We start from the raw sequence: 227,086 nt of genomic DNA on the forward strand, positions 1-227,086 counted from the left end.
CCATGCTGACCTTGGCAGTGCGGACGTCTGGACGCATGATCTTGCCGACTGTCAGGTCTCGTATCCAACCAATATCGTGAGCGCTGCGGATGCTTTCTCCGCGAAGGTGGAAGCGCCATGTGGCGAAGGAGTAGCCAAATGTCGTGCGCACAACCAGCGACGTTGTGATGACTGCCGCCAGTACCAGCACGGTGATCTGAAAGTCGCCTGTCAGTTCCAAAGCCAGAAATGTCATGGTCAATGGCCCACCGATAATGGCCGCCGCAAAGGCACTCATGCCGATCACTGCGTAAACGATGGGCTGGGTGTCGACATATCCAATGTAAGGCGCGCAGATGGCGAAGATTTTGCCGATCAGCGAGCCCATGAACAGCGAAGCAAAGAAAAGGCCGCCTCGGAAGCTGGAGCCGATGGAAATCGCACTCGCCGCCGCCTTGAGCAGGAATATACCGATCAAACCCGCCAGTGTCATGTTGGCATCAAGGTTGAGATGCAGTGCGCCGTGGCCGCTGGATAGAACCTGCGGCGAAATGAGCGCCAAAGCACCTACCGCAACGCCGCCAATTGCTGGGCGCAGCCAGACCGGTATTCTGCTCTTTCGCGCAGATTCCTCGATGAATGACACTGTTTGCATGAGAACGATACCAACGCCTGCGCAGACCATGCCGAGGAAAATTGCCGGCACATAATCGGGTGGCGTCACTTCGCTGGTTCCGAAAATATCGATGCTCAGACCATGCTGCGATAATAGCCCGGCAACGATGGTCGAAACCAGCGCCGAGACAATCAATGGCGCAAGCGTCACAATGGTGTAGCTGCCGATGATCAGCTCGATGGCGTAGAACGCGCCTGTCAAAGGGGCGTTGAAGGCGGCTGCAATGGCACCTGCTGCGCCGCAGCCCACGAGGATACGCATGTCCCCTCGCCGCATTTTCAGGTTTACGCCGAGCTTGGACGCAATGCCGCTGGCCACCTGTGTGTAGCCAGCTTCCAAGCCAACCGAGGCACCGAAACCGTTGGAAATGATGTTCTGAATGCAAACGATGAGACTGTCGGTGAGCGAAAGCCGGCCGCCATGAAGCGCGTTAGCCTCGATTGGGTCGATCATCGGCTTCTTGCGGGTTCTGGAAATCACGAACATGAAGCCGCCGAGGAGAACCCCGCCCATCACGGGACCGGCCAGCACGATCCAGCTGGACAGATCGCTGCTGCTCAGCCTCTCAACGCCGAAGATGATGACGTGCAGTTGCGTCGCGATCGCGCTGATTAGGACGACGAAAACACCTGCGCATGCACCGACTAAGATTGCGAGGAATACAAGTGCAAGCTCACCGCGGCGGAAAACGGCGCGAAGCCGCGTTGTTCGCAGATTATCAAAGAAGCTTGAAAGGCTGGGTGCGCGGAAGGGTTTTGTAGACATGAAGTTCCTCCGGCATTTCAAAACGCCCGTGAATTACGAATCCTGAGCGGCGACGTCGATTTCAAGTTGCATCTGGTCATAGCCAGGCTGAACGTGATCCGGCGTTTCGCGCATGACTGTGTCGTAATCAAGTGGCGTGTGCATATGCGTCAGCACGGCACGTCCGGGCTGGAGCTTTTCGATCCAGCCGAGCGCCTGTTCAAGCGAGAGATGGCTTGGGTGATATGTGTACTGCAGCGTATCGATGATCAGCAGATCTAGCCCCAGAAGCTTCGAGACAGATCCTGGGGGGAAATCGCTCACATCGGTGCAATAAGCCACATCGCCGATTCGAAAACCGAGCGAATGCGTATCGCCATGCTGCTGCATATGCGGCATGAAATGAATGGTTCCGCCTGCCCCGCTGATTGCAACTGGCGTATCCATATTGGCAATCAGGTGGCCATCGATGATGGGTGGGTAATTGCTGCCCGGCGGCGTCTCCAGACAATAGGGAAATCCATCTCGAATACGCTGCATCGTAATGGCGTCTGCATAGATGGGAACGCGTTTTCTGGTGGAGATGAAATATCCGCGCAGATCATCAATTCCGTGCAAATGGTCTGCATGGGCATGGGTGTAAAGCACGGCATCGATGTTTACGACTTTCGCCGCGATCATTTGGGCACGCAGATCAGGTCCGGTGTCGATGATAACGGTGGTGACGCCGCCATCGGGTGCAATCTGCTCGACCATGAATGCGGCACGGCTTCGCTGGTTTTTCGGGTTGTTTGGGTCGCAGGCTCCCCAGTCGCCGTTGATCCGCGGCACGCCGGGAGACGAACCGCAGCCAAGTATCGTAAACCGACGCCGAAAGCCTGCCACAGCCTACACCCTTGTCATTTTCGAAAAGCAGCGAAAGGCGTTCTCCGTCGTGATCTGCGACATCTCATCAAAGCTGATGCCATGGACCTCAGCTAGAACTTCCGCTGTATTGACGACGTAGGATGGTTCGTTGCGCTTTCCGCGCCAGCGTTTTGGCGCAAGATAAGGCGCGTCCGTTTCCACCAGCAAACGATCCAACGGCACTGTCGCGGCAATATCGCGGATATCTTGCGACTTGGGAAATGTCAGAATGCCCGAGAACGAGACGTATCCACCCAGTTCCACACCAACCTTCGCCAATTCCGGTCCGGCGGAAAAGCAATGCAGAATGAAGGGAAATGCCCCCTTCCCACTTTCCTCACGCAAGATCGCGATCATGTCATCATCAGCACTGCGGCTGTGAATAACGAGCGGAAGCTGCGTCACTCTGGCAGCCTCGATATGACGTCGCAGGCCAGTTTTCTGATCTTCCGGCTTTTGCGTATCGTAGAAGTAATCAAGACCCGCCTCGCCGATTGCGACAATCTTGCCATGGCTGTTGGCCAGCCGCACCAGATCGTCGGTCGTAATGTCGAGTTCTTCATCCGCATTGTTGGGATGCGTGCCGACCGAGCAGAATACGGACGGATATTTGTCCGCGATCTTCAAAAGCTCCGGTAGCCGCGCCACGCGGGTGGAGATCGTTACCATCTGTGCAACGCCCGATGCGTGAGCGCGCGCGATGAGATCGTCGCGCTCTTCATCGAAATCGGCAAAGTCCAGATGGCAATGGGTATCAATCAGCATGTTCAGTTCAAACCTCTGGCGCCACATAGCGCGGGAAGACCGGCTTCGGCGCTTCAAGCGGTGTACCCGGAACAAGGCGTCCCGCCTCACCCAGTGCTGCAAAGTCACGTTTGTTAGCCGGTGCGGCAACCAGATCCAGCAGCTTTTCACAGGAGCCGGGCATAAACGGCTGAAGCAGGATGCCAATCTGGCGCACGACTTCCGCAGTTACGTAAAGCACCGTGCCCATCCGTTCTGGATCGGTCTTTTTCAACGCCCAAGGCTCCTGGCCGGCAAAATAGCGGTCCGTTTCTGAAACGACGGCAATGATCGCGGCAAGCGCCTTATGGATCATCTGCTTGCCCATTTCATCGCGGCACGTTGCCTGCAACGCGTCGGCGGCTGCAAGCATGGCCTTGTCTTCATCGGTAAAGGCGCCGGGCGTTGGAATTTGGCCGTCACAATTCTTGACGATCATGGACAGCGAACGGCTGGCGAGGTTGCCAATACCATTGGCAAGATCGGCATTGATGCGGGTCGCGATACCCTCTTCACTGTAGCTGCCGTCCTGACCGAATGAGACTTCGCGCAGGAAGAAATAGCGCACAGGATCCAGCCCGAAATGGTTCACCAGATCAACAGGATCGACGACGTTGCCGACGGATTTCGACATCTTCTCACCCTTATTGAGCAGGAAGCCGTGGGCAAAGACGCGTTTTGGCAGCGGCAGACCGGCGCTCATCAAGAAGGCTGGCCAATAAACCGCGTGGAAGCGTATGATGTCCTTACCGATAATGTGCGCGTCAGCAGGCCAATATTTAGCGCGCGGGCCATTCTTGTCTTCAATGTATCCAGTTGCGGTGATGTAGTTGGTCAACGCATCGACCCAGACATACATCACATGCTTTGGGTCATCGTGCACCTTGATGCCCCAATCGAATGTCGTGCGAGAAATCGAAAGGTCCTTGAGGCCGGATTTGACGAAGGAAATGACTTCGTTGCGGCGCTCGGAAGGGCCGATAAAGTCCGGCTGCTCCTCGTAGAGCTTCAGAAGCTTGTCTTCATATTCAGACAACTTGAAGAAGTAGCTCTCTTCCTCAACCCATTCAACAGGCGTGCCCTGTGGTCCGTAGCGAACGCCATCGGCGCGCACTTCTGTCTCGTCTTCTGCGTAATAGGCTTCGTCGCGAACCGAATACCAGCCCGCATAGCTATCCTTATAGATATCGCCGCTTGCTTCCATCAGCTTCCAGATGTTGCGCGACGTCTCGTGGTGGCGCTCTTCCGTGGTGCGGATGAAATCATCGTTGGACGCATTGAGCAGCTTACCCATGGCGCGGAACTGATCAGAATTGCGCTGCGCCAGCTCTTCTGGCGAAATACCTTCTGCGCGGGCGGTCTGCTGCATCTTCTGGCCGTGCTCATCAGTCCCTGTCAGAAAGAAGACATCCTTTCCATCCAGGCGCTGAAAACGTGCCATGGCATCCGTCGCGATAAGCTCATAGGCATGGCCGATATGCGGCTTGCCATTGGGATAGGAAATCGCGGTTGTGATGTAGAAAGGTGTCTTGTCTGTCATGACGCTCGATCGGTTCTGGGGTCTGTTTTTGAGATAGTCCGCTCTTAGCCTATTGTTCGCACAAGCGAAAGCAAAAGCCTTCGAAATTGTGCGGTATCAAACAGAGCGCATGTCTTCCAGAATGGACAGCACCATCTGTTTCTTGTCCAGATTATAAGCCTGCGCAACCGTGATGCGCTCTGTAAGCGTGGAGGACAGGCGCGCATGTCGCTCGGCCGCCGCCAGATCACCCGCCATGGCCGCAGCCCTTGCCCTGTCCATCAGGGCTTCGGTCGCATGCTCCATAAAGAAACCAAGAACGATATCGCCGTCCTTCTGCGCCAGAACATCCGCCAGTTTGTGCATCTGCCTGCGCGCAGATGGTCCGGTTGCCACCATCACTTCGCTGAACACATCGACAATATCGGAGCCGCCATAATTCAACAGCTTCAATGCCTGTGAAATGCTGCCTTTGGAGGCGTCGAGAAGCGTATCGCGCTTTTCGGCAGACATGGACAGCCCAAGATGCTGCAGCGCCCTCTCCATATCGTCGCTCTGCAACGGCAGCAGACGAAGCGGCATACAGCGGGAGCGGATGGTGGGCAAAAGCTTCCCCGGCGCGTGGGAAAGCACGAGGAAAAGAGCCCGCTTGGGCGGCTCTTCCAGTATCTTCAAAATGGCGTTGGCCGCATTGCGGTTGAGATCATCCGCCGGGTCGATGATGACGATGCGCCAGTTGCCGGTGCCTGAGGTCTGCGAGAAGAAATGCCCTGCCCTGCGCACCTCATCAACGGTAATGGCGGACTTCACCTTGCCCGTCTTTTCATCGACCGGGCGTGTGAGATGCAACAGATTATGCGACGCACCAGAAGATATTTGACGGCTGACCATCGATCCGGCATCTGGATCGGCAAGGTGTTCGGGCGCCAGCGACGGATCTGGATGAGACAGCACGTGGTTTGCAAACCGAAATGCCAGTGTAGCCTTGCCAATCCCTTCCGGCCCCTCAATCAGAACCGCGTGATGGCCTTTGCCAGAACGGTAGGATTGCGCAAGAAATTGCTCCGCCTCATCATGGCCGAATAATTTGGTGTTGTCCTGCGGCGGAATTGCACCATCCAGAACGCCCTGAGCGTCACTCATTCCGCAACGTCCGATCTTACTTTTTTGCTGTCCAGAAGCGGCTCCACCAGCGCCCAAACGTCCTCAGTCACTTTTTCCTTGGGCTGTTCGGCGTTGACGGTGCGGCAACGTCGCGGCTCATTAAGCGCAATATCGAGATAGGCCTCGCGGCGCTTCTCATGCGTCTCCAATTCTTCCTTCTCGAAACGATCCGGCGTTGCGCCTTCATCTGCCCGCTTGCGGGCGCGGGCAAGGCCTGCCGCGGCTGGAATATCGAAGATCAGCGTTATGTCAGGCATCGTGCCATCGATGGCAATGCGTTGAAGCGTTTCGATGAATTCCGGCTCCAGATTGCCCGTCGCACCCTGATAGACCCGCGACGAATCGAGGAAGCGATCACACAACACCACGGCACCACGCTGCAAAGCGGGGCGGATAACCTCTTCAACATGGTCGTTGCGCGCAGCCGCAAACAGCATCGCTTCCATGCGCACGCCAAAGGGTTCCGCCGCGCCAGAAAGCAGCACGTGCCGCACGGCCTCCGCGCCCGGTGATCCACCGGGTTCCCGCGTCACGACGACATCCAGACCCCGCGCGCGTAAGGTTTCAGCAAGAATATTGATCTGGGTGGACTTCCCAGCGCCCTCGCCGCCTTCAAAGCTGATGAACAATCCGGTGTTTTCGGGCAATTTCTCTTCCTGACTTCAGCAGTTACGCCTGCTTGAGGTTAACCCATATAGAACTCTCGGCAAACCGGGCAAGTCATAGCCAGAAGAAAAGCAGTTCCTTCAGCGCACCGGCGGCATTCTGGGTCAAAGTCCCCTCTGTCACGGCAGCCGTGGTGTAAAGCGGCACTTCGCGAAGCAGCTTCTCGCCGGAAAAGATCTTCAGCGTCGCGGCCTTGTGGCCCGCCTCAAGAGGTGCGTTCATGGGCCAGTTGTAGACGATACGCCCGGACAGGCGGTCGGGATTATTGAGAGGCACCAGCACGCTCACCGGCTCATGCACGGCAAGGTCAACGGCACTCGATGAGCCACCGTAAACGCTGATGTTCCCGACGGTCTCGTCTTTCTGGAACAGATTGCGCTTCTGGAAGGCCGTCAGCCCCCACTCCACCACCCGGCGGACTTCTTCCTGGCGTGTCTTATCGTCCGGCATCCCAGCCAGTGTCAGATAGATACGGCGACCATCCCGTTCAGCCGAGACGAGCGCTGAAAACCCGTGGCCCTCCGCAAAGCCCAGACCCATGCCATCGATACCGTTGCCAAGAAGCGCGTTCTTGTTGCGCTGGAATATCCGGTTCCATTCGAAATCGGGTTTGCTGAACAGGCTATAGCGATCCGTAAAGGTGTCGTGAATATGCTTGCCCAGAACCACCATGTCGCGCGCGGTTGTCTTGCTGACCTGATCTGGTAGCCCGGTGGAATTGGCAAAGGAACTGCCCGTCATCCCCAAAATGCCAGCTCGCTCGCTCATGCGCTTGGCAAATGCGGCATCCGACCCAGCCATCCCTTCAGCGATGACAAGGCAACCATCATTCGCGTTCTGGACGATGACGCCAGTCAGCAGATCATTGATTCCGACAGAGGATTTAAGCGCAGCGAACATTGTGGATGCACGTGAAGGCGCGCCGCCTGTGCGCCAGGCATATTCGGAAACCGGGTAGCTGGTTTCTGCGGTAATCTGGCCCTTGGTCAGCGCATCCATCACCAACTCGACTGTCATCAACTTGGCAAGAGATGCAGGCGCAAACTGTGCATTTTCATTGATGGCCAACAGGACAGTGCCGGTTTCGGCATCGATCATATAGGCTTGCTGCGCTTTCAAAACCAGGCTGTTGCTGGCTTGGGGATGGACGCCTGAAGTGCTTGCCCCTAGAAGGGTTGCAACGACCAGAACAGTGCGAATGGATCGGTTCAGTATATCGCGCATCAACACGCCAGCCCGTTGTCTTGCATTAACAATGCCTGCGCATTCTGAAGAATATGATAACCGCGCGTGGCAGTTCTCACCCAATCATAGGCATTTGGGATGCCTCAGTTCGTGGTAGAGATCATCGACCCCTGCCCTGCCTGTTTACGAAATCGAGGATTGACTGTTCGTTCAAGCTGCCCTTGTTGACGAGAACTTTGTCAAAGGCGCTTGCTGCCTTGGAAACTGTCTTGGTCTCTTCTGAATATGCCGAAGCGAATCTGGCCGATGGCGCACGAAGGTAGTTGCCCTCTGGGCGCTCGATCAGGAACGGGCCAATTTCAGGCAGCACAACGAATTGCTCGCTTGCGCCTTGTCCCATCACAGGCGCCGGACCATTGACCAGCGGCATGGCCTGCAAGGCTTGGCTTTTCTTTGAGCCAACCAGAGCTGTCTGAGCCGAGCCGCCATAGGCGGGGCTCTGTGGAATTGGAATATTGGTTGCCGAAGCAGATGCGACCATCACACCGCTTGCAATCTGGCCCTCAGGATTGATGCCAGGGTTACGGGAGCCTTTTGGCGAATATGATGCCATGAGGAAAGGCATATCGTGACCGTCCAGCGGCGCGCGCCCAACATATTGAACGCGGACATTGGCTGTTCCGGTGGCCTTCATATCAAGCAGGTCAGCGGTCTTGCTGGAAACGTCGATCAGACGTCCCTCGTGGAACGGACCACGGTCATTGACGCGAACAACGACGGAAGAGCCGTTATTCAGATTGGTAACGCGTGCATAGCTGGGCAGAGGGAACGTTGGGTGGGCCGCGGAAAGGTGCTCCTTATCATAAGCCTCACCATTGGCCGTCAACCGACCGTGGAAGGCCGAGCCGTACCAGGACGCAAGACCTGATTTGTCGTAGTTCTGGTCTTCCTTGGGGAAGTAGCGGCGACCTTTGACGGTATAGGCATTACCAACGAGGAAGCGCCCGCCGCCCTTCGGAACATTTGCACCCTCAGCAACCCGCGGACTCGCCTTCACGCCATATTCGGATTCGGAAAAATATTCCTTGCTGCGCTTTGGCTTCGGCTTCGTATTGGTGTCCGACGTCGTGGAACAGGATGCGGTCGCTGCGCATAGAACGGCAATGCCGAGCCACTTGGCGCTCACTCCGGCTTTCATAACAGCAGATTTCAAATCCATGCCCCGCGTTATTATGGGCCGCCTCCGCAGCAACCCCTCTATACCTCGATCGTCATGCCCTCTGACATCGAAGTACCTAACAGCCCCCTAATCTTGCCCCTAACATGGCGAAAATGCGAATGCCGATAACGATTTCACTAAAATTGTAATTAACGTGGTTAACCAAAAGCTAACGCAGGCGTCGTCGCGACGATGCAGAAATGCCTACTGTGACGGATTGACGAGCGGAGCCAAACCGATATAAAGCCACCCGTAAGACGGATGGGTGTCCGAGTGGTTTAAGGAACCGGTCTTGAAAACCGGCGTGCGTGAGAGCGTACCGTGGGTTCGAATCCCACCCCATCTGCCACGTATGTTTCGCATACGTTCCTATATGTTCCGTTTTTGTATTGCGTAGCACGCCTTTTTAGGTTTCTGTGTTCCCATTCGTTCCTACCCCTTTTCATACAATCCCATGAAAAAGCGGGTACGGTTGCGGGTACTTTCAGAATAAAATGCGGGTACAGCGAGAACAAGCGTGCTGACAGACACAGCGATCAAAAAAGCCAAAGCCAAAGAAAAACCGTACAAGCTTGCCGACACAAACGGCCTCCATCTCTTTGTTGCCACATCAGGGTCAAAGAGCTGGCGCTACCGCTACTATTTCACCGAAAAGGAAAAGCTGCTCGTTTTGGGCTCCTATCCAGAGGTGTCTCTCGTTGATGCGCGGCGACTCAGGGACGATGCTCGGAAGCTCTTGAAGGATGGGAAAGACCCCTCAGCGCTGAAAAAGCTCGAGAAGGTCATAGGCCGAAAACAGGCCGCCGAAACCTTCCAGGCACTGGCCGAGGAATGGCACGAACACACCAAACCCACATGGACTGATAGGCACGCGTCAGAGGTATTGGCGACGCTGAAAAGGGACGTCTTCCCGTTATTGGGTGACCTGCCTGTCAGGGCCATTGACGCCCCTACAATTTTAGGGGTTCTGCGACTTGTCGAAAAGCGTGGTGCCGTTGAAACCGCCAAGCGCCTCCGGCAGCGGATATCGGCGGTTTTCGTCTACGCGATCTCGTCAGGCCGGGCCGATACCGATCCCTCAGCAATTGTCGAAGGCGCGCTGGCACCGCTCGAGAAAGGGCGGCAGCCTTCAATCATCACGCTGCAGGGCGTGAGACAGATCCTCGCGGACGTTAACGACACCCCTGCCCGTGGTTATACGAAGCTTGCCATTCGTCTGTTGGCGTTGACCGCAGTTCGCCCAGGAGTTTTGGCGGAAACGCCATGGAGTGAGTTCGACGAGCTCGACCCAGAAAATCCCGTGTGGGTAATTCCGGCCGCACGGATGAAATTGAAGAAGCGGTTCAAGAACGAGGAAGCCTACGATCATCATGTTCCATTATGCACTCAGGCAATGGAGCTCATCGACGTCTTGCGGCGCGTGACGGGACGGTACCCATTCGCATTTCCGAACCTCCGAAAGCCAAAGCAGCCGATGTCAGCCAACACAATGGGGTACATGCTGAACCGGGCGGGCTATCATTCCCGGCACGTCCCGCACGGCTTCCGAGCCTCTTTCTCATCGATCATGAATGAGGAGTTTCCGCAGGACTCGAAGATCATCGATCTGATGCTTGCTCACAAACCAAAGGATGCGGTTGAGGGAGCATATAACCGCGCGAGGCACGCCCAGCGCAGACGTGAGATCGCGCAGCACTACGCTGACATGATCCTAAAGGGTGCGCCCTCACCGGCCCAGCTCATGATGGGACCGATAAGAGTGGTAAAAGGTAAGCTGGAAACAGGTCAGGGCATTCCGAACGTTACAAAGGCGCGACGCGCCGCTTAGAGGTGCAGGCACAGCAGCCAAGCGACCAATATGAGGCTCGCCACCGCAACGACTTTTCCTTGCGGCTTGGCGGCTTCTCTGATGTTTCGTGCTCTAGGCCTCATCATGTCGGCTTCTCCCGATCTCCGCGTGACGGAGGCGAAACGCCTTTAAGATAATCTCGACGATAATAATACCGCCGATTCCGACTATAAACCCGCCCACGCTTGCAGATTGCTCTTCAGGTACGCTCAGTTTACCGAATGCCCATTGGAAAAAGATGGTTCCCAATGGGCTCAGGTAGTATGCCGCAACGCCACCAACGAAAAACTTGCGAAGGCTGGCCCACGGACCAGTCCATTCCATCGCAACGGAAACGGCAGATCCGGCAATACCAGCGAGAGCTACCTTGCCCTCGTTCGAACTGAGCCATTCCCAAAAAGTCATTATCGCTTTACTCCTGCACGGCGGAGGTGGCAGCCTTCGCTCCACCATTCCCGTGTCTCGCGCATTCTTGGCGCGTCCACACGCCGCCGGCGCATATGCCGACCGCTGTTCTGTCAATTTTAGCCTGGTCAGCGGGGGTAGCCCCCCGAGCACCGATTAGATCAGTTCCGACGACGCGGCGCAGGCCCGAGACATTTCCCGGCCCCGAAATCCCACATCCCGCTAGCGCAATCGTCAAACCGATCACGAGCACCGTCCGCACCATCCCCAGCCGCATTGTTCTGCCTTTCCGTTTTGATAATCGCGCGTTCGGTCGCGTTACGGTCGATCATGATGACGGCGGCGGTGATGAAGCTTGCCGCTGCCAGACCTATAAGGAGGTAGACGCCGAGCCGCGTCATTAGACTGTGACCTCTCGGCCAAACAGCGTGTTGATCCGTCGGGCGAGCACATCACGCTTGCGGTAAGCTATGACGCCAAGAACGGAGACGGCGACCAATACCGCAATCCAGCCCCAAGGCAGGCCCACCGACCATGCGGCAGCGCCAGACCCAATTAGAGAACCCGCACCGCCCTGCACCGCTTCCTTGGTGGCGACAGCGTCACGGCGGAGCTGGGCGAGCGTTGCCGATCCGATCACGCCATCTGCGATGAGATGCGGGTGGGCGGATTGGTAAGCTTTCACAGCGGCAGCGGTTTTTTCGCCCATCCATCCATCAATGGCGCCGGGATTGAAGCCCTTGGCCGAGAGGATAGTCTGCGCCTCCTTCACGACACTGTCTGGGCGCGTCGGAACCGTGTCGGTGACAATGCGAGGAACGCCCTCGCCGACACCGGCGTAGACACCCAGCTCAAATAGCAGGGCTTCTTCTTTGCGACGCCGAACCAGACCGGTCAGCTTCTTTCCCGCAGCGGTGTTGTAGTGGCTGCCAAGGTATGCGGCAGCGGCTTTTGTTTTTCCCGCGCGCCAGAGCTTTGCCCATTCCCAATCCATCGCACCAGTGCCGAGATTGAATATGGCTGAGACAGCAGCATCCAGTTCGTGCTGCTTACGATTCGTTGGAGACTTTTTGACCGCGGCGGGTTCAAACTCGCTATTGAGAACCGCGGCGAAGATCGCGTCCGACTGCTCCGCCGTGATTTTGGTTTTCCCAGGCACCAGCTTCGCGATGCCGACCTTTGCCAGTTCGCGGCGGACCGATGCGCTACGCATCGTGAAGCCGGTTCCAATCGTCGGAATGCGAACAGGATCGAGATAGCAGGTAAGCGGGTTTCCTTCATGCCCGCGCATGAAAGAACGGCCTTTGGGTGATGTCGAGGTGATTTGCTGATCCATGGGTGCGCTCCAATCAGGGGGCCGCACTCATGCGCTAGCAATGAGTTTCAATATCATGCGCCACGTGTTGCAACAATCCAGCATTTCCAGTAATTAGAAAGGGAATGCGCATGAGTGCTGATCCACCTTAACCGGAGACATGCACTCATGACCAAGACCGTGGTTGCCTTTGGCGATCCGAAAGCCCAGAAGAAGTGGTCTGGCGGGCTTTTCATTGACATCACCAAGAAGAGCTACTTCGACCGCAAATTCATCGGCACGTCCGACGAATACGCGATCCAGCGCCTTACCGATCTGGAATCGGAAGCAGGCGACACGATCACGTACGACTTGTCGGTCCAGCTTCGCAACAAGCCTACCTATGGCGACAACCGCCTCGAGGGCAAAGAAGAAAGCCTTCGCTTTGCAAGCGATCAACTGAAGATCGACCAGATGCGCCATGGCGTGTCTGCCGGTGGCAAGATGAGCCGCAAGCGGACGGCTCACAACATGCGCCAGATCGGCAAGAACCGCCTGTCCGATTACTGGTCCAAGTTCAACGACCAGATGATCTTCATCTATCTGTCTGGCTCGCGCGGCATCAATGAGGACTTCATTGAAACCGTGGAATGGGCTGGCCACGCTGAAAATCCAATCGAAGCCCCGGACGCCGACCATATCCTGTACGGTGGCGACGCGACGTCCAAGATCACGATTGATGCGGCGGACATCATGTCCCGCTCGCTGATCGAGCGCGCTCAGGTCAAGGCACGCATGATGTCTGCCAAAGACCCCAAGAACGCTAACATGATGCCGATCCAGATCAATGGTGAAGCGCACTACGTCATGGTCATGAGCCCTTATCAGGAACACGATCTGCGCACCAACGACGCTGGTGGCTGGCTCGAGATCCAGAAGGCCGCTGCTACTGCTGAAGGCAAGGCAAACCCGATCTTCAAGGGCGGGCTCGGCATGATCAACAACACTGTCCTTCACAGCCATGAATGGGCGGTCCGCTTCAAGGATTACGGTGCTGGCGGCAACGTCCAGGCAGGTCGCGCCCTGTTCATGGGCCGACAGGCTGGCGTCATCGCCTTCGGTTCTGCTGGCGGTTTCCGCTACACTTGGACTGAAGAAACCAAGGACCACGGCAACGAACCGGTTGTTGCGTCTGGCGTCATCGCTGGCGTGAAGAAGACACGGTTCAACGGTCGCGACTATGGCGTGATCTCTGTCGACACCGCCGCGAAAGATCCGAACGTCGCAGCATAAGGGCAAGCCCGGCTAAGTCCGGGCGGCCCTCCCTCTTCAGCGGTCTATGCGACCATCCAACGTCAAAGGACTTTCGAAATGGCGCTCATTCAGAGCAAATACGCCAAGGGCACCGAAGCCCTGTCTTACCCCTCCACCGCGGGCGAAGCAGTTGCTATTCGCTTCTCCCACCAGCTCACGGCTAACCCCGCTGCTGGCGACATCCTCGATCTTGCTTGCATCCCGTCAAATTGCCGCGTCGTAGACGTTGTTCTCGATTCGGATGATCTCGACACGAACGGTGCGCCGACCATGACAATGGACGTGGGCATCATGAGCGGCACCTTCGGCGATGAAAGCCCTGCCCGAACCTGCGGCGCGGAGTTCTTCTCCGGTGCTAACGTCGCTCAGGCTGGCACCGTAGCGCGACCCACTCTCAAATCGGCCTATCGTACGACGGCGTCAAACATTGATCGCTCCATCGGCATCAAGTTCGTCACGGCAGCGGCAACGTTCGTCGCTGGTCAGATCGGGTTGACGGTCTACCTGTCCACCGAGTGACCCTCCGGGCCGCGTGACACATGAGGGGGCGGTAAGCCCCCTTTTCTTTAAAGGAGTGGGCAATGAGAACTGTAATCGAATGCAAGACTGGGCACACCGTCCAGAGCCTCGGCGGAGTGTCGTACAGCTTCGACAGAGATGAGCATGGGCGATTCGTGAACGAGGTTACGAGCGTTCTTCACCGGTCTCTGTTTCTAAACCTCGATGTCTATCAGGAAGTGCCGCTTACGCCTGAGCTGGATGACGATCTCGAGATCCCGGCGTTCCTGAGTGGTGGATCGGAGCCAACGGAGCCAACGGAAGACGCAACTGCTACCGAGCAGCCAGTCAAGCCCAAAAGCACGGCCAAGAAAACGACTTCCAAGACCTCTACCAAGGTTTAACGTATGCCAAAGGCGAATGACATTCTGCGGAGAGCCAGCGTCCTTCTTATCGACGATGAGCACGCACGCTGGCCTCTTACCGAACTCGCCGACTGGCTCAACGAGGCGGTAAAAGCCATTGTTCTGGCTAAGCCTTCCGCCTCGTCCCGTACCTACCCTCTCCCGCTCTCCGAAGGCACCTATCAGGAACTCCCGATAACGTTGGACGGCGTCAACCCACTACAGTTGCTAGGAATCAACCGGAACCTTGCAGGGGATGGGTCAACTCGTATCGGGGGTAGAGCCATCCGCACGGCGGCGCGAGCTCTTCTCGATGCTCAGGAGCCCAACTGGCACGATCCTGCTTACGCACCTTTCCGTAAGGAAGTTCGTCAGGTGATCTTCGACGAAAATCTCCCTTTAGAGTTTTACACCTACCCCGGCAATGACGGCACCGGCATGGTGGAAATTGCTATCTCCTATCTGCCTGCCCCAGTGATCGCCTTGGCCGATCAGGACGAAACAACTTATGAGGCGTGGGACGTCGATATAGGTTTGCCCGAGCCATACTCCGTTCCGCTGCTCGATTACGTTCTCTACAAGGCGTTCTCGAAAGACGACATCGCAGGCGATCCTACAAAAGCGATGTCGAGCTATCAGACATTCGCGGCAGCGGTTGGCATTAAGGTTCAGGCCGAGTCGTCAGCGAATCCGAACAGGAGGCGCTGATGGCCGATATCGATGATCTTTTTGCAGAGGTTCTAATCCATGCTCCGAACTGCTCCGATCCAATTGCGCGCCGGTACCTGCGCGAAGCAGCTCGTGAAGCATGCGACAAGGTTGACCTTTGGCGTGAACGCGAAACCATCGCAATCAACGATTTAGAAAGTCAAATCCTTCCGGTCATCTCCGACGCAGAAATTGTGAGGATCGAAAACGCTTATCTGGACGGGGTTTCGCTTACACCTCAGACGCCGGAATGGCTTGATGACAATTACCCTGGATGGGACAATCCGGACGCCCTGGACGCTACATCGCGGTTCATTACGCAGATCAAACCCGGAGTGCTTCAGTTGGTACCGGCCAACACAGGCACCCTATCTCTTCGCTTGGTCCTGAAGCCTTCGAGATCCGCGACAACCCTGCCTGATTTCCTCGTCGAGAAATACGGCACCGAGATTGGCAAGGGCGCTGCGGCGCGCGTCCTGATGCTGCCTACGGACGATGGCGGACCTAACCCACAGATGGCAACAGTGCTGCAAAGCGAGTTCACCGCCTTTCTGGATAAGTTGCCGATGAAAATAGCCAAAGGTCAGCAGGGTGCGCGACCGCGGACGAAAGGAAGCTTCTACTGATGGGCCTCAAGCTCACAAACAATGCTGTCTCCACTCTTGCCTCTTCGATCACGTCAGCGGCAACAGCGGTCTCAATACAAGGTGCTGATGCGGGCAAATTTCCCGTATTCGCGGTCGGAGACTGGTGCCCGGCTACGATCATCGACTCTGCCAACAATATGGAAATCGTTCGTGTAACTGCACGGGCGGGTGCGGCCCTAACAATTGTCCGGGCGCAGGAAGGCACGACGGCAAAGGCGTTTGCAGCAGGCTCGCGCATTGACGTCAGACTAACCGCTGGCGCTATCGGAAATATGACGGAGCAGAACGCCAGCTCAGTGGCAATCACTGGGGGCACCATTCAGGGCATTGCCGACATCGCCATAGCAGACGGAGGCACAGGCGGCAGCACGGCGGCTGCAGCGCGTGCAAACCTTGGCGCGAACAACGCATCCAACTTGGATGCAGGAACAATTGCTGATGCTCGGTTGCCAGCAACGATGTTAGGGAAGACCTTTACAACCGATGTAGCGGTTGAAAAAATCTTGAGTGTAGGCAGGACCGTCGTCGGCGTCGCCACTTTGGAAATTGGCGGGACGAGTGGTGCGGCAAACCCAGCAGTGATCGATTTCCACACATCTGCAACGCCCGTCGACTATAATGTTCGTTTGTTGGCTGACGGTAATAGTGCAGTTGGCGCCGGCAATTTCAACATCCTGTCGAGCGTTCTCCAGCATAACGGAGATGCTATATGGGACGCGGGCAACCTCGCCCCGATCTCTCAAGCCGAAGCCCGAGCCGGAGTCGGCACGATCAACCGCGCGTGGACGGCGCAGAGGGTGGCGGAGGCTGCGATTGCGGCGACGGGGAAACCCACTTATGGAGCGCTGATAACGGCTTCCACAGCCGCGATCAACATCAACTCAGGCATTCCATCAGATGCCAAGCGTATTACGTTGGTTTCGGAGTTGAGTTCCAGCGCATCGCTTCATCCGCTAATTCAGCTAGGTACCGGTGGAGCTTTAGAGACAACCGGCTACGTAGGCGTGATCGGATCAACAGGCGCAGGCGGCGTCGGGACCATCAATCTGTCCACGAGCTTTATGCTAGTTGCCGGAGTAGCTGTGGGGCCCTTCTACGGAGTTATCACGCTAACCCGGCAGGACCCATCATCGAATAAGTGGATAGCCACGTCATCGATATCGTACGGCAATCAAGGTCTGTCCTATGTGGCTGGCTCCAAAACCCTTGCTGGCCCACTTGACCGTATTCAGATCGGTAGTGTCGCGGGGACTGTCCCATACAGCGGAACGCTCGGCATCATCATAGAGAGGTTCTGACATGCCAGAAATCATGAACGTGGACCTATCGACGGGTGAGACTGTTGTGGAGGCCTATGTCCCTGTCCAAATCCCGCTAACCAAGGCGGATCTGGTGACTTATGCCGCTGATGCCCGATGGAGAGCGGAGACTGGTGGCTTCGAGTTGGGTGGTATGTCCATTGCATCTGATGACCGTTCAAAAACGATGATCCTTGGAGCACGTGTAAAGGCTGAAGGGGACGCGGCGTTTACCACCCGTTGGAAGGGCCCAGATGGAGTGTTCGCAACTATCGATGCGGCGACTATCAAACTTATCAGTGATGCTGTGTTGCAGCACGTTGCGGACTGTTTCTCGGCAGAAGATACGGTGATCACCGGCATTTACGCGGGCGAGGTTACAACAACGCAGCAGGTCGATTCATTGATCGCCGCGGCCATATCCCAGAACCAAGCGGCGAGAGCCCCCAATTCATCGTTGTCATAGGGGACCAGCATTTGGCCAAAATAGTTATTTCAGCCTTTGCCGGCGAGAAACCCCTGATACTTCCACGTCTGCTGCCCGAAACGGCGGCAACCGAGGCCGTTGGAGTGCGCCTCGATGATGGAGGACTGACGCCGATCAACGGTTCCCTGCCAACAGGGGAGACGGTTTCTGCGAACGGTAAAACCATCTACCGACACCAAAACACTTGGCTCTCTTGGCCCGGAGTGATCGATGCGGTTCCGGGCCCCGTGGCGCAAGACCGACTCTATTTTACGGGCGACGGCGTACCCAAAATGCGCGTTGCCAGCGTGACGTATCCTTTGAAGGTCCAGCGCCCCGCTGCTGCCGTTGTTGCTGCCGTCAGCGGCACCGGGGCTGGTGATATTCAAAGCCGCACTTACGTTTACACCTACGTCACAAGCTTTGGCGAAGAGACTGCCCCCTCGCCCGGTTCTGTGATCGTCGATTGGAAGCCGGGTCAGACCGTTACCCTTAGCGGTTTTGTTGCCCCCCCGGCAGGCCGCGCCATCACCCTACAGCGCATCTACCGGTCCCAGACAGGCTCGAGCGGAACATATCTGTACCTGATCGCTGAACGGGCAGCCAGCGCAGCGAACTTCGTCGACACGGTCCCAGTTGACGCCTTTCAAGAAGCCTTACCCTCTGCTGGCTGGGACGAGCCACCAGATACGCTGACTGGCATCACCTCGATGCCGAACGGGATGATGGCCGCCTTTGTTGGCCGGGACGTCTACTTCGCCGAACCATGGCGACCGCACACATGGCCTGAGAAATACGTTTTGACCTGCGACAGCGATGTCGTCGGGCTTGCCTCCATCGGCTCTGTTCTTGTGGTTATGACCAAAGCTAACCCGTACATGATGAGCGGGTCACACCCCGATTCGATGCAGAGCGTGAAGCTCGAGGCGAATTTCCCTTGCATCAACGCGCGCGCCATCGTCGACCTCGGATTTGCAATCTGCTACCCGACCAATGACGGGCTGATATCGGTAAGGGCATCCGGTGAAGTAGCGCTCGTGACAGAGCAATTGTTCCGGCGTGACGACTGGCAGGCCCTGTCACCGCAAACAGCCATAGGAGCTCAGCACGGCAATATCTACCTGCTGTTCTACGACACGACCAGTCCGGCAGGAGACAGAAATGCTGGCGCATTGTTTATCAATGTCAACGCCGCACCGTTTCTGGCGAGATCTGGCGAGACTGCTGACGCCCTGTACTTTGAGGTCGAATCCTCGGCGCTGTTCTTCAAGCGGTCCGAGGATATGAACGTCTATCGCTTTGATGACCCCGCAGGCTTCCCAGAGAGTTATTCCTGGAGGTCAAAGGAATACTGGCTTCCCAGACCAGGTACTTTTGGTGCGGTGCTAGTGGATCAAGGGTCTATCACGGATTCGACTGATGCTGATTTCGTCAACGAAGAGCGTGCCCGCATCGCTGAACTTAATGCAGCTACCTTTGCGTCCGGCATATTGAACTCAGCGATTAACGAGCATGCTGTTGGCAGCATGGTCTTGAACGGTGACGCCATGCTACCCCTCCCTTCGGCCTTGGCTGCAAACATAAGCGTATTTGCGGATGGGAAGCTCGTCGGCACAGCAAACAAACTTGGTGCGGTGTGTCGCCTCCCTGCGAAGAACGCTCGATGCTGGGAGATCGCTGTTCAGTCCAACCTGCCGATTGGAAGCATTTCCCTCGCCACTTCTGTCAGCGAGCTCCGGGGCTAAAGATGACATCGCCGCAGCAAATCGTAGAAAAGCTGGAAATCCTCGATGGCTCCCGTGCTGGAGCGAGAGACAAAGCAGCTGTGCGGATCGAAGACATCAAAGAGCTGCTGCAAATTGCTCAGGTAAAAACCAAGACACTGACAGCCGCGCCCACAATGGCAGACTTTAACTCCCTGCTCACGGACATCAACGAGATATCCTCTCGGCTTAACTCGATCGCTCTGACTATCCAGCGGAAGCTTATTCGATGACGAGAGAAGTCATCTATGGCCCGAACGACGAGTTGGTGGCTTTGGCTGCACAGCGTGGGAAGCTAAGCTTCCGCGACGATGCGAAAGCCATCGCGATCCGGTCCGCACATGACATCGATGGTGTCGTGGTTTTCGACGCCTTCACCACGCGCGGCTGCTGGGTTTCCGTCGTATCGAATGGCAGTCGTCGCTGGATCACTCGCGAGCTGATCATCAAAGTCTTCTGCTATCCGTTCCTACAGCTCGGCTACCCGCGCCTCAATTCATTCGTGTCGGTCAACAACGCCGACGCCATCCGCTTTAACGAGCATTTTGGGTTCCAGCGCGAAGGGTTGATGCGCAAAGCTGGCGACGACGGAGAGGACTTGATCGTCTTCGGGATGCTTCGCGAAGAATGCCGATGGCTCCCTGAACGCTTCGCTGGAAAAACAGGCCGCGCAGCTATATAACTGATCCAACGCGCATGAGTGCTGACCCCTATTTCAAAGGCAGCACCATGGGCAAAAGCAGCAACTCCGCACCAGCGCCAGATCCACAGATCGGAGCCGCCGCGCTTAAACAAGCGGAGACCGGCGAAAAGTGGCTTGAATTTGCCACCGATGCGTTCGCCGTCTCGCAAGTCCGCCAAAAGGAACTAGATGCTCTCACGACGAAGGTGACAGAGCAGCAGTTGGGCCTTGCGACCGATCAGGCAGGTTGGGCGAAAAAGGATCGCGAGCGCTATGAGAGCGTCTATAAGCCGATTGAAGACGACTTCATAAAAGAGGCCACAAATTACGCAACGGATGCGCGCCAGTCCGAAGCTGCGGCGGAAGCGCGTGCCGACGTCCAGTCAGCAGCAGCTACGAACCGTGCCGCCACCGAGCGGGCAAGCGCCTCAATGGGGGTGACCCCTGGCAGCGGTAGATTCGCCGGTGTCCAGGCGGCGGGCGACCTCGGCGTTACTTTGGCCGAGGCTGGCGCGTCGAACGCGGCGCGACAGGGTGTCCGAGATAAAGGCCTAGCGCTCAAGGCGGACGTCGCCAACCTCGGGCGAGGATTGCCCGCGCAAGCCGCCGCTGGTGCCGGTGGCAGTGTGGCGGCCAGCGGTACGGCCCTATCAGGCAATCAGGCAACAAATGGGCAGTCCCTCGCCGCCAGCACTATCATGAATTCGGGCTTCAGCGGCGCGATGCAGGGCTACGCTGGACAGGCCAACACCCTGAACCAACAGTATGGCTTGCAGCTCGATGGATGGAAGGCGCAGCAGCAAGCCAACGCGCAGAGCGCTGCTGGCATCGGCAGCTTCCTCGGAGGCGCTGCGGGCCTCATCTTCTCCGACGAGGAGTTGAAGGAAAACAAAGAGGAAATTCCGGACGGCGAGGCTTTGGAAGCGCTGAAGGCCATGCCCATTGAGGAATGGGACTATAAGGAGGGCGTGGCGGACGAAGGCCGCCATGTCGGAACCTACGCGCAGGATTTCCAGCGGGAGACCGGGCGCGGTGATGGGCACACCATACCGGTGCAGGACGCTCTCGGCATCACAATGAAAGCCGTTCAGGACATGGACAAGAAGCTCGATGCCACCATCGAGGCGATTGGGTTGGGCGGGGTTAGCCCGGCCAAGCGCAAGCCATCAGTTCCACAGGTCGCACAACAGGAGAACGCAGCATGAGTTTGGCGATTGGCCTTGGCGGCTTCATGGACGGATTCACCGGAGGCATGAGAGCCCGCGATTCGATGGATGATCGCAAACGGAAGACGGTGCTACAGGAACGGCAGGACGTCGAATACAATCGATCGCTCGATCAACGCAACGCTGTCGACCAGATCAACAAAGACGCCCGCTCGACATTCGATACTCAGGTGGCGGCCGGAACGCAGAAGCCGGACAACTTCGACCAGTTTTGGAGCACATATGCCGTTCCGAAGCTGAAAAATACGTACCTCGCTAATGGTGACATGGACAACGCAAAGCGCGTTCAGGAGTGGGGCGACAGCGAGGACGCAAAGACAGGTGCCAAGCTGTTTTCGGGCGCGCTGGTCAAGGCACAGACCGGAGACAGCGCTGGCGCTCTTGCCGATGTCATGCAGGCGGGAAAGATCAAGGGCTACATCGACAATGGCTATGAGGTTCTTGGGCAGGAGCCAATTCTAACACCTGACGGTAAGCCACGCGGCTTTCGCATCTCGCTGAAGATGCCCGACGGCAAAGAGGTGCAGCAGGATATTCAAACCGCTGACCTGCCAAAGCTGATCGCTACTTTCGGCAATCCTGAAGCCGCGTGGAACAGCCAAATCGCCGCGCGGGCCGCTACCGAAAAAGAAGCTGGCGAGCTGCGTACGTACGAGCAAAAAAAGAAAATCGATAAGCAGTACGGCGTGGGGGATACCAGACAACGCGGCGAAGCGATCAAGTCATTGCGCAAGCGGTTTGATGGCGGATTGGCTGGCGATGAGAAAAAGTTCGACGACATGTCGCCCGAGGAGAAAGAGAAACTTGTTGCCGACGAGCTCGAGCTGGTAAGTGGCCAGCCCGGTCTTGCTGGTCAAGCTGCGCCTGTGCGCCCTGAAAAGAAAGTGCTGGTCGATACCGTTACCGGCAAACAGGTTCAGACGTCGTCTCCCAGCCCCGCCCCCTCGCCTTCGGAGCGAAAACAGAAGGATGACGATGCGAGACCCGCGACGCCGAGAGATGCCCCAATACCAGGGGTACCCGCCCGCGCTCAAGAAAGCGTTCGCAGGCGGATAGAGGATCTGAAAAGCAGACCCACATCGGATGCCCCCGGAGTTGTAGCGCCCTCACAGGATCAGGCTGTTAGCAAGGCCAATGCCGCCCTTGAGGGTGGGGCGTCGGTTGAAGAGGTCGCAACAGGGCTGCACGAGGCGGGAGTGCCTGAGTGGCAATGGCCCAAGGTAGTGCAAGAGGCGCTGCGAGCCCGGCAACAGTCTTATGGATTGAACCCTTAAAACAAAGGCCCGCGTAATGCGGGCCTTTCGCTTTGAGTTTGAGCTCAGAGCCTACCGATAGATCGGTTCGGCCATCTTCTCTCTGAGCTGCGTTCCGAGCGCCTTATTCCCAATCAACACGCCGTCTTCGCGTTTCGCCGCATTCTTCGTCCGCGTCTGGATCGAGCGCTTCAGCGTCTCTTGCTTGATCGGGAACGCGGCATGGATGCGAACCGCGTTGAACTTCTTGATGCCGTCCAACGCCTCTGTGGCGGTTTCCTTGTCGCCTGCCATCGTCGCCATTGCCCATTTGTTGATGAGCCGCTGGCGCTTCCGCTTAACGGAGGTTTCAGCGTTCTTCAGCGCGCTGTTGCGCTCCCAAGTCTCTGACACTTTCGCCGGCGTGAAGCCGAGCGCCTGTGCGGCGATATCGGTCGCGTCGATCTGATCCTTTGCCAGTATCTGGTCTTTGCCGATGGTGGAGAGGCCTTCCTGCGAATATCGATAGGCTTTCATCAGATCGCGTATCGCTTTCGGCGCCATCATCTCGATGCCGCGGGCTATGTCACCATCGTCGGTCATAACGCGGAAGCCGGTATAGAGCTGCTCGCCGAGGCTGACAGTAGCGCCAAGGCTTTGCGCCAACCAATACTGATACTCGTCCTTGCCCTGCAACTCGCGGGTTGGAGACCGGAACCACAGATCCGGCATGCCGATGCGCGATGAAAGATCGATCCCTAGGTAGTGACCAGGTGCGCCGTTGAGCAGGATGCCACCCAGCTGGGGCCCGAGGATATCGACGACATCAGCCTTGAATTGATCTTCGAACGCCATCGGATCGTCGTCATCGCCAAACATCATTCCGGCGATCATCATTGCCAAGCTGAAACCCATGGTGCCGGTCACACCCGCCATTGCCGTCATCATGCCCAACACGCCTGCGAGCTGGTAGCGCGCTTCCTTGCGGGCCTGCGCTGTCTCGCCCTTCATCGACTGGTGGATGTCTCGAATGACGCGGTAGAGCATGTTGATATTGTGCTGGCGGAAAACGAGCGCCACCTTGGCGAAGTCGTTCTGCAGGACCGCTGGTCGCGAGCTGTTTGAGTAATCAAAGTGGGTTTTCCACGTCAGATCATGAGCCGTATCGATGGCTTCGGACGTGTTCTGCCCGCTGTCGCGTGCCATGCGATAGGCGGCCAAAGCCGTAACCTCACGGTTCCAAACCTCGGCGCGGTGGAAAGCCCACGAGATCTTCTCCATGACCTTGGCCCGCAGTGGCGTGTAATCCACCCCGGTCTCGCCCACGCCTGCCAGATCGTGGCTCTGTGTGCGGTCGATCAATCCGGATTCGTAGAACGCGTCCATTGCCTTCTTTTCGTCGCCGGTGAGCCGGTCACTGACAACCGTGCCTTTGCCAGCCAGCGAATCCGCCGAGGCTTTGCCCAGCGCGGACGCTGCCTTTCCAAATCCGCCAAACTTGGCGCTAAGCACAGGCAGGCCGAGCATGACAGTTTGTGTCATGTTGACCAATGCCGCACCGGGAGATGCGGCCAGATACCAGACGAACGCTGTGCTGGTCATGGTCTGAGCAACTTTACTGCCCGTTGGGTTCATCACCCAGTTGTGGCGGTTAGACAGTTCATTGGCGAGCGTCATAGCCCGCGTCTGATCATCAGCTTCCTTTGCCTGATCAGCAGTCTTGTTGACGAGCTCCTGAAGCTCGAGCCCGTACTTCAGTCGTGCCATCTGGTGAGCGGCATGGAACATGTGGGAGGAGAACACGCGCAGGGCATCCTGAGTAAAGCCAGCGGTGCCCTTACGGTGAATGAAGCGCTTCCGGGCGGAGAGGTCCGGCATCGATTCGAGATAACGCTGCCAGATCTGGTCCATCACGTCGCCGCCGACGTTGGAGCCGCCGAGGATCTCTTCAATCTCGGCAACGATCCGCGGGTCCATGGCCTTGCGCATGTCTCCACCAGCCTCCATCACGCCCACCTCAACCTTGCCGGCTGGATAGTCTTGGCGCATCTCACGGGCCATACGGTCACGTTCGGCAGCGGTCTCATGTTTGGAGAAGCTGAGCACCGCGCCATCGATGTCTCTTACGGTCACAAAGTACCGACCGAAACGGCCCAGCGGGAAGTAAGGAGCCTCAACGCGGCTGTTTTCAAAGGCGATGCGCATCTTCGTCAACCGAGCTTTGGCGGCCCAGCGTGACTTCGTCGTCTCTGCCTTGTAAGCGCTGGTCGCATCTTCCTCGGCGTTCTTCTTATCGAGCCCCGAGAGCCTTGCGTCCTTGATCTTCTGCATCGTCCGCTTGTAACGATCCTCGGCGTTGCGCTGAGCGATCTCCTGCGCCTTCCGAACGTTGTCCAGAAGGATTTCGTCAAGCTCGTCAGCCTGTTTTCCATAGGCGCTGCTGACGTTGTTGAAGAGCGCTTGTCCTTTTGGCGGCATAGCCAGGTATCGCTTACGCAACGCACCATACCCCGGCTTAGCCTTTGTTTCCTCGTCGGTGCTGGATGGGTCGATACCGGCCAAGGTGGCGTCATGCATCAGATCAGCAAGAGCCTGCGCCTTTGCCTTGTCTTTACCGGCAAAGCCCAGCCGGGTGTATTTCAGCCAGTCCTGCGCCACAGCATCGGCCTCGGCGTGCTTGGTGCCCCTGAACGCGTCCATCAACCGCTTGACGCGCAGATAGTCGCCGACGGCGGTCATGTTGGACCGTGCCAGTTCGCTGAAATAGTTGAGCGGGATGGTTTTCAGGAGAGCGGGCTGGATGTCGGTGAGCTTGCCGCGCAAGTCCTCAACGATGCGGTCCGTAGTTACTCGCTTGTTGCTGGCTCTTCGCTTTTCTGCTCCGCGCTCTTTTCCCTGATAATCTGGCGAGCTTGTTTCAGATAGGCCTGTCGTTCCGGGTCTCGCGCTGACCACTGGCTGACCGAGGCTTGCCAATCCTTCCACTTCTGCAACGTGTCGAACGTCGCGGGCGGATCGTCGTGAAACCCTCTGATTGTCGTCGCCTGCTGTGCCATCGCTGATAAGTCCCTTGAGCGCGACCGCCAATTTATCGAGCTTGTTTTCCAAGCCCTCGATGGCGGAAACATCATAGTTTGTATTTGAGGAAATGTCGATAAGCCCGGCTCTCTGGGCAATGATCGACGGTGCATTGAGGTAAGCAGCGTTACCTTCGGCGACGTCCAGCGTGCCGCGCTCGACGAGTGGCCGTAGGAAACCATTAACGTCTTCATGTGCATCGGCCATCTCGCGACGCCATTCGGCGACGAGCGCATCAGGACTGTTCGCTGAGGAAACAGCACGCTCGGAGTCGGGAGTAAGCGACCCACGCATCTGCGTTCCGTTGGCTCCAAAAGCCCAGACAGAATGCAGCCCAGGCATCGCAAGCATTGCAATATCTGTCACGCTGAGCGGGCCGTTGCTGGGATGGTTGTGGAAGACGACGACGCGGCGATCAGGGTTCATCAATGCCCCGAGCAGCTTGTTATTGATGCCAGTCGCAGCCTTCTTCTTAGCCGTACCGAACTCAATGACAGAGCCATCATCATCGACAGCCATCAGGTACTCGTGCCCGGCCTTACCGAAACGCAAGACAGTGTCCTTCGCCCATCTGAATATCGCTTTGCCTGCTGGGGCTTTCGGGATGCCGACGGTTTGAAGATCGTTTGCAGTCCCGACGACAACAGGATCAGGACGTTTGTTCTCTACCGGGGCGTCGAACTCGTCGGCGTTGGCGACTGCGGCCACCGGCGTAGCGCTTTTCGGCTTCGGTTTCAGCGCATCGAGCAGCCGGTTGTGACGGGCGGACGTGTCCGCCAGTTCCTGCGCACCGGCCCACTCCCCGATCTGACGTTCCAGCGCAGGGGTTTGGCCCTTGATTTCCGCTGCGCGGCTGCGGTCAAACTCCGGCTGATTGGCGATGCGCTTCACCGTGTTTGCGATACGTGTTGCCAGTCCAGCGGCGTCAACGTCGGACGCATCGTCAACGGGAATGGAATATTCCTTCTTGCCGGTGATGGTGACATGGAATGCTCTGCCGTAGCCCATAGGATCGATACCGATCTTGAACCCGGCATATTCGCCGAGATCGCGCACCCCTTCCTTGTCGATCAGTTCCTTGCGCATCGCCGCGACGATGGCAGCTCCGAACTCTTTGCGCTTGTCGAATGTTTCGCCACCGATGGTACCGGCGAACTCTGCCGGTGCGGCGGCGGCCATAGCAGCATCCGATTGGACCAGAGGAAGTGCCTTTTCGATAGCGGCGGCTTCTTCCGTCAGAGATTTGATCTTGGCCTTGATACGATGCTGCTCGCGATCATGTTCGACGGACTGGCCCTCGAGCTGGCGCAGCTTACGGCGGGTGTCCATCTCCTCGAGAATGAGAGGATTGCCAGATGCAGCAGCCTTCATCTCGGCTGCATTTGCCGCCTCGCCTGCGATATCCTCGATCTCGCGGGTTTTCATATCACCCTTGCGGACCTGCTGAATGAAACGGGCCTTGGCTTCGATGGTCTGCCACTGGCGCGCATCAAGTGTGTTCTTCGTGGCGTACCGTAGGATTTCGATCTCAAAGCCATCTGGATCTTCACCATACAGCTCATTGCCCTGCCTGATGCCGCGCCCGTCGCGCTGCTCGAGGTCAGACGGACGCCATGGGGCGTCGAGGTGATGAAGCGCCACCAAACGGTTTTGGACGTTGGTACCAGCGCCCATTTTCGCCGTGGAGCCGAACAGCAAGCGGATGCGGCCGGAACGGACCTTGCCGAAAAGCTCTTCTTTCTGCGACTCGGTATTGGCGTCGTGGATGAACGCAATTTCGCTCTCGGGTATGCCCCGGTCGATAAGCTTTTGCTTCAGGTCATCATAGACGGAGAACGTGCTTTCAAGCGCGAGCAGATCGTCGGGGGAAACCTTGTCCAGCGCCTCTATAGCAGCCTCGTCGCCATTGTCGGCACGTTCCATCAGGTCGCGGAAGCGTGCCGCCTCTGCTGCCTGGGCTTTCTTGGGCGTGGACAGGTCGATGAACACGAGCTGGGTGCCGCGCTGGTCCGACCATGCGTCATAGATCCGCTTCATCTCGTTTGCGGCGCGGTGAACCTTCGACTTGCGATAGTCGCCGTAGGAAGGGTCGATCAGGCGCATGTCGAGCGCCGCCTTGCGGGCGTCGGACATGACCTTCAGCATGTTGTCCTGACCCTTTTCGGCCTTTTTGGGAAGGTTTTCGGCGCGCCAGACCAGAGATCCGCGAGGGAACTCGAGGTTTCCGTTATCGTCGGACTTGCCCTCACCGATAAACGACGCCTGATCAGGAGAGCGCTCGACCACGACGTTTGTCGGCTTGCCGCCCTTGACCTTCGGCAGTGGGAATTTCTTACCCTGCGCTGCGAGCTGGGCAATGATGTCATCATTGGTGATGACGTCTGCGAAGCTGCGGTACCGCTGCATCAGTTCAGGGACGTTGACGAACTTGGCAAACCGGCTGTTCAGCTTGTACTGGCCCGATGGCGACAGTTCCCAATCTGTGACGACTTCACCAAAGACGCGGGCCCACGCGTCGAAGTGAGCAACGCCCATGGCGCGCAGCGCTTTCTCGTCGAGGTAACGCTGGACCGTGAACATTTCGGCCATGGTGTTTGACAGAGGTGTGCCCGACAGGAATACCAGGTTGTTACCGCCCGTCTTTTCCAGCACGAAACGGGACTTCATGTAGAGGTCCGCCGCCTTTTGGCTCCCGGCCATATTGCCGAGACCGGCCACCCGCTGCATCGAGGTGGAATAGGCGAGGTTCTTAAACTCGTGTGCTTCATCGACATAGAGGGCATCCACGCCCAACTCGTCGAACGTCAGCCCGTCATCCTTTCTCCCGGAATCGAGCAGCCGCTCCATCTTCGTTTTCAGACCGTCGCGCCACTTTGTCAGTTGTGCGACGTTACGGCTCTTCTGACCTGTCTCACGGCGCACCTCGGCCATAGAGGCTTCCAGATCATCCATCTGCTGTTGGATGAACTGCGCCTCATAGTTTGGATCGATACCGATTCTGCCGAACGACGAGTGCGCGACGATGACGGCGTCCCAGTCGCCCGTCGCGATGCGAGCGAAAAGACGCTTGCGGCGATCCTTCTCGAAATCTTGCTTCGTGGCGGCCAGTACCTTGGCACCGGGATAGAGGCGGACGAAGTCGGCGGCCCACTGGCCCACCAGATGGTTAGGCACGACGAGCATGGGTTTACGCGCCTGCCCGGTGCGTCTTTTCTCCATAATGGATGCTATGGCCGCGAATGTCTTGCCCGCGCCCACGGTATGGTCTGCTAGGGCAGTGCCGCTCTGCAGGGTGCGCCAGATGAAATTCTTCTGGCTTGGTCGCAAGTCGATAATGTCATCACTGACCTTGCCGGGCAGCGTGAGGTGCGAACCGTCAAACTGCTGCATGACGTCGGTGTTGAACGTATCGTTGTAAAGCCGTGACAACTGATCGCGGCGGGCGTCGTCTTGCCACAGCCATTTGCGCCACTCGGCCTTGACCCTTTCCGCCTTCTCGTTGGCTGCATCCGTGGCGGCCTGATTGACCACAGACTTACCGTCGCTGGTCCGATCATGGATCGCAACGGACTGGCCGTTCATCACGGCACTGAGCACTGTACCGACCGCGGCGCGATCAGTTCCCCACAGAGTTTGAGCCGCTGGCGTCACTTGCGGTACCGTCAAATCCCATTTCGCATTAGCGGCGGAATAGAAGGCTCGAGGCGCGATGGATGCCTGAGTGATATGGGAGACGAAGTCCTCGACGTGTTTCGCTGGCAGCCACGGCGCACCGGGCTTCACATCGATGTCGATCGCTTCGATATCTGCCGGGATGACGTCGCGCAGCGCATTTACGTTGCGACGGAACTCGGGATCTTGCGCCGATGCACGTTCGGCCTCTGCCAGCTTCTGCTTCACATTGCCAGAGAGATACTGATCTGCCGTTTCATATGCGCCCGTCGGTGTCCGATAGACCAATGGGCCAAGCTCATCGACGATGGCTTCCGCCGACTTTCCGTACAGCCGAGACATGGCTTCGAGGTTGATGCGCCCGTAATCGTTCAGGACGGTTGCAAGAGCGTCTTTCGCCGTCGCAGCACTGGTTGGACGCTGGTACGGTTGCTGGGTGCGACGCGTGAAAATAGCGGCTTTCTCTGCCGTAGCTGGACGCGCCTTTTCGCCCGTTTTCTTCGCTACAGCAGCGCTCAGACCCTTGTCGAACTTCTGCTCGAGCGCACTGATCTGCGGCCATGTCGGATCATCACGAAACAGGCGTTTGTTTGCGTCTGAGTTGATAGGACCGTGTTTGTTTACAAAGGCATCGTAGAAGCTGTTCAACCGCTTTCGCAGGTTCTCGACCTGCTCAGGCTTGGCCGTATCGCTGATCTGGGCACGTCGCAGGCGCGCAAAGGCATCTCTGACCCGGACCATACCGGAAACACGTTCTCTCGCAGTGTCGTTGGGGAACGCAACCGCTTTCGACCGGGCCTCCCCGATGTGATCCTGCTCCCTGACGTGGATCGTGCCGTCCGGGGCGGCGAACATCGTGCCGACTTGGACATCATTGACCGTTTCAGGGACGGTGACAGTTTCTGTCACCCTTGCAGGTCCGGTTTCGCCCATAATGTTTCGCGGCAGTTTCTCAATTGCCTTGGCGAGCTCTGCAGGCGTGTCCTGCCCACCACGCGCCACCAGCGCCGGTTCGTCCGGGCCGTACATCGTGCCGTATGCGCCGAAGTCGCCGAGCATCATTTCAGGGTTCTTGGCGAAATAGGCGTTCAACGGGACAACGTTGCCATCCTTGCCGCGATAGTCCTTCACCTCGAGCCATTCACTCGATTTGGGCGCTTCGCCTGCTTCTCGGCGTTGCAACAGCACTATGTCTGTCGTGACCTCGGTACCAGCGTTCTTGAGGAAGGCGTTGTTTGGAAGTCTGATCGCTCCGACGAAATCTGCCTTGGCGTGGATGAGGTTTCGCGCCGCCGCTGACTGCCCGTCGAGGAATCGGTTTGTTACCACCATGGCCAGCACGCCACCGGGGCGCAGCGTCTCGATGGCCTTGGCGAAGAAGAAGTTATGGATCGACAGCTTGTTGAGGTGGCTGCGCTCCTTATCGTAGAGCTTTTCTGACCCGAAAGGCGGATTGCCTATAGCCAGGTCGAAATAGTCGTTCGGTAGAGACAGCTTCTCGAAGCCCATTGGCGCCTGAATGTTGGCGTTGGGATAGAGGTTCTTGGCAATCAGGCCAGTGATGCGGTCGAGCTCGGCACCAGACACCCGCGATGCGCTGCGCAGTTCACCAGGCATCAAGCCGAGGAAGTTGCCCGCACCGACGGAAGGTTCAAGGATCTGGCCGCCCTGGAAGCCAAGACGCTGCGCGATGCTCCATGCTGCGTTGACGATATCAGGCGAGGTGTAGTGAGCGTTGCGCGTCGAAGACTCGGCGGCGCTGTATTCCTCTTTGGTGAGCAGGTCTTTCAACTGACCTGCTTCACGCTCCCAGCCCTTGGCAACGCTGCCATCTTCGCGTGGAAACGCAGTGCGCAGACCGCCCCAGCCCACCCACTTGGCAAGCACTGACTGTTCGTCACGCGTCGCCGCGCGTTTCTCTTCCTCGAGCTTCTTGACCAGCTCTATCGCTGCAATGTTGTTTTTGAACTTTGCCTTTTGACCGCCCTCGCCGAGCGCGTCTTCATCAGTGATGACGTAATCGGTCTGTCGCTGCTGCGCCGGCGTGGCGGCAGACTGGACGCCTGCTATTCGATCTCGACTGTTCTCTGTCCGGCGCGGGCTGCCTTCATTAGATCTTGCGACGTCTTGTCGTTCTGAGACTGCTCGGTTCCCTCTGGCGGGAGCAACAGATAGTTGTCCCTGACCATCTGCCACGCTTCGTCTGGCTTGTACCCGCTCTCCTCGAGCTGGTTCGCTTCCAGATACGTCTGCTCCGCCGCGTTCGTCAGCGCCTCGTCCAGCATCCCGTGGGCTTTCAGTTCCTTGTACCGGTTCGGCAGAAACTCTTTCCAGTGCTGGCGCCCCAGCTCGATCCAGTTGTTCAGGTTCATTCGGGGCTCCGTTGAGCGCGTTGACGTCTGTGGCTTCCACATCAACCGCACTCGACATGCCGTCGAACGCAGATGCGCGGGGGTCGTATTTGATCCCCATGTACCATGACTTAAGGTAGGGGCGCGAACCTTCGCCAAGGTCCGCCAGCATAGCCGAGGCATATGCGGCAAAGGTGCGCGCGCCCTTTTCGATGTGATAGCCTGCAAGTGTGAGCCCGGCCTGCAACAGCTCCGGGTCTATGCCGCTGTTAAGAGTATTGCCTGAGAGCTTCTTCCGAAGCAACTCGCGGGCTTTCGCGGCGGCGTCCTCGGTGAATATCTTGTTGGCGGTTACGGCTGGCTTTGATGCAGCCGCAATCTTGGGGGGCGAGGCCAAGCCATCATCGATTGCGCTCATACCTTTCTCAGGCTCAAGCGTAATCCCCGGATCCATGTCAGGGTGAAAGTAGGGTTCGACTTTCTTCCATTCTTCGTCGGTTAGCGACTGCAGCCGCTTTGCGAGGCCCAACTTCCCCTCAAGCAGCTCGTTACCCTCGTCTCCCCATGTTTTGAGACCACGCTCTAGACTGCTGATGGTGTCTGCATAGTCGCGGCGTTGGGGAGACTTTGGTTTGGCCACTGGCCTTGCCTGTGGTGGCTGGACGCTCTCGGCAGAGCTGGCCTTCTCACGGGCTTCCGCCTCCTGCTTCATATCCTCGAGCGACACCACGAACTCGCTGCGGATGGCTTCGGCCAATTCCTTGCCCTTCAGGACAACGCGCTCGTTGCCGCTATCCTTCTCGAGAGTAATGGTAACCGTCGGCCCTTTGCGGGTTTCGATCATGTAACGGCGTCCGCCTGCACCGCCCTCGCCCCATCGTGCCTCGATGAGCTCGAGCAGTTCCTTGTTGCTCGCGCCCGCTTTGACTGCATCCGAGATCGGTGTGTCACCGCCGTTTGTGCTGGCAATGCGGCTCAGAGCGTCTGAGATGGCTTCTGCATCGCTGCCCCAAACGTCATCCCATGGGTGTTGACCCCAATCAGGCTTGTCCGGGCTGGGTCGCTCAGTCGTCGCCGGGTCCTTCGCCCGTTCCTGCACCTCAAACCGCTTACCGCGCTGTACGACCTCGTGAGTTTCGCCCAGTTTCCCCTTGGAAACGTAAGCGTCTGCCTTTTCCTGCGACGAGAACCATTTCGGGGCGAATGGCTCAGAGGTCTTGCCGGATTTGAGCCAGTTCTTGAACTCGCCCATCGTCGTCTGGCTGATGTCGCCCAGGCCCTTCCAGCCAGCGGTATAATTTTCGAGATAGGCTGCCTTGGCCTCTGCTTCGTTGTCGAAGCCAGCCATGACCTTGTGCTCATCGAAACGCCCGCGGGCGGGGTCGCGCTGATCCACCACAAACACCGGGGCTGTGTCGTCGAGCGTTTCGGTGCCGGGCCGAACGAAAACATCGATGTGGTCTTTGTCTTTGCCGACGGTGCCGCGGATGTAGCCGTAATGGCTCTTCATCTTGACGGACCATTCCTTGCCGGACTCGGACTTGCCTTTGCGCTCTGAGCCAGCAGGGTTCTCGACCGAGATATCCAGACCACCCAGCTTCAGCCGGCCAACCTTATAGTTTCCGGCTTCCTTCTGTGCCTGTGACGGTTCTGGCAGTTCGTTCGTAGGTGACGTTGCAGCCTCGTTGGCCGCGCGATCGCTGGCCGCACCTTCCGCATCGTCAGGAAACACCGCGCCGTCGTCTTGGCCGATCTCATCAGCGATTTGCCGCATTTTGGCTGCGACTTCATCACTGGTACCAGCCATAGTCTCGACGTCATCATTCGCAGCACTTTGCGCGTCACGGACATCGACGAGCTTCTTTTTCACCGCGGGCGTGAGCCCTTTCCACATGGCCTTTTCGGAGCGCTGAATGCCTGCCTGCTGCAAGATGCCCTTTCGGGCTTGATCCGTCAGATCCACATCCCACCAAGTGGCATCGGCATCCGAGGACTGGATAGGCAATTCCGCTGCATCTTTCGCTTTCGCGGACTGTCGCTGTTTCAAGATCCGTTCGTTGACCGAATGCAGCTTCACCGGCAGCGTGGATTTCGCTTCACGCGCTGCGCGCTCTGCGCGGTACCGGTAGTCGTCAGCCATTGAGGCGAGATCTTCGACCTTGATGCGGAAAGCATCGGCCAACCGCTTGCGCTCACTCGGAAGAACACTGGCCATATCGACCTGAGACGTGCCACCAAGCCTCTTGGCGATGGCCTGTTCGCGCGCGAGATCGTACAGCGCAGCGTGGTTCTCATCGGGCAACAGTACAGTGCTCTTGCCAATCTTTCGGCTGTTCGGGCCAGCGTCGCCGATCTCGCGCTCGATTGGCGGATTGCGCTCGAGCTCCTGCTCCTCGATCTGTGCCGGGGTAAGGCTGCTGACATTCATTGCCGGGGTAGGCACTTGGAACGCCTTCCCAGAATCGTCGACCACGATGGCTTCGTTACCACCATTCTCATAACGTTCGATACGAGCTGCGAACCTGCCAGCCTCAGGCGTGTCAACAATGACCCGCTGCCCCGGCTGTGGCCTGTTCGGACGCATCTCGGTTGCGGGCTTGTCTTCAGAGCGTGGGGGGACTTCCGATGTGACCTGAGCGGCCATTGGCGCCAAAGGCTCCATGGCCGGATCTGCGGAGAGCTCCGGCATGGCATCAATGGATTTTTCAGGATAGCGATAGTCACCAATAGGCGGCGCTATCTCGGTGATGTTGGCAATCGGCACCTGGTACACTTCGCCGCTGCCGCTATCGACGACAACAGCCTCGTCGCCTTCGTAGCTCTCAACCGTTCCCATGAACGGCTCTATTCCTTCGGCTTCCACGCGAACCGTTGAGGTTGCCCGTGGGCGGCCATCAATCGGCGCACCGGCATTTGCTGCGGACGCGCGCTCCTGCCCGCGCTGCGTTCCGTGATCCGCTGCGCGACGAAGCGGGCCGCGGTTGTCGGGTCCAGGGGCAACAGGTGCTGCTCCCGGCGTTGCGGGACCGCCTGCGCGGTTTGGCCTCGCAGCGCCACCGACAGCGCCCATGCCGCCACCCATCGCGCCACCGGTTGCCACGCCGGATGCAACGGCTTCACCAAGGCCTTCTGTGATCTGCTGATCAGGGTTTACGCGCTGCATGGCCGCGTTCTCGGCCATTGTCTGTCCAGCACTTTGCGGAGCTTCTTCAAAGATGCCCTCGCCCACCATGCCTCTAGCGGCACCAGCCCCGATGCGACGGGCAATGCCACCCTCGACGCCTTCAGCGATGATCTTCGCAAGGGCACGGTCGCCCATGCCGCCGAACGCTCCGGTCACGACACCAGCGGTAAGAAGAGCCTGTGTCTGCGCGTCTTCGCTGATCGAGTCGATTGCCTGCTGTTCGGACATGCCCGAGTCTACGAGCTGCTTTACGGCGTCGGATGCAAGAAGCTGCTCGCGTGGCAGTTCGCTAATGCGTTGTTTGACCGATAGAGCCGCGTCTGCGCCGCCGAGAAGGCCCTCGGTGATACCGCCTGCAATGGTGGCAGTGCGTGCGGCGGTAGCTGCTGCTGCCTGCGTCGTCGCGCCGGAGGCGACGGATGACAAAAATGCGCCGCGCGCCAGAATGCCGGAAGGCAACATGCTCGCAACGGTGGCCGGTGCACTTTCCGCAATAGCGCCGAGATAGCTGCGTGGGTCTTTCCATGCAGGGCCGAGGGTCTTGCTTTCGTCGTCCCACCATTTCTTGTCACGCGCTGCTTCGCCCTCGGGCGACAGCGCTGACGACATTCGTTCAATGCTCTCTTTTCTCAGTTCGTCCTGTGTCGAGCCGCTCCACCAGCGATCAATCCCATCCAGCGTGGCGCTGATTTGCTCGCCGCCGGGTAGTTTGCTCATCAACAATCGGTTGAGGTTGGAGATGGATTGGCTCGTGTTAGCAGCGCCTGTCCCCATACGGAGAATAAGGTCGCTGAAAGTGTTGGTCGAGCGGTTTTCTTCATCCCATTTCTTCTGCCAGTCTGCCGCCTCGGTTTCACTGACGGCGGCTAAGCGCCCGTTGCTCTTGGCAAGGGTCTGCTCGACAGTTGCATTGCTCGCGTTGACGTCTGCCGTGAGACGCTCATTTTCGAGTCGCTTTGCTTCCTCAGCATCTGCCGCGGCCTTCGTCTGCGCCAGAGCCTTTGCCTCTGCTTCCATAGGATTGACCGAACCAGCGTAGAGGCCCAAGCCATCGCTAGGCGCGTAATTCTCATCAACGACAATGCCTTTGGCAGTAGCCTCGGCGGGCGCGGCGCTCCGCTCGCCGGGATTGGCGGCAACGTCCTGAAACCATGCCGGCGCGTTTGGCAGATTGCGGTTCGATTTGTCGAACATGAACCAAGGCGTACCCTTGCCGGTCTGGTCTTTCAGATCGACGTGGAGCATGTCGGGGCTGTTTTTGTACGTGATGAAGCGACGAGCACCGCGAGAGTACAGTTCACGCACAAGCTGGGCACGCTCCGGCTCACTCATACCCTTCATCGAGATGTCGGATGCGGTACCGTCGGCGTGTTCTCCCGGCCCACCGGGTTTCGCGGCTTCAACGCTGTGAGTGGGTGCGCGATAGCCAGAGTTGATGGTGAAATCTCTGCCCATAGCTTTCGACGTGTCGGTGAGGATCGCGGCGAACTGCGGCGCGATCTTTTCCTGCCCGGGATGCACGAAGTTGAGCTTTCCGCCGCCGCTGTTTTGCTTGTCTTCAGGCTCCCTTACGAGGCGAGCAAGTCCCTTCGCTCCGGGGTTCGGCGCGTCGGACTTCTCTTCGCCCTTGAGAAGGTCGCGGAACTGCCCCTTCGGACCATAGAGGCCGAGGGGGTCTTGCTCAGGCACGAATGCCGATGCCTGTGCCTGCGACTCGCCCTTGGAATTGTAATATTGATGGCGGCCGATCTTGGCTGTGGCTGGCATTTTGCCCGCCCAATCCGGACTGACGCTATCGGCGTGATAATGATCCGCTCCCTTCCCGTCTGGTCCAACCGTCGGGTCTGGTATCTCGCCGGTGAATACGCCGTCGATGATCCGCTCGGCTTTTGCACGCGCGTCCGGATCATTGAAGGATTTGGCAACCTCTGCACCTGGTGCTTCGTAGCCGGTAAATTGCTTGGGCTGGCGAACAACGTCCGCGGGAGAAAGCCCACGAAGGCCAGAGCGGTTTTTGATTACAGCGGCAACGCCTGCCATGCCGTCGTCGCCCTCGCCCGCAGCTTCGGCCAGGACTGTGTTGACCAGGTCGGTTCTGTCCCGCTCGTTCATGCCGGCGAGGAACGATGATCGCTTGCTTTCGACGGGCTTCGGAGCGTCAAGGCTATCGTTTGTCGGGGAAAGACCGGGGGCGTTGCCGCCGTACAGGTTGAGTGGGTCGTTCCACTCGGCGTCTCCGCCGAGTCCGATAACGATTGGCATACGTGGGCTCCTATCGAGAAGCCGCACTCATGCGCGGACGTGACTTTTCAGTTATAGTTTGAGGCGGCAGGAATTGGAAGCTATCGGAGAGCCACGATGTTCGAAATCGACTGGAAGAACGCGCCAAAGAACGCCCGCTGGTGGGCGATGGATCAGAACGGTCAGGCGCACTGGTTTTGCGCGCCAGACGTGAAGGCCTTTACGGATTTCTGGTTCAGTGAACCTACACCAGCGCCATCGTTTGGTTACGATGGCGATTGGCGAAAAAGCTTGGCAGAGCGTCCACCGGCATCCGTCGGGAGATCTACATAGCCAAGCGCATTCAACGCTGTGCGCTACAGGGCCGCCTCGATTCTCGTTGTTGCTATCATATATGCTCGGGATTTTCTCGGTTTGATTGATTTCAAGGTGTGTATGAAACAACTAAATTAATTGCCGCGAATATAATTTCGATGATATGCCTCCGACATTCAAGGGGGTAAGAATGGGCCGTTCAGAGACGCAGCGACACTGGTTAGAATACTTGGATGGCTGGAGAGGTTTAGCCGTTATCTTCGTCATTTTTTCCCACTTTGGGGGCATATTCCTAATTAACTCAGGCCGTCTCGGGGTTGAATTATTCTTTGTTTTAAGTGGTCGCCTGATGGGCGAAATATTATTCGAGAAAAAACAGGAATTTATCCCGTTCATAAAGCGCCGAATTTTTCGTGTCTGGCCCGCACTTATCGTGTTTCTTTTGGTTTCGACAGCCGTTCTTTGGTTCTTCCCGGAGAAGAGCGTTACTACCCCACAGGTGCTTGGAGCGATAACATTTACGTCCAATTACGTTTCCATTTACTTCGACAGGGTCAGAGCATGGGATCACCTCTGGTCCCTCGCCATTGAGGAATGGACCTATCTCTTACTGGGCGCAATCGCAGTTTTCACGTCGAGAATTTTCACAAAGGCAATCCCTTTTCTCGTAGTCGTGATGGTCGGATGCATGGTGAATGGCGCAATGCAGTCGTACTCCGGTTTTGACTACTACGAAGTATATTGGCGCACCGACGTGCGAATGGCGTCGATCCTTGCGGGAACGATTGCATACCTCACTCTGTCCAAACTTACCGTTTCGCCGTACGTCCCCTTGGCGCTGGGGGTAGCTGGGGTTTTGCTGAATTTCATGGTGTTCCCTGACCCAGTCAAATACTCGGTTGGCACATTGTGCTTGGCTGGATGCATCGCTACCCTTCCGAGGGCGCCAGAATGGGCGAGATCAGTTCTTTCGTGGATGCCTCTCCGGTTTGTCGGGTTCATTTCCTTCTCGCTATATCTTTGGCAACAGCTGTTTTACGCATTCTTGGGCGACGTACCACGATTGGTGTTAGTCGGAGCCGCATTCGTTGTCGCTGCCGCGAGCTATTACTGGATAGAGCAACCCGCGCGCCGGTATTTGAACACTAATTGGGGCAAGCGCACAAACTCTGCCCTAGCGCCAATCCCATGATCCAAAAAAATGCCGGCTGAAGCGTGGGTCGTTGTCGAAACCAGATAAATGCAAGTGCGGGATGTTTCCCAGGAAGATTTCGGAATGGATAACGAGAGCCGATATCAAGCCGCTGTAAAAGCCGGTCGCAAGATTCCCGAACCCATCAAGCGGGAAGTTAGGCGGCGGTGTCGATTTGGCTGTGTAATTTGCGGCATGCCTTTCTTCGAATACGACCACCTCGTTGAATATTCTGTCTGTAGGGAGCACGTCGCCTCAAACATAATCCTGTTGTGCCCTGAACATCATCGAAAGAAAACGTCAGGCAAAACTGTTCTTGCATTCGTGGCAGAAATGGCAAGCTCGCCTCGGAATACTAGGTTTGCGACAACATCGCCTTTCCAGCTTGATCCCGCCCGCGCATTGTCCGTTAACGTTGGCTCGATTGTTGTAGAGCGTATATGGTGGAAAGAATCTGAGGCTCCCGTTCTATGGAATACCGGAAACACCTTTCTCTGCCTCCACAATGAGAACGGTTGGCTTTCAGTAAGCGGATACTTTACCGATGAATCCGGCAATCACATCCTGACTTTAGATCACGGGGAAATCAAAGTTTCCACTGGCGTGTGGGACTTTACATACGAAGGAACCAATATAAAAATTCGCCACAGTTTGGGTAATATTGCATTGGATGTTGATGTCTCGAACGAGTGTTTTGAACTTAGAAAAGGGTCTTTTCTGAATCATCAAGGTAGCGGATTTATCGCCGGTCCAGACGGCCTCCGCGTGATGAAAAATAGATCAATGGTCACAACTTTCAAAAACCAAACAGTCGCGAGTGCTTTCGGAGTTCTAATTTTTAACGATGGGGCACATTTTCCTGTGAACAGGGTGCCCTCACATGATTTTGCACTCGCCTTTGGTGACGTCCCGGACTAGGCGCATTGATCGACAGAATAATGCGGCTTATCAAACGAAAGCGTGCCTATTGTGTGCGATTTGCGGTTGAGGTCTGCTGGTACGTGCTTGTACGCCAGAGAATGGCCGAAATATCGAGATTGTCCAGCGAGGCCACATCTTGCTTTGTTCCTTTCTTCGTTGGCGCAAGGTCCACCTAGAAGTGGCTAGGGTGTGGCGTTAGGCCAGGTGATGTCGGGCTGCGGGCCCGAAACCTGCAAGATTTTTGAAACACGCGTGAGCGTCAGCTTATCGATGATGATCCTCGGAGGAATGGCCCCCTTGACCGTTTCGACATAGAGGAGCGGCTTGTCTCCAGACGCTATCAGGTGGCCGATCTCGATCACCTGCCGTTCGGAGTGCTGGGCAGAAATGCAGATATGCAGGTGGCAGACTTTTGGATCGACGCTCTCGATTGTCGTTACTTCACCGCCCGACCACAAACGGTAGTTCTTCCCGTTTCGCACTGACTTGCAGCGATCAAGTAGCAAGTCCGGCCCCTTGAGGTCAAAGCCAGCGTCTGCGTTCTCGAAAGCCTGACAGCGCTCAAAGGTGATCCGTGCGTTGGGGTGCTCGGTGGCAAATCCATCGCCCTGCCAGTAGGTTTTGCCGGGTGCCGGACGTGTCCGAAACCCCTTCATTGTGCACCGCTCTACGCGCCAGTCAGTGCCGCCCTCTTGGAACTTGACACCGGTCGCCGTCCATGGCGATTGCGTCTCACCGGCAGCGTGGCCGGTCAGCATCGATAGCAAACCGCCCGCGCCACCGGTCACGCGAACGAATTCGCGCTCTACGGCTTTGTCGGTGATTGCCTTGACCGTGAAGGCTTCGTTTAGGCGATAGAGTTGGTGCCTCATGGCCATACCAAGAAAGAACCAAGCTGTGATTGCAGCACAGGGCCAGCCTCTTGATGGCGAACTGTCGTCGGGTGCGTCCCGTCAGGCGTAGACAAGTTTGCAGTGACGCCGTTCGCTTTCCAGACCGGTGGAGATACCCCCGGTTCTTCCCACGATGAAGACGTGTCAATGACGGTTATGCCCATGGCCGCAGCGCCAGCATGGAAAGCTGTTCGCCACGCAACAAACCCGGCTCGCGTTGTCTGCCCTGCAACGGTTGTCCAGTTGTCGTTGCTGTCTGTCTTGACGACCATGCCAAGCAAGGCCACGCGCTCTACCCCCGCAGCTTTAATCAGATCGTAAAGCGTACTCAGCGAAGCAAGCGCCGTGGCGACAGGGACACCGTTTGTGAAGTCGTTACCGCCAAATCCGAGAATGACGCTATTGGCATACTTGAGATAGGCCAGACGCTTTGCGCCGGATGCAAGGAAGGTGCTTAGGCTCTCTCCGCGCTTAGGTCCCATGACAAAGCCTTGCTTGGTGCCGCCAGGGGGATTTAAGCCACGCATAACCAACCCGCCGCCCGCCGTGCCATCGCCTGTTGCGTCCGCTTGATCTCGCTCGATACTGGCAGCGAGAACCAAAATGGCTGGCGCTTTGGTGAGTTGCTCCATAGAAATCATAAACGGAACATCAAACACGCTGCTTTGCGCCGTCCATCCGCCTGTGGCCGTCTTCGCGCCCGGCACACCAATCCCGGCATCTGTCCCAGCAACAGCGAAGTGCGCGCTATCGCCTGTTGTGTTTGTGCCTGGGGCTGTCCGAAACATCGGCAACCCGCCAACTGCATATTCGCGGGTAAGGAGAAGATAGCACATTGTTTGCGGCGCAATGTCAGGATGCGCCGCCGCCCCGCTTTCCACAATGGCAGAACCCGTAGGGATCAGGCCAGAGGGCGCACCGTTCCCGCCCCATGTGAACGGATAGGCCACGCCATTGACTTCTATATGAGCTTCAGCCGTGTAAGCGTCCGTATTCGTTTCAACGCCGCTATCCGGCACACCGAACGCGCTAAGCGAAAGCTTTGCAGTTCCAGCCTTTGCACCGCCCTGCCCGACGAAAACCTGTTTACGGAACCGCTGCTTCACATTCGCGGACGTGCGGGCAGTCCCGATGATGTTTGCGGAAATCTCGCCTCTTGTCGTGCCGACGACACGGGGTACTACAATGACCGGATTTCCCAGCCCAGCCCCACTGGAGAGCGAAAGCGGCAAACTGGTCCGTCTGGACTTCATGCCCGAAAGTCGTCTCTGCAGACCGACCATCTATGCGGCCACCCAAACGGCCTTATCGCCCGGCTCCACGTAGATATCGTGCGGGCCATCAGCTGCTCGGAGCGCATAGCGCGGGCTAATTGTTGCATCTGGAGTTTTGCCGACGCTCAGATAGATATCGACTGCGTTCGTGACGCGAAAAATGGGCTTCATCTGCGCGTTATCAACAGCGCTTTTCCCCGTAGGAACGCCGGATGCCGGTTCTTCTGACCATTGCAGAGACTTGATGAGGGCTTGCTTTGTCATCGGCGAGCTGCCATCGCCGCCTGCATAGCCGCAGCCGATGTGAACTGAAGGGAGTGCCATCGCGTATTTCCTTGCGAAGGGCACTCATGCGCCTATTGAGTTTCAAACTTTATAGCGGTTTCACCATGCCGCAGCAATGGTTGCTCTGATGACAGAACCCTACCAGCCCAAATATCAATGGAAGAAAGCACCGAAGAACGCCCGCTGGTGGGCGCTAGATCAGAACGGCCAAGCGCATCGGTTCTGTGCGCCTGATGTCAAAGCATTTAAGGATTTCTGGTTCAGCGAGCCTATACCTGCACCGACTTTTAGTTATGATGGGGACTGGCGAAAAAGCTAAACTGAAAGGCTGGACTGATGACGACTACACACGTCCTAAAGAAAAAATCGGTCGTTGACGGAGTTCGACAGGCTCTAGCGAAAGCAAGTGTTCTTCTAGAGGAGCACGAACTAGAAGCAACCGCGGTGATAGAGCTCAAGCCGAGAGATTGGATTGAATTTAAGTCAATTCGAGAACCAGATATGGAACTACTGCAAGATGGAAATATTCGTTTCGCGGGTGGGCTAGTCAGGCTAAAACTGGCTTAAATCAAAACCCACGCCCAATTCCGAGAAGTTCGATATACACAACCTTAAGCTTTGACTGCGAAAACCTCAGCATAATTGAAATTTGCTGGAGGGGCCGATGTCAGACAACAATGAAACTATTCTCAAACAAGTTTTAGCAACCCAAAGAGAAGAGATCAGGCCAGAGATGGCTGCAGAGGATTTCTTTGAGGTGTTTACCGCAGAACAGGCCACTAAAGAGTTTGAGCTTTCCTACGAAGAAATTGAAGACGGAATTGTTGATGGCGAGCACGACGGCGGCATTGATTCGTTCTACACGTTTGTGAACGGTGAGATTGCAACTGACGAATTGGACGTCAAAAAAATCCCGAAGAAAGACATAACTATCGACCTCATAATTGTTTCAAGCAAATCTAAAAGCGGGTTTAGTGAGGGGCCGATAGACAAAATGATAGCTTCTCTTCAGAAGCTTCTCAACCTGAACACAAGTTTGGGGCAAATCACGCAATACAACGACACAGTGATATCAAAAGCAGAGATGTTTAGATCCGTCTACAAAGGCGTTGTAGCAAAGTTTCCTACTCTTAATGTCAAGATTTACTACGCAACCGGCAAGCATTCCGGTGATGTCCATGCTAACACTTTGCTAAAGTCAAAAGATCTAATAGATTGCATAAGAGGACTATTCACGGACGCCCACGTTACATTCAATTTCTGGGGCCCGAAGGAGATTCTAGCGTTAGCACGCACAAAACCCAAACAATCTTTTGAACTAAAATTTGAGCAGTCTCTGAATGGCTCCAGTGGTTACGTAGCTTTGGTGAAGCTACCGCACTATTTCAACTTTTTAAAAGGAGGGGGTGACAAGGTCCGAGCGGACTTGTTCGAGGCCAACGTTAGAGATTATCAAGGAACAACCGAAGTAAATTCAGAAATATCAAAAACTCTGCGGTCCGTCGCAGATGATTTTTGGTGGTTCAACAATGGTGTTACTGTTTTGGCATCCAGGGCGACATCTTCGGGTTCTGTAATAACCGTCGAAAATCCGCAGATTGTTAACGGATTGCAGACAAGCTCAGAGATCGCTAGTTACTTTGATGAAAGCGAGAGAGACGATACTAGGTCTGTAATGGTCAAGATAGTCGCGTCTGAAAATGAAGAAATACGGGATAGGATAATCAAAGCAACTAACAATCAGAACACGGTAAATCCAGCCTCATTGAGAGCAACAGATAAAGTTCAACGCGACATCGAACATCATTTGAAAGCGAACGGACTTTTTTATGATCGTCGTAAAAATTATTATAAGAACGACGGCAGACCTGCCAATAAAATAATAAGCATAAGTCTCCTCGCCCAAGCTGTGATGTCGTTGTTCCGCGGGCAGCCAGACAACGCCCGTGCTCGGCCATCAACATTGATCAAAGAAGATCGCGAATATAGCATGCTGTTTTCGGAAGATTTTCCTCTGGACGCTTATGTCGTTGCTGCAGATACAATCCGCCGCATTGAGATTGCCCTTAAAGGAAATCCAGATTTATCCCCCAAAGACAGGAACAACATAAGATTTTACGTTCTGTACTATTTGATTTCGTTGAAAGCAAAATCAACATCTTTATCGCCGCAAAAAGTGGCTCAGCTCAAGGGGGAGATAACGAACGGAGACATCTCTGGCGCTATCTCTCTGGTTTGGGAACTCTTTGAAAGAGAGGGTAAGAGCGATGAGGTAGCCAAGGGCATTTCGTTCAAAGGAAAAATAGCAGCTGACGTAACTGGCAAAATAAAAGCCGACAACGCGTTCCTTTAGAGCCCGGAGCTTCAATTCCGTGCAACGTCAGCAATAGAATTTCTCTATTGCTGACGTTGCCTCTCTTCTAAGGCGCGCAGCTCATTTCTTTAGGTCGAAAGCCGGAATTAGCGTGACCGCATCATACTCCACGATTTCACCTGCTTCGAGCATTTTTAACTCTGGGATCCCGACAAGCGCCACAGGCTTTTTTGAAGGTGGCTGCTTCCGCTGCGAGAACCGATAGTCAAATCCCTGAAGTGCCATAGGTCGTTTCTCCGTTTAAACCATATGCTGTTGCCGCCGCGTCAGCCCGCTCTCATCGCGTTTGATGATCGTGATCGGCCCCATTTCAGTTTCGAAACCGAGGCGCACGCTGCGCCCCGACTTCTCTTCGACGTGAATAGTGCCCACGCCCTCGATTTTCACCGCATCCCCCAGCTTAACGGCAAGTCGCAACATCGAGGCTCCTATTCGGCCATGTAACGTTCGCGCTTCTCTTCTGAGAGCTTCGCGAGTTCGGTTTCAAATTTCTCGGTATCAGCGGACGCCAGACGGTCCAGCCACGCGAACTCGCCGCCGTCGTCTGTGTCGCTGACGTCGGCAGATGGGACGCCACCCAGTGTAGGCGGCACCTGTCGAGCTGCTGCCGCTGCCGGCGTCTTCGGATCGGCCTTAGGCGCAACCTTCTTCACGCCGTAGGCCTTCTCGACCTGTGACGTGATGTTCTCATGCGCCTTCTCGAGGATGGCCGGGTTCAGCGGGTTGTTGGACGTCTGCTGAAGTCTGCGCACCTCTGCATCCAGCATCGTGTGCAGGATGGTGCCTGGCTGATATTCGACGTGCTTCTCGAAGAAAGCAGGAACGGTAACGTCCTTGTAGTGATCGATGGCGTTTGTCTTGGCGACGTTGGCAGAGATAACCGTCGTCTTGATCTCGTCGATCTGGCTCTCAAGCGGTTTCAGCTTGGCGCGCATCTCAGCGCCGGTCATTTCACCGTCATCGAACTGGGCAATGATCCGGTCGCGTTCCTCGTCGAGGGACTTCAGCTTTTCAGGTACCGCTGGATCGAGCACCCATGAAGGGCGGCGCTCTTCCACCACTGCTGGCGGCGTTGCAGCCTGCCCACCTTGTCCATCACCCTCGGCAGCAGCTGCTGCTGCGGCCGCGGCGGCGGCCGCGGCGGCGGCCTCGTCTGGCTTCGCTGCTTGGCGCTGGGTGCCGTCGCCATTGGCAAGTTCCAGATCTTCGTCAATGACGGCATCTGGCTTCTTCTCCGCTGCTGCTGCCGCAAGAGCGGCGGCAACCGCCTCGGCTGAATCGCCGTCTAAGCCTTCCTCGCCCTCGGCACCTTCTTCAAGGCCTTCATCCACCATATCTTCGTCTTCGAGGCCCGCGCGCTCTTCGTCGGTCAACATGTCCAGTTCTGCATCGGTGGGCTTTACAGCCATAGTCGTCTCCTTATGCGCCCAGGCCGATAGCCATAGGGTCCTGCGGTTGCTGTTGTTGGGGTTGCTGTGCCGCCTGCTGCTGCGCGGCTTGCGCCTGCTGCTGCTGTGCCTCCATCGCGGCGGCCTGCATGGTCTGCTCACCTTCAGAGCGCGAGACGAAACCGGATTCGTGCAGGATCGCATCGCCGATGTCAGCGATGCCCGGCGCCATGATCACGGCACCAGCTGCTTCAAGCGCTGATTTCTGACTGCCGACGTTCGACGCGACGGTCTTGGCGGCGATGTCGGCGGCGTGGGCTTCGTTCTTTGCAGCCTCAGAGATTGTCTTGCGGAGCTGGGCCATGGCCGCTTCTTGCTGGAACTTCTGCTGCTCCGCCGCGGCCTGCTCTTTCTGCTGCTCTTCCGGCGATGGGGCCTGATCGTCCGCATCAGGGTCTTTCATGCCGGTGACCTGACGGATGCGCTTTACGATCTCTTCGCGTTGCGGGATGTCCATGCTCTCGACCACGAGATCCAGCATGACGATCGCTATCTGCGGGTTCACCGGGGCGAGCTTGCCGAGCAGCTCCATCAACGACTCGACCTGCGCCTGTCTCACAGTGGCGCGGTAGTCTTGCTCGTCGATGATGAAGTCCGCCTTGGTGCGGACGATATCGTTTTCTGGCAGCCCGTCGTTGACCGTGACGTATTCCGGATTGCCGCGCATGTTCGTGATGCGGAACTGCTTTTCGTCCGACATGAACTGCTCGATGTTGGCGAGCAGCTTTTCGCCGCGGACTTGCTGGGCAAAGCGGTGATTGTCGAACAGCTTGGCCGTGGCAAGTGCACCCTGCTCCTGCCGGGCCTGAATGGCGATGCCCGATACAGCGTTGGTGCTGCGCCCAAGGTTCTCATCAGTGACGCCGCCGACCTGCTGCACCATCTGGATGTTGCGCGACATGAGCTCGAGGTGCCACTGACCTAATTCTCTGTCGACGTCGAACTTGAAGCTCTTGCCGGTATTCACCTCGATGATGGAATCGGGCTGGGCTATTTCCTCGCGCAGCTCGTTGATGTCATCTACCGCGCCCTTGTCCATGACCACTTTGTTGGTCGAAAGGATGTGCAGCGCCTTGCTCGCGCGCTTGTTGATATCGACCTGAATGTCTCGGATGTTGCGCACCAGTCCGTACGGCATGCCGTCGCGGTCGCGGCGCTTGTTCCAGATCGGCGTGAATGGGTATTTGTTGTGGCGATAGAGCGATGGCGAAAGCCACAGCATACCAGCCGACGTGAACAGCGCGACATACATACGCATCGTCGGCTTCTTCACTACCTCGCCGTCACCTTCTTCGACCGCGGCTTTGTGACCAGGCGAATACTCGTCATAGATCTCGCCCGCGAACGTGCCGCCTGAAATCTTTGGCGTCTGAACGGGCATCTTGAACCAGCATTCGAAGATCCTGACGCGGCGGCGCTGGTAGCCTGTGACTCGGTCAGAGACATAGGTGCCGTCACCCTTGCCCTGATTTTCCATCTCGGGACCGTCCATGGCTTCATCGCCATAGGCATCCATCATGGCAAAGCTGTCTGCATCGTCGATGCTGCGCTCGAGCAATGCCTTGCGCTTCGGGAACATGGCCTGAGCCACATCGAGGTCGAGCCACTTGATGCGGATCACATACCGTGCGTCGCTGAGATCGTATTCCGTGGCTGCGCTGTCCCACAGCATGTTGCGCCACGATTCGTAGCGGGAGAACAGCGGCTCGCCCTCGTCATCACCCTGATAACCGTCTTCCATCCAACCCAGACCAACCTTGGCTGAATCCTCGAATGAGCGGCTGACATGAAAGCCTGTGCGGTTGACGTCTGAGAGATACTTGAGCAGCTCGGATTTGCGCTGCGCGGGTTTGCCTTCTTCTTTGCGGCGGGGCAGCACCTTGAAATCGGTGCGCGCGCGCTTTTCGGTACCGATGACCCAATCGACCGTAACGGCGGTGACGTTGAAGACGAGAGCGGATTGCCCGCGGTCATTCAGCACTTTGGTCTGCTCTTCGGTCCACTGGATATTGTCGTACATATCGGCATCGACGGCCATGTCGTGCCGGTTCTCTGCCTGCCGATCTAGCTCCCGGGTGTAGAAACCCAGAAGTCGCTTGTGGAGCTGGGTGTTGCGGCTGTTATCCAGCGCGTTACCCGCTTGTGGTCGGCTCGACGCCGGCGTGTCTGCCGGAATGGGCGATTCGTATCGCTTCTTCCTCACTGAACCGTCGTCAGCGTCGAGTGAAAACATTCTATTCCCTTATTTCAGCTTCGATGGTTCGCCCGGTAGTGGGGTCGCGCATGGTGACTTCGGCCACGGTCTGCTGATCGTCAGTCGGGTATGGCTTGATAGACAGGAGGTCGCCCAGGTGGTCAGCGATAAACATCGCTATCCGGATCACGGTGCGACGGTCATGAGCGTTAAGGCCAAGGGTACTTGCGAACTGGTATGCCGTGTGAGCGGCTTGGGCAGGGTCGCCGACTTCCTCTGACCATATCCATGCGCGGTCCATAGTGACCACACAAGGCGCCAGCCTGTCGTCATATTCCCTGTCCGCTGGAATAAGAACCATACACGGACGGAATCGATCTTCCTGCCGTATCCAAGTGCCGATAGCCATAATGCCGTCTTTGCGGAAAGTCCATACGCGCTTATTTAGATCCAGATCTGGTCCCATTTTGGTGCCTTTCACAGCGTCATTGGGTCACGCGCTCTCCGGCGTGATCCGTTGTTGGATGATGTTGGACGGATGGTGCCGCACAGGCGGCGGACTTCGTCGCGATACTGAGCCTTCTGGCGGATCGCGTCGGGCGCGTGCTGGTGGCCGTTCTTCTTCGGCGTGTCGGACCAGACGCCCATATTCTTGTTCCAAGACTTCCGATAATTGTCGATGTGCAGGATGCCTTGCTTGCACTTCTCCTCGTCGATCACGTAGTTGACGAAGTCATCCTTCAGCGCAGGAAGCCCGATAGCCATCAGGTCTGGCGTTCTGGGTACGATGTGGATGTTCTGAAGCCCGAGGCCTTCCAACATTTCCTGAGGCGTCTCGATGACGAGTGCACCTGGTCGGCGCTGGTTGCCATCGTGCGGCAGGAAGTGGTGACCCCAGACGAACCCACGCTTCTGCATTTCGGCGATGACGTAGCTGTACGGCTCGCCGCTGCACTCGAGGTAATCGATGAAGTGGTCCATCATACCGAAAGACTGGTGGAACCAGACGGCGATATCGTCATCCACGCCCAAGTCCCAGAACGTGTTGACCGGCAGCTCTGGCCGCCATGGCACGCGGGTAATACGACCTTCAGCACGCGCCCGTGTCATCTGCTTGGCGAGGATGACGCCCTCTGTGGAAACCTTGAACGCTTCTTCGACGGTTGATGGGTATTCCTGCCACATCATTTCGTCGTCGTCGGAATAGTCGTTCAGCCTGGTGGCGACGTACCAAGCACGCTTGCGCTCTGATATCTCGCGGCCAATCTCGCGCTCGAGCTCGTCGAAATACTTATCGTCCTTCGGCGTGATGATGATGCCGTCCGGGTCGATCTCATACTCCGGGGCATCCCACCACGATGCGAAGTGCATGCGGTACTGCAGGCGTGACAGGCGCTTTCCAGCATCAGCGTTGGCCTTGGCCTCCATGACCATCTTGTAGTAGGCGCCATCGCGGCCCTTGGCCGTGCTTTCGATGAAGGTGATGCCCTGCCCCGCGGCGGCCAGCGCGCCGGTGACGATCTTCTCTGCCTTCAATGGCGATTCAAAGCAGATGATGCCGAACTCGGAAACGTGCAGCCAGTTGAGCGTGTCACCACGGGCTGAGGTGGAAACCTGTATCGAGGAGCCGTTGCTGAAGATCTTCTCTTCGGTGTTGTCCACCTTGATATGCCGCTCGGACTTGATGAAGTCTGGCAACCGAGCATACGCAAACTCGATCTTGTTGCGCATGATCTTGCTGGCGGTGAACTGGTCCTGCGCGATGATGGCCGCTCGCTGGTTCTCATTGAACAGGCAAGCATCCAGCAACAGCAGCTGTATGACGGTAGAGAAACCGCGCTGGCGAGCCTTCGGCACGATGTTCCGGTGCCAGATCCGCTTTAGAAACGTCTCCTGCGCCTCGTTCGGCTTGAAGAGTACTGTCAGCCCGTCTTTGTCGAGGATGTAGTAGAGATTGCGGATGCGCCAATTCGGATCTTTGAGGTTCTCAAGGAACTGCTCTTCCGTCATGCCGGCGAGATGCTCATACATTATCGGTCATCGCCCTCGGGTTCTTCAACGGGCAGGAAGGTGTTGGTGGGTTTGTCATCTTCGACCGGGACGAACGTGCTGTTGCCCAGCTTGGATAGGAACGAGCCGAGCGGGCTGCCCTTCTCGACGTCGTGGTTGATGTGCTGGACGGCTCGCCATGCGTCTTTCCTGCGATTTTGCAGCCAGAACATCGCGGCCTTGGTGTCAGGCGGCACATGCTCGATGATCTCGACGCGCTGCGGCTCGCCTTCGACGACAACGATCTTCTCGCTGTCGAAGCTGTAGCCGGTGGCGCGTTGATACAGGCTGTGCTCGACGCGGTTATCGGCCACGTCCTTGCCCATCTCGAGCGCTTCACGGAACTCTGGGTATTCCAGCTTCCAGCGATGGATTGAGCGGATGCTGACCTCGAATGCCTGGGCGATCTCGAGATCCGTAGCGCCAAGGCCTGCGAGCTGCTTTGCGATGGCGATGTTGCGTTCATCCCAAGACGTTGGACGTCCGCCGTAATTGCGAGGATCCGGGCGGAACGCTGCGCCGAACTCTGGGTGCTCTTCCTTCCACCACTCCATCGTCTCGCGCTCGATGCCGATGACGTGGGCGATCTCGTCTTCCGGAACCTTGGCGAGGAACATCGTGCGGGCCAGACCGATGAAATGCTTCTGGTACCGGACTTCCTTCGGCTCAGGCGGTGCCTCGAACTTCGAGCGCACATCGGCCTTGGTCTTGCGGGGCTTGGGCTTGGCCTTCGGCTTCGTCACCTTGCCGGTCTGAGCCTTCAACGACACCGGTGCCGACCTCGTCCCAGATTTCGGCTTTAGGGGTGCCAAAACTTCGCTGGTTTTCGTGGGCTTCTTCACCATTGGCGACCTCCGCGTCTCGCTCGTCCAGCGGCAAGCGCAGCAGCAGCGCCAGATCCCGTCCTGCGATCCAGACTTTCAATCAGCCGATGGTTTGTAAGCGGGTGTGGCTGAACCACAGGCAGGCGGTCCAAGTCGTCTCTTGGCCACTGCGTATCCTCATCTACGGTCGGAGGGATATTTGTTATATATGGTACTGGCTCTGGTATTACAGCGCAATTGTCGAGCAATTGCTTGATGGCTTTGCTGTTTTTGTTGGGCTTTTCCCGTTCTATTGGCGGATTATCTTTGCGTTTCGTTCCACTTTCAGCTCGTTTTCGCGAGATATTCAGCGAGTTTTGTATTTCAGTTTCGGCCCGGTGGTTGCTCAGTTTGCCGCCTGCGGTGATGAAGATTTTGCGCAGCGCGATGAGCTCGTCGAGCAGAGCTTTAGCCTTCCGAAGCGAGCAGTTTAACTCACCAGCAAGCCAGCGTTCGTTGCGCTCGATGGGGCCGCCCTCGTCGTAGATCAGATCAAGGATGGTCGTGTAGGCACCACGCTGCTCGAGCGTGAGCTTGCGGTACCCTTGAAGCGCGTCGCCGTGGTACCGACGATGATAAGGCATGGTACGACGGCTCATGCTGGCGTCCCTTCTGTGTGCAGTGCGAGTGTGGGTTGGACTGGTGTGGCGTAAATCGGCGCATCGGCCTCTGCGAAGCTGCGCTGACGCAACTGGCGACACACGGCTTGCGTCACTTCCTTGCCGGTCAGATGCCAGGCAAGGCTTCGGATCATGTCTGGGCGCGTCGAGCGGGACGAACACGGCACTCGGTGCCTCTTGCACTCGTTTTGGAGCTCAGCGGCCCAGAGCATGTCCAGCATCGATGTGGCTTGCGGAATAACCCGGAGATCTCGGTCGCGGCAGAACTGCCATCTGTCCCCGTCGTTGGGATAGGGGCGTAGAGTTTCCGGCAGTGGTTGGGGAAAGCGCCAGACACGCTTATCCCCTCTCCGGTGACCGAAGAACAGCGGATGGTTCAGATGACGTTCTGACGGAACATCATCGCGCCAGCGCGGCTCTCTGTAATCTGCAAAATGCTTCTCATGCGCGGCGACGATGACGAAATGACAAACCTCGTTGAACGCCTTCCACTGATCGTCGAGGCGCTTCAGCACGTCTTTGCGGGATTTGATCTCGACGCCGACGATATGTTCGGTGCCGATTGCAGCAACATCGATCCTGTTTGATCCCTGCCCCGCAACGTTCAGCTCGTGCACGATTCGAGCACCAGACATCAAGTCGCGGAGTCGAGCTACTACAGCGTTGCGGATATCCTGTTCGTCGAGCGATCGCGTCATGAGTTGCTCTCCAAATACTGCTCGAGAGCAAGCGGGAGGCCTTCGAGAGCAGCGTTGTAGCCCTCGCGGTACCCTTCCGGTTTCGTATCAAACACGTTGTCGGATTTGAACACGTCCGGCGTGATGGTCCATTGCTTCGAGCACCACTCGGCAAACTGTTCCATTTCGTGCTGCATGAGATCCGTGACAGCCCGCTCTAGCCTACTGGTCATGGCTGCCCCTGCTCGTCTGCTGGGCCCACGCAATGGCCTCGTCGCGGCTATGCAGCGTGACGACGGCAGAGCCGCGCCATTCGTTCGCAAATGCCTGCTGATTGTCATTGAGGCCCTTGCCGTAGCCTGTGTGCCCCGTCTTCACTTCGACGAGGTGCGTCTTCCCGCGAAAGCCAACGAGGAGATCGATGGGTTCGTTGAGCGAGAACACGGACATGCCGAACGCCTCGAGCGCTGCGCGGATCTCTGGCTCTGCAACATCACGCTTCGCCGCTCGGCGGGCCATAGTGGTCCCCGTCTTGGCCTTGCGTTGTTTCCTGAACTGGGCGGATGTGACGGGCTTCATGCGGGCCCCGCCTCGCTGTAGCGTCCGGCGCGGTTCCGATAATCGTGCACATGGTTGGCCAACGTCTGATAGGTGGCGTCGAAGTCTTGCGAGTGCAGCAAGCCAACCCCACCCTCGTGCTCCCAAGCGGCTATGTTGCGCTTGTAATCGTCGATGAGGATGTCGCCCGGCGAATGCATGAACAGCGGCTTATTCAGCCCGTCGATGACAGGCAGGATATGGCACGTGGTTGAAAGATGCTCGCGCACCCAGCCGCGTTTCTGCCGCGCAACGTCCTGATAGTTGTACCATGGGCAGGCTGTCAGGATGATGGGGTTCATCCACGAAATGCTGTCGTAGAAGGCCTTGGCGCCCGCGAATATCGGCATACCCCGGAAGTATGCGGGATGCGCATTGATGGTTTGCCACATCTCGTCCTCGGGAATGCCCCGATGATCCAGACCGAAGAGCGCAGGGAAATGGCCGTCGAAGTCAGCCATGACGCCGTCTAGATCGAGATAGATGGTGGGATGGGACTTAAGGGTCATTACGCCAAGAGCCTCCACGGCACCGCACCACGCTCGGCTCTGGAACCGGTGCCGACGGATTTCGTCTTGTGGAAGTGGCAATACGAGGTGCCGTCATGCGTCGCGTTGGCGCAAAACAGCGTGTTCTCACGGTCGGCTTTCAGCGGCCAACGGCAATGATGCGATTCGAGCTCATAAAGACGAAGATTGAGCGGCTCCGGCGCAGGAACAGACGGCACCGGCTCGGCAGCAACAACAGGTGGCGGGGCAGGTTTTATCTTAGGCGCTGCGAATGCCATGCCGTTTGCAGCGAGAAGCGCGGATGGACGCTTGGGTTTGGGGCGAGGCTCTACAGGCGCGGGCTTAGGCGTAGGCGTCCGTGTAGCACTCGGCTTGGCGGCATCTGCTATGACCTTTGCCATCTCCCTACCGGGCCTACCGGATAGCGGGACCGACGCGACCAGATCTGGATGCCGGTTATAAAATGAAATCACAGAGCTACGGGTGATGACCTGAGCGTATTTCCTGCTCAGAGCAGCCGCTATGGCTGCGCCGGTACCGATTGTTTTCGGATGGGCTTCGATGATTGCAGCGCTACGCACGTCTGCGGAAAGTGTTCTCCATCGCGTCTTCATGGCTATTCCATCCCCAGGGCGGCCATGTAGGTCTGCAAGATAGTTTCTTCTTCGATACGCTCGTTGGCGTCCTTCTTGCGCAGGCGAATGATGGTGCGGATCGCGACAGTGCTGTAACCGCGGCCCTTTGCTTCTCCCATCACGTCTTTGATGTCGTCGGAGATAGCCGCTTTTTCTTCCTCGAGGCGCTCTACGCGTTCGATGAACTGGCGCAGCTCGGCAGCGGCTACGGTTTCGAGCGTCGCCTCGCCGGTCTCGTCACGGTCAAAGGCTTCGATCTGTCCCGGCAGCGGCGGGTTATGAGCTTTACTCTTCGCGGCAGCTGTCAGCTTGCGGGCGGCTTCCTTAAGTACCGGTACGTGCTTCTTCTCGATTGTGAATGTTAAATTAGTCACCCTTCGACCCCTTCGATGCTCTCCCGCGTCAACTGACGTGCGGTTGCTCGGCGCGCGATGCGCCACGATTTGCTTTTAAGTTCGTTTTCAGAGAGGAGCTTCAGCTTGCCGGTGTCCCTTGTCCTTGGACGAAGGACGGTGACAACCAACCCACCGGGCTGAGCGATCACGGCAGCGAAGGCGCGGTTATCGAAACTCTGAAGCCCCATTTTTGCCGTGGCCGCGAGGCCCTTGGTCCAAATCAGCGCCCTGAGGGCGTCAATCGTTGTTCCCGCCGCTTCAGCCAGAGCAACTGCCCTCGCCTTTTCGGTCGCAAAGTCCTGTTGGACGTCAATGTTGAGGATGCGCTGCACGTAACGCGATACAGCGTGGTAACTCACGCGCTCCGGGTCATCCCCCGCGGTCTGCTGCACTGTGTTCCCCCTTAAGCAGATCGTCCGCTTGAACCAGTGCAGCCAACTGTTTCCGTGCTGACGTGATTTCATGATCAGGACGCTTGGCGCGGCCTTCTGAGAATTTGTCGATCCACCAGATCTTGGAACGGATCATGTCTTTGAGGCTCGACCGGATCTGGACAACGGATAGCGACGGGGTTCGGGCGGCATGTGCCTTCTCCGCTACGATCCTGTCTTCAGCGGCGCGGACCAGTCCCCCGACTGATGTCTTCTCAGTCATCATCAGGCCACCTCTCCGAACTTGGCACGTTCGCTTTGGAGCCTGCTGATCTGCTCGTCGATCTCGCGACGGCGCTGTTGCTTCGCAGCGTCATCGACCCATTCAGGGGCTTCATCGAAACAAGCGGCTAAGAGCGACGGGCCGAACGCGGCGATGAGGATGGAAAAGTGCTGCACCGATGGCTGTGAGCGGCGGTGCAGCCAGTTTTCGACACTGGCGGCAGGTATCCCCGTTTGCGCCTCGACGTGATGCGTCGTTGCTCGCGGGAAGGATCTTTTCAGCCAGGTAACGAGGCCCGTCACATCGAATTGGACTGCGGCCACTTGCCCGCAACGTTGCGGGAATTTTCCTGCGGAACCGCCGCTACGCTTCGGTGCAATATCGAAACGTAGAGGTTCTTCCTCGGCAAAGCCGAAGACGCCTCTGGAAAGAGGAACAACGGAGGCGGTGCGGTGCGACGGCAGGGCAATCAGGCGAACTTTGTTGCGGACAGGAGCCGCGATCATGGCCTGCCGTGCGTTCCGCAGGAACTGGCAAAGGAGTGGAAGAATGCCCGAAGCAGACGCTGAACCTTGTGCCTCGGGGCCTCGGGAAACCTTCGAATTGAGGTTTGCCGGGGATGCTGGGAATGGGATGACAGTCACTTGCGCCTCATCTTCGTTGCAAACTGGTTGGGGGCGAAGACATTACGCGGACGATGCCGGTGGTGACCCTCGACGACGTCCTGCGCTACCCCGTCAACATCGATCGCATCGGAGAAGTGAACACATGGCGGCGAGACAGACAGAGGGCCATCGGGTGGGGGACAGGCGAGCATCTCTGCAAGCAAAGCGTCGCTTTCCGGGATGTATAAGAAGGGTTGGAGATGCGACATCCTCACGAAACGCCCTCCGGCACCGGCTTGCGTATAGGAACATTGCGCTTCAGCCGCTCGGCCTCGATGAACGAAACGACTTTTACGCCAGTGTCCTCAGGGGCTTTGCCGCTATTGCGCTTTAGCTGCTTGATGAATGCGCGCACACGAGTTTCGGTATCGGGCCAAACCCTACCGCCACTTCTAAGCCGTTCGACAAGTCGACCGTTGCCGACAGCGAGAATGCCGAACCGATGCGGACCAATCCCCGCCTCTGGCAAACAGCGTTCTATCTCTTGAAGGAGTTCGTTTTGCATAACGACGTAGATACACGCTATAGCGTGCAAGTCAATGCACGCTATAACGTGCAACACAAAATTTACCGGCGTGCTAGTAAATGCGTCATGAAGCAAGGCTGGTACGAGCGACTTATTGAAGCAATAAAGTCTGATGGCCGCTCAGTGAGAGCGATCAGCCTCGAGGCAAAATGCGGCCCGAATTACGTTCAGCAGATGATGACTGACGGGAAGCGCCCCACCGTTGATAAGCTGATGGCGATACTCGAAGTCCTGGGCGAGGCTCGCACATTTGAAGTCCTGACCGGCGAAAAAATCGACGACGAAGACATCGAGTTCATCAGGCTCTCTTCAGGTCTAGATTCTTCACAAAAGAAGGCCGCTCTTGATTTTTTCCGTTCGCTTTTAACGAAGCAAGGTGATCCAGCGCCAGAAGACGGCTCTCGGGATTAAGCTTTGACCAGATTTCAACTAGCTCAAGAAATTCTTTCAACTGCGCTGCCCTTTTCCTGTAGCCAGAATTGGAACAAATGAGGAACGAATGCAAGGGGAATGGCAGCAACATATACAGGTTGTCTATGATTTACACGGTCTTTTAAATTGTTGAGCCGCCTGCTTTGGCGGGCCTTTAGAAATGGGTGGGGTACGGAATTATGAAAAAAGGTTTTGTTTTGAATATGATGGCGCTGCTTCTGCTTGGCAGTTGCGCTACAACTAGCGAGATGCCACTGGCACCCAATATGGTGCGCCTTGATACTCAGGCTAGCGGACTGCTGTTCACGTCTACAGCAGGACAAACTACGTTGCGGAAAGCAGCCGAGGCCACCGCATCTCGAGGCTATACGCACTTCCGTTTAAGTGAAGCGACTACGGCGCGCGGCTCACAGATGGTTGGCATGCAGTCTCGTACTACCGGCACATACAACAGTGGTTTCTATTCCGGGTCCACGACATACACGCCCATGAGCGCCCCTACCGCGCACGTTGGCGTCACCGTGACCATGTTCAATGCAAATGAACCGCAAGCCAAGGGTGCTTTCAGCGTCGCTGAGGTCCTGAAAAAGAAGTAGAATACCCGCGGACAGATATGACCAAGCCCCGATTCGGATAACACCGTTTTGGGGCTTTTTCTTTTGCACGCTATAGCGTGCGTTTCTTGTTGACGCGCACGCTATAGCGTGCAATATAGCTCCATCGAAGGTTGCTTCGCCGCAACCGGATTTACCGATGGAGATGACATATGCGGAACCTGCTTGCATTTGCGGGAGCGATATCGCTCGCCCTGATTTTCAGCATCAATGACGACGGCTATGCCCGTTGCTCGCAGGTAGCGTCGCTTCCGACGTGCCACAGCGCTTTGAACCGCTGAGGTGCTGCCATGATGAGATGGACCTGCACCAACTGCGGCGCTGTTGAGCGCCTTACCTTCTATCCCGATGACTGCTCTTCCTGCGGCGGAGCCATGATTAATGATGATGGTCGCAGCACTCACTGCGACGATTATGGCCTAGACGATCAGGACTATGGCCTGCTCGACGCTGCGGCTGAGGGCGACAAGGCGGCAAACGTCATTCTCTGGCAGGAGCGCGCCCCGGCTTGTGACTACAGCCCCGAAATGATTGCTGATCTCGCCCTGCAGAACCGCATCGACATGATGCAGGCCATCTATGGAGCGGCGGCATGACGCTCACATTGAGAGATCGCGCCGACGTTGCGCTCCACGCGGCAGCTGATGTCGCCCCGGCACCGGATGCGGTGAAGCACATCGCGTTCAAGGCAATGCGGGTGTTTTATCCAGACGAGAGCGGCTCCCTGCTGGGGCTCGTTCTGTCCTATCCAGCTCCAAACATGGCCGAGGGCATGTCCGCGCTTTATCACGGCGTCGGCATTTTCGGCGAGTTGGAGATCGATCACGTCATCGGGGCTATGGTTGCCCCGGCCTACGGCGAAAGAGCGCACTGACGTGGCTAAGCGGTCCGATTTCCCTCGCAGCAAGCACGACAGGTATTTGTCCCCTTATGAGGCAGCCTTACCGCTACGGCCCTTTCTGCAAGGCGTGGGTACGTTCTCCGAACCGTGCTGCGCGAATGGACGCTTGATCCGATGGATCGAGAGCTTTGGCCCGACCTGCACCCACAACGGTGACATTCAACTTGGCATTGACGCGCTGGTAGACCCATGGCTGCTACGCAACCGCGTCGATGCGATCATCACCAACCCGCCTTACACCTGGTTGATTTTGAAGGCGATGATCGAGCGGTTCATGCGGATCGCTCCGACTTGGCTGCTGCTCGAAGCGGACTTCAAATACAATCTGCAAGCACGTGAGTTCATGACGCATTGCAGCGACGTCGTTCCGATAGGTCGCGTGCGCTGGTTCGCCGACACCCAGCACGACAGCAAAGATAACTACGCCTGGTACCGGTTCGACATTCAGCACCGGCGCGGCCCTGTGTTCCATCCAATGCAAGTCATCGACAAGCGGCGCATCAGAAAGCTGGCGCGCCCGGAAATCGAATATCCGGAGATCGAACGTGCTGCATAGCTTCCTCAACCTTCCTGCCCCGCTGCTCGTCATCTGTGCCGGCCTTATCGCTGGCGGCATCTATGCGCTTGGCCTTGGCGCGGGGACGCTTCACCGCGAATTGGATCGACGGCGAACCGCGCGTCTGACCCACGACATCCGAAACAGCATCGACCGCTACGACGCCATGATGGCTCAGGCGGAACGTGACTACGCCGCCCGCATGGGCTTAACCCAAGGAGACTGCAATGCTTGATACCGCGCAACACGCCAAGAAACCCAACCCGGTCGATACCCACGTTGGCACGAGGATCCGTGCCCGTCGTGCCGTGATCGGAATGAGCCAAGAGAAACTGGGGGCGGCGCTGGGCATCACTTTTCAGCAGGTCCAGAAGTACGAAAAGGGCACCAACCGTGTCGGCGCCAGCCGTCTGCATCGCATTGCTGAGGTTCTCTCGGTGTCGCCCAGCTACTTCTTTGAGGGCTCAACAAGCCATGGGGTGGCGGATAGCGAAGGCAAGCAGGACGATCTTACGACGTTCATGCAGCGCGCCGACGGCGTCCGTCTTGCTAAGCTGTGGCTGCGGGTCGGCGATAGCGAAGCCCGGCGCAAGCTTCTCGGCGTGATCGAGCTCGTCGCTAACAGCAGTTGCAGCGGCGATAATTAATCTCAAATTTGAGGACTTCTTATGAAGCCATTGTTTTTAATGGCGGCGCTGGCCGCTGTCGTGATCAGTTCTGAGGCAAAGGCGGCACCGATCCGCCTTTGCACCGGGGCAGAGAGCGGCGTCTATTTCGCCGCGGGTGATGCCGTCGCCAAGATGGCGGGCAAAAACCTGAACGTCGTGAACGTGCCGACAGAGGGCACCATCGATAACCTCGAGCGTGTCCTCGATCTTGACCCGAGCAATCCCGAGGCCTGCGATGCCATGATCGGGCAGCCTGATGGCCCGGTCTACGTTGGCCGGTCATCTCCGGCGAAGGTGAAGAAGCTCCGGCAGGTGGCCACGTTGCACCGTGAGTACCTGCAAGTCCTATGCGGAGCGAAGTCCGGTGTTGACGATCTGTCGGACCTCCCCGGCAACAACAAGCTGTCCGTCGCCATCGGTGAACCCGGCAGCGGAGCTTGGTTGATCTGGCAGAACATCGTCGCCGAGGACGATTCTTACGGGAAAGTCCCGGTCCGCAACGAAGGGGGCGTACTGGCGCTGTCTGCCGTTTCTAGCGGTGAAGCCACATGCATGCTCGTTCCTGCCGGGCTACGCAACGGCACCGTGACGGAAGCCGACCAGATCTATGGCGATACCGTCATTCTGGCCGGGGCCAATGATCGTGACTTCGACGATGCGACCGACATCAAGGGCGACCCGCTCTATGAATATTGGGACATTCCGAAGGGCACCTATCCGAAGTCTTTGCAGGCGGGCTGGTTCGCGTCTCGCAGCACGATTTCATGGCCTGCGGCGATCTTCGTCAACACTGACAGGATCGACGCCAAGACCCTGCCCCAGTTCGTCCAGGCAGCGGCCCGAGCTGCTCAAGGCATCAAGGCGGAGTACGGCAATTGATCGCCGTTGCTAAGGCTTGGGTGCGGCAGCGGGCGGAAGCCATCGTGGTGGTCACAGCCATCGCTCTGATCTTCCTGATGATCATCACGGGGCCGATCATCGACTTCCTCATTTGCCTTTGCCTTCTCGGCCTGCTGCGCCTCGCGATCTGGCTCGGCAAACGCTGACCCGCTCCGGTTTCCTCGCCTGCCTTGTGGGCGGGGTTTCCCGAACAGGTCTTATGGAGATTGTTATGACTGATACGAAGACAGGGACGGCCATTCCAGCGCGCCCGAAATATTATGATGACACTGTGCGGGAGATGGCTGTCGATGGCATCATCGATGATGTTGCGGGATGGCTCGCGAATTGCAGCCAGTTTGAACAGAAGGCGCTGAAAGAGGCGCTGCTGCGTTGCTTGGACACCAACGCTTACACCTTTGCATCCAATTTGGAGCAGCGCCACGGCTGGTCCCCAGACGCCGGTTTGGTTTCACTTCTGGATCAGCTCTCGCTTCATCAGGCTCATGATGAGGTTGTTAAGTCGTGGGTCACGTACCACGGCATCAAAATCCCATTCAAAGAGGGAGATCGTGTCTGCTCGCCAACCATCAAAGCGGGGACGATAACGAGGCTTTATCCTAAGACGGCTGAGATCGGAGTAAAGACAGACGATGCGCCCCTATCCACCAGACGAGTAGCCTACGAGCAAGCCACCCCAATCCTCGGCATCATCGGCACGGCACCGGAAGGCGGTGCATCATGAGCCACGCGGACCTGAAAAAGCGTTGGGCCGACGCGCAAGCAAAGGTCGATGCGCTGGAAGAGCAGCGTTACGAGCTCGTCAGGCAGACCGAGCCGGAATACCTTGCTGCGCTGGACGCACTCGACACTGTCGATAAAGAGCTTGGCGACGTCGAGTGCCTTCGCTGCGAGGGATGTCGCGCTCCGATATTCAAAGGCGATCTCTATCACGGCGGCGAGACACCGATGTGCTTCGAGTGTGCCCCTACCTATCAGTCATTGATCGACGAGCCAGAGATGTTCCTGGACGAAGAACGGGACCACGCGGACCCCGACAGGCTTCGTGCGGAGTACGACGCGCATCTCGCTGCTGGTGGCAGCCCAGACGACAAGCTGGTGTCTGTCCATGGTTGAGCGTCCCATTCTCTTTAATGGCGCCATGGTGGATGCGCTTCTCGCTGGTCGGAAGACACAGACGCGGCGGCTATTGCTCAACAGCGAAACCCTCAAACAGGTTCGGCGTCCTGATGACGCGACGTGGGAGTTTCTATTTAACGGCGTGCCGGAAGGCCCGCTGGCAGTTCCGCCTCGCATCAAAGTTGGCGATCGCATTTATGTCTGCGAAACCCATTTTCGGTTCGGCCACTGGGAACCCAAGGGCAGTGCCCGCACCAAGGGCGGAAAGCAGAAGTGGCACTTCGTCGAGGATTCGGCGGAGGTGCTGTTCGACGCTCCGGCAGAATTTCGCCGCGGGATGCACAACGCAGATCCGGGCACTCCGGCGTGGCACAAGCGCATGGGCCGCTTCATGTTCAAGAAGCACTCCCGCCTTACCATTCAAATCACTGGGGTACGGATCGAACGGCTGAGAGACATCTCATACGATGATGCCAGGGCGGAAGGACTGCTCAAGCTGAAAGCAACTGGCCGATACGTCGTGAGCCAAGGCGATCAGTATTTCGGCAACGCGTCGCTTAAACCGACTGAGGTGTTTTCGTGGCTCTGGGACAGCATTAACCCGGGTAACCCATGGACCTCGAATCCGTGGGTGGTTGTCTACACCTTCGTCACGATCAACGCGAACATTGATCAGGTGGCGGCATGAGAGCTCAATCGCACTTCGATATGCAGCCGCGGCGGAATCGCCGTCTGATCCTTCGTGATGAGGGCATTGCTCGCCGATCCGGCAAATGGACGCCGTGGGAGACGCTGCACTTTCCACGCGGCAGCGTTTCACCGAGCGGCTGGACCGCCGAGTTTACCAAGGCTCATCGGAACAACGTTTTCAGCATCCTTGAACGCACGCTGCCCGACGGCACGCGCCACCTGGGCATCACGTCGCTATCTGGCGTCCGCCCGACTTGGCCCGAGATGCAGCGCATCAAAGACGAGATCGCGGGGCCAGAGGCGACGGCTGTCGAAGTCTACCCGCCCAAGGCTGAAATCATCGATGCCGCCGACATGTATCACCTGTGGGTGCTTCCAGCGCCCCTGCCCTTTTCCCTGTTTACGAGGACGAACAATGACTGAAACGGCACCGGCAAACCTGCAAGATTACATTCTGGCGGAAGTCACCCGCAAAACATCCGAAGAGCACATTCGGACGCTTATCGACAAGAAGATCGATGAAGCGATCAAGGGTGCAGTTGACGATGAGTTCCGCTACGGCGGCAATCTCAAAGAGCAGCTCACAACGGCTGTATCGGATGCACTTTCGATTGGCGACAAGATCGACGTCCCGGCCTACGGTTGTCATGGTCATGGCGCTGCTTCGCGAAAAGCTCGATGCGAACATTTCCGAGTTGTTGAACGCAAGGCTTGAGACCGCGATACCTACCGCCTAGGGTTGTCAAAGGTCTCGATCTCGGCCCCATGCTTCCGCAGAATGTTCCGGATGATATCAAATGCATTAGCGTCCATGCCTGTGACTGGAAAACTGATTTGCGTGGCGCTAGTTGTCCATGTCTCGATTACGAAAATGCTCGTAATCTCATTCATAACTGTATCCGAAAATGATCGGCTGACTTCAAAAGGAAACGTCGCTACCACCATCAATCCGACATGTTCCCCTCCCGCATATAGTTTTGGGCCTTGTTGCCTCACTTTCACTGACGGCGTTACCATCTGAGGATACACCAGTGATGCGTTGGGTTGCGATTTCTTGAGAGCGTTGACTTCACTTTTCAGCGCTAAAAGTTCCTTCATAAGAATTTTATCTGCGGGCTCAGCTGTTCGTTCGAGTTGAGTGTAATTCTGCGCTTTAGTGACTGGGTTATCCGGCACATAGTCGGCGGATATTGCGTCTTGTATGGCGCTTTTTAACTGCTGCTGAGCGATTCCTAGGTGGGCATGCTGGGCGACGCTGAACTCGATCGCCCGATAGGGTTTAACGTCGAATGGGATGGTTGTTCCCGCAACGAACATATGAATGACAGGCTTTCGCGCCATATGTCGTATGCCCATCTCGTAAAACGCGTTCGCGTTAAGCAAACTCATATCAACAATTACCAGCTCGGCTTCTAGCAAATGATTTATCATTTGCGTATCGATCATGCCTGGCGACGTAATAGTGTCAGAGCGCACGACGTCGAAGTCCGAGAAATGATCTCTAAATGTGGGCTTGATAATCCCATCTAGCAGCCAGTCGGCATGGGTTCTAATCTCTGTACCCAAGCCACCAATCGGACCGACCACAAAGCAAGCTTTCTGTGCCAGATTGGTGTTGGTTTCTGCGTTTTTCGCCATTGTTCTTACCCCACATTTAGGCCCTAAGATGGTCATCGTTCGTGCGATTAACGATCTCGCTTCGCTAGCTTTACTACCCACCATCTTCGTAGTTGTGAGTCAAATCCGTTCTCTGTCACCAATCTCGGCACAGTCACCATGGTCCGCGTGGGCAAGAAGGCTGCTGGGCGGGAAATGTACGGCACCGAATATCTCCAATTTCCGAAGGCGCTGTCATGAACCCTTAGCTGGACTATCGATTTCTACCGCGCCGCTCGGCTTACTCAAATTTCGTCGCCTACCTTGAGTACCTAAACGGCGAGCAGTCGGAAAACAGAGCCGCACGGCGCTGCATTGTTCGCATTATTAAGGTGCGCGGCTGTGATGGTGCGATATCCGCCAGGGAGGGCTGGCGCATCTATTGCCAGTGCAAGCCCCACATGATTGGACGCGACGCGAAAAACGGCCTTTCATGACTGACCGGATCGCCTGCATCAACCCCAATTGCCGCTGCACGGCGGCGGCCGAGAAACATCCCGGCTCGACTGGGATCACTGCACTAAGGAATGGACTGTTCTGCCTTTACCAAAAACACAATGGTGGATGCTGTCATGTGAAGGACATAACCCGCGATGTGGTCAGGAACGGTGGTGAGTTCGACACCCTGTCCATGAGCACTATTCTTATTTCTTGGAGTTGGAACCGCACTCTCCAACAGCGTGCGGAGGCCCGCCATCGCATTCTGCCAGTAGACCGGGATCAGTTGGTGATCGTAAAGCGCCGCAATTAGCTTGCTAGCCGGATCACTGGGGTTATGATCCCACTCACGCTTAGCAAGAATAACTTTCATTGTGCTCTCAAAAGCTTTGGCGGCCTCTGTGACGGCTTCTTTGTTCTTACCCCTTCGATAGTGCTCGTACGCTGTTCGAAATTCTTGCTCAGGACCTTGGTAGCGCTTTTCACGTAACAGCTCCAGTGCGGGTTTTACCGCCTCGGCATGAACTAATTCCGTGTCAATGCGAATGATTTCACCGTCATACTCGTAACCGAGCCCCGCAGCTTTCATTCGAGTGTTGATCTCAGAAATAGCTCCTTTTGCTTTATCTTCGGCACTTCGATCATGGCGATATCCTGTTTTAGAAACCATGTTCTCTATTAGGCGACATATAAGTTCGACTGCGCTCAAAGTTTTTTCGACATCTTTCTCAAATAGTATGAAATCGAAAAGCTCCTTTTGCTTGTCTTCGTAACCTCGGTTATCGGTAGGAGGCAGACTGAAGACACCAAACTCCTTCCGCAGAGTATTAACTATCATCTCGTACGCCCGTCGCACATTCTGACCAGGCTCAAAGTCACTCATGAACTCATCACGAGAACCTAGAATCTCTGTGGCTATGGTAATTACTTGGACGCGAAGCTCTCTAGGCAAATCATTGTAAATATAAACGTCGGGAACATCGCCCCTCAACGTCCTTTGCCGTTGCCAAAACGTATCGAAAGTACCCATTGCTCACCCCAAAAGACATAACTTGATTAGAGATATAACTTCTGTTCTCAGGAAATCAATCACAGGTAGTCGGAGGAATTCAAATTTCAGCCACACCTGGCGCACACGAGCGGGATGGGATGGTAGCTAAACGCGCCTTTGACGAGTTTGAGAAGGGGAATCGCCAAGGCGTCGCCGATAGCCTGAACTGGGCGCTGCACAAGCTCGAGAGGGTCAATGCGGATGCTGGCGCGGAGCTGCTTAAGCGGTACCGGGAAAGGGACAAGGCATTACGGGCGTCGCGACCCGCACCAACGAATGGCGCTGCTTCTATTACAATGACGTTTTCACCGACACCGAATCGACGAAAATGTATTTCGGCATGGACCAGCACAATGCAAGGCACGAGCCTTTGGATCTAGGGTTCGCTTCTGCCAACCATTTAACGAACCCATCAGATGTTCACAGCACCTTTAAATTGTCACAGCGCATGTTAGAAGATGAATGGTAAATATAATGGATTCGTGTTTTGCAGCAGCTTGATAAACCAGACGAAATTTCAACCGGTACCCACCTGGCAGTAGCGCTCGGTTGGGAGTCCGATGGTCTTGAAACCCGAAAGATTACCGTTGGCAAACACCAGGTGACGGTAGAAAGGGCCAACCTTCAGGGTGAAGGGGCCGTGATGTTTGCCCGTATAGCTGGTCAGGCAACGCGTCAAGATTTGGAAACAGTTGCGCTCTATGGATATCACTCTTCCTGTCCTTGGGGCATTGTAGGAGATGAGCAGGGGATTCATGTCCTGAGTTCAAGATGGCTGCGGGACAGCGACTGGTATCGCTTGGCGCCAATACATTGGGACCAAGTTACGAAGTCAACCGACTTGCTTGAAGCGTTCGCCCCGGGAGGGGTTCGAAGCAGCGCCCCACAAAGGCGTCTCCTGGCTCTCGAAGAACCAACAGCTTTCCTCCAAGCTGTGGACGATGCCCTCGTGGAACGGCTTGATAATTGGAGGGAACGCGCTGTTCGCTACTCCAGAGGAGCGGTCACAAAAGTAGATGAGCAGTTGCAAACACTTTATGCCCAATTGTTTGTTCTAAGGACCATCGAAGACCGAGGGTTGGAGGACACAATTCCATCACCCTTAGATGCATGCCGAGGACCGGACGATTTCGACTTTGAGAGATGGACGACAATATTCAAGCGGGCGCAGGAAAGAATTGGTAGTGATCTTTTCACGGAAAACGTAGCAAAAGACATCGAACCTTTCATTCTCTCTGGGATTGTACGGGACTTATATTTTCCAAAAAGGATTCCTGGCCGCGACGTTCGTTACGATTTCTCTTGGATCAGCGCGGATGTTCTAGGGCTTGCTTATGAAAAATACCTCTCTACGGTCCTGCAGCCTGCGCCGCTACCTGCACAGACTGAGTTGTTTGCGCAACCGCAACGAGGTGTTGAGCGTCTAAGTGTAAGAAAATCCGCCGGTGCGTACTATACGCCAAGATTTCTTACTGGGTATTTGGCTGGGAGTTGTGTGAAGCGTTTTTACGAGGACGCGCCACAAGATACTATTCCGAACATAATCGATTTCGCGTGCGGTTCTGGTTCATTTTTAGTCGCTGCAGTAAACCATGTCCTCGGTCATCTCAAAAGGCACGACCCAACTCAGCCATGGGCTCGCAGAATGATCGAAGGTGGACACATTGCGGGGATCGATGTCGATCCGAAAGCAGTGACCGCAGCTCGTTTACATGTTTGGCAACGGATGATTGAAGAACCCGATGCCTTGCCATTGCCTAATCTGTCAAACGTGATCCGAGTTGGTGACGGTCTTACGCCAGGAACATGGGAAAATCTTGACAAGCAGTACGACATTGTCCTCGGGAATCCACCCTTTCTAGCAACTTCGCTCGTGGCGAACAGAGACAGACTGGAAGCGGAATTCCAGACCGCCAAGGGTCGATATGATTTTTCCTCTTTGTTCGTTGAGCAGGCTTTGAACATCCTGCGGGAGGGCGGGAGACTAGGTCTCGTTATCCCAAATAGGCTCTTCCTAAATAAAAGTGCCGAGCCTCTTCGGTCTCTCTTGTCCATCAAGTCTGATCTAGAGGTAATTGTCGATTTCGGCTCAACCAAGGTCTTCGATGCAGATGCGTACGTAGGTTGCATCATCGCTGAAAAAACCGATGGTCGAGGAATAAGAAATGAGCCGGTGCGTGTTATAAGAGTACAGTCACTTGAACCAGACTATATGACCGCAGAACTTTTCTCCGCTGAAGAGCGTGATGTTGTACTTGAGGGCGGCACGCTCAAATCTTACAACGCACGCCAGCCGGGTAAGTCGCCGTGGTCGTTACTATCTGTATCTGAACAACGTAATCGCATCGCGATGGACGAAATCTCTATCCGATTAGATTCGATTGCGACCGTTGCGCAGGGAATTCGAACGGGTGCCAATGACTTATTCATCCTCGATGTTGAAGAAGACGACGGGACCGCTCTAGCTAGGGTTAGAAACGGTCTGGGTGAAAGTTGGTTTATTGAGCGTGATGTTCTGGAGCCTGTAGTGTTTGGTACAGAACTGCAAAGGTATTCTCTAACAACACCTTCACGTCGGCTCCTCTATCCGTATCGAAACAATGTTGCGCTAACAGAAACTGAACTGAAGGAAAGATATCCCAGGACTTACGAATACTTATTCGCTTATCGGGAGCTTTTATCCGCCCGTTCAAGTTTGAAGGGAACAGGTTCAAACTATTACGAGCTGATACGGCCACGCGACGAACGATGGATACGATGCCCAAAACTGCTTATCCGCGACCTTGCACCGGCGACAGCGTTTGCTGTTGATATACGCGGAACAGCATTTATTGTCAGCGGCACTGCTGTAGTTCCCGCTGATCCGGAATTATGCCTCCCCCTGTGTGCTTATCTGAATAGCAGAGTGGTCAATTCTTTGATTAGACAACAAACACCTTCGTTTCGTGGAGATTTTCAGAAATTTGAACCAGGAGTGCTTTCCGCTATTCCCGTTCTCGCCCCTATCTCAGAAGATGAGGCAGTCGCTGCCCAGCTTCGCGAGTTGGCGACAAAACGTATGTCCTGCCCAGAAGGAAGCGCGGATGCGAAATCGATCGAAGACGAAATTGATCGTTTCTTGGTGGGGATCGCCTCGTCATTGGGAGCTGATTTGGTGTTCTGATGCCTGTTTTTGCAATTGAAGGAATTGAACTCGACCTTCCAAGGAACCTCGCGATCCTAGATACTAATATATTGATTGCTCTCGCTTTGCCAGACGATGAGTTTCATGCCGAAGTCGAGCAATTTTTTGAGGATCAGGATCAATTCATATTCGGGGTGCCCTCACCCGTGATCGTTGAGGCTTGCAGTTTTATAATTGGGGCAAGAAAGCGGCACGATCTCGCGCTGAAGCTCTTGCAGTGGCTGCTGACGCCGGGAAGCGGAGTAATCTTACTGCCAGCGCCACACGGCCCAGCCGAACGCGACGTGCAAGCTTTTCTAAGTGCCGACTCAGCTTGGATGACAAAGCACAGTTTAGACTATGTTGACGCCTACGTGATGCAAATGGCAGACGTGGTGACCAAAAGCTGCCAGTACAGTCCGGGCTTGCTTATTATTACGAACGACATGAAGGACTATTGGCGCTGTTGGCAGCAAGGTTATGCATTCAGCGTTTACGATATAACTCAGCGGGAAGTGATCGACTTTTCCTGAGAATTTGAGGTCACCCAAAATAGCAGAAGTGAACAATTGGCATTGTCGTGCAGAGTCGGCCACTTGTAGGAACGCAGCGGGGAGCAATTCCAATAAAGACCTGCAAGATGCATTCTCATACGTTGACACCGGGACCCATACCGAAGCATAATCTCCTGAGCGGACAGTTCTCGGGCCTTTCGGCCCTCAAATCCATTTTGCATTGGAGAACCGCATGTCCGACGGGCAATCAAACCTCGTTTCGCTCGATAGCTACTTAACGCTCAAAGAAGTGACCATGAATATCAAGGTAGCGACTTCCACTCTTTATCGCTGGATCGCCGACGGCAAGTTTCCGAAGCCAGTCCGACTCGGCGAGAATTGCGTGCGTTGGCGCGTCGCTGACATGAAAGCTTGGCAAGACAGTCGCCACACCGTCGAGCCAGTCAAAAAAGCAGGCTGAAATTTGAATAAAATTTGCGGGTATGAATACGGGTATCTACGGATAATGCTACGTACAAAAGGCCGATGAATTAGGCCCTTTGAACGTCTAATGTGACGGACACCCCATCTGCCAGTCTTACAAGTGACTTTCGTACGCACTCATCATCGTAATATAGTTCTAAGGCTGTCTTCGCAGCTTGCTTGCTATGTGCCGCTGCAAGTGCAGAAATCCCGTTATATGTTGTAATGAAGCATTGGCGACATATGCCAGTGCCATTATAAGGTCCGAGAACGACGATTCTTGAAAGGCCTACCTATGTGGATGGAAGTGACAGCGGTCAGCAACAATCAAAAGTTTGCGATCAATTTTGACCATGTTACGCAGATTTCTCCCCTGTCCCAAGGCACGCTGATCATGCGCGCGGGAAATGAACGCGTTCAGGTTATGGAAAGCTATGACTACATCGTCGCTCGCCTTCATGCGGCCGCGACGAAGTAATTCAAACACCTGCGAAAACGGCAATCAGTGCGGCAAACGCAGGGACTGCCTGGATGAACAGTATCTTTCTGCTCGCAGTCGCAGCGCCGAAAACGCCAGCCACCAGAATGCAGCCCAAAAAGAAAATCGCAACGCTTCTTTGCCCGTCGCCCTGCGATAGTGCGAAGATCAGACCCGCGGCAAGAAATCCATTATAGAGCCCCTGATTGGCGGCAAGAACTTTGCTCGACTCTGCAAATTCCGGCGAAAGCCTGAAGGCCTTGCGTCCTGCCGGTTTGGTCCAAAGCACCATCTGCAGAACGAGAATGTAGGCGTGTAAAGCAGCGATCAAAACAATCAGAACATTGGCAATCAATTTCGGCCTCCCCCATAGGTTTAGCCTCCTCGATAGCATTGAAACCCCGGGTCGCGGAAGCAGCTTCAATGCTTCCGCGCCGGATATGGTTTACGGCTTCAACAGAACTTTTCCCGCTTTGCCAGGCGTGAGGGACGCTTTGACAGCAGCCGATATGTCCGCAAGATCATAAACGCCGTCTACCGGCAGCGTGATGGTCTTGTTGTCAACGAGCGTGATCAATTCGCCCATCAGTCGGCGTCTGTCGTCGGGAGAAAGGGCAGCGATTGCCTTCGATCCCCAGAAACCTTTGATGGTCAGTTGCTTGAAGATAACCGGCCCGGATGAAATCTCCATGGGCTCGCCCGTCATTGAGCCGAAGGAAACGAGCAATCCATCATCGCTAAGCAGTTCAGCAATGTCATTGCTGGCAACGCCGCCGATGGAATCTACGCCTGCGCGAATGGGCTGATCTCCAGCCAGGTCCCGCACCTTTTGCTTCCAGTCGTCTGCGGCGGTCGAGACACCATTGATAATGCCCAACGCCGCCAGCTCTTCAACACCCGCATCACGACGAACAAGGTTTATCGCATGAATGCCCCTCGCCTGCGCGACCATTGCAACGGCCTTGCCCACTGCGCCATTGGCAGTATTTTGCACGAACCAGTCATTCGGCTTCACACCAAGATATTCCAGCAACGTCAGTGCGCTGAACGGCATAGCGATCAGCTGCGCTGCGGCTTCGTCTGAAATCGAATCAGGCACGGGAACGACGCCCGATGCTGGTGCGAGAAAATACTCGGCCCATGAACCATGAACGCCTGCCGCTGCTACCCTTTTTCCGAGCAATGAGGCGTCTGCCCCTTCGCCCAGTTCGTCGACTATGCCGACGGCCTCGCTGCCACCAATTGCACCAGGCAAAGGCGGCTTATATCCATAATTGCCGCGCACTGTCCAAATGTCGTGATTATGGATGGGTGACAAAAGCATGCGAATGCGCAGCTCTCCCTTGCCCGGCTGGGGAATTGGAGCATCTCCAAGTTTCAGCACGTCCTGCGGTTCACCAAAAATGTCGTGCATTGCACTGCGCATATAATTTTCCTTCTAATAAATGAACTGCGCGCCAACCTTGGCGAGCACTGTGGCATTGCTGTGAACCAGAGGCCAAATACGGGCGAAAAAACGAAAAAGCCGACCAACTGGCCGGCTCTTGTGTCACTTAAAAAGCTGTAAGTCTTATTGGCAGACGCGGAGGCTTTCCATGTGCCAGCCACCATCATAGGCATTGCGGACCTGCCTGTCTTCAAACCAGCAGCGCGGCGGAGGCGGTGGTGGTGGCTCGACATAACGGGGGCCATTACCGCCCGCCAACGCGCCACCGATGATGCCGCCCAGAACACCAGCAGCGATGCCGCCAGCAATGAACCGGCCATTATCACGGTCCCGATGCCTGCGCGGAGGGTCGCGATAAGGGCGGGGCGGCGGGCCACGGCGGTCGTATCGAGGACCACCGTCATAATAACGGGGACCACCATCATAATATTGTGCGGATGCGGTTTGCGCGCTTGTCAGAACGGCGCCACTGGCGATGATTGCAGCGAGTGCTGTGAGAACAATCTTTTTCATTGCAGGCTTCTCCATGTGAGCCGAACCGTTCTCGGGTACCGTCTCAATATGATCTGAAAATGGCATGGCAGTGATGAACAAGTCCTGAATGGATAAATATTCTGAAATCATATAGCCGCCGCATACGCAGGCGTACCGTTAGCCAGCACACTGACCTTTCGCGCTGTACGGGATGCGGGTATGGGGTGATTGCTTCCTCCACGGGAGGAGCTCCCAAGTCCTGAAAGCCAATCAGGCAATACCTTGGCCCCGCCTTTTGGTGGGGCTTTTTTTATGTCCATGGTGAGCTTGTGTAGCATTGCTGTTGCAGCTGTTAGTGGGAGACCTCAACAGGCGTGACTTCGACTTCAACGGTGCTCCCGGAATGGCTGTCGCGAGGATACTGGTTCAAGAGATCTTCGAAAAGCTCGATCACAGCCGCAGGCATATTGCGCGAAAAATCATCGAATAAAACGTTGGCGCGGTCCCAGGCGTAGATCGCCAGAAGCGTGAGAACGAGCAGAAGAAGCCAGGGCCAGATTGGCTTGCGGCGGGAATGCCTCTCGCCGTTCTTGTCAATCATATCGGACATGGGGCTTCTCCAGATGAACGCTCAGCGTCTTCCATATCGCGGCTCGCCGCCAGGGGCATAAGCAGCTTTTTGTGAGAATCGAAATATATTGCCGCATTGAGCGCAGCGTATCATGAATTCCGCTGGATTGCCCGAGGGCCGTTCCGCGCGAAAGCCTGCGGGCATCTCATCAATCCGAAAATCGACATTCGGATTCTGCTTCTCATCTATTTCAGATACTTCAGCAAAGCCGGAGTGGCCGCACTTTGAGCATTCGAGTTTGCGGGAATATCGGTCGCGCGAAGCCATGGAGAATCCTTTGTTTCGCGACAGGTAGCAATGCAGCGACGGCAGTTCAATACTCTCCGCGCTCCCTCCCGGGCTTCCGCAGGCTCAGGCCAAAAGAGATGTCACCTGATCGCAACGCCCGATGCTGTGCCGCTCTCGATCACGAGCCGCATTTTATCAGGTTAAGTTACCATTCATAAACCACTTGGTAACGCCATCGCACTAGTGTTGCGAGATGAAATGTCTGGCGGGGCGTGTCGGACGGAACAGTGGCATGCGATTAAAGAGTTCAACCGTGTTCAAAAATGTATCTGAGTTATTTGGTAAGACGGTCAAGGCTGGGTCTTTCGTGAAGGTTTTCATGTTTGCGATAGCTATGGCAACAGCAACAACTGCTACCACGCAGGTTGCGAAAGCTGATCCCAAATATGCAGGCATCGTTCTCGATGCCAAAACAGGCAAGGTTCTGTACGGCGAAGATCCAGATGGCCTGCGTTATCCAGCTTCCCTCACAAAAATGATGACACTGTATCTGACGTTTGAGGCGTTGAATTCCGGTCGCATATCGCTGGACTCCAAAGTGCCAGTTTCTGCCAATGCAGCGAAAGAGCCTCCATCCAAGCTCGGCGTTCGCGCAGGTGGAAGTGTTACGGTTGAGCAGGCAATTCTCGCGCTGGTCACGCGTTCTGCAAACGATATCGCCACAGCACTCGGCGAATATATTGGCGGCAGCGAAGAGCGTTTCGGTCGCATCATGACGGCCAAGGCCCGTGCGCTTGGCATGACACGCACCACATATCGCAATGCCCACGGCCTGCCGAACACGGCACAAATGACTACGGCCCGCGACCAGGCACGCCTTAGCGTTGCCTTGCGTCAGCACTTCCCGCAATATTACGGCTACTTCAACACCCGCACATTCACTTTCGGTAAGCAGGTCATCGGAAACCACAACCGCCTCGTTGGTACCGTTCGTGGCGTTGATGGCATCAAGACCGGCTACACCCGCGCTGCTGGAAGCAACCTTGCAACTTCCGCTCAACTGGATGGACGCTCCATCGTTGCGGTCGTGCTGGGTGGTCGCTCAAGCGCCGCTCGTGATGCGACAATGCGCAAGTTGGTTGCGGAATACCTGCCAAAGGCCTCCCGCTCCGGCACAAGCAACCTGATTGCAGCAACGCCTTCTGCGCCTATTGAAGAGCCCGTTTCTGTCGCAACCGCAAACACAGCGTCCGGCCTTCCAAACGCTGGCCCGCTTCCACAGGCACGCTACGCAGATGAAACACCCGTAACCGCATTCGCACCAGCACCTGCAAATGCAGCCGTTGCAGCCATGGACATGGCAACGCGTGCCAAGACACCTGCCCGCCCAGCTCCACCTGTGGATATGAGACCAGATCGTTCGCTGGTTACGAACTCGACCAAGGTCGACAATATCGTGACTGCCTCGACCACGCCTGTTCCGGCTGTTTCCAGAGATGCAGGCTGGGTCATTCAGATCGGCGCATCTCCAGATGAAGGCTCTGCGCGCAACCTGCTTCAGGCAGCGCAGGATAAGGGCGGCAGCCTGCTTCGTAGCGCAACGCCATTCACCGTGGCCTTCACGAAGGATGGCTCACAGATGTACCGCGCGCGCTTCGGCGGCTTCGATGGCCAGAATGATGCGGTCAATGCATGCAACACATTGAAAAAGAAAGGCATCAGCTGCTGGGCGTCTCTCCAGTAAGCAGCAGATGGTATCAGCGACCGGTGATGTCATGACGAACGAGATTACCGGTTCCACTCCTCGAATTGTATTGAGTAACGAGGGTTTCCAAATGGCAATCAACGAAAACTATTCGGACATTGCGGCAGGCAAAGGCAGACAGCAAAGTCTTTCCGTGCTGCACCCAATCCACGAGGCGGCAATGCGAATTGCCGATCTCGGCCTCAACAAATCGCGTCACAAGACCCGCGATCTTGTTAACCTGCTCCTTTGCCACGGCGCCCGCGCCTGGCGCAGTAACCAGCCGGAAGCAAAGATCCATCTTCATATCATGTCAAAATCTGGCCGCGGTGCGATTCATCTGCGTCTGAGATAAGACCTCCATCACAAACAAAAGCCCTGCGAAACGATGTTTCGCAGGGCTTTCTTGTATCTTATGTCAGAGATGAGTTGCGGCGAGCCCAACCAAAGGCACGCCGCATCTACTTACTTATACGCCTTCGCCATCACCCTCAGGTGCTGCGGCGACTTCGGTCTCAATGCCATCAACCTCAGCCTCGCCATCATCTTCGCCTTCTGGCTCGTTGATGCGTTCGACGGAAACAACCTTCTCATCCTTGGCAGTTGAGAAGATGGTAACGCCCTTGGTCGCGCGGCTGGCGAAGCGAATACCGTTGACGGGCACACGGATCAGCTGCCCTCCATCGGACACAAGCATGATCTGGTCGCTGTCATCAACAGGGAAGGCTGCGACGAGTTCACCGATCTCCGCCGTCTTGGACGTATCGGTGGCACGAATGCCCTTGCCGCCACGGCCCGACGTACGGAAGTCATAGGAAGAAGACCGCTTGCCAAATCCCTTTTCAGAAACCGTCAGAACAAACTGCTCTTTCGACTTCAGGAACTGATAGCGCTCTTCGGTCAGATGACCTTCTTCAGTTACCTCTTCACCAACAAGCGCAATTTCTTCAACATCGGTCTCGCCGGTCAGTGCACGACGCTCAGCAGCGGCACGCTTGAGATAAGCTGCACGCTCCCATGGCTCGGCATTGACATGACTTACGATCGTCATGGAAATGATGCGGTCGCCCTCGCCCATATTGATGCCACGAACGCCAACCGAGTTACGGCCAGCAAAGACGCGAACGTCATCAACAGGGAAGCGGATGCACTGCCCGAGCGCAGTTGTCAGCAGAACGTCGTCGCCAACCACCTCACCAAGCGCATCTGGGCCTGTGCATGTCTCGACGGAGAGGATTTCATCACCCTCTTCATCCAGCTTCATCGCAATCTTACCGTTGCGGTTCACCTGAACGAAGTCAGACAGCTTGTTACGGCGCACTGTTCCACGCGTCGTGGAGAACATAACGTCCAGTGTGTCCCACGTTGTCTCGTCTTCTGGCAACGGCATAATGGTCGTAATGCGCTCGCCAGGCTCCAGCGGCAGCATGTTGATGAGCGCCTTGCCCTTGGACTGTGGTGTGCCAATCGGCAAGCGCCAGACTTTTTCCTTGTACACGATACCGCGTGACGAGAAGAACAGAACAGGCGTGTGCGTATTGGCAACAAACAAGCGGTTGACGAAATCTGCATCACGCGTAGCCATGCCGGACCGGCCTTTGCCACCGCGGCGCTGCGCCTTGTAAGTCGTCAAAGGTACGCGCTTGATGTAACCAAGGTGCGAAACGGTAACGACCATGTCTTCACGGGCGATGAGGTCTTCATCGTCCATGTCAGGGCCACCTTCCACGATGACGCTTCGGCGTGGGGTGCCGAATTCGTCGCGTACCGCCGCAAGCTCGTCCTTGACGATCTGCTGGATACGAATGCGGGAAGACAGAATATCAAGATATTCGCTGATCTCAGCGCCGATCTTGTTCAACTCATCGCTGATTTCATCACGACCCAGCGCAGTCAGGCGGGCAAGACGCAGCTCGAGAATGGCGCGTGCCTGCTCTTCCGACAGGTTGTAGGTCAGATCTTCATTGATGCGGTGGCGCGGATCGTCGATCAGAAGGATCAGGCTTTCAACGTCCGACGCTGGCCAACGGCGCGTCATCAATTGCTCGCGGGCAGTTGCTGGATCAGGCGCCTGACGGATGACGCGAATGACTTCATCGATGTTGGCAACCGCAATAGCCAGACCGACCAGCACATGCGCGCGATCACGGGCCTTGCGCAGAAGATACTTGGTGCGGCGGCTGACGACTTCCTCACGGAAGGACACGAAAGCGCGCAGCATATCCAGAAGCGTCATCTGCTCCGGCTTGCCGCCGTTCAGCGCAACCATGTTGCAACCGAATGAGGTCTGCAAAGGCGTGTAGCGATAAAGCTGGTTCAAAATGACTTCAGCATTGGCATCGCGCTTCAGCTCGACCACAACGCGGTAGCCCTGACGGTCAGATTCGTCACGAAGGTCCGAAATGCCCTCGATGCGCTTGTCCTTGACCAGCTCAGCCATCTTTTCGATCATCGACGACTTGTTCACCTGGAAGGGAACTTCGGTGATGATGATCTGCTCGCGGTCTCCACGCATCGGCTCGATGGTGGCGCGTCCGCGCATGATCACGGAGCCCCGACCGGTCTCATAGGCCGAACGGATTCCGGAGCGGCCGAGAATGAATGCGCCTGTTGGGAAGTCAGGGCCCGGGATGATCTGCATCAATTCTGGCAGTTCGATTTCCGGGTTGTCGATCAGCGCGATAGAACCATCGATGACTTCGGACAAGTTGTGCGGCGGAATGTTGGTGGCCATGCCGACCGCGATGCCGCCCGCGCCGTTGACCAGCAAGTTGGGAAATCTCGCGGGCATGACGACCGGCTCAGACAGTGTGCCGTCATAGTTATCGCGGAAATCGACTGTTTCCTTGTCCAGGTCGTCGAGGATCGAGTGCGCGGCCTTCTGCAAGCGGCACTCGGTGTAGCGTTCAGCCGCTGGCGGATCGCCATCGATGGAGCCGAAGTTGCCCTGGCCGTCGATCAATGGCAGTCGCAGGGACCAATCCTGCGCCATGCGCGCCAAAGCGTCGTAAATCGCCGAGTTGCCATGCGGGTGGTATTTACCCATCACGTCACCGGTGACGCGGGCGCATTTAACGTATTTCTTGTTCCAGTCGATGCCGAGTTCGGACATGCCGTAAAGGATACGGCGATGAACGGGCTTCAGTCCGTCACGAACGTCTGGAAGTGCACGGCTGACGATAACGCTCATGGCGTAATCGAGATACGACCGCTGCATTTCCTCCATGATGGAAATAGGCTCAATACCTGGCGGAAGCTTTCCGCCGCCTGGGGGGCTCTGGTCAGTCAAATCGGATCACATTCTATGTTAAGAATCGGATGGATTTTTATAGCGGAAACAGCGCTAAAGCGCCAATTTCCAGCCGGGTTATGAACAGTCTTTTACGTCATTTGCAAGACGATGCACAGTTTTCTCCCTACCATCAAGGAAATCTCTGTTTAGAGGGTTTTAAACACGCCAAGACTTACCTACCATTGCGACACATCGATCCTGAAACGGGCCACAATCCCGCAATTCAAGGGCGCCAGACGGGGATATCATGGCAAGCACCGAACTTCTCATCAATGCGTTGACGACAATGCTCGTCACGCTGGATCCTCCGGGCCTCGCCCCGGTGTTTCTTGCCCTCACAGTTGGCATGACACGGGCGCAACGCGGTCAGGTGGCTCTCAGAGGCTCGATCATCGCCTTTGCCATCCTTGCGGCATTTGCGCTTTTCGGAGCATCCATTCTGGAGCTTCTGGGCATATCACTCGGTGCCTTCCGCATCTCGGGCGGCTTGCTGCTGTTCTGGATCTCGTTTGAAATGATCTTCGAGAAGCGTCAGGAGCGTAAGGAAAAGACGTCGGAAATGGCTATCACGCTGGACCACATCCAGAACATCGCGGTGTTCCCGCTCGCAATACCCCTAATCGCCGGTCCGGGCGCCATATCAGCCACGGTGTTGATATCCGGCTCCATGCAGACGACCTTCGACAAGATCATCTTCATTCTGCTGCTGGCCTTCAGCATGCTGCTGGTGTTCCTGGCGCTGCTGGCCGCTGACAGGCTGGATCGCTTTCTGGGCAACACAGGACGAGCCATCCTCACCCGCCTGCTCGGCGTGCTTCTGGCTGCCCTCTCGGTTCAGTTCGTGGTGGACGGCGTGAAATCCGTGATAGCGTCCTGACGCCAAGGAAATATCGTCATGCAATGGGCCGGGGCTATCTGCAACGCCGTTGCGTTGACAGCCACCCGTGGGCCTCACTCAATTTGAGGTCGTTAGTCTGAAAAAGCTTGCCGAAACGCCGTTTAACGGTTCATCAGCAAGCCAGACTGCAAATTTGATGGAGGTGGTCCAACGAAGGCCGCCCACCTTTAATCTGCACGCTTGGCCTTCAAAATCCGCTTCCACACTGTGCCGCCCAAATAGCGGTTGAACACGAGGAAGTAAGCAACCAACAGAGCCATCATGATTACCGCAGGCATGCCCTGCAGGCTGAACCCGTTTTCTGTGCGTCCACCAAAGACGAGCGCGACGAGATAGCCGAAAAGCCAGAACGCCGTGAAAAAATCCAGTATGGCAGCAAGGACGATCCGCCAGGTTGAGGGCTGGCGGTTCGGATTGATCGGATCAGTCATTAGTCCCCCAATAATCGTTCAGACATCAAAATGGGATGTCATCGTCCATATCGTTGTTGAAGTTGCCAGCCGGCTGGCCACCACGAGACGAACCGCCGCGAGAGGGAGAGGATGATGGCATATCGTTGCCACCGCCGTAGTTTCCGCCGCCGCCGAAATCGTCTCCGCCACGGCTTCCACCACCGCCGCCTTCACCGCGACCGTCCAGCATCGTCAATGTCGAGTTGAAGCCCTGCAGAACGATTTCCGTCGAATAGCGGTCGTTACCGGTCTGGTCCTGCCATTTGCGGGTCTGAAGCGCACCTTCGATGTAAAGCTTGGCGCCCTTTTTCACATACTGCTCAATGACCTTGCAAAGACCTTCGTTGAACACGACGACAGTGTGCCATTCAGTCTTTTCTTTGCGCTCACCGGAGTTGCGATCGCGCCAGCTTTCGGACGTCGCAATGCGCAAATTCGCAATAGGGCGACCGTCCTGCGTGCGGCGAATTTCAGGATCAGCACCGACGTTCCCGAGCAAAATTACCTTGTTTACGCTGCCAGCCATCTTCTCATCCTGTCTGCCAACCCTCATGGTCAGCATTTATCCTGTTCAAAATTTAAACGCACCATAGACCATCGTTTAGGCCCGTGGGCATTGGATGGAACAACAATCCACAAGGAATGTTCTCTCACCTGTGAAACCCTTGCCAATCGTTCTTATTTTGTTCTATTAAGGCAGATCAATCGAGTCAAGTGGACGGAAAAGCGTATCTGAAAAGCTTAACATACCTCGACACGCCGTCTGCCATCATTACATAAGAACCGACGCCTCCCAACGAGTATTCCGAGCCTTCTCATGAGTGAATTAAAGACGATTTCGATCCGTGGTGCCCGCGAGCATAATCTCAAGGGCATAGACCTCGATTTGCCGCGCAACAAGCTGATCGTCATGACCGGCCTTTCGGGCTCTGGAAAATCCTCGCTTGCTTTCGATACGATCTATGCCGAAGGGCAGCGTCGTTATGTCGAAAGCCTATCTGCCTATGCGCGGCAATTTCTGGAAATGATGCAGAAGCCGGATGTGGATCAGATCGAGGGTCTCTCCCCGGCCATTTCCATTGAGCAGAAGACGACATCGCGCAACCCGCGCTCGACTGTTGGCACTGTCACTGAGATTTACGACTATATGCGCCTTCTGTTTGCGCGCGTTGGCGTTCCCTATTCTCCCGCAACCGGTCTGCCAATCGAAAGCCAGACAGTCAGCCAAATGGTTGACCGCGTCCTCGCATTCGAAGAAGGCACGCGTCTCTATATCCTCGCTCCCATCATTCGCGGACGTAAAGGGGAGTACAAGAAAGAGCTGGCGGACCTGATGAAAAAGGGTTTCCAGCGCGTAAAGGTCGATGGTCAGTTCTACGAGATTGCTGACGTCCCTGCCCTCGATAAGAAATACAAGCACGATATCGACGTGGTGGTGGACCGTGCCGTGGTTCGCCCCGATATGGCATCGCGTCTTGCAGACAGCATCGAGACATGCCTGAAACTCGCCGATGGATTGGCTGTCGCCGAATTCGCCGACAAGCCCCTCCCCCCTGAGGAAACCTCGGCCGGCGGCTCAGCCAACAAGTCGCTCAACGAAACCCACGAGCGCGTGCTATTTTCGGAAAAATTTGCCTGCCCCGTATCGGGTTTCACAATACCGGAAATCGAACCGCGCCTCTTCTCGTTCAACAATCCCTTCGGTGCCTGCCCAACTTGCGATGGCTTGGGCTCGCAACAGAAGGTGGACGTTGCGCTGATCGTGCCCGAACCCGAGCGCACTCTGAAGGATGGCGCTGTCGCACCTTGGGCAAAATCATCGTCGCCCTATTATAATCAGACGCTTGAAGCGCTTGGAAAAGCCTTTGGTTTCAAGCTTTCGAGCCGTTGGAACCAACTGACCGATGCTGCCAAGAAAGCCATTTTGCAGGGCACCGACGACAAGATCGAATTCGAGTATCAGGATGGTGCCCGCTCCTACAAGACCGTGAAGAATTTCGAGGGCATCGTGCCCAATCTCGAGCGTCGCTGGAAGGAAACGGATAGTGCCTGGGCCCGTGAGGAAATCGAGCGCTATATGTCGGCGGCTCCCTGCCCTGCCTGCGCAGGTTACCGCCTCAAGCCCGAGGCATTGGCCGTGAAGATCAACAAGATGCACATCGGCCAGGTTACGCAGATGTCGATCAAGCTGGCGCGCGACTGGTTTGAGGTTTTGCCCGAATCTCTCAACGCCAAGCAGAACGAGATCGCCGTCCGCATTCTCAAGGAAATCCGCGAGCGTCTGCGCTTCCTCAACGATGTGGGTCTGGATTATCTCAGCCTGTCGCGAAATTCAGGCACGCTCTCCGGTGGCGAAAGCCAGCGTATCCGGCTTGCTTCGCAGATTGGTTCAGGTTTGACGGGCGTTCTCTATGTGCTCGACGAGCCATCGATTGGCTTGCACCAGCGTGACAATGCCCGCCTTCTCGAAACGCTGAAGCACCTTCGTGATATCGGCAACACCGTCATTGTCGTGGAGCATGACGAAGACGCGATCATGACCGCAGACTATGTGGTCGATATCGGCCCCGCAGCTGGCATCCATGGCGGTGAGGTGATCGCCGAGGGAACGCCGCAACAGGTGATGGACAATCCGAAATCACTGACGGGCAAATACCTCTCCGGCGAGTTGGGTGTGGCAGTTCCTGCGGAACGTCGCAAACCCAAGAAGGGTAAGGAGATCAAGGTTGTTGGCGCACGGGGCAACAACCTGAAGAACGTCACTGCGTCGGTTCCCCTCGGTGTCTTCACAGCGGTGACAGGTGTTTCCGGTGGCGGCAAATCGACGTTCCTGATTGAAACGCTCTATAAGGCCGCTGCCCGTCGGGTTATGGGCGCGCGCGAAATACCGGCGGACCATGACCGGATCGATGGGTTCGAGTTCATCGACAAGGTCATCGATATCGACCAGTCGCCCATCGGTCGGACGCCGCGCTCCAACCCGGCCACCTATACCGGTGCCTTTACGCCGATCCGGGACTGGTTCTCAGGCCTGCCAGAAGCGAAGGCCCGCGGTTATGCGCCCGGTCGCTTTTCCTTCAACGTCAAGGGCGGTCGCTGCGAAGCATGCCAGGGTGATGGCGTGATCAAGATCGAGATGCACTTCCTGCCGGATGTCTATGTCACCTGCGATGTATGTCACGGAAAGCGCTACAACCGCGAAACACTCGATGTAACATTCAAGGGCAAGTCCATCGCAGACGTGTTGGATATGACGGTCGAAGAGGGAGTCGAATTCTTTGCAGCAGTACCTGCTGTACGGGACAAGTTGCAATCGCTCTTTGAGGTCGGCCTTGGCTATATCAAAGTCGGCCAGCAGGCGAACACGCTTTCAGGCGGCGAGGCCCAGCGCGTGAAGCTTGCGAAGGAATTGTCGAAGCGCTCCACAGGTCGCACGCTCTATATCCTCGATGAGCCGACGACGGGTCTGCATTTCCACGACGTGGAAAAGCTCCTGGAAATGCTGCATGAACTGGTCAATCAGGGCAACTCCGTCGTCGTGATCGAGCACAATCTTGAAGTCATCAAGACGGCGGACTGGGTTATCGATATCGGCCCAGAAGGCGGCACTGGCGGTGGCGAGGTCGTTGCTGCGGGCACGCCGGAGCAGATCGTCAAGGAAAAGCGCTCCTATACCGGGCACTTCCTGAAAGAACTGCTGGAACGCCGTCCAGAGAAGAAAATACAAGCGGCCGAGTGATCAGGCTACCGAGGGCATAGGATGAGCAAGACAGGGACGATCCGTACGGGCATTGGCGGCTGGACGTTTGAGCCTTGGGAGGGCAAGTTCTATCCAGACAAGCTGGTCAAACGGCGACAGCTGGAACATGCCAGCCGTCATCTGACCGCCATCGAAGTCAACGGCACCTATTATGGCAGTCAAAAACCTGAAACCTTTGCCAAATGGGCATCCGAAGTGCCGGATGGTTTCATATTTTCGCTGAAGGCCAGCCGCTACGTCACCAACCGAAAGGTGCTTGCGGAAGCCGGTGACTCCATGACGAAGTTCCTGACACAGGGTTTGACGGAGCTTGGCGATCACCTCGGCCCGATCCTGTGGCAGTTTGCACCTACGAAAAAATTCGAGCCCGATGACTTTGCGGCGTTCCTCGCGCTTCTGCCTGAAAAACAGGACGGACTGATGCTTCAGCACGTTGTCGAGGTCCGTCATCCCAGTTTCCAGGTACCGGAATTCATCCAGTTGCTGAACAAGCACAAGGTGGCCGTGGTCTGCGCCGACCACCACGACTATCCGATGCTGCCGGATGTTACAGCGGATTTCGTCTATTGCCGGCTGCAAAAAGGCGAAGACGATATCGAGACCTGCTATCCTGAAAAGGACGTCGAAGCCTGGGCTAAACGACTTCAGACTTACGCAGAGGGCAGCGCCCCTGATGATCTTCCATTGATCGCAGCCGATTTGCAGCCTGAGAAAAAGCCACGCGATGTGTTTGCCTTCTTCATTTCAGGCGGCAAGGTCAACGCGCCCGAAGGCGCGCAGCTTTTGCAGACGCTTGTCTAGCGCTCGGCGGTTAAACGGCGGCATCCAATGAACTCGCATCGAAATTGATCGCGGCAAAAGCGTTCGCGATCACTTCCGATCCGGCACCCGGGCGGGTGGCATCGCTGGATAGGATCTGTCGGAAGCGGCGCGCGCCCGATATGCCTTGAAAGAGACCGACCATGTGGCGCGTAACATGGTTCACACGCCCACCCTTGGCGACGTAATCATCGGCATAGGCCATCATCTTGTCGCACAACTTCATCCAGTCCGGTGCACGCTCCAGCTCGCCGTAGATACGGTGGTCCACATCAGCGAGAATGGACGTGTTGTGATAGGCAGCCCGACCCAGCATCACGCCGTCGACATGCTTCAAATGCTCGTCGGCTTGATCGAGATCGGTAATGCCGCCATTGATGCCGATGAATAGACCGGGATTGGCCTCCTTCATGCGGTAAACGAGCGGATAGTCCAGCGGCGGCACATCGCGGTTTTCCTTCGGCGAGAGACCTTGCAGCCACGCCTTGCGGGCGTGGATCCAGACGGCATCCGCCCCAGCAGCGACGACGCGGGCGATGAAGTCCGGCAACACAATTTCCGGCTCCTGATCATCCACTCCGATACGGCATTTGACGGTGACCGGCACAGTTGCCACGGCTTTCATCGCCGATACACAACGCGCAACCACTTCAGGCTCACGCATCAGACACGCGCCGAATGTGCCGGATTGTACCCGGTCCGAGGGACAGCCGACGTTGAGATTGATTTCGTCATAGCCATAATCGCTCGCAATCTTCACCGCTTCCGAGAGCTTTGCCGGATCAGAGCCACCTAGCTGCAGGGCAACCGGGTGTTCCTCAGAGTGATAGCCCAGCAATTTGTCGCGCTGACCGTGGATGATCGCGTCAGCCACAATCATCTCGGTATATAGCAGCGCATGGCTGGTCAGTTGCCGATGGAGAAAACGACAGCGCGTGTCCGTCCAATCGATCATCGGGGCAACGGCAAACAGCTTGCCACCGGTCGCGAGAGCTTTTTGATACATGGGGCGTGGAACCTCTTTTGAGGGCTTCTACCGCAATGTCGTCGATAATGCCAGTTTTGAAAGAAACGGATTTATGGCTGGAAATCGGCGCAGAATCGCGGGACAACCATCTCCAGAAATCAGGAGCCGAGCCCATGTCCGCGACCGTCATTCCCGTTCCACCTTACGTTCTTCTGCCCGTTGAGGGCACGGATGAGACATTTCCGGTGCGCCGCGTTTACTGTGTCGGGCGCAATTACGCGGATCACGCCATTGAAATGGGGCACGATCCCTCGCGCGAGCCGCCCTTTTTCTTCCAGAAAAATGCCGACAACCTGCTGCCCGCCGGGCAGGACTTTCCCTATCCTGCCCTGTCGTCCAATGTTCACTACGAGGTCGAGTGCGTTGTTGCACTGAAAAGTGGTGGATCTGATATCGCAGCACAGACGGCCTTGGACCATGTGTGGGGCTATGGCGTGGGCATCGATATGACCCGCCGCGACGTTCAGGATGGGCTTAAGAAAATGGGCCGTTCTTGGGAGGGCGCGAAGGCATTTGAACATTCTGCGCCGATTTCACCATTGGTCCCGGCATCCAAAATCGGCCATCCGGCGAAAGGCGCTGTCTGGCTGGATGTCAATGGCGAGAGGAAACAGACCGGCGACCTTGATCAGATGATCTGGAAAACGGCTGAAATTATCGCAGAGCTTTCAAAGTATTTCACGCTGGCGGCTGGGGATGTCATCATGACAGGTACACCGGCAGGTGTCGGTGCGATTGTCCGTGGCGATCACATCGTCTGCGGCGTCGATGGTGTCGGAACACTGTCCGTCAAAGTCATCTGAACAGAGGGGGTGAACATGCCGATATACAGGCTAGGCGAACGCATACCGCAACTCCCTGCCCCGGACCGTTACTGGGTCGCGCCCGATGCCAATGTTATCGGGTCCGTCACGCTGGGGGAAAATGTCGGCATCTGGTTCGGCGCAACACTTCGCGGTGACAATGAGCCGATTACGGTTGGCCGTGGCAGCAACATTCAGGAAGGCACCATGGTGCACGCCGATGCGGGCTTTCCGGCCACGATTGGTGAGGATTGCACAATCGGCCACCACGCCATAATCCACGGCTGCACGATTGGAGACGGTTCACTTATTGGCATGGGCGCTACAGTGCTGAACGGCGCTAAAATTGGCAAAAATTGCCTTGTTGGCGCCAATGCACTTGTCACGGAAGGCAAGGAGTTTCCTGACAACTCGCTAATCGTCGGCTCTCCGGCGCGCGCCATCCGCACCCTTGATGACAAAGCCATTGCTGCGTTGAAAACATCAGCCGAAAACTACGTCAAAAACTGGCAGAGTTTCGCCAGGGACTTGAGACCGCTTTAAGCGGCGCAGCTTTCACAAAGGCCACGAATTTCAATCGTCGTCTTTTCCGCCTTGAACTTCTTGTTTTTGGCCCAGTCACCCAGACGATGGTCCATTTCGTGGTCATGAAATTCCGTGACCTGGCCGCAGGCGTTGCAGATGGCGAAGGCAACGCTGCCATGATGGTGCGTGCAGCAATCTGTTTTCGTGTGAGAACATGCAACGAAGGCATTCAGGCTTTCCAGCCGATGCACCAGACCAAATTCAATCAGTTTTTCAAGTGCTCGATAAACCTGAAGAGGCGCTCGGAAGCCAGCATCACGTAGCTTGTCGAGGATGACATAGGCGCTGAGCGGTGCCTGCGAACGCGAGAGAGCGTCATAGACCAGAGACTGGTTTCGCGTGAGGTTTTGAGTGGTCATAAACGGCCTCCTTGTTCTGCCTTGCGCAACAGCTTTGGCGTGGGCAGAAGACTCAAGATGAAAAGCATGACGGCGGCAACGACAATAGAGGGGCCAGACGGCGTATCATATTGCAGCGAGCCCATGAGCCCGCCAACGACTGCCACAGCGCCGAGAAGCGAAGCAAGCACCGCCATTAATTCCGGGGTGGACGAAAACCGCCGCGCGGTGGCCGCAGGTATGATCAACAGAGAGGTAATCAGCATGATGCCGACGATTTTCATGGCAATGGCAATAACAAGTGCCATCAGGAGCATGAAGAGCAGTTTGGAACGTTCCGGCCGCATGCCCTCCGCTTCCGCCAATTCTGCATTGACAGTCGAGGCCAGCAAAGGCTTCCACAGATATGCGATTGCGAACAGCACCACCACGCCGCCACCCCAGATCAGATAGATATCGGATGTAGAGACGGCCAGAATATCCCCGAACAGAAAGGCCACGAGATCGATGCGGACCCAGGTCATGAAAGCAACGATGACCAGCCCGAACGCAAGCGCGGAATGCGAGAGAATTCCCAGTAGCGCATCGGATGACAGAGCCTGACGCCGCTGCAGAAACAGCAACACCAGCGAGACAAGCGAGGCAACGATAAAGACGCTGAGAATCAGATTGAGTTGAAACAGCAGTGAGAGCGCCACGCCAAGAAGCGCGGAATGCGCCATCGTATCCCCGAAATAGGCCATGCGGCGCCAGACGACGAAGCATCCCAAAGGCCCCGCCATCAAGGCAACACCCACACCGGCCACCATGGCTCTTACGAAGAAGTCATCAAACATGCTTGGCTCCCTCCGCATGGTGATGCGATGCATGACCATGGTCATGATCGTGATCGTTATCGTGGTCATGGTGGTGGCCATCGTCCGGGTGGCAGTGGTCCGTGACGGACCCATCGGCGTGTTGCACGCGCCCATCGGGCAAGTGGGTGTGGTCGTGATCATGGCTGTAAACTGCAAGCCCTCGTCCTGCTACGCCACCGAAGAGGCGCATATATTCCGGGCTTTGGCTTACGGCTTTGGGCGTGCCACGGCAGCAGACATGACCATTGAGGCAAATGACGGAGTCCGTTTCCGCCATGACCAGATGAAGATCGTGCGAAATCAGCAAAACGCCGCAACCAGTCGAGTTTCGAATAGTCTTGATCAGATCGTAAAGTGCGATTTCGCCTGAGAAATCCACGCCCTGCACGGGCTCATCCAGAACCAGCAGATCAGGCTTGCGGGCAATGGCGCGCGCAAGCAAGGCACGCTGAAATTCGCCGCCGGACAAATGCTGCACCTCTGCCTTCGCAAGATGCGCGATACCGGTGGAGGCCAGAGCCGCGTCGATCTCGACGGGTGGCAACTGACCGGTGAGCGTCATCAGCCGGCGCACGGTCAATGGCATGGTCCAATCGACGGAAAGCTTCTGTGGAACGTAGCCAACCCTCAAGCCTGCAATCCGCGAGACCTGCCCTTCATCCGGCTTCAGCACGCCTGTCGCCATTTTGGCCGTGGTGGATTTGCCTGATCCATTCGGGCCGATGAGCGTTACAATCTCTCCTCGGCGCACAGAAAAGTCCACACCCCGAACCAGCCAGCGTCCGCTGCGCTGAATGCCAGCATTGGAAAGAGAGACAAGTTTTCCGTCATCTTTGAGCGGAGAATGAAGCATGTGTTTTTCCGATTGTCGGTGTTGCCTATGGCTATCGCATACGTTATAGCGTTACGCAACATATGTAATAACATAACAATTATATACAACCGGAGTATCCGCATGAAGTCCATCGCCACCCTTCTTTTCGCTTCCGTCGCCATGATCACGTCTTCGAACGCCATGGCCGCGCCGAATGTGGTGGTTTCCATCAAGCCGATCCACTCTCTCGTTGCTGCCGTCATGGCTGGCGTTGGCGAACCGGCGCTGATTGTCGATGGCGGTGCATCTCCGCACACCTACAATCTTAAACCATCCAACGCACGCGCCATCGAAAGTGCCGATGTGGTGTTCTGGGTCGGTGATGGGCTTGAGAAATTCCTTGAAAAGCCGCTGCAGTCTCTTGGTAGCAAGGCAACTGTTGTTGAACTGGACGATGCGAAAGGTCTCGAAAAACTTCCATTCCGCGAAGGCGGCCCGTTCGAAGGTCATGACCATGGCGAGCACGAAGGCCATGACCATGCCGCTGACGACCATGGCAGCCACGAACATGAAGGTCATGATCATGGCGAAGGTGAATTCGATATGCACCTTTGGCTTGATCCCGCCAACGCAAAGGCCATGGCTTTCGAGATCGAAAAGACACTGATCACGGCTGATCCCCAGAACGCGCAGGCCTATCAGCAGAACACAAAGAAGCTGATCGAGGATCTCGATGCGCTGGACAAGGAGATCGTCGCCACGGTTGCGCCGATCAAGGATAAGCCATTCATCGTGTTTCACGATGCCTACCAGTATTTCGAAAATCACTATGGTGTGAAAACCGCTGGCTCGATCACTGTCAGCCCGGAAAGCATTCCAGGCGCGGAGCGCATCAAGCAGATCCATGCCAAGGTGAAAGAGTTGAACGCAACCTGCGTTTTTGCCGAGCCTCAGTTCGAGCCCAAACTGGTCAACGTTGTCATCGAAGGCACCAACGCGAAATCTGCGACGCTGGACCCGGAAGCAGCGACGCTGGAGGCTGGTCCAGATCTCTATTTCAAATTGATGCGCGGCATCGCGACTTCGCTGAAGAACTGCCTTTCTTAACTCAACCGTCTGGGAGGTGGGTGGCTCAGGCCGCCTGCCTCTTTTTTTGACCATCAATGTAATACTATTACAATTTGGAGAACGTCATGACGCGCAAGCTTCCTGTAACGGTTTTGTCGGGATTTCTTGGAGCAGGTAAAACCACGGTCCTCAATCACATCCTCGGCAACCGGGACGGCCTTCGGGTTGCGGTTATCGTCAATGATATGAGCGAAGTGAACATCGATGCCGCATTGATAAGGGATGGCGGCGCCAACCTCTCGCGGACCCAGGAACAGCTTGTCGAAATGACCAATGGCTGCATCTGTTGCACTCTGCGGGATGACTTGCTGAGTGAGGTAAGACAATTGGCGCAGCAGGACAGGTTCGATTACCTTCTCATCGAATCCACAGGCATTGCAGAACCCCTGCCCGTGGCTGCCACCTTCGATTTTCGCGATGAGAACGGGCAGAGCCTCTCTGATGTCGCGCAGCTGGATACGATGGTCACAGTCGTTGATTGCGCCAATCTACTCAAGGATTACGGCTCGTCAGACTTTCTTGCCGATCGTGGAGAAACCGCCGGAGAGGGTGATGAAAGGACGCTGGTTGATCTGCTTGTAGAGCAGATAGAATTCGCCAATGTCGTCATTCTGAACAAGGTTTCCACCGCAACGGAGGCGCAGCAAGACGCGGCCAGAAAAATCATCATCGGGCTCAACCCGGATGCGAAGCTCATTGAAGCGGATTACGGCATGGTCGATACCAGATCCGTGCTTGGTACCGGCCTCTTCAATTTCGCCGAGGCTGAAACGCATCCGCTCTGGTTCAAGGAATTGCACGGCTTCAAGGGGCATATTCCAGAAACCGAGGAATATGGCATTCGTTCATTCGTCTATCGCGCCAGGCGCCCGTTCGATCCAGCCCGCTTTCACGCCTTCATCAATCACGATTGGCCGGGTGTCATCAGGGCCAAGGGCTTTTTCTGGATAGCCACCCGCCCCGATCATGTCGGTGAGATCAGCCAGGCTGGCGCTTTGGTCAAGACGGGAAAAATGGGTCTTTGGTGGACATCGGTGCCCAAAAAGCATTGGCCGGATGATCCCGGTTTTGAACGGATGCTCGCGCCCTATATGGATGCCGTCTGGGGTGATCGCAGACAGGAAATCGTCTTTATCGGAGCGGATCCGATGAGTGAGGCTGGCCTTCGCATGGAGCTGGACGCGTGCCTCGTGGATGAGGTATCGTTCACCCCCGCCGCCTGGCGCCGCCTCTCAGATCCGTTTCCAGACTGGAGCAGGAAAGCATCGTGAAAACGGCAGAGCGCATCTCTACGTTTCGCTGCGAAGCCGTGACGAGTGACGTCGTATTTGACAGTGAATGCGGCCATGGAACGGATCCATGGCCGCAAGACATTGCAAGCGTCGGCTTATCGGCCGGAAAGGCTGATGATCAGGCCATTGCTGGTGTTGATCAAGAGGTACTGGTTGTTAACCCGCACCCAGCGTTGACCACGACCTGGCTCTCTAAGGCTGTGACGGCGATAGTCGCGGCGATCAATCATCTGACGACGTTCCGCCGCAGATAGGCGCTGACCACGATCCCAGCGGTGTTTCTTGATGATGACTTTCTTCGTGGTAACCGTCCGCTCGACCCGGTGGCCGGGGCGATCATCGTGGCGGCTTTGCGCCTGCGCGACCGGAGCGGCAAGAACGGTTGCTGCGATCAGAATGGAGAAAAGCTTTTTCATCTGTGTGCCCTTTCGTGAAGTGATGGGCCGACACTATCGTCACGACAATGAACGGAAACTGAATTAGCGAATTACAATTTGGTAATGCTTGCTGTGCCTTAGCCAAATATTTTAAAGTTTCTGTAGAGGCCACGATGAAAATGGCCGCCCCGGCTATCATCAGGGCGGCCTTGTTTTACTTCGTCAGTTCAGCAGATTTTGCCCATAGATTGATATCAGCATCCTTAGCAAAGACATCGATCTCAGCCAGCTCTTCCGGGGTGAAGTCGGGCTTATCGAGTGCTTTGACGCAGTCCTCGACCTGCTCGGGACGGCTGGCGCCGATCAATGCAGTCGTGATGTGACCGCCGCGCAGAACCCAAGCAATAGCCATCTGTGCCAGCGTCTGGCCCCGTCGTTCAGCAATGGCGTTCAGCCCGCGAATATTCTCGATATTGCGCTCGTTGAGGAAGGCAGGGTTTAGAGACTTGCCCTGGCTCGCTCTGCTCGCGTCCGGCACGCCACCCAGATATTTGGTGGTCAGCATGCCCTGCGCCAATGGCGAGAACACGATGGAGCCGATACCGAGGTCTTCCAGCGTATCGACAAGGCCATCATCCTCGATCCAGCGGTTAATCATGGAATAGCTGGGCTGGTGGATGATGCAGGGTGTTCCCAGCTCTTTAAGAATAGCCGCAGCTTCCCGCGTGCGCTGCGAATTATAGGATGAAATACCGACATAAAGCGCCCTGCCCGAACGCACGATATGATCGAGCGCACCGCAGGTTTCTTCAAGTGGCGTGTCAGGATCAAAACGGTGGGAATAGAAAATATCGACGTAATCCAGCCCCATGCGCTTCAAGCTCTGGTCGCAGGAAGAGATTAGATATTTACGGCTGCCCCATTCGCCATATGGCCCCGGCCACATGTTATAACCGGCCTTTGATGAGATCACCATTTCATCGCGGTAACCGGCGAAATCTGTCCGCAATATCTCTCCGAATGCTGTTTCCGCGCTGCCGGGAGGTGGGCCGTAATTATTGGCAAGATCGAAATGGGTAATCCCGAGATCGAAAGCCTTGCGGCAAATATCCTGCTTGGTCTTGTGTGAGAAATCATTGCCGAAATTGTGCCAGAGGCCGAGCGAAATCGCAGGGAGTTTCAGCCCTGATGCGCCACAATGATTGTATTTCATGGACGCATAGCGGTTTTCAGCCGGTTGCCAAGCCATGGATATTCCTCCCTAGAATGCTATTGCCCTGCGAAGAACTCGCCGGGCGTGATTGGTGCTTCGAACCGTAGTGGGATGCCGCCTTCGTTTCAACCTTGAGATTGCGACGAAAACAGATCGAAAATCTTGAATGACGGTTGTGAAGGCTGCGTCTTGTCCTGAGGAGAAAAGACGATGCGTCGCGTTTCCCCCGCGGTCAGATCGAACAGATTATCAGAGTACCGCCCCGCAACATCGGCCTCGATCACCACGAACAGCGCAAGCCCTGTGGCCGTAACTTCCACCTCATACTGCCCGTCGTCCAGCGACGTGACGGTGTGTGTAAGGCCGGATGGTTGAAGATCGAGCGCTTTGTAGGTTTCTGCCACCTGGTGGCCCTCGCCGGTCATGCCGTTGGAGGCGATGAAATCCCACGAAAGCAGCGCGCCTTCGGCAACCTGGCTCATATCGATCTCGGCCATCACGATGGCCGCATCGGGCCCGCAAACACCACTGGCGGATTTGAGCGGTGTGCGCGTGCCATCGGTCGATAGCGCGAAGATGTTCATGTCGATGTCCACCTCCTCCATGAGGTCATTGACCGCGGAAAAATGCACGATTTTGCCGTCATCGGAGGGAATGGCAGAAACGGCGACGGGCTGGAAGAACCGCCTCGCGGCGTAGTGCAACGCCTTCCAGCTGCCGCCATAATCAAGGCTAGACCATGAGGCCACCGGCCATGTGTCGTTCAACTGCCAATATAATGTCCCCATGCAGTGAGGCTTTAGTGAGCGCCAGTATTCCACGGCCGTCTTGATGGCGAGAGCTTGCTGAACCTGGCTGATATAGACGAAATTTGCAAAATCCTTCGGGAAGCGGAAGTAACGGAACATGGTTCCTGCAATCCGCTCGTTGCCGCCCGCATTCTTCTGGTGCAGCTCTATGACCGGCGAAGAGATGTTCATGTCCTTCGCATCCGCATAGGTCTGGATGACGGGCATGGATGTGTAGGACTGGAAACCGAATTCCGAGCAAAAACGCGGTTTGACCGCGCGGTAATTGTCGAAAGACTTGTTTTCGTGCCAAACGGACCAATAGTGCATATCGCCGGAACCATCGGCATGCCAGGCATCGCCGTAATCCAAATAGCCGGAGGCCGGGCTCGATGGCCACCACAGCGCCGAAGGTGCCGCTTTTTTCAATGCCGTTTCGATGGTGCGGTTCAGGCGATCATAGGCAACCAGATAACGATCCCGGTTGTTCCGGGACTCATCAAACCAGTTCAGAGCGCCGACGAGTTCATTGTCGCCACACCACAGTGCGATGGATGGATGCGATGACAGACGTTTCACCTGATAGGTGACTTCACGCTCCACATTATCAAGAAAATCATCCGTGCAGGGGTAAAGATTGCAGGCAAACATAAAGTCCTGCCAGACCAGAAGCCCAAGCCGGTCGCACAGATCATAGAACCAATCCGCTTCGTAAAAGCCGCCGCCCCAGACGCGGATCATGTTCATGTTGGCTTCGACAGCCGACGACAGCAGGTCCTCCGTCTTTTCCCGGCTGGTGAGCGAATGCAGCGCGTCTGCCGGGATCCAGTTCGCGCCCCGGCAGAAGATCTCCCGCCCGTTGATGCGAAACGCAAAACGGCTGCCTGCTTCATCCTTATCCGTCAGCAATTCAACGGTGCGAAAGCCAATCTGTCGTGTCGCAGTCTCGTCTGGCAGTTCCACTGTCAAAGTATAAAGCGTTTGTTCGCCACTACCTGCGGGCCACCATAGCTTTGGCTTTTCCACGAAAAAGACATGACGAATGACGGTTTCGCCAGCATTCAGCCCGCAATCCAGACGCACCCGCTCCTCACCGAGAGACAGATAAACCGGCACGCTGGCCGGTTGGGCCGCGTGCAACGTCACCTCAACATGAAGCTCGACACCGCCCTCGACATGATGTTGCGAAGTGCAAACATGCTCGATGCGTGCCGTGTCAAGACGCCGAAGTGCGATGGAGCCATAAAGGCCGAGAGGTGCCAGTGCAATGTTCCAATCCCATCCGAAATGGCACTGCGGTTTGCGTAGCATGTTGCCATTGGCAATCGGCGAATTGCCGGGGTGATAGGGAACGTAAAATGGCTGGGCTGCCTGACGCTCTTCACCCGCCTTGATGCTGGAATGGAAATGGATGCGAACGACGTTTTCGCCCTTCAACAAGGCACTCGACACGTCAGGCCTGTAGCGCCGAAAACAGTTATCCGCCGACAGGACAGGAACATCGTTCAGGAAAATCACGGCGAGCGTGTCAAGATAATCAACGTCCAGATACCAATCGGCATCGACATCATCGATGTTGAATCGACGCTCGATCACCCAGTCCCGATGCGCCACCCACTGAACGTCATTTTCATTGCGACCGAAATAGGGATCAGGAATGATTCCCGCGTCACGCAGAGCAGAGTGAACATCACCCGGTATCGTTATCGTCGTTGAATGATCCTTCTCGACCGAAAACAACACCCATTCACCCGAGAGATCTACCGCAACGTCGCTTGCGTAAGATGACGTCATGCCATTCGCCTTATCTTTTACTGTGCATTAGCGGAAACGTTACCGTAAAATTTCGCAGGCGTCACGGGGTGTCTTGGCCCAGCCAATGACATTGACGCCGACCACCATCAATTTCCGCTGCAAAATTAAAAAATAATTGAATTACAATAGGCTATTGAAACATCCTGATGTAAAATATTATATAAATCCCGATCCAATCATGGCAAACACCTCTTCAGTAGGTCTGGCAGGCGCGATATCCTCCAGTTTTAGGGGTATGGCGCCAGGCGTGGCAACGCTCTCCGCTTTGCATTCGCATAAAAGCAATCTACGATACTGCGAATATGTATAGTGAGTGTCGACATGAATGACAGCATGAAGCCTGAGACAGGTGGCCAACCGCCTTCTGGTTACGAGCGACCTACCCTTAAGACAATCGCGAACCTGACTGGTCTCGGCATCACGACAGTGTCTCGCGCGCTCAAAGATGCCCCTGACATTGGCGCCGATACGAAGGAGCGCGTGCGTCAGGTCGCTCAACAGGTCGGCTACCAGCCAAACCGCGCCGGGGTGCGTCTTCGCACAGGCAAAACGAACGTCATCGCGCTGGTCCTCAGTGTCGATGAGGAAATGATGGGGTTTACGACGCAGTTGGTGTTTGGCATTGCAGAGGTGCTGGCGAATACACAATACCACCTCGTCGTTACGCCCCACACCCACGCAAAAGACCCGATGGTGCCTATCCGGTACATCCTGGATACGGGTTCAGCCGATGGCGTCATCATCTCGAAGATGCAGCCAGACGATCCCCGTGTGCGGTTGATGACGGAGCGTAATATGCCCTTCGCCACCCACGGGCGCACAGACATGGGCATTGAGCATCCTTATCATGACTTCGATAACGAGACATATGCCTATGAGGCGGTCAGACGGCTATCGCTGTGTGGCAGACATGACATCGCAGTTCTCCTTCCGCCTGCTCAGTTTTCCTATCATGACCACGGAAGACGTGGGTTCGACCGAGGCCTGCGCGACTTCGGCCTTAAAGAGTTTCCAATGACGGGGATGAGCAACGCAACGTCGCTGGACCAGATCAAGGATGTCAGCCGGACACTGATGAGTGGCGGCAATTGTCCTGATGGTTTGATTTCGATTAGCGGCAGCTCGACCATCGCCTTTATTGCTGGCGCAGAGGAAGCGGGTAAACAGATCGGCAAAGACATCGATGTCGTATCGAAGCAGTCAGCCGATTTCCTGAACTGGATACGGCCGGAAATTCACACCATTAATGAAGACATCAAGCTGGCTGGCCGCGAGCTGGCAAAAGCCCTTTTGGCGCGCATCGATGGAAAACCGATCAAGGAATTGCAGACTCTCATTCAGCCCGTCTGGTCGAGCCGATCACCCAAATTTGGCGCATAAAAAAAGGCCCGCGAGACGCGGGCCTTTTTGTTTCAATCTTAGAAAGTGTCCAGTCCGCTGCCCCATGGGCCGTGCGGCTTATCCACACCGTCGGTACGCTCAAATCCATGGGCGCCGAAGAAGTCGCGCTGAGCCTGAATGAGGTTGGCGCTGCCACGTGCGCGGCGGTAGGCGTCGAAATAGCCGAGAGCAGATGCCAATGCCGGAACCGGCAGACCGGAATGAACGGCGTGGGATACAACGCGGCGAAGCGGCGCATCGGTGTCCTTCACCATCTTCGAGAATGCTGGCGTCACGATCAGGTTGGCAATGTGCGGGTCCTTGGTGAAGGCGGATGTGATTTCATCCAGGAACTGCGAGCGGATGATGCAACCTGCGCGCCAGATGCGGGCAATGGTCGGCATCGGCAGGTTCCAGCCAAACTCTTTGGACGCAGCAGACATAACCGCGAAGCCCTGCGCATAGGCGCCAATCTTGGCAGCCAGAAGTGCATTCTCGAGGTCGTCGATAAAGGCCTTCTTGTCGGAAGGAGCGGACAATGCTGTTGGCAGACCGAAGATTTTCTCAGCCGATTCGCGCTCGTCTTTCTGGGAAGAAAGAATACGCGCAGCAACCGCTGCTTCAATCGCCGTAGCTGCGACGCCCATGTTCTGTGCTTCGATGACCGACCACTTGCCAGTGCCCTTCTGGCCTGCCTTGTCGAGAATGAGATCAACCATCGGCTTGCCGGTGATCGGGTCTGCAGCGCGCAGCACCTTTTCCGTGATTTCGATGAGGTAGGAGTTCAAGCGACCCTTGTTCCACTCGGCGAATACGTCGGCGATCTCAGACGCGCTGAGGTTCAGACCGTCACGAAGGATGCCATAGATTTCAGCGATCATCTGCATATCGGCATATTCGATGCCGTTGTGGATGGTCTTGACGAAGTGGCCCGCACCGTCATTGCCAAGCCATGCGACGCAGGGCTCGTCATTGTACTTAGCCGAAATCGAGGTCAGCACCTTCTCGACACGCTTCCAGCTGTCTTCGGTGCCGCCGACCATGATGGATGGTCCGTGGCGCGCACCTTCTTCACCGCCGGAAACACCCATGCCGATGAAGGTCAGGTCGGTATCCTTGAGGTTGTCAAAACGACGAATCGTATCGCGGAAATTCGCATTACCGGCATCAATCATGATGTCGCCGCTTTCGAGATACGGCTTGAGGATTTCCATCTGCTGATCGACCGGATCACCAGCCTTGATCATGATAATGATGGGGCGCGGCGGGCGGATCGCGGCGATGAATTCCTCGATTGTTTCGCAAGGAATAATCTGGCTCTGCAACGCGCCGGCGTCGGCGTAAAATTTCTTTGTCACTTCCGGGGTTCGGTTGAAAACAGCAATCTTGTTGCCTTTTTCCGCGATGTTGAGCGCAAGGTTCGAACCCATTACGCCAAGACCGATCAAACCGATTTCTGCCTGTTCCACGGATGTATCTCCAAATTGCCTATAACGGCGATGTTGTGGCACTGTAATGTGGAAACGGCAAGGCTAACGCGAAGCGAAACGATTAAATTTTGATGACGCAGCTCAGCTTTGCAGTCAGCGCATGAGGCTTTTATTCAGTCGTCCGGTCGGTCGTTTCCGTCATCGAGTGCACGCCAACCCGCGCCGTCCATATCCTCATATTGGCCGCTTTTCAGCGACCAGAGGAATGCGACCAGCCCAAGACCTCCCAGCAAAAGAGCGACTGGAATGAGAAAAATCAGCATGTTCATGCGAATTCCACTTCCGATAGCTCAGCCTCGACATCCTGCACGCTCGGTGTTTTCTCAAATCCGTTGAGCCGCAAGGCGTTGGCAACCACAATGATGGATGATGTGGACATGGCAATGGCTGCAATCATTGGCGTTGCGTATCCCGCAAGGGCAATCGGAACGGCAATGATGTTGTATCCGATCGCAAGTGCAAAATTCTGGCGGATCAACCTGCCTGCCCTTCTGGAGATATCGACGGCAAAGGATACGGCGCGCAAATCATCCCGCATGAAGACGAAATCCGCTGCCTGCCGCCCAATATCAGCTGCCGTTGCCGGTGCCATGGAAACATGGGCCGCGGCCAAAGCCGGGGCATCATTGATCCCATCGCCCACCATCAGAACCTTTCGTCCCTGGCTGGCAAGTTCAGCACAGCGCCGAGCCTTTTCAGCGGGAGCCAGCGCACCGTTCCACGCCGATATTCCAATCCGTCGCGCCAGCGCCGCAACAGCCTGCACCCTGTCACCGGACACGATTTCCGCATCGATATCATCTTCGGCGAGCAGCTGAATGGCCGCAGACGCACCCGGCCGAACACTGTCTTCGAACTGGAACTGCGCAATCTCCCGGTCGTCAAGCGATAGAACCACCTCCGAAGTGGCTTGCCGGTCGCACCCACCTGATGATGATGCTGCGCTTGCAAAGCGTCTGTTGCCGAGCCGATAAATGCCATCGGCCGTTTTCACTTCCATGCCGGAGCCCGGAATTTCCACGATGTCTTCAAACGTCAAATGTGGCCCGTCCAATTCACGGGCAAGCGCCTGTGACAAGGGATGACGGGAATGCGCAGCAATACCGGCGGCAAGCTGCATGATGTCTGGCGGAATATCCGTTGTTCTCACAAGCCGGGGCTGACCCAGCGTCAGTGTGCCCGTTTTGTCGAACAGAACCATATCGGCTTCAGCGAGCCGTTCCATGGCAGAACCATCTTTCACCATGATCCCGCTTTTGAACAGCCGCCCGGCAGCCACGACCTGCACAACAGGCACGGCTATGCCCAACGCGCATGGGCAGGTAATAATCAGCACGGCAATCGCAATCAGTAGTGCCTGTTTCCAGTCCCCGCCAAAAACGCCCCAGGCAATGAAGGAAACAAGCGCCAACAGGTGGACGACAGGCGAATAATACTGTGCTGCGCGATCTGCGAGACGACGGTACCGCGCCCTGCCCCCTTCGGCAGCTTCCATGAGGCCGATGATTTCGGAAAGAAACGAATCGCGGGCAAGAGCCGTCGCCTGCATCACCAGCGGCCCGGTCAGGTTCAACGTACCGGCCTGGATGAGATCGCCCGTGCGCACCACACGCGGCGCGCTTTCACCATTGGCAATCGACATATCCAGATCACTGCTGCCGTTAACGATTTCACCATCCACCGGCACCCGGTCTCCCACCGCGATTGCCACGCGATCACCCGGCATGATTTCGGTCACGGCACGATATTCGCGGCTTCCATCTGCCAGCAGCACGGTTGCGCCGCGTGGCGAAAGCCGGGCAAGACCTGCAATGGCAGAACGTGCCCTGTCACGCATGACGTGATCCAGCGCCCGCCCGATCAGCAGGAAAAACAGAAGCGAGGTGGTGGCGTCGAACCATGCGTGCTCACCACTGTGCATCGTTTCCCAAAGCGAGATTGTGTAAGACAGCGTGATGGCCAGCGCGATGGGCACGTCCATATTGGTGCGGCCATGCTTCAGGGCGTTATAGGCCGAAATATAAAAGAAGCGACCACCGTAAATCAGCGCGGGCGCCGCAATCAGCGCCGAAAGCCAGTGGAACATATCGCGGGTCGAAGCGTCTGCCCCTGACCAGACCGAGATCGAAAGCAGCATGATGTTGACGGCAGCAAAGCCCGTCAGCCCGACAGCACGGATCAGCTTGTCACGCATGTCGTCTGAGGCTTCCTGCGCCGAGCCATAGAGATGCGCCTCATATCCTGTTGCGGCCACCGCTCTTGCCAGATCAGCCGGGTCCGTGGTCACGCCTTCCACCGCTTCTTTCCATACGATGGAAACCCGTTTGGAGGAAAGATTGACGCGGGCTCGCTCCACTTGCGGCATATGGTTCAGCGCGGTCTCAAGCGTGATAATGCAGGCACCGCAGTGCACGCCCGGCACCGATAGATCGGTCTGGCGCAATCCCTGGCCCAGATCTCGGCTGGCCAGCACCAACTCTTCCGACGATGGCAGCGCGCGCTTGAGGCCGCTCTTTTCAAGAGCCATTTCTGTTCCGGGAGCGCAGCAACTCATCTCACACCGCCTGCAATATCAATGCGCGAACCTGTGTGAACGATGACCTTGCCATCCTTCACCGCAATGGCCTCGACGATCCAGTCCCCCGCGGCAAGATCATGCTGGGCGGTAAAGATATTGGTCGCCTGCTTGTCCAGATTGAGCGAAAAATCCTGCTTTTCCCCCACCGGGCGGCGGAAGTTCAACGTCACGGAATCGGTATCGATGGCACCGCGCTGGGGATGGGACACATCATAGGCTATTGCGTTGCCCTCAATATGGAGTGCGCCCACGATGCCGCTCGCCGCCCGTGCCTTGGCGGCCTCCGCCTTGCCGTTGAACTGCTGGCTGGCCACATAGGTGTTTGGCACCACAAGCCCGCTCCAGCTGGTGACTGCATTCCACGCCATGGTCACATTGACGGAAATGATGGTGCCGAAAAACAGAAGCATGATGGTCAGCATATGCCAGCCGGTAAAGGTGAAATCCGGCTTTTCGCTTGGTTCAGCGCTCATTTGTGTGCTCCCGGCCCATTGAATGCGGCCTTGTAATGCGCAGTTTCCGAATATTCGGCATCGGTGGCGATGAAGTAGAAATCTTCGGCTGAATGTGTCGCGGCATCCCCCGGCAGGGTCACGAAAACCCTGAGATTGGTGACTTCGTCCGGCTTCACCTGGATAGTGAAGCTACGGGCCGGTAGATCGCTGACACCGTTGATTTTCATCACCGCCTGCGGCAGCCCGTCGATGGACAGTGTGATGTCGCGCGGCTGGGCGATCATGTTCAGCAGACGAATGGTATAGCCATTTCGAATGGAGCCGCCCGATTCCAGAACATATTGCGGATTGCGGTCATGCAACACATTCACCGCCAGCCGCTCCCGTGTCGCAAGACTCACCATCATAACGACGCCGACGAGACACCAGATAGTCAGATAAAATACCGTGCGTGGGCGGTAGATAATATGCCAGTCGAAATGCCTGACGGCATCCAGAAAGCGTCCATCGGGATTTCGAACTTTCGAGGGCTGTATGCTCTGCGCACTGTTATCGGTCGCAAGCGCCATATTGGCCTCGTATTCGTTCAGCGTTGCATAGGCAATCAGACCACGAGGCTTCGAAAGCTTGTCCATCACGCCATCGCAGGCATCGATGCAAAGCGCACAGGTGATGCACTCCAGCTGCTGCCCGTCCCTGATATCGATACCCATGGGACAGACGGCAACGCAGGCATTGCAATCGACACAATCGCCCACGGCTTCACCGGCAGCAATCGCCTTTTTGGCATGCTGCGTACGAGGCTCTCCGCGCCAGTCATTATAGGTCACGACCAGCGAATGCTCATCCAGCATGGCTGCCTGAATGCGCGGCCATGGACACATGTAGGTGCAGACCTGCTCGCGCATCAATCCGCCGAACACGTAGGTCGTCGCGGTCAGGATCGCGACGGTATAATAGGCAACCATCGCCGCTTGGCCGGTCAGAAACTGCATGGCAAGCGTTGGCGCGTCGGCAAAATAGAATATCCACGCACCACCCGTCAAAACTCCGATGACGAGCCATGTCGAATGCTTGAGCACCCGTTTGCGGATCTTATCGAATGTCCATGGACCGGCATCGAGCTTCATGCGCGCATTGCGATCACCCTCGATGTAACGCTCCACCACCAGAAACAGATCGACCCAGACCGTCTGCGGACAGGTATACCCGCACCAGGCGCGCCCGACGGCAGATGTCAGCAGGAACAGGCCGAAACCGGCCATGACGAGCAGCCCCGCGACATAGAAGAATTCCTGGGGCCATATTTCGATGAAAAAGAAATAGAAGCGGCGATTGACGATATCGATCAGCACCGCCTGATCAGGCGCATAAGGCCCGCGATCCCATCTCAGCCAAGGCGTGAGATAATAGATCCCTAACGTTACCAGCATCACGATCCATTTGAACCGCCGGAACCGCCCTTCGGCACGCTTGGGAAATATCTTCTTGCGCGACTCGTAAAGCGGTTGTCTGATTTTGGCGGAGTTGACGGGCTCGGCATGCAGTCTTTCGACCGTATCAGAGCCATCACCCACATTTTCGGCGGTGTATATGTTCATGGTCGTGAGTGTCCGGTTTCTTGTCCTTGCGTTTTGACATTTTGCCGGGCAACCATCCTTGACTTAGGTCAAGTGGACCAATGTGACGCACCCCAAACGATCAGCGGGAGGAACAGAACCATGACGGTCATGCCATCACGCATCATCCATCTGTCCATCGTGCGGCCGTGGGAAGAGGTTTATGCCTTCGCATCCGATCCCGCTCGCATGCCCCAATGGGCTGCGGGACTTGCCACGGGGCTGGTGCAGGATGGAGAGGAATGGATCGCGTCCGGCCCGCTGGGGGATGTCAGGGTAAAATTTGCAGACCGAAACGAATTCGGCGTGATCGATCACCGCGTGACGCTGCCGGATGGACTGAAGGTCTATAATGCCTTTCGCGTCTCGCCAAATGGTGACGGTGCGGAGGTCGCTTTTACGCTGATGAAGCTGCCCGGCACGAGTGATGCGAATTTCGAGCGCGATGCGGCGATGGTACGCGCCGATCTTGAGAGGTTGAAGGCGTTGGTCGAGGGTGAATGAGGCCTGAAACCAGCCCTCATTCGTCTTTGTTGAACAGGTGGTGAGGTGAGATAAAGTCCCTTACTCGCCGCCGCCCAACGAATGGACAAACAGCGTCAGCTGCTTGACTGTCGTATCGCCAAGGCGGGCACCCCAAGCGGGCATTGCGCCATGCTTTGGAGCACGGACCTGGGCAATGATCCCGTCCTCGCCATTCGCCTTCAACCAGATTGCATCGGCAAGATTTGGCGCACCGAATTCGCGGTTGCCTTTTGCGTCTTCACCGTGGCACGAAGCGCAATTGTCTGCATAGACCTGACGACCTGGCTCCACCAGTGCGGCATTGTGCGGCGTGCCCGTAAGGCTCACAACATAAGCCGCGACCTGTTTGATCTCATCGCCTTTCAGAATTTCAGCGAAAGCAGGCATTTCCGACATGCGGGTATCGGCATCTTCATTGAAGCGGATGCCATGGGTGATGGTCGTGTGAATGGCATCCACATTGCCGCCCCAAAGCCAGTCGTCATCATTGAGGTTTGGATAGCCGTTTCCACCTTCCGCACCCGAGCCATGGCACTGGATACAGTTGACCTTAAACGCTGCCGCGCCGCCCGCCACTGCAAACTGCATGAGTTCGGGATCAGCCTTGATCTCATCAAAGGTCGATGAGGCAATCTTCTCCAGATAGACATTCTGTGCCGCCTTCGCGAGAGTGGTTTCAGCAACAAACTCTGCGCGGCTGTGCCAGCCGAGAAGTCCCTGAGTGCTGCCACTGATGAGCGGCCATGCGGGAAAGGCAATGGTGTAGCCAATGGCCCAGACGATGGTGACATAGAACGTCCACACCCACCAGCGCGGCATGGGGTTGTTGAGTTCGCGAATGCCGTCCCACTCGTGACCGGTGGTCGAGACGCCGCTGACGTCGTCAATGTGTTTATCGGACATGTTCAGTCCTCCTTGAGCGGAATGCTGGCAGCATCGTCTGCGGCTTTCTTGGACCCTGGACGAAGCGTGAAAACGACGACCCCTGCGAAGAACAGGGCCATGGCAAGCAAGCCCCAGCTATCGGCGAAGTGGCGCATGGCGGTATAGGTTTCCATGGTGCGCCTCCTCAGCGATAACCGGCGGCATCGTCATAGGTCGAGAAATCGACCAGCGTGCCGAGCATTTGCAGATAGGCAACCAGCGCATCCATTTCAGTCAGCTTTGCCGGATCACCGTCGAAATCGCCGATTTTCGCCTTCGGATAACGGGCCTCAAGGCTCGTTGTGTCGGCGTTGGGATCAGCCTGCGCGTGAAGATCAGCCACGGCTCTGTCGATCATTTCATCACTATAGGGAACGCCCACCATCCGGTTGGCCTTCAGGTCCATGGAAATGTTGGTGACCTTGAGTGGCGTGGTCTTCAGGAACGAGTAGCTGGGCATCACCGATTCCGGCACGACGTCACGCGGCTCGTTCAGATGCTGTACGTGCCACTCGTTGGAATAGCGCCCACCCAGACGCGCAAGGTCCGGCCCAGTGCGTTTCGAGCCCCACTGGAACGGGTGGTCGTACATGCTTTCCGCAGCAAGGCTGTAATGACCGTAACGCTCCACTTCGTCACGGAAAGGCCGGATCATCTGGCTGTGACAAACGTAGCAGCCCTCACGCAGATAGATGTTGCGGCCCGCCAGTTCGAGAGGTGAATAAGGCCGCATTCCCTCCACCTTCTCGATGGTATTTTCGAGGTAGAACAGCGGCGCGATTTCCACGATACCGCCGATGGCGACGACAGCCAGCGAACCGACGAGCAGCAAGGTTGCGTTTCGTTCGATGACGCCATGTTTGTCGAGAATGGACATGGTGAAACTCCTTATTCCGCCGGTTGCAGCTTGGGCGCGGCGGTCTTGAAGCCCGCTTCGTCACGCTGGTAGCCGAGAATTGTCATGGTTACGTTGTAGGCCATGATCAGCGCGCCTCCGAGGAACATGGCGCCGCCCAGTGCACGCAGCAGATAGTAAGGGAAGAGTGCGGCGACGGTTTCGGCAAAGGAGTAAACCAGGAAGCCCTGCGAGTCGTATTCGCGCCACATCAATCCCTGCTGGATGCCGGCTACCCACATGACGGCGGCGTAGACGACGATGCCGAGTGTTGCGAGCCAGAAGTGCCAGTTGACCATCTGCATGCTGTAGAGCCGTTCACGGTTCCACAATTTTGGCGTCAGGTAGTAGATCGCACCGAAGGTGATCATTCCGTTCCAGCCAAGAGCGCCGGAGTGAACATGGCCGATGGTCCAGTCGGTATAGTGGCTGAGCGAATTGACGGCCTTGATGGACATCATCGGGCCTTCGAACGTCGCCATGCCATAGAAAGCAACAGCCATGACCATCATACGAACGATAGGATCAGTACGGATCTTGTCCCATGCGCCAGACAGCGTCATCAGACCGTTGATCATGCCACCCCAGGACGGCATCCACAGCATGATGGAAAAGACCATGCCCAGCGTCTGCGCCCAGTCAGGCAGAGCCGTATAGTGCAGATGGTGCGGGCCAGCCCAGATATACATGAAGATCAACGCCCAGAAGTGGATGATCGACAAGCGGTAGGAATAGACCGGGCGGTTCACCTGCTTGGGAATGAAGTAGTACATCATGCCGAGGAAACCGGCGGTGAGGAAGAAGCCGACGGCGTTGTGCCCGTACCACCACTGTGTCAGCGCATCCTGTACGCCCGAGAAAGCGGAGTAGCTTTTCACCCCGAGAAACGAGACCGGCATCGACAGGTTGTTGACGATGTGCAGCATGGCGATGGTAACGATGAAGGCGAGGTAGAACCAGTTCGCAACATAGATGTGCGGCTCTTTCCGCTTCAGGATCGTACCCAGGAAGGTGATGAGATAACAGACCCAGACAATCGTCAGCCAGATATCTACATACCATTCAGGCTCGGCATATTCCTTGCTCTGGGTGATGCCCAGAAGGTAGCCGGTAGCCGCCATGATGATGAAGAGATTGTAACCCCAGAACACGAACCAACCGAGATCGCCGCCGAACAACCGTGCCCGCGATGTGCGCTGGACGACATAAAAAGACGTTGCAATCAGCGCGTTGCCGCCGAACGCAAAAATCACAGCTGAGGTGTGGAGTGGGCGAACGCGACCGAAATTGAACCAGGGTTCGACGTTGAGGTCGGGAAAAGCCAGTTGCAGGGCAATGACGACGCCCACGAGGAAACCGACAACACCCCAAAATACGGTGGCAATCACGCCATAGCGAATGACCCCATCGAAATACTCCGACTGAAGCCGTGCTTTTTCAGCAGGATCGACTGGTGCAAAGGAAACGAAGCGCAGCATGATGGCCGCGCCCGTCAACAGCACGAAAAACAGCACCCACATATGGGCGGCAAAAAGATCATCGTAGGCGAAAGCCGCCCCGAGTAGCGCGAGGAAGGCACCGATGCCGACCGTCGCAATTCCTAATACAGAGTTCATTGTTGGTTTCCCCCAACGTCATCGCAGATAAGACGCTGGGCAGGCACCACTCATGAAGGCGGCAAACGTGCTTTCGCGTCATCTGCTGCTTTGACACCGCTAGGGGCAAGCGGCCTTGATCCATATCAAGTCGGGGCAATGGAAGGTGGAGCGCAAAATCGCTTAAGAGCGATCAGCCCTTTATTTTGAGGGGCAACCCAGCGGCAATGAAGTAAACCTCACTGGCAACAGCTGCGATCTGCTGGTGCAGGCGTCCGGAATGATCGCGAAACTGCCGAGCCATGCGATTATCGGGCACGATTCCGAGGCCCACCTCGTTGGAAACAAAGACGATTTTGGCCTTTGCCTGGCTGGCATGCGCAACCAGAGGCGCAAACGCGTCCTCTACGTTCACGCCCTCCTCCAGCATCAAATTGGTCACCCAAAGCGTCAGACAATCGACGAGGATGGTGTTATCAGGATGATCCAGCCGCTTGAGCGTGTCGGTCAGCGCCAGCGGTTCTTCATGCGTCTCCCAGCCCTCGCCACGGCGGTCGCGATGATGAAGGATGCGCTCCTTCATTTCGTCATCCCATGCCCGACCAGTGGCTATGTAATGCGCCCGCCCCTCTTGCGAGAGAACCATCTGCTCGGCAAACGCAGACTTGCCCGAGCGAGCACCGCCAAGGACAAGCACACAGCGGGACGCATCAAGCATTCGATATATCATTCAATGGGATTGAAAACGATCCGGCTGCCTCTGCGACATCAGTCGCAAGCCTGGCAGCGTTTGACGGGAAAAGAGAACGATTCGTAGATATGGAGGCGTTCTCCCGGTCAATCCCGTCACACTCACCCGGTAGTGAAACCAAGCCAATTTGCCCGTCCACACAATGCGGACATGTCAGCAAACGTGCTCGGCTCAAAAGCGCCGGATCGTCATCTAAAAATAGGGATGATCCGTGACATTGTCAAACTAAGAGGATGCACAGCCGGTACGAAAAACCAAATCCGGCGTGCAGCAACACCAATGCCGGTATTTTGTTACCATACAGTTAGCGCCGACACAGAAAGAACGGATGGATGATTTTCCAGCCAGATTGCCATGCGGTCAAATCCCCTCAATATAGCGCGGGAGATTCGGACCAAGAGCCAAAGGTAGACAGCAATCATGACGACCATTGATTACGTAGCGTTGATCGTTTTTTTGGTGCTGTGGATTGCCTACACCTACATCACCACGGCAAAAACGCCATTTTCACGCACAAGCCTCAATCAGGCGATGGGAGAACGTCGCCGTCAGTGGATCTACAATTCACTGACCCGCGACCTGAAAATGATCGATACGCAAATCATGGCGGGCTTGCAGAATGGCACTGCCTTCTTTGCCTCTACCTCCATATTTGCTATCGGCGGATGCTTCGCGCTGCTTGGCGCAACGGATCAGGTCGAATCCGTATTCCGGGATCTGCCCTTCGTTCACTATGCTGGCCGCACTGCCTTTGAGCTGAAGGTCATGGGGCTGACCTGTCTCTTCGGCTATGCTTTCTTCAAATTTGGTTGGTCCTACCGTCTGTTCAACTACTGCACCATTCTCTTTGGTGGCATGCCAATGATGCATCAGACCAATGAGAACCGGCAGGCAGCGGAGCGTGCCGCTGAAAAAGTTATTCGCATGAACATCATCGCCGCGAAAAACTTTAACGAGGGCCTCAGAACCATCTTCTTTTCCATCGGCTATCTCGGCTGGTTCATCAGCCCCTACGTTTTTATGGCGACGACGGTCATCATCATGGTGGCACTGTTGCGTCGGCAGTTCTTCTCGGAAGCGCGGCTCGCCATTATGGACGACCCGAAAGCGCCATGAAATCGCCGTACTTCACAGGCGAAGCGCTGCGAATAGATTGTTACCGTTGCGAAGGACGGATGTATGAGTGAAGTTCCGGCAACGGCTGATATTACACGATCAAAAGGCCGAATTGGCGCACTGGATACATTGCGCGGCATCGCCCTCATTGCCATGGCAAGCTACCACTTTACCTGGGATCTGGAGATGTTCGGATATCTGGATCCGGGCACGGCAACGCAGGGCTGGTGGCGGCTTTATGCGCGTGGAATAGCCAGTACGTTTCTGTTTCTGGCCGGTTTCAGCCTGTACCTTGCGCATCGGCGCGGCGTGCACTGGCCATCCTACGGCAAACGTTTTGCCATGGTCGCTGGAGCTGCACTCCTGATCTCTGTCGCGACCTATTTTGCGGTGCCGGACGGCTGGATTTTCTTTGGCATTCTCCACAATATCGCGACTGCCAGCCTGCTAGGCCTGCTGTTCCTGCGGCTTCCCTTCTTCGTGACGCTGGTTTTTGCAGCGCTTGCCCTTGTCGCACCGCGTTATCTCAGCTCAGACGCGTTCAATCCCATCTGGTTGTCATGGATCGGATTGTCGACCGCGCCTCCTCGCTCAAACGACTACGTCCCACTGCTGCCTTTTCTGGCACCGTTTCTTCTGGGGCTGGCGATCTCCCAATTCGTAACGCCACGCGGCTGGCTTGATCGCTTCAGGAAGCCCAGCGGGCGGAAGAATATTCTGGCTCTGTTCGGGCGCCACAGTCTTGCATTCTACTTAGTCCACCAGCCGGTGCTGATCGCCATCGTGTACGTGGCGTCAATCATCCTGCCTCCTCCACCCATCGATCAGGTGGAAGCATACAAGAAGAGCTGTGAGGTAAGCTGTCTTCAGCAACAAAATGATGTGGATCTTTGCCAGCGCTTCTGCGGCTGCACCCTGGAAAAGCTGCAGGCGGAAAGCCTGTTTGAGCCGATGGTGACAAATACACTCGCTGAGGCGCAGCAGTCCAAAATCGGCGAGATCGCCGCTCAATGCTCACGCGAGATGTAGTGGGTATCGATCAGGTACCAACGCCGATTTCGGCTAGCCGCGTCAGGCATGCTTCTTCGACATTGTCCAATTCCAGAAGCGTTTCCTCTATGTCCTTACGCTTCTGGCGAAGGTCGGCACGCTTCTCGTCAACCTTTTTCATCAGAAGCTCAAGCTGCCCGGACTCGCCCGGTGGCTCTTTGTAGACCTGAATGATTTCTCGGATTTCGGCGATGGTGAAGCCAATACGTCTGCCGCGCAGTATTTCCTGAATGAGCCTGCGATCTGCCATGCGAAACAGTCGCGTGCGCCCACGACGCTCAGGATGAATAAGGCCCTCATCCTCATAAAAACGAAGAGTGCGGGTGGAGACCCCGAATTCACGCGTCAGTTCCGTAATGCTATAATACTTGTTCAAAGCTTCATCCGATTCTGGAGCACAGGACCGAAAATGAAAGACAGTTTTCAGAGTATCCGGCGCTCAAACAACAAGATAGAATGACGAAGCACATCGGGCCTCATAACTCTTCTTCATGTCTGACACTATGATTGACCTTCACGTAAAAGTCAATTTTGAGGCATTAGCCGGAAATACCAAACCACCAAGTGGCCAGGCCGAGGAAAGAGAAGAAACCGACTATGTCGGTGACCGCAGTGACGAAGACAGCCGAGGATACTGCAGGGTCTGCGCCGAACTTGTCGAGCAGTAGCGGAATGATGATGCCGGCTATCGCCGCTGCGAACATGTTGATGAGCATCGCCGTTGCAATGATGCCGCCAAGATTGACGTCGTTGAACCACAGACCGGCGATGACGCCGATGGCACAGCCAAACAGCGCGCCATTGAGAAGGCCAACGCCCGCTTCACGCCTTATGATGCGGGACGCGTTGTGGATATCGAGGTTTTTGGTTGCCAGCGCCCGCACTGACACGGTCATTGTCTGTGATCCGGCGTTGCCGCCCATGCCAGCAACGATTGGCATGAGGATAGCCAGCGCCACGATCTGTTCGATAGTCGCATCAAAAAGACCGATCACGGATGCGGCCATGAAGGCGGTGATCAGGTTGACGGCCAGCCACGGTACGCGCGAGCGCGAGGTAACCGCAATCGAGTCGGAAAGCTCTTCGTCACCCACGCCGCCAAGGCGCAGCAAGTCTTCCTCCGCCTCTTCCTGCATCACGTCGACAACGTCATCGATGGTGAGAACACCCACCAGACGGCCATTATCATCCACGACAGCAGCGGAGAGAAGGTCGTATTGCTCGAAGAGTTGCGCGGCTTCTTCCTGGTCCATCTCGGCTGCAATCGGATGGTTCGTCTCATGCATGATCGTTTCGATCTTCACCTGCCGCTTGGACCGCAGCAGCCGGTCAAGATCGAGAGCGCCAACCAGCTTGAAGGTTGGATCAACGACGAAGATTTGTGAAAAGGATTCGGGAAGCTCCTCTTCCTCGCGCATGTAGTCGATGGTTTGGCCGACGGTCCAGAAAGGTGGCACAGCCACGAACTCCGTCTGCATACGGCGACCAGCCGAGCTTTCCGGATAATCGAGTGCGCGCAGCAACCGCACCCGCTCGGTAAACGGCATCTGCGCAAGAATGTCCTCGCGGTCTTCGCGGTCCATGTCTTCGAGAATGTAGACGGCGTCATCCGAATCCATCTCGCCGATACCGGCTGCAATCTGGTCATTCGGCATCTGCTCGACGATGTCGAGACGAATCGCCTCATCCACCTCGGTCAGCGCCGTCATGTCAAAATCGGAGCCCAGCAGGCGCACCATGGCGTGGCGCTGCTCTGGCAAAATGGATTCCAAGAGGTCGCCGAGTTCCGATTCGTGCAGGCGAGCGACGTTCTGCCTTAGGAAAAGCACATCCCGATCACCAATAGCGGCACCCACCATCGCCAGAAAGTCGGAGCGTATGGAGCCGTCTTCAGCATAGATGTCGGCCATAATATCGGGCCGCTTGGCGTCTTCCGGCACGGAATGATGGTCGTCCGCTTGCGTCAAATTACGCCCCTTTATCCGGTAAACTGCCTGCTTCGCCAAAGTGCAGGAGAATGGCTTTAAAAAGCGTAATGTCAACAACAGGATAGGAGAAAAGGCGAGCGCTTGCTATGGATTATCAACGAGATGGCAACTCATTCGCGATAAAGAAGTGCGAGAAAGTCTCAGCGAATTCAGCGTTCAATTTCGAAACTCGCTCAGTTACGAGTTGACATGTGTCAGTTATCCGGGAATCTGAAACAAAATGCTGCAATAATCACCGCACCTGCATGGCACAGGCAACGGGCAGCAGGCAAAATTTAGATAAGAAAGAGACCTTATAATGGGCAAGATGGATTTCATCGGCAAGGCTTCCAGCGCGGCTGGCGGTTGGGGCGCACTCAAGAGCGTGGGCAAGCGCCTTCTGGAATCGGGCGCTCCGATTTCAGGCGCAAGAACTCTGCTGAAAGCAAACCAGCCCGATGGTTTCGATTGTCCCGGTTGCGCATGGGGAGATCCAGCCCATGGTTCATCTTTCGAGTTCTGCGAAAACGGCGTGAAGGCCGTTGCCTGGGAAGCCACGGAAGCGCGTGTGCCGCCAGACTTCTTTGCCAACCACACGGTATCTGCCCTCCGCAAATGGTCGGATTACGAGCTGGAAAAGCAGGGTCGCCTAACAAATCCACTTCGTTACGACCGGGCAACCGACACATATCTGCCGGTGAGCTGGGACGCCGCCTTTGCTGAAATCGGCAAGGTCCTCAACAGTCTGGATAGCCCTGACCGCGCCGAGTTCTACACGTCCGGCCGCGCCTCCAATGAGGCTGCCTTCCTCTATCAGCTGATGGTCCGTCTTTACGGCACAAACAATTTTCCCGATTGCTCCAACATGTGCCACGAAGCCAGCGGCGTTGGCTTGAAGGCTTCTGTCGGCGTGGGCAAAGGCACCGTTCTTCTGGAAGATTTCGAAAAAGCGGACGCTATTTTCGTCATCGGCCAAAACCCCGGCACCAACCACCCGCGCATGCTGGGTGACTTGCGCCGTGCGGCCATTCGTGGCGCACGCATTGCCGTGTTCAACCCTATCCGTGAGAAGGGTCTGGAGCGGTTTACTGATCCGCAAGACAAGCTGGAAATGATCACCGGCGGCAATACCAAGATTGCGACGAATTACTACCAGCCCCGCCAGGGTGGCGACATGGCTGCTGTGCGCGGCATGAGCAAGGCCGTATTCGCAGCGGATGATGCCGCCCGCGCCGCTGGAAAGCCTGCAGTCATCGACTATGATTTCCTCAATGAGCACGCTGTCGAGTTCGAAGCCTACCGCGCCGCTGTGGACGCAACATCATGGGAAGCCATCATTGACCAGTCCGGCCTGACGCGCGAGCAGATCGAGGAAGCGGCGGGCATTTACATGGCGTCGAATGCCGTCATTGCCACATGGGCAATGGGCATCACCCAGCACAAACACTCCGTCATCATCATCAGAGAAATCACCAACTTCATGCTGCTGCGCGGCAATATCGGTCGCCCCGGTGCTGGTCTCTGCCCGGTGCGCGGCCACTCGAATGTTCAGGGCGACCGCACTGTCGGTATCGATGAGAAGGCGCCACCTGCCCTCCTCGACGCTCTGGAAAAAGAACTCGGCGTGCCGATGCCGCGCAACCGTGGCCACAACACTGTCGAAGCCATCTCGGCAATGCTCGATGGCAAGGCGCAAGCCTTCATCGCCCTAGGCGGCAACTTCCTGCGCGCAACACCGGACAGCCCGCTGATTATCAAGGCTTTCGAAAAGCAGAAGCTGACGGTCAACATCGCCACCAAGCTCAATCACTCGCACCTCGTTCCCGGCGAAACATCCTTCATCCTGCCCTGCCTCGGCCGCACAGAAATCGACCGAAACTCTCAGGGCAAGCCCCAGATCGTGACCGTGGAAGACTCCATGAGCATGGTGCACGGCTCGGGCGGTATCAACGAACCCGCATCGCCGGAACTGCGCTCGGAAATCGCCATCGTGGCCGGCATTGCCCAGGCGACGCTTGGCAATGAGCGCGTGAACTGGAACGCACTTGCAGACGATTACGATCTCATCCGTGACATGATCGAACGTGTCATTGTCGGATTCCATAATTTCAACGAGCGCGTCCGCGTGCCGCGTGGTTTCCATCTGCGCAATGCTGCAGCAGAACGCGAGTGGAACACGCCTGCCAAGAAGGCAACGTTCTTCACCGGCCCACTGCCGGAAAAGACCGAGCATCAGGAAGCTCTCACCAAGCGAGGGGTTTTCGTGCTGCAGACATTCCGCAGCCATGACCAGTACAACACCACCATCTACGGCATGGATGACCGTTACCGCGGCGTTTATGGCGAGCGTCAGGTCATCTTCATGAACCCGAAAGACATGGAAGCACTCGGCGCCCATGCCAAGCAGCGCGTGGACGTGATCGGTGAATATGGTGATGGCGTAGAGCGCATGGCCGAAAACTTCCGCCTGGTGCCCTACAACATTCCAGAAGGCAGCATCGGCGGATATTATCCTGAGCTGAACGTGCTGGTGCCGCTTCACAGCTATGGCGAAGGCAGCTTCACACCAACGTCTAAGTCGGTTCTCGTGTCGGTGCGCCTGCGCGCAGAAACAGCTGCCTGATGAACGAAGATCAATCCGCAGCGCGCTTCATGGCCGTTGTGGAACAGATCAGCCAGACGGCCCCTGTCGCGCTTGACGCGACGGGGGCCGCACTGATTGCAGCCGTCCACTTCGGTGTCGGCACGGACAGCCGTAGTCTTTCCAACAAGCTCGGCATTGAGCACGCGCTTGTTTTGCGTGAAATAAATACTCTGTCGGGGCGATTTCTGACTATCGGCAAGCGTGACCCAAGAACGCAGCGGACATGGGTGGCACTGACAAGCGAGGCCGGTGAGCTTGCAAGCTCCGCCTCGGATGTGGCACTCCAAGACCCGCTTTAAGCCTCATGGAATGAATGGAATATCGACATGGCAATCCGTTCCATCGTGACCTATCCACATGTAGCGCTTTCAACCCACTGCGAACCGGTCAAAGACTTTGGCCCTTCGCTTGCGGAGCTGGAAAAGGATTTGCTCGACACGATGCGCGCCGCGCCCGGCGTCGGCATTACCGCCGCCCATATCGGCGTCCTCAAACGCGTCTTCGTGCTGGAACTCACACCCGGCGCGGTGCGCACCTATGTCAACGCTGAAATAAGCGAGCTATCCGGTGAGACAATGCGGCACATGGAAGGCAGCGTTTCCATGCCGGGCTTTACCGAGGAGGTCGAGCGGCCATCACGTGTGAAGCTTCGGTATCAGGACGTGTCAGGCTCGTGGCATGATGAGCAGTCGGATGGTTTCCACGCGATCTGCATTCAGCATGAAATCGATCAGCTGAACGGCGTGTTCTGGCTGAAGCGCCTGTCGAAACTCAAGCGGGACCGTCTTATCCGCAAATGGGAAAAAGCGCACCGCTGATCATTCCACCGCAAGCGTAAAGCGCGCATCGCCCCGCAGCGTGTTGCTGACGGTGCATATCTCTTCCGCTCTGTGCGCTATGGCGAGTTTGGTGTCCTCATCAAAATCGCCACGGATAGTCAACCGTACATCAAAGCTTATGATCCGCGAAGGCTCCTCATCGGACTTCTCACCTGTAACTTGCGCCTGCACACCCTCAAAACGATTGAGAATGCCCATCTCGCTGGCGGCAATGCGCGCGCTGAGAACCATGCAGGCGGCAAGCGATGCGTAGAGCAAATCAAGCGGGTTAAACCCGGGGTCAGACGCGCCTGTGACCACTGGCATCGTGCCGCCGGTCGGCGTTTCGAGATGCGGATGACCATTACGGCCCAATGTGGCAGATGCACCGGTCTTGCGTTTTCTGATCCTGATCTCGCTCAAGCCACCCTCACATTCGAATTGTCGAAAATTACATTTTGCACAATGGAACCAAAAGACGCTGTCGCGGTTCTACTCACGGAACGGTGATGAACCGTTACGGATTTATCGAAAATAGGAGCTGGGACACATGGTTACTGGTACACTCGTTAGCATTCTCATCACATTTCTGGTCATCGTACTTATTCTTTGGCTGATCAACCGCCTGCCCGTTGGCGGCAGCGCGAAGCAGATCGCTCAGGTTATCGTCATCATCATCGGTATTATTTCGTTGCTGAAGTACCTCGCAGTATTTTAAGCGACAAGACTTTTATGTCTGAGAGCCCGACCCAGGTGTCATGCCTTGGTCGGGCTTTTTTGTGCGATTTCAGCTTTCACGCGGGGAAATATCTGACATAGGCAAATTCGTCACCGGCAGGTGACCAGTTGGGAGAGTTCATCGTACCCTGCCCGCCAAACAGATCAAAAAGCGTTTCCGCATTGCCGCCATCCATATCCATCAGTCGCACCCGCACTTTCAGATCGCGTGGATGGTCGAAAACATCGGCATCGTAAGAGACGAAGACGATCTTGTCACCCACGGGTGACGGATGCGGAAACCAGTCTCCAAACTCGCTGTCGGTGATACGCTCAACCTCGCCGCCGCCAACCGGCACGCGCCAAATTTGCATCCGGCCCGTGCGGCTGGAGTTGAAATAGATCCACCGACCATCCGCCGAATAGTCAGGCCCATCATTGCGACCTTCGCCGTGGGTCAAGCGCGTCTCTTCGCCGCTTTCGATATCCATGGAATAGATATCGAATATCTGATCGCGGATGCCACAATAGGCAAAGCTTTTGCTATCAGGTGCCCAGCCGTGCCAGTACGACGGCAGATTGTGCGTCATCAGCTTAGGCGTTCCGCCTGCTGACGGCAGTAGATATATCGCGCTTTTGCCGAATTCGATCTTATCGGAAATTGCGATCATCGACCCATCCGGCGAAATGCCGTGGTCATTGTTGCACTGCGTCGCAAAGCCGGTGTCGAGAACAAGCGGCAATACGTCACCAGTCAGAGACAGCCGATACATCAGCCCCTCGCTGTTGAGCAGAAGAGACTGCCCATCCGGCGACCAGTTGGGCGCCTCAAACAGTTCCGGCGTCTGCCACACCACCCGGTTTTGCCGGGTGCGGATGTTGAAGATTTCAACGGAACTGCGAAGCTTTTCGATCACATCATCTGTCCCGGAAGCGGTTGGTGATGGGGTAGCGCCTGTCACGACCGAAGTTCTTCTTGGTGATCTTCACGCCCGGCGCAGACTGTCTGCGTTTGTATTCGGCAAGATAAAGCAAATGTTCGATGCGGTGCACCGTCGCCAGATCATGTCCGCGCGCGATGATATCGTCCACAGACATTTCCAGCTCCACGAGGCATTCCAAGATGTCATCCAGCACCGGATAGGGCGGCAGGGAGTCCTGGTCGGTCTGGTTGGGGCGCAGCTCGGCAGAGGGTGCCTTCGAAATGATATTGGCGGGAATAACCTCGCCCGAAGGGCCAAGCGCCGTTGGCGGCACGTGACTGTTTCTCCACGCTGAGATCGCATAGACCTGCATTTTGTAAAGGTCTTTGATCGGATTGAAACCGCCGTTCATGTCACCATAGAGCGTGGCATATCCAACCGACATTTCCGATTTATTGCCTGTGGTGACAACCATCGAGCCAAACTTGTTGGAGACCGCCATGAGAATGGTGCCACGGGCGCGGCTTTGCAGGTTTTCTTCTGTAATGCCTTCTTCGGTACCTTCGAACAGTTCAGCCAAGGACGACAGGAAACCATCCACCGGATCGGCAATCGGAACGATATCGTAGCGGCATCCAAGAGCCTTGGCGCAATCGGCGGCGTCCTTCAGGCTGTCTTCCGACGTGTAACGATAGGGAAGCATGATGCAACGCACGCGTTCCTCGCCCAAGGCGTCCACAGCAAGTGCTGCGCATATGGCGGAATCGATGCCGCCGGATAGGCCGAGCACGACGCTTTTGAAGCCATTCTTATTGACGTAATCCCGGAAGCCCAGCATGCAGGCGCGGTAATCCGCCTCCTCGCCTTCGGGGATCTGCGAGAATGGGCCTTCGCTGCAACGCCAGCCGTTTTCAGTACGTCTCCAGTCCGTCACTGCCAGTGTCGTCTCGAACTGGCTCATCTGGAACGCCAGCGTCTTGTCCGCATTGAAGGCAAAACTTGCGCCGTCGAACACGAGCTCGTCCTGCCCACCAACCTGGTTCGCAAAAACAAGCGGCAGACCGCTCTCAATGACCTGGCGCAAAGCCACCTGATGGCGCACATCCACCTTGCCGCGATAGTAAGGTGAACCGTTGGGAACCAGCAGAATTTCCGCACCGCTTTCGGCCAGCGTCTCGCAGATGCCAAGATCGTTCCAGATTTCCTCGCAGATCGGAATGCCAATGCGGACACCTCTGAAATTATAGGGTCCGGAAATCGAGCCTTCCGAGAACACGCGCTTCTCGTCGAACTCGCCGTAATTCGGCAAATCGACCTTGTCGCGCAGCGCAATAATCTTGCCGCCATCAACCAGCGCTACCGAGTTATGGCGCCCTGCCTCGCCCTGACGGGGAAAGCCGATGATGACACCCGGGCCGCCATCGGCGGTGTCGGCCGCCAGATCTTCCACGGCCTTCAGGCACGATTTCAAAAAGGCAGGTTTCAACACCAGATCTTCCGGCGGGTAACCGGAGATGAACAACTCGCTGAGCAGCAGCAGGTCTGCACCCTGCGAAGCCGCATCGGCGCGGGCCTGACGCGCCAGGGCAAGATTGCCCACGACATCGCCGACGGTTGGGTTGAACTGCCCGACGGCAATCCGCAAAATACTTGGATCAATCTGTGCTTGGCTCATGTCACTTATCTACCGCGCTGATGCCCGCGGTGCAACGCAGGCCATTAAGGTCTCTCACAAAAAACAGAACCACTGACATATGGACCGCCCCACCCGCTCCCCACATAAGCGGATGGAAATGTTTACCGCGAATTCATTTGAATTCCACACGCACAGCCGCTTATTTCGATAGAACGGTGGACGCCAGGTTTCGAATTGTCCCCGGCTGACTGGAGACCAACAATGTCTGCAATTCCCGAATATATCGCCTCACATTTCACACGCTCATCCAGAAACATCGGAGAGGCAGAAAAGCGCATTTTGAAAATTGCGCATGAGAAAAAACTCATCTCAACCGATACCAATGCCGCATTCTCGAAGGGCTCGTCTTTTGGAGAACGCTTGGCTGATGGCATCGCTCGGGTTGGCGGTTCATGGGGTTTCATCATCAGCTTCATGGTTTTTCTTCTGGCATGGGTTATCATCAACACCATCGTCCTGACCTCGCACGCCTTCGACCCTTATCCCTTTATCTTCCTCAACCTCATTCTCTCCATGCTCGCAGCCATCCAGGCGCCGATTATCATGATGTCTCAGAACAGGCAGGCAACACGTGACCGATTCGACGCGGAGAAGGATTATGAGGTCAATCTGAAGGCTGAACTGGAAGTACTTTCCCTTCACGAGAAAATCGACAACCGAGTTCTGGCCGAACTGGCGGCATTGAGAAGCGATATCGCCCGCCTTCACAGCCGCGAGACCGGCGAAGAAACAAAATAGACGAGTGCGTTTGAGCAAAAGCGACATAACGCAAATCTTTTTGCGGCATTTCGGTCGATAGTTACGAATCCGTCAGATTTTTACTCTACTGATTGACGTGGGCATTTGTTGCATTGCACTCTTGGTGCGGCGACGCGGGAATCAGTTCCGTTTCAGGATGGCATCACGCTTTCCCGAGCAGCGACGCCTCCGCGCTGGAACAGTTCAGTCCGGCCTTCAAAATTCTATTCCGAGGTTTTCTCCATGAACCAATATGATCTTGTTGTTGTCGGTAGCGGACCCGCTGGTAGGCGCGCAGCCATCCAAGCCGCCAAACTCGATAAAACGGTCCTGGTCATCGAAAAAGGTCGACGTGTTGGTGGCGTATCGGTCCATACCGGCACGATTCCATCAAAGACGATGCGCGAAACGGCGCTCAACCTCTCTGGCTGGCGCGAACGCGGCTTCTATGGTCGTTCATACCGCGTGAAGCAGGAAATCAGCGCCGATGACCTTCGCCGCCGCCTGCTGATTACGCTTGATCACGAAGTCGACGTGCTGGAGCACCAGTTCGCGCGCAACCGCGTTACGCATATTCGCGGCGCAGCCGCCTTCGTCACGTCAGACACGATGGAAATCACCAAGGACGATGGTGAGATCGTGATGATCAAGGGCAAGGCCATTTTGCTTGCTGTCGGCACCCGCCCGTTCCGCCCAGATTACATGCCGTTCGACGGTAAGACCGTGATCGACAGTGACGAATTGCTGGAGATCGAAAAGCTGCCACGCTCCATGGTCGTCATTGGTGCTGGCGTTATCGGCATTGAATATGCGACGATTTTCAGCGCCCTGGACACCGCTGTCACCGTGATCGACCCAAAGCCGACAATGCTGGATTTCATCGATAAAGAAATTATCGAGGACTTCACTTACCAGCTTCGTGACCGCAACATGAAACTCCTTCTGGGCCAGAAGGCTGAAAAAGTCGAGCATACACCCGAGGGCAAGGTTATGCTGACTCTGGACAATGGACGTACCTTGACAACAGAAATGGTCCTGTTCGCCGCGGGTCGCATGGGTGCAACCGGTTCACTGAATCTCGCCGCAGCAGGGCTTTCCGCAGACGATCGTGGCCGTTTGTCGGTTAATCCCGAAACATTCGAGACATCGGTTCCGGGCATTTTCGCGGCGGGAGACGTCATCGGCTTTCCAAGCCTCGCCTCCACCTCCATGGAACAGGGCCGAATCGCTGCGCGTGTGGCTGTCGGCGCCATCGGCATGGAGCCGCAGAAATATTTCCCTTACGGCATCTATGCTGTTCCGGAAATTTCGACCTGCGGCCTGACCGAAGAGGAAATGAAAGAACGCGGCATTCCATACGAGTGTGGTATCGCCCGTTTTCGCGAGACCTCTCGTGGGCATATCATGGGTCTCGACACCGGCCTGCTGAAGCTCATTTTCTCGCAGAAAACGCGGCGCTTACTGGGTGTTCACATCGTTGGTGAAGGCGCGACCGAACTCGTTCACATCGGACAAGCCGTTTTGAACCTCAAGGGTACCGTCGAATATTTCGTCGAAAACACCTTCAACTACCCGACACTTGCTGAAGCCTACAAGATTGCCGGCCTCGACGCCTGGAACCGCATGGGTGACATCAAGAAAAAAGAGAACATATGATCTCTAGGCTCAGCGCCCCTACCACCTGATGTTGTAGCGGGCGCTGACCGAAGGACGGAAACGGTCCTGTTGACCCTGCGCGAGGTTGCCAGACACGGTGAGGTTCTCACCGAGCTTCTGCTCCAGCCCCAAATTTGATGTGAAGTCTTCAAACGAATCGTGGCTCGCCCCGGTCAGCACAAATGCCGTACCGGTCGCTGACCGCGTCAGCCGCAGCGACTGCGAAACATCAAGCCCGCTCCACTGCTGCGCCGTTCCATCATAACGGACGGTTACGTTCCGGTTGGATTCGAAATCCAGATCCGGCGTCGCAATGCGTTTTTGCGAAGATGTCATTGACCACGCGCTGGAGCCGGTCAGCGCGTTGACCAGCACGCCAATATCGCCAGCCACCCTGGCACCCGGCACGTTGGAGGACAGGATCGTGACCGTGCCCCAAAGTTTCACTGGCGTATCGACCAGCGCACCACCCTCTGAACCATTCATGCCCATTTCCAGACCGCCACGTATCGGTGTCTGTGTTGGCAACTTCGCACCAATTCGGGCGGAGTAAGAGGTATCGGAGTTCTTTGCCGGAGCCCAGATCAACCCGCGCTCCTGCGCAAGAGCAGATCCGCATTGGCCAAGGACAGCAAGGGCGGCAATCAGGGCGCTGCGTCCCGTTTTCAAAAACATGTCTCTTCCTCAAGCTTTGGGAAGGTGCGCCACCAAGTACAGGCGACGCCCCTTATTCGGCTATCGACGACAGAACCGTGAGGAAATGCCGTTATGAATTGTAGAATCAACGCGCCGCAGGACGCGTCTTTTCATCGGGCGCAGAGCCACATCGGGTGGCGCCAAACGGAGAGTTGGAACTAAGGGCGAAGCCGGGCCGCGCATTTTGCGCAACGGATTTGCTTAACCGCAAGGCACTGCAAATCGATGCCCTAACCTGCCAGATGAACACCAGATGAACAAGGGCGACCGGGGCAGAAACCGGATTGTGCAGTGCAATGTGATTGGATTGTTACAGTGGTTAACGAAGAGGTTAACGCCTGAATCTGGTAGAAAAATAATCCACCAAACGAAAAAGGCCGCAGCAATTGCCGCGGCCTTTCCATAATCCTGATGAGGGAGAAGCTTACTCAGCGTCGCCTTCGGCAGCCTTCTTCTTAGCAGGTGCCTTTTTCTTCGGAGCGGCTTCTTCGCCTTCGGAAGCGTCAGCCTTTGCAGCTGCCTTCTTCTTGGAGGAAGACTTCTTCTCAGCCTTGTCGCCTTCTTCAGCGTCGTCAGCTAGCAGCTCTTCCTTCGTTACGGTCTTGTCAGTTACCGAGATTTCCTCAAGCAACTTGTCGATGACCTTTTCTTCAAAGATAGGAGCGCGCAGTGAAGCGGAAGCGCCTGGCGTGTTGCGGAAGAAATCAAGGATTTCCTTCTGCTGACCTGGGAACTGCTGAAGCTGTGCAAACAGCGCACGCTGCATTTCTTCTTCAGTGACTTCTACGCCAGCCTTCTCACCGATTTCGGAGAGAACGAGACCGAGGCGAACGCGACGTTCAGCAAGCTTGCGATACTCTTCGCGGGCTTCTTCTTCAGTCGTGTCTTCATCAGCAAAGGTCTTGCCGGACTGAGCAAGATCGGTGTTGATCTGGCGCCAGATGTTGTCGAACTCGGCATCAACCAGACCGGCAGGCGTTTCGAACTTGTAGACTTCGTCCAGCTGATCAAGGATCTGACGCTTCACCTTCTGGCGAGTCACGTTCGTGTACTGGCTTTCGATCTGACCGCGCACGATTTCCTTGAGCTTTTCAACCGACTCGAGGCCGAGCTTTGTCGCCAGTTCGTCGTTGATCTCGACGTCGGCAGCAGCAGCTACGTCCTTAACGGTGATGTCGAAAACAGCTTCCTTGCCTGCGAGGTTCGCAGCTGGATATTCTGTTGGGAAGGTAACCGTAATGGACTTCTCTTCGCCAGCTTCGACGCCAACCAACTGGTCTTCGAAGCCAGGGATAAAGCGGTTGGAACCGATAACGAGTTCTGCATCTTCAGCAGCGCCGCCATCGAATGCAACGCCATCGACCTTGCCGAGGTAGTTCATCGTCACGCGATCACCTTCGGCGGCCTTGCCAGCCTTGGTTTCGTAAGTGCGAGCGCTTTCGGCGATCTTGAGGATCTGCTCGTTGACTTCATCTTCGGTCACTTCAACGACTTCGCGCGTAACCTTAATGCCGTCGTTCGACTTCAGTTCGATAGCCGGAATGACTTCGTAAACCAAGTTGAATTCGAAATCGGCTTCTGCTGCGAGAATCTTGTCAGCTTCGTCCTGATCTTCAGTCATGGAGATGGAAGGCTGCGTCGCAGACTTCTCGCCACGGCCAGAAATGATCTCAGAAGGCTTGTCGCGAACCAGTTCGTTGACGAGGTCAGCCATGATGGACTTGCCATACATCTTCTTAAGATGTGCAAGCGGCACTTTGCCTCGACGGAAACCGTTGATGCGAACCTTGTCCTTGGCGTCAACCAGGCGCTCGTCAAGGCGAGACTTCATATCTGCGGCCGGAATAACGACCTTGATTTCGCGCTTCAGCCCTTCAGCCAGCGTTTCGATAACCTGCATTTTCATACCTTCACATCATGGCGGCGGTGCTCAGACAGCCGTTGGTTTACGTTCGAGCACAGCGCCGGAACCTAAATTCACCGGCCGTAACTATATAAACTACATGCACAAGCATTTTGCCGAGCAAAAACTGCGCTTGAGCCAAAGAGGCGGCGATGCAGATGCATCACGCATGCCTCTCGGCGATTCATTTGGTGCGGGTAGAGGGACTCGAACCCCCACAACTCTCGTCGCCAGAACCTAAATCTGGTGCGTCTACCAATTCCGCCATACCCGCGCTCTTGAATCCTGCATAAACAACATCCGGCACAAAATGCCTTCCGGAGCGCGCGTCTCTATATCACCCGTTTTCTGGAGCGCAAAGGAAAAATGACGGTTTTACGTCGCTATTTGCTGAACCGGATGATCCATGCAGAGGAAATCGCAGCAAACACCCCTCGCCTCACAGCTATCGTCTTCATTGCCAGTCATCCAGACCGCAGCGCGATCAACCAGCCGGGCCCCGACGTAGCAGCCGATTGCAAAGCCGAAAAACACATCTTATCCGCGACTAAACAGCCTCGGCCCCCAAAAGGTGCCGTCAAATTATGCATTTACGAAGACTTAACCACTCGATTTGAGGCATGCAATGCACTCAGCGCATAGGTGGCATACTTCATTGTCTGTTTTTGTTTTTATTAAACCGATTATATTCGGCGTCAGGAAATGAGTTGAACGCCGATCCCAAGCGGCGCAGATAACCAAAGGAAACGATCATGAACATCACTCGCTCGCTGAACAACTGGCGCAAGTATCGTCAGACCGTAACTGAACTGGGCCGCATGAGCGACCGCGAACTGAACGATCTGGGCATTGGCCGCAGCGACATCCGCCGCGTAGCACGCACAGCAGTCGGTATCTAAAGATAAACTGCTTGTGAGTGGTGTTAGCCACTACGCATTCAGCTTTGAAAAAAGGTCTCGAGCTTCGGCTCCGGGGCCTTTTTCTTTGTCTGCAGTCTTTTCAAATCTGAACCATAAACGCTGGTCAAATTGAACGCCTAAAAAACGTGCTTCACCGCCAGAAAGGTGCAAAAATAGCCGACACATTGCACAAACGCATGGCAGTCGCCTAAAAACTGCACTCCACTTCCTCGATCTCCTTATGTATATACACATCAACAGCAGCAAACACCCAAATGTGCATCGCTGCACACCCATTCGAGATAAATCGAACAAAGATCGAGGAAACGACCATGAACCCTATTCGCATCGCAAAAAACTGGATGAGCTACCGCCGTACAATGAATGAACTCGGCAGCCTCTCCAACCAGGCCCTGAGCGACATTGGCCTGACACGTTACGACATCCGCAACGTTGCTTCCCGCTCGTTCCGCTAATCAGCGTACAGAGTCATTTCTTCGACCGTCCTCCCAAGAACGCGGAAATGACTGAGCGACAGGTAATCAAAAACGGCGCCATTGGCGCCGTTTTTGATTCTACCATCCCCACTGGTAGCGACGCGCTCCAACCAAGCCATCCCCTCCCCACTACATAAGAGAATCAGCCCCTCGCTTGACAATTCAATTCTAATATGAGAACATAAAGTGAACATATGGAGTTGCAGTAATGACCGCGGCAGACAAGACCATTGAAAACGCCATGTCCATCGTTGCCCAGTCACGCAGCCTGCGTGAAAGAGCGCTGGAACGCAGACGGGAACTGCAGCGGCGCACAGAGGTGATGACCATCAAGCCGCTTTACATTCTCAAGAAAAATGGCGGCAGGCAGCTTTCGCTTCGGTTGGACAGCTGATCCAAGGCCTATGCTGCTCACATCTGCGCAGCTAGTCGTTTCATGGCAGAAAAAATCCCGCCCCGGAGGTTCCTCCGCGCGGGATCACTAGAATAGCACTAGTATCATGGTCGTTATTGCATGCGCTGGAGGGCTGCTTGCGGTGACGCGGTTGCGGTCTCTGTGAGACCGGGCAAACGATCTGTCTTCCTCAGTATTTTAATTGGCTTCTCAGCTGGGTCTGTCGGTGTGGCGATGCTGGCGGTCTTGAATTCCCGATCAACGGGGAAAGATACGTCAACATTTTTTGTGATCAGACTGTCGGCCATTGCTGCGGAAGCTGAAAAACCGATCGTGGCTACAATGATGAGAATAGGCTTCATGTCATTCTCCATTCTTTGTGGGTTACGGCTTGAATTGAATGCGTATGCGCTTCGTGCATTTCCTTTGGGAAAGAGGGAAAGCTCAGGCTTTACTGGGTTCATATTTGCTTTTCAGAGAGCGTCGGAAGATCATCGCGACATAAGTTCCTCGCAGAGGAATTATGATCGGTTTATACACGGACGCCGAGGCGCTGTTGGCAGCCTGTAATATGCGGCGAGTTCCGGAACTGTTTTGAGACATCATGCCTGCTCTCCTTCGCGAAATAGAACGGAAGGCGCGGGCTTTAGTTCCTGTGGAAGCTAAGTAAAGGTTAACAAATCATACAGTAAATACAGAATATCCACTCACGAATCCGTGATTGAATTCTGGCGAGATGCGGTAATTGGGCAGAAATTCTAGATATCGAACGTTCCAGCTGCAATACGCACGGCATGTCCACCGATTCTGGCACGGGAAATCTCGTTTTCCTTCACATCCATTACAAGATGAATGTGAGACGGGCGTCCCATTTCAACACCCTGCTCAATTAGCATCGGGTAGTGCCCATCCGCTAATCTGTCAAAATGATGGATCGCTCCCGAGAGTGCTGCAACTGCGGAGCCGGTAGCCGGATCCTCTGGAATGCCCATATCAGGTGAGAACATGCGGGCATGAAACTTTGCCGCATGGTTCACACCACCGCGACAATAGAGATAAGCAGAGGTCAGCCTGCCCTCGACAAGAGGCGCGTTTTTGATCCACAGCCCGGCATCAAAATCCACCTCTTCCATCGCAGCGAGATTATGCACGGGTATGGTCAGGAATGGCACTCCGGCCGTCCATATGGAAGCCACGTGATTCTCGAAGCCCAGCTGGGATTCGGCAAGACCAATTGCGTCGGCAAGCTCCGCGTTGTTCACCGGTAGTTGCACACGCGAGGACTTACGCGGCAGATCGAATTCGGCAAAACTGGCCTCTCCCTCACGAATACGGATAGCGCAGCGGACAGGCCCGACCTTCTCGTCCAGCACTGTCACCATATCTGCATCACCACCACCGTGGTTTTTCTCCGCAATGGCGATGGCCGCACCCACAGTCGGGTGGCCGGCAAATGGCAATTCTGATGATGGTGTGAATATGCGCAGGGACGCAGCATGGGCGGGGTTGGTGGATGTCGTGATGAAAACCGTTTCAGACAGGTTCATCTCGCGCGCGATGGCCTGCATGGTCACATCATCCAGCGCATCCGCACCAAACATGACGGCAAGAGGGTTCCCGGCCAGCTTTTGGCGCGTGAAGACATCGTAGATACTATAACTTATCGCCACATCCCACTCCTTGGGCCGCTCTCGTTCATCCGCAAACTGCCTGACCTCACAAGCCTCTGCAACCCTGTTTGTGCACTCGTTGAGAAGAAGCTCATGAATGCACGGCGTGCTTTAAAGAGCTTGTCCTAACAGCAGGTCTTCATGTACCAAAGGCCATCAACAGGGGTGACGGAATGTCGCGTTCAACTGAGAGTCTGTGTTTCGTAGCCTCGACCACCGACAATGCGCAAGCTGCGCGCGATGAGCTTGTGGAGCATTACGGCAATACGCCGTTTGAAGAGGCCGATGTCATCGTCGCGCTTGGTGGCGATGGTTTCATGCTGCAGGTGCTGAATGAAACCATGAATTCCGGCAAGCGGGTCTATGGAATGAATCGCGGCTCTGTCGGTTTTTTGATGAATGATTACCGCGTTAAAGGGCTTCGCGGACGCATCGCGATTGCCACGGGCAATGATTTCCACCCGCTTCGTATGACGACGACAGATACCAATGGCGATGAATTCACGGCACTTGCAATGAATGAGGTCAGTCTCTTCCGCCAGTCTCATCAGGCCGCAAAGCTGCGCGTTGATGTGGATGGCAAGACGCGGTTGGAAGAACTGATCTGCGATGGAATGATGGTTGCCACCCCCGCAGGCTCGACTGCGTACAACTTCTCAGCCCACGGGCCGATATTGCCGCTCGAATCACCGCTTCTCGCACTGACGCCGGTCAGCGCCTTTCGTCCCCGTCGTTGGCGCGGCGCGCTGTTGCCCAACAAGGTCACTGTGGATGTGCACGTGATTGAGAGCGATAAGCGTCCGGTCAACGCTGTTGCCGACCACACCGAAGTCAAATCGGTGCAGAGCGTGCGGATTGCGCAATCCGAGGACAGGACTGCGAAAATTCTGTCCGATCCAGACAGGTCCTGGTCAGACAGGGTGCTGGCTGAACAGTTTACGAATTGAGGATCATGACGATGATGATGAAAACCCTTCTCACCACCAGCTTGCTCCTTGCCAGCATCTGCACTGCCAATGCACAGGCTCAGAACGCCGAGATTGCCTCCCTGCCCGTCTCTACCATTTTCGTGGCAAGCAGCGGTCTTTGGGAGCAGGAAATTGCCCCCGATGCGAACGCAGACAAGAAGGGCGAACCAACGCGGGGCTACTACAAGGTCGTCGCCATGCGCCAGCCAGACGGCACGGCGAAAATCTTTCTTCAGCAGATCGCCTATACGGCGGATGGGCCAAGTCTGGTCGAGACGGTAGAGCTCGAGGAATTCACGCAGATGAAAGCTTACGTGACTGACATCCGCCCTGAAAGCTCCACCGGCGCGCCCGCTATTCCCGGACTTTTCGTCACCGTGCATCTGAAGACAAAGCCTGACCAGCAAGATGCGGATGCATGGACGGTTCTGATCGATGAGTTGGGCGACATGAAAATCGAAAAAGCGTCCAACTGACTGCGACCTTAAAGGCCCAAGTCCTCGGGTCCACTTAAGACTTCCCGGAAATGGTGTTTCCAAAGACGGGCACCCAGCGAACCGCTGCGGTCGAGGCTGGAACCGACCGTCAGCCAAGGCAGCAATGTCGGGCGTAACCCGGCATCGAAAAACGAAAAGCCGGCGGCCAGCACGCAGGTGTCGGCCTGAATTCCACAAACAAGAACGCGTTCCACTTCAAGCGATAGCAGGTAATCGACAGCGTCTTTCGGCGGAGCATATCCATACTTGATGAAGACGCGATCTGCCGCAATCAGGCAATCATCCGAGGTACCCGGCTTCCATCCCAACTGGCTCTCAAAAGGCGTGATGCTCTCATCGTGCCTTTCGACACTTGCAACGCTCGGCATGAGTTTCGCAAGCTTTGCGATGTTGTCGACAAGCTCCACCGGCGGGTTAAAGCTTGGCTGGATATCAACGATATAGAGAACCTGCCTCATCGCGCACCTCTTAAAGCGAAAGCGCCTCCCGCGATGTCAATCGCAGGAGGCGCATTTTCAGTCAGGCTTTTGACGACCGATCAGTCGATGTCAGCAACCTCGACATCAGCGCCGCCGCTAATGCGGTGTGCCAGTGCGGCCTCCATGAACTCGTTCAATTCGCCGTCCAGCACGTTGCCAGGTGCCGTGCTTTCAACGCCCGTGCGCAGATCCTTGACCAACTGGTAAGGCTGCAGCACGTAAGAGCGGATCTGGTGGCCCCAGCCGATGTCGGACTTGGAGGCAGCTTGCGCATTGGCTGCTGCTTCACGCTTCATCAGTTCAGCCTCATAGAGGCGTGAGCGCAACATTTCCCACGCCTTGGCGCGGTTCTTGTGCTGCGAACGTTCCTGCTGGCAGGCAACAGCGATGCCGCTTGGAATATGCGTGATACGAACAGCCGAGTCGGTGGTGTTAACGTGCTGTCCACCAGCGCCGGACGAACGATATGTATCGATGCGGCAATCGCTTTCATTGATATCGATCTGGATCGAATCATCGACCACTGGGTAAACCCAGATGGACGAGAAGGATGTATGGCGACGCGCATTGCTGTCGTAAGGCGAGATACGAACGAGGCGGTGAACGCCCGATTCGGTTTTCATCCAGCCGAAAGCATTATGGCCTTTGACGAGGATCGTTGCGGATTTGATGCCCGCTTCTTCGCCATCGTGAATTTCGAGAATTTCGACCTTGAAGCCCTGACGCTCAGCCCAACGGGTGTACATGCGCAAAAGCATGTTCGCCCAGTCCTGACTTTCAGTGCCACCAGCGCCCGAATGCACTTCGACATAAGTATCGTTGCTATCGGCTTCACCAGATAGCATGGCTTCCACCTGACGGCGGTTTGCTTCGCTTCTCAGCGCCTTCAAACCGTCTTCGGCTTCCTTGACGATATCGGCATCGCCTTCAGCCTCGCCCATTTCGATCAACTCGATATTGTCGTTGACCTGCTGTTCGAGAAGTTTGACGCCATTGATGGATTCATCAAGCTGCTGGCGCTCGCGCATCAGCTTTTGCGCCTCTGCTGCGTCGTTCCAGAGGTTGGGGTCCTCTGCCTTGTTGTTCAACCAGTCCAGTCGTCTTATCGCCTGGTCCCAGTCAAAGATGCCTCCTCAGCAGGCTTATGGCCTGCTTGATTTCGTCGACGATGTTCACGATCTCATTGCGCATTTCGCAGATACTTCGCTTTCATGGAATTTGGAATTGTCTTTTGCTCGCTGAATAAATGCGAGGGGCGCGGATGTAAAGCCCACGCCCCTCGGCTTTCCATTCAATGATTTTAATAGAGGCCGCCGCCGCCACCAGTAATAGCCTGCTGGGCCTGCGGAGAAGCGCGCAGGATATCTTCCTGCGACATTGCCCCATCCATGCCAATGACGGAGAAGCTGCTGGCTGGCCCCGTGCCTGGCTTGAAGGCCTCCATGATCGTGTCAGGCTCACCCTCATTCGCCGCCATGCCCGTCTTTCTGTTGACGGCCACGAACTGCATGCCATTGGGCACGATGAATTTGCTGGCCGGCATGTGTTTGGCAGCCTGCGCGATGAATTCGCCAAAAATTGGCGCGGCGAGAGAACCGCCGGTGCCACCGCGACCAAGGGGGGCCGGGCTGTCAAAACCGATGTAGAGGCCAGCGACCATGTCCGGCGAATAGCCAACGAACCACGCGTCTTTCTCGTCATTTGTGGTGCCGGTCTTGCCAGCAACGGGCAGATCTACCTTGATCTTGCCAGCGGCAGTACCACGCTGAACAACACCCTCAAGCATTGAAGTGGTCTGATACGCGGTCATCGGGTCAAGAACTTGCTCGCGATTATCAACAATCTCGGGCTCATCCTGGTTCTGCCAGCTTGTCGCGTTGCAGCTCTCGCAGCCCCGCTCTTCATGACGGAAAATCGTCTTGCCGTAACGGTCCTGAATGCGGTCGATCACGGTCGGATTGATCTGCTTACCGCCATTAGCAATAACTGAGTAGGCCGAGACCATGCGCATGACCGTTGTTTCGCCGGAGCCGAGAGACATGGCAAGCAGCGGCGGCATCTTGTCATAGATACCGAAGCGTTCGGCATATTCGGCAACCAAGTTCATGCCCATATCCTGCGCGAGGCGCACGGTCATGAGGTTGCGTGACTTTTCAATGCCCAGACGCAGCGTCGATGGGCCGGCGGATTCACCACCATAGTTCTGCGGCCGCCAGACCTGACCACCGGAAACGACCTCAAGCGGCGCATCCATGACAACCGAAGCAGGCGTGTAGCCATTATCCAGAGCGGCTGCATAGATGAACGGCTTGAACGATGAACCCGGCTGACGCATTGCCTGCGTTGCGCGGTTGAATTCAGATTGACCGTAGGAGAAACCGCCCACCATCGCCAGAACTCGACCCGTATGTGGGTCCATGACGACCATGCCACCCTGAACCTTTGGTGGCTGGCGAAGGCGGAACGCATCCCCCTTGTCGGAAAGCGGCTCGACGTAAACAACGTCACCCGTCTTCAAAACGCCTGCTGGAGATTTGGCGGTCGCACGCTGGCCTTTTGCGTCCCGATAGGCCCACTTCATGTTCTCGGGCTTGATCCGACCACGGCTGCGCAGATCAGGATTTTCGCTGTCTCCATCCGGACGCAGTCCGATGTCGACACCGTCAGCTGTGGCCGCAAGCACAACGGCCATTTTCCATTCAGGAACGTCACGCAGCGGCTTCAGCTTCAAAAGTGCCGCTGCCCAATCGCCTGACGTATCGATCTGATCAATGGGTCCGTGAAATCCGCGGCGTTCGTCATAATCAAGCAGACCATCCTGCAAAGCCTTGCGAGCTTCCATCTGAATGACGGGATCAAACGACGTGCGGACGGAAAGGCCACCTTCGAGCAAAGCCTTCTCGCCGTATTTCTCAACGATCTGGCGGCGGGCTTCTTCGGAGAAGTAGTCGGACGCAGCAAGACGTGCGCCGCCTGTGCGAATGTTTACGCCCAGCGGCTGTGTCTTTGCGTCAGCAGCGTCCGCCTGAGTGATGTAGCCGTTTTCGGCCATACGATCGATAACCCAGTTACGGCGCTCCAGCGCTGCTTTTTCACGGCGAAGTGGATGGTAGTTCGCAGGACCCTTTGGCAGCGCGGCCAAATAGGCGGTCTCGGCAATTGTCAGTTCCGTCACTGACTTGTTGAAATAGGTTAACGCCGCACTGGCGATACCGTAGGAGTTCAACCCGAAGAAAATCTCGTTGAGATACAGTTCGAGGATCTTGTCCTTGCTGTAGGCCTGCTCGATGCGGAAGGAAAGAACCGCTTCTTTCGCCTTGCGCTCCATGGTCTGTTCATTGGTCAACAGGAAGTTCTTGGCCACCTGCTGGGTAATGGTCGAACCACCCTGCGTGGGACCACCTGTTGCGAAAGCGACGGCTGCGCGCGCAAACCCCGTCACATCAATGCCAGGATGCTGGTAGAAATTCTTGTCTTCTGCCGAAAGAAATGCAGCCTTCACACGATCAGGAACCGCCTGGATGGGCAGAAACAACCGCCGTTGCTTGGCATATTCCGCCATCAGTGCACCGTTACCAGCGTGAATGCGGGTCGTGACCGGCGGCTCGTAACTGCTCAGCACCGCATAATCGGGAAGATCCTTCGTGATCGTCACCAGATAGATGGCAACACCACCAGCTGCCACAAGGAACAGCATGCTGGCCAAGCCGAAGAAATATCCAATAAGTCTGATCATATTAAAGCTACCGATACTTCGAATCGCAAAGGGTTGCGCCCGCAGTTATGCGCACATTCTTGCATATAGCGTGCCGTTTTGCACACCGCATCATCGATGACAAGCTGCCAGTTGAAGCATTGTCCGCATTGTTATAGCGGACTGCGTCTCCTGCTTAACGAAAAAGGACCAGTGTCGGCATCGAATCTCAACCAAGAGTAACGTGGGGAATGTGAGTAAAATAGGGCTTTACGCCTATTTCCTCGGGGAGATCATCCAGACTTGAATGCTTTTCTCGTGTGAATGCGCGCAGAACACACGAAGCCGTGATGCAACGGCTGCAAGTCTGTCAACCGCCGTTCGCCATCGCCTGGGCGCGGTAGCGTGTCACTGCGGTTGCCAGCGTATCAGCCACCTTTGCCCGCCACGCTTCATCCAACAGCAGTTTCTCGTCATCAGGATTGGACAGAAACCCGAGCTCAAGCAGCACAGACGGCACATCATGCGCCCGCAGCACCTGAAAACCAGCAAATCGATGCGGATTGTTAATAAGGCCAATCTGACCTTCAAAAGATTTCACGATGTTCTCAGCCAGGGTAACGGAAAATGCCTGGGTTTCGCGTCTGGTGAGATCAAGCAGAATGTCTGCGACTTCGGGGCGTTCGTGCTGCACAGTCACGCCTGCTATCTGGTCTGAAAGGTTTTCACGCTCGGCAAGATCCTGCGCCATCCTGTCAGAGGCGCGGTCGGAAATCGTGTAGACGGTCGCACCGCGAATGCCCTTCTGCTTCAGGGTGTCGGCATGAACGGAAATGAAAAGATTGGCATTCTCTTGGCGCGCCAGGACAACCCGCTCCGAAAGCGCCAAAAACGTATCATCGTCACGGGTCAGGAAAGCCTTGATTCCCGGTATCTTGTTCAGTCTATCAGCCAATTGCTTGGCGAAGGTCAGCGTGATGACCTTTTCGTCCGTACCACTGAGCGCTCCCTTGGCGCCTGCATCAATACCGCCATGGCCGGCATCGACAGCAATGACGAACTCGGATTGGCGTGAGGTTTTGGGCGCCACTTCAGAGGTCACAGACGCTGTTGTCGCTGGCGCAAGTGCCTGCCAGTTCTGATTTTTCAGCAGGTCTGCAAATTTCTGCTTCGTCGTCACCTCAGCGTCCAGAACGAAGGGAAAAACTTGCGCCCCATTTTCTGACTTGGCTTCGGCGATAACAACCTGCGCTGGCTTCTTGGCCGTCAGAACAAGGCGCGCACGGCCCTCGCCCATATTGCCAAATCGGATATCGCTAAAAATCCCTGTCGGTGCCAGGTCGCTGGTGGGGAAGGAAAAGCCGACCGCTGGGAAATCCACAACGATACGCGCTGGAGAATCGAGATAGTGGACTTCGAATTCCGGCTGCTGGTTGAACTCCATGACGATGCGGGTGCGCGCCTCATCCCCGATGATGCGGGCTTTGCTAACAACGAGCGCTGGGGCCATCTCTTGCGAATGGCCTGCAATGGCGCTGCAAAAAATGCAAATCGATGCAAGCAACAGGGCTTGACCGATTCGCCCGGCCAAAACCCTGAATTGAGACCCGCGGCTCTCGATAATCAATGTTTTTGTGGTCGCCAAAATCATTTCCGTATCTGAAGTTTTGTCACGCAAGAGGATATTTTATCAGCGAAATCGCCTGTCCGAACTGCTCACAGAGGCCGGAATTAGGCCCGCGCGCCACAATCACAGCCATTGGTGAAGCAATTCTTAACTCTGAAATTCCATCAACGATATGGCATATTTAGCCGCCCTATTGCTATTATGACAGATAGAACATACAACGTGAATGAGGGTTAAAAGTGTTGACGGGATCGATGCCCGCCGGCTGCCAATCGACAAAGACGCTGGCGCTGCAATATCGGGCAATCATCTGCCGTCGCTGCATTTTTCTCCTGAAACTGAATCAATTCTGGCGTTGCCAGAACAATACCCGGTGGCATGCCACCGCGCGCTCGGAGAGAGCATTTTCATCGGATCCCATCGGGATCTATTTATTATAGTCGTTCTCGCTTGGCCAATGATGTCGTTGCAGCAGCTTTCAAATCAACCGGATACCACGAGCAGGCATCATGCTTTGCCAGTCGTCCGGGCGCTGCCAGTTAACCGACGCCGGGCAGAACACTTCATTTCCGGCACACCCTTGGATTTAGATGGAAGGCCTGTCCTCGTGACGGGCCTGTTCTCGTATATGACAAGGCTGCGCCGAGGAGCAAAGCTTACATGGCAGACAAAATGCTTATCGACGCGTCCCATGAAGAGGAGACGCGCGTAGTCGTAGTCCGCGGGAATCGAATTGAGGAATTCGATTTTGAGTCGGAACACAAGAAACAAATTCGCGGCAATATCTATCTTGCCAAGGTGACCCGTGTGGAACCTTCGCTTCAGGCTGCATTTGTTGACTACGGCGGCAATCGCCATGGTTTTCTGGCATTCGCAGAAATCCATCCTGACTACTATCAAATCCCCCTTGCTGACAGGCAGGCTCTCTTAAGAGCTGAAGCGGAAGATCATCGCCGCAACGACGACTTCGAGTCGGCAGACGCGCCGAACGAACGGGTCTCATCGACTGTCGATCTCTCTCAGGTAGAACAGCCCGATGTAGGCATCGTTGAAGCAGTGCAGGCTGCCCCTGAGCCTGAGGTTGTGGAGGACGTTTCCGCTGAAGCTGTTAAGGCCGAGGTTGAAGCAACCGAGGTCGTGGCGGAAGACGTTGCTGTCGAAGACGAAAAGCCGAAGAAGCGCGTTCGTCGCCCACGCACCAAGAAAAAGACGGAAGCTGACGACGTTTCTGCCGACGCGGCCCCTTCGGATGAAAGCTCCGAAGATGATGGCAGCAAGGGCGGCGAGATGGCAGCCATGGTCGATACCGATACGATTTCGGAAGAAGTCGAAGGCCTCGGCCGTCGTGACAATGACGACGATGATGATGATGACGATCACCACGAGAAGGAAGTCATCGAGTCCGTTGGCGCAGAAGACGCGATGGAAGAAGTTCCAGACCGCGTTTCCCGCAAGCCACGCAAGCAGTACCGCATTCAGGAAGTCATCAAGCGCCGCCAGATTATTCTGGTTCAGGTTGCCAAGGAAGAACGTGGCAACAAGGGTGCCGCGCTGACGACATATCTGTCGCTGGCCGGTCGTTATTCGGTTCTCATGCCGAACACGGCGCGTGGCGGTGGTATTTCCCGCAAGATCACTCAGCCAACAGACCGCAAGCGTCTGAAGGAAATCGCACGCGATCTCGAAGTGCCGCAGGGCATGGGTGTGATCCTTCGTACTGCCGGTGCAAACCGCACCCGCGTCGAAATCAAGCGCGACTTCGAATATCTGATGCGTCTGTGGGAAAACGTTCGCACATTGACGCTGAATTCGACGGCCCCTTGCCTCGTTTACGAAGAAGGCTCGCTGATCAAGCGTTCGATCCGCGATCTTTATAACAAGGACATCAGCGAGATCATCGTTTCCGGTGAGGAAGGCTATCGTGAAGCGAAAGACTTCATGAAGATGCTGATGCCGAGCCATGCCAAAGTGGTTCAGCCCTACCGCGACATTCACCCGATCTTTTCGCGCTCCGGCATTGAAGCGCAGCTCGATCGCATGTTGCAGCCACAGGTCACGTTGAAGTCTGGTGGTTACCTCATCATCAACCAGACGGAAGCGCTGGTTGCCATCGACGTGAACTCCGGTCGTTCGACACGCGAGCATTCCATCGAGGAAACCGCGGTCCAGACGAACCTGGAAGCCGCGGAAGAAGTTGCACGCCAGCTTCGCCTACGCGACCTTGCCGGTCTCGTCGTCGTCGACTTCATCGACATGGAAGAAAAGCGCAACAACCGCGCCGTTGAAAAGAAGCTGAAGGACTGCCTGAAGAACGACCGCGCCCGCATTCAGGTCGGTCGCATCTCGCACTTCGGCCTTCTGGAAATGTCGCGCCAGCGCATTCGCGCATCGGTTCTGGAATCAACAACGCAGGTCTGCTCGCATTGCGGTGGCACCGGCCATGTTCGCTCTGAATCGTCCATCGCCCTGCATGTGCTGCGTGGCGTTGAAGAATATCTGCTGCGTAACACCACGCACAACATCACGGTTCGTTGCACGCCGGATACGGCATTGTACCTGCTCAACCACAAGCGCGCGACGATTGTCGATTATGAGGCCCGCTTCGGCGTCGCTATCATCATCGCTGCCGATGCAAGCGTCGGTGCGCAGCACTTTGCAATCGATCGCGGCGAAGCCGTCGAGAACCCTGTCAAGATCGAGAGCCTCATCCAGTTGCTTCCTGACTTCGAAGAAGAGGAAGACGACATCATCATCGAAGCCGATGAGGATGAAGAAGAGGAAGAGATCGTAAAGGTCGAGAAGGCTGAAGCCAAACCTGCGCAGGCAGACAATGGCGAAGAAGGCAAACGCAAGCGCAAGCGTCGTCGTCGTCGTCGGGGCAAAGGCAGCCAGAACGGCGTCGATGCACAGGCAGATGCTGGCGAAGACACTGAGTCTGACGATCAGGACGACGATGCCGAGACCGATGCGGATGAAGAGACAAATGTTTCGACATCCAATGGCAGCGACAACAACGGATCTGAAGAAGCCAAGCGCAAGCGTCGTCGCCGTGGCAAGCGTGGTGGACGTCGCAATCGCGATGAAAACGGCAACATTATTGAAGACAATGATGACGTTGAGGCCACACAGGCTGGGGAAGAAGGCGACGAAGCCGCACCTTCCGAGAGCACAGAAGAACAGGTTGCCGTCGACGCTGTCGCTGCTGACGTAACACCTGCGGTCGTTGCTGACGACGCTGAAAAGCCGAAGAAGCCACGCCGGACCCGTAAGGCAAAGGACAAGGCTGGCGACACCGAGGCGGAACCTGCAGCAGCTGTCGCTGTGGCTGAACCAGCACCTGCCGCCGTCGCTGTCGAGACTGTGGAGCCGCAAGCAGCTGAGGCACCCGTTGCCGAAGCCCCTGCTCCGGCACCTGTGGAGCCTGTTGTTGAAGCACCTGCCGTTTCCCGTGAAGAAACGACGGATGAAGCAGCCAAGCCTGCACGCGCCAACCGCGGCGACAACGTCTCCTCCTCGGAGCCCGTCGTAACCTCGGCAGCACCGGAAGGTGGCGAAACTGATCCATCCAAGCCCCGCAAGGGCGGCTGGTGGCAAAGACGCGGCTTCTTTTAAGCCGAGTTGCTAGTTTTCCAATAAAAAGAGGCTCCGTTTACGGGGCCTCTTTTGTTTCAGGGGCTTGGATGGTTGCGGAGCTGACAAGCTCTGCCGCCTCGCCTCCAGCTCACCCTGAGCTGTTACGGGACCGCTAGGATTGCGATAGTCGAGAAGAATGACAACCATCTCGAAATCCAGTGCAATCCGCATCAAATCCCTTGGTCTGCATTGGCGAGGCTCCCGGCTGCTGGCATTTGAGGTTTACGATCATCAAGGACGGCTAAAAGGCGTTCGTCCGCTTGGTGGCAGCATCGAGTTTGCAGAGTCTGCAAAAGAGGCTGTTATAAGGGAATTCAAAGAGGAAATAGAATTGATGTGTCCGTTCTCGCAGGGCCAATGGTACTGGAGAATGTCTTCATCCACGAAGGAGAACGCCGCCACGAAATCCTGTTTGTTTTCGACCTGACATTTCCTGAGAAAGCCTTCGAAGGCCAGGACCGAATTCGATTTAAGGAAGATGATGGCACCTCAATGGTCGCAGCTTGGTATGACCCCCGAGAGCGCGACATCGACGGAAAACCTGAGCTTTATCCAAAAGGCCTCAAATCCAGGCTTATGAACCGGCAACAGCCGGTGGCCTAGCGCTGCCGTCCCCACTGCGGCATTCATCAGAGCGCGACACGGCTTTATATCGGGCGCAAGGGTCACACGCTTACGAGCCGGATATTCCTTGCCCTGCTTTAAACTGAAAAAGCCGCATCGTTCCCGATACGGCTTTTGGATATGCTCGATATAAGCCTCAGAGGGCTTACTCGTCGCGATAGACCTTTTCGCGGCGCTCATGGCGTTCTTGTGCTTCGATGGAGAGTGTGGCGATGGGACGGGCGTCCAGTCTCTTGAGACCGATAGGTTCGCCGGTTTCCTCGCAATAGCCGTAAGTGCCATCATCAATGCGCTGCAGCGCAGAATCAATTTTCGAGATCAGTTTTCTCTGGCGGTCTCGGGCGCGCAGTTCAATAGCCCGGTCTGTCTCTGATGATGCTCTGTCGGCAAGGTCAGGATGGTTTGCGCTTTCCTCTGCGAGATGCCCCAGCGTCTCTCTCGCTTCTCGCAGAATGTCGTTCCTCCAGCTCACCAGCTTGGCCCTAAAATAGGCCTTCTGGCTTGCATTCATGAACTCATCGCTATCCGAGAGTACGTATTTACTAAGATCGATCTTCTCACTCACGCGATTCTCCTCGAAGAACATCTCTTATATTGCGCGGGTATACTCCAAGGACGTGGGCCCGTTCAAGTGCGCAGAACAGTTTTAGAGCATTTTTAAATCTGTCATAAAAATCGGCTAAATGATTATTTCTTATGCTTTATTCGCAAAACACGAAATATTTCCGCGATCACGTTTCACATGACGTCACGACAGCCTGGCTCTTGCAGCAAGACGCTCAACTCCTGTAAAGCTGCTGTCGATGTTTCCCTGGCCACAGGACTTCCGATGCAAAAGCCTTCCACCCTGCCGTCAAGACTTTATCTTCTGCGCCATGCACATGCCGGTTGGGCTGCGCCCGGCGAGCGGGATTTCGACAGATCGCTGGATAATAAAGGCTATAGCGAAGCGGAAATCATATCAGACCGCGCATCGGACATGGGTTACAAACCCGATATCCTCATAAGCTCTACCGCGCTGCGATGCCGCGAAACGGCCCAGTCCATGCGCCGCGCCTTCAACGACAGCGTCGAAATCACCTTCGTCGATGAAATGTACAATGCCGAGGCCGATACTTACATGGCCTTGATTTCAGCGCAGGTGGCGGGCAGCTCCGTCATGCTGGTTGGTCACAATCCAACGCTGGACGCCGTCGCAGAGAGGCTGATCGGCAGCCGCCAGATGGAGGCGCAGATCCCCTCAGGCTTCCCAACCGCTGGTCTTGCTGTGCTGGATGCGGTGCCGACTGTTGATAAAGATGGCGCCCAATGGCGTCTTGTGGCCTTCCTCTCTCCTTGACATCGACACCGGCTCGACGGAAAAATTTCCGCCGGGCGCTTCTTTTTTGAGCAATCCGCCACCCTATATATTTTCACATAGAATAATATTTTGTGGGAAACGTCCTTGCCGCCATCTTTCACATCCGTCGCAGATAGCGCACTGATTGCCATGGACAACCTTGCGGACCGGGCAAGCGCCATCACCAACCCGACACTGCGGTTGGGCGTAACCGGACTCTCGCGCGCTGGCAAAACTGTCTTCATTTCCTCGCTCGTGCATAATCTGCTGAATGGCGGTCGGTTGCCGATCTTCGAAGCGATGCGATCCGGTCGTGTCTCGAATGTGCGGCTGGAGCCCCAGCCCGATGACGCCATCCCCCGCTTTCAATACGAGGATCACATTCAGGCACTGGTCCGCGACCGGATATGGCCGGATTCCACCCGTGCCATTTCCGAATTGCGGATAACGGTGGAATACCAGAGCGCCAGCGGCTGGGGTCGCTGGTTCTCGCCCGGGCGCCTCGCCATTGATATTGTCGATTATCCCGGCGAATGGCTGCTCGACCTTCCGTTGCTGTCCAGAGATTACAAGACATTCAGCGACAGTACAGTCGCACTGGCGCAAACGGGCGTTCGCGCTGAGCTTGCCCACGAATGGCTCGAGATGGCCGCCTCCGTCGATATTGATGGCCCGGCAGATGAGATGACGGCGCGACGTCTGGCCGAAAGCTTCGCCGCCTATCTGCGCGCCTGCAAGTCAGATGAGCGTTCGCTTTCCACGCTTCCTCCCGGGCGTTTTTTGATGCCGGGAGATCTTGAAGGCTCGCCTGCCCTCACCTTTTCACCGCTGCCCGGCCTGAGCGATGGCAAGGCAGAAAAAGGCTCCCTGCGCGCCATGATGGAGCGTCGTTACGAGGCCTATAAGACGATTGTCGTGAAGCCGTTCTTTCGTGAGCACTTTGCGCGCCTTGATCGCCAGATCGTGCTGATCGATGCGCTTCAGGCGGTTAATCGCGGCCCTGAAGCTGTACAGGATCTTGAGCGAGCGTTGGGCGACGTGCTGGCCTGTTTCAGGCCCGGCAAGAACAGCCTGCTGTCATCGCTTGTCGGGCGCCGGATCGACAAGGTTCTGGTTGCCGCAACGAAGGCGGATCACCTCCATCATGAAAGCCATAACCGACTGGAAAATTTAACGCGACGTCTGGTGGACAGAGCGATCACGACAATCGGCATGAGCGGCGCAGGCATAGAGGTGATGGCGCTTGCCTCGGTGCGGGCCACCAGGGAGGCAAGCGTACGCCAGGACGGGCAATCGCTTCCGGTCATCGTTGGCACGCCTATCGCTGGTGAAACCATCAATGGCGAGGTCTTTGATGGAAACCGCACCACCGCTGTCTTTCCTGGCGACCTGCCTGAAAATCCAGAGCCTCTCTTCCGCGCCATTGATGCTGAGGGCGACAAGGCTGATCTTCCTGATGTGAGTGTCATCCGATTTCGTCCGCCTCGGCTCGAAGAAAACAAGGATGGCATCAAATTGTCGGTTTCGCATATCAGGCTGGACCGTGCCATGCAGTTCCTGTTCGGAGATCGGCTTGCATGAAAGACGAGAATGATAAGCCCAGCCGCCGCCCCGCAGCGTTTACTCTGGAAGCTGAAGCGGCACCTGGCCGCGTGATGGACGCCAAACGCGCACCGCGCAGCTTTGATGGCGAGATTTCGATGACGCCGGATGAAGAGGACCCGTTCCTGTCACTGGACGCCGTTGATGCAGCGACGGTCCCCGTTGCCGTGCCGCGCCGGCGGCGCTTCTCATTCGGCAAACTGGCCATCGGCGCCATAGGCGTTCTGCTGTCCCTCGCCTTCGGCTTGTGGGCAGACCAGTTAATCCGTGATCTCTTCACCCGTTCGGACTGGCTGGGTTATGCGGCGAGCCTTTCGCTTGCTGTCGCAGTCTTTGCGCTGCTTGCCCTTGTGGCGCGGGAATCCATCGGTATTTGGCGGCTGAACGCGGTGCAGTCGCTGAAAGCGGATGCCGAAAAAGCTTCGTTGGAAAAGCAGCCAACAGCCGCCCGCGCCGTCGTGGCACGTCTCACAACCGTCCTTTCACACCGGGCGGAGACTGCGAAGGGCCGGGCCGCGCTGAAACTGACCGAAAACGATGTGATCGACGGCCCACACCTGATCGACCTTGCCGAGCGGGAACTGCTGACGCCGCTTGATCGTCAGGCGCGCGCCCTCATTCTCAATTCGTCCAAGCGCGTGTCGGTCGTCACGGCCATCAGCCCCCGCGCCGTTGTAGACCTCGTCTATGTGCTGTTTGAGGTTACACGTCTGGTCCGCACCATGGCTGAGCTTTACGGCGGTCGCCCCGGCACACTGGGAATGCTTCGCCTGTTGCGGGATGTCATTGCGCATCTGGCCGTAACAGGTTCCATTGCCGTTGGCGATGGCCTGGCGCAGCAGGTTCTCGGTCACGGCCTCGCCTCCAGACTTTCCGCACGCCTGGGTGAAGGCGTCATCAACGGGCTAATGACAGCACGAATCGGCATTGCAGCTATGGATCTGTGCCGTCCCCTGCCGTTCAGGGCGCTGAAACGACCCGGAATTGGTGACTTTGTTTCCGACCTCACGCCAGATTTTAGCGGCGGATCTAAAGCGGAAAAGCCCTGATTTTCAGGCGATCAGGAGCCCGAAAGGTTACTGCCCACATTAGCAAACGTCATGAAAGAAACGAAGCGTTAACCATTCCCGACATAAATTGGAGCCACACAAAGCGGCCAACGCGCCAGGGAAAGTATCATGTATTCGCGCTTCTTTTCGCTACTGGGTGGCCTTGCCGCCATTATGTCCATTAGTGGTGGCCTCTCGGTTTCCGACGTTCAGGCAGCCTCCCGCGACGACCAATTCTTTGGTTCCGTTGCGGGCGCATGGTCCGGCCCTGGCGAAATCGTTGCGGGCAAATACAAGGGAACAAAATTCACCTGCGATTTGACAGGCGAACCTTTGGCAAACGACGATACCGGCATCAAGCTGGGTGGCACTTGCCGCGTTGGCGTTTTCAAGCAGCCGATGTCTGCGGTCATCTCCCAAAAGGGCAACAGCTACGAGGGCAAGTTCCTCGATGGTTCCGAAGGCAAGGGCCTTGATATCGTTTCCGGCCAGGTGAGTGGCGACAAGGTTGTTCTCGGTATCAACCGCGCCAAGCTGAATGGCGCCATGGTTGCCCGCGTCACCAATAACACATCCATGAACATAACGATCTCGGTGAAAGTCGCGGACCAGATGGTGCCTGTTATCGGCCTCACTTTGGCGCGAAATGTCGATCAGATGGCCGTCGGATCGATCAAGCCGTAAGTAACACAGCCAGATTCCTATGCATCTGAGAACGGGAGTGTCCACCACTCCCGTTTTTTGTTTGTGATGCGAATACCGTCCTTGTCAGCATCCTGCAGCCAGTCAGAAACAGCCCTGCCCTCGACAATCATGTCCGGGGCGATATCGGCCAGCGGCATCAGTACGAAGGCGCGTTCCGCCATACGCGGATGAGGAATTTCTACACGAGCGGTGCTGATGATGGCTTCACCATAGGTCAGCACATCAATATCGATGGTTCGCGGCCCCCAGCGCTCATTGCGCACACGCTTCATGCCCCGCTCAATGTCCAGGCACAGATCCAACAGTTCTTCAGGGCCCAGCGCTGTCTCAATCAAAGCGCAGCAATTGAAGAAATCCGCCTGATCAAGCTTGCCCCAAGGCGGCGTGCTGTAAAGGTGTGACACCGCAACAAGCTGGCAGCTTTCGTGACGTGAGAGCGAGTCCAGCGCTTGCGCCATGGCAGCCGGAGGCTCGCCAATATTGCCGCCCAGCCCCAGAGACGCAACGATCATCCCATCAGCCATGCTGTTCGACACTCACCTGCGCATAATCCAGAATACCAGGAACAGGTGCCGAGGGCTTGCGAACGGTGATCTTGACCCGAACAATCTGCGGATAGCGACGACGCAAGGCCGTGGCTATATCATTGGCCAGAGCCTCGATCAGATAACGACGTTGCCCTGCAACGATCTTTTCGACGACATCGAAAGCGACGCCGTAGTCGACCGTATTTGTGATGTCATCGGTTTCCAGAGCGTCACCAGCCTCGACCTCCATCTCCGCATCCACAAAAAAGCGCTGACCAAGCGTCTCTTCCTGTTCCAGCAACCCATGGCGGGCGAAGAACGAACAATTCTTCAGCACTATCGTGTAACGGCTCATGTCATCCCACCTTAATTCTTGTTTTTGTGCTTTAGAACCGCATCGGCAATCGACAGCGCGTCGCGTGTCATCGCCACATTATGTACGCGAAAAATCACCGCTCCCGCCAGCCGTAGAATGGCTGTTGTGGCTGCGGTTCCAACATCGCGCTCCTCTGCACCGTCCCTGCCGGTCAGCGCACCAATGAAACGCTTGCGGGAGGTGCCAGCCAGAATAGGCAATCCAAAGCCGCCAAGCTCATCGAAACGCGACATCAATGCAATGTTTTCATCCGTATCCTTGGCAAAACCGAAGCCCGGATCGAGCACGATAGCTTTTCGCGCGATGGTGGCCTGCTGCGCAATTTCAAGCGACCGGTTGAGAAACGTGAACTGGTCTGCGACGACGTCCGGCAGCTTCTCGCGATCACGTCCTGTATGCATGATGCAGACACCGGCTTGCGAGGCCGCCACAACACCAGCCATATTAGGGTCTTTCTGAAGCCCATAGATATCGTTGACGATATGCGCGCCAACCTCAATAGCCAGTCTGGCGGTTGATGCGCGGTAGGTATCTATGGAAAGCAGCGCGTCCGTCTCTTTCGCCAACCGTTCGATGACCGGCAGAACCCGGTCCTGCTCTTCCTGCTCGGTGACGGCATCAGCGCCCGGACGGGTCGATTCACCGCCGATATCGATGATATGAGCGCCCTCTTTCACGCAGGCCAGGGCGTGCGCTACGGCTTGGTCGGCGGCTAGAAATCGTCCGCCGTCGGAAAAAGAATCCGGCGTTGCGTTGACAATTGCCATGATAAGGCCATCCCCATCAAGTTTCAGGGATCGCCCATGCGCGACTTGCCACCCATTGTCACTGGCTGTTATCACCTAACTTCAAGCCTTTCCGGAATAACGGAGTGCATGCCATCAATACCGTTACCACTCCGTCCAGCGAACTGGACATCATCTGGCGTTCTATGCCGGAATCACTCTCCAAGTTCAACCGGAAGGCCGGGAAATGAAGAACAAGTCACACATGCTTCGTGCTGTTGTTTTCGGTGTCATGTTTTTGTCTGCGACACAGATCGCAAATTCCGCGGCAGTTGTCAGCAAGTCCTTCTCCTACTTCAAGATCGGTGGAAAAACCGCAGAGGATTTGGACCGCGAATTGTCCCGCCACGGGCCTTTGACGAAAGCGACGGGAGCACGACATCCCGGTGCGACCGAGATCAAGTTCGGTGGCGAGTTGAGTTATGTCGAGAAAGACACACTGTGCGCCGTCGGCTCAGTCAAGGTCACGCTGCACACCAAGATCCTTCTACCGAGATGGACCAATCGTCGGCGCACATCGGCGGACCTTGCTCTGATTTGGGACACGCTTGCCTCAGACATCAAACGACACGAAGAACGTCACGCCGAGATTGCCCGCACCTATGCGCGTATGCTGGACCAGAAACTGCAGGCACTTCAGCCCCAGGCAGATTGTGAGAAGATGCAGGCGCTAGTGACGGAGACGACGCGCAGCGTCATGGAAGAGCACGACAAGGACCAGCTTCGGTTTGATATCGTAGAGTCGAAGAACTTCGATGCGCGCATGACGCGACTATTGAAGCACAGAATTTCCCGGTCAGCACCTGAACGCTAGAATATGTTATCCAAAAAGCACTTATAGGTAAGTCTTAAAGCATTGTCGCAACCGAGGAAAGCGCGTTTCAGAGAATGAAATGATCGTTGATTTCTTGCTATGGATGCAGCGATCCGACTCGGCCATTATCAGGCGAACATCAACCGACACAATCTCCCTTTATGGCTCCTCCGGCGCGTCCTGGGCACCAGGCATACCTCTGTATGCCTGAGAGTGATGCGCCCACCTTGCCTCGCTTCTCCTGAGAACGGATGGCGAGGCTTTTTCTGTGGGAACGTCTGGATATCAGCCTTGACGCTCTGGCACGTGGACAACGAGACCATCGAGCGCATCGCTCATTTTGATCTGACAGGAAAGACGCGACGTCGGGCGAACGTCGAACGCAAAATCGAGCATGTCTTCTTCCATCGGCTCTGGCGCGCCGACGCGCTCTGCCCAGGCATCATCAACATAGACGTGACAGGTGGCACATGCACAGGCACCACCACATTCGGCATCGATACCCGGTACGGAGTTGCGCATGGCAGTTTCCATCACGGTGGAGCCATTGCTGACGTCGAATTCATGCGACGTGCCGTCAAAAGCAACGATAGTCAGTTTGGTCATGTAGGGAATCCAGAGCGAGTGTTTGAGAATGTTTCTAAACAAATAGAAAGGCCGGGTCCGCTTGGCAACCCGCGAATGTGGCTACCAATGCAAAACCGGCCTCAAAATACCCGACTCTGACCGTGATTAACGGCACAATTTCAAAATGAAGTTTTCTGCCTCAACAACGGAAGCGGCGACTTTTGCCAAGGCAGCGCTGTCCTGGCTGTCATTTTCAACGGCCTCAGCCGCAGCAGAAACACCGAAAGCACCCACAGCATCTGCCGAACCTTTGAGACGATGCGCAATCGCTTTAATCTGCTCTCCATCGGCTGTCGCTAGGTCGTGCAGCAACGTCCGCGCATTGCGGGTAAACAACTGAAGAATCTCGATCTCAAGATCCTTGTCGCCCATCGTCTGACGGGACAGATGCGCAAAATCAATTGGCTTGCTCTTGGCAGGCGTGGCGGGCACACCATTATCAGGACCTTCAAATGCAATATTTGGCGCTGCCATGTTGTAGAATTCCTCGTTTGGGCCAGTTTCTTGTTTTGAGGCACATATGTCCCGCAGTTAAGCAGGCTAAGGCTCCCAAGAGCTTAAATTCCGGCGCGCCTGCGGTGAAAATCTTTCCCTATGGTTAATTTATGTTAAACATATACGGAACAAGGCGTTCGGTGCGTTGCCGAGGTTTAAAAACTGTTAACAAACCGCCACTTGGCCAAGTGCGGGATGCTGCGTTAATTGTTTCAAAGCCGCAAATGTGTCACTACGATACTGCTGTGATCCACAACCTCAGTTCGAGTTTTGTGAATCCGGCATATGAATGTAGTTTACCCGGGAGCTTGGGGAACAGCTCTCAGAAATTAGTAAGACACGAGGCACTATATACCGGCTGGTATCGTGTCTCGAGGCATGATGGCGGAAACCCGTAGCGGGCGGCAAACGGGTTAACGGCATGAGGCCGGGCGTATAGTAACGAGGCGTAACCGCATGGCGAATAACAAGATTAGCGACTCGATTGACGAGACTGCATTTCAGGCATTGGAAGATGCCTTGCAGCTTGGCGCATACGAAAATCAGCCGGAGCCTCGGAAAAAGTCCGCTCCAAAGCCTGCGGAGCGCAGAGTGCAAGAACCAACGAGAGCAGCAGCAGAACGCCCCATTCCCCGCGCTGCGGAACCCCCGCAACAGCCGCGACCTGCGGCTGAGCAGGCAGCACCGAGATCACCTTCTCTCGAAGCGGCCAATGATGGCTCAAAACGCAGCCCGGCCATGATCCTGAAGTCGCTCGATGCCGGCTCCATCGCAGGGGCATTGCGCAACGCCGCTATCGTTTCCGTATTTTGGGCCGTCGCCGGTGTTGGCTTGGCAAACGTTATCTATGGCAACCTGATCTGGAATGTCGGTTCGCTGGCAGAACTGCTGGCTGTTCCCGGTGTCATGGCCATCGTCATTGGCATCATCGTGCCGATCATGCTGTTTTTCGCTTTCGCCATCATGATGGCTCGCGCCAAGGATCTTCGCAACGCAGCCCGCTCCATGGCTGAAGTCGCACTGCGCCTTTCAGAGCCTGAAACGGTTGCATCAGACCGGATCATGTCTGTCGGTCAGGCCGTCCGTCGCGAAGTATCCGCGATGAATGACGGCATCGAGCGCACCATTGCCCGTGCGACCGAGCTTGAAACGCTCGTTCATTCCGAGGTTAATGCGCTTGAGCGCAGCTATGCCGATAATGAATTGCGTGTCCGCAGCCTCGTTCAGGAACTGAGCGCAGAGCGCGACGCCATCATCAATCACGCGGAACGCATCCGCACCTCCATCGTCGGCGCACAGGATCAGATTAAGGAAGAACTCTCCATCGTAGGGGAAGAGCTTTCCATGCGTCTCGCAACCAGCGGCGAAGCCTTCGCCTCGATGATCGATACGCGGTCTGCCGCCCTTCTGGAAAAATCGCGCATTTCAACAGAGGCGATGGGCAGCCTCATTGCCGCCAAGACGGACAACCTTCTAAAGGCGCTGAACACATCAGGCGCGTCCATTTCCAACGAGTTCGATTTGCGCCTGCATGATCTCAGCACGACGCTGGATGAACGCGGCCGCCTGCTTCTGGACCAGTTCGCAACCCAGGCATCCACCCTGAGCAGCGGAACGGAAAACCTCAACAAGTCGCTCGAAGAACGCACGCGCCTTCTCAACGATATTCTGTCCAAGCGCACTCTGGAAATCGGCCAGAACATTGATCGCGGCCAGCAAATCATCGGCGGTTCGCTCGACAACGTTCTGGATAAGCTCTCGGAAACACTGGAACAGAAGGGCCTGTCCTTCCGCCAGAGCCTGCAGAGTTCGACCGACGACGCCATCATGGATCTCGATCTGCGCTCCGGCTTGTTTGAGGAGAAGCTGCAGACAACCGTTGGCCTCGTCAATTCGGCATTCGATGAGCATGTTGCCGAATTCGCCACGGCCTTCGATCAGCGCGCTGGCAGCCTCGACAGCAAGTTGATGGAAAGCCTGGCCCGGATCAATGAGACTGTTTCCGGCGGCACGGAGTCCATCGACGGCGTTCTGAACTCGGGTATTGAGCGCCTCAACACCACCCTCACCGACCAGTCATTCGCTCTCGCCACCACACTTGGCACCGGCCAGGAAATGTTGGAAAGCTCACTTGAAGGCCACACACGTGAGCTGAGCGACGCAATCGGAAAGCGCACGGCTGAAATCACCGGTGCATTCAGCACGACACATGAGCAAATCGATACCGTTCTGGCCGAACGCAGCGCCGCCTTGTTCGGAGCCCTTTCCGCCACCCAGGACCGTTTCGACACCGCACTTGCCAGCCGCACGGAAGCCATCACGGGTTCTGTCTCCGGCACAGCTCAGCATCTTGCAGCTCTTCTGGAAGAGCGCGCCGCCGCCATCAACAACATCGTGGCCGATGTTGAACGCCGTCTGGCCGAGACTCTCGACAGCCGTGCAGCCGCCATCACTGGCGCGGTTTCCGGCGTTGAAGACCGCATCGCCGAAACGCTTGAAACCAGGACCGCCGCCCTCGCCCACGTTGTGTCAGGTGCCGAAGAGCGCATCGCAGATGCTCTCGACAGCCGCACCATGGCGCTCGATATGGCATTCTCCACAGCAGAAGAACGCTTGTCCGACACATTGGACAGCCGCACAGACACATTGACTAGCGCCGTTTCGGGCGTCGAAAGCCGCATTGCAGAGACGCTTGATAGCCGCACAGCAGCTCTGAGCAACGTCGTATCAGGTGTCGAATATCGCATTGCAGACGCTCTAGATAGCCGAACCATGGCACTAGACATGGCGTTTTCGACTGCCGAAGAACGTCTGTCCGAAACATTGGATAGCCGTACCGTCGCTTTGACCGGCGCGGTTTCGGGCGTCGAAACACGCATTGCAGAAACGCTCGATAGCCGCACAGCAGCTCTGAGCAACGTCGTATCCGGCGTCGAAGACCGCATCGCAGACGCTCTTGACAGCCGCACAATGGCGCTCGACATGGCATTCTCGACGGCAGAAGAGCGTCTTTCTGAAACATTGGACAGCCGGACAACTGCGCTGAATTCCGCTGTCGCTGGCGCAGAAGAACGCATTGCCGACACGCTTGACAGCCGCACCATGGCTATCGACATGGCATTTTCGGGTGCCGAGGAGCGCATAGCGGAATCCCTCGACACAAGAACTGCTGCCCTGAACACGATCGTGTCAGGCGTTGAGAGCAGAATTTCCAATACGATTCAGACCGGAACAACCGCCCTTTCCAACGCTGTCACAGGCGTAGAAGATCGTATCGCTGAAACGCTTGATAGCCGCACAGCCGCCTTGAGCAACGTTGTCGCCGGCGTCGAGGAACGGATTGCCGATACGCTCGACAGCCGGACCATGGCCATCGACATGGCATTCTATGGCGCAGAAGAGCGCCTCGCCGAGACACTGGATGCACGCACGACGTCGTTGTCCGGCATTGTCTCCGGTATGGAAACGCGCATCGCCGACACGCTTGACGGTCGCACCGCTGCCTTGTCCAGCGTCGTATCTGGCGTCGAAGAGCGCCTTGCCGATACGTTGGATAGCCGCACGATGGCTATCGATATGGCATTTTCTGGCGCCGAAGAGCGTATCGCAGCATCTCTCGATAGCCGCACCGCCGCTTTGAACACCGTTGTTTCCGGCGCAGAAGAGCGCATTGCAGATACGCTCGACAGCAGAGCCATGTCCTTCGATATGGCATTCTCGAGCGCAGAGGAGCGGCTTGCCGAAACCCTTGATGCTCGCGCCTCTTCATTGAGCAGCGTCGTTGCCGGCGTCGAAGGACGCATCGCTGACACACTGGAAAGCCGCACATCTGCGCTTGCAAACGCAGTATCCGGCGTCGAGGACCGCATTGCCGACGCACTCGACAGCCGCGCAATGGCAATCGACATGGCCATTTCAGGTGCCGAAGAACGCATCACGGAAACACTCGATAACCGTACCGAGACCCTCACCCGGTCTGTCGCAAATGCGGAACAGCGCCTCTCCTCTACAGCCTCCACCATCGAGGAAGCGCTTTCCGTTGGACATCTCCGTCTGGACACCATGCTTGGTATCCAGGCCGATGCGATCACCAGAACAGTCGAGCGCAACAGCGGGCTGATCGAGGAAACCGTCGGATCAGCAGCAACGCGCATCGAAACTGCGATAGAAGGCGGCGCGGGCCGCTTTGCGGACACCATGGAAAATGGCGTTTCCCGCATTGAGACCAACCTTGTTTCGTCGCATGATCTGCTGCGCGGCACACTCGACCAGCATCACTCCACACTCAGCGATACGCTCGGCTCCGCGCAGGAGCGCATGAGCGACCTGCTGTCTGAGCAGTCCATGTCGATTGGTACGACAATCGCTTCGAGCGCGAGCATGCTGGAAATGTCGCTTGAGAACCAGCAGGAGGCCATTCAGCGCACGATAGACGCAAGTGGAGCAACGCTTGAAGAGCGTCTGCGTAACAGCGCTGGTGCAGTCGTCGAAAAAATCGATGAAGCCACGAGGGAAATTGGTGGCGCGGCTAACGCCCTCACCGCCCGCGTCGAGGAAACTGTCGGTCAAGTCGCCGTTCGTCTGGATCAGACCGGTGCGCGTCTCGAAAGCAACATCGACAGCTTGCAGACCCGTATCCAGACCGATCTCGGTAACGTCAATGCAACGATCGAAGATGCAGGTCGCAAGATTTCCGAAACGTTCGACGGTAAAACCGCAGAGCTTGTCCGCTCCAGCGACGATGCAACCCAGCGCATCGCCGGTGTATTGGATAGCGGGACCGCCCGTATTGACGAGCGCCTCGGCACCATGGACCGCGCCCTGAATATCGGCCTAGAAAATGTCAACCGCACCATCGAAGGCAAGGCAACAAACCTCGCTGTCAGCCTGCGCGATGCAGTTGTCAGCGCTACCCAGACGATGGATAGCGAAGCTATTCGCTCGACCGAATTGCTGGCGAAAACAGGCTCTGAATTTGCCGATCAGATGAAATCGCGCAACGATGAATTCGCGCGCGCCATCGAGCAGCGCTCCGATGAAATCGTTGGCCGCATGTCTGATGCACAGGGTCGTTTGTCGGGTCAGGCTGTTGCCGTCGCTCAGACCTTCTCCGAAGCTGGCAACGCGATCGTCAGCAAGGTTGCGGAAGCAGAAGCAATTGTTCGCACGCAGGTCGGCGCAATCTCCGAGACTCTGGCGGGCGTGGAAAGCTCTCTCGATGCACGTGGAGAATCCATCCGCTCGACACTCGATTCGCGGACACGTGAACTCAACTCCATGCTTGCCAGCCGTTCCGCTGAGCTGTCGCGTCTCATTGAAGAGAAGGCCAAGCCTATCGTCAATGAGTTCTCGACAATCGGTAATAGTGCCGCAGAAAAGATCGTGACTGCTGCACAGCAGAGCGCGAACCTTCTGGTCGAGAGCAACAGCGGCATGGCGCAACTGGTCGAGCAGGCCATTGATGACTACGCCAAGGCTGGTAGCGACGCGGCAAACCGTTTGGTTGCCGCAACCCGCCAAAGCACAACGATGCTGACAGAAACCCATTCGGGCATGGCGAATGTGGTGACCGGCGCAGTTGATGACCTCAACGTTGCCGTTGCGCGCGCCTCTCAGGAATTCAAGGCTGCGGATCAGTCGCTCAGCACAGCGGCCTCCAGCTTCTCGGATTCTGCTTCGCGTGCCGCCGATATGGTGTCCAGCTCCAGCCGTCTGCTGGAAGGCAAGATTGACCGCCTCTCCAACATTTCGGGTCAGACCCTTTCGCAGGTTGCGGGCATCGTCGGCCGCTTCGAGGAACATTCATCCGTTCTGTCGCAAGCATCCGAACTCCTCAACGCCGCACAAACGAGCCTGGTCGGAACTCTGGAAGAGCGTCAAGAGGCCCTGCGGACGTTGTCCGTCGGTCTGCTGACACGCTCGGAAGAGATCGAAAATTCGATGCGGGGCGTCATGGGCGTCGTTGAACAGACCCTCGCACAGGCTGAACAGCGTTCTGCCAACGTGGCAGGCAATCTGCGAAACAACCTAAGTGCCTCCTTCGACGACATTGGCCGTTCGCTTGATGAGACTGAACAGCGGGCAAACGCTGCAGCGCAGAATATGCGCGGCGCGCTACAGTCCGCAGGCGAAGATGCGAGCCGCTCTATCGAAGGCACGATGGCTGAAGCCCAGAAATATTCCGACGCTTTGGTGAACCGTCTTCGCGGTGGCGTCGCAGCATCCCTGTCCGACGTGGACAAGCTGCTCGGCAACGCGACAGACAAGTCCAACGCCGCCGCCGATTCGATGCGGGAAACCTTGCGTGAAGCGGTGGAAGAGGCCGTTCAGCGCTTTGCTGGCGCCACGGACGAAATCCGTCGCTCAAGCCTCGATATTCGGACTGAGCTCGACTCGACCCGCGCTGAGTTGAAGCGCGGTGCCTTCGACCTGCCGGAAGAAGCCAAGGAAAGCGCGGCAGCCATGCGCCGCGCAGTTTCCGAACAGATCAAGGCGCTGCAGGACATTTCCCAGCTGGTCGGTCGCTCGACGCAACAGCTTGAAATCTCGGAGCCAGCTGCGCGTGCGATTGCCGCAACAAAGACCGTCGCGCCCGCCCAACCACAGCAGCCACGGCCGGAACAGCAGCGCCCAGAGCCAACTGCGGTCGCTCCGCCGTCCTCACCGGTCATATCTCGCCCTGCACTTCAGCAGCCGGTCGCACAGCAGCCACGTGCAAGCGCCCCGGCTGAAGCCCGCGCCCTGCCGCAGCAGCCAAGCATTACGGCTGCGCCGGTTGAACGTCGGGAAGATGGCGGCGGCTGGATCAGCGATCTGCTTCGTGGTGCCTCCCGTGATGGGCAGGATGGCCAGGCACAGCCTGCACCTGCCCCGCGTCAAGCGGCAGAGCCGCAGACAAGAGCTGCAGACGCCAGAAACCCGCGCCATGTGGTCGAGTCCCTGAACTCTCTATCGGTGGATATTGCCCGCGCCATCGACCATGATGCTTCGGTTGAATTGTGGGGCCGCTATCAGCGCGGCGAACGCGACGTATTCACACGGCGTCTCTACACGCTGAAGGGCCAGCAGACCTTCGACGAGATCAAACGCAAATACGAGCGTGAGGTGGAATTCCGCACCGCAGTCGACCGCTACATTTCCGATTTCGAAAAACTGCTTGCTGATGTGGCACGCACAGACCGCGACCGGACAATCACGCAGTCATACCTCACCTCCGATACCGGCAAGGTCTATACGATGCTTGCCCATGCGGCGGGTCGCTTTAGCTAAGTCGCTGACATATGAAATCATCAAGCCCTTCCGGTCCGTCCGGAGGGGCTTTTTCTTTTGCGGCCTCATGCTGTCTTGAAGAAATTGGCTCAGGGTTTTATATTGGAAGTACGAGGACGACCTCGGCCAAGGTGGTGATAGCAGTCGGGACGGCCCGGAAAAATACGGGAGTTATCGATGCGCACGATCAAGGATCGTATCCGCCACGCCCTCAGCTTTGAAATCATCGGCCTTATTATCATCATACCGCTTGGCGCTATCGTGTTTAGCATGCCGGCCGAAGATATCGGCGTCGTCGGCGTCGTCAGCGCCACAATTGCGACTGCATGGAACTACATTTACAATTTGGGCTTCGACCATGCCATGCAGCGCGTGAAGGGTACGACGCAGAAAACCACGCTCATCCGTGTTGCGCATGCCGTCATGTTTGAACTCGGCCTGCTGATTGTCCTCATGCCATTTATCGCGTGGTATCTCGGGATCAGCATCATGCACGCGCTGGTGATGGACATATCCTTCGCGCTCTTCTACGTCGTCTACGCCTTCGTTTTCAACTGGTGCTACGACAGGCTTTTTCCTCTACCGGAATGGAAGACAGCCTCCTCTGCAGAGCAGATCTAGGCTGCTATCAGAACAACAATAAAAACGCCGCGTACAGTTTCTGTACGCGACGTTTTCTTTTTGAACTGGCTGACACAGAGCAGTAGGAGTGAAGGACACTCAGACCTGCTTCTCTGCCTTTTACAGTGACTTGAGCGTCCAGGCGACGATGTCGCGGGTTGCACCAGCGAACGCGCTGTCTATACCCTTGACCAGATTGGCGTTGCCGGAACCGTTGATACGGGCGCTGGAGCGGAACACTTCCTGCGCCCGCACAGTACCGTTCTTATCGTTCAGCAACTTTACCGAAATCTCGATATTGGCGACGTTCTTCGTCGTATCGACCTCGAATGCGCGAATATCCGTCACGACCTGATAGTCGATGGCGAGGCCCTGGCCAGGACGACCGACGCCCCCGAGCTTGCCCGTGTCCTCAAACGCTTCAACAAGCTTCGACTGGACCATGCGCGGCAAGCGGTCACTCCACTGCGATCCCGCGAGATACTGCATCTCGGAGCCTGACAGACGCACCACAATGTTCTCACTGTCCAATGCCTTCAACGCGGTCGGATCCGCGATCAGCAACTGCCTTGAGCGCAGTGTAGGACCTTGCGTGACGGACGTAGACGTCACGGACAGATCGAATGTGTCATTCTTGGCGCTACCACCGCAGCCTGCCAGCAAAGCTGCAAGCACAGGTAACGTGACGAGCGCTTTGCTGCCCGACCGGTAGGAAGCCTGCCCGCGCATCAACGAAATTTTCAAAGTCGTACCTCCCGTCAACGCCTTGTACGGCCGTCATATTGTTTTACGTTTTCGCCACCGAAGATCAGTCGCTGCGGATCGCGATCAAAATTCGAAATGGTGTTGTTCAGATTGTCGACGGTCTGGCGAGTGCTGCCAATCAGCGCCTGGAAATCCTTCAAGCCGGAACCTGAGAAGCGCGCGAGATTGTCTGCAATCGGACCGATACGTGCGTTGAGATTATCGGCAACAGCCTTGAACGATGCCAATGTCTCACGAGCCTTGGAGAATAGCGAATTGGCATCATCGGTTCCAAGCAGTCCGTCAACTTTCGCCAAAATTCCATCGACGCGGCTGGAAGCGAGGTTCAGCTTGCGCGACATATCGGTAAAATCAGCAATTGCCTGATCGATATCCGGGCGGCGCGTGCCAACGTCGTCTGCAATCTGGCGGAATGTCGACATTGCCTGACGCGCATCGGCAGTGGCGGTGGACACGTCGTCGACCACATTGCCAACCTTTGACGGGTCAACCGAGGCCAGCAGCTCGTCAGCCCTCTTCACCACGACCTGAACCTCGGAACTAGCCTGTTCGAAATTGCGCGAAGTGCGCTGCACCGTTTCCATCACGTCCTGAATGCCGCCAGACGATGCTGCCACGTCTGACGTCACCTTGTCGACATTGGCCAGAATGGAGTCGATCTTCTGCGAATCGACAGCCTTCACAAGGTCTTCAACCGCTGTGAGTGTGCTGTCTAGACGGACAGAGACCGACTGAACTGTCGTGGACAGTGAGCTCAGGCTGGAAATGAAATTCTCGATACCATCGGAATTGGAAGCCAGCGCATTGGAGAACTTCTCCGCATTGCGCACGGTCTGTGTCAAAGGTCCGCGCGCATCCTGCACAAAGCCCTGCAACTCACCGATAGCGCCATCGGCGCGGCGCAGGATCTTGTCCGCTGTTGCCAGAAGGTTGGTCACGCTGGATAGGTCAGCCGTCAGTTCTGCAGGCACGCCAGTGTCGAACGACTTCTGCAGGATACGCTCTTCATTGTTGCGACCGCCTGATAGTTCGATATAGGCAGCACCCGTCAAGCCCTGAATTTCAAGCACGGCACGGGTGGATGGAAACACGGGTGCATCGGCCTGCACTTCCGTAAATGCGATCGAATAGGCCGGGTCGTCGCGGTCAATAGAAAGGCCACGCACTGTGCCCACGGGAATACCGTTGAAGCGAACCGGCGAACCGACGGACAGGCCGTTGGCAGAGCCCGGAATACGGATCGTCAATTGTGCAGTTGGACCGCCCCGTCCGAATTCCGCCATCCAGTACACGAAGCCGAAGGCGGCTGCGATGATGATCAGCGTGAAAATTCCGACGATGGTGTAATTTGCCTTGGTTTCCATGGCTATCCGTCACTCCCCGGAATGTGTTGCGTGCCGTCGGGAAGAACAACGGCGCGTGCCCGCTTTCCGCGGAAATATGATTGAACCCAAGGATCGTCGCTTTCGAACATTTCCTCGAGTGTACCTTCTACAGCAACCTTTTTATCGCCAAGAACGGCAATGCGGTCGCAGACCGAGAACAGACTGTCCAGGTCGTGGGTGACCATATAAACGGTCAAACCCAGCGAATCGCGCAGACGCGCAATCAGCATATCGAATTCCGCTGCACCGATAGGATCAAGTCCAGAGGTCGGCTCATCCAAAAACACCAGATCGGGATCCAGCGACAGAGCGCGCGCCAATGCAGCGCGCTTAATCATGCCGCCCGAAAGCTCAGACGGGTATTTGTCAGCCGCATCAGGGGCCAAACCGACCATCTCGATCTTGATGGCAGCAAGCTCGTCCATCAACTGCTGCGGCAGATCCAGATATTCGCGCATGGGAAGCTGAATGTTTTCTTTCACGGTCAAGCCGGAAAACAACGCACCCTGCTGGAAGAGAACACCCAGACGCGTGTCGAGCCCCATCCGCTCTTCGTCCGTCGCCTTGTCATAATCCGTTCCGAGTATCTTGATGGTTCCGCCCTGACGCGGAAGAAGCCTCAAAACGGCCCGCATCAGTACGGATTTACCGGCACCGGAAGGCCCGATAAAACCGAGAATTTCTCCACGGTAGACATCAAGATCAAGGTTATCGAGGACCACCTTGTCACCAAACGCAACAGTCACGCCCTCAACCGAGAGAATGACTTCCCGGTCTGCTTTTTTCTTTTCGGTTTTCAATGCCTGCTCTTGCACAGCCTCTCCCTCAAAAATCGATGGCTGCGTAGAAGATGGCGAAGACGCCATCGACCAGGATGACGACGAAAATGGATTTGACCACGGATGATGTCACGTGCTGGCCAAGAGATTCGGCACTTCCGCCAACTTTCATGCCTTCCACCGCCGCGACAATGCCGATGATCAGCGCCATGAACGGCGCTTTGATCATGCCGGAAGCAATTGTCGAAGCCTCCACGGCTGAATGCAGGCGGGATACGAACACTTCAAACGTTATGCCGGAATAAAGGAGCGAAACGACAGCAGCGCCAAACAATGCGGCGAAGTTGGCGATAATCGTCAACAGCGGCAGCGCAATCGTCAGCGCCACCAGCCTTGGAAAGACCAGCACGCCTACCGGATTGAGCCCGATGACTTTCAGCGCATCGATTTCCTCGCGCATTTTCATGGAGCCGATTTCTGCGGTAATCGCGCTACCGGACCGGCCAGCAATCATAATGGCGGTCAAAAGCACGCCAATTTCACGCAATTGCAGAATGCCGACGAGATCGACCACAAAAACTTCAGCGCCGAAATATCTCAGCTGGAACGCGCCCTGCTGCGCGATGATAGCGCCAATGAGGAACGACATCAAAAGGATGATCGGAACAGCGCGAACGCCCATGTGATCGATCTGGTTGACGATGGCTGCAGGAGAAACCCCGCGCCCGCGCCCCAGCTTCATCTGCGCACCGCGCACGGCAGAGCCGAGAATATACATGCCCGCCAGAAAGTCCGCGCCAGCCTGCACAACATTCTTGCCGATAGGATCGAATATGCGCTGAACAACACCGATCTTGTTATTATTCTTTGGCGGCAGAGGTGCCTGGTCCGGCAGACCCGCGATAATTGCTTCGAAGCGCTCATTGCCTTCAAACGCGACCTCTGTACCAGACTTGTCCATCCGGTTGCGCAGCCGGCGCAGCAGCCACGCGCCCGTGGTGTCGATGTCCTCGACACCCGAAAGGTCAATCGTTACAGGCCCAGAGGATTTTGAAGTCTCGATCTTCTCAATGTCTGCGAGAACGGGCGAGACATTGGCGTTGCGCCAGGAACCGCTCAGAACATAGCGCGCAGCGCCACGATCTGCGTTGTCATCCGCTACGATCGCTGCCGGTTGCGCCTTTTGCTGTGCCTCAAGTTCTTGCATCTTGCTCCAAGCGAATGCAGCCTATTAATAAATGAGTAACGACTCATATCCATTGACGGATCACCAGGCCACAGGGATCACGTCAGATTCCGATCATTTGTTGTTGGCAACCGGATTTTACATCAGACGAAAGGTTAAATTCGATGAGCCGTTACCTTGAAGCCACAGCGGAGGCCTTTCCCGTCGCCGGAAGTTTCACCATTTCTCGCGGAAGTCGGACAGAAGTGGTGGTCGTGGCGTGTACCATCACGGAAAACGGCTTCATCGGACGGGGCGAATGTGTCCCTTACGCCCGCTACGGCGAATCAGTCGAGGGTGTCCTGGCCGATATAAGCGCCGTGTCAGATGCGATCTCGAGCGGCATCGACAGGATGGAACTCCAGCGCCTCATGAAGCCAGGTGCCGCGCGCAATGCGGTGGATTGCGCCTTATGGGATCTCGAAGCAAAACAATCCGGCAAGTCCGTTTCCGCGTCGCTGCTTTCCGTAGAGCCGCAAGCCATTATCACAGCGTTTACGATATCGCTGGGCGATGCGGACACGATGGCGGCCAAGGCAGCGGAGAATGCATCGCGCCCGCTTCTGAAAATCAAGACCGGAACAGAGGATGACGCCTCGCGCCTTCGCGCCGTCCGGGCAGCGGCTCCCCACGCACGCATCATCGTCGATGCAAATGAGGGGTGGACCGAACTCAATATTGAGTACCATCTTGCCGTCGCAGAGGAATTGGACATCGCGCTCATCGAGCAGCCATTGTCTGTGGGAAAGGATTCTATCCTTTCGCGCATCAAGCGCCGGGTGCCGATCTGTGCGGATGAAAGTGTCCACCACACGGCGGATCTCGCCTCCTTAAGAGATCGATATGATGCCATTAATATCAAGCTAGACAAGACAGGTGGCCTGACGGAAGCACTCGCCATGAAGAAAGAGGCCGAACGGCTCGGCTACACCATCATGGTCGGCTGCATGCTGGGCACCTCGCTCGGCATGGCGCCTGCCCTCATGCTTGCTCAGGACACGGCATTTGCAGATCTCGACGGTCCTCTCCTGCTGGCGCGGGATCGTGTTCCGGGCCTTCGCTATGAAGGATCACTCGTTTTCCCGCCAGAGCCGGAGCTCTGGGGCTGAACCTCACGCTGCCCGTTGGCCGATCAGCCCAGCAATATTGACGGGCTCCAGCTCATGCACCGTCGTTTCGAGCTGCTCGTCGGACTTCATCCACGTAATTAGCTCAAAGGTTCCGTCGGCATTCTCGGCAACGGCTGTGCAGCTCTCCACCCAGTCGCCGGTGTTGATGTAACGGATACCGTCTATATCCTGCATCACGGCATGGTGGATGTGACCACAGATGACACCATCGACGTTGTTGCGACGTGCTTCATCTGCCACCACACGCTGAAACTCGCCAATGAAGTTGACCGCATGCTTAACCTGAAGCTTGGCCCAGGCTGAGAAGGACCAGTAAGGCAGGCCAATGCGGCGGCGCACGGCGGCGAGCAGAACATTGATTGCAATTGCCGCGTCATAGGCCCAGTCACCCAGATAGGCTAACAGACGGGCGTTGCGAACCACCACGTCGAACTCATCACCATGGATGACGAGGTACTTCTTACCGTCAGCCGCTTCGTGGATCATTCGTTCGGCAACTTCTATTCCGCCGAAATGGGTTCCTGGAAACTCCCGGAGAAATTCATCGTGGTTTCCCGGAATATAGACAATGCGTGTACCCTTGCGCGCCTTGCGCAGCAGCTTCTGCACAACATCGTTGCAGCCCTGTGGCCAGTACCAGTTGCGGCGCAGGCGCCATCCATCGATGATATCGCCAACAAGGATAATGGTATCAGCCTCGTGATGGCGCAAGAAATCCAGAAGGAAATCTGTCTTGGCCGCCTTGGAGCCAAGATGCACATCTGAGATGAAAAGCGTTCTGAACTGCCTGGCTTCGGTTTGCGCGGCCATGGAATGGTTCCCTCTGTCTCGGCAACTTTCTCCCTCTGCAAAACCAGACTCGTGTTTCAGCAAGATGACAAAGCGCCATTTCCGCAGATCGGCGTGCTTTTTACGCAACTTCGAATGTACGGATTTTGCGCAGTCCAGATGAAATAAACGGCTGTACGCACTGCCTGATTGTTGTATGCAAAGGCCTCCCAGAAACTTGAAATAAAGCGGTGATAGAATGAGTTCTCAGGACACGGGCAAGACGCAAGACAAGAACCCCAATGCGGATCTGGAAGAACAGGCGCTTTTCTATCACCGTTATCCTCGCCCCGGTAAGCTGGAAATCCAGGCATCCAAGCCGCTTGGCAACCAGCGCGATCTGGCGCTCGCCTATTCCCCGGGCGTTGCTGCCCCTTGCCTCGCCATTCATGAAAACCCTGAAATGGCTGCAGAATATACGGCACGCGCAAATCTGGTTGCGGTGATTTCCAATGGTACAGCGGTGCTGGGCCTTGGCAATATCGGTCCACTGGCCTCCAAACCAGTCATGGAAGGCAAGGCCGTCCTGTTTAAGAAATTCGCAGGCATCGACGTTTTCGATATCGAAATCGACGCACCGGGCGTCAATGACATGGTGTCGACCATTTCGGCGCTCGAGCCCACCTTCGGCGGCATCAACCTAGAAGACATCAAGGCACCGGAGTGTTTCGAAGTCGAGCGCCAGCTTCGCGCCAAGATGAATATTCCCGTCTTCCACGATGATCAGCACGGCACAGCCATCATCGTTGCGGCTGCCGTGACGAACGCGCTAGAACTGGCTGGCAAATCAATAGGTGACGTTAAGATCGTTGCGTCGGGCGCGGGTGCCGCAGCCCTCGCCTGCCTCAACCTGCTGGTCGTGCTAGGCGCAAAGCGCGAAAACATCTGGGTGCACGACATTGAAGGCCTCGTCTATGAAGGACGCAACACCTTGATGGATGAGTGGAAAGAGATCTACGCGCAGAAGACCGATAAGCGCGTCCTGAACGAAACCATTGATGGCGCCGATGTGTTTCTCGGCCTGTCTGCCGCTGGCGTTCTGAAGCCGGAGCTTCTGGCCCGCATGGCTGAAAAGCCTCTCATTCTGGCACTCGCCAATCCTAACCCTGAGATCATGCCGGAACTGGCCCGCAGCGCGCGCCCCGATGCGATGATCTGCACCGGTCGTTCCGACTTTCCTAACCAGGTCAACAACGTCCTCTGCTTCCCCTACATCTTCAGGGGTGCGCTGGATTGCGGCGCGACGACGATCAACGAAGAAATGAAGATGGCCGCGGTTCACGCGATTGCGGAACTGGCGCGTGAAGAAGTTTCGGAAGTCGCCGCCAAAGCCTATAGCGACGAGACGCCAATCTTCGGACCGAACTATCTCATCCCCTCACCTTTTGACCCGCGCCTCATCCTGCGCATCGCTCCTGCGGTGGCACGTGCTGCCGCTGCTAGCGGCGTAGCCGCACGCCCCATCACAGATTTCGACGCCTATCTCGATCAGCTGAACCGCTTTGTCTGGCGCTCCGGCTTCATCATGAAGCCAATTTTCAATCTGGCGAAGACCGCAGAAAAGAAGCGCATCATTTTCGCAGAAGGTGAAGATGAACGCGTTCTGCGCGCCGCACAGGTTCTGCTGGAAGAAGGCACAGGCGTCCCTATTCTCATTGGTCGTCCGCAAATCATCGAGGCGCGCCTGAAGCGTTTCGGCCTTCGTATTCGCCCGAACGCAGACTTTGCCGTGGTCAATCCGGAAGACGATCCACGTTACCGTGACTATGTGGATGACTACTTTGCGCTGGTCGGTCGTGCCGGCATCAACCCGGAAGCGGCGCGCACGATTGTTCGTACCAACAGCACCGTCATCGGCGCTCTCTCCGTCAAGCGTGGCGAAGCGGATGCCCTGATATGCGGCCTCGAAGGTCGCTTCGACCGCCATTTGAAGGATGTGAACCAGATCATCGGCAAGAGCGAGGGTGCCCACACATTTGGCGGCCTCAGCCTGCTCATTACCCAGCAAGGCGCAATCTTCCTCACCGACACCTTCGTGAATTACGAACCAGCGGCTGAAGATCTGGCGGAGCTTGCAATCCTTGCAGCCAAGGAAATCAAACGCTTCGGCATCACGCCAAAGATCGCTCTCGTCAGCCACTCCAATTTCGGATCTCGCGATTCCGAAAGCGCACGCAAAATGCGCCGTGCCTTGCAAATGGTGCGCAGCGCAGCGCCAGAACTTGAGATCGATGGCGAAATGCAGGGCGGGTCAGCACTTTCGGAATCGCTGCGCAAGCGTGCAATGCCCAACAGCTCCCTTTCTGGTGAGGCAAACCTTCTGGTGTTCCCGAACCTCGATTCGGCCAACATCACCCTCGGTGTTGTCAGGACGATGACCGAAGGCCTGCACGTTGGGCCAATCCTGCTGGGCTCGGCACTTCCCGTTCACATCCTGTCACCAACGGTGACATCGCGTGGCGTCGTCAACATGGCAGCGCTGGCTGCGGTGCAGGCTTCCCACCCTTCGGTGTAATCGCGGGTTAACATAATTTTGAACACGGCCTTGCCGCTTTGAGGTGGAGCCTTATGTTATCCTGAACTAAAGCACGTCATCCGCATCCTGCGGGTGACGATTACAGGATATGACCTGCACCATGGCAGGACAGGAAACGGACGGACAATTGATCCCGCGCCGACACCGCATGATCGGCACACTTGCCTTGCTCCTGCTGGCTGCGCCCGCAACGGTGCAAGCAAACGATGTGTGCGAGACGCTTCGCTCGCAGCTGGAACAGCAGCCAAGGCAGACATTTGGCAACACCGCAGAGGTGCGGCGGATCGCCAATGCGCTGGCCCAACAGAACATTCTGATCCGGCGTATCAAGAATGACATGCGTGGCTATGGCTGCACCTCCGGAAGCATCATCACCTATGGCAATCCCAATGCTGAGCTATGTGGCGAGATTGGCTATGCGCTGGAGCAGGCAGAAGCCGAACGGGACATGATCGCGCAAGACCGCAACCGCATGCTTGCCGACCAGCGGAGCGAAAATGCGCAAGGCTCGCGAGATCGCATTCTGGCCGAGCTCAATGCGCAGGGATGCTACGACGAACAGCCATACTATAGCACCACGGACCCATCTGAAAATCCCGACATGCAAGAGCCCATTGGCGGGTATGGCGCGGCAGACAATCAGGACTACGCACCAACGCCCGATATGCCAATGCAAGGAGGCCTGAGAACCCTTTGCGTTCGCACATGCGATGGCGCGTTCTTCCCGATTTCATCGGATGCGACGCCGCTCGATTTCAAAGATCAGGCCGCGCAATGCGAAAGAATGTGCCCGGGCACACAGACCGAGCTTTTTTATCATGAGCTTCAGGGCCAGGAGAGCGCGGACATGGTTTCTGCCAAAACCGGCCAGCCCTATGCTTCCATGCCAACCGCATTCGCTTATCGAAACAGCACCACCGCCAATCGTTCCCCCTCCTGCAGCTGCAATATGACCGCCAATGGCGACCCGATGAAGAAGCAGGATGGCAAGGCAAGCGGACCGCAATCGACGCCTGCGCAAAGCTCTGCCAGCATCACCACCATCCCGTCACCGAAAGGTGACACAGCGCCAAAACCTGCGGAGACCAAGCCGGTGGAGAAGGCTGAGCCGATCCCTGAGCGCGATTATGATCCTGCTAAAAACAAGGTGCGAATCGTCGGACCCCAGTTCCTGCAGGAAGAAGCAAGCCGGATCGACCTTAAGAACCCGGCTCTTCAGGGCGCCCAACCGCAGCAGCAGTAAGTGGCAGCGCCCTGCCCTTACCTCTGGCCCCATCTGTCTTGAAAGACGAGGTCTTCAAGCCGCAGCCTTTGCCGCCAACCCTTCACCGCAAGTTCCGGCTCGGTGTACAGTTCATCAACCCGACCAAGACAGAGCCACGCGACGATTTCGATGTGATCCGGGATCGTGAGAATCTCGCGAATATCGGCATCGTGAAAGATGCTGACCCAGCCCACGCCAACACCCTCTGCTCGCGCAGCAAGCCATAGGTTCTGTACGGCGCAGACGGTGGAGTACACATCCATGCGCGGATTGTGGGTCCGGCCCAAAACGACGTCACCACCCCGCGTCGGATCGCAAGTCACACAGATGGAAAGCGGCGCTTTGCGAATGCCCTCAAGCTTCAGGCTACGATAAAGATCCTGCTGCTCGCCGGCAAACATGTCCGCCGCTTCTGTATTGGCGCGGCAAAAGGCTTCATAGGCCCGCTGGCGGGTGGCAGGGTTCGTTACAAGTGTGAAGTTCCAAGGCTGCATGAACCCGACCGACGGCGCTGCATGGGCAGCAGCGAGTAATTTCGCTACGAGATCATCCGGCAGTGGCTCCGGCAGAAACTGGTCGCGAACGTCGCGTCTGGTTTCAATCGCTCGGTATACCGCCGCCTTGTCTATGTCTGAAAATGCCTGTGCCTTCCGCACCGCATGTTGAAAATCATCATCCTGCATCGTCAATCCCCAACAATACAGGGCTTATGCCGCTTATCAATAAAACGCGCAAGCAAGCACTGCTTTTCCCGGATTGGTCGGAACCGCGACCCCGCCTCTCGCATTCTAGACGAAAAGGAGAATGCAGATGGATTGCTATACGGAATTGCGTCAACAGATCGGCCAGGACCTAGACACACTCAAAAGCTCCGAGGGGCCAAAGTCGATTTTCGAGCTGGCAGACGCCTATCTTCTGGCCGACGCAGACCTGACACGGCAGGTGGTGGAAGACATAATCAAACAGGAAGCCGACAAGCGTTCCATTGAAATTCACTGATCGAAACCAGATATCTAGGCGGGGATGGGCTGATAATTGGAGAGTATGCGGGTGATGTCATAACTGAGAATTCGCTCATCCTTATATGTATCAGCGTCGTTGTCGCCATTCTCGCGAGTATCATTCTCGCGTCGCGCCATCGCGACAAACTCATCATCAAAATCGCAACGACCGCTCTTCCGAAGAGCGATGACGCGACACCTCTCGACAGACACTGGACGGATATCAGGCGCGAACAGAGCCACGCAAATGCACTGTCTTTAATCCAGTCCAACATGGCCGCTTTTGCAGCACGGGTAAACTCAGCGCGCGCGGCAGGCCGAAGCCTTGATCTCATGTATTACATGTGGAATGCCGATCTCACCGGTCAGCTCATGATGCGTGAGGTTATAGCCGCCGCGGATCGTGGTGTCAGGGTCCGCTTGTTGCTGGATGATCTTGGCGTATCTATTTCCGACCGCGTTTTCCAAGCCATAGACAGCCACCCCAATATCGAGCTGAGGCTCTTCAATCCCACGAAGGCTCGGGAAAATGTGGTTCGTCGAGGATTGGAAATGGTGCTGCGGTTTCGCAGCGTCAACCGGCGCATGCACAACAAGGCTTGGATCGCCGATGGCCGCATTTTGATCGTGGGCGGACGTAATATCGGTGATGCCTATTTCGATGCTGCGGAACAGGCCAACTTCCGGGACTTCGATGTCATCGCGCGTGGCGACTGCATTGCAGACGCCGAGGAGATTTTTGACGATTACTGGAACAGCGCCGTCTCCGTGCCAGTCCGTTCGCTTCTAGCGCGTCGGCCTTCAAAGCTTGCCAAACTCAGACGCAAGATGGACATGCTGGCTTCAGGAGCCGCCGCACGCCCCTATCTGGAGAAAGTTGAAAGTCAGCATCACTCCGGCAGTTTTTTGATGTCAGACAGTTTGCACTGGGTTGATAATGCCAAGGTGGTAGCCGACCCAGCAGAAAAGGCCGCTGGCAAGCGCCGCAGTGGCCACAATTTCCTGATGGAAACACTTCTGCCTGTCATGGAAGACACGGCACAGCAGTTGAATATCACATCGCCCTATTTCATCCCCGGGCAGAAGGGGGTTGAAACCTTCTCCCGCCTTTCCGCCTCAGGCGCATCCGTTTGCATCCTGACCAATTCTCTGGCAGCGACCGATGTCGCGGCGGTGCATGCCGGTTACTCCCGGTATCGCAGGCCGCTCCTCACCAACGGTATCAAGATCCACGAACTCCGCTCGCTGGCTGACCAGAACAAGTCCTTCTCCCTGCGCGGCTCAGGGCAAGCCAGCCTTCACACCAAGGCGTTTACACGCGACAGTGAAATCGGCTTCATCGGCTCGCTCAACTTCGACCCGCGGTCCATGTCGCTCAATACGGAAATGGGAATGCTGTTTTCCTCTCCTGAGCTCGTCGAAGAGATGGACGTGATTTTCAAAGAAGAAACCAGCCGCCAGATGAGCTTCGAACTGACGTTGAACGAGCGCAGAAATGTCACTTGGACGGGCATGGTCAAAGGCGTTCCCAAGCGATACCGCCGTGAGCCCTACGCCAGTTTCAGCCGGCGCCTCCTGGTCGGCGTTATGGGGCTTCTTCCACTCGAATCTCAACTCTGAACAAAACATGCAAAGTGAACTGATCGATTTTCCCTCTCAGGCATTTTAGCTCTATGGAAATTCAGGAGAAATCGATGTTCATCGCGCCGCCCGACCCCAAAACGAGCATTAAAATAGCGGAAATGTACCGCAGTGCCGAAAGCACTCACGGTTACCTGCCCAATATGTATCGCGCTTTTGGCCACCGTCCGGAAGTCATGGAAAGCTGGAGTGCGCTTCTCTCAAGCCTGAGAGGAAATATCGAGCCACGCAGATATGAACTCGTGACACTGGCCGCAGCACGGGAGCTCAAATCATCCTACTGCATGCTGGCGCACGCCTCTGTGCTGGCCACTGAGGGGCTGGGTGCTGAGGAGCTGGCCAGCATCGTGAACAACGCAGAAAACGCGCCGCTGAATGAACAGGAGCGCGCAATCATGTTTTTCGCAACAAAAGTAGTTCGTGATGCGACTTCGATCACGCAAGCAGACATTGACGCCTTAAAAACCCATGCGCTGACCGACGCCGAAATTTTCGACATCGTGGCAGCAGCGGCAGCAAGATGCTTTTTCTCAAAAACACTTGATGCGCTGGGCACGTCCCCGGATCAGGCCTATGTCGATAAGCTTGGGCCAGAGCTTTCCGAAAAGCTTGCGCTCGGGCGGCCGATTGAACGAGACGCCTGAGCTATTCAGCTTACGTCAGGCAGCAGCCTTTTTGCCGAGCAGTTTTGCTGCCTGGATCTGAACCAGCGTATCAAGGTTCTGATTGACGCGGCAATAGAACTCTTCATCAATGAAGGGGCGCAGCATGAAGTCATTGCCGCCCGCTTTCAGGAAGCGTGCCGACAAGAGACGGTTGTTGGAGGATGAGACGCCAATGATGCGCAACTCGTGGGAGCCGCGCATGGTGCGGATGCGGCGGGTCAATTCAAAGCCATCAATATCAGGCATGTTATAGTCAGTCACAACAAGGCCGATGTCAGGATTCTTGCGCAGGATTTCCAGCGCTTTTGCGCCGTTTTCAGCAAGGCTGACGCGGAAGTTGTAACGCTTCAGGCGGCTAGACAACAAGGCGCGTGCGGTTGGGCTGTCGTCGACGATCAACACATGGTGGCGATGGTTCGTCAGGAAGCGGCAGACGGATTCCGTCAACATATCGACTGCGAACACATTGTCCTTGAGAATATAATCGACCACTTCCTTGGTGATCAGCTTTTCGCGCGTATCTTCGTGGAAGGTGCTCGTAAAAACGATCGTTGGGATGGAAAGGTCAACGAGGTATTCCAGCGCTTCGCCGTTCTCTGCGCCGGGCAGGTTGATGTTGGACACAGCAAGTGTGACCTCTTCCGAAGAACGCTCATAGCATTCCTGCAATTCTTCGAAGTTACGGCAGATCTCTACAGAGAGACCAAGCAATTCATTCAGCCGTCCGCCGATCATTTGGGTGAAAACGTTTGAGTCTTCAGCAAGCAATATTCTCGTGTTTTCAAATGCCACGCCGGCATACTGCATGCCTGTTATACCTAGAAAATTCATAGTGCCCCCAAAGACCAAACCAGCTTTGAGATCGACAATACACTCTGATATTTTCAGAATAATTAATCCACAATCGACTTGCGAACTATGGTTACCTATTCGCAAACCATTTTCTCTGCCGTTATGCAGAAAAATCAGACCGTCATGAGCTTTAAGGTGTCGATAACCTTCTGGAAATCGTAAGGTTTGGGGAAGAAAACGCTGCGCACCGGCAGCGATTGGTCGGTTGGGGTATGATGCCCAGATGTGACGACAATACCAAGAGGCTTGCTGACAGCCCTCGCCCAATTCGCAAGCCCCACTCCGTTCATGCAGCCGGGCATGTCGACATCAGTGAAAAGAACGTCGATATCGGTGCGGCTTTCCATGATCTCTATGGCTTGATCGGCTCCTGTTGCCTCGACAGCGTCGAAGCCTGCATCCTCCACCAGATCAACCGCCATCATCCGTAAGAGCGGGTCGTCCTCCACGACAAGTACCACTTGTCTGGCATATGCGTTGCGCTGTCCCATGGCTACTACCACCTGTTTTTACATCCAAGCGTCGTATCGTCGAGAGTTCGTGACCTTGGATAGAACAACGCCCACCCGAGCCGCATGTTCCTTCAAGCCCGACTGAATCAGGCCTGACAAGTCTCCATTATGGGACAGCAACGGCGAAATTCCCCTCTCTCATTCATGATAAGGCTCGGACAGAACGAGGCATTCCTGCACCGACAAGCAGATGCTGACCAGTGATGGAACACGCGCTTTTCGATGCAAAAAACGCACCAGTGGCCGCGATTTCTTAGCTTTTCGCAGCACGCAGCATTGGCGTTACCGCGCTACTTGAGCCACCCGGCAATGCGACCCACAGCTTCGGCAATGTCCGACACTGAACCGGCATAGGAAAACCGCAATGCGCGGTGGCCTTCCAGCGGGTCAAAATCCATGCCGGGAGTAGCTGCCACGTCGATTTCCGCCAGCATGCGTTTGGCAAACTCCATGCTGTCATTGGAATATCGGCTGGTATCGACATAGGCGTAAAAAGCACCGTCCATCGGCGATGCCAGGGGCAGACCAAGTTCTGGCAGGCGGGTCAAAAGAAAGTCACGGTTGGTGCGATAGCTTTCCTTGTAGACATCCAGTTCCTCCTCTGCGGAGAAAGCCGCAGTGGCAGCCAACTGCGACAATTCAGGAGCGGAAATGTACAGGCTCTGTGCCAGACATTCGACGGGACGGATTAGCTTTTCCGGCAAGACCATCCAACCAATACGCCAGCCGGTCATGCAATAATATTTGGAAAAGGAATTGATGACGATGGCATTGTCGCTCACCTCGACCGCACTCGTCTCATCGCCGACAAATGTCAGGCCATGATAGATTTCATCTGAAATGAACGCGATATCGCGGCTGTCGCAATAGGACATCAGGCGCTTAAGGGCTTCGCGTCCGGTCACCGTTCCTGTCGGGTTTGCGGGGCTCGCCAACAAAACGCCCTTGAGCTTGCATCCAGCCTTGGTTTCGGCGCGCTCAAGACTGGCGGGCGTCAATGTGTAACCCGTCTCCGCCGTTACCGGCACCTCAACGACCTTAAGCCCCAGCGCTTTGAGAATATTTCGATAGGCCGGATAACCCGGACGGGCGATGGCAACGGCGTCGCCAGGATCGAACAGAGCAAGAAAAGCAAGATTGAACCCTGCCGAGGAGCCGGTGGTCACGGCAATGCGTGCAGGATCTACAATCGCACCATGGCGCAGCCTGTAGCTGGCGGCAATGGCCTCGCGAAGCTCGCGAAGGCCCAAAGCATCCGTATAGCCAATGCGTCCATGCTTGAGCGCAGCTTCGGCGGCTTCCAGCGAAGCGCGTGGAGCGGAATGTGAAGGCTGCCCCACAGCCATGGAAATAACGGGGCGTCCTGCTTGTCTTCGCCTGTTTGCTTCCGCCAGAATATCCATGGCGTGAAATGGCTCGACAGCGCTTCGCTTGGACAACGTTATCAATGCATGCTCTTTCTTCGAAAACCGTCGGACATTTGCCGCATTATTGCGGTCTTCACAATGGCGGGATCGCAACGGATCGATTTAATTTGCGATGTCTGAATCGCAGCTAATAGGGTAGATGCGTGGGACTACAGAATCACCATTTTGCAACAAAACGATGAGGACCGACATGGCACCCTTCTTAAAATCCACGGCTTTTGCCTGCATGACGGCCCTTTCAACTGTTTTCATATCCCTGCCCGCGCATGCGCTGGATGAGCAGCAGAAAAAAGAGTTCGGCGCCTTCATCAAGGAATACCTGATCGAGAACCCCGAAATCATGCTGGAAGTTCAGGAAGCGCTCGAGCGCAAGCAATATGAGACACGCAATGCCAAAGCTGCCGACGCCGTCGCTGGCAACGAGAAGGCGCTGTTTCAATCGAAATACGACCTTTCTATTGGCAACCCGGATGGCGATGTCACCCTGGTCGAGTTCTTCGACTACAATTGTGGTTATTGCAAACGCGCTATGGCTGACGTGGACACCATTCTGAAGATCGACAAGAAGGTGCGTTTCGTCCTCAAGGAATTCCCGATCCTCGGGCCTGAATCGGTCGAGGCCCATAAAGTCTCCAACGCCGTCAAGTTAATCGCGCCGGAAAAATACCCTGAGTTCCAGCGCACCCTGCTTGGAAGCTCTGGCCGCGCCAATGAAGAAAGCGCCATTGAAGTCGCAACATCTCTTGGCCTGAAGGAAGCGGACATCCGTAAATCCATGGCTGAAAACAAAAATGACGCGCAGGTCAAAGAAGCCTATCAGCTTGCGACAGAGCTCGGCATCACCGGCACACCGTCTTACGTCATTGGTAATGAGGCCGTATTTGGCGCAGTCGGCGCGGCGCCACTCAGCGAGAAAATTGCTAACATGCGGACATGTGGCAAGGCGACCTGCTCGTAAATCAGTGTAAATCGAAGCTTGGTGCCTGAAAATTAAGGACAACAGCTGGTTAGAGTGCATCGGGGCTTTTCCTCCGCCGTTGCGCGGTCTATAGGTGGCGCTGATTTTTTGGCGGAACGACAAATGAGCAACACAATCTTCGTCCTCAATGGACCCAATCTCAACATGTTGGGAAAACGGGAACCTGGAATTTATGGCGGCAAGACGCTGAAGGACATTGAGAACGACTGTGTGAAAGCTGGCGAAGAGCTTGGCTTCTCCGTGGAGTGCCATCAGTCAAACCACGAAGGCGCACTGGTCGACCTGCTGCATGAGGCTGGCGAACGTGCGGCAGGTGTCATCATCAATCCCGGTGCCTATGGGCACACATCAATTGCCTTGCACGACGCCATTCGCGCCATATCGGTTCCAGTCGTGGAAGTTCACATTTCCAACATACACGCACGTGAAGAATTCCGTCATAAATCGATGATAGCGCCAGCCGCAAAGGGCATGGTCTGTGGCTTCGGACCTTACGGCTACATCATGGCTCTCAACGCTTTGAAGAATATCACGGCATAAAAGAAACAATCAGAATAGGGTTTGTCATGTCAGAAAAGAAACACGGTATCGACAAGGAACTGATCCGCGACCTCGCGAACATTCTCAACGACACCGACCTTTCCGAGATCGAAGTCGAGCAGGACGATCTGCGCATTCGCGTCTCCCGTGCAGCACCTGCGCCGATTTACGCAACAGCACCCACACAGTACGCACCTGCTCCTGCCGCCGCACCAGTTGCTGCAGCACCCGCAGTCGCACCAGGCATGGCCGCTCCTGCTGCCCCTGCCCGCAACCCGGCCAACACGGTAACGTCGCCCATGGTTGGCACCGTCTACCTGTCGTCCGCTCCTGGCGCACGCCCGTTCGTTGAAGTCGGCGCCACCGTCAAGGAAGGCCAGACGATTCTGATCGTTGAAGCCATGAAGACCATGAACCAGATCCCGGCTCCAAAGTCTGGCAAGGTGACAGAAATCATCGTGAACGACTCGCAGCCAGTGGAGTATGGTGAAGCCCTCGTGGTTATCGAATAAGGGCTCATTTCATGGTATCCAAGATCCTCATCGCCAATCGCGGCGAAATCGCCCTTCGCGTTCTGCGCGCTGCAAAGGAGCTCGGCATTCCAACTGTTGCCGTGCACTCCACGGCTGACGCAGATGCCATGCATGTGCGCCTTGCCGACGAAAGCGTCTGCATCGGCCCACCGCCTTCGCGTGACAGCTACCTGAACATTCACCAGATCGTTGCCGCCTGCGAAATCACAGGCGCTGACGCCGTTCACCCCGGTTACGGCTTCCTGTCTGAAAACGCGAAGTTTGCGGATATCCTGGATGCGCACGGCATCACCTTCATCGGGCCGACCGCCGACCACATCCGCATCATGGGCGACAAGATCACTGCCAAGCAGACCGCTCTTGAACTCGGAATTCCCGTAGTTCCCGGCTCTGATGGCGAAGTGAAGCCTGAGAACGCCCTGGAAATCGCTCGTAAGATCGGCTTCCCCGTTCTCATCAAGGCAACAGCCGGTGGCGGCGGACGCGGCATGAAGGTCGCGAAAGACGAATCGGAAGTTGAAGAGGCCGTTTCCACAGCCCGTTCCGAAGCGCTTGCCGCTTTCGGTAACGACGCGGTGTACATGGAAAAATACCTCGGCAAGCCACGCCACATCGAGGTTCAGGTTTTCGGTGACGGAGAAGGCAAGGCCATCCACTTGGGTGAACGCGATTGCTCGCTCCAGCGCCGCCACCAGAAGGTTCTCGAAGAGGCCAACTCACCTGCGTTGACGGTTGAGCAGCGCATGAAAATCGGCGAGATTTGCGCTGATGCAATGCGCAAGCTGAAATATCGCGGTGCCGGCACCATCGAATTTCTCTATGAGAACGGCGAGTTTTATTTCATCGAAATGAACACCCGTCTTCAGGTGGAGCATCCGGTCACGGAAGCCATTACCGGTATGGATCTTGTGCAGGAGCAGATTCGCGTTGCGTCCGGCCAGGGCCTTTCGGTTACGCAGGATGAGGTAAAGTTCAATGGCCATGCCATCGAATGCCGCATCAACGCTGAAGATCCCCGCACCTTCGTGCCATCTCCGGGTACGCTGACCTATTTCCACACGCCCGGCGGTCTTGGCGTTCGTGTCGATTCAGGCGCTTATCAGGGCTACAAGATCCCGCCATATTACGACAGCATGATCGGCAAGCTGATCGTGCATGGGCGTAACCGTGACGAGTGCATTCGCCGCCTTCGTCGCGCACTCGACGAGTTCGTCGTGGACGGTATCAAGACCACCCTGCCGCTGTTTCAGGATCTTCTGCAGAACGAAGACATTCTGAAGGGCGACTACGACATTCACTGGCTGGAAAAATATCTGGCCGGCGACGCGAAGTAAGAGATGGGAAGGCGCAGCAGAAATAACGATATAGACGTCGATATTCTGCTGCGCGCCTACTCCATCGGCCTGTTCCCAATGGCCGATTCGGCAGATGACCCGGAACTGTTCTGGGTAGAGCCGGAAATGCGGGGCATTATCCCGCTTGATAATTTTCATGTATCCAAGAGCTTGGCCAAAGCCATCCGAAAAAGCCAATTTGAAATCCGCTTCGATACGAATTTCGAAGGCGTGATGGCCTCATGCGCTCAGGAAGCGCCCGACCGCCCCAGCACCTGGATCAACAAAACAATCCGCCGCCTCTACACCGAACTTCATGAGATCGGCCACGCCCACAGCGTGGAAGCATGGGATGGCGATGAGCTTGTCGGCGGTCTATACGGGGTGTCTCTAGGCTCTGCGTTTTTTGGCGAGAGCATGTTTTCCAGACGCACGAACGCCTCGAAAATCTGCCTCGTGCATCTGGTTGAGCATTTGAACAAAAAAGGCTTCACGCTGCTCGATACGCAGTTCACGACAGATCATCTGAAGACGTTCGGCGCCATCGATGTTCCCAAAGCGGAATATGCGAAAATGCTAGAACCAGCGGTTAACCGCCCAGATCTCGACTTTTAAGATGTTAGATTATTTGCTCGCGGCCGCTGGTGCGGGGACATCTGATTCCTGCTTGCAGTTGGTCAGCCACACGTCATAGATCGGGTGCTCAACGGCATTGAGGCCGGGGCTGTCTGCAAACATCCAGCCTGTGAATATCCGCTTTATCTTGCGATCAAGCGTGATCTCGTCGACTTCAATAAATGCATCGATCTTCTGCGCTTCGGTGTCGTCACGCGAGTAGCAGACCTTTGGTGTAACCTGAAGCGCGCCGAACTGGACCGTCTCGTTCAGATAAACGTCGAACGAGGTGATGCGCCCTGTGATCTTGTCGATACCGGAAAAAACCGCAACGCGATTTTCAATGCGGGCGGCGGAAGCGGGAAATGCAAAGCCAGCGATTGCCGATAGCGTCAGAACCGACATAGCCAGTGCACGCAAAGAAACATCTCGCGTGAATTTTCCCATATGGAACCGTCTCCAGAAATATTGCCTCCGCGACGTTAGCGGAAGTTCAACGCCTACAGGCGGAATGTGGCAAAAACGGGTGATAATGACGCGCTGAGATTAGAGACAGGCGCGCCACGCACCAAGGCAATCAGTTACCGGGTGTCCAGGCGTCGTAGTCACCGGTTACGCGTGGACGCTCGCCTGCGGCGGCCAGAGAACCCTGCGGGCGATAGGCCTGCGACGTGCCAGTCATATTTGGCTGGTGTGGCTTCTGCCATTCGCGCGCCGTGTAGCTTTCCTGGCTCGGTGGAACATCGGTGCGGTAGTGCATCCAACCATGCCAGCCGGGAGTGATTGCAGACGCGTCGGCATAACCGTTATAGATCACCCAACGGCGCGGCATGCCCCAAGACGTCGTACCACCCTCATAGTAGGTGTTGCCCAACTCGTCCTGTCCAACCTTCTTGCCGAAACGCCATGTGTGAAAGCGTGTTCCGATTGTCTGGCCGTTCCACCAGGTGAAGATTTGCGTCAGGAGAGTCTTCATTGTCAATTCCTCGGCTGTGAGTGCACCGCAGCGATCAAATGTGCGCAGCACAGCACAAGCTTATGCCGCTCCACGCATCAATTGTCCAGTATTTCCAACATTCAGGGTCGCTATTTCAGCGGGATCCTGACACAGTTTGGTTGATTGTTGCGCTTATCTTGCCAGCGTCTTTTCCATGGCAATACCGGGCAACCCGGCGACACCCGCCATCCGCTCGACTCGATCAACCTCCGTGAAGCCCAGGCCCTCGTAGAAAGCTATCGCGACCGAATTTTTTGGCTCGACCTCAAGACGCATGATCTCTGCATCCGGAAAACATGTTTCCAGTTCTGCAAAGATATCGCGCCCGACACCCTGCCGCTGGAAATGGGGATCGACATAGAGCTGATGCAGCAGCGCGGTCTTCGACATGTTGCTCGACATGGCGGCATAACCCATTCCGCCAATGCGCTTTCCATCGTCAGCGACCAGAAACTCGCCACCCTTTTTCTGCACGCGCTCTTTCATCGCGGTTGGCGAGTGCCAGTCCGTGATCAATTGACTGACCCGTGGCGCGCCATAAATCGCATCATAGGTAGCATGCCACGTGCGAGCCAGAAGCGCCCTCACCGGCTCGATATCGCGCTCACTGGCGGTGCGTATGAAAAACACCATGAACCTCCGTCGCAGAATGAAAACGCCGGGAGTAATCCCGGCGCAAAGAATGTTTTTGACTGCTTTGTTCCTTCGCCGTCATCACCGGGAAAAGTCCCAGCACAACGGCTAGGGCACGTTCTATTACTCGATGCCGAGCTTGGCCTTCACCAGATCCTGAACGGCCTGCGGGTTGGCCTTGCCGCCCGTGGCCTTCATAACCTGACCGACGAACCAGCCGGCCAGCGTTGGCTTCGCCTTGACCTTCTCAACCTGATCCGGGTTTGCAGCAATTATTTCATCCACGGCCTTCTCGATGGCGCCCGTGTCAGTGACCTGTTTCATGCCTCTGGCATCAACAATCTCAGCCGGGTTGCCGCCTTCGTTCCAGACGATTTCGAACAGGTCCTTGGCAATCTTGCCAGAGATTGTGTTCGCCTTGATCAAATCGATGATGCCGCCAAGCTGATCGGCAGAAATCGGTGTTTCTTCAATGCTCTTGCTGGACTTGTTCAACGCGCCCAGGAGATCGTTGATGACCCAGTTTGCAGCGATCTTGCCATCGCGTCCTTCGGCCACCACCTCGTAATAATCCGCAATGGCTTTTTCAGAAACCAGGATCGATGCGTCATAGACCGACAGACCAAGCTCGCGCACGAAACGCGCCTTTTTGTCATCTGGCAGTTCTGGAAGGTCTTTGCCCATCTTTTCGATGAAGGCATCGTCGAATTCCAGGGGCAGCAGGTCCGGGTCTGGGAAATAGCGGTAATCGTGCGCGTCTTCCTTGGAGCGCATCGAGCGTGTCTCTCCCTTGCCGGGATCGAACAGACGCGTTTCCTGATCGATCGAGCCGCCATCTTCGAGAATCGCAATCTGGCGGCGCGCCTCGTATTCGATGGCCTGACCTATGAAGCGGATGGAATTGACGTTCTTGATTTCGCAACGCGTGCCAAATTCTCCGCCCGGCTTGCGGACAGAAACGTTCACGTCTGCACGCATGGAGCCTTCGTCCATGTTGCCGTCGCAGGTGCCGAGATAGCGCACGATAGACCGCAGCTTCGTCATATAGGCCTTGGCCTCGTCAGATGAGCGCATGTCAGGCTTCGACACGATTTCCATCAGTGCAACGCCGGAACGGTTCAAATCCACATAGGACATGGTCGGATGCTGGTCGTGCATGGACTTGCCCGCATCCTGCTCCAGATGGAGGCGTTCAATGCCGATCTCTATATCTTCGAAGTTGCCCTGACGGTCAGGACCCAGCGAGATGATAATCTTGCCTTCGCCAACGATGGGGTCCTTGAACTGCGAAATCTGATAGCCCTGCGGCAAATCGGGGTAGAAATAGTTCTTGCGATCGAAGATGGAGCGCTTGTTGATCTGCGCATTGAGCCCGAGGCCGGTACGCACGGCTTGCGCCACGCATTCCTCGTTGATGACGGGCAGCATGCCTGGCATGGCGGCATCAACCAGAGACACGTTGGAATTCGGTGCATTCCCGAATGTCGTGGACGCGCCCGAAAACAGCTTGGAATTGGAAAGAACCTGAGCGTGAACTTCCATGCCGATGACGATTTCCCAATCGCCGGTCGCGCCGGGAATGAAGCGTTTTGGGTCTGGTGTGCGCACGTCTACAAGGGTCATATCAAGCTCATAAAATACGGAATTTCTGTCTATGCTGAGGTAGAACAATTGGCACCGAGGCGCAAGGCTTGTCGCGCCGCACAAGCCGAGGCCTCCCGATTTCGACACGCCGGGCACCAACTTTTTACAATTTTCACGTCCATTGCCAGCATGATCACCCTCGCATTGGCACTAGCCACCTATCTTGCCGTCAACCTGCTCGTCTTCCTCATCTATTGGTGGGACAAGGAGGCAGCAAGAAATGGCGGCTGGCGCGTGCGCGAAAGCACGTTACTGTGGCTGGCGTTTCTGGGTGGGAGCATGGGCGCGGTGCTGGCGCAGAAATTGCTACGTCATAAAACCCGAAAAGAACCGTTCCGCAGCTACCTGCTCGCAATCATCGTGCTTCAGATCGGAATCATCTTATCTCTGCTGATTGCGCCGCACTGGCCCGCAACTGCATTGGAAGCGTTCACAGCTATGACTCAAAATCCAAAGCCGTAACCCGTCACATCCATATCAATGAGTTGTTTTTGAAGGCCCACCGACTGCACTTCACGATCAAGCTTGGTTGAATATTTCATTGAAAACCAGCTGACGCTGTAACCGTGTTTTCGGAAGAAGGAGACTGCCTGATCGTTCTGGGCATGACTTTCGAGCTCGGCAACGGGCAAGCCGCGCTCCACAATCTGCTGTTCGAGTTTCGCTAGTAACGCTGTACCAACACCTTGTCGTTGGTAGGCCGGATCAACCCAGAAATCGGTTATCATCTCATCGAAATGTTCACGGGCGGCCCAACCGACCACAACACCCCGCACCTCTGCCAGGGTTATCGCCTGCCAGGTTGAAAATGCGAAACTCTCGAATGCTGCGCGGGCATTGTCACGCAATGCTTCTGTCACGCCAATTGCCGATGTGGCGTTTACCCAGGCACGCAACCCGATATTTGCCAGCAGGGCTGCGTCCGCTTCTTTGGCCGCACGAATAAGGATCACAAGCTGTCTCCATCTGTGGTTCGAAAGCCGCGCAGATAAAGCTTGGGTGAAAGCCGCCGCGTTGCAGCGACAGCTCTCGCTTTCAAATCAGGCAAAACGCCGATCAGGTCCGCTCGATACGGATAACCTGCGGCTCGTTGACCAGATATTTTTCGCTCTTGATGGCTTTGACGGCCTTGCGGATCGCGTCTTCCATGGTCGCATGCGTAACAAGGATAATGGTTTGCGCGCCGCCTTCAACGGGAACGCGCGAATGCTGCACGATGGATTCCAGCGAGATGTTGTTTTCCGCCATCCGTGTCGCGATGCTAGCGAAAACGCCGGCCTTGTCCTTCACTGTCAAACGAATGAAATAACCACCTTCATGGCTCTTCATCTTGGCGCGGCGGTATTGTGTCAAGGATTTGGCAGGGCGGCCGAGAACCGGCACCTGCTGGGCGCCAGGGCGGCTCTTGGCAATATCTGCGATATCACCGAGCACGGCAGATGCCGTGGCACTGCCGCCTGCGCCGGGGCCAACCATCAGCAACTCGCCAAGAATATCCGACTCAACGGCAACGGCATTGGTCACTCCATCAACCTGCGCAATGACAGAATCCAACGGCACCATGGTGGGGTGAACGCGCTGCTCGATACCGGATTCGGTAACCTGCGCCACACCAAGCAGCTTGATGCGATAACCGAGATCGGCAGCAGCCTGAATATCTTCGATGGAGATATTCGAAATGCCTTCGAGATAGATGTCATCGGCCGAAATCTGGCAGCCAAAGGCCAATGTCGTCAGGATTGCGAGCTTGTGGGCGGTGTCGTTGCCCTCGATATCGAATGCAGGATCGGCCTCGGCATAACCCAGGCGCTGCGCTTCCTTCAGGCAGGCTTCAAAGGAGAGCCCTTCCTTTTCCATCTTGGTCAGGATGTAATTGCAGGTGCCGTTCATGATGCCGTAGATGCGCGACACGTTGTTGCCGGTCAGCGATTCGCGCAGAGCCTTGATGATAGGAATTCCGCCAGCCACTGCCGCTTCGAAGTTCAGCAGCGCGCCTCTCTCTTCCGCGAGAATGGCAAGCTCGACACCATGTTTGGCAAGCAGCGCCTTGTTGGCTGTTACCACATGAACGCCGCGCGACAATGCCGCACGCACTGCGTTTTCAGCGGCGCCGGAAGCGCCACCAACGAGTTCCACCAGAACATCGATTTCGGCATTTTTAGCCATGTCTTCTGGCGTATCGAACCAAGTAATACCGGCAAGATCCAGACCACGATCACGCGAACGATCACGTGCGCTGACTGCAATAATCTCGATTGCGCGTCCGCAGGTAATCGCAAGTTCGTTGCTTCTCTGCTGGAGGATGCGCACGAGCGAAGAGCCGACAGTGCCGAGTCCCGCTATGCCGATTCTCAATGAATCTGCCATTGGTATATTCCTGATTTGCTGACATGGAGAGGTGGCCGGAAGCGGCCACCCGGTTGGTGCCCTTAACGGTGGGCGTTAAGCGAAACGACGTTGTGCAATGTATCGTCCGCTGTTGCCAGAAAGCGCTTTAAATTGCGCGCAGCCTGACGAATTCGGTGCTCGTTCTCAACCAGAGCCAAGCGAACGTAATCGTCGCCCATTTCACCGAAGCCCACACCTGGAGCGACGGCGATATCGGCCTTCTCGACCAGAAGCTTGGAAAACTCCAGCGATCCGAGATGGCGGAATTTCTCTGGAATTTTGGCCCATGCGAACATGGTGGCCGCTGGTGGCGGAACCTCAAAGCCTGCCTTGCCAAACGTATCGACCATCACATCACGGCGACGGCGGTAAACGCTGCGCACTTCAGCGATATCGGAGCCATCACCGTTCAGTGCGTGGGTCGCAGCAACCTGAATTGGCGTGAATGCGCCATAGTCCAGATAGGATTTCACACGCGTCAGCGCGCTGATCAGCCGCTCGTTGCCAACGGCAAAGCCCATGCGCCAACCGGGCATGGAGAACGTCTTGGACATGGAGGTGAACTCTACGGCGACGTCCATGGCTCCGGGCACTTCCAGAACCGAAGGCGGCGGGTTGTTGTCGTCGAAGTAGATCTCGGAATAGGCAAGGTCCGAAAGCACGATCAGATCATGCTTCTTGGCGAAGGCGATGATATCCCGATAGAAATCCAGCGACGCAACATGCGCCGTTGGGTTGGACGGATAGTTGATGATGAGCGCAAGCGGCTTGGGAATGGAGTGGCGCACAGCGCGCTCCAGGGGGCCGAAAAAGGTCTCATCCGGCTCGACATTCATGGAGCGAATAACGCCGCCTGCCATCAGAAAGCCGAAGGCATGAATGGGATAGGTCGGGTTCGGACACAGAATCACATCGCCAGGCGCGGTGATGGCCTGCGCCATGTTGGCGAAGCCTTCCTTTGAACCAAGCGTGGCAACAACCTGGGTATCGGGATTGAGCTTCACGCCAAAGCGGCGAGCGTAATAGCCGGCCTGCGCGCGGCGAAGGCCAGGAATGCCCTTGGACGAAGAATAGCGATGCGTGCGCGGGTCCTGAACCACTTCGCAAAGCTTGTCGACAATAGCCTTTGGCGTCGGAAGATCAGGATTGCCCATGCCAAGGTCGATGATGTCAGCCCCACCCGCTCGCGCGCTCGCTTTCAAACGGTTAACCTGTTCGAACACGTATTGCGGCAGACGCTTGACCTTGTGAAACTCTTCCATCTTTTCCTCGTGGACATGAGCCGAACGACCGGCTCACAAAAGCATTCGTTTTTTGATTCCAGATACAGCCGACACGAACAAATCGGGCCTGTAAAACTGAGTGTAACGTATGTGCTGGAAAACACGAATTTGTTTTCACAGCAACCAGCTTGTTTGCAGGTTTAGCGCCACCGCGCCAAAACCTGCATAACGCGAGTTTTTTCTAAATTGCAAGGCAAGCCACCGCGTTTGGCGGCGCGACCTGCCAATCAGCCGCGCTCACCATTCACAATTACAGATCGGATCACCGAAAGGACCCGCTCCGGCTCAATGTTGGTGCAAACCTGCTGGCTTGGATATCCATCCCAGTTACCGGGTGGAAATCCCACGCCATCCGGCTTCTGGATGGTCTGGCCATCGGCAATGCCGCCGCACACAACGCGGACGGCACCACTACGGGTCTCAAACATTTCAGGATTGGTCAGATAAACGCATGCGCATGAGTCGTGCACGACCATGCCATCACCCGTGCGCTGGCTGTAAAACTCGATATAGAATTGCGATAGATCAGACAGAAGCTGGACATGGGAACCGCCCTCTTTCGCCATATCTGCCATGAATTTCGATGTCATCACGGTGCGTGTGGTTACATCGAGGCCTACGATGGTTACAGGCCATGGTGCGGTGAACACCAAGTCTGCGGCTTCTGGATCCCCGTGAATATTCGCCTCAGCGGCAGGGCTGACATTGCCATTGATATCAAACGCGCCACCCATGATGATGACGCTCTTCACCAAAGATGCAAAGTCAGGATCTTCGCGCAAAGCCAAAGCGAGGTTCGTCATGCGCCCCACGGCGATGAGCGTCACTTCACCCGGATTTTCCTTGACCGTATCGATGATAAATCTGTGCGCCGGACGGGGATCGAGCGGCAGGTCGATGGCGGCAGGCACGCCTATATTGCCAAGACCGTCGTCGCCGTGAATGAATGTCGGCCAGTGGCCTTCGGGACGCTCGGGATTGAATGTCACGCCTGCGCCTTTGGCCACAGGTGCCGTCATCTGCCATTGCTGCTTCAGAAACAGCGCGTTGCGCGTCGTTATATCGAGCGGCGCGTTGCCGAAAACAGTGGTTACGCCGACAAGGTCAATATCGGGATGCCGATGCAGATAAAGCAATGCCATTGCGTCATCGATGCCGGGGTCCGTGTCGAAAATAACCTTGTGCATGGGGTAATCCTTGAATTCGCCTAGAGTAGAATCGCCCAATAAAAGACGACACATGGAGACCAGCATAAACGGCGCTACAGTTGACGCAATGCCCTCAACGCATGCGAGGAAAAGCATTGCAAGCCTGACAATTAGGTGACAGAAGCGGGCGACCTCATAGCCCTTCCGGAATACTTGCCGTGCACGAATTTGCTCTCAATATTTTTGTGATTCTCTTTTTCGTTGCGATTTTCGCGGGCTTTGTGGATTCCATCGCGGGCGGCGGTGGCCTGATCGCCATTCCCGCCATGCTGATTCTGGGCATTCCACCGCTGGAAGCCTTGGGAACCAACAAGCTTCAAGCGCAATTCGGCTCAGCATCGGCAACGATCGCCTATGCCCGCCGTGGACATGTTGACTTGAAGAAACAGTTTCCGATGGCGCTGATGGCATTCATTGGCGGCATATTTGGCGCTATGACGGCCTCTTTCGTGCCACCAGATACGCTTCGCATGATTATGCCGTTTCTTCTCATCATCATCGCGCTCTATTTTGCCTTCAAACCGAACCTCAGCGATCTTGATAGCCACCAGAAAATCGCGCCGTTCGTTTTTGGCGTGACGATTGTTCCGCTGATCGGTTTCTATGACGGTGTGTTTGGCCCAGGCGCTGGCTCGTTCTACATGCTCGCGTTCGTAGGCCTTGCCGGCTTTGGCATGCTGAAGGCCACAGCGCACACAAAGCTTCTGAACTTCGGCTCGAATTTCGGTAGCTTTCTCGTCTTCACGTTCAGCGGCGCGATTTTATGGAAGCTTGGCCTTGTCATGGGGTTTGGCCAATTCCTGGGCGCTCAGATGGGGTCGCGGCTGGCCATGAGTAATGGTGCAAAGATCATTCGGCCTTTGCTCGTCGTCTCATGCCTCGCAATGGCGTCAAAGTTACTTTTTGACGCTGGCGCAGCGTCGTTTATCAGCCTGTTTTTGCAAAACATCTTCGGGGCCTGATAGCCTCAACTGTTTTCCATGGCGACCATTTCGTGGACCTCTTGAAGAACGACCACAGCGCCTATGATTTCATTGTTGGCTGTCCGCAATGGGCTCATGCGACAACGGATCTTGTATTCGTCCTGATCGCGTCTGCCGCGATGAAGGTAATCTACCAGTTGACCTGAAAAGCATCGGTCGAACGCGGGTTTGGCCATAGAGTCAAAGCTTTTTTCGCCAATGAATTCCGACACATGTCGACCGACGACAGCAAGTTGTGAATAGCCAAGAAACTCAGCATTGACGCGATTGGCATAAAGATAACGGTAATCTCTCGTAACAACGCCGATACGGTCAGGCAAGCTGTCTAGGATGGCTTCGTTAAAGAGTGGCTGAGCCTGCGCATTGAATGAATGGCTATTTGCGTTTTGGACAAGAAGCTGATGGCAGCAGTCGTAACCTTCGTTTACACCGCGAAAATACCGATCAATCAGCATGGACATAGCGGCACTGCGGCGCGTCACACTGGATCTATCGTCCGCTTCATCGCGGATGAGACCATTCAAGAACTGCAATTGCCTGTAGGCATCTTCTCGCGTGCGCGCACGATAGGAAAGGATATCTGCAATCATCGGCTCCAACTCTCGATCAAGCAGGCGAACGAGATCGTCATGACCGTTAGCAACGGCCTGCTTAAGTTGCACGCATTTCAGCGAAAACGCATCGAAGAGCTCAATCACTGGAGTCTCCATCCTATAACAGACATTTCCCAAACCGCCCAATCGTCAGCAAGATAGCACAGCCGATTTCAGGCACATCGAAAGGAACGCCTTCCTCTCAAAATAGTTCCATTGAAACGCCGATTCATGCTCGACCGCTAGACAATCAAATCTGAGTGGACTTTCTCGATCAACTTAAAAGCGCGAAACAAAAATTAAGATTAGAGGCGTTTATAAACCAGCTGTAGTTGCAGCATCAATACTAAGGCAAGATGACGCGTCAATACACTAGTTTTTACCTGTTCGCGGCCGAATCGCCGTCGATACGCGTGAAGCTTCCCGCGTCGAGCGCAAGAAAGGATATGTTTTGTTGCTGATACGCTATTACGTTACGTAAGAGCGTTTGTGAAAAAGCTGCGACTTTGCTTGGGTGAAGTCTGTACGACCAACGGACTATGCAATCGCCCTGTTTCGACGATCCGCGAGTTCTTTGACAGTGATGATCGCGCCGACGAGCTTGTAGGATGGTGAATAGCAGGGAGACATTTCATAGGAGCGCACCACAGTGCGTCCTTCGATCGTCTCTGCATACGTGTATTTTGCGGGTTGCCCCTTGAAGCAAGCGTCCAGCTTTTCGCGCAGGGCCTGCTGAAAATGATGTACGCCAATGAATTCCGCAATATGGCGCCCAACAAGATCGTTCGTTGTAGCGTCGTAACAAAGCGCGTTGATGGCATTGGTGTAATTGATGCGATAACCAGGCGAAACAACGAAAACACGCGCATCCAGATCGTCGAGCTTGTCCTCGTCCAGAATGACGTAGGGACTCCACGTTGTCGATTCGCCATCCGGCGCCACACCATCGTATGGAAGTCCGGCACCGATATAACGATCCACCAGCTTGCGCAGAAGTTCCGAATTGCGTTGCACGCAGCCAGTGTCTTCTGCTTCTTCATTCAATAGATCGATAGCGAAGCGGAACTGCTCCAGCACCTCGGCAGAGCTCATGGTTTGACGGCTCGTAATGCCTTCAAGCAAGGTATCGAGTTCACGATCAAGATTCGTTATAGTCTGAGCATCATTACGACCAACGGCGCCTTTCAGCTCCGAATATCGTTGCCAGAACAAGTCAATCAACGCTTTCAACTCGATACTCCCCCGGCTGATCCAATGCCAGTCGCATGTTCAATACGCTCAGGCCCAGCGGTACAAGACTGGTATAATGCGCCACTGTTAAAAAAAGACGTAACGAGGATGCCGCACTGCACATAGAATAAATAACACACGCATGGCGGTTTTAACAAATCCTAGAAATTGTGACGAATAAGGTGCAGTCACAACTTATAGAACATTACTCCCATGCCTCGATATGCGGCGGTCTTTTTAAATACTATTCTTGATATGCCACCGGTCATGATACCACAACCATTGGCCTGGGTATTCACGCACCCAGCTCTCAACCTTGTCGTTAAGCAGCTGAGCGGTCTTCTGAACGTCGACACTGCCGTTTTCGTTCAACGGTATCTCGACTTTGGGTTCGATTTCCAACCGATAACGATTATCGGGAAGTCGAACACAGCGGGCGGGAAACACATCACAACCGAACTGCCGCACAAGCTTAGCCAGCAAAGGGTTCGTCAACACGTCATTGCCGAAGAATTTTGTGGGCAAGCCCTTCCTGAATTTCTGGTCTACCAGAACCCCAATACCGCCACCCTTTTCCAGTTGGCGCGCTAGCGCAAAGGACGAGCCGGCGTGAGATGGCACGAGGTTGCCCATGCGCTCCTTGCGGAAATCAAAGATACGTTTAGCAACATAGGGATTGTTTGGGGGACGGAACAAAACCGCAACATCGAGCCCGAAAGCGGAACCCGCGACGGCCAGAAGTTCAAAATTTCCGGAATGCGCCGTAAAGACGATAAACGGACGTGGATTCTCTCGCAGCTCAAGAAACGTATCGGTACCGATAACCTCCACCCTGCCCGGCTTCGGATTGGCAGGATCGAAGTCGAAGAGGCGGTCGAGAAAGACGTATTCGGCCGCTAGACGACCCATATTACCCCAACTGTCGAGAGCGATCTCGGCGCGTTCTTCCTCCGATTTCTCAGGATAAGCGCGCTTCAGGTTTACCAGCATCAGCTTGTGGCGAGAGGTTTTGGGGCCAATCTTACGCGCAAGCCTGTCTGCGAACCGGATGGCCGGGTCGGCAGGTGCAAGCTTTAGAAGGTTCAGCGCACCGAAAGCGAGTGTCGCATTCAGCCACTGACGAAATTTCTCGAACGCCAGAACGGCGCGAGTGATAAACATTTTCAAAAGGATCAATCCATCCGTAGGACGATTTTGCCGAAGACCTGACGGCTTTCCATCCGCTCCAGCGCCATCTCGATAGTATCGAACGTTACTTCGGTATCGATGACGGGATGCACAAGGCCGCGCGCCATTTTTTGCATCGCATCTGCCATGTTTTCCATGCGGCAGCCAAAGGAGCCCAACAATTTCAACTGCTGTTGGAACAGCATCATCAAGTTGATTTCCGAAGAAACGCCTGATGTGGAGCCGCATGTGACAAGGCGTCCACCGCGCTTGAGGCAGAACATAGAACCGGCCCAGGTGTCTTTGCCGACATGTTCGAAGACGACATCAACGCCCTTCTTCTTGGTCAGCTTGCGCACCACGCCTTCAAAACGATCAACGCGGTAGTTGATGACGTGGTCGGCGCCGAGTGCCTTGGCGCGTTCAATCTTGTCGTCAGAACCAACCGTGGTGATCACGGTGCAGCCCATCTTCTTGGCAAGCTGGATCGCAGCGGAACCAATACCGGAACCGCCAGCATGGATCAGGATCGTTTCACCGGGCTGAAGCTTGGCATTGTCAAACAACATGTGTTCGACAGTCCCAAACGTTACGGGTGCAAGAGCAGCAGCCACAGCGTCAATGCCGGGCGGTGCAAGCACGAGCTGCCGGGCGGGAATGTTGATCTTTTCCTGCGCAAAGCCATCCAGGTGAAATCCGTGCACACCCGCCACGTTTTCGCAGAGGTTATCCCGGCCGGCCACACAGTGGTGGCAGCGTCCACAGGTACGGGCACCGTAGATTGACACCAATTGCCCAGGCAAGACGTTGGACACGCCCGGGCCGATAGCCTCGACAACACCAGATGCTTCCGCACCAATTGTCAGCGGCATCTTTCGTTTGGCAAAGGCCATGCCGCGCCAGCCCCATACATCGATGTGGTTGAGCGCAACAGCCTTGACCCGAAGCGTTACTTCGCCGGGAGCCGGTGCTTCAGGCTCGGGCAATTCCACTCTCTCAAGCTTACGATCATCAACGAGTTGCAAAGCGCGCATAGTAAAAGTCCTTCGCCCGAAGGCGCTAAAGATTTAGATCTGAGAGACCGATTAAGCCGGTTCCCGCGTCATGACAAGGCTTGCGTTCTGGCCGCCGAAGCCGAACGAATTGGAAAGCACGGCGCTTACCTGCGCATCGCGCTTCACATTGGGCACCACGTCCAGTGCAATCGTCGGGTCAGGGTTGGTGTAGTTGATCGTCGGTGGAACGGTGCCGGTCAGCATTGTCTGCAACGAAAATACGGCTTCGACCGCACCCGCCGCCGTCAGCGTGTGACCGATCATCGATTTGTTGGATGACACCGGGATCGACTTCAGCCCCTCGCCAAACACAGCGAGCATGGCACCATATTCCATCTTGTCGTTCTCGGGCGTGGAGGTGCCGTGCGCGTTGATATAGTTGATATCGCCTTCGGACACGCCTGCATCGGCAAGAGCCGCGCGAATGGTGGCGATAGCGGGGCCACCATCCGGCGAGGAGCGCGTGCGGTGGAAGCTGTCAGCCTTTTCGCCAGCGCCCTTGATGATGCCGAGAACCTTGGCACCGCGAGCAATAGCGGATTCCAGCGATTCCAGCACAAGCGTTGCAGCGCCTTCCGCGATCACGAAACCATCGCGGTCCTTGCTGAAGGGCTTGGATGCCTTTTCCGGTGGATCATTCTGCGTGGAGAGAGCCGACAGCAGCGAAAAGCGGATGAGAGCTTCAGCACTCACTGAGCCGTCTGTCGCAACGGTCAAGGCGCGCTCGGTGCGGCCCTGCCTGATAGCCTCAACGCCAAGCTGGATAGCGGTGGCACCAGACGCACATGCGGTGGACAATGTGACAGGCAATCCACGCGTACCGAAGCGATCTGCCAGACGCTCGGAGATGGCGCCAAACAGAGCCGCCTCCTGAAATTCGGGATCTGGACGCTCGCGCAACGCCGCCATGAAGCGGTCATAGGCGTCGCCCGGCTTTTCAGCAGGCGGCGAACGATCGCCAAGCTCGAAGCGGGCGCTCCATTCCGGCTCGATGGGCGGCGCGGCCAGAAACAACGGGCCGTTGAAATCGCCTGAAAGCCCAGCCTGCGCCAACGCTTCGATGGTGGTTTCGCGGGCAAACGCATAGGAGCGCTCGACCGAGTTGGGCTTGGGGATTTCGATGAAATCCACCGTGCCGCAAATCCGCGTGGACAGGTTGTCCGTGGGGAAGCGGGTGATTTTATGGATACCTGATTTGCCTGACGTCAGCGCATCCCAATTGTCTTTCAGCCCTTGGCCGAGCGATGTGAGGATGCCCATGCCGGTCACGGCAACGATGGGGCGACCGAGGTGATCCTTAAAATTGCTGGATGCCATGGTGTCTACTCCTCAAATATCTTTGGAAAGAACGGCAACGCCTTCGCCGCGAACATGGCCAACCGTCGTTACCACCGCCTGAGCAGCGGCAGACGCCATTGGCTTCTCAGCGGAACTATCGAAGGCGGGAACCTTCGCATCGCTGTTGAGCGCAAGCGCTGCAAGCGCAAGGCCCAGCGGAAACTGTGCTTCAAGCCCATGGCCCGTAAACCCGCCAAAACCACGAATGGCAGCCTGTGGCAGGACTTGCGCAAGCACATGGTTTTCGCGTGATGTCACAGCGCCATAACCGCTGGCACCCGAAAAGACGACAGTGTCGGCAGCATCCGTGGCAGGTGCTAGGAGCCGCTCGAACCTCTGTTCAAACTTCCCATCTTCGCGTGAACCACGATCCCCTTCGATGGCGTCGATACGCGCGTAAATTTTTGCGCCTCGGGCCTCAGCGCGTTTGCGCGATTCCAGCACGAGGAATGCACCAACAGAGCCAGTGATCATGCCACCGCCCTCACCCTCAGCCCGCGACCAGAGCGGCTGCCATTCGCCTTGCGCGTGGGCTCCGATTGCTTCAAACAACAACGTCATGTCAGGACGCTCGGCGGCAAAAGCACCACCCACCAGCGCGTGGCTCGATTCGCCAGAACGGATTCGGTAAAATGCGGTTTCGACAGCGGAAATGCCCGCCGCTTCTTCACCCATAAATGTGCGCGAGGAACCTGTGACCTTGTGAACGATGGAAATGTTACCGGCCATGAGGTTGGAAAGCTGCGCGAGAAACAGGGTTGGACGAAGCTCGGTTGTGAGCTTCTCGTTCAACATCACTTCGCGATCGTTGCGCTTCATGCCCTCGTCAATGATGAGCGTATCGACATTGATATCGCGCTCGCCACCACCTGCCGCCACGATCATGTCCATCGTGCCACATGCTTCTGCGTCGTCTTTCAGACCCGCATCATCAAGCGCCAGACCGGCTGCGAATACGCCGAGACGCTGCCAGTTTTCCATCTGGCGCTGATCCTTGCGTCCAATCTGGCTGGACCAATCGATCTCTGGCAGGGGATGGATCGGGTAAGGCGCGAATTTTTCGGTTTCGACAATCGCTTCCGGGGCCGTGCTTGCGCAAAGCAAGGCAATATGGGCATCGATACCGACGCCATGACAGGTCACGATACCGACCCCGGTGATCACCACATCATTGTCAGACTTCATTATCCGTCATCCTTCGTCGCTTGCCGGTCATGGAAAACAGGCCAGCTTACCAAAGCGGTGAAAACCGCACGTGCCATGCGGAATAATGCTCACAATGCAGCTTTGCAATGGCGAAGGCCCAAAGAGCCCCCGCTATGCATCAATTTTCACCTGTTAAATGTTATGAATCGAGCAGTTTGCCCGCTCAGACAGACGTATCGGCCGCGATGGCCGCCATCAGGCCGATTTCTTCGGCGCGCTTTTTCACGATGGGACCCAGCGGAATTTCGCTAAACGGCATGGTGCGCAGCTTCAATTGCGCGTCGCATACCTTCTTGCCGTCAGATGTTATTTTGGCTTTTGTCACCGCAAAGCCAGATCCGTCATGTTCCAGATAGGCTTCGATATCGAGCACTGCATTTGGCTCGACAAAAGTGCGCATCTTCGCACCATCAACGGTCATCAGAAACGGCATCGCGGCAAAATCGGTCATCGCCAGAACGAGCATTCCGGATGCCTGAGCCATAGTCTCGATCAACAGAACACCGGGAACGAGCGGCATCCCGGGAAAATGCCCCTCAAAGACAGGGCTGTTCTTCGGCACGACGGAGCGAGCCTTCAGGATACGCGCAGAACGATCGATGGATTCGATACGGTCCACCATCTGGAAATATTCTAGAAGCATGTTCCGTCCGTAGAATGTTTGAGTTGCGGATAGCGTAGAGAACCACTGCTATGGTGGACAAGACTGCACGCCCGCTTTGCAGAAAGGCCCGCCTCATAGACGGGCCATCCACAATCAGCCCTTGGCTGCTTTCAACTCGTCAATCTTTGCGCAGAGGTTCTTCAGAACGAAGTATTCCTCGGTCGAAACCTTGCCTTCGTTAACTTCCTGCGTCCACTGTTCCAACGGGATCTTGATGCCGAATTCCTTGTCGATCGCAAAAACGATGTCAAGGAAGTCGAGGCTATCGATGCCCAGATCATCAATCGTGTGGCTTTCCGGCGTAATGGTTTCGCGTTCGATTTCGCTTGTGTCAGCGATAATATCTGCAACCTTATCGAATGTAGCTGTCACGCCAATATTCCTTCGTGTCTCTTTATGTATGACGCTCCACATAGGGAACTTGCGCAAAAAAGCCAATGGTTTCGTGAAGTATCCTGGAAATTTCAGAGCAAAGTGTTGCTTAAACAGCAACCGAATGCCGCCCGCGACCGTTCGAAAGATAGGTGTCGAACGTGGCCGCGATGCTTCTGGCAAAGGGCTTGCCCGCATCTGACAATCTGAAAATGCCGTCCTCGATGACGACAAGACCATCCCGATCTCGCATTGCGAAGTCTCTGGCCTCAGTTGCCACACCATAACCCACGGAGCCGTGGATCGCACAAAGAGTGGTGAGGTCGAGGGCGAAATCACACATGATCTTCTCGATGACGAAGCCGCGCACCCGGTCCTCGTCTGATAGTGCGATGCCGCGCACCACGCAAAGACCATCACCATCCGCCATGCGCTCATATTCACCAGTGGCCGGCATGTTCTGAACATAGCCCTGCGGCAATTTGCCGATGGCCGATGCACCAAGCCCGATCAGGGCATCGGCGCAATCATCCGTATAGCCCTGAAAGTTTCGCTTCAGAACGCCGTTCTTCAACGCGACCGCAAGCTTGTCGTCAGGCTTTGCAAAGTGGTCGATACCAACTGCGACATATCCTGATGCAACAAGCATATCTGCCGCCATCGTCATTTGCTGGTATCGCTCCATAACATCTGGCAGCGCATCCTCGGCGATCATCGTCTGGTGTTTCTTCATCCATGGCACATGGGCGTAGCCGAAGAGCGCGATGCGGTCGGGGTCAAGAGAGATGATCTGCTCTACGGTGTCGCCCAGCGTATCAAGCGTCTGATGCGGAAGGCCGTAGAGAATATCGCAATTGACCGAATGAACGCCCCTCGCCCGCACTGCGTCCACCACCGATTTCGTCTGCTCAAACGTCTGGATGCGGTTGATGGTCTGCTGCACCTTCTCATCAAAATCCTGCACACCGAGACTGGCCCGCGTCATCCCGATGGCGGCCAAGGCATCGTAACGCCCCTCGTCCAGATCATTGGGATCCATTTCGACGCTGATTTCGACATCAGGCGCAAAATGGAATGAGTCGCGCAGACAATCCATCAATGCCGTGAGGTCCTCAGGCTTGACCATAGTGGGCGAGCCGCCACCAAAATGCACGGCCGTTACCCTGGCGTCTCGTGATACATGCGCGCCAACCTTCAAAACCTCCCGATGCAAGGATTTCAGGTAGGTCGCAATCGGCTCGTATTTCAATGTGTGCTTGGTGTGGCAGGCGCAAAACCAGCATAATCGGTCACAATAGGGAATGTGAATATAAAGGGAAATACTGTTGGATTTATCTAACTCCCTGAGCCACGAAGTATAGATTCCGAAATCCACCCCATCATGGAAGTGTGGCGAAGTAGGATAGCTCGTATAGCGCGGAACAGCGGCACCATATTTGTGAATGAGATGCTCAGTCAAAACGCAATTCCCTCTTAGCATATATCAATTCTGCGACTATAAAATACAGGCTGCGACAGTTTGAAACTTTGACTTCGATCAATTCGGGGCGTAAAGATTGGCATCTCAAAGCCGTGGGGGATTACGGCTTGTCGGGGTGGGATGAATGAATACCAAGCGATTGGTATCACAGCTTTGCCGCGACCTTCAGGATCGGGAAGCACTATGGACACGTTACAGCGAAGCATACACAACTCCGACCTTCCAGTGGTATGTCGGTCCTGTGAAGCACGGCATGGCGGTCTCTGCGGCGTCTTGCTTCCGCAACAGCTCGTCGAGTTGAACAGGCATTCCAGCCGCAGGAAGATCGAACTCGGCCACGAGATGCTCGGCCAGGGTGAGCAGGTGGAATATTACGCCAACATTCTCAAAGGTGTGGTGAAATTATCCAGAGTTATGGCGGATGGTCGCCAGCAGATCGTCGGCCTGCAATTTGCACCCGATTTCCTCGGACGCCCCTTCATCCATGAAAGCAGCATGACGGCGGAAGCCGCCACCGAAGTGGAAATCTGCAGCTTTCCACGCCGCATTATCGACCGCATGGTTGGCGAAATTCCAAGCATGGAGCGGAAGCTTCACAGCCAGTCTCTGAAAGAACTCGATGAGGCACGTGACTGGATGCTGACACTGGGCCGCAAGTCGGCGCAGGAAAAAGTCGCAAGCTTTCTCTATCTGATAGCGACTCACATAGACCCGGAATCCGAGGACAAATCCTGCTTTGACTTGCCTTTGTCACGCGCCGATATCGCAGACTTCCTGGGACTGACCATCGAGACCGTCAGCCGCCAGATGACGAAACTGCGCAAAGAGGGTCTGATCAAGATCGAGAACAATCGTCATATCACTGTGCCGGATATGCTGTCTCTCAATATGGCGGCAGGAAATGACTGACAGGCAGAAACGAGCCTAGCGAACCTGCATCGCATAGCTAGAGATCATCGATGGTGCCTTGGCTGGTGCAGGCTGGAATAATGACGCCCCGACGATCAAACCGACAATGATATATTTCATGGTTACGCCCCCCAGCGCTTGCGATGTTTTCTACCTCGCTTGGCTGAAACTATAACCCGGAAGTTGCATATGCCCATTTAAAGAAAGCGGTTAGCGGCTGGCTTAGACAAAGCGTAAAATCATAAGCTGGGCGATAAGGTCTCGTTAAGACTTGTCTTATTGAGATGCAGCAGGTGTTGCGACAGGCTTTTGATTTTCGGAGAGCGCACGCAGCTCGGCAACCCGGCGCTTATATTCCTTCTCGGAAATCTGACCCCGGCTCCGGGCATTTCCAAGCCGCGTCATAGTTGTTTCCATCGAGGTGGCTTCGTCGTCCTGCATTTGTGGCAGAGCGGCCGTCATCGGCGTGGCGAAGGTTGGATAGGTTCCCGTGTCACGCTTTTGCGAAACCGGCGAAGCATCAACATTGCGTGGCCCGACAACCTCAGCCGCGGGACGCTTCATGTTGGCGGGTGCAACGACGGGTTCAAGATTTTGGCAACCGGCCAGAAGCGGCAGCGCAAGGCCAAAAACGGAAAAGACAGTCGCCGCTCTCACGCTCACCATATGCTTGCCCATCCCTTGTCCCGCCTGTAACGAATTATTCAAATACACAACGCCGTGATCCATAGCGTCTCTGTCGCTGGAACTTGTATTCGTTTTCATGCAGAATGTGCAAACACAAAAATGCACCGGAGTACAATGTATGGCAGGCACTGACGGCGGGGGGAGAGACGAAGGAGACAAGCAAAAGGGCTTTGATCCTAAATCCGCCGAAGCCTACATAGTGCGGGATCCGCAGGCCTTTGCCATGAACGTGGCCAAGGCACTGGAAAATCTGGGAAAAGCCGCATCGGAATGGATCGCTCCGCGTGAGCGGGGGGAGATCCCGCAAACCAGTGCCAGCCCCATGAGTGATCTGTTTCAAACATTATCCGATGTCGCCGAATATTGGATGGCAGAACCAAAGCGCTCTGTCGAAGCGCAGACACATCTGCTCTCCAGTTATTTCGACATATGGCAAAAATCTGTCTCTCAACTCTCCGGTGACGATGCCAACGGGCAAGAAAAGCCGGACAGCCAGCCACGGCACAAGCGCTTTGCCGACGAGGAGTGGCAATCGAACCCGTTCTTTGACGCTTTGCAGAAAGTGTACCTCGTCACCGCCGCATGGGCAGAGCGCATGGTAACGGATGCGGAAGGTTTGGACGAAAAGACACGCCAGAAGGCGCGATTCTACATGCGTCAGGTGACGGAAGCGATTTCCCCCGCCAACTTCGCCTTCACCAACCCGCAGGTCTTTCGTGAGACGGTGGCCACAAGCGGCGCAAACCTGGTGAAAGGCATGGCCCAACTGGCCGAGGACATGGCGGCGGGCAATGGCAATATCAAACTGCGCCAGACCGATTACAGCAAATTTGTCATCGGCCAGAATATTGCCGTCACCCCCGGCAAGGTGATTGCCCGCAGCGATCTCTGCGAAATCATCCAATACGCTCCCTCAACTGAAAAAGTGCTGAAGCGACCCCTGCTGATCATCCCGCCATGGATCAACAAGTTCTATATCCTCGATCTCAACGCCCGCAAATCCTTCGTCAAATGGTGTGTGGACCAGGGGCATACCGTGTTCATGATCTCCTGGGTAAACCCGGATGTGCGCCATGCGGAAAAGGGCTGGGACGACTACACGCAGCGAGGAATCGAGTTCGCTCTCGACGCGATAGAACAGGCAACCGGCCAAAAGCAGATCAATGCGGTGGGCTATTGCATCGGCGGAACGCTGCTTGCCTCGACGCTAGCGCTGCATGCCCAACAGAAAAACAAACGCATACGTTCGGCCACGCTGCTCGCAGCACAAACGGATTTTACCCATGCCGGCGACCTGAAGGTCTTCATAGACGAGCAGCAACTGGCCGCACTCGACGCCCATATGAAGGCCGTGGGGTATCTGGATGGTACGATCATGGCTAGTGTCTTCAATATGCTCAGAGCATCCGACCTGATCTGGCCTTATGTCGTGGATAATTATCTGCGCGGGGCGCAGCCTCCACCCTTTGATCTCCTCTACTGGAATTCCGATTCGAGCCGCGTGGCTGCTGCCATTCACTCGTTTTATCTGCGCAACTGCTATCTGGAAAACAATCTGGCAGAAGGGCGCATGCAGGTCGCGGGCAAAGTGGTCAATCTCAAGCATATCGAGATACCCATCTACAATCTTGCCGCCCAAGATGACCATATAGCGCCAGCCAAATCCGTGTTCGCAGGCGCGGATCTTTTCGGCGGTCCTGTCGAATTCGTCCTAAGCGGCTCCGGCCACATCGCAGGTGTCGTCAATCCGCCTGAGATGGACAAATACCAATATTGGACAGGCGCATCACCGACTGGTGACTTTGATGCCTGGCAACAGGCAGCCGAGACCCGCAAAGGATCTTGGTGGCCACACTGGCAAGTGTGGATCAAAGCGCAAGACAAGCGCAAGGTTGCCGCCCGCCTACCCGGCGATGGCGCCCTGCCCGCCCTTTGCGATGCGCCGGGCACTTATGTGCTTGAATAAGCGCGAAGCGCGCACAACACTGCGCCATGATCTTTGATTCTCCGCTCATTCCAGCGACGCTCATCTCACGCTACAAGCGTTTCCTCTTCGATGCCGTGCTGGAGGACGACACCACGATCACGGGCTCCTGCCCCAACACCGGCTCCATGCGCGGTTTGACAGCGCCGGGTTCGCGCATCTGGCTGTCGCAACATGACAGCCCGACCCGCAAATACAGGTACTGTCTGGAACTGGTGGAGGCGGATGGCACAATCGTCGGCATCAATACCGGCATGCCAAACAAGCTTGCGGATGAAGCCATACGAGAGCAGCGCGTGCCATCATTAGCCGGCTATACGACCGTCAGGCGCGAGCAGAAATACGGCATCAATTCGCGAATCGATTTTTTGCTCTCAGCACCGGGCAGGCCGGATGCTTATGTGGAGGTGAAAAACGTGCATTTCATGGGCCAGAAGGGCCTCGCGGAATTTCCCGATACCGCCACCAAGCGTGGTGCAAAACACCTTGAAGAACTGGGCGATGTGGCACAGGCAGGCTACCGCGCAGTCATGCTTTACCTCATCCAGCGAAGCGATTGCGACCGTTTGCGCATCTGTGGCGATCTCGATCCGGTCTATTCCGCCGCCTTTCAGAGGGCCATGCAGCGCGGCGTGGAAGCCTATGCCATAAAATGCAACGTCTCATCGCGGGAAATCATTGCAAATCAGATCGTGGCAATAGACGACGGGCACCAAGCTGCTTTATAAAACAAAGCATTAAAAGACAAGAAAGCTTAACTATGGTCACTTACATCGACGCAGCAGCGGCCCCATCCCGGAACACCGGCGTCATCCGGTTGTACAATGCCGAAGACTTCAAAGGCATGCACAGAGCCAGCCAGTTGACGGCACGCTGCCTTGATGAACTGGCCGATATCGTCAAACCGGGCATAACGACGAACGCGATTGACCGCTTCGTTTTCGAGTTCGGCATGGACAACAACGCCCTGCCCGCAACGCTGAACTACCGCGGCTATACCAAATCCGTCTGCACCTCCATCAACCATGTTGTCTGTCACGGCATTCCCGATGACAAGCCTTTGCGCGAGGGAGACATCGTCAATATCGATGTGACCTATGTTCTGGATGGCTGGTATGGCGATTCCAGCCGCATGTATCCCGTCGGCCAGATCAAGCGCGCTTCCGAACGTCTCCTCGAAGTGACATATGAATGCCTGATGCGCGGCATCGCAGCCGTCAGGCCCGGTGCCCGCACAGGTGCGATCGGCGCTGCAATCCAGGCCTATGCGGAATCAGAGCGCTGCTCTGTCGTGACGGATTTCTGCGGCCATGGCGTCGGCCGCCTGTTCCACGATACGCCCAATATTCTCCACTACGGCAAGGAGACCGATGGGCCGGAAATGCGCGAGGGCATGATCTTCACCATCGAACCGATGATCAATCTGGGCAAGGCAAATGTGAAAGTGCTGTCGGACGGCTGGACAGCCGTTACCCGCGACCGTTCTCTCTCCGCGCAGTATGAACACGCGGTGGGTGTGACGGCCACGGGGTGCGAGATTTTCACACTCTCGCCCGGCGGCCTACACCGCCCTGGCCTGCCCCCGCTCTGAACGCAAGAGAGACGATGCCGATGGCAAAACGCCCCGCTGATCAGAAAACGACAGTCGAGACCAGAGACGGCGCAACCGGCGGCTTTGCCGAAACCAGTGATGAACGCGGCTTTTTTTCCGAAGCCCGGCAGTCACCGAGAAAAATGAGAGTAGAGCCAGCACCCGCCGTTGATGCAGATGCAGCGCACTACCTCGGTCACCGTGAGCGGCTTCGCGCGAAATACCGAGACCATGGCGATGCGGCGCTTGCCGACTATGAATTGCTAGAGCTCTTGCTGTTTCGCCTCATTCCCCGCCGGGACACAAAGCCCATCGCTAAGGCGTTGATTAGCCGCTTTGGTACCTTTGGCGGAGTGCTCGGCGCGCCCATACCGCTGCTGCTGGAGGTGAAGGGTGTCGGCGAGGCTGTTGCCCTCGACCTCAAACTCATCGCATCTGTTTCGCAGCGCATGCTGAAAAGCGAAATCCGTAACAAGCAGGTCCTGGGCTCCTGGTCTTCCGTCATTGATTATTGCCATGCCGTCATGGCACACGAAGCCCGCGAGCAATTCCGCATTCTGTTTCTAGACAAGCGCAACGTGCTGATTGCAGACGAGGTACAGGGACAAGGCACTGTGGACCACACGCCCGTCTATCCCCGCGAGGTCGTGCGGCGGGCGCTGGAACTGTCCTCCACAGCCATCATTCTTGTCCACAACCACCCCAGTGGCGACCCTACCCCATCCCGTGCTGACATCGATATGACCAAGACCATCATCGATACCGCAAAACCGCTCGGCATCTCCGTGCATGATCACATCATCATCGGCAAGGATGGGCATGTCAGCTTCAAGGGCTTGCGCCTCATCTGATCATTTGAGGGTCGTAAAACAAATCGGCCCCCGACGCTGGATCTCCAACATTCGGGGGCCGATTTAATCTTAAACAGCTTTCTCGCTGAAATCAGCCGTTCACGACGGCCAGACGCTTTTCATCCCGACCGCTTTTCATACGCTCGGACAGAAGGAACGCCAGTTCCAGAGCCTGATCGGCGTTGAGGCGTGGGTCGCAATGGGTGTGGTAACGGTCAGACAGCGAGTCTGCCGTAACAGTGCGCGCACCGCCGGTGCATTCCGTCACATCCTTGCCGGTCATCTCGATATGGATGCCGCCTGGATGCGTGCCTTCGGCGCGGTGAATCTGGAAGAAGCTCTCGACCTCAGACAAAATGCGCTCGAACGGACGCGTCTTGTAATGGTTGAGCGTGATCGTGTTGCCATGCATCGGATCGCAAGACCAGACGACCTTGCGGCCTTCTTTTTCGACGGCGCGGATCAGCTTTGGTAGGCTCTCGGCAACCTTGTCATGGCCGAAACGGCAGATCAGCGTCAGGCGTCCCGCTTCATTGGAAGGGTTCAGCGCGTCGATCAGCTCGATCAGGTTATCCGGCTGCAAGGACGGGCCGCATTTCAGACCAATCGGGTTCTTGATGCCGCGGAAATATTCCACATGGGCATGGTCCAACTGGCGGGTGCGGTCGCCAATCCAAAGCATGTGGCCCGATGTTGCATACCAGTCGCCGGAGGTCGAATCGATACGGGTCAGCGCCTCTTCATAGCCAAGCAGCAGCGCTTCGTGGCTGGTGAAGAAATCCGTCTCGCGCAGGCTTGGCTGGTTTTCAGACGTGATACCAATGGCCTTCATGAAGTCCATCGTTTCAGAAATGCGGCTGGCCAGCTTGCGGTAACGATCGGCCTGAGGGCTGTCCTTGACGAAACCTAGCATCCACTGGTGCACATTCTCAAGGTTGGCATAACCACCCATAGCAAAGGCGCGCAGAAGGTTCAGCGTAGCAGCAGACTGGCGGTAAGCGTCCAGCTGACGCTCCGGGTTCGGAATGCGCGAGGCTTCGTTGAACTCGATGCCATTGATAATGTCACCGCGATAGGACGGCAGGTTCACGCCATCCTGGGTCTCGATGTTGGACGAGCGCGGTTTGGCGAACTGACCGGCGATGCGGCCAACCTTCACGACAGGAAGCTGCGCACCATAGGTCAGAACGACGGCCATTTGCAGGAACGCACGGAAGAAGTCGCGGATGTTATCCGCGCCATGCTCCAGAAAGCTCTCAGCACAATCGCCACCCTGCAACAAAAATGCTTCGCCTTCGGCAACACTGGCAAGCTGCTTCTTCAAGCGGCGCGCTTCACCGGCAAACACCAGCGGCGGATAGGTTGCGAGCGTCGCTTCCGTTGCAGCCACTGCCGCCGCATTCGGATATTCGGGAACCTGCTGGATCGGCTTGTGCCTCCAACTGCTTGGTGTCCAATTCTGTGCCATGTTCTTCTCGCCTTTGACGCCACCAAATAAAGGAGGCAGCAACCATCCCTGTTAATCGCGCGCTTATAAACATTTTCACCCCTGCTTGCAAAGGCCAAGTTCGCCGCGATTCGTCCGGTTTGCCATCACCCTCACGCCGACGAAATCCCGTCCACCCATCCATCCAGCGCGAAAGGAGCACAGCGGTTCTTTCCAATCGCGTTGACGGCCAGTTGTCAAAGCAAGTCTCACAGCCTTTGCCACCTCTTGAGCGCGCTTGCCTGTGAATGCGCTCCATCACGAAAATTGTTTCCGGTAACATCTCTCTGGCTCCCGTTTCCATGACATGGAGGTAAGCCAGCCAGCCAAGCGCTTATAGACGCAGGATTGAAACGGTCATTTCAGCTTTGCACAGTTCACCCGAGAGAACATTGGCCTATAATGCCCTTAGAGCCGGGAGAAAGCGCCATGAACGATGTTAACTGGGACGACTTGAAGCTCTTCCATATCGTCGCATCTGAGGGCGGTCTTGCCCCTGCCGCTGGCCAGACAGGCATCAGCGCGCCGACCATCGGGCGGCGCATGCTTTTTCTGGAGAGAACCATGGGGCGCACTTTGTTTATCCGCAGCCAGCAAGGCTATCGGCTGGCGCCTGATGGCATTAAACTCCTGGAGCGTGTGAACTCCATGCGACGTACGGCCTCTGAAATCAGCCAGTGGCATGGAGATGCTTTCTCCCTGCCCATCGTCTCCATCGGCAGCAATATCTGGATGGTGGGCTTCATTGCCAACAACGCGCACAGTCTTCGCGGCCCGGAGGATGCATTCCGGCTGTGCTGCAAACTCCTCGGCACAGACGAAGATCTCACCTATCGGAGGGGAATGGTGGGGCTTTTCGACAAACCGCCAGCGAACGGCAATTTCGCGGCTCTCAAATCCGTCAACGTGACGTACCACGCCTATCGTGCGGAAAATCGTCTGGCAGAACAAAATTTGCCGTGGGTCTCAATTGGTACCGAGGTTGCCACTTCGGACGCAGAGAAATGGGTTTTTCGCCACCATGAACACATGATCCGGACCTGGACCAACGCCCCGGAACTTTTGCCAAAACTGATTGCGAGCGGTGCCGGAAGAGGCGTTCTGCCGTCATTTATCGGGGACGAGCTTAAGGGCGTCGTGCGCGACAGCGCGGTACTGGAAGAACTGTCACACCCGCTCTGGCTGGTCTTCAATGATGACGACCGCCGCTCGCCCGAGATGCGCCTTCTCATTGATCGTCTCGCTGCGCTATTGAAGCACAACGAGACCCTCTTTCAAGGCAGATCGGAAAGCAACGACCGAAGCGACGCTTCGATTATAGCCTTTCCCCGTTCTTGATGCGGTACGTCGGCGTGTACATCGTTACAAGCTCTTCCGCAGCGGTTGGGTGAACCGCCATCGTCGCGTCGAAGTCGTCCTTGGTGCAACCGGCCTTCAGCGTGATGCCCAAAAGCTGCGCCATCTCGCCCGCATCATGCCCGAGGATATGCGCGCCGACGACCTTGCGGTCTGCCGCGTTAACGATGAGCTTCATGATCATTTTTTCGGACCGGCCAGAAAGCGTCGCCTTCATGGGGCGGAACTGGGAACGGTACACCTCAATTTCCTCGAACTTGGCGGACGCCTCTTCTTCTGAAATTCCCACGGTGCCGATTTCAGGCTGAGAGAAAACGGCGGTCGCGATGAGGTGGTGGTCGGGCTTGGTGGGGTTGTTCTTGAACTCGGTTTCGATGAAACACATGGCTTCGTGGATCGCCACAGGCGTCAGCTGTACCCGGTCAGTGACATCACCAAGCGCGAAGATGCTGGGGACATTGGTGCGCGAATAATCATCAACGATAATGGCCCCTCGCTCGTTGACCGCAACACCGGCGTTTTCGAGACCGAGGCCATTCGTGTTAGGATCACGTCCCAGCGCCAGCATGACCTGACCGACGGCCAATGTGTGGCCCTGCTTGGTGCGGGCAATCAAACCACCGGAAGCATCCTTGCTCACCTCCTGGATAATGTCTTCAAGAATGATGCGGATGCCCTTCTCGACCATGGCCGCATGCAGGCCCACACGCATATCATTATCGAAACGCGAGAGGATTTCTTTGCCACGATAGATCAGGGTCGTTTCGACACCGAGTCCGTGGAAAATATTGGCAAACTCCACCGCGATGTAACCACCACCGGCAATCAGAATGGACTTGGGCAGTTCATCCAGATCAAACGCCTCATTGGATGAAATCGTCAACTCATGGCCGGGTAGCGAGGCATGCGGGTTCGGCGTTCCACCAACGGCAATGACGATGCGCTCAGCCGTAACCGTCTGGCCGGTTCTTGTCAGCTTGACGGTGTGCGCATCCACGAGCTCGGCGCGGCTGTCGAAGATTTCGGCCTTGGCGTTCTCAAGGCCCTTTCGATAGAGGCCTTCAAGCCGCGTGATTTCCTTATCCTTGGCGGCAATCAGCTTTTTCCAGTCGAATGAGCTTTCGCCGACAGTCCAGCCAAAGCCCTCGGCATCTTCAAAATGTTCTCTAAATTGGGAGGCATAGACGAAAAGCTTCTTCGGCACGCAACCTCTGATGACGCATGTTCCTCCGTAGCGATACTCTTCGGCAATACCCACTCGCTTGCCAAGGGACGCAGCCACACGGGCGCTACGCACGCCGCCGGAACCGCCGCCAATAACGAAGAGATCATAATCGAAAGATGTCATGTCAGAGCCTCTGATGGGAAGGATGACCGTGGTCATCCCCGATACAGTCATATAGGTGGCGCATGACACAAATGAAAAGCCCGGAGTTTAATCCGGGCTTTGAAATATTCTCAAACCTGTTTGAAAAAGATCAGGGCTTCGGCTTGGCAGCTGGTGCGGCCGGTGCCGGTGCAGCAGTCGCGCCTGGTGCGCCACCAGTGTTGGAGCTGTTGGCCGGAAGCGGCTGAAGATCAGCGCCAGCAACCTTCTGAAGTTCTGCCATGCTGGACGTGTTGAGATCGCGGTTGATACCAGCTGCCCAGATGTCAGCGGCCTTCATCAATTCGCGCGTGGCAATCGGGCCGTCTTTCAGCAACTTCTTACCAGCTTCACTGCCGTAAAACGTCGAGATCGCTTTCAGCTCGTCAAGCGAGAAGGCGCGTGCGTAAGTCAAAGCTGCTTCGCGTTCCAGATCGGCGCGACGCGATGCGAGTTCAAGCGCCTTGGCGTCGACAGTCGTGGTAATCGCGTCTTCAACATTTGGCGACGCCTGAATGAGCTCAGACTTCAGGCGCTCTGCAAGGCCTGGAAGAATATCGTCGAACCGGTCTGTTACGCCCAGCGTGCTGATTGCCTGCTTTGCAGCAGCAATATGCGCTTCGGAAATTTCCTGCGCACGAACGGCGGTGCCGAACACGATGCCGGAAATGAAGATCGAAGCAGCGGCAGCTTTGCCCAGTCCCGCAAGGTTGATCATGAAATCTCTCGCTCCTGTTATAGTTTCGCCTGCATTACGCGGGCGCCATCCGGCCCGGCGATAATGGCAAGCGATGCCAGATTAATGAAAAGTCCGTGCTCGACAACACCCGGTATGGCGTTCAGCTCGCGTGCCAGTGCTTCTGCATCAGGAATACGGCCAAAAGATGCGTCGAAAATGAGGTGGCCACCGTCTGTTTTGAAGGGGCCATCCTCCAGCGAACGCAGCTTCAAATCGCCTGTCAGGCCGAGTTTTGAAGCCACATTCTCAATAGCAATGCAGGTCGCAACCTGCCCGAAAATATTGATCTCGATAGGCAGCGGAAAAGCGCCAAGCGTCTCCACGACCTTTGTCTGATCGGCAATCACGATCATGCGAGATGAAGATGCCGCAACGATTTTTTCGCGCAGCAAGGCACCGCCGCCGCCCTTGATGAGTCGCAGGCCGTGATCGACCTCGTCGGCACCATCAATGGTCAGATCCAGTTCTGGAAGTTCGTCCAGCGATTTCAAGGGAACGCCAAGCTCCACACACAGACGTGCGGTGCGCTCAGATGTTGGCACGCCTTGAACTTTCAGGCCGTTGGATACTTTTTCGGCAAGCAGCCTCACGAATTCTTCTGCCGTGGAGCCCGTTCCAATTCCAAGACGCATACCGTCTTCGACGTAGGACAACGCCGCCTCTGCGGCCTTGATCTTCATTTGGCGGGCATCCATGCGGCTGCAAACTCCATGTCGTGGATCGATGAACGTGGAGAACCTGAACAGGATCCCCACGCTGGCGTGCTGTTTACACGGGTCGAATAACAAACGAAAGCCCTTGCGAGGGATACGCGCAACGATTCAAAGGTTTCATTGCAAAACGCAAGGACGATGCTTAGCCTTGGTGGCACGACACACCGCACACCAAGAGGCATGCCTTGACTCCCACTCTCGTGATATTCGATCTTGACGGAACACTCGTCGATACCGCCCCCGACCTCATCGACAGCCTGAATTACGCGATTGCCGCAGCCGGTCTCGCGCCAACCACATACGATGACCTCAAGCATCTCGTTGGTCACGGCGCACGCGTCATGATCAAGCGGGCTTTTGCGCTGCGCAACAGGGAACTGCCCGAGAACGAACTGGAGCCGCTCTATGAGCGCTTTCTCTCCCACTATCTCGAAGAGATGCCTGGCCAGAGCGTGCCTTACCCCGGCATTGTTGCGGCGCTCGACAGGCTGAAAGACGCAGGCTTCACCCTCGCCGTCTGCACCAACAAGACCACTGCGCTTGCTATACCGCTCCTGGAGAAACTCGGCCTCAGCCACTATTTCGCCGCCACGACCTGCGGCGATACATTCGAATGGCGGAAGCCTGATGCGCGCCACATTCTGGGTACGATCGAAAAAGCTGGCGGAGAACTCGCACGCAGCGTGATGGTGGGCGACAGCCTTAACGACATCGCCTCGGCCAAGAACGCCCAGATACCATCGGTCGGCGTCACATTTGGTTACACGGATGTGCCAATGGCCGAGCTTGGACCAGACGTGGTGATCGATAGTTACGACGAGCTTGATGTGGCGCTGATCGAGCGGCTGATCAAACAGCGGTCAGCTGCCGCCATCTGAGGTGCAGGCCACCTCGCCCGTCATCACGCATTCTGCGAGGTGACGGCATTCACCCAAAGACAGCGCATAAAAAAAGCCGCCTCGAAAGGCGGCTTTTTCAATGGATGCTACACGCAGATTAACGCGAGTAGAATTCGACCACGAGGTGTGGTTCCATGACGACGGCGTAAGGAACGTCAGCAAGAGCAGGAACGCGAACGAATGTCGCAACCATCTTGTTGTGATCAACTTCAACGTAGTCAGGAACGTCGCGCTCTGCGAGAGCAACAGCTTCCAGAACCGTTACCAGCTGCTTGGACTTCTGGCGAACTTCGATAACGTCGCCTGGCTTGCAGCGGTAAGAACCGATGTTGACGCGAACGCCGTTAACCGTGACGTGGCCATGGTTTACGAACTGGCGAGCAGCAAAAACAGTCGGAACGAACTTTGCGCGGTATACGATCGCGTCCAGACGGGACTCGAGCAGACCGATCAGGTTCTCGGATGTGTCACCCTTGCGACGGTTAGCTTCGTCGTAAGTTGCACGGAACTGCTTTTCACGGACTTCACCGTAGTAGCCCTTGAGCTTCTGCTTGGCGCGCAACTGCGTGCCGAAGTCGCTCATCTTGCCCTTGCGGCGCTGGCCGTGCTGGCCTGGGCCGTATTCGCGGCGGTTTACTGGGGACTTAGGACGACCCCAGATATTTTCGCCCATACGGCGGTCAATTTTATACTTAGACGATTCGCGCTTGCTCATCGTATTTCCTTTCAGAATGTTACACCGGTTTGTTACCAAACCGGATCAAGGAAACACGCCCTCCTCTGAGGTCCCGTTTTAGGACCTCTGACAGGTTTCTCACATTTGCGAATGGAGAAGCCACGGGACATGTCGGTGATGTCGATTGCCGTACGACAACTTTCGAGCTGCAAGGCAATCAACAGATAACACCGAGCATTGCTGCCCGGTGTTGTGCGGCTTCTATGGTTCCTTCATAAAGAAGTCAACGAGAAAAAAGTTTGACGGCCCTCTTGAAACAGGTTTTCGCCACATTATTTCTCGTTCGTGATCAGGACTCGGGCCCCTCTGGCGTATTACCGGACAATACGCGATGTCGAGTCTCTTGAAGATGGGGCCACGTCTATATTTTTATCACGCGTCCCCATCTGAAAAGCCAACCTCGTCCGGCCAAAGGTTGACTGATGGAATTTCTCTTCGCTGATTTTCTCGGCACCCCCACCTGGATGTGGGCTGTCTTTATTTCTCTCGTATTAGGTCTTCTCGCCCTTGATCTGGGCGTGTTGCACAAAAACTCCAAGGAAATCGGCATTCGCGAAAGCATGCTGATGTCCACTTTCTATATCGGTATCGGCTTGGCCTTCGGCGGCTGGATCTGGTATCAGTCCGGCCAGCAACTGGCTTTGGAATACGTGACAGGCTTTGTCGTTGAAAAAAGCCTGGCGATGGACAACATCTTCATCATCGCCATGATCTTCTCCTACTTTGCCATCCCTCGGCAATATCAGCACCGCGTGCTGCTCTGGGGTATTCTGGGCGTGATCGTTCTGCGCGGTATCATGATTGCCGCTGGTGCAGCCATCGTCGAGAACTTCCACTGGGTGCTTTATATCTTCGCGGCGTTTCTGGTCTTTACCGGCCTCAAAATGCTGTTCTCGTCAGATCATGATGCGAACGATATCGGCAACAACAAGATTTTGAAGTTCCTGCGCAAGCACCTGCCCGTCACCAATGCACTGCACGGTGAAAAATTCATCGTGAAGGAAGTCGACGAAAAGACGGGCAAGCTGAAGACGTTTGTAACGCCGCTGTTCCTCGCGCTGATCATGGTCGAAATTGCCGACCTTATCTTCGCGGTTGATTCGATCCCGGCGATCTTCGCGATCACCACCGATCCGTTCATCGTCTACACATCGAACATCTTCGCGATTCTTGGCCTTCGCGCTCTCTACTTCGCGCTGGCTGCCCTCATCCACCGCTTTGCATATCTGAAATATGCTCTGGCTGCGGTTCTGGTCTTCGTCGGTTCGAAAATCTTCGTGGCCGACATGCTCGGCATTGCCAAAATCCCGCCGACAGTATCGCTCGGTGTGACAGTCGCGATCCTTGCGACCGGCATCATCGGCTCTCTGTGGGCAACCCGCAATGAAACGAAAGCTGTAGAATAATGACAGATGTGGAGGCGGCAAAAGCCGCCTTCATAGTTTACTCTGCTGCCAACTTTGAAGTTTCATCAGCCGCATCCGCATCCCCGGGTGCGGTTTTTGCGTCGAGATCAGGGAAGGCAACGATGCGCTTTCCAGAGAAATCGGCATGCACGACCACCAATTCCTTCTCCTCGAAATAGCCGAGCAGCATACGGGCGCGACGCGCGGAATGCGTGCCATAGGCGCGCGCGATGCGGGCATCTGAAGGACATGGCTCTTCATTGAGCGCAGCCTTGACCAGCAACAGGAAAACACCCTGCAAATCGTCTGAAACGTTCTTGGAGAGTGCAAGCGCCCTCTGCCAGTCCTCGCTTGCCGCCATCTGCGCATCCACGCCGGAGCGGGTGATGGCGACCTGACGGCGAAACTCGGAAAGCGCCATGGGCGTGCCGGGAATGCGCCGCATACGGGCACGCACCAGAAACTCCTGATAGAGAACGGCGTCGGTACGATAGGCCGATTGCGGATCGTCCATGATTTCAGTCAGCACCGCAGAGATCTTCTCTTCGCGCTCTTCTGGCGACATTTCCGGCTGGCTGCTGCGCTGTGTCGGCTGCTGCGGCTCCGGGCCGCCAATGGCTGGCGTGGAACGGACAAGCTCGGCCAGAATATCGGTCGTTGGGCGCGGTGCCGGCGGGGTACGGCGCACCGGTGCGCGGGTGAATTCCTCCGGGTCAGGCGTAAAGATCAGGTCTTCCACATCCTGCGGTGAGTCGGGCAGCGGCATGAGCTTCGGCGACGACGAGCGTGCCGAGGTTTCCACCGCACCAATGATGATCGGCAAGGGACGACGCGACAGCGCGGGGCCGAGCGCCACGAAATTTCCGCGCTGGAGATCGCGGAACATTTCCGCCTGACGGCGATCCATACCCAGCAGATCGGCTGCACGCGCCATATCGATATCGAGAAAGGTGCGGCCCATGAGGAAGTTGGAGGCCTCTGCTGCAACGTTCTTGGCAAGCTTTGCTAAGCGCTGCGTGGCAATAACGCCTGCCAGACCGCGTTTGCGGCCACGGCACATCAGGTTCGTCATGGCACCCAAAGACATCTTGCGGGCGTCTTCCGTGACCTCACCGGCAACGGAAGGGGCAAACATCTGCGCCTCATCCACCACCACAAGGACAGGATACCAAAACTCGCGGTCCGCATCGAAAAGCCCGTTCAGGAAGGCAGCGGCGGCGCGCATCTGCTGTTCTACATCCAGGCCTTCTAGCGTCAGAACGCAGGAGACACGGTGCTGGCGAATACGGTTCGCAATGCCGGAAAGCTCACCTTCCGTGCGCTCGCCATCCACCACCACATGGCCGAACTTATCCGCCAGCGTAACGAAATCGCCTTCCGGATCGATGATGACCTGTTGCACCCAGGGAGCGGATTGCTCCAGCAAACGGCGGAGCAGATGGGATTTCCCTGAGCCGGAGTTGCCCTGCACCAGCAAGCGTGTGGCGAGCAATTCCTCAATATCGAGCTTAGCTGACTGCCCGCCCGATAGCGTTCCCATGTCGATACCGACCTGCAATTTGACAATTCCCTGCACTGCGAAAAGATGACGTGCTGACGATGCGCCGCGCGAACCTTCTCTTTACCAAATATTTCGACGAATGCGCCCGCGCATCGCGACAATGCACAGGGAATATCGCAAACGCCTTATCAGCCACGCCCCAATGAAATGCGGCGTCCGAACACGTTGAGCGCAAGTCCTGCAACCACGAGCGCGCTGCCGATAATCTCGAGCAACGTGATCTCCTCGTCGAAAGCATAATATGCACCGATGAAGCCGACAATTGGCACGAGAAGTGAAAATGGCGCAACGGTTCCCGCTGGATAGCGAAGCAGAAGAAAGCTCCATATCCCTGCGCCAACGATTGTCGCACCATAGGCCATGTAAGCGACGACAAAAACCGTCATGAGATTTCCAGTTGCCATACCCGCCGCGATGGCCTGCGGACCTTCCAGAACGAGCGAAAGGGCAACAAGTGGCAGAACTGGCACAAGGCTGGTCCACGCCACGAAGGAAATCGCGTTGACCCTGCCCACCTTGCGATTGACGATATTGCCAATTGCCCAGCTGAAGGCCGCGCCGACACACATTAAAAGCGGCACCATGGCGCTGATGTTCAGCCGCTCAAGACCAATGACGGCCAGCCCGCTGAACGCGACAACGGCTCCCGCCACATGGGATTTCAAAGGAATTTCACCCAGCAGGGTTACGGCCAGCGCCATGGTGAAAAAGGCTTGCGACTGCATGACCAACGAAGCCAACCCCGCAGGCAGGCCCCATTTAATGGCAGTGTATAAAAGCCCGAACTGCGCGCAGCCCATGACCATGCCGTAGACCACCATATGCTGCCACGGCACCTTGGGGCGCGGCAGAAAGAAGATGAGCGGAACAGCGGCGAAAAAGTACCGCAACGCCGTCAGAAACAAGGGCGGCATATCCATGACGCCGACCTTGATGACAACGAAGTTGAACCCCCACAAAAACACGGTAATGAGGGCGAGAAATATATGCGGCACTGCCATGTGAATTCCAATCGGTGCCGCAGGATATCGCGGCGCTCTTAACCGACGGCCCGCTTCCAACCCATGGTCAACAAACCAGCCCCGATCAACAGGCTGCCGCCCGTACGGTTGACGATACGTTGAACATTTGGCTTGCGAATGGAGTTGCGGGCCGCACTTGCCAGCAATCCATAAAGAGCCGCGTTGCAGGTGGCAAGCACAAGGAATGTAACCTCAAATATCATGACCTGTGGCCAGAAGGGCAAAGACGGCGTGAGAAACTGCGGCAGGAACGCCACGAAAAAGATGATGCTCTTGGGATTGAGCGCCGTAACGACATAGGTATGCAGGAAGATCTTGAGCGGACGTTCCCTGCCCTTTAGCAGCGCTTCCCCTGCGCCCTCGCCGCTCACCGGCGCCCGCCAGATCTTGATACCAAGATAGATGAGATAGGCGGCCCCCACCCATTTGAGACCCGTAAACAGCGCGGCGGATGTCGCAAGCAGCGCACCCAGCCCCAGCATCGACGCCGTCATCGCCGTAAAATCCCCCAGCGCCACGCCAGCGACAGTCGCCGTGCTCGCCTTTCGCCCATGGCCCAGCGCATAGGAAATGACGAGCAGAATCGTCGGTCCGGGAATGGCAAGCATAACAGCAGATGCGGCAACAAAGGCCAGCCAGTTCTCAATCGGCATAATCATGTCTCCCTTGGCGATGATAACGGAAAGCAAGCCATCAGGCCGGAACAAGATCAAGGAAAATTGCGATCACGGGAAGCTCAAGCTTGCCCATCGCGCAGCGCGAGCGCCATCAGGACGTCGTCATAATAGGTCTGCCCGACTTTGCGCGCACGTGGCTCGTATCCATATTGCTCGAAACCTAGCTTCCTATAGAGCCCGCATGCACCAACATTCGATGCCTCCACGACAAGGTTGACCTGTTCAACAATTGGCCGCGCATAGTCCAAAACGTGTTGAACAAGCGCTGCACCGACGCCCGATCCGCGCACTTCCGGCCGCACATACATCCCGACAATCAACCCTTTGTGCCTGAGTTTAACAGTTGCGGAGAGATGCAGACCCACAGTGCCAACCATGACATTCGTATCAGATCGTCGAGCACCAAAAATATCGTGTTGTTCGAGGCGCTGTGCGAAGTCTTCGAGGGATAGCAGGCACTCCTCTTCAAAGGATGAGCCAAAGGATTCCGGATGAGCGGCCAGACACTCCAGTCGAAGGGAGCGATAGTCTCCAGCGTCAGGGCCGGACAGCTTGTTTATTGTAACTTGCATCAGCGTTCTCAATTCTGTCGTTTAATGTGAGAACCTTCCCGGCAGCATTGCCGCCGAGAAGGTGGCCATCTCAAAAGCGCGGGGCCCAGGGGGGTATCAGTGGCGGCGCTTTCCGTTCTTTGATAACCGGAAGGCCGATGTCACGCCGCATGTGATCGGACAAATGCGAAACGTGAGCCCGCGTCTGGTGACGCTTCCATGCAACGACGAGCATGGCTCTTAATGTTACCCAGACGCCAAAATGGCTGAACAGCTCATCAACAGCGGTCGAAACATTAGTTACACGTATAGATTGTTCATTGGACATAAGAATCCGTCCCGGCGCGTTTCAGCAACCAGGCCCTTTCGTGATGGGAAAAATGCGCAAAAGGAATCGGACGTGCAAAATGCGACGACACGATAAGTCTGCGGTTGTTAGGTGTTGGAATGCCCGGAGGCAGAGAAAGGCCGCGTCAGCAGACCTTTATCGGAAAGATATCACGGTAATTGCGGTAAGGACCGGCATCATCCGACGTGCTACGCCAGCGAGGCGATGGTTCGTAAATGTAGTCATATAACGCCTCCTGAGTTTGAGTTGCGAGCTTGTAATTTTTGCCACAGCTTTTTTCACAAGGCAACAGCCTCAATCGAAAATTGCAACCGAAATCAAAATTGAAGCAAATATGCAACAGTTACCGTTGCGGGGCGGCGACCTTCAGACCAAAGCCCTGCATAAGGCGGCGCGTTGTAAAGTCGGGCTGGCCGGATGTGAAAATCGCAAAGTCGAAGCCTTCTGGATGCTCGGCACCCTGCACCATTTCGACTTTTCGACGCGCCTGTCGCGCAATGGCTTCGGCGGGATCCAGCCAGTCCACCGGCCATGGCGCCAACTTGCGAAAGACATTGGCCATGAACGGATAATGGGTGCAGGCCAGCACAACAATATCCGTGCGCGCACCTTTCTCCTCAACGAAGCACGGCGATATTTCCGCCAGCACCGCGTCATCCGAAACAGGCTCTCCGCGTATCCATGCTTCCGCCATGCGGGCGAGGTTTTCCGACCCAACCAACCGGACATGGCATTGAGAGGCGAAAGACTGGATAAGATCACGCGTATAGGCACGCTTCACGGTGCCAGGCGTTGCCAGAACCGAAACAAGGCCCGAACGCGTGCGCTCTGCCGCCGGCTTGATAGCGGGAACTGTGCCGACAAATGTCATATCGGGAAATTTTGCGCGAAGAGCCGCACCTGCAAGTGTAAACGCCGTATTGCAGGCAACAATGCAGATTTCCGGTTGGTGGGTCTCGATGAGCCAGCCAAACAATGAAAGCAGCCGCTCAGTCAGCGCACCTTCTTCCCACCCGCCATACGGAAAACCGGCATCATCAGCAACATAGATGAAGCCGCGCTCCGGCATCAGCACTCTTGCTTCGCGCAAGACGGTCAAGCCGCCAATGCCGCTATCCAGAACGAGCACCGGCTTTGACCCTGGCAGCATGGGATCACGCGTCGTCGGCGCCATCTTCCCTCACGCTTTCTGCAGCATAGGGGCCATTGCTGCCCCTCGGTGTCTGGCGTCCATATTTATCGAATGTGCCAAACACACCACGCAAAACGTTGATTTCCTGCGAAGAAAGCGCGCGGCGAGACAAGACCGCCCGCAGATTTTCAATCATCCGCTGTCTCTTGCCTTCTGGACGGAAATATCCGCGGGCATCCAGGGCTTCTTCCATCTGCTCGAACAGGCCGTAAAGCTGCTCTTTCGTCGCCTGCTGCTGTTCCAGAGGCTCAAACAGCGTCTGGCTGAGGTCCTCCATGCTGGACTTCATCCACTCATAGGACATGAGCAAAACGGCCTGCGCAATATTGAGCGAGGCAAAGGCTGGATTGACCGGAAACGTTACGATCTCATCGGCCAGCGCCACCTCTTCATTGGTCAGGCCCCAGCGCTCACGACCAAACAGAATGCCGGTCTTTTCGCCAGAACTGAATTTCAAGCGCAGGGTTTCCGCCGCAACCACGGGCGCGCGCACCGGCTTGAAACCATAGCGCTCCCGCGCTGTCGTCGCATAGGTGAATTGCAGATCGGCAGTCGCCTCTTCGATCGTATCGAAAACCCGCGTGTTATCGATGACATGGTCGGCTTTCGAGGCGGCGGAGCGAGCCTTCTCATTCGGCCATCCATCCCTCGGATTGACCAACCGCAACTCGGCCAGACCAAAATTGGCCATGGCGCGTGCCACCATGCCGATGTTTTCACCCAGCTGGGGTTCGACAAGAATGATCGCCGGACCCTCTGCAAGAAGCTCAAGCTCGCTGTTTGTACCTGCCATAGTCGCCTTCCAATATTTTGGCGTTTCACTGGCACAGATTTAAGGACAAATCAAAGGCACGAGCCGGGAAATGCGGCTTATTCACCCTTGATGATGTTTGCCATTTCCTGAACGAGCGAATCACGACCATCATCGCCCACGCGATGGATATCGCTGATCACAGGCTTACCATCTTCCTCGATGACATCGAAATCGACCTGATCGACGCTCGCCTTCATCTCCGCCTCATCCATGCAGGCCCACAGCTTGAACTTGACGTTCACGCTTGTCATGCCGTCCTTGGCTGGCGCGGGCGTGATGGCAACATCCTGCAACGGGCAGCCATCCTGCGAGTTGGTGACAACGTCGTAACCGAACGGGTCACCCTTTTCGCCACTCTCGACTTCAGAGGCGGGCTTCTTCGACGATTCGCGATATTGTGCCGCAAATGCCTTGCTGAACAGCGTGCTCAGCAGATCTTCATCGAATATGTATTTCCAGTCCTGCGCTTCGCCCGACCAGTTCTTGACTGTGATATCCATTACCTTTTTCACAGGTTCTGTCGGGTCTGCGGCAATGGCGTGGGTGGAAAAGAGAATGGCAGCAGTGGTGAGCAGAAATTTCCGCATGATGATGTCCTGGAGCAAGGCTTACCCGACGTAAGCGAATCGCCAGACTTTAATTCGCCCGCGACTTTTAGCAACGCGTTTTGGTTGTCTCACACCCAAAAAAGGCATGCATATGGCTTTGCCTTCGACGCTCGCGATGCTATAGCGCCACGGGATATTTTTTGAATATCGCGCCCTCCCGGCGCATCATTCTCGAAGGTGAGGAATTTATGACAAAGATCAAGGTAGCCAATCCGGTCGTCGATCTAGACGGCGACGAAATGACCCGTATCATCTGGCAGCTCATCAAGGACAAGCTGATCCTGCCGTACCTCGATCTCGACATCGAATACTACGATCTTTCGGTTGAAAACCGCGATGCTACCAACGACCAGGTAACGATTGATGCTGCTCACGCCATCAAGAAGCACGGCGTTGGCATCAAGTGCGCAACGATCACGCCAGACGAAGATCGCGTCAAGGAATTCAACCTCAAGCAGATGTGGAAGAGCCCGAACGGCACGATCCGCAACATCTTGGGCGGCGTTATTTTCCGCGAGCCTATCATCTGCAAGAACGTGCCGCGCCTCGTTCCAGGCTGGACAAAGCCAATCGTTGTTGGCCGTCACGCTTTCGGCGACCAGTACAAGGCAACTGATTTCAAGTTCCCAGGCAAGGGCAAGCTGACGATCAAGTTCGTTGGTGAAGACGGCCAGGTCATTGAAAAAGACGTTTTCGATGCGCCAAGCGCTGGCGTGGCCATGGCCATGTACAACCTGGATGAGTCGATCCGCGAATTCGCACGCGCATCCATGAACTACGGCCTGATGCGCAAGTGGCCTGTTTACCTGTCCACGAAGAACACCATCCTCAAGGCCTATGACGGCCGCTTCAAGGATATCTTCGAAGAAATCTATCAGGCTGAATTCAAGGCGAAGTTCGCAGAAGTCGGCATCACCTATGAGCACCGCCTCATCGACGACATGGTGGCATCCGCGCTCAAGTGGTCCGGCGGTTATGTATGGGCGTGCAAGAACTACGACGGCGACGTTCAGTCCGACACGGTTGCACAGGGCTTCGGCTCTCTCGGCCTCATGACCTCGGTTCTTCTGTCGCCAGATGGCCGCACGGTTGAAGCCGAAGCTGCTCACGGCACAGTGACCCGTCACTACCGCCAGCACCAGAAGGGTCAGGAAACCTCGACCAACTCCATCGCGTCGATCTTCGCATGGAGCCGTGGTCTCGCTCACCGCGCCAAGCTGGATGACAATGCCGAACTGGCAAAGTTCGCAGCAACGCTTGAAACCGTTTGCGTAGACACCGTCGAAGCCGGTTACATGACTAAGGATCTGGCGCTGCTCATCGGACCAGATCAGCCTTGGCTGTCCACAACGGCTTTCCTCGACAAGGTCGACGAAAACCTCAAGCTGGCCATGGCCGCCTAATTGGCCTTGCACAGACACTGATACTGAGAACCCGGCCACTGCGCCGGGTTTTCTTTTGAGTTTAACAGATGCCAAGCCGCATCAACGTCGAATAGGGAGAAGACACCATGAGCGACCTCACACTCTATACCAACCCCATGTCCCGCGGGCGCATCGTGCGCTGGATGCTGGAAGAAGTTGGCGCGACCTACAACACCGAATATCTGGATTATGCAGGCGCGATGAAGTCGGATGCCTACAAGGCCATCAACCCGATGGGCAAGGTTCCGGCCATCAAGCATGGAAACACAGTGATTACCGAAACTGCGGCGATCTGCGCCTATCTTGCTGATGCATTTCCGCAGGCCAACCTCGCCCCGCCTATCGCAGAACGCGGCACATATTATCGCTGGTTTTTCTATGCCGCAGGTCCGCTGGAAATGTCTGTGACCACGAAATCCATGGGTTTTGAGATTGGGCCAGACAAGCAGCGCATGGCGGGTTGCGGTGCCTATAGCGATGTCATGGATACAATCGAAAAGGCGCTTGAAGCCAACCGCTATATTGCAGGTGATCAGTTCACCGCCGCCGACGTCTATATCGGCTCACAACTTAGCTGGGGGATGCAATTCGGGACGATCGAGAAACGTCAGCGCTTCGTGGATTATACCGCCAATCTGAAAGAGCGTGAAGCCTACAAGCGAGCAACGCAGATGGATGACGATGCACTGAAGGCACAGCAAGCGGCTGGCTGAACCGCCGACATTTAAAGAGAAATGGGGGAGCTAAGACGCAAGTCCTACCTCGCCTTCGTCACCCTCGGGCTTGTCCCGAGGGTCTAAGCACATTCGATCATGCTACTCGTTTCCGCGGTGTCAGAGAACCACCGTACTCAGCCAGCCAAAGACGCCGATACAGCTTCAATCGCCGCATCTGCCTTGTCACCATCCGGGCCACCGGCCTGAGCCATGTCTGGACGACCACCGCCACCCTTGCCGCCCAGTGCTGCCGACGCCGTGCGAACGAGATCAACCGCGCTGAAGCGCGCTGTCAGGTCTTCGGTCACAGCTGCGACTGCGCTGGCCTTGCCGTCTTCGGAGACCGCGATCAGCAATACGACGCCGGAGCCGAGACCGGACTTGGCTTCGTCAGCAAGGCTCTTCAGATCCTTCGCATCAATGCCGGACAGGGTCTTGGCCAGGAACTTGACGCCGCCGACATCCTTCACATCACCAGCAGAGCCTTCAGAAGAACCGCCACCCATTGCGAGCTTGCGACGGGCGTCATTCAGCTCACGCTCCATCTTCTTGCGCTCATCGACAAGGCTTTCAACTCGGGCCAGCAATTCGGAAGGCTGAACCTTCAACGATGACGCCAAAGCCTTCACGCGCTCATCCTGCTCGGCAAGATAAGCGAGTGCGCCAGGACCGGTCACCGCTTCGATGCGGCGCACACCTGCACCCACTGCGCTTTCGCCCAGCACACGCACCAGACCGATCTGGCCGGTCGCGGAGACGTGCGTGCCGCCGCAAAGCTCGACCGAATATGGGCGGTTTGCCTTGGCACCATGGATGCCAGTGCCCATGGAGACAACGCGCACTTCATCACCGTACTTTTCACCGAACAGCGCCATAGCGCCTTCGGCAATGGCATCGTCAACGCTCATCAGGCGCGTGACGACAGGTGAGTTCTGCAGGATTATTTCATTTGCCATGTCTTCGACAATCTTCAACTCTTCAGCCGACATGGGCTTGGGATGAGAGACGTCAAAACGCAGGCGCTCAGGCGCAACCAGCGAGCCCTTCTGAGCCACATGGGTGCCAAGAACCTCGCGCAAAGCTTCGTGCAAAAGGTGCGTGGCGGAATGGTTGGCACGCAAGCGCGACCGTCTGTCGTGATCGACAGTCAGCTGCACTTCATCTCCAACCTTGATTCCGCCCTTGGAAACGGAACCGAGATGCGCAAACAGGCCCTCGCCTTTCTTGTGCGTATCAGAAACGGAGAACGCGCCATCGTCCGATGAGATGATGCCGGTATCGCCCATCTGGCCGCCCGACTCACCGTAGAAAGGCGTCTGGTTGACGACTATCTGGACGGTCTCACCCTCAGCTGCGCTATTCACGGACTTGCCATCCTTGACGATGGCCAGGACGACACCTTCTGCAGTCTCTGTGTCGTAACCGAGGAACTCGGTCGCACCGTGCTTTTCCTTGAGCTCGAACCAGACGGTTTCGGTCGCCTTGTCGCCGGAGCCTGTCCAGTGCGAGCGTGCCTCAGCCTTCTGGCGCTCCATAGCGCCGGTAAAGCCTGATACATCAACGCCAATTTCACGGGCGCGCAGCGCATCCTGTGTCAGATCGAGCGGGAAGCCATAGGTGTCGTAAAGCTTGAAGGCCGTTTCGCCATCCAGCATATCGCCCTTGTTCAAGGTTGACGTTGCATCAGACAGCAGCGAGAGGCCGCGTTCCAGCGTCTTGCGGAACCGGGTTTCTTCCAGCTTCAGCGTTTCGGAAATCAGCGCCTCGGCGCGTACCAGCTCAGGATAGGCGCGGCCCATCTGCTGCACGAGCGCGGGCAGCAGCTTCCAGATCAACGGCTCGCGTGAGCCGAGCAATTCTGCGTGGCGCATGGCGCGGCGCATGATGCGGCGAAGCACATAGCCGCGACCTTCATTCGACGGCAGCACGCCATCGGCAATCAGGAAGGCGGTCGAGCGAAGGTGATCAGCAATGATGCGGTGGCTGGCGCGGTTATCGCCTTCCGCCGGAACGCCCGTGGCCTCGACGGATGCGGCAATTAGAGCCTTGAACAGATCTGTATCGTAATTGTCATGCTTGCCCTGAAGAAGCGCGGAAATACGCTCAAGGCCCATGCCGGTGTCGATGGAGGGACGCGGCAGGTCGATACGCTGTTCCTTCGTTACCTGCTCATACTGCATGAAGACGAGATTCCAGATCTCGATGAAGCGATCGCCATCTTCATCTGCAGAACCGGGAGGGCCACCCCAGATATGATCGCCATGATCATAGAAAATTTCCGAGCAGGGACCGCAAGGACCGGTATCGCCCATTGCCCAGAAGTTATCGCTGGTGGGAATGCGGATGATGCGATCATCGGAGAAACCGGCAATCTTCTTCCAGAGATCAAAGGCTTCGTCGTCGGTATGGTAGACAGTCACCAGCAGGCGGTTCTTGTCGATCCCGAATTCCTTGGTGATCAGGTTCCAGGCGTGGGTAATCGCCTCTTCCTTGAAATAGTCACCAAAGGAGAAGTTGCCGAGCATTTCAAAGAAGGTGTGATGGCGGGCGGTGTAGCCGACATTATCAAGATCGTTATGCTTGCCACCGGCGCGAACGCACTTCTGCGAGGATGCAGCCGTGGAATAGGGACGGCTTTCCAATCCGGTAAAGACGTTCTTGAACTGAACCATGCCCGCATTGGTAAACATCAATGTCGGGTCATTGCGCGGCACAAGCGGGCTGGATGGCACGATCTCGTGACCGTTCTTCTTGAAGTAGTCGAGGAAGGTCGACCGGATTTCATTTACACCGCTCATCAGAAGTCCTTCATTTCCACGCGATCCCGCGGCCATAGCATAAAAAACACTGGCTTTTATCGTCCGCCACTCGGCCTGTCCAGCCAAACAGGGCAAGGACACAGCACAAATAAAGGCCGTGCGACACAATCGCACGACCTTTGATCTTCAAACACCAGAATATTGCCGAATTTTCCGTCCGGCAAAAACCATCATGCGTCGGGATCAACCCCATCCGCATCCGCCTCAGGTCCACCGTTCTGGAGGAATTTTTCAGCGATGAGGCCAGCATTCTGGCGCAACGCCAGTTCGATCTCTTCGGCCACGGCGGGGTTTTCCTTGAGGAAGGTCTTTGCGTTTTCACGCCCCTGCCCCAGACGCTGGCTCTTGTAGGAGAACCATGCACCGGCCTTTTCGACCAGACCAGCCTTCACGCCCAGATCGACAAGCTCGCCCGTCTTGGAAACGCCTTCGCCATACATAATGTCGAATTCGACCTGCTTGAAGGGAGGTGCCATCTTGTTCTTGACGACCTTGACGCGGGTCTGATTGCCCACAACCTCTTCGCGGTCCTTGACGGCGCCGATACGACGAATATCGAGACGCACGGATGCGTAGAACTTCAACGCGTTACCACCAGTGGTCACCTCAGGCGAACCGTAGGAAATGCCGATCTTCATGCGGATCTGGTTGATGAAGATGACCATGGTCTTCGACTTCGAAATCGAGGCGGTCAGCTTGCGCAGAGCCTGGCTCATCAAACGAGCCTGAAGACCAGGAAGGCTGTCGCCCATTTCGCCTTCAATCTCCGCACGCGGCGTCAACGCAGCAACGGAGTCGATGACAAGCACGTCGACCGCGCCGGAACGCACCAGCGTATCGGTAATTTCAAGCGCCTGTTCACCCGTATCGGGCTGCGAAATCAGCAAGTTGTGGAGATCGACACCGAGCTTGCGGGCATAGACCGGATCGAGCGCATGCTCGGCATCCACGAAAGCGCAAATACCGCCCTTTTTCTGCGCTTCTGCAATTGTCTGCAAAGCGAGCGTCGTCTTACCCGAGCTTTCAGGTCCGTAAATCTCGATGATACGGCCCTTGGGCAGACCACCAATACCGAGCGCCACATCAAGGCTGAGCGAACCTGTGGAAACGGTCTCGACCTCGACGATACTTTCATTGGAACCGAGCTTCATAATCGATCCCTTGCCGAACGAACGTTCGATCTGGGAAAGCGCCGCCTCCAGTGCCTTGCTTTTATCCACTGCTTTGTCCTCTACAAGACGCAAAGAATTTTGTGCCATCTGGAAACCACCTTTAGGTTATTGAAGCCGCACAGGCAATGAAGCTCTCGATGGCCGTTTTGTACTTTATTTGTTCTCATCCCGCAATGGGGCATCATCATATTGAAATCAAATATGGATAAGTCCTTTGTTCTACATTTGTTTTTGTTTTCAAGCTGTGGAAAAACATTACCTTGCATCAGGGTCTCAAAGGCTTTCAAAAACCGAATCGATACGCATTTGACGGCTGACATGGGGAAAAACGGCAGTGAATAAATTACTCGTTCTCGGCGGCGCACATATTGACCGTCGAGGGATGATCCAGACGGAAACCGTGGTCGGAGCAAGCAATCCCGGCGCATGGATGGAGGAGGCTGGCGGCGGCGGTTTCAATGCAGCCCGCAACCTGTCGCGCCTCGGCTTCCAGGTCAGGATTATCGCGCCGCGTGGTGGCGATGCGAATGGAGAGACAGTCGCCGCGGCGGCAAGAGACGCTGGCGTCGAAGATACGCCGTTCACATTCCTCGATCGCAGCACACCAAGCTACACGGCCATCCTTGAACGGGATGGAAACCTTGTTATCGCTATTGCAGATATGGAGCTCTACACGCTTTTCACCCCGCGCCGCCTACGGGTGCGGGCCGTGCGCGAGGCCATCATGGCAAGCGATGCGATTCTTTGCGATGCCAACCTGCCGGAGGCCACGTTGCTGGCTTTGAGCGTGGCTGCGCGCGCCTGCGAGAAGCCGCTCGCGGCCATCGCCATATCGCCTGCGAAAGTTGTGAAGCTTAAACCCGCTTTGGCCGATATCGACATTCTCTTTATGAATGAGGCAGAGGCGCGGGCATTGACCGGCGCTGATGTGGAAGACGTGCGAGAATGGCCGGAACTTTTGAAATCGCTCGGCCTTCGCGGCGGCGTCATCACCAGCGGTGCACGGCACGTCGTGGGTTTCAACGAATGGGAAACGGCCATTCAGCACCCGCCCCTTATTACCTCGGTACGAGATGTCACCGGTGCGGGAGATGCGATGGCCTCGGGTTATCTGGCCGCCATCAGGCAGGGGCACCCACCATCACAGGCGCTGCGATGGGGTGCTGCGGCTGCGGCCATCACCGTCCAATCCCCCAGCGCAACCGCCCCGGAATTAAACCAGAACACGCTCGATGCCATGCTGGCCCTTGTGCCACCGGCAGAAATGGTATGAACAGACCGCTGATATAGATCGGAAGAACCAATGACAAAATCCATTCCCCCGCTTTTGCCCATCGCTTATTCGACTGAGGTTGCCGCCGCCAAGCAGCGCGGCGCACCCATCGTCGCCCTCGAATCAACCATCATCACCCACGGAATGCCTTATCCCGGCAACATCCAGATGGCTGAAAGCGTGGAACAGATCATCCGCGATCAGGGCGCCATTCCGGCCACCATCGCCGTCATTCACGGCACCTTGCATATCGGGCTCGAAAAGCACGAGCTAGAGGCACTGGCAAAGACAACGGATGCGATGAAAGTATCACGTGCCGATATCGCTTTCGCCATCGCCGAGCGTCGCACCGGCGCAACGACTGTTGCCGCCACCATGATTGCTGCTGAACACGCAGGCATCAAGGTCTTCGCAACTGGCGGCATTGGCGGCGTGCATCGCGGCGCTGAAACGAGCTTCGATATCTCCGCTGATCTGACCGAACTGGCACGAACCGGCGTTATCGTTGTTTGCGCCGGTGCCAAGGCAATCCTCGACATTCCAAAGACGCTTGAGGTGTTGGAAACGAATGGCGTTCCTGTCGTGACCTTCGGATCGACGGAGTTTCCGGCATTCTGGTCAAGGGCGTCTGGCCTTAAAAGCCCGCTCTCGCTGAACAGCCCAGCAGCCATCGCCAATTTCCAGACAACGCGCGAACAGCTTGGCATTGATGGCGGCATGCTGGTTGCCAACCCCGTGCCGGAAGAGGACGAAATCTCCCGCGAGGAGATGGAGATCTACATCACCCGCGCCCTTTCCCACGCGGAGGACGACGAGATCGCTGGAAAGTCCGTTACGCCTTATCTGCTTTCGAAAATCTTCGAAATCACCGAAGGCCGCAGCCTGGACACCAATATTGCACTGGTCCGCAACAATGCCCGTCTGGCCGCAGAGATCGCCGTCGCACTTATCTGAGTGCTTGGCGATTAAGAAAGCGCGTCGCATTTGCTCAACACTGACCCCGCAGGATAATAAATTTTGCGGGGCCGCCTCAGCTGCATGCAACGTCTGAATGAGCGATTCGCTCTCTGAAAGGCGAATTTCGCGTAAGAAGCACGCAGCCGCGCACAAACACATGGTTGTATCCGCGGAGGATGAGGGTAAAAATAGTGAAATTTTTTTAATTCAGATTAAATTTCTAATCTATAATAGGTCTTAAATACCTGGGCTTTCTTTATGAATTATATTTATTGAATATTTACTTACGCTGCACATCCTGAATTCTGTGTCTTTTTTACTACATACGCGCAAAGCGACGCTGATTATGCTGATACGTATCAAAGCGAGTGGAGACGCATATGTTCAGAAGTTTCATTTTTACAACCACAACGATTGCCGTAGTCTGGGGAAGCAGCGCTATCGCGGCTGATGCCGTGAATGAAGTTCCATCTGCGCCGACAGCTGTTGAAACCTCTGAGTTCTCGTGGGCTGGCGGTTACGCAGGTATCCATGGCGGGTATGGCTGGATGGAAGGCACACTTTCACAAAGCGGCGCCAAGGCAGAAGGTGATTTCAATGGCGGACGCGTTGGCGGTTTTGGCGGCTGGAATTTTGACGTTGGGCACAACGTCATTCTCGGCGTTGAAGCCGATGTCAGTTACGACTGGAATGACGTCGATTTTGTAGGCAACAACAAATTCGGAACAGATGTTTCTGGCTCTGTCCGCGGACGGGCAGGTTACGCTGTAGATCACGCTCTGTTCTTTGTATCCGGCGGGTTCACCGCAACGAAGGGATATTGGGAAAACATATCTGAAGGCCAAAAAGAGACGCTCAAGGGCTGGACGGTCGGTGCTGGCGTCGATTTTGCTCTGACAAAGAACATCTTCACGCGTGTGGAATATCGCTACAATGACTATGGCAATGCCGACATTGCCGGTATCGACTTTGACACAACGCAGCACGCTGTGAACATCGGCCTTGCCGTGAAGTTCTAATCGCAGTTCTGGCGGGCGAGTCTTGCGCGCCACAATTTAAAAAGCCCCCGAAAGTTGAGATCAACTTTCGGGGGCTTAATCTGTCGGGACAATCCCGATTTATCAGGCTCGCGTTACATCACTTCTGAGCGACAGGCTTCACGAGCGACGTGATACGACGGATCGTTACGCGGCGGTTTTCCTGGGATGCGCCGAGCGTCTGGACCTTGAGGAAGCGTTCGCCGTAACCCTGTGTTGCGAAGTTTTCCGGCGGGATGCCGTAGACGTCGGTCAGCACATTGGCAACGGAAGCGGCACGCTCGTCAGAGAGAACGAGGTTGCTCTGGTCATCGCCCACGGCATCCGTATGACCTTCGATCAGGAAGGTTTCGGCGGGGTTCTTTTCGAGCACCTTGTTCATGGCATCTGCCACCTTGCGCAGAGACTGTGCCTGGCTCATCGGAATTTCCGCACTGCCTGTTGCGAAGGTGATGGTATCAAGATCGATACGGCGCACCTTGTCGCGGATACGGGCGGAGTACCGCACTTCATCCATGGAATAGACGCGCTCTACAGGCTCGACCGGTGGCTGCTCGAGGAAGCGGTAGTAGTCGCGGTCCGGCTCGCTTGATGTATCGATGATGTAGTCCTGCACGGGAATACGCAAGCGCATTGGTGGAAGATCCAGACCCGGGTCACGATACACATATTCGCGGTCCGGCTGGTCTACGAGCTCAGGCGCATAGAACAGCACATATTCACGACCACGGTCATCGATGCGCGAACGCTGGACGACATCGCCGTAACGGTTGCGGATCGTCACGACCTGACTACCATCCCGACGCTCGACGGTTTCACGAACGCGGCCTTCGGACAGGCGCTCGTAATATGGCTTGGCGCCATCACGAACGAAACGGTCATTATCATCTCCGCGCACAACGACTCGATCGCCATACTGCAGGAACACACGGTCGCCCATGTCGCGATCACGGCCACCACGTGGCATGTCGCGCGGCTGCCATTCACGCACGCCTTCGGGACGGTCATACTCTGGACGACGGTCTACGCGCTCACCCTGCATGGAGGTGATGGCCTGAATGACGATCTGTGCCGCATTGCTGTCACCACGACGGGACTGTGCTTCCGCGTCAGATGTCGGGACCTTGAAGTCACGAACGGCCTCACGCTCCTGACGACGCTGATCGCGTGACTGTTGGTTGCCAGAGCGTTCGGCTTCCTTGTCGCTATCCAGAACGGCTGCGCCCTTGTCGATCGGCAAAATGACCGTGTCGGCGGACTTCGAAGGATCCTTGGCAACAGCGCGAGCCTTGTCCAGCTCCTGCTTAGTCGATGGAGCGGCTTCCTGTTGTGGTGTCGCAATCTGCGCCGGAACAGGCTCACCGGCTGGTGCCTGACCGGTGGTCTGGCCATCCTGTGGTGCGACTGGCGCTACAGGGATCGCTGGCTGCTCACCGCTCTGGGCACGCGGTGGGCGTTGCTGCTCAGATGGCTGCTGACCAGGGGCCGGGTTTGGCTGTTCACTCGGCGCAGGCGCTCTGCCGGGTGTCGGCGGCTCCTTTGGCACAGGTGCGGCCGTTGCACCGGGCTCTGGTGCGGCAGGCTTCTTGCCCGGGGTTGCAGATTCCGGCGTCGCTTCACCGGCGGCTGGAGCTTCCGCCTTCGGCGCGCGTGGACGCTCGCCTTCAGCTGCTGGCTGCTGGTCGGCTTTCGGGCGACGAGGACGTTCCTGCTGCTGCTCCGGTGCAGCTTGTTCGGCTGCGGCATCTGGCTTGGCTTCACGGCGTGGGCGCTGTGGCTCGGCACCGGCTTCTGGCGCGGCTTCGCGGCGAGGACGTGGTGGAGCGGCCTCGGCTGCCGGCTCAGGTGGCGCTTCACGCTTGGGCGCAGCTTCGCGCTTTGGTTCAGCTTCGCGCTTGGGTTCGGCTTCAGGCGCAGCCTCGCGGCGCGGCGCTTCTTCCTTTGGCTGCTCAGCCTTGGGCTGCTCTGGCTCGGCTTCTTTCGCTGGTGCGCGCTTTTTCGGCAGCTCTTCAGCTGGTGGTTCCGCCTGCGCCAGCAATACACCCGTAACTGTGGCAGGTTCGACCTGACGGGATGTATAGTGTGCAGCGCTTTCGCCAGCAAAAGATGCCGCCATTGCGGGATCAATCGCTATTGCGAAAGACATCAGGGGAAAAACCACCCCGGTCAGCAGCTTGTTCTTCTTGAGCATTATAGTTCCTCACCTAGTGATGGTCTTGTAGCGCGTGTATTGCAGCTTGCTAAAAAGAGGCTGCACATGCAGGCGCTGAACAACGCCTGAACTTCAGGCTTGTTCCCATCATGGCGAAGGCGGGCTGTACCGGAAATGAACAGATTTAGGCCATTTCGTGAACTGAATGTGGCGTATCTCGCAATGCAAAACGATTAGGGTTGCATTTTAGATGAAGGGATAAGACTATCCGCCAAGCGCAGATTGCACTTGATACCTTCAACCAATTGCGCGAAACATTTACCGTCCAGAAAAAATAACAAGCTGGACGGAAGACACGCCGAAAGAGAGGATCGAAATGCGTATTTCCACCCGTCTGCTCGCTGCTGCATCGATTGCCGCGATGACGCTTTTCTCCGGTGCCGCCATGGCGCAGGACAAGCTGGTCATCGGCACGGAAGGCGCCTACCCCCCATTCAACGTTCTCCAGGCGGATGGCACACTGACCGGCTTCGATGTCGATATCGCCAAGGCGCTCTGCGTCGAGATGAAAGCCGAATGCACATTTGTGACCAACGACTGGGATGGCATCATCCCTGCTCTGCAGGCAAAGAAGTTCGACGCAATCGTTGCGTCCATGTCGATAACGCCTGAGCGTCTGGAAAAGGTGGACTTCTCCAAGAAGTACTACAACACACCACCAGCCATTGCCGTGCCGAAGGACAGCACCATCAAGTCGGTAGAAGACCTGAAGGGCAAGAGCATCGGCGCACAGGGTTCTACCACCCATGCGAACTACGCTGAAAAGCACCTTGCCGATTCCGAGCTGAAACTTTACCCAACCGCTGACGAGTACAAGCTCGACATCACCAATGGCCGTATCGATGGCGTCATCGACGACATCGTGGTCCTGTCGGAGTGGGTCAAGTCGGACGCAGGCGCATGCTGCAAGATTTTGACAGCAATGCCTGTTGATGAGGTGATCAACGGTCAGGGCGCCGGCATTGCAGTGCGCAAGGGCGACACGGCGCTGGCAGACAAGCTGACGGCAGCCATTGCAGCCATCCGCGCAAATGGTGAATACAAGAAGATCAACGACAAGTATTTTGATTTCGACGTTTACGGCCAGTAAGCGATTGTTCTGTTGAAATATGATGGCGGAAGGCTTGCCCTTCCGCCGTTTTTGTTTGAAAACAGAAATATAAAACAAGACGAAACAATACGAAGCAAGCGGCGAAGACCGTAGGGGAAATTGGCATGAGCGGAGTATTTTCCGCCATAGGTTCGTTCTGGACCTATCTCACGTATCTCTTCGATCCATTCTGCGGCCCGGTTGGCATCTTTTCCCTCTTCGGCAACGGCACACTTGTGGCCTGCGGCGACGCTGGTTGGGGCGATGAAATTGCTTTCGGCGTCAAGATCACCATCTCCGTGGCACTCGCGACCTTGCCGATCGGCCTCATTCTAGGCTTCCTGATCGCTCTGGCGGCACAATCGCAAGAAAAATCTCTGCGGCTTGCTGCGGGCATCTACACGACGATCTTTCGCGGCTTGCCGGAACTGTTGACGCTGTTCATCGTCTATTACGGCATTCAGATGCTGTTGCAGTCGGCGGGCGGTTACCTCGGCTTTACGGGACCAATCGAAATCAACGCCTTTGTCGCTGGCATGATTGCTTTGTCGGTGGTGTTTTCATCCTATGCGTCCGAAGTTCTGCTGTCTGCCTTCCGTGCCATTCCCAAGGGACAATATGAAGCGGGTGATGCGCTTGGGCTTTC

At 56.0% G+C, this 227,086-nt stretch carries 219 protein-coding genes and 2 tRNA genes (2 of these 221 running past the window's edge); 97 read left to right on the forward strand and 124 right to left on the reverse strand.

Going from position 1 to position 227,086, the window contains the following annotated elements; all coding sequences use genetic code 11:
- From ACQZ51_RS10575 to ACQZ51_RS10610, 8 genes are all read right to left on the reverse strand, one after another.
- Positions 1-1,420 carry the 5' portion of a chloride channel protein gene (locus ACQZ51_RS10575; RefSeq protein ID WP_448777020.1) on the reverse strand. It extends 362 nt beyond the left edge of the window, so the window shows 1,420 of its 1,782 coding nt (coding positions 1-1,420); the start codon lies at positions 1,418-1,420; its stop codon lies off the left edge, out of view.
- A gap of 33 nt (positions 1,421-1,453) precedes the next feature.
- Entirely contained in the window at positions 1,454-2,284 is an 831-nt protein-coding gene (locus tag ACQZ51_RS10580; protein ID WP_448777021.1) for an MBL fold metallo-hydrolase, read from the reverse strand.
- A gap of 3 nt (positions 2,285-2,287) precedes the next feature.
- Positions 2,288-3,070, reverse strand: coding sequence for a TatD family hydrolase (locus ACQZ51_RS10585; protein ID WP_448777023.1), 783 nt, complete (start codon positions 3,068-3,070; stop codon positions 2,288-2,290).
- 7 nt (positions 3,071-3,077) lie between these two features.
- Positions 3,078-4,628 (reverse strand): methionine--tRNA ligase, encoded by a 1,551-nt coding sequence (gene metG, locus ACQZ51_RS10590; protein WP_448777025.1) that lies wholly within the window; start codon positions 4,626-4,628, stop codon positions 3,078-3,080.
- Between the two features lie 96 nt (positions 4,629-4,724).
- The gene (locus ACQZ51_RS10595) at positions 4,725-5,750 is read right to left on the reverse strand and encodes a DNA polymerase III subunit delta' (RefSeq protein ID WP_448777027.1); all 1,026 of its coding nucleotides are present in this window, start codon (positions 5,748-5,750) and stop codon (positions 4,725-4,727) included.
- Positions 5,747-6,418, reverse strand: coding sequence for a dTMP kinase (tmk, locus tag ACQZ51_RS10600; RefSeq protein WP_448777029.1), 672 nt, complete (start codon positions 6,416-6,418; stop codon positions 5,747-5,749). Before tmk ends, ACQZ51_RS10595 begins: the two co-directional genes overlap by 4 nt.
- A 73-nt stretch (positions 6,419-6,491) precedes the next feature.
- Positions 6,492-7,661 carry a D-alanyl-D-alanine carboxypeptidase family protein gene (locus tag ACQZ51_RS10605; RefSeq protein ID WP_448777031.1) on the reverse strand — a complete coding sequence of 390 codons (1,170 nt, stop codon included), beginning with the start codon at positions 7,659-7,661 and terminating at the stop codon, positions 6,492-6,494.
- Between the two features lie 121 nt (positions 7,662-7,782).
- Positions 7,783-8,841, reverse strand: a complete 1,059-nt coding sequence (locus tag ACQZ51_RS10610) for a septal ring lytic transglycosylase RlpA family protein (protein ID WP_448777032.1) — start codon at positions 8,839-8,841, stop codon at positions 7,783-7,785.
- Positions 8,842-9,100: 259 nt separating this feature from the next.
- Here ACQZ51_RS10610 and ACQZ51_RS10615 point away from each other — a divergent pair.
- Both ACQZ51_RS10615 and ACQZ51_RS10620 read left to right on the forward strand, forming a co-directional pair.
- A tRNA-Ser gene (locus tag ACQZ51_RS10615) sits at positions 9,101-9,190 on the forward strand.
- Between the two features lie 168 nt (positions 9,191-9,358).
- Positions 9,359-10,669, forward strand: coding sequence for a tyrosine-type recombinase/integrase (locus ACQZ51_RS10620; RefSeq protein WP_448777034.1), 1,311 nt, complete (start codon positions 9,359-9,361; stop codon positions 10,667-10,669).
- Between the two features lie 93 nt (positions 10,670-10,762).
- Here the strand turns inward: ACQZ51_RS10620 and ACQZ51_RS10625 are convergent, their stop codons facing one another.
- The 4 genes from ACQZ51_RS10625 to ACQZ51_RS10640 are packed head-to-tail and all read right to left on the reverse strand — an operon-like array spanning position 10,763 to position 12,431.
- Positions 10,763-11,095: a hypothetical protein gene (locus ACQZ51_RS10625; RefSeq protein WP_448777036.1), complete on the reverse strand. Its 333-nt coding sequence runs from the start codon at positions 11,093-11,095 to the stop codon at positions 10,763-10,765.
- 7 nt (positions 11,096-11,102) lie between these two features.
- On the reverse strand, positions 11,103-11,372 hold the full coding sequence (locus tag ACQZ51_RS10630) for a hypothetical protein (protein WP_448777037.1): 270 nt from the start codon (positions 11,370-11,372) through the stop codon (positions 11,103-11,105).
- Complete coding sequence (locus ACQZ51_RS10635; protein ID WP_448777601.1) at positions 11,257-11,496, reverse strand: hypothetical protein; 240 nt, start codon at positions 11,494-11,496, stop codon at positions 11,257-11,259. The genes ACQZ51_RS10630 and ACQZ51_RS10635 overlap by 116 nt, the downstream gene beginning before the upstream one ends.
- Entirely contained in the window at positions 11,496-12,431 is a 936-nt protein-coding gene (locus tag ACQZ51_RS10640; protein WP_448777039.1) for a glycoside hydrolase family protein, read from the reverse strand. Before ACQZ51_RS10640 ends, ACQZ51_RS10635 begins: the two co-directional genes overlap by 1 nt.
- Before the next feature lie 147 nt (positions 12,432-12,578).
- Here ACQZ51_RS10640 and ACQZ51_RS10645 point away from each other — a divergent pair, with 147 nt between their 5' ends.
- The 12 genes from ACQZ51_RS10645 (at position 12,579) to ACQZ51_RS10700 (ending at position 22,669) form a co-directional block, all read left to right on the forward strand.
- Complete coding sequence (locus ACQZ51_RS10645; RefSeq protein WP_448777041.1) at positions 12,579-13,682, forward strand: N4-gp56 family major capsid protein; 1,104 nt, start codon at positions 12,579-12,581, stop codon at positions 13,680-13,682.
- 78 nt (positions 13,683-13,760) lie between these two features.
- Positions 13,761-14,222, forward strand: a complete 462-nt coding sequence (locus ACQZ51_RS10650; RefSeq protein ID WP_448777042.1) for a hypothetical protein — start codon at positions 13,761-13,763, stop codon at positions 14,220-14,222.
- 62 nt (positions 14,223-14,284) lie between these two features.
- Positions 14,285-14,605 carry a hypothetical protein gene (locus tag ACQZ51_RS10655; protein WP_448777044.1) on the forward strand — a complete coding sequence of 107 codons (321 nt, stop codon included), beginning with the start codon at positions 14,285-14,287 and terminating at the stop codon, positions 14,603-14,605.
- Between the two features lie 3 nt (positions 14,606-14,608).
- On the forward strand, positions 14,609-15,313 hold the full coding sequence (locus tag ACQZ51_RS10660) for a phage adaptor protein (protein ID WP_448777046.1): 705 nt from the start codon (positions 14,609-14,611) through the stop codon (positions 15,311-15,313).
- A complete protein-coding gene (locus ACQZ51_RS10665) occupies positions 15,313-15,939 on the forward strand; it encodes a hypothetical protein (protein WP_448777048.1) in 627 nt (208 codons plus the stop codon). The genes ACQZ51_RS10660 and ACQZ51_RS10665 overlap by 1 nt, the downstream gene beginning before the upstream one ends.
- Entirely contained in the window at positions 15,939-17,258 is a 1,320-nt protein-coding gene (locus tag ACQZ51_RS10670; protein WP_448777049.1) for a hypothetical protein, read from the forward strand. Before ACQZ51_RS10665 ends, ACQZ51_RS10670 begins: the two co-directional genes overlap by 1 nt.
- 1 nt (position 17,259) lies before the next feature.
- The gene (locus ACQZ51_RS10675) at positions 17,260-17,724 is read left to right on the forward strand and encodes a DUF4376 domain-containing protein (protein WP_448777051.1); all 465 of its coding nucleotides are present in this window, start codon (positions 17,260-17,262) and stop codon (positions 17,722-17,724) included.
- Positions 17,725-17,735: 11 nt separating this feature from the next.
- On the forward strand, positions 17,736-19,469 hold the full coding sequence (locus tag ACQZ51_RS10680; protein WP_448777052.1) for a hypothetical protein: 1,734 nt from the start codon (positions 17,736-17,738) through the stop codon (positions 19,467-19,469).
- Between the two features lie 2 nt (positions 19,470-19,471).
- Positions 19,472-19,720: a hypothetical protein gene (locus ACQZ51_RS10685; protein ID WP_448777053.1), complete on the forward strand. Its 249-nt coding sequence runs from the start codon at positions 19,472-19,474 to the stop codon at positions 19,718-19,720.
- Positions 19,717-20,169, forward strand: coding sequence for a GNAT family N-acetyltransferase (locus ACQZ51_RS10690; RefSeq protein ID WP_448777055.1), 453 nt, complete (start codon positions 19,717-19,719; stop codon positions 20,167-20,169). Before ACQZ51_RS10685 ends, ACQZ51_RS10690 begins: the two co-directional genes overlap by 4 nt.
- Positions 20,170-20,183: 14 nt before the next feature.
- Positions 20,184-21,374: a tail fiber domain-containing protein gene (locus ACQZ51_RS10695; RefSeq protein WP_448777057.1), complete on the forward strand. Its 1,191-nt coding sequence runs from the start codon at positions 20,184-20,186 to the stop codon at positions 21,372-21,374.
- Positions 21,371-22,669: a hypothetical protein gene (locus ACQZ51_RS10700; RefSeq protein ID WP_448777059.1), complete on the forward strand. Its 1,299-nt coding sequence runs from the start codon at positions 21,371-21,373 to the stop codon at positions 22,667-22,669. The genes ACQZ51_RS10695 and ACQZ51_RS10700 overlap by 4 nt, the downstream gene beginning before the upstream one ends.
- Before the next feature lie 51 nt (positions 22,670-22,720).
- On the opposite strand, the gene ACQZ51_RS10705 is transcribed toward ACQZ51_RS10700, so the two are convergent.
- Positions 22,721-37,174 (reverse strand): PLxRFG domain-containing protein, encoded by a 14,454-nt coding sequence (locus ACQZ51_RS10705; protein WP_448777060.1) that lies wholly within the window; start codon positions 37,172-37,174, stop codon positions 22,721-22,723.
- Between the two features lie 96 nt (positions 37,175-37,270).
- Between ACQZ51_RS10705 and ACQZ51_RS10710 the strand changes: the two genes are divergently transcribed.
- From ACQZ51_RS10710 to ACQZ51_RS10720, 3 genes are all read left to right on the forward strand, one after another.
- Positions 37,271-37,486 (forward strand): hypothetical protein, encoded by a 216-nt coding sequence (locus ACQZ51_RS10710; protein ID WP_448777062.1) that lies wholly within the window; start codon positions 37,271-37,273, stop codon positions 37,484-37,486.
- Between the two features lie 172 nt (positions 37,487-37,658).
- Positions 37,659-38,660, forward strand: a complete 1,002-nt coding sequence (locus ACQZ51_RS10715; protein WP_448777064.1) for an acyltransferase family protein — start codon at positions 37,659-37,661, stop codon at positions 38,658-38,660.
- An 84-nt stretch (positions 38,661-38,744) separates the two neighbouring features.
- Entirely contained in the window at positions 38,745-39,578 is an 834-nt protein-coding gene (locus tag ACQZ51_RS10720; protein ID WP_448777065.1) for an HNH endonuclease, read from the forward strand.
- Between the two features lie 185 nt (positions 39,579-39,763).
- Here the strand turns inward: ACQZ51_RS10720 and ACQZ51_RS10725 are convergent, their stop codons facing one another.
- The 3 genes from ACQZ51_RS10725 to ACQZ51_RS10735 are packed head-to-tail and all read right to left on the reverse strand — an operon-like array spanning position 39,764 to position 42,072.
- Positions 39,764-40,453, reverse strand: coding sequence for a hypothetical protein (locus ACQZ51_RS10725; protein ID WP_448777067.1), 690 nt, complete (start codon positions 40,451-40,453; stop codon positions 39,764-39,766).
- Positions 40,450-41,727, reverse strand: a complete 1,278-nt coding sequence (locus tag ACQZ51_RS10730) for an SGNH/GDSL hydrolase family protein (protein ID WP_448777069.1) — start codon at positions 41,725-41,727, stop codon at positions 40,450-40,452. The genes ACQZ51_RS10725 and ACQZ51_RS10730 overlap by 4 nt, the downstream gene beginning before the upstream one ends.
- Positions 41,728-41,757: 30 nt before the next feature.
- Positions 41,758-42,072 carry a hypothetical protein gene (locus tag ACQZ51_RS10735; protein WP_448777070.1) on the reverse strand — a complete coding sequence of 105 codons (315 nt, stop codon included), beginning with the start codon at positions 42,070-42,072 and terminating at the stop codon, positions 41,758-41,760.
- Between the two features lie 88 nt (positions 42,073-42,160).
- Here ACQZ51_RS10735 and ACQZ51_RS10740 point away from each other — a divergent pair, with 88 nt between their 5' ends.
- Together ACQZ51_RS10740 and ACQZ51_RS10745 are read left to right on the forward strand one after the other, a co-directional pair.
- A complete protein-coding gene (locus ACQZ51_RS10740) occupies positions 42,161-42,352 on the forward strand; it encodes a hypothetical protein (protein WP_448777072.1) in 192 nt (63 codons plus the stop codon).
- A 345-nt stretch (positions 42,353-42,697) separates the two neighbouring features.
- Positions 42,698-44,386 (forward strand): AIPR family protein, encoded by a 1,689-nt coding sequence (locus tag ACQZ51_RS10745; protein ID WP_448777074.1) that lies wholly within the window; start codon positions 42,698-42,700, stop codon positions 44,384-44,386.
- Positions 44,387-44,467: 81 nt separating this feature from the next.
- On the opposite strand, the gene ACQZ51_RS10750 is transcribed toward ACQZ51_RS10745, so the two are convergent.
- The 18 genes from ACQZ51_RS10750 to ACQZ51_RS10835 all read right to left on the reverse strand — a co-directional run bounded on the left by ACQZ51_RS10750 (position 44,468) and on the right by ACQZ51_RS10835 (position 56,182).
- A complete protein-coding gene (locus ACQZ51_RS10750) occupies positions 44,468-44,632 on the reverse strand; it encodes a hypothetical protein (RefSeq protein WP_448777076.1) in 165 nt (54 codons plus the stop codon).
- 15 nt (positions 44,633-44,647) lie between these two features.
- Complete coding sequence (locus tag ACQZ51_RS10755) at positions 44,648-44,827, reverse strand: hypothetical protein (protein ID WP_448777077.1); 180 nt, start codon at positions 44,825-44,827, stop codon at positions 44,648-44,650.
- Between the two features lie 8 nt (positions 44,828-44,835).
- Positions 44,836-45,816 carry a hypothetical protein gene (locus ACQZ51_RS10760; RefSeq protein ID WP_448777079.1) on the reverse strand — a complete coding sequence of 327 codons (981 nt, stop codon included), beginning with the start codon at positions 45,814-45,816 and terminating at the stop codon, positions 44,836-44,838.
- Between the two features lie 10 nt (positions 45,817-45,826).
- Complete coding sequence (locus tag ACQZ51_RS10765) at positions 45,827-48,088, reverse strand: portal protein (RefSeq protein WP_448777080.1); 2,262 nt, start codon at positions 48,086-48,088, stop codon at positions 45,827-45,829.
- A gap of 1 nt (position 48,089) precedes the next feature.
- The gene (locus tag ACQZ51_RS10770) at positions 48,090-48,410 is read right to left on the reverse strand and encodes a hypothetical protein (RefSeq protein ID WP_448777082.1); all 321 of its coding nucleotides are present in this window, start codon (positions 48,408-48,410) and stop codon (positions 48,090-48,092) included.
- Positions 48,411-48,526: 116 nt separating this feature from the next.
- Complete coding sequence (locus ACQZ51_RS10775) at positions 48,527-50,080, reverse strand: hypothetical protein (RefSeq protein WP_448777084.1); 1,554 nt, start codon at positions 50,078-50,080, stop codon at positions 48,527-48,529.
- Positions 50,080-50,943, reverse strand: a complete 864-nt coding sequence (locus ACQZ51_RS10780; RefSeq protein WP_448777086.1) for a hypothetical protein — start codon at positions 50,941-50,943, stop codon at positions 50,080-50,082. Before ACQZ51_RS10780 ends, ACQZ51_RS10775 begins: the two co-directional genes overlap by 1 nt.
- On the reverse strand, positions 50,937-51,560 hold the full coding sequence (locus ACQZ51_RS10785) for a DUF1376 domain-containing protein (protein ID WP_448777088.1): 624 nt from the start codon (positions 51,558-51,560) through the stop codon (positions 50,937-50,939). Before ACQZ51_RS10785 ends, ACQZ51_RS10780 begins: the two co-directional genes overlap by 7 nt.
- Positions 51,557-52,279 carry a hypothetical protein gene (locus ACQZ51_RS10790; protein WP_448777090.1) on the reverse strand — a complete coding sequence of 241 codons (723 nt, stop codon included), beginning with the start codon at positions 52,277-52,279 and terminating at the stop codon, positions 51,557-51,559. Before ACQZ51_RS10790 ends, ACQZ51_RS10785 begins: the two co-directional genes overlap by 4 nt.
- On the reverse strand, positions 52,276-52,491 hold the full coding sequence (locus ACQZ51_RS10795; protein ID WP_448777091.1) for a hypothetical protein: 216 nt from the start codon (positions 52,489-52,491) through the stop codon (positions 52,276-52,278). The genes ACQZ51_RS10790 and ACQZ51_RS10795 overlap by 4 nt, the downstream gene beginning before the upstream one ends.
- Entirely contained in the window at positions 52,481-52,837 is a 357-nt protein-coding gene (locus ACQZ51_RS10800) for a hypothetical protein (RefSeq protein WP_448777093.1), read from the reverse strand. The genes ACQZ51_RS10795 and ACQZ51_RS10800 overlap by 11 nt, the downstream gene beginning before the upstream one ends.
- Positions 52,834-53,364, reverse strand: a complete 531-nt coding sequence (locus ACQZ51_RS10805; RefSeq protein WP_448777094.1) for a 5' nucleotidase, NT5C type — start codon at positions 53,362-53,364, stop codon at positions 52,834-52,836. Before ACQZ51_RS10805 ends, ACQZ51_RS10800 begins: the two co-directional genes overlap by 4 nt.
- Positions 53,364-53,978: a GcrA family cell cycle regulator gene (locus ACQZ51_RS10810; RefSeq protein WP_448777096.1), complete on the reverse strand. Its 615-nt coding sequence runs from the start codon at positions 53,976-53,978 to the stop codon at positions 53,364-53,366. Before ACQZ51_RS10810 ends, ACQZ51_RS10805 begins: the two co-directional genes overlap by 1 nt.
- A gap of 2 nt (positions 53,979-53,980) precedes the next feature.
- Entirely contained in the window at positions 53,981-54,256 is a 276-nt protein-coding gene (locus ACQZ51_RS10815) for a DUF2312 domain-containing protein (RefSeq protein ID WP_448777573.1), read from the reverse strand.
- Between the two features lie 113 nt (positions 54,257-54,369).
- Positions 54,370-54,786, reverse strand: a complete 417-nt coding sequence (locus ACQZ51_RS10820) for a hypothetical protein (RefSeq protein WP_448777097.1) — start codon at positions 54,784-54,786, stop codon at positions 54,370-54,372.
- Complete coding sequence (locus tag ACQZ51_RS10825; RefSeq protein ID WP_448777098.1) at positions 54,764-55,051, reverse strand: hypothetical protein; 288 nt, start codon at positions 55,049-55,051, stop codon at positions 54,764-54,766. The genes ACQZ51_RS10820 and ACQZ51_RS10825 overlap by 23 nt, the downstream gene beginning before the upstream one ends.
- Positions 55,051-55,692 (reverse strand): hypothetical protein, encoded by a 642-nt coding sequence (locus ACQZ51_RS10830; RefSeq protein ID WP_448777099.1) that lies wholly within the window; start codon positions 55,690-55,692, stop codon positions 55,051-55,053. Before ACQZ51_RS10830 ends, ACQZ51_RS10825 begins: the two co-directional genes overlap by 1 nt.
- 232 nt (positions 55,693-55,924) lie before the next feature.
- Positions 55,925-56,182 carry a hypothetical protein gene (locus ACQZ51_RS10835; protein WP_448777100.1) on the reverse strand — a complete coding sequence of 86 codons (258 nt, stop codon included), beginning with the start codon at positions 56,180-56,182 and terminating at the stop codon, positions 55,925-55,927.
- Positions 56,183-56,212: 30 nt separating this feature from the next.
- Here ACQZ51_RS10835 and ACQZ51_RS10840 point away from each other — a divergent pair, with 30 nt between their 5' ends.
- The 14 genes from ACQZ51_RS10840 to ACQZ51_RS10905 all read left to right on the forward strand — a co-directional run bounded on the left by ACQZ51_RS10840 (position 56,213) and on the right by ACQZ51_RS10905 (position 62,834).
- Positions 56,213-56,650, forward strand: a complete 438-nt coding sequence (locus ACQZ51_RS10840; RefSeq protein WP_448777101.1) for a hypothetical protein — start codon at positions 56,213-56,215, stop codon at positions 56,648-56,650.
- Between the two features lie 200 nt (positions 56,651-56,850).
- On the forward strand, positions 56,851-57,267 hold the full coding sequence (locus tag ACQZ51_RS10845; RefSeq protein ID WP_448777102.1) for a hypothetical protein: 417 nt from the start codon (positions 56,851-56,853) through the stop codon (positions 57,265-57,267).
- A 308-nt stretch (positions 57,268-57,575) separates the two neighbouring features.
- The gene (locus ACQZ51_RS10850) at positions 57,576-57,881 is read left to right on the forward strand and encodes a hypothetical protein (RefSeq protein ID WP_448777103.1); all 306 of its coding nucleotides are present in this window, start codon (positions 57,576-57,578) and stop codon (positions 57,879-57,881) included.
- On the forward strand, positions 57,878-58,159 hold the full coding sequence (locus ACQZ51_RS10855; RefSeq protein WP_448777104.1) for a hypothetical protein: 282 nt from the start codon (positions 57,878-57,880) through the stop codon (positions 58,157-58,159). The genes ACQZ51_RS10850 and ACQZ51_RS10855 overlap by 4 nt, the downstream gene beginning before the upstream one ends.
- 133 nt (positions 58,160-58,292) lie before the next feature.
- Positions 58,293-58,742, forward strand: coding sequence for a hypothetical protein (locus ACQZ51_RS10860; RefSeq protein ID WP_448777105.1), 450 nt, complete (start codon positions 58,293-58,295; stop codon positions 58,740-58,742).
- On the forward strand, positions 58,732-58,977 hold the full coding sequence (locus ACQZ51_RS10865) for a hypothetical protein (protein ID WP_448777106.1): 246 nt from the start codon (positions 58,732-58,734) through the stop codon (positions 58,975-58,977). The genes ACQZ51_RS10860 and ACQZ51_RS10865 overlap by 11 nt, the downstream gene beginning before the upstream one ends.
- Entirely contained in the window at positions 58,970-59,389 is a 420-nt protein-coding gene (locus ACQZ51_RS10870; protein WP_448777108.1) for a helix-turn-helix domain-containing protein, read from the forward strand. Before ACQZ51_RS10865 ends, ACQZ51_RS10870 begins: the two co-directional genes overlap by 8 nt.
- 21 nt (positions 59,390-59,410) lie before the next feature.
- On the forward strand, positions 59,411-60,289 hold the full coding sequence (locus ACQZ51_RS10875) for a TAXI family TRAP transporter solute-binding subunit (RefSeq protein WP_448777110.1): 879 nt from the start codon (positions 59,411-59,413) through the stop codon (positions 60,287-60,289).
- Positions 60,286-60,456 (forward strand): hypothetical protein, encoded by a 171-nt coding sequence (locus tag ACQZ51_RS10880; protein WP_448777111.1) that lies wholly within the window; start codon positions 60,286-60,288, stop codon positions 60,454-60,456. The genes ACQZ51_RS10875 and ACQZ51_RS10880 overlap by 4 nt, the downstream gene beginning before the upstream one ends.
- Positions 60,457-60,521: 65 nt before the next feature.
- Positions 60,522-61,034, forward strand: coding sequence for a hypothetical protein (locus ACQZ51_RS10885; RefSeq protein WP_448777112.1), 513 nt, complete (start codon positions 60,522-60,524; stop codon positions 61,032-61,034).
- Positions 61,031-61,426: a hypothetical protein gene (locus ACQZ51_RS10890; RefSeq protein ID WP_448777114.1), complete on the forward strand. Its 396-nt coding sequence runs from the start codon at positions 61,031-61,033 to the stop codon at positions 61,424-61,426. The genes ACQZ51_RS10885 and ACQZ51_RS10890 overlap by 4 nt, the downstream gene beginning before the upstream one ends.
- Positions 61,419-62,117, forward strand: a complete 699-nt coding sequence (locus ACQZ51_RS10895; protein WP_448777116.1) for a hypothetical protein — start codon at positions 61,419-61,421, stop codon at positions 62,115-62,117. Before ACQZ51_RS10890 ends, ACQZ51_RS10895 begins: the two co-directional genes overlap by 8 nt.
- Entirely contained in the window at positions 62,114-62,542 is a 429-nt protein-coding gene (locus ACQZ51_RS10900; RefSeq protein WP_448777117.1) for a DUF7694 domain-containing protein, read from the forward strand. The genes ACQZ51_RS10895 and ACQZ51_RS10900 overlap by 4 nt, the downstream gene beginning before the upstream one ends.
- Positions 62,535-62,834, forward strand: a complete 300-nt coding sequence (locus ACQZ51_RS10905; protein ID WP_448777119.1) for a hypothetical protein — start codon at positions 62,535-62,537, stop codon at positions 62,832-62,834. Before ACQZ51_RS10900 ends, ACQZ51_RS10905 begins: the two co-directional genes overlap by 8 nt.
- 11 nt (positions 62,835-62,845) lie before the next feature.
- On the opposite strand, the gene ACQZ51_RS10910 is transcribed toward ACQZ51_RS10905, so the two are convergent.
- Both ACQZ51_RS10910 and ACQZ51_RS10915 read right to left on the reverse strand, forming a co-directional pair.
- Complete coding sequence (locus tag ACQZ51_RS10910) at positions 62,846-63,757, reverse strand: hypothetical protein (RefSeq protein WP_448777121.1); 912 nt, start codon at positions 63,755-63,757, stop codon at positions 62,846-62,848.
- 538 nt (positions 63,758-64,295) lie between these two features.
- Entirely contained in the window at positions 64,296-65,243 is a 948-nt protein-coding gene (locus ACQZ51_RS10915) for an STM4504/CBY_0614 family protein (protein ID WP_448777123.1), read from the reverse strand.
- Between the two features lie 508 nt (positions 65,244-65,751).
- Here ACQZ51_RS10915 and ACQZ51_RS10920 point away from each other — a divergent pair.
- From ACQZ51_RS10920 to ACQZ51_RS10930, 3 genes are all read left to right on the forward strand, one after another.
- The gene (locus ACQZ51_RS10920) at positions 65,752-68,427 is read left to right on the forward strand and encodes an Eco57I restriction-modification methylase domain-containing protein (RefSeq protein WP_448777124.1); all 2,676 of its coding nucleotides are present in this window, start codon (positions 65,752-65,754) and stop codon (positions 68,425-68,427) included.
- Positions 68,427-68,960 carry a PIN domain-containing protein gene (locus ACQZ51_RS10925; protein ID WP_448777126.1) on the forward strand — a complete coding sequence of 178 codons (534 nt, stop codon included), beginning with the start codon at positions 68,427-68,429 and terminating at the stop codon, positions 68,958-68,960. Before ACQZ51_RS10920 ends, ACQZ51_RS10925 begins: the two co-directional genes overlap by 1 nt.
- Positions 68,961-69,174: 214 nt before the next feature.
- A complete protein-coding gene (locus tag ACQZ51_RS10930; RefSeq protein WP_448777128.1) occupies positions 69,175-69,402 on the forward strand; it encodes a helix-turn-helix transcriptional regulator in 228 nt (75 codons plus the stop codon).
- 481 nt (positions 69,403-69,883) lie between these two features.
- On the opposite strand, the gene ACQZ51_RS10935 is transcribed toward ACQZ51_RS10930, so the two are convergent.
- The 5 genes from ACQZ51_RS10935 to ACQZ51_RS10955 all read right to left on the reverse strand — a co-directional run bounded on the left by ACQZ51_RS10935 (position 69,884) and on the right by ACQZ51_RS10955 (position 72,701).
- Positions 69,884-70,237, reverse strand: coding sequence for a DUF1304 domain-containing protein (locus ACQZ51_RS10935; RefSeq protein WP_448777129.1), 354 nt, complete (start codon positions 70,235-70,237; stop codon positions 69,884-69,886).
- Positions 70,238-70,327: 90 nt separating this feature from the next.
- Positions 70,328-71,308 carry a zinc-binding dehydrogenase gene (locus ACQZ51_RS10940; protein ID WP_448777131.1) on the reverse strand — a complete coding sequence of 327 codons (981 nt, stop codon included), beginning with the start codon at positions 71,306-71,308 and terminating at the stop codon, positions 70,328-70,330.
- A gap of 144 nt (positions 71,309-71,452) precedes the next feature.
- Positions 71,453-71,842, reverse strand: coding sequence for a hypothetical protein (locus tag ACQZ51_RS10945; RefSeq protein ID WP_448777133.1), 390 nt, complete (start codon positions 71,840-71,842; stop codon positions 71,453-71,455).
- Positions 71,843-72,155: 313 nt separating this feature from the next.
- On the reverse strand, positions 72,156-72,413 hold the full coding sequence (locus ACQZ51_RS10950) for a hypothetical protein (protein ID WP_448777135.1): 258 nt from the start codon (positions 72,411-72,413) through the stop codon (positions 72,156-72,158).
- A gap of 21 nt (positions 72,414-72,434) precedes the next feature.
- A complete protein-coding gene (locus ACQZ51_RS10955; RefSeq protein ID WP_448777137.1) occupies positions 72,435-72,701 on the reverse strand; it encodes a hypothetical protein in 267 nt (88 codons plus the stop codon).
- 340 nt (positions 72,702-73,041) lie between these two features.
- On the opposite strand from ACQZ51_RS10955, the gene ACQZ51_RS10960 reads away from it, so the two are divergent.
- A complete protein-coding gene (locus ACQZ51_RS10960; protein WP_448777139.1) occupies positions 73,042-74,406 on the forward strand; it encodes a D-alanyl-D-alanine carboxypeptidase in 1,365 nt (454 codons plus the stop codon).
- Positions 74,407-74,497: 91 nt separating this feature from the next.
- Complete coding sequence (locus ACQZ51_RS10965) at positions 74,498-74,761, forward strand: hypothetical protein (RefSeq protein ID WP_042619527.1); 264 nt, start codon at positions 74,498-74,500, stop codon at positions 74,759-74,761.
- Between the two features lie 114 nt (positions 74,762-74,875).
- Here ACQZ51_RS10965 and gyrA read toward each other — a convergent pair whose 3' ends face one another.
- Positions 74,876-77,695 carry a DNA gyrase subunit A gene (gyrA, locus tag ACQZ51_RS10970; RefSeq protein WP_448777141.1) on the reverse strand — a complete coding sequence of 940 codons (2,820 nt, stop codon included), beginning with the start codon at positions 77,693-77,695 and terminating at the stop codon, positions 74,876-74,878.
- A gap of 250 nt (positions 77,696-77,945) precedes the next feature.
- On the opposite strand from gyrA, the gene ACQZ51_RS10975 reads away from it, so the two are divergent.
- Positions 77,946-78,575, forward strand: a complete 630-nt coding sequence (locus tag ACQZ51_RS10975) for a MarC family protein (protein WP_042619529.1) — start codon at positions 77,946-77,948, stop codon at positions 78,573-78,575.
- A 188-nt stretch (positions 78,576-78,763) separates the two neighbouring features.
- Here the strand turns inward: ACQZ51_RS10975 and ACQZ51_RS10980 are convergent, their stop codons facing one another.
- Both ACQZ51_RS10980 and ACQZ51_RS10985 read right to left on the reverse strand, forming a co-directional pair.
- Positions 78,764-79,027, reverse strand: coding sequence for an RDD family protein (locus tag ACQZ51_RS10980; protein WP_448777143.1), 264 nt, complete (start codon positions 79,025-79,027; stop codon positions 78,764-78,766).
- Positions 79,028-79,052: 25 nt separating this feature from the next.
- Positions 79,053-79,574, reverse strand: coding sequence for a single-stranded DNA-binding protein (locus tag ACQZ51_RS10985; protein ID WP_448777145.1), 522 nt, complete (start codon positions 79,572-79,574; stop codon positions 79,053-79,055).
- A 291-nt stretch (positions 79,575-79,865) separates the two neighbouring features.
- Between ACQZ51_RS10985 and uvrA the strand changes: the two genes are divergently transcribed.
- Both uvrA and ACQZ51_RS10995 read left to right on the forward strand, forming a co-directional pair.
- Complete coding sequence (gene uvrA / locus ACQZ51_RS10990) at positions 79,866-82,787, forward strand: excinuclease ABC subunit UvrA (protein ID WP_448777147.1); 2,922 nt, start codon at positions 79,866-79,868, stop codon at positions 82,785-82,787.
- A gap of 21 nt (positions 82,788-82,808) precedes the next feature.
- Positions 82,809-83,609, forward strand: a complete 801-nt coding sequence (locus ACQZ51_RS10995; RefSeq protein ID WP_448777149.1) for a DUF72 domain-containing protein — start codon at positions 82,809-82,811, stop codon at positions 83,607-83,609.
- Positions 83,610-83,619: 10 nt separating this feature from the next.
- Here the strand turns inward: ACQZ51_RS10995 and dusA are convergent, their stop codons facing one another.
- Entirely contained in the window at positions 83,620-84,633 is a 1,014-nt protein-coding gene (gene dusA, locus ACQZ51_RS11000; protein WP_448777151.1) for a tRNA dihydrouridine(20/20a) synthase DusA, read from the reverse strand.
- A gap of 134 nt (positions 84,634-84,767) precedes the next feature.
- Here dusA and ACQZ51_RS11005 point away from each other — a divergent pair, with 134 nt between their 5' ends.
- Both ACQZ51_RS11005 and ACQZ51_RS11010 read left to right on the forward strand, forming a co-directional pair.
- On the forward strand, positions 84,768-85,457 hold the full coding sequence (locus ACQZ51_RS11005; RefSeq protein ID WP_448777153.1) for a fumarylacetoacetate hydrolase family protein: 690 nt from the start codon (positions 84,768-84,770) through the stop codon (positions 85,455-85,457).
- A gap of 15 nt (positions 85,458-85,472) precedes the next feature.
- The gene (locus ACQZ51_RS11010; protein WP_448777155.1) at positions 85,473-86,000 is read left to right on the forward strand and encodes a gamma carbonic anhydrase family protein; all 528 of its coding nucleotides are present in this window, start codon (positions 85,473-85,475) and stop codon (positions 85,998-86,000) included.
- Here the strand turns inward: ACQZ51_RS11010 and ACQZ51_RS11015 are convergent.
- The 3 genes from ACQZ51_RS11015 to znuC are packed head-to-tail and all read right to left on the reverse strand — an operon-like array spanning position 85,997 to position 88,090.
- Entirely contained in the window at positions 85,997-86,401 is a 405-nt protein-coding gene (locus ACQZ51_RS11015) for a Fur family transcriptional regulator (protein WP_448777157.1), read from the reverse strand. The genes ACQZ51_RS11010 and ACQZ51_RS11015 overlap by 4 nt on opposite strands.
- Positions 86,398-87,216 carry a zinc ABC transporter permease subunit ZnuB gene (znuB, locus tag ACQZ51_RS11020; RefSeq protein ID WP_448777158.1) on the reverse strand — a complete coding sequence of 273 codons (819 nt, stop codon included), beginning with the start codon at positions 87,214-87,216 and terminating at the stop codon, positions 86,398-86,400. The genes ACQZ51_RS11015 and znuB overlap by 4 nt, the downstream gene beginning before the upstream one ends.
- Positions 87,209-88,090 (reverse strand): zinc ABC transporter ATP-binding protein ZnuC, encoded by an 882-nt coding sequence (gene znuC, locus ACQZ51_RS11025; protein ID WP_448777160.1) that lies wholly within the window; start codon positions 88,088-88,090, stop codon positions 87,209-87,211. The genes znuB and znuC overlap by 8 nt, the downstream gene beginning before the upstream one ends.
- Positions 88,091-88,192: 102 nt before the next feature.
- Between znuC and znuA the strand changes: the two genes are divergently transcribed.
- Both znuA and ACQZ51_RS11035 read left to right on the forward strand, forming a co-directional pair.
- Entirely contained in the window at positions 88,193-89,158 is a 966-nt protein-coding gene (znuA, locus tag ACQZ51_RS11030) for a zinc ABC transporter substrate-binding protein ZnuA (RefSeq protein ID WP_448777161.1), read from the forward strand.
- A gap of 86 nt (positions 89,159-89,244) precedes the next feature.
- Positions 89,245-90,450 (forward strand): GTP-binding protein, encoded by a 1,206-nt coding sequence (locus ACQZ51_RS11035; RefSeq protein WP_448777163.1) that lies wholly within the window; start codon positions 89,245-89,247, stop codon positions 90,448-90,450.
- A gap of 116 nt (positions 90,451-90,566) precedes the next feature.
- Here ACQZ51_RS11035 and ACQZ51_RS11040 read toward each other — a convergent pair whose 3' ends face one another.
- The 3 genes from ACQZ51_RS11040 to ACQZ51_RS11050 all read right to left on the reverse strand — a co-directional run bounded on the left by ACQZ51_RS11040 (position 90,567) and on the right by ACQZ51_RS11050 (position 94,643).
- A complete protein-coding gene (locus ACQZ51_RS11040; protein ID WP_243256076.1) occupies positions 90,567-90,887 on the reverse strand; it encodes an RcnB family protein in 321 nt (106 codons plus the stop codon).
- A gap of 175 nt (positions 90,888-91,062) precedes the next feature.
- Entirely contained in the window at positions 91,063-92,097 is a 1,035-nt protein-coding gene (mgrA, locus tag ACQZ51_RS11045; RefSeq protein WP_448777166.1) for an L-glyceraldehyde 3-phosphate reductase, read from the reverse strand.
- 89 nt (positions 92,098-92,186) lie between these two features.
- Entirely contained in the window at positions 92,187-94,643 is a 2,457-nt protein-coding gene (locus tag ACQZ51_RS11050; RefSeq protein WP_448777168.1) for a beta-mannosidase, read from the reverse strand.
- Between the two features lie 342 nt (positions 94,644-94,985).
- Between ACQZ51_RS11050 and ACQZ51_RS11055 the strand changes: the two genes are divergently transcribed.
- Positions 94,986-96,044: a LacI family transcriptional regulator gene (locus ACQZ51_RS11055; protein WP_448777169.1), complete on the forward strand. Its 1,059-nt coding sequence runs from the start codon at positions 94,986-94,988 to the stop codon at positions 96,042-96,044.
- Between the two features lie 38 nt (positions 96,045-96,082).
- On the opposite strand, the gene gndA is transcribed toward ACQZ51_RS11055, so the two are convergent.
- The 5 genes from gndA to ccoG form a co-directional block, all read right to left on the reverse strand.
- Entirely contained in the window at positions 96,083-97,513 is a 1,431-nt protein-coding gene (gene gndA / locus ACQZ51_RS11060; RefSeq protein ID WP_448777171.1) for an NADP-dependent phosphogluconate dehydrogenase, read from the reverse strand.
- Between the two features lie 134 nt (positions 97,514-97,647).
- On the reverse strand, positions 97,648-97,803 hold the full coding sequence (gene ccoS / locus ACQZ51_RS11065) for a cbb3-type cytochrome oxidase assembly protein CcoS (protein WP_082249961.1): 156 nt from the start codon (positions 97,801-97,803) through the stop codon (positions 97,648-97,650).
- Positions 97,800-100,088: a cation-translocating P-type ATPase gene (locus ACQZ51_RS11070; RefSeq protein ID WP_448777173.1), complete on the reverse strand. Its 2,289-nt coding sequence runs from the start codon at positions 100,086-100,088 to the stop codon at positions 97,800-97,802. Before ACQZ51_RS11070 ends, ccoS begins: the two co-directional genes overlap by 4 nt.
- Entirely contained in the window at positions 100,085-100,585 is a 501-nt protein-coding gene (locus ACQZ51_RS11075) for a FixH family protein (RefSeq protein WP_448777175.1), read from the reverse strand. The genes ACQZ51_RS11070 and ACQZ51_RS11075 overlap by 4 nt, the downstream gene beginning before the upstream one ends.
- Entirely contained in the window at positions 100,582-102,168 is a 1,587-nt protein-coding gene (ccoG, locus tag ACQZ51_RS11080) for a cytochrome c oxidase accessory protein CcoG (protein ID WP_448777177.1), read from the reverse strand. The genes ACQZ51_RS11075 and ccoG overlap by 4 nt, the downstream gene beginning before the upstream one ends.
- 120 nt (positions 102,169-102,288) lie before the next feature.
- On the opposite strand from ccoG, the gene ACQZ51_RS11085 reads away from it, so the two are divergent.
- Positions 102,289-102,690 carry an SRPBCC family protein gene (locus ACQZ51_RS11085; RefSeq protein WP_448777179.1) on the forward strand — a complete coding sequence of 134 codons (402 nt, stop codon included), beginning with the start codon at positions 102,289-102,291 and terminating at the stop codon, positions 102,688-102,690.
- Positions 102,691-102,750: 60 nt separating this feature from the next.
- On the opposite strand, the gene ccoP is transcribed toward ACQZ51_RS11085, so the two are convergent.
- The 5 genes from ccoP to cobU form a co-directional block, all read right to left on the reverse strand.
- Entirely contained in the window at positions 102,751-103,614 is an 864-nt protein-coding gene (gene ccoP / locus ACQZ51_RS11090) for a cytochrome-c oxidase, cbb3-type subunit III (protein ID WP_448777180.1), read from the reverse strand.
- Between the two features lie 2 nt (positions 103,615-103,616).
- A complete protein-coding gene (locus ACQZ51_RS11095; RefSeq protein ID WP_042619547.1) occupies positions 103,617-103,769 on the reverse strand; it encodes a CcoQ/FixQ family Cbb3-type cytochrome c oxidase assembly chaperone in 153 nt (50 codons plus the stop codon).
- A gap of 11 nt (positions 103,770-103,780) precedes the next feature.
- Complete coding sequence (gene ccoO / locus ACQZ51_RS11100; protein ID WP_448777182.1) at positions 103,781-104,512, reverse strand: cytochrome-c oxidase, cbb3-type subunit II; 732 nt, start codon at positions 104,510-104,512, stop codon at positions 103,781-103,783.
- A gap of 11 nt (positions 104,513-104,523) precedes the next feature.
- Positions 104,524-106,146, reverse strand: a complete 1,623-nt coding sequence (gene ccoN / locus ACQZ51_RS11105) for a cytochrome-c oxidase, cbb3-type subunit I (RefSeq protein ID WP_448777184.1) — start codon at positions 106,144-106,146, stop codon at positions 104,524-104,526.
- 172 nt (positions 106,147-106,318) lie between these two features.
- A complete protein-coding gene (gene cobU / locus ACQZ51_RS11110) occupies positions 106,319-106,843 on the reverse strand; it encodes a bifunctional adenosylcobinamide kinase/adenosylcobinamide-phosphate guanylyltransferase (protein ID WP_448777186.1) in 525 nt (174 codons plus the stop codon).
- 453 nt (positions 106,844-107,296) lie between these two features.
- On the opposite strand from cobU, the gene ACQZ51_RS11115 reads away from it, so the two are divergent.
- Together ACQZ51_RS11115 and ACQZ51_RS11120 are read left to right on the forward strand one after the other, a co-directional pair.
- Positions 107,297-107,992, forward strand: a complete 696-nt coding sequence (locus ACQZ51_RS11115; protein ID WP_448777188.1) for a DUF599 domain-containing protein — start codon at positions 107,297-107,299, stop codon at positions 107,990-107,992.
- A gap of 63 nt (positions 107,993-108,055) precedes the next feature.
- Positions 108,056-109,021 (forward strand): DUF1624 domain-containing protein, encoded by a 966-nt coding sequence (locus ACQZ51_RS11120; protein WP_448777190.1) that lies wholly within the window; start codon positions 108,056-108,058, stop codon positions 109,019-109,021.
- Positions 109,022-109,031: 10 nt separating this feature from the next.
- Here ACQZ51_RS11120 and ACQZ51_RS11125 read toward each other — a convergent pair whose 3' ends face one another.
- Both ACQZ51_RS11125 and mgtE read right to left on the reverse strand, forming a co-directional pair.
- Complete coding sequence (locus ACQZ51_RS11125) at positions 109,032-109,418, reverse strand: MerR family transcriptional regulator (protein WP_042619552.1); 387 nt, start codon at positions 109,416-109,418, stop codon at positions 109,032-109,034.
- A 163-nt stretch (positions 109,419-109,581) separates the two neighbouring features.
- Positions 109,582-110,952, reverse strand: coding sequence for a magnesium transporter (gene mgtE / locus ACQZ51_RS11130; RefSeq protein ID WP_448777575.1), 1,371 nt, complete (start codon positions 110,950-110,952; stop codon positions 109,582-109,584).
- Positions 110,953-111,328: 376 nt separating this feature from the next.
- Here mgtE and ACQZ51_RS11135 point away from each other — a divergent pair, with 376 nt between their 5' ends.
- Genes ACQZ51_RS11135 through ACQZ51_RS11145 form a run of 3 tightly spaced genes read left to right on the forward strand, consistent with a single transcriptional unit; the run spans position 111,329 to position 114,471 of the window.
- On the forward strand, positions 111,329-113,632 hold the full coding sequence (locus tag ACQZ51_RS11135; RefSeq protein WP_448777192.1) for an FdhF/YdeP family oxidoreductase: 2,304 nt from the start codon (positions 111,329-111,331) through the stop codon (positions 113,630-113,632).
- Complete coding sequence (locus ACQZ51_RS11140) at positions 113,632-113,952, forward strand: hypothetical protein (RefSeq protein WP_448777194.1); 321 nt, start codon at positions 113,632-113,634, stop codon at positions 113,950-113,952. The genes ACQZ51_RS11135 and ACQZ51_RS11140 overlap by 1 nt, the downstream gene beginning before the upstream one ends.
- A 27-nt stretch (positions 113,953-113,979) precedes the next feature.
- The gene (locus tag ACQZ51_RS11145) at positions 113,980-114,471 is read left to right on the forward strand and encodes a peptide deformylase (RefSeq protein ID WP_448777196.1); all 492 of its coding nucleotides are present in this window, start codon (positions 113,980-113,982) and stop codon (positions 114,469-114,471) included.
- Here the strand turns inward: ACQZ51_RS11145 and ACQZ51_RS11150 are convergent, their stop codons facing one another.
- The gene (locus ACQZ51_RS11150; RefSeq protein WP_448777198.1) at positions 114,472-114,894 is read right to left on the reverse strand and encodes an OsmC family protein; all 423 of its coding nucleotides are present in this window, start codon (positions 114,892-114,894) and stop codon (positions 114,472-114,474) included.
- 127 nt (positions 114,895-115,021) lie between these two features.
- On the opposite strand from ACQZ51_RS11150, the gene ACQZ51_RS11155 reads away from it, so the two are divergent.
- Positions 115,022-115,189: a Thivi_2564 family membrane protein gene (locus ACQZ51_RS11155; RefSeq protein WP_042619558.1), complete on the forward strand. Its 168-nt coding sequence runs from the start codon at positions 115,022-115,024 to the stop codon at positions 115,187-115,189.
- A 76-nt stretch (positions 115,190-115,265) separates the two neighbouring features.
- On the opposite strand, the gene ACQZ51_RS11160 is transcribed toward ACQZ51_RS11155, so the two are convergent.
- Complete coding sequence (locus ACQZ51_RS11160; protein ID WP_448777577.1) at positions 115,266-116,102, reverse strand: TolB family protein; 837 nt, start codon at positions 116,100-116,102, stop codon at positions 115,266-115,268.
- A gap of 4 nt (positions 116,103-116,106) precedes the next feature.
- Entirely contained in the window at positions 116,107-117,786 is a 1,680-nt protein-coding gene (locus ACQZ51_RS11165; protein ID WP_448777200.1) for an NAD+ synthase, read from the reverse strand.
- Positions 117,787-118,008: 222 nt separating this feature from the next.
- On the opposite strand from ACQZ51_RS11165, the gene ACQZ51_RS11170 reads away from it, so the two are divergent.
- Both ACQZ51_RS11170 and sthA read left to right on the forward strand, forming a co-directional pair.
- Positions 118,009-118,545 (forward strand): DUF1003 domain-containing protein, encoded by a 537-nt coding sequence (locus ACQZ51_RS11170; RefSeq protein ID WP_448777202.1) that lies wholly within the window; start codon positions 118,009-118,011, stop codon positions 118,543-118,545.
- Between the two features lie 243 nt (positions 118,546-118,788).
- A complete protein-coding gene (gene sthA, locus ACQZ51_RS11175; protein ID WP_448777204.1) occupies positions 118,789-120,201 on the forward strand; it encodes a Si-specific NAD(P)(+) transhydrogenase in 1,413 nt (470 codons plus the stop codon).
- An 18-nt stretch (positions 120,202-120,219) separates the two neighbouring features.
- Here sthA and ACQZ51_RS11180 read toward each other — a convergent pair whose 3' ends face one another.
- The 3 genes from ACQZ51_RS11180 to ACQZ51_RS11190 form a co-directional block, all read right to left on the reverse strand.
- Positions 120,220-120,876 (reverse strand): hypothetical protein, encoded by a 657-nt coding sequence (locus ACQZ51_RS11180; RefSeq protein ID WP_448777205.1) that lies wholly within the window; start codon positions 120,874-120,876, stop codon positions 120,220-120,222.
- 445 nt (positions 120,877-121,321) lie between these two features.
- On the reverse strand, positions 121,322-122,797 hold the full coding sequence (gene tig, locus ACQZ51_RS11185; RefSeq protein WP_448777579.1) for a trigger factor: 1,476 nt from the start codon (positions 122,795-122,797) through the stop codon (positions 121,322-121,324).
- Positions 122,798-122,989: 192 nt separating this feature from the next.
- Positions 122,990-123,074: transfer RNA gene (locus tag ACQZ51_RS11190), tRNA-Leu, on the reverse strand.
- Positions 123,075-123,552: 478 nt separating this feature from the next.
- Between ACQZ51_RS11190 and ACQZ51_RS11195 the strand changes: the two genes are divergently transcribed.
- The 3 genes from ACQZ51_RS11195 to ACQZ51_RS11205 all read left to right on the forward strand — a co-directional run bounded on the left by ACQZ51_RS11195 (position 123,553) and on the right by ACQZ51_RS11205 (position 124,590).
- Positions 123,553-123,699, forward strand: coding sequence for a DUF1127 domain-containing protein (locus tag ACQZ51_RS11195; RefSeq protein WP_082249962.1), 147 nt, complete (start codon positions 123,553-123,555; stop codon positions 123,697-123,699).
- A 332-nt stretch (positions 123,700-124,031) separates the two neighbouring features.
- The gene (locus ACQZ51_RS11200; RefSeq protein ID WP_042619564.1) at positions 124,032-124,175 is read left to right on the forward strand and encodes a DUF1127 domain-containing protein; all 144 of its coding nucleotides are present in this window, start codon (positions 124,032-124,034) and stop codon (positions 124,173-124,175) included.
- A gap of 229 nt (positions 124,176-124,404) precedes the next feature.
- On the forward strand, positions 124,405-124,590 hold the full coding sequence (locus tag ACQZ51_RS11205; RefSeq protein ID WP_192066413.1) for a hypothetical protein: 186 nt from the start codon (positions 124,405-124,407) through the stop codon (positions 124,588-124,590).
- Between the two features lie 113 nt (positions 124,591-124,703).
- Here ACQZ51_RS11205 and ACQZ51_RS11210 read toward each other — a convergent pair whose 3' ends face one another.
- Positions 124,704-124,952 carry a hypothetical protein gene (locus tag ACQZ51_RS11210; protein WP_448777208.1) on the reverse strand — a complete coding sequence of 83 codons (249 nt, stop codon included), beginning with the start codon at positions 124,950-124,952 and terminating at the stop codon, positions 124,704-124,706.
- Between the two features lie 396 nt (positions 124,953-125,348).
- On the reverse strand, positions 125,349-126,260 hold the full coding sequence (locus tag ACQZ51_RS11215) for a PhzF family phenazine biosynthesis protein (protein ID WP_448777210.1): 912 nt from the start codon (positions 126,258-126,260) through the stop codon (positions 125,349-125,351).
- 173 nt (positions 126,261-126,433) lie between these two features.
- On the opposite strand from ACQZ51_RS11215, the gene ACQZ51_RS11220 reads away from it, so the two are divergent.
- Together ACQZ51_RS11220 and ACQZ51_RS11225 are read left to right on the forward strand one after the other, a co-directional pair.
- Positions 126,434-127,207 carry an NAD kinase gene (locus ACQZ51_RS11220; RefSeq protein WP_448777212.1) on the forward strand — a complete coding sequence of 258 codons (774 nt, stop codon included), beginning with the start codon at positions 126,434-126,436 and terminating at the stop codon, positions 127,205-127,207.
- A 14-nt stretch (positions 127,208-127,221) separates the two neighbouring features.
- Complete coding sequence (locus tag ACQZ51_RS11225; protein WP_448777580.1) at positions 127,222-127,704, forward strand: hypothetical protein; 483 nt, start codon at positions 127,222-127,224, stop codon at positions 127,702-127,704.
- Between the two features lie 8 nt (positions 127,705-127,712).
- Here the strand turns inward: ACQZ51_RS11225 and ACQZ51_RS11230 are convergent, their stop codons facing one another.
- From ACQZ51_RS11230 to ACQZ51_RS11245, 4 genes are all read right to left on the reverse strand, one after another.
- Positions 127,713-128,183 (reverse strand): hydrolase, encoded by a 471-nt coding sequence (locus tag ACQZ51_RS11230; RefSeq protein WP_448777214.1) that lies wholly within the window; start codon positions 128,181-128,183, stop codon positions 127,713-127,715.
- An 80-nt stretch (positions 128,184-128,263) separates the two neighbouring features.
- A protein-coding gene (prfB, locus tag ACQZ51_RS11235) for a peptide chain release factor 2 (protein WP_448777216.1) occupies positions 128,264-129,395 on the reverse strand; the annotation gives its coding sequence in 2 pieces (ribosomal slippage) (positions 128,264-129,325 and positions 129,327-129,395; 1,131 coding nt in all).
- A gap of 109 nt (positions 129,396-129,504) precedes the next feature.
- Positions 129,505-131,940 (reverse strand): penicillin-binding protein 1A, encoded by a 2,436-nt coding sequence (locus ACQZ51_RS11240; RefSeq protein ID WP_448777217.1) that lies wholly within the window; start codon positions 131,938-131,940, stop codon positions 129,505-129,507.
- 328 nt (positions 131,941-132,268) lie between these two features.
- On the reverse strand, positions 132,269-133,408 hold the full coding sequence (locus ACQZ51_RS11245) for an N-acetylmuramoyl-L-alanine amidase (protein WP_448777219.1): 1,140 nt from the start codon (positions 133,406-133,408) through the stop codon (positions 132,269-132,271).
- 777 nt (positions 133,409-134,185) lie between these two features.
- On the opposite strand from ACQZ51_RS11245, the gene ACQZ51_RS11250 reads away from it, so the two are divergent.
- Together ACQZ51_RS11250 and ACQZ51_RS11255 are read left to right on the forward strand one after the other, a co-directional pair.
- Entirely contained in the window at positions 134,186-137,137 is a 2,952-nt protein-coding gene (locus tag ACQZ51_RS11250) for an Rne/Rng family ribonuclease (RefSeq protein WP_448777221.1), read from the forward strand.
- A 357-nt stretch (positions 137,138-137,494) separates the two neighbouring features.
- Positions 137,495-137,761 (forward strand): hypothetical protein, encoded by a 267-nt coding sequence (locus tag ACQZ51_RS11255; RefSeq protein WP_448777223.1) that lies wholly within the window; start codon positions 137,495-137,497, stop codon positions 137,759-137,761.
- A 166-nt stretch (positions 137,762-137,927) separates the two neighbouring features.
- Here ACQZ51_RS11255 and dksA read toward each other — a convergent pair whose 3' ends face one another.
- A complete protein-coding gene (dksA, locus tag ACQZ51_RS11260) occupies positions 137,928-138,347 on the reverse strand; it encodes an RNA polymerase-binding protein DksA (protein WP_448777225.1) in 420 nt (139 codons plus the stop codon).
- A gap of 264 nt (positions 138,348-138,611) precedes the next feature.
- On the opposite strand from dksA, the gene ACQZ51_RS11265 reads away from it, so the two are divergent.
- The 4 genes from ACQZ51_RS11265 (at position 138,612) to ACQZ51_RS11280 (ending at position 142,456) form a co-directional block, all read left to right on the forward strand.
- On the forward strand, positions 138,612-139,121 hold the full coding sequence (locus tag ACQZ51_RS11265) for a SixA phosphatase family protein (protein ID WP_448777227.1): 510 nt from the start codon (positions 138,612-138,614) through the stop codon (positions 139,119-139,121).
- Positions 139,122-139,226: 105 nt separating this feature from the next.
- A complete protein-coding gene (locus ACQZ51_RS11270; protein WP_448777229.1) occupies positions 139,227-140,702 on the forward strand; it encodes a YcjX family protein in 1,476 nt (491 codons plus the stop codon).
- The gene (locus ACQZ51_RS11275) at positions 140,699-141,772 is read left to right on the forward strand and encodes a TIGR01620 family protein (RefSeq protein ID WP_448777231.1); all 1,074 of its coding nucleotides are present in this window, start codon (positions 140,699-140,701) and stop codon (positions 141,770-141,772) included. Before ACQZ51_RS11270 ends, ACQZ51_RS11275 begins: the two co-directional genes overlap by 4 nt.
- Positions 141,773-141,901: 129 nt before the next feature.
- Positions 141,902-142,456 carry a hypothetical protein gene (locus tag ACQZ51_RS11280; protein WP_042619578.1) on the forward strand — a complete coding sequence of 185 codons (555 nt, stop codon included), beginning with the start codon at positions 141,902-141,904 and terminating at the stop codon, positions 142,454-142,456.
- A 17-nt stretch (positions 142,457-142,473) separates the two neighbouring features.
- Here the strand turns inward: ACQZ51_RS11280 and folK are convergent, their stop codons facing one another.
- The 3 genes from folK to folP are packed head-to-tail and all read right to left on the reverse strand — an operon-like array spanning position 142,474 to position 144,147.
- Positions 142,474-142,989 carry a 2-amino-4-hydroxy-6-hydroxymethyldihydropteridine diphosphokinase gene (gene folK, locus ACQZ51_RS11285; RefSeq protein ID WP_448777582.1) on the reverse strand — a complete coding sequence of 172 codons (516 nt, stop codon included), beginning with the start codon at positions 142,987-142,989 and terminating at the stop codon, positions 142,474-142,476.
- A gap of 4 nt (positions 142,990-142,993) precedes the next feature.
- Positions 142,994-143,359, reverse strand: coding sequence for a dihydroneopterin aldolase (gene folB / locus ACQZ51_RS11290; protein WP_448777233.1), 366 nt, complete (start codon positions 143,357-143,359; stop codon positions 142,994-142,996).
- Positions 143,360-143,370: 11 nt separating this feature from the next.
- Entirely contained in the window at positions 143,371-144,147 is a 777-nt protein-coding gene (gene folP, locus ACQZ51_RS11295; protein WP_448777235.1) for a dihydropteroate synthase, read from the reverse strand.
- A gap of 205 nt (positions 144,148-144,352) precedes the next feature.
- Between folP and ACQZ51_RS11300 the strand changes: the two genes are divergently transcribed.
- Positions 144,353-144,979: a DUF922 domain-containing Zn-dependent protease gene (locus tag ACQZ51_RS11300; protein ID WP_448777237.1), complete on the forward strand. Its 627-nt coding sequence runs from the start codon at positions 144,353-144,355 to the stop codon at positions 144,977-144,979.
- 285 nt (positions 144,980-145,264) lie between these two features.
- Here ACQZ51_RS11300 and ACQZ51_RS11305 read toward each other — a convergent pair whose 3' ends face one another.
- Entirely contained in the window at positions 145,265-145,585 is a 321-nt protein-coding gene (locus tag ACQZ51_RS11305; protein ID WP_042619581.1) for a 2Fe-2S iron-sulfur cluster-binding protein, read from the reverse strand.
- A 126-nt stretch (positions 145,586-145,711) separates the two neighbouring features.
- Positions 145,712-146,080, reverse strand: coding sequence for an Hpt domain-containing protein (locus ACQZ51_RS11310; protein WP_448777239.1), 369 nt, complete (start codon positions 146,078-146,080; stop codon positions 145,712-145,714).
- A gap of 477 nt (positions 146,081-146,557) precedes the next feature.
- Between ACQZ51_RS11310 and ACQZ51_RS11315 the strand changes: the two genes are divergently transcribed.
- Positions 146,558-153,370, forward strand: a complete 6,813-nt coding sequence (locus ACQZ51_RS11315; protein ID WP_448777241.1) for an apolipoprotein A-IV repeat region-like domain-containing protein — start codon at positions 146,558-146,560, stop codon at positions 153,368-153,370.
- A 177-nt stretch (positions 153,371-153,547) separates the two neighbouring features.
- Positions 153,548-153,991, forward strand: coding sequence for a PACE efflux transporter (locus tag ACQZ51_RS11320; protein WP_448777242.1), 444 nt, complete (start codon positions 153,548-153,550; stop codon positions 153,989-153,991).
- Between the two features lie 120 nt (positions 153,992-154,111).
- On the opposite strand, the gene ACQZ51_RS11325 is transcribed toward ACQZ51_RS11320, so the two are convergent.
- The 4 genes from ACQZ51_RS11325 to ACQZ51_RS11340 are packed head-to-tail and all read right to left on the reverse strand — an operon-like array spanning position 154,112 to position 158,127.
- Positions 154,112-154,720 carry an ABC-type transport auxiliary lipoprotein family protein gene (locus ACQZ51_RS11325; RefSeq protein ID WP_448777584.1) on the reverse strand — a complete coding sequence of 203 codons (609 nt, stop codon included), beginning with the start codon at positions 154,718-154,720 and terminating at the stop codon, positions 154,112-154,114.
- 29 nt (positions 154,721-154,749) lie between these two features.
- On the reverse strand, positions 154,750-156,120 hold the full coding sequence (locus ACQZ51_RS11330) for an MlaD family protein (RefSeq protein ID WP_448777244.1): 1,371 nt from the start codon (positions 156,118-156,120) through the stop codon (positions 154,750-154,752).
- Positions 156,121-156,122: 2 nt separating this feature from the next.
- Positions 156,123-156,941 (reverse strand): ABC transporter ATP-binding protein, encoded by an 819-nt coding sequence (locus ACQZ51_RS11335; RefSeq protein ID WP_448777246.1) that lies wholly within the window; start codon positions 156,939-156,941, stop codon positions 156,123-156,125.
- 25 nt (positions 156,942-156,966) lie between these two features.
- Complete coding sequence (locus ACQZ51_RS11340; RefSeq protein ID WP_448777248.1) at positions 156,967-158,127, reverse strand: MlaE family lipid ABC transporter permease subunit; 1,161 nt, start codon at positions 158,125-158,127, stop codon at positions 156,967-156,969.
- Between the two features lie 143 nt (positions 158,128-158,270).
- Here ACQZ51_RS11340 and dgcA point away from each other — a divergent pair, with 143 nt between their 5' ends.
- A complete protein-coding gene (gene dgcA / locus ACQZ51_RS11345) occupies positions 158,271-159,254 on the forward strand; it encodes an N-acetyl-D-Glu racemase DgcA (RefSeq protein ID WP_448777250.1) in 984 nt (327 codons plus the stop codon).
- Positions 159,255-159,257: 3 nt separating this feature from the next.
- Here the strand turns inward: dgcA and ACQZ51_RS11350 are convergent, their stop codons facing one another.
- On the reverse strand, positions 159,258-160,085 hold the full coding sequence (locus tag ACQZ51_RS11350; protein WP_448777252.1) for a UDP-2,3-diacylglucosamine diphosphatase: 828 nt from the start codon (positions 160,083-160,085) through the stop codon (positions 159,258-159,260).
- A 217-nt stretch (positions 160,086-160,302) separates the two neighbouring features.
- Here ACQZ51_RS11350 and ACQZ51_RS11355 point away from each other — a divergent pair, with 217 nt between their 5' ends.
- On the forward strand, positions 160,303-162,618 hold the full coding sequence (locus ACQZ51_RS11355) for an NADP-dependent malic enzyme (protein ID WP_042619591.1): 2,316 nt from the start codon (positions 160,303-160,305) through the stop codon (positions 162,616-162,618).
- A 121-nt stretch (positions 162,619-162,739) separates the two neighbouring features.
- Entirely contained in the window at positions 162,740-163,882 is a 1,143-nt protein-coding gene (locus ACQZ51_RS11360) for a DUF2865 domain-containing protein (RefSeq protein WP_448777255.1), read from the forward strand.
- Positions 163,883-163,899: 17 nt separating this feature from the next.
- On the opposite strand, the gene bluB is transcribed toward ACQZ51_RS11360, so the two are convergent.
- On the reverse strand, positions 163,900-164,586 hold the full coding sequence (gene bluB, locus ACQZ51_RS11365) for a 5,6-dimethylbenzimidazole synthase (RefSeq protein WP_448777257.1): 687 nt from the start codon (positions 164,584-164,586) through the stop codon (positions 163,900-163,902).
- A gap of 127 nt (positions 164,587-164,713) precedes the next feature.
- On the opposite strand from bluB, the gene ACQZ51_RS11370 reads away from it, so the two are divergent.
- From ACQZ51_RS11370 to ACQZ51_RS11380, 3 genes are all read left to right on the forward strand, one after another.
- Positions 164,714-164,902: a hypothetical protein gene (locus ACQZ51_RS11370; RefSeq protein WP_042619593.1), complete on the forward strand. Its 189-nt coding sequence runs from the start codon at positions 164,714-164,716 to the stop codon at positions 164,900-164,902.
- A gap of 59 nt (positions 164,903-164,961) precedes the next feature.
- Positions 164,962-166,524 carry a phospholipase D family protein gene (locus ACQZ51_RS11375; protein ID WP_448777586.1) on the forward strand — a complete coding sequence of 521 codons (1,563 nt, stop codon included), beginning with the start codon at positions 164,962-164,964 and terminating at the stop codon, positions 166,522-166,524.
- Between the two features lie 74 nt (positions 166,525-166,598).
- Complete coding sequence (locus ACQZ51_RS11380; RefSeq protein WP_448777259.1) at positions 166,599-167,189, forward strand: carboxymuconolactone decarboxylase family protein; 591 nt, start codon at positions 166,599-166,601, stop codon at positions 167,187-167,189.
- A 15-nt stretch (positions 167,190-167,204) separates the two neighbouring features.
- Here the strand turns inward: ACQZ51_RS11380 and ACQZ51_RS11385 are convergent, their stop codons facing one another.
- From ACQZ51_RS11385 to ACQZ51_RS11395, 3 genes are all read right to left on the reverse strand, one after another.
- A complete protein-coding gene (locus tag ACQZ51_RS11385) occupies positions 167,205-168,041 on the reverse strand; it encodes a response regulator (RefSeq protein ID WP_448777261.1) in 837 nt (278 codons plus the stop codon).
- 134 nt (positions 168,042-168,175) lie between these two features.
- The gene (locus ACQZ51_RS11390; RefSeq protein WP_448777262.1) at positions 168,176-168,553 is read right to left on the reverse strand and encodes a response regulator; all 378 of its coding nucleotides are present in this window, start codon (positions 168,551-168,553) and stop codon (positions 168,176-168,178) included.
- Positions 168,554-168,864: 311 nt separating this feature from the next.
- Entirely contained in the window at positions 168,865-169,977 is a 1,113-nt protein-coding gene (locus tag ACQZ51_RS11395) for a pyridoxal phosphate-dependent aminotransferase (protein WP_082249972.1), read from the reverse strand.
- A gap of 214 nt (positions 169,978-170,191) precedes the next feature.
- On the opposite strand from ACQZ51_RS11395, the gene ACQZ51_RS11400 reads away from it, so the two are divergent.
- From ACQZ51_RS11400 to aat, 5 genes are all read left to right on the forward strand, one after another.
- On the forward strand, positions 170,192-170,959 hold the full coding sequence (locus tag ACQZ51_RS11400) for a DsbA family protein (protein WP_448777264.1): 768 nt from the start codon (positions 170,192-170,194) through the stop codon (positions 170,957-170,959).
- Between the two features lie 123 nt (positions 170,960-171,082).
- A complete protein-coding gene (gene aroQ, locus ACQZ51_RS11405; RefSeq protein ID WP_448777266.1) occupies positions 171,083-171,520 on the forward strand; it encodes a type II 3-dehydroquinate dehydratase in 438 nt (145 codons plus the stop codon).
- Positions 171,521-171,546: 26 nt separating this feature from the next.
- Positions 171,547-172,032, forward strand: a complete 486-nt coding sequence (gene accB, locus ACQZ51_RS11410; RefSeq protein WP_448777267.1) for an acetyl-CoA carboxylase biotin carboxyl carrier protein — start codon at positions 171,547-171,549, stop codon at positions 172,030-172,032.
- 11 nt (positions 172,033-172,043) lie between these two features.
- Positions 172,044-173,387, forward strand: a complete 1,344-nt coding sequence (accC, locus tag ACQZ51_RS11415) for an acetyl-CoA carboxylase biotin carboxylase subunit (RefSeq protein ID WP_243256122.1) — start codon at positions 172,044-172,046, stop codon at positions 173,385-173,387.
- Positions 173,388-173,390: 3 nt separating this feature from the next.
- Positions 173,391-174,002, forward strand: coding sequence for a leucyl/phenylalanyl-tRNA--protein transferase (aat, locus tag ACQZ51_RS11420; protein ID WP_192066472.1), 612 nt, complete (start codon positions 173,391-173,393; stop codon positions 174,000-174,002).
- A gap of 9 nt (positions 174,003-174,011) precedes the next feature.
- On the opposite strand, the gene ACQZ51_RS11425 is transcribed toward aat, so the two are convergent.
- From ACQZ51_RS11425 to gatB, 4 genes are all read right to left on the reverse strand, one after another.
- Complete coding sequence (locus tag ACQZ51_RS11425) at positions 174,012-174,449, reverse strand: DUF2155 domain-containing protein (protein ID WP_448777270.1); 438 nt, start codon at positions 174,447-174,449, stop codon at positions 174,012-174,014.
- A 130-nt stretch (positions 174,450-174,579) separates the two neighbouring features.
- The gene (locus tag ACQZ51_RS11430; RefSeq protein WP_448777272.1) at positions 174,580-174,978 is read right to left on the reverse strand and encodes an NADH:ubiquinone oxidoreductase subunit NDUFA12; all 399 of its coding nucleotides are present in this window, start codon (positions 174,976-174,978) and stop codon (positions 174,580-174,582) included.
- 153 nt (positions 174,979-175,131) lie between these two features.
- A complete protein-coding gene (locus ACQZ51_RS11435) occupies positions 175,132-175,629 on the reverse strand; it encodes an N-acetyltransferase family protein (RefSeq protein ID WP_448777587.1) in 498 nt (165 codons plus the stop codon).
- 126 nt (positions 175,630-175,755) lie between these two features.
- A complete protein-coding gene (gene gatB / locus ACQZ51_RS11440) occupies positions 175,756-177,255 on the reverse strand; it encodes an Asp-tRNA(Asn)/Glu-tRNA(Gln) amidotransferase subunit GatB (RefSeq protein ID WP_448777274.1) in 1,500 nt (499 codons plus the stop codon).
- A gap of 48 nt (positions 177,256-177,303) precedes the next feature.
- On the opposite strand from gatB, the gene ACQZ51_RS11445 reads away from it, so the two are divergent.
- Positions 177,304-177,738, forward strand: a complete 435-nt coding sequence (locus ACQZ51_RS11445; protein ID WP_448777276.1) for a DUF1294 domain-containing protein — start codon at positions 177,304-177,306, stop codon at positions 177,736-177,738.
- On the opposite strand, the gene ACQZ51_RS11450 is transcribed toward ACQZ51_RS11445, so the two are convergent.
- From ACQZ51_RS11450 to ACQZ51_RS11465, 4 genes are all read right to left on the reverse strand, one after another.
- Complete coding sequence (locus ACQZ51_RS11450) at positions 177,720-178,229, reverse strand: N-acetyltransferase family protein (RefSeq protein ID WP_448777277.1); 510 nt, start codon at positions 178,227-178,229, stop codon at positions 177,720-177,722. The genes ACQZ51_RS11445 and ACQZ51_RS11450 overlap by 19 nt on opposite strands.
- A 103-nt stretch (positions 178,230-178,332) precedes the next feature.
- Positions 178,333-179,643 (reverse strand): homoserine dehydrogenase, encoded by a 1,311-nt coding sequence (locus tag ACQZ51_RS11455; RefSeq protein WP_448777279.1) that lies wholly within the window; start codon positions 179,641-179,643, stop codon positions 178,333-178,335.
- A 62-nt stretch (positions 179,644-179,705) separates the two neighbouring features.
- The gene (locus tag ACQZ51_RS11460) at positions 179,706-180,926 is read right to left on the reverse strand and encodes an LL-diaminopimelate aminotransferase (RefSeq protein WP_192066481.1); all 1,221 of its coding nucleotides are present in this window, start codon (positions 180,924-180,926) and stop codon (positions 179,706-179,708) included.
- Positions 180,927-181,174: 248 nt separating this feature from the next.
- Entirely contained in the window at positions 181,175-182,134 is a 960-nt protein-coding gene (locus ACQZ51_RS11465) for a nucleoside hydrolase (protein ID WP_448777281.1), read from the reverse strand.
- A gap of 179 nt (positions 182,135-182,313) precedes the next feature.
- Here ACQZ51_RS11465 and ACQZ51_RS11470 point away from each other — a divergent pair, with 179 nt between their 5' ends.
- Positions 182,314-183,117, forward strand: a complete 804-nt coding sequence (locus tag ACQZ51_RS11470; RefSeq protein WP_448777283.1) for a TSUP family transporter — start codon at positions 182,314-182,316, stop codon at positions 183,115-183,117.
- Between the two features lie 5 nt (positions 183,118-183,122).
- Here the strand turns inward: ACQZ51_RS11470 and ACQZ51_RS11475 are convergent, their stop codons facing one another.
- From ACQZ51_RS11475 to hemN, 9 genes are all read right to left on the reverse strand, one after another.
- Positions 183,123-183,836, reverse strand: coding sequence for a PAS domain-containing protein (locus tag ACQZ51_RS11475; protein ID WP_448777285.1), 714 nt, complete (start codon positions 183,834-183,836; stop codon positions 183,123-183,125).
- 432 nt (positions 183,837-184,268) lie between these two features.
- Entirely contained in the window at positions 184,269-184,961 is a 693-nt protein-coding gene (locus tag ACQZ51_RS11480) for a hypothetical protein (protein ID WP_448777287.1), read from the reverse strand.
- A 237-nt stretch (positions 184,962-185,198) separates the two neighbouring features.
- A complete protein-coding gene (locus tag ACQZ51_RS11485) occupies positions 185,199-186,122 on the reverse strand; it encodes a lipid A biosynthesis lauroyl acyltransferase (RefSeq protein WP_448777289.1) in 924 nt (307 codons plus the stop codon).
- Between the two features lie 11 nt (positions 186,123-186,133).
- The gene (locus tag ACQZ51_RS11490) at positions 186,134-187,162 is read right to left on the reverse strand and encodes a zinc-binding dehydrogenase (RefSeq protein WP_042619613.1); all 1,029 of its coding nucleotides are present in this window, start codon (positions 187,160-187,162) and stop codon (positions 186,134-186,136) included.
- A gap of 51 nt (positions 187,163-187,213) precedes the next feature.
- Positions 187,214-188,500, reverse strand: a complete 1,287-nt coding sequence (locus ACQZ51_RS11495; protein ID WP_448777291.1) for a beta-ketoacyl-ACP synthase — start codon at positions 188,498-188,500, stop codon at positions 187,214-187,216.
- A 12-nt stretch (positions 188,501-188,512) separates the two neighbouring features.
- Complete coding sequence (locus ACQZ51_RS11500; RefSeq protein WP_448777589.1) at positions 188,513-189,709, reverse strand: beta-ketoacyl-ACP synthase; 1,197 nt, start codon at positions 189,707-189,709, stop codon at positions 188,513-188,515.
- A 181-nt stretch (positions 189,710-189,890) separates the two neighbouring features.
- Positions 189,891-190,370, reverse strand: coding sequence for a 3-hydroxyacyl-ACP dehydratase FabZ family protein (locus ACQZ51_RS11505; protein WP_448777293.1), 480 nt, complete (start codon positions 190,368-190,370; stop codon positions 189,891-189,893).
- 114 nt (positions 190,371-190,484) lie between these two features.
- On the reverse strand, positions 190,485-190,763 hold the full coding sequence (locus ACQZ51_RS11510; protein ID WP_042619617.1) for an acyl carrier protein: 279 nt from the start codon (positions 190,761-190,763) through the stop codon (positions 190,485-190,487).
- A gap of 109 nt (positions 190,764-190,872) precedes the next feature.
- Positions 190,873-192,222, reverse strand: a complete 1,350-nt coding sequence (gene hemN / locus ACQZ51_RS11515; RefSeq protein WP_448777294.1) for an oxygen-independent coproporphyrinogen III oxidase — start codon at positions 192,220-192,222, stop codon at positions 190,873-190,875.
- Between the two features lie 204 nt (positions 192,223-192,426).
- Between hemN and fnrN the strand changes: the two genes are divergently transcribed.
- The gene (gene fnrN / locus ACQZ51_RS11520) at positions 192,427-193,152 is read left to right on the forward strand and encodes a transcriptional regulator FnrN (protein ID WP_448777296.1); all 726 of its coding nucleotides are present in this window, start codon (positions 192,427-192,429) and stop codon (positions 193,150-193,152) included.
- Positions 193,153-193,428: 276 nt separating this feature from the next.
- Here fnrN and ACQZ51_RS11525 read toward each other — a convergent pair whose 3' ends face one another.
- A complete protein-coding gene (locus tag ACQZ51_RS11525) occupies positions 193,429-193,818 on the reverse strand; it encodes a hypothetical protein (protein WP_448777298.1) in 390 nt (129 codons plus the stop codon).
- Positions 193,819-193,957: 139 nt separating this feature from the next.
- Here ACQZ51_RS11525 and ACQZ51_RS11530 point away from each other — a divergent pair, with 139 nt between their 5' ends.
- The 4 genes from ACQZ51_RS11530 to radC are packed head-to-tail and all read left to right on the forward strand — an operon-like array spanning position 193,958 to position 198,265.
- Positions 193,958-195,805: a PHA/PHB synthase family protein gene (locus ACQZ51_RS11530; protein WP_448777300.1), complete on the forward strand. Its 1,848-nt coding sequence runs from the start codon at positions 193,958-193,960 to the stop codon at positions 195,803-195,805.
- Positions 195,806-195,831: 26 nt separating this feature from the next.
- Complete coding sequence (gene sfsA, locus ACQZ51_RS11535; protein WP_448777302.1) at positions 195,832-196,551, forward strand: DNA/RNA nuclease SfsA; 720 nt, start codon at positions 195,832-195,834, stop codon at positions 196,549-196,551.
- 32 nt (positions 196,552-196,583) lie between these two features.
- The gene (map, locus tag ACQZ51_RS11540; protein WP_448777304.1) at positions 196,584-197,414 is read left to right on the forward strand and encodes a type I methionyl aminopeptidase; all 831 of its coding nucleotides are present in this window, start codon (positions 196,584-196,586) and stop codon (positions 197,412-197,414) included.
- 20 nt (positions 197,415-197,434) lie between these two features.
- A complete protein-coding gene (gene radC / locus ACQZ51_RS11545) occupies positions 197,435-198,265 on the forward strand; it encodes a RadC family protein (RefSeq protein WP_042619783.1) in 831 nt (276 codons plus the stop codon).
- Between the two features lie 91 nt (positions 198,266-198,356).
- Here the strand turns inward: radC and ACQZ51_RS11550 are convergent, their stop codons facing one another.
- A complete protein-coding gene (locus ACQZ51_RS11550; RefSeq protein WP_448777306.1) occupies positions 198,357-199,733 on the reverse strand; it encodes a class II 3-deoxy-7-phosphoheptulonate synthase in 1,377 nt (458 codons plus the stop codon).
- A 447-nt stretch (positions 199,734-200,180) separates the two neighbouring features.
- Here ACQZ51_RS11550 and ACQZ51_RS11555 point away from each other — a divergent pair, with 447 nt between their 5' ends.
- Positions 200,181-201,089, forward strand: a complete 909-nt coding sequence (locus ACQZ51_RS11555; protein WP_448777307.1) for a LysR family transcriptional regulator — start codon at positions 200,181-200,183, stop codon at positions 201,087-201,089.
- Here the strand turns inward: ACQZ51_RS11555 and gor are convergent.
- The 3 genes from gor to rpiA all read right to left on the reverse strand — a co-directional run bounded on the left by gor (position 201,067) and on the right by rpiA (position 203,907).
- On the reverse strand, positions 201,067-202,455 hold the full coding sequence (gene gor / locus ACQZ51_RS11560; protein WP_448777309.1) for a glutathione-disulfide reductase: 1,389 nt from the start codon (positions 202,453-202,455) through the stop codon (positions 201,067-201,069). The two genes, ACQZ51_RS11555 and gor, sit on opposite strands and share 23 nt — an antisense overlap.
- Positions 202,456-202,585: 130 nt before the next feature.
- Positions 202,586-203,191, reverse strand: a complete 606-nt coding sequence (locus ACQZ51_RS11565; RefSeq protein ID WP_448777311.1) for a DUF2059 domain-containing protein — start codon at positions 203,189-203,191, stop codon at positions 202,586-202,588.
- 17 nt (positions 203,192-203,208) lie between these two features.
- Entirely contained in the window at positions 203,209-203,907 is a 699-nt protein-coding gene (gene rpiA / locus ACQZ51_RS11570) for a ribose-5-phosphate isomerase RpiA (RefSeq protein WP_448777312.1), read from the reverse strand.
- 203 nt (positions 203,908-204,110) lie between these two features.
- Between rpiA and gph the strand changes: the two genes are divergently transcribed.
- Positions 204,111-204,803, forward strand: coding sequence for a phosphoglycolate phosphatase (gene gph, locus ACQZ51_RS11575; protein WP_448777314.1), 693 nt, complete (start codon positions 204,111-204,113; stop codon positions 204,801-204,803).
- Between the two features lie 118 nt (positions 204,804-204,921).
- Here the strand turns inward: gph and rpsD are convergent, their stop codons facing one another.
- Entirely contained in the window at positions 204,922-205,539 is a 618-nt protein-coding gene (gene rpsD, locus ACQZ51_RS11580; protein ID WP_042619322.1) for a 30S ribosomal protein S4, read from the reverse strand.
- Between the two features lie 443 nt (positions 205,540-205,982).
- Between rpsD and ACQZ51_RS11585 the strand changes: the two genes are divergently transcribed.
- On the forward strand, positions 205,983-206,966 hold the full coding sequence (locus ACQZ51_RS11585; protein ID WP_042619321.1) for a TerC family protein: 984 nt from the start codon (positions 205,983-205,985) through the stop codon (positions 206,964-206,966).
- Between the two features lie 37 nt (positions 206,967-207,003).
- Here ACQZ51_RS11585 and ACQZ51_RS11590 read toward each other — a convergent pair whose 3' ends face one another.
- The 8 genes from ACQZ51_RS11590 to ACQZ51_RS11625 all read right to left on the reverse strand — a co-directional run bounded on the left by ACQZ51_RS11590 (position 207,004) and on the right by ACQZ51_RS11625 (position 213,719).
- The gene (locus tag ACQZ51_RS11590; RefSeq protein ID WP_448777315.1) at positions 207,004-208,524 is read right to left on the reverse strand and encodes a helicase HerA domain-containing protein; all 1,521 of its coding nucleotides are present in this window, start codon (positions 208,522-208,524) and stop codon (positions 207,004-207,006) included.
- 131 nt (positions 208,525-208,655) lie between these two features.
- Positions 208,656-209,528, reverse strand: coding sequence for an EamA family transporter (locus ACQZ51_RS11595; protein ID WP_448777317.1), 873 nt, complete (start codon positions 209,526-209,528; stop codon positions 208,656-208,658).
- Between the two features lie 38 nt (positions 209,529-209,566).
- A complete protein-coding gene (locus ACQZ51_RS11600) occupies positions 209,567-210,202 on the reverse strand; it encodes a LysE family translocator (RefSeq protein WP_448777319.1) in 636 nt (211 codons plus the stop codon).
- A gap of 83 nt (positions 210,203-210,285) precedes the next feature.
- Positions 210,286-210,798 (reverse strand): N-acetyltransferase family protein, encoded by a 513-nt coding sequence (locus ACQZ51_RS11605; protein WP_448777321.1) that lies wholly within the window; start codon positions 210,796-210,798, stop codon positions 210,286-210,288.
- Between the two features lie 70 nt (positions 210,799-210,868).
- Positions 210,869-211,105: a DUF1127 domain-containing protein gene (locus ACQZ51_RS11610; protein ID WP_448777323.1), complete on the reverse strand. Its 237-nt coding sequence runs from the start codon at positions 211,103-211,105 to the stop codon at positions 210,869-210,871.
- Positions 211,106-211,469: 364 nt separating this feature from the next.
- Entirely contained in the window at positions 211,470-212,300 is an 831-nt protein-coding gene (gene murI / locus ACQZ51_RS11615) for a glutamate racemase (RefSeq protein WP_448777325.1), read from the reverse strand.
- Positions 212,281-213,111 (reverse strand): RNA methyltransferase, encoded by an 831-nt coding sequence (locus ACQZ51_RS11620; protein ID WP_448777327.1) that lies wholly within the window; start codon positions 213,109-213,111, stop codon positions 212,281-212,283. The genes murI and ACQZ51_RS11620 overlap by 20 nt, the downstream gene beginning before the upstream one ends.
- Before the next feature lie 77 nt (positions 213,112-213,188).
- On the reverse strand, positions 213,189-213,719 hold the full coding sequence (locus tag ACQZ51_RS11625; protein ID WP_448777329.1) for a hypothetical protein: 531 nt from the start codon (positions 213,717-213,719) through the stop codon (positions 213,189-213,191).
- 209 nt (positions 213,720-213,928) lie between these two features.
- On the opposite strand from ACQZ51_RS11625, the gene ACQZ51_RS11630 reads away from it, so the two are divergent.
- Both ACQZ51_RS11630 and ACQZ51_RS11635 read left to right on the forward strand, forming a co-directional pair.
- A complete protein-coding gene (locus tag ACQZ51_RS11630) occupies positions 213,929-215,143 on the forward strand; it encodes an NADP-dependent isocitrate dehydrogenase (protein ID WP_243255852.1) in 1,215 nt (404 codons plus the stop codon).
- Between the two features lie 107 nt (positions 215,144-215,250).
- The gene (locus tag ACQZ51_RS11635) at positions 215,251-215,877 is read left to right on the forward strand and encodes a glutathione S-transferase family protein (protein WP_448777331.1); all 627 of its coding nucleotides are present in this window, start codon (positions 215,251-215,253) and stop codon (positions 215,875-215,877) included.
- A 137-nt stretch (positions 215,878-216,014) separates the two neighbouring features.
- On the opposite strand, the gene alaS is transcribed toward ACQZ51_RS11635, so the two are convergent.
- Positions 216,015-218,678 carry an alanine--tRNA ligase gene (alaS, locus tag ACQZ51_RS11640; RefSeq protein ID WP_448777333.1) on the reverse strand — a complete coding sequence of 888 codons (2,664 nt, stop codon included), beginning with the start codon at positions 218,676-218,678 and terminating at the stop codon, positions 216,015-216,017.
- A gap of 191 nt (positions 218,679-218,869) precedes the next feature.
- Entirely contained in the window at positions 218,870-219,958 is a 1,089-nt protein-coding gene (recA, locus tag ACQZ51_RS11645) for a recombinase RecA (RefSeq protein ID WP_042619314.1), read from the reverse strand.
- Between the two features lie 247 nt (positions 219,959-220,205).
- On the opposite strand from recA, the gene ACQZ51_RS11650 reads away from it, so the two are divergent.
- The 3 genes from ACQZ51_RS11650 (at position 220,206) to ACQZ51_RS11660 (ending at position 223,120) form a co-directional block, all read left to right on the forward strand.
- Positions 220,206-221,144 (forward strand): carbohydrate kinase family protein, encoded by a 939-nt coding sequence (locus ACQZ51_RS11650; RefSeq protein WP_448777335.1) that lies wholly within the window; start codon positions 220,206-220,208, stop codon positions 221,142-221,144.
- Between the two features lie 30 nt (positions 221,145-221,174).
- Positions 221,175-222,098 (forward strand): pseudouridine-5'-phosphate glycosidase, encoded by a 924-nt coding sequence (locus ACQZ51_RS11655; protein ID WP_448777337.1) that lies wholly within the window; start codon positions 221,175-221,177, stop codon positions 222,096-222,098.
- 383 nt (positions 222,099-222,481) lie between these two features.
- Positions 222,482-223,120 (forward strand): outer membrane protein, encoded by a 639-nt coding sequence (locus ACQZ51_RS11660; RefSeq protein WP_448777339.1) that lies wholly within the window; start codon positions 222,482-222,484, stop codon positions 223,118-223,120.
- A gap of 118 nt (positions 223,121-223,238) precedes the next feature.
- On the opposite strand, the gene ACQZ51_RS11665 is transcribed toward ACQZ51_RS11660, so the two are convergent.
- Positions 223,239-225,329: an OmpA family protein gene (locus ACQZ51_RS11665; protein WP_448777341.1), complete on the reverse strand. Its 2,091-nt coding sequence runs from the start codon at positions 225,327-225,329 to the stop codon at positions 223,239-223,241.
- Between the two features lie 337 nt (positions 225,330-225,666).
- On the opposite strand from ACQZ51_RS11665, the gene ACQZ51_RS11670 reads away from it, so the two are divergent.
- Entirely contained in the window at positions 225,667-226,440 is a 774-nt protein-coding gene (locus ACQZ51_RS11670) for an ABC transporter substrate-binding protein (protein WP_448777343.1), read from the forward strand.
- Between the two features lie 125 nt (positions 226,441-226,565).
- Positions 226,566-227,086 carry the 5' portion of an ABC transporter permease gene (locus tag ACQZ51_RS11675; protein ID WP_448777345.1) on the forward strand. Its footprint extends 283 nt past the window's final position, so the window shows 521 of its 804 coding nt (coding positions 1-521); the start codon lies at positions 226,566-226,568; the stop codon falls past the right edge of the window.

Source organism: Agrobacterium sp. CG674 (genome assembly GCF_053521645.1).

What these genes read in the sequence shown, in the direction of transcription:
- ACQZ51_RS11240 (WP_448777217.1), bottom strand. Translation starts at nt 131,940, where the DNA reads ATGATCAGACTTATTGGATATTTCTTCGGCTTGGCCAGCATGCTGTTC.
- ACQZ51_RS11170 (WP_448777202.1), top strand. Translation starts at nt 118,009, where the DNA reads ATGTCTGCAATTCCCGAATATATCGCCTCACATTTCACACGCTCATCC.
- ACQZ51_RS10910 (WP_448777121.1), bottom strand. Translation starts at nt 63,757, where the DNA reads ATGGCGAAAAACGCAGAAACCAACACCAATCTGGCACAGAAAGCTTGC.
- rpiA (WP_448777312.1), bottom strand. Translation starts at nt 203,907, where the DNA reads ATGGATGCCCGCCAAATGAAGATCAAGGCCGCAGAGGCGGCGTTGTCC.
- ACQZ51_RS11315 (WP_448777241.1), top strand. Translation starts at nt 146,558, where the DNA reads ATGGCGAATAACAAGATTAGCGACTCGATTGACGAGACTGCATTTCAG.
- ACQZ51_RS10855 (WP_448777104.1), top strand. Translation starts at nt 57,878, where the DNA reads ATGACGCTCACATTGAGAGATCGCGCCGACGTTGCGCTCCACGCGGCA.
- ACQZ51_RS11390 (WP_448777262.1), bottom strand. Translation starts at nt 168,553, where the DNA reads ATGGGACAGCGCAACGCATATGCCAGACAAGTGGTACTTGTCGTGGAG.
- accB (WP_448777267.1), top strand. Translation starts at nt 171,547, where the DNA reads ATGTCAGAAAAGAAACACGGTATCGACAAGGAACTGATCCGCGACCTC.
- ACQZ51_RS10890 (WP_448777114.1), top strand. Translation starts at nt 61,031, where the DNA reads ATGAGCCACGCGGACCTGAAAAAGCGTTGGGCCGACGCGCAAGCAAAG.
- ACQZ51_RS10995 (WP_448777149.1), top strand. Translation starts at nt 82,809, where the DNA reads ATGAGCAAGACAGGGACGATCCGTACGGGCATTGGCGGCTGGACGTTT.
- ACQZ51_RS11075 (WP_448777175.1), bottom strand. Translation starts at nt 100,585, where the DNA reads ATGAGCGCTGAACCAAGCGAAAAGCCGGATTTCACCTTTACCGGCTGG.
- ACQZ51_RS10695 (WP_448777057.1), top strand. Translation starts at nt 20,184, where the DNA reads ATGAGTGCTGACCCCTATTTCAAAGGCAGCACCATGGGCAAAAGCAGC.
- ACQZ51_RS10770 (WP_448777082.1), bottom strand. Translation starts at nt 48,410, where the DNA reads ATGGTTCTTATTCCAGCGGACAGGGAATATGACGACAGGCTGGCGCCT.
- ACQZ51_RS10985 (WP_448777145.1), bottom strand. Translation starts at nt 79,574, where the DNA reads ATGGCTGGCAGCGTAAACAAGGTAATTTTGCTCGGGAACGTCGGTGCT.
- ACQZ51_RS11395 (WP_082249972.1), bottom strand. Translation starts at nt 169,977, where the DNA reads ATGGATATTCTGGCGGAAGCAAACAGGCGAAGACAAGCAGGACGCCCC.
- ACQZ51_RS11655 (WP_448777337.1), top strand. Translation starts at nt 221,175, where the DNA reads ATGACAAAATCCATTCCCCCGCTTTTGCCCATCGCTTATTCGACTGAG.
- ACQZ51_RS10915 (WP_448777123.1), bottom strand. Translation starts at nt 65,243, where the DNA reads ATGGGTACTTTCGATACGTTTTGGCAACGGCAAAGGACGTTGAGGGGC.
- map (WP_448777304.1), top strand. Translation starts at nt 196,584, where the DNA reads ATGGTCACTTACATCGACGCAGCAGCGGCCCCATCCCGGAACACCGGC.
- ccoN (WP_448777184.1), bottom strand. Translation starts at nt 106,146, where the DNA reads ATGAACTCTGTATTAGGAATTGCGACGGTCGGCATCGGTGCCTTCCTC.
- ACQZ51_RS10825 (WP_448777098.1), bottom strand. Translation starts at nt 55,051, where the DNA reads ATGATGACTGAGAAGACATCAGTCGGGGGACTGGTCCGCGCCGCTGAA.
- ACQZ51_RS10710 (WP_448777062.1), top strand. Translation starts at nt 37,271, where the DNA reads ATGTTCGAAATCGACTGGAAGAACGCGCCAAAGAACGCCCGCTGGTGG.
- ACQZ51_RS10745 (WP_448777074.1), top strand. Translation starts at nt 42,698, where the DNA reads ATGTCAGACAACAATGAAACTATTCTCAAACAAGTTTTAGCAACCCAA.
- ACQZ51_RS11300 (WP_448777237.1), top strand. Translation starts at nt 144,353, where the DNA reads ATGAAGAACAAGTCACACATGCTTCGTGCTGTTGTTTTCGGTGTCATG.
- ACQZ51_RS11350 (WP_448777252.1), bottom strand. Translation starts at nt 160,085, where the DNA reads ATGGCCGCGCAAACCGAAGCCAGGCAGTTCAGAACGCTTTTCATCTCA.
- ACQZ51_RS10875 (WP_448777110.1), top strand. Translation starts at nt 59,411, where the DNA reads ATGAAGCCATTGTTTTTAATGGCGGCGCTGGCCGCTGTCGTGATCAGT.
- ACQZ51_RS11040 (WP_243256076.1), bottom strand. Translation starts at nt 90,887, where the DNA reads ATGAAAAAGCTTTTCTCCATTCTGATCGCAGCAACCGTTCTTGCCGCT.
- ACQZ51_RS10685 (WP_448777053.1), top strand. Translation starts at nt 19,472, where the DNA reads ATGACATCGCCGCAGCAAATCGTAGAAAAGCTGGAAATCCTCGATGGC.
- ACQZ51_RS11095 (WP_042619547.1), bottom strand. Translation starts at nt 103,769, where the DNA reads ATGGAAACCTATACCGCCATGCGCCACTTCGCCGATAGCTGGGGCTTG.
- murI (WP_448777325.1), bottom strand. Translation starts at nt 212,300, where the DNA reads ATGGCGCCGACGACGCGTGATCCCATGCTGCCAGGGTCAAAGCCGGTG.
- ACQZ51_RS11490 (WP_042619613.1), bottom strand. Translation starts at nt 187,162, where the DNA reads ATGCGCGCTTTGCAACTCGTTGATGATCGTAAGCTTGAGAGAGTGGAA.
- ACQZ51_RS11245 (WP_448777219.1), bottom strand. Translation starts at nt 133,408, where the DNA reads ATGGCCCCAGCGCTCGTTGTTAGCAAAGCCCGCATCATCGGGGATGAG.
- ACQZ51_RS10975 (WP_042619529.1), top strand. Translation starts at nt 77,946, where the DNA reads ATGGCAAGCACCGAACTTCTCATCAATGCGTTGACGACAATGCTCGTC.
- ACQZ51_RS11400 (WP_448777264.1), top strand. Translation starts at nt 170,192, where the DNA reads ATGGCACCCTTCTTAAAATCCACGGCTTTTGCCTGCATGACGGCCCTT.
- radC (WP_042619783.1), top strand. Translation starts at nt 197,435, where the DNA reads ATGGCAAAACGCCCCGCTGATCAGAAAACGACAGTCGAGACCAGAGAC.
- ccoG (WP_448777177.1), bottom strand. Translation starts at nt 102,168, where the DNA reads ATGAACATATACACCGCCGAAAATGTGGGTGATGGCTCTGATACGGTC.
- ACQZ51_RS11465 (WP_448777281.1), bottom strand. Translation starts at nt 182,134, where the DNA reads ATGCACAAGGTTATTTTCGACACGGACCCCGGCATCGATGACGCAATG.
- ACQZ51_RS10705 (WP_448777060.1), bottom strand. Translation starts at nt 37,174, where the DNA reads ATGCCAATCGTTATCGGACTCGGCGGAGACGCCGAGTGGAACGACCCA.
- ACQZ51_RS11555 (WP_448777307.1), top strand. Translation starts at nt 200,181, where the DNA reads ATGAACGATGTTAACTGGGACGACTTGAAGCTCTTCCATATCGTCGCA.
- ACQZ51_RS10930 (WP_448777128.1), top strand. Translation starts at nt 69,175, where the DNA reads ATGTCCGACGGGCAATCAAACCTCGTTTCGCTCGATAGCTACTTAACG.
- ACQZ51_RS10785 (WP_448777088.1), bottom strand. Translation starts at nt 51,560, where the DNA reads ATGAGCCGTCGTACCATGCCTTATCATCGTCGGTACCACGGCGACGCG.
- ACQZ51_RS10805 (WP_448777094.1), bottom strand. Translation starts at nt 53,364, where the DNA reads ATGACCCTTAAGTCCCATCCCACCATCTATCTCGATCTAGACGGCGTC.
- ACQZ51_RS10585 (WP_448777023.1), bottom strand. Translation starts at nt 3,070, where the DNA reads ATGCTGATTGATACCCATTGCCATCTGGACTTTGCCGATTTCGATGAA.
- ACQZ51_RS11670 (WP_448777343.1), top strand. Translation starts at nt 225,667, where the DNA reads ATGCGTATTTCCACCCGTCTGCTCGCTGCTGCATCGATTGCCGCGATG.
- ccoO (WP_448777182.1), bottom strand. Translation starts at nt 104,512, where the DNA reads ATGTCCATTCTCGACAAACATGGCGTCATCGAACGAAACGCAACCTTG.
- cobU (WP_448777186.1), bottom strand. Translation starts at nt 106,843, where the DNA reads ATGCTTGATGCGTCCCGCTGTGTGCTTGTCCTTGGCGGTGCTCGCTCG.
- sthA (WP_448777204.1), top strand. Translation starts at nt 118,789, where the DNA reads ATGAACCAATATGATCTTGTTGTTGTCGGTAGCGGACCCGCTGGTAGG.
- ACQZ51_RS11600 (WP_448777319.1), bottom strand. Translation starts at nt 210,202, where the DNA reads ATGCCGATTGAGAACTGGCTGGCCTTTGTTGCCGCATCTGCTGTTATG.
- ACQZ51_RS11165 (WP_448777200.1), bottom strand. Translation starts at nt 117,786, where the DNA reads ATGAGCCAAGCACAGATTGATCCAAGTATTTTGCGGATTGCCGTCGGG.
- ACQZ51_RS11310 (WP_448777239.1), bottom strand. Translation starts at nt 146,080, where the DNA reads ATGGCAGCGCCAAATATTGCATTTGAAGGTCCTGATAATGGTGTGCCC.
- rpsD (WP_042619322.1), bottom strand. Translation starts at nt 205,539, where the DNA reads ATGAGCAAGCGCGAATCGTCTAAGTATAAAATTGACCGCCGTATGGGC.
- ACQZ51_RS11320 (WP_448777242.1), top strand. Translation starts at nt 153,548, where the DNA reads ATGCGCACGATCAAGGATCGTATCCGCCACGCCCTCAGCTTTGAAATC.
- ACQZ51_RS11250 (WP_448777221.1), top strand. Translation starts at nt 134,186, where the DNA reads ATGGCAGACAAAATGCTTATCGACGCGTCCCATGAAGAGGAGACGCGC.
- ACQZ51_RS11460 (WP_192066481.1), bottom strand. Translation starts at nt 180,926, where the DNA reads ATGGAAGAGTTTCACAAGGTCAAGCGTCTGCCGCAATACGTGTTCGAA.
- ACQZ51_RS11055 (WP_448777169.1), top strand. Translation starts at nt 94,986, where the DNA reads ATGAATGACAGCATGAAGCCTGAGACAGGTGGCCAACCGCCTTCTGGT.
- ACQZ51_RS11635 (WP_448777331.1), top strand. Translation starts at nt 215,251, where the DNA reads ATGAGCGACCTCACACTCTATACCAACCCCATGTCCCGCGGGCGCATC.
- ACQZ51_RS11010 (WP_448777155.1), top strand. Translation starts at nt 85,473, where the DNA reads ATGCCGATATACAGGCTAGGCGAACGCATACCGCAACTCCCTGCCCCG.
- ACQZ51_RS10940 (WP_448777131.1), bottom strand. Translation starts at nt 71,308, where the DNA reads ATGCGCAGTGCAATGCACGACATTTTTGGTGAACCGCAGGACGTGCTG.
- ACQZ51_RS11195 (WP_082249962.1), top strand. Translation starts at nt 123,553, where the DNA reads ATGAACATCACTCGCTCGCTGAACAACTGGCGCAAGTATCGTCAGACC.
- ACQZ51_RS11230 (WP_448777214.1), bottom strand. Translation starts at nt 128,183, where the DNA reads ATGAGGCAGGTTCTCTATATCGTTGATATCCAGCCAAGCTTTAACCCG.
- ACQZ51_RS10675 (WP_448777051.1), top strand. Translation starts at nt 17,260, where the DNA reads ATGCCAGAAATCATGAACGTGGACCTATCGACGGGTGAGACTGTTGTG.
- ACQZ51_RS10730 (WP_448777069.1), bottom strand. Translation starts at nt 41,727, where the DNA reads ATGAAGTCCAGACGGACCAGTTTGCCGCTTTCGCTCTCCAGTGGGGCT.
- ACQZ51_RS10845 (WP_448777102.1), top strand. Translation starts at nt 56,851, where the DNA reads ATGAAAAAAGGTTTTGTTTTGAATATGATGGCGCTGCTTCTGCTTGGC.
- ACQZ51_RS11140 (WP_448777194.1), top strand. Translation starts at nt 113,632, where the DNA reads ATGAACGAAGATCAATCCGCAGCGCGCTTCATGGCCGTTGTGGAACAG.
- ACQZ51_RS11135 (WP_448777192.1), top strand. Translation starts at nt 111,329, where the DNA reads ATGGGCAAGATGGATTTCATCGGCAAGGCTTCCAGCGCGGCTGGCGGT.
- ACQZ51_RS11530 (WP_448777300.1), top strand. Translation starts at nt 193,958, where the DNA reads ATGGCAGGCACTGACGGCGGGGGGAGAGACGAAGGAGACAAGCAAAAG.
- ACQZ51_RS11630 (WP_243255852.1), top strand. Translation starts at nt 213,929, where the DNA reads ATGACAAAGATCAAGGTAGCCAATCCGGTCGTCGATCTAGACGGCGAC.
- ACQZ51_RS11035 (WP_448777163.1), top strand. Translation starts at nt 89,245, where the DNA reads ATGACGCGCAAGCTTCCTGTAACGGTTTTGTCGGGATTTCTTGGAGCA.
- ACQZ51_RS11505 (WP_448777293.1), bottom strand. Translation starts at nt 190,370, where the DNA reads ATGCTTCTAGAATATTTCCAGATGGTGGACCGTATCGAATCCATCGAT.
- ACQZ51_RS10755 (WP_448777077.1), bottom strand. Translation starts at nt 44,827, where the DNA reads ATGTTGCGACTTGCCGTTAAGCTGGGGGATGCGGTGAAAATCGAGGGC.
- ACQZ51_RS10740 (WP_448777072.1), top strand. Translation starts at nt 42,161, where the DNA reads ATGACAGAACCCTACCAGCCCAAATATCAATGGAAGAAAGCACCGAAG.
- ccoP (WP_448777180.1), bottom strand. Translation starts at nt 103,614, where the DNA reads ATGTCCGATAAACACATTGACGACGTCAGCGGCGTCTCGACCACCGGT.
- ACQZ51_RS11155 (WP_042619558.1), top strand. Translation starts at nt 115,022, where the DNA reads ATGGTTACTGGTACACTCGTTAGCATTCTCATCACATTTCTGGTCATC.
- dgcA (WP_448777250.1), top strand. Translation starts at nt 158,271, where the DNA reads ATGAGCCGTTACCTTGAAGCCACAGCGGAGGCCTTTCCCGTCGCCGGA.
- mgtE (WP_448777575.1), bottom strand. Translation starts at nt 110,952, where the DNA reads ATGGCCGACATCTATGCTGAAGACGGCTCCATACGCTCCGACTTTCTG.
- ACQZ51_RS10625 (WP_448777036.1), bottom strand. Translation starts at nt 11,095, where the DNA reads ATGACTTTTTGGGAATGGCTCAGTTCGAACGAGGGCAAGGTAGCTCTC.
- ACQZ51_RS11325 (WP_448777584.1), bottom strand. Translation starts at nt 154,720, where the DNA reads ATGCGCGGGCAGGCTTCCTACCGGTCGGGCAGCAAAGCGCTCGTCACG.
- ACQZ51_RS11280 (WP_042619578.1), top strand. Translation starts at nt 141,902, where the DNA reads ATGTATTCGCGCTTCTTTTCGCTACTGGGTGGCCTTGCCGCCATTATG.
- ACQZ51_RS10955 (WP_448777137.1), bottom strand. Translation starts at nt 72,701, where the DNA reads ATGGCTTCGCGCGACCGATATTCCCGCAAACTCGAATGCTCAAAGTGC.
- ACQZ51_RS11585 (WP_042619321.1), top strand. Translation starts at nt 205,983, where the DNA reads ATGGAATTTCTCTTCGCTGATTTTCTCGGCACCCCCACCTGGATGTGG.
- ACQZ51_RS11495 (WP_448777291.1), bottom strand. Translation starts at nt 188,500, where the DNA reads ATGGCATCCAGCAATTTTAAGGATCACCTCGGTCGCCCCATCGTTGCC.
- ACQZ51_RS11085 (WP_448777179.1), top strand. Translation starts at nt 102,289, where the DNA reads ATGACGGTCATGCCATCACGCATCATCCATCTGTCCATCGTGCGGCCG.
- ACQZ51_RS11340 (WP_448777248.1), bottom strand. Translation starts at nt 158,127, where the DNA reads ATGCAAGAACTTGAGGCACAGCAAAAGGCGCAACCGGCAGCGATCGTA.
- ACQZ51_RS10790 (WP_448777090.1), bottom strand. Translation starts at nt 52,279, where the DNA reads ATGACGCGATCGCTCGACGAACAGGATATCCGCAACGCTGTAGTAGCT.
- ACQZ51_RS11385 (WP_448777261.1), bottom strand. Translation starts at nt 168,041, where the DNA reads ATGAATTTTCTAGGTATAACAGGCATGCAGTATGCCGGCGTGGCATTT.
- ACQZ51_RS10720 (WP_448777065.1), top strand. Translation starts at nt 38,745, where the DNA reads ATGGATAACGAGAGCCGATATCAAGCCGCTGTAAAAGCCGGTCGCAAG.
- ACQZ51_RS11625 (WP_448777329.1), bottom strand. Translation starts at nt 213,719, where the DNA reads ATGCGGAAATTTCTGCTCACCACTGCTGCCATTCTCTTTTCCACCCAC.
- ACQZ51_RS10850 (WP_448777103.1), top strand. Translation starts at nt 57,576, where the DNA reads ATGATGAGATGGACCTGCACCAACTGCGGCGCTGTTGAGCGCCTTACC.
- bluB (WP_448777257.1), bottom strand. Translation starts at nt 164,586, where the DNA reads ATGCAGGATGATGATTTTCAACATGCGGTGCGGAAGGCACAGGCATTT.
- ACQZ51_RS10775 (WP_448777084.1), bottom strand. Translation starts at nt 50,080, where the DNA reads ATGTATGAGCATCTCGCCGGCATGACGGAAGAGCAGTTCCTTGAGAAC.
- ACQZ51_RS10780 (WP_448777086.1), bottom strand. Translation starts at nt 50,943, where the DNA reads ATGGTGAAGAAGCCCACGAAAACCAGCGAAGTTTTGGCACCCCTAAAG.
- ACQZ51_RS10965 (WP_042619527.1), top strand. Translation starts at nt 74,498, where the DNA reads ATGGCAATCAACGAAAACTATTCGGACATTGCGGCAGGCAAAGGCAGA.
- ACQZ51_RS10960 (WP_448777139.1), top strand. Translation starts at nt 73,042, where the DNA reads ATGTTTGCGATAGCTATGGCAACAGCAACAACTGCTACCACGCAGGTT.
- ACQZ51_RS11330 (WP_448777244.1), bottom strand. Translation starts at nt 156,120, where the DNA reads ATGGAAACCAAGGCAAATTACACCATCGTCGGAATTTTCACGCTGATC.
- ACQZ51_RS10715 (WP_448777064.1), top strand. Translation starts at nt 37,659, where the DNA reads ATGGGCCGTTCAGAGACGCAGCGACACTGGTTAGAATACTTGGATGGC.
- ACQZ51_RS10950 (WP_448777135.1), bottom strand. Translation starts at nt 72,413, where the DNA reads ATGTCCGATATGATTGACAAGAACGGCGAGAGGCATTCCCGCCGCAAG.
- ACQZ51_RS11015 (WP_448777157.1), bottom strand. Translation starts at nt 86,401, where the DNA reads ATGACCACTCAAAACCTCACGCGAAACCAGTCTCTGGTCTATGACGCT.
- sfsA (WP_448777302.1), top strand. Translation starts at nt 195,832, where the DNA reads ATGATCTTTGATTCTCCGCTCATTCCAGCGACGCTCATCTCACGCTAC.
- ACQZ51_RS11205 (WP_192066413.1), top strand. Translation starts at nt 124,405, where the DNA reads ATGACCGCGGCAGACAAGACCATTGAAAACGCCATGTCCATCGTTGCC.
- folP (WP_448777235.1), bottom strand. Translation starts at nt 144,147, where the DNA reads ATGGCAATTGTCAACGCAACGCCGGATTCTTTTTCCGACGGCGGACGA.
- ACQZ51_RS11115 (WP_448777188.1), top strand. Translation starts at nt 107,297, where the DNA reads ATGACGACCATTGATTACGTAGCGTTGATCGTTTTTTTGGTGCTGTGG.
- ACQZ51_RS10870 (WP_448777108.1), top strand. Translation starts at nt 58,970, where the DNA reads ATGCTTGATACCGCGCAACACGCCAAGAAACCCAACCCGGTCGATACC.
- ACQZ51_RS10605 (WP_448777031.1), bottom strand. Translation starts at nt 7,661, where the DNA reads ATGCGCGATATACTGAACCGATCCATTCGCACTGTTCTGGTCGTTGCA.
- ACQZ51_RS10725 (WP_448777067.1), bottom strand. Translation starts at nt 40,453, where the DNA reads ATGAGGCACCAACTCTATCGCCTAAACGAAGCCTTCACGGTCAAGGCA.
- ACQZ51_RS10760 (WP_448777079.1), bottom strand. Translation starts at nt 45,816, where the DNA reads ATGGCTGTAAAGCCCACCGATGCAGAACTGGACATGTTGACCGACGAA.
- ACQZ51_RS10700 (WP_448777059.1), top strand. Translation starts at nt 21,371, where the DNA reads ATGAGTTTGGCGATTGGCCTTGGCGGCTTCATGGACGGATTCACCGGA.
- accC (WP_243256122.1), top strand. Translation starts at nt 172,044, where the DNA reads ATGGTATCCAAGATCCTCATCGCCAATCGCGGCGAAATCGCCCTTCGC.
- dusA (WP_448777151.1), bottom strand. Translation starts at nt 84,633, where the DNA reads ATGTATCAAAAAGCTCTCGCGACCGGTGGCAAGCTGTTTGCCGTTGCC.
- ACQZ51_RS10650 (WP_448777042.1), top strand. Translation starts at nt 13,761, where the DNA reads ATGGCGCTCATTCAGAGCAAATACGCCAAGGGCACCGAAGCCCTGTCT.
- ACQZ51_RS10900 (WP_448777117.1), top strand. Translation starts at nt 62,114, where the DNA reads ATGAGAGCTCAATCGCACTTCGATATGCAGCCGCGGCGGAATCGCCGT.
- ACQZ51_RS10665 (WP_448777048.1), top strand. Translation starts at nt 15,313, where the DNA reads ATGGCCGATATCGATGATCTTTTTGCAGAGGTTCTAATCCATGCTCCG.
- ACQZ51_RS11605 (WP_448777321.1), bottom strand. Translation starts at nt 210,798, where the DNA reads ATGCAAGTTACAATAAACAAGCTGTCCGGCCCTGACGCTGGAGACTAT.
- ACQZ51_RS11455 (WP_448777279.1), bottom strand. Translation starts at nt 179,643, where the DNA reads ATGGCAGATTCATTGAGAATCGGCATAGCGGGACTCGGCACTGTCGGC.
- ccoS (WP_082249961.1), bottom strand. Translation starts at nt 97,803, where the DNA reads ATGAACATGCTGATTTTTCTCATTCCAGTCGCTCTTTTGCTGGGAGGT.
- ACQZ51_RS10795 (WP_448777091.1), bottom strand. Translation starts at nt 52,491, where the DNA reads ATGACCAGTAGGCTAGAGCGGGCTGTCACGGATCTCATGCAGCACGAA.
- ACQZ51_RS11665 (WP_448777341.1), bottom strand. Translation starts at nt 225,329, where the DNA reads ATGCTCAAGAAGAACAAGCTGCTGACCGGGGTGGTTTTTCCCCTGATG.
- znuC (WP_448777160.1), bottom strand. Translation starts at nt 88,090, where the DNA reads ATGCTTCATTCTCCGCTCAAAGATGACGGAAAACTTGTCTCTCTTTCC.
- ACQZ51_RS10735 (WP_448777070.1), bottom strand. Translation starts at nt 42,072, where the DNA reads ATGGCACTCCCTTCAGTTCACATCGGCTGCGGCTATGCAGGCGGCGAT.
- ACQZ51_RS11145 (WP_448777196.1), top strand. Translation starts at nt 113,980, where the DNA reads ATGGCAATCCGTTCCATCGTGACCTATCCACATGTAGCGCTTTCAACC.
- recA (WP_042619314.1), bottom strand. Translation starts at nt 219,958, where the DNA reads ATGGCACAAAATTCTTTGCGTCTTGTAGAGGACAAAGCAGTGGATAAA.
- ACQZ51_RS10690 (WP_448777055.1), top strand. Translation starts at nt 19,717, where the DNA reads ATGACGAGAGAAGTCATCTATGGCCCGAACGACGAGTTGGTGGCTTTG.
- ACQZ51_RS10610 (WP_448777032.1), bottom strand. Translation starts at nt 8,841, where the DNA reads ATGGATTTGAAATCTGCTGTTATGAAAGCCGGAGTGAGCGCCAAGTGG.
- ACQZ51_RS10945 (WP_448777133.1), bottom strand. Translation starts at nt 71,842, where the DNA reads ATGAAAAAGATTGTTCTCACAGCACTCGCTGCAATCATCGCCAGTGGC.
- znuB (WP_448777158.1), bottom strand. Translation starts at nt 87,216, where the DNA reads ATGTTTGATGACTTCTTCGTAAGAGCCATGGTGGCCGGTGTGGGTGTT.
- ACQZ51_RS10980 (WP_448777143.1), bottom strand. Translation starts at nt 79,027, where the DNA reads ATGACTGATCCGATCAATCCGAACCGCCAGCCCTCAACCTGGCGGATC.
- ACQZ51_RS10800 (WP_448777093.1), bottom strand. Translation starts at nt 52,837, where the DNA reads ATGAAGCCCGTCACATCCGCCCAGTTCAGGAAACAACGCAAGGCCAAG.
- ACQZ51_RS11525 (WP_448777298.1), bottom strand. Translation starts at nt 193,818, where the DNA reads ATGGTGAGCGTGAGAGCGGCGACTGTCTTTTCCGTTTTTGGCCTTGCG.
- ACQZ51_RS10925 (WP_448777126.1), top strand. Translation starts at nt 68,427, where the DNA reads ATGCCTGTTTTTGCAATTGAAGGAATTGAACTCGACCTTCCAAGGAAC.
- ACQZ51_RS11355 (WP_042619591.1), top strand. Translation starts at nt 160,303, where the DNA reads ATGAGTTCTCAGGACACGGGCAAGACGCAAGACAAGAACCCCAATGCG.
- ACQZ51_RS10750 (WP_448777076.1), bottom strand. Translation starts at nt 44,632, where the DNA reads ATGGCACTTCAGGGATTTGACTATCGGTTCTCGCAGCGGAAGCAGCCA.
- gor (WP_448777309.1), bottom strand. Translation starts at nt 202,455, where the DNA reads ATGACATCTTTCGATTATGATCTCTTCGTTATTGGCGGCGGTTCCGGC.
- aroQ (WP_448777266.1), top strand. Translation starts at nt 171,083, where the DNA reads ATGAGCAACACAATCTTCGTCCTCAATGGACCCAATCTCAACATGTTG.
- ACQZ51_RS10670 (WP_448777049.1), top strand. Translation starts at nt 15,939, where the DNA reads ATGGGCCTCAAGCTCACAAACAATGCTGTCTCCACTCTTGCCTCTTCG.
- ACQZ51_RS11620 (WP_448777327.1), bottom strand. Translation starts at nt 213,111, where the DNA reads ATGGCAGGTACAAACAGCGAGCTTGAGCTTCTTGCAGAGGGTCCGGCG.
- ACQZ51_RS11430 (WP_448777272.1), bottom strand. Translation starts at nt 174,978, where the DNA reads ATGAAGACTCTCCTGACGCAAATCTTCACCTGGTGGAACGGCCAGACA.
- metG (WP_448777025.1), bottom strand. Translation starts at nt 4,628, where the DNA reads ATGACAGACAAGACACCTTTCTACATCACAACCGCGATTTCCTATCCC.
- ACQZ51_RS11425 (WP_448777270.1), bottom strand. Translation starts at nt 174,449, where the DNA reads ATGGGAAAATTCACGCGAGATGTTTCTTTGCGTGCACTGGCTATGTCG.
- ACQZ51_RS11210 (WP_448777208.1), bottom strand. Translation starts at nt 124,952, where the DNA reads ATGAAGCCTATTCTCATCATTGTAGCCACGATCGGTTTTTCAGCTTCC.
- ACQZ51_RS10595 (WP_448777027.1), bottom strand. Translation starts at nt 5,750, where the DNA reads ATGAGTGACGCTCAGGGCGTTCTGGATGGTGCAATTCCGCCGCAGGAC.
- ACQZ51_RS11380 (WP_448777259.1), top strand. Translation starts at nt 166,599, where the DNA reads ATGTTCATCGCGCCGCCCGACCCCAAAACGAGCATTAAAATAGCGGAA.
- gatB (WP_448777274.1), bottom strand. Translation starts at nt 177,255, where the DNA reads ATGACCCTTGTAGACGTGCGCACACCAGACCCAAAACGCTTCATTCCC.
- alaS (WP_448777333.1), bottom strand. Translation starts at nt 218,678, where the DNA reads ATGAGCGGTGTAAATGAAATCCGGTCGACCTTCCTCGACTACTTCAAG.
- ACQZ51_RS11070 (WP_448777173.1), bottom strand. Translation starts at nt 100,088, where the DNA reads ATGAGTTGCTGCGCTCCCGGAACAGAAATGGCTCTTGAAAAGAGCGGC.
- ACQZ51_RS11360 (WP_448777255.1), top strand. Translation starts at nt 162,740, where the DNA reads ATGGCAGGACAGGAAACGGACGGACAATTGATCCCGCGCCGACACCGC.
- ACQZ51_RS10895 (WP_448777116.1), top strand. Translation starts at nt 61,419, where the DNA reads ATGGTTGAGCGTCCCATTCTCTTTAATGGCGCCATGGTGGATGCGCTT.
- ACQZ51_RS10655 (WP_448777044.1), top strand. Translation starts at nt 14,285, where the DNA reads ATGAGAACTGTAATCGAATGCAAGACTGGGCACACCGTCCAGAGCCTC.
- uvrA (WP_448777147.1), top strand. Translation starts at nt 79,866, where the DNA reads ATGAGTGAATTAAAGACGATTTCGATCCGTGGTGCCCGCGAGCATAAT.
- ACQZ51_RS10640 (WP_448777039.1), bottom strand. Translation starts at nt 12,431, where the DNA reads ATGGATCAGCAAATCACCTCGACATCACCCAAAGGCCGTTCTTTCATG.
- folB (WP_448777233.1), bottom strand. Translation starts at nt 143,359, where the DNA reads ATGAGCCGTTACACGATAGTGCTGAAGAATTGTTCGTTCTTCGCCCGC.
- ACQZ51_RS11220 (WP_448777212.1), top strand. Translation starts at nt 126,434, where the DNA reads ATGTCGCGTTCAACTGAGAGTCTGTGTTTCGTAGCCTCGACCACCGAC.
- ACQZ51_RS10885 (WP_448777112.1), top strand. Translation starts at nt 60,522, where the DNA reads ATGACTGATACGAAGACAGGGACGGCCATTCCAGCGCGCCCGAAATAT.
- ACQZ51_RS11550 (WP_448777306.1), bottom strand. Translation starts at nt 199,733, where the DNA reads ATGGCACAGAATTGGACACCAAGCAGTTGGAGGCACAAGCCGATCCAG.
- mgrA (WP_448777166.1), bottom strand. Translation starts at nt 92,097, where the DNA reads ATGGCTTGGCAACCGGCTGAAAACCGCTATGCGTCCATGAAATACAAT.
- ACQZ51_RS10765 (WP_448777080.1), bottom strand. Translation starts at nt 48,088, where the DNA reads ATGTTTTCACTCGACGCTGACGACGGTTCAGTGAGGAAGAAGCGATAC.
- tig (WP_448777579.1), bottom strand. Translation starts at nt 122,797, where the DNA reads ATGCAGGTTATCGAAACGCTGGCTGAAGGGCTGAAGCGCGAAATCAAG.
- ACQZ51_RS10810 (WP_448777096.1), bottom strand. Translation starts at nt 53,978, where the DNA reads ATGAAGACGCGATGGAGAACACTTTCCGCAGACGTGCGTAGCGCTGCA.
- ACQZ51_RS10660 (WP_448777046.1), top strand. Translation starts at nt 14,609, where the DNA reads ATGCCAAAGGCGAATGACATTCTGCGGAGAGCCAGCGTCCTTCTTATC.
- aat (WP_192066472.1), top strand. Translation starts at nt 173,391, where the DNA reads ATGGGAAGGCGCAGCAGAAATAACGATATAGACGTCGATATTCTGCTG.
- fnrN (WP_448777296.1), top strand. Translation starts at nt 192,427, where the DNA reads ATGGACACGTTACAGCGAAGCATACACAACTCCGACCTTCCAGTGGTA.
- znuA (WP_448777161.1), top strand. Translation starts at nt 88,193, where the DNA reads ATGAAGTCCATCGCCACCCTTCTTTTCGCTTCCGTCGCCATGATCACG.
- ACQZ51_RS10905 (WP_448777119.1), top strand. Translation starts at nt 62,535, where the DNA reads ATGACTGAAACGGCACCGGCAAACCTGCAAGATTACATTCTGGCGGAA.
- ACQZ51_RS10630 (WP_448777037.1), bottom strand. Translation starts at nt 11,372, where the DNA reads ATGCGGCTGGGGATGGTGCGGACGGTGCTCGTGATCGGTTTGACGATT.
- ACQZ51_RS11370 (WP_042619593.1), top strand. Translation starts at nt 164,714, where the DNA reads ATGGATTGCTATACGGAATTGCGTCAACAGATCGGCCAGGACCTAGAC.
- ACQZ51_RS10645 (WP_448777041.1), top strand. Translation starts at nt 12,579, where the DNA reads ATGACCAAGACCGTGGTTGCCTTTGGCGATCCGAAAGCCCAGAAGAAG.
- ACQZ51_RS11660 (WP_448777339.1), top strand. Translation starts at nt 222,482, where the DNA reads ATGTTCAGAAGTTTCATTTTTACAACCACAACGATTGCCGTAGTCTGG.
- ACQZ51_RS11275 (WP_448777231.1), top strand. Translation starts at nt 140,699, where the DNA reads ATGAAAGACGAGAATGATAAGCCCAGCCGCCGCCCCGCAGCGTTTACT.
- ACQZ51_RS11610 (WP_448777323.1), bottom strand. Translation starts at nt 211,105, where the DNA reads ATGTCCAATGAACAATCTATACGTGTAACTAATGTTTCGACCGCTGTT.
- ACQZ51_RS11485 (WP_448777289.1), bottom strand. Translation starts at nt 186,122, where the DNA reads ATGTTTATCACTCGCGCCGTTCTGGCGTTCGAGAAATTTCGTCAGTGG.
- ACQZ51_RS11265 (WP_448777227.1), top strand. Translation starts at nt 138,612, where the DNA reads ATGCAAAAGCCTTCCACCCTGCCGTCAAGACTTTATCTTCTGCGCCAT.
- ACQZ51_RS11225 (WP_448777580.1), top strand. Translation starts at nt 127,222, where the DNA reads ATGATGAAAACCCTTCTCACCACCAGCTTGCTCCTTGCCAGCATCTGC.
- ACQZ51_RS11305 (WP_042619581.1), bottom strand. Translation starts at nt 145,585, where the DNA reads ATGACCAAACTGACTATCGTTGCTTTTGACGGCACGTCGCATGAATTC.
- ACQZ51_RS11565 (WP_448777311.1), bottom strand. Translation starts at nt 203,191, where the DNA reads ATGATCAACCTTGCGGGACTGGGCAAAGCTGCCGCTGCTTCGATCTTC.
- folK (WP_448777582.1), bottom strand. Translation starts at nt 142,989, where the DNA reads ATGATCGTTGCGTCTCTGGGGCTGGGCGGCAATATTGGCGAGCCTCCG.
- ACQZ51_RS10635 (WP_448777601.1), bottom strand. Translation starts at nt 11,496, where the DNA reads ATGACGCGGCTCGGCGTCTACCTCCTTATAGGTCTGGCAGCGGCAAGC.
- ACQZ51_RS11120 (WP_448777190.1), top strand. Translation starts at nt 108,056, where the DNA reads ATGAGTGAAGTTCCGGCAACGGCTGATATTACACGATCAAAAGGCCGA.
- ACQZ51_RS11050 (WP_448777168.1), bottom strand. Translation starts at nt 94,643, where the DNA reads ATGACGTCATCTTACGCAAGCGACGTTGCGGTAGATCTCTCGGGTGAA.
- ACQZ51_RS11200 (WP_042619564.1), top strand. Translation starts at nt 124,032, where the DNA reads ATGAACCCTATTCGCATCGCAAAAAACTGGATGAGCTACCGCCGTACA.
- ACQZ51_RS11180 (WP_448777205.1), bottom strand. Translation starts at nt 120,876, where the DNA reads ATGTTTTTGAAAACGGGACGCAGCGCCCTGATTGCCGCCCTTGCTGTC.
- ACQZ51_RS11005 (WP_448777153.1), top strand. Translation starts at nt 84,768, where the DNA reads ATGTCCGCGACCGTCATTCCCGTTCCACCTTACGTTCTTCTGCCCGTT.
- ACQZ51_RS11595 (WP_448777317.1), bottom strand. Translation starts at nt 209,528, where the DNA reads ATGGCAGTGCCGCATATATTTCTCGCCCTCATTACCGTGTTTTTGTGG.